The organism is Nocardioides sp. GCM10023255 (assembly GCF_042653125.1).
Classification (GTDB): domain Bacteria; phylum Actinomycetota; class Actinomycetes; order Propionibacteriales; family Nocardioidaceae; genus Nocardioides.
This window is the reverse complement of record NZ_JBHSHU010000007.1, coordinates 57,672-281,376: the sequence shown is the minus strand read 5'-3', so window position 1 is coordinate 281,376 and position 223,705 is coordinate 57,672. Positions and strand designations below refer to the sequence as shown.

Annotated in this window: 226 protein-coding genes, 1 tRNA gene, 1 other RNA gene and 1 riboswitch (2 of these 229 only partly in view); of the genes, 141 read left to right on the top strand and 87 right to left on the bottom strand. The window is 72.2% G+C overall.

Features of this window, described 5'->3' with window-relative positions:
- The 3 genes in view from ACFO9I_RS13515 to ACFO9I_RS13505 are tightly spaced (at most 2 nt apart) and all read left to right on the top strand, a layout consistent with a single transcriptional unit that may run on beyond the window.
- Window positions 1-173: the 3' portion of a prepilin-type N-terminal cleavage/methylation domain-containing protein gene (locus tag ACFO9I_RS13515; RefSeq protein WP_379181646.1), read on the top strand. The gene continues 1,741 nt to the left of window position 1, outside the view; 173 of the gene's 1,914 nt are visible here — the last part of the coding sequence; its start codon lies off the left edge, out of view; its stop codon occupies window positions 171-173.
- Entirely contained in the window at window positions 170-832 is a 663-nt protein-coding gene (locus ACFO9I_RS13510; protein ID WP_379181644.1) for a PulJ/GspJ family protein, read from the top strand. The genes ACFO9I_RS13515 and ACFO9I_RS13510 overlap by 4 nt, the downstream gene beginning before the upstream one ends.
- A gap of 2 nt (window positions 833-834) precedes the next feature.
- Window positions 835-2,277, top strand: a complete 1,443-nt coding sequence (locus ACFO9I_RS13505; protein WP_379181643.1) for a pilus assembly PilX family protein — start codon at window positions 835-837, stop codon at window positions 2,275-2,277.
- Window positions 2,278-2,555: 278 nt separating this feature from the next.
- On the opposite strand, the gene ACFO9I_RS13500 is transcribed toward ACFO9I_RS13505, so the two are convergent.
- From ACFO9I_RS13500 to ACFO9I_RS13480, 5 genes are all read right to left on the bottom strand, one after another.
- A complete protein-coding gene (locus ACFO9I_RS13500) occupies window positions 2,556-3,779 on the bottom strand; it encodes a type II secretion system F family protein (RefSeq protein ID WP_379181641.1) in 1,224 nt (407 codons plus the stop codon).
- A 37-nt stretch (window positions 3,780-3,816) separates the two neighbouring features.
- Complete coding sequence (locus tag ACFO9I_RS13495) at window positions 3,817-5,151, bottom strand: type IV pilus twitching motility protein PilT (protein WP_379181639.1); 1,335 nt, start codon at window positions 5,149-5,151, stop codon at window positions 3,817-3,819.
- Window positions 5,152-5,233: 82 nt separating this feature from the next.
- Window positions 5,234-6,919 carry a GspE/PulE family protein gene (locus ACFO9I_RS13490; protein WP_379181637.1) on the bottom strand — a complete coding sequence of 562 codons (1,686 nt, stop codon included), beginning with the start codon at window positions 6,917-6,919 and terminating at the stop codon, window positions 5,234-5,236.
- Window positions 6,920-6,921: 2 nt separating this feature from the next.
- The gene (locus tag ACFO9I_RS13485; protein WP_379181635.1) at window positions 6,922-7,437 is read right to left on the bottom strand and encodes a hypothetical protein; all 516 of its coding nucleotides are present in this window, start codon (window positions 7,435-7,437) and stop codon (window positions 6,922-6,924) included.
- Between the two features lie 7 nt (window positions 7,438-7,444).
- Window positions 7,445-8,545: a type IV pilus twitching motility protein PilT gene (locus ACFO9I_RS13480; protein WP_379181633.1), complete on the bottom strand. Its 1,101-nt coding sequence runs from the start codon at window positions 8,543-8,545 to the stop codon at window positions 7,445-7,447.
- 201 nt (window positions 8,546-8,746) lie between these two features.
- Here ACFO9I_RS13480 and pilM point away from each other — a divergent pair, with 201 nt between their 5' ends.
- The 7 genes from pilM to ACFO9I_RS13445 are packed head-to-tail and all read left to right on the top strand — an operon-like array spanning window position 8,747 to window position 15,576.
- Window positions 8,747-9,874: a type IV pilus assembly protein PilM gene (gene pilM / locus ACFO9I_RS13475; RefSeq protein ID WP_379181631.1), complete on the top strand. Its 1,128-nt coding sequence runs from the start codon at window positions 8,747-8,749 to the stop codon at window positions 9,872-9,874.
- On the top strand, window positions 9,871-10,656 hold the full coding sequence (locus ACFO9I_RS13470; RefSeq protein WP_379181629.1) for a hypothetical protein: 786 nt from the start codon (window positions 9,871-9,873) through the stop codon (window positions 10,654-10,656). The genes pilM and ACFO9I_RS13470 overlap by 4 nt, the downstream gene beginning before the upstream one ends.
- Complete coding sequence (locus tag ACFO9I_RS13465; protein WP_379181627.1) at window positions 10,656-11,294, top strand: hypothetical protein; 639 nt, start codon at window positions 10,656-10,658, stop codon at window positions 11,292-11,294. Before ACFO9I_RS13470 ends, ACFO9I_RS13465 begins: the two co-directional genes overlap by 1 nt.
- Window positions 11,295-11,309: 15 nt before the next feature.
- A complete protein-coding gene (locus ACFO9I_RS13460; protein ID WP_379181625.1) occupies window positions 11,310-12,503 on the top strand; it encodes a hypothetical protein in 1,194 nt (397 codons plus the stop codon).
- A 22-nt stretch (window positions 12,504-12,525) separates the two neighbouring features.
- Window positions 12,526-13,323: a hypothetical protein gene (locus ACFO9I_RS13455; RefSeq protein WP_379181623.1), complete on the top strand. Its 798-nt coding sequence runs from the start codon at window positions 12,526-12,528 to the stop codon at window positions 13,321-13,323.
- On the top strand, window positions 13,320-14,135 hold the full coding sequence (locus tag ACFO9I_RS13450) for a prepilin peptidase (RefSeq protein WP_379181621.1): 816 nt from the start codon (window positions 13,320-13,322) through the stop codon (window positions 14,133-14,135). The genes ACFO9I_RS13455 and ACFO9I_RS13450 overlap by 4 nt, the downstream gene beginning before the upstream one ends.
- Before the next feature lie 16 nt (window positions 14,136-14,151).
- Window positions 14,152-15,576, top strand: a complete 1,425-nt coding sequence (locus ACFO9I_RS13445; RefSeq protein ID WP_379181619.1) for a diguanylate cyclase domain-containing protein — start codon at window positions 14,152-14,154, stop codon at window positions 15,574-15,576.
- Between the two features lie 9 nt (window positions 15,577-15,585).
- Here the strand turns inward: ACFO9I_RS13445 and ACFO9I_RS13440 are convergent, their stop codons facing one another.
- Window positions 15,586-18,132: an EAL and GGDEF domain-containing protein gene (locus ACFO9I_RS13440; protein WP_379181617.1), complete on the bottom strand. Its 2,547-nt coding sequence runs from the start codon at window positions 18,130-18,132 to the stop codon at window positions 15,586-15,588.
- 224 nt (window positions 18,133-18,356) lie between these two features.
- Here ACFO9I_RS13440 and ACFO9I_RS13435 point away from each other — a divergent pair, with 224 nt between their 5' ends.
- Window positions 18,357-20,372 (top strand): bifunctional diguanylate cyclase/phosphodiesterase, encoded by a 2,016-nt coding sequence (locus ACFO9I_RS13435; RefSeq protein ID WP_379181615.1) that lies wholly within the window; start codon window positions 18,357-18,359, stop codon window positions 20,370-20,372.
- On the opposite strand, the gene ACFO9I_RS13430 is transcribed toward ACFO9I_RS13435, so the two are convergent.
- A complete protein-coding gene (locus ACFO9I_RS13430) occupies window positions 20,353-22,830 on the bottom strand; it encodes an EAL and GGDEF domain-containing protein (RefSeq protein WP_379181613.1) in 2,478 nt (825 codons plus the stop codon). The genes ACFO9I_RS13435 and ACFO9I_RS13430 overlap by 20 nt on opposite strands.
- A 164-nt stretch (window positions 22,831-22,994) precedes the next feature.
- On the opposite strand from ACFO9I_RS13430, the gene ACFO9I_RS13425 reads away from it, so the two are divergent.
- On the top strand, window positions 22,995-23,813 hold the full coding sequence (locus tag ACFO9I_RS13425; protein WP_379181611.1) for a GGDEF domain-containing protein: 819 nt from the start codon (window positions 22,995-22,997) through the stop codon (window positions 23,811-23,813).
- Here the strand turns inward: ACFO9I_RS13425 and ACFO9I_RS13420 are convergent.
- The 4 genes from ACFO9I_RS13420 to ACFO9I_RS13405 form a co-directional block, all read right to left on the bottom strand.
- The gene (locus tag ACFO9I_RS13420; RefSeq protein WP_379181609.1) at window positions 23,780-24,235 is read right to left on the bottom strand and encodes a DUF4440 domain-containing protein; all 456 of its coding nucleotides are present in this window, start codon (window positions 24,233-24,235) and stop codon (window positions 23,780-23,782) included. The genes ACFO9I_RS13425 and ACFO9I_RS13420 overlap by 34 nt on opposite strands.
- Window positions 24,232-26,382, bottom strand: a complete 2,151-nt coding sequence (locus ACFO9I_RS13415; protein WP_379181607.1) for a putative bifunctional diguanylate cyclase/phosphodiesterase — start codon at window positions 26,380-26,382, stop codon at window positions 24,232-24,234. The genes ACFO9I_RS13420 and ACFO9I_RS13415 overlap by 4 nt, the downstream gene beginning before the upstream one ends.
- Window positions 26,383-26,639: 257 nt before the next feature.
- Window positions 26,640-29,198: a hybrid sensor histidine kinase/response regulator gene (locus ACFO9I_RS13410; protein WP_379181605.1), complete on the bottom strand. Its 2,559-nt coding sequence runs from the start codon at window positions 29,196-29,198 to the stop codon at window positions 26,640-26,642.
- Window positions 29,199-29,284: 86 nt separating this feature from the next.
- The gene (locus ACFO9I_RS13405) at window positions 29,285-30,403 is read right to left on the bottom strand and encodes a helix-turn-helix domain-containing protein (RefSeq protein WP_379181603.1); all 1,119 of its coding nucleotides are present in this window, start codon (window positions 30,401-30,403) and stop codon (window positions 29,285-29,287) included.
- Window positions 30,404-30,491: 88 nt separating this feature from the next.
- Between ACFO9I_RS13405 and ACFO9I_RS13400 the strand changes: the two genes are divergently transcribed.
- Entirely contained in the window at window positions 30,492-32,162 is a 1,671-nt protein-coding gene (locus tag ACFO9I_RS13400) for an FAD-binding dehydrogenase (RefSeq protein WP_379181601.1), read from the top strand.
- Window positions 32,163-32,280: 118 nt separating this feature from the next.
- On the opposite strand, the gene ACFO9I_RS13395 is transcribed toward ACFO9I_RS13400, so the two are convergent.
- Window positions 32,281-32,616: a DMT family transporter gene (locus tag ACFO9I_RS13395; protein WP_379181599.1), complete on the bottom strand. Its 336-nt coding sequence runs from the start codon at window positions 32,614-32,616 to the stop codon at window positions 32,281-32,283.
- Window positions 32,617-32,683: 67 nt separating this feature from the next.
- Here ACFO9I_RS13395 and ACFO9I_RS13390 point away from each other — a divergent pair, with 67 nt between their 5' ends.
- Window positions 32,684-33,238, top strand: coding sequence for a TetR/AcrR family transcriptional regulator (locus tag ACFO9I_RS13390; RefSeq protein WP_379181598.1), 555 nt, complete (start codon window positions 32,684-32,686; stop codon window positions 33,236-33,238).
- 25 nt (window positions 33,239-33,263) lie between these two features.
- Here the strand turns inward: ACFO9I_RS13390 and ACFO9I_RS13385 are convergent, their stop codons facing one another.
- From ACFO9I_RS13385 to ACFO9I_RS13375, 3 genes are read right to left on the bottom strand one after another with little or no spacing between them, the layout of a single operon-like run.
- Window positions 33,264-34,217, bottom strand: a complete 954-nt coding sequence (locus ACFO9I_RS13385; protein WP_379181596.1) for a carbamate kinase — start codon at window positions 34,215-34,217, stop codon at window positions 33,264-33,266.
- Between the two features lies 1 nt (window position 34,218).
- Window positions 34,219-35,220, bottom strand: a complete 1,002-nt coding sequence (gene argF, locus ACFO9I_RS13380) for an ornithine carbamoyltransferase (protein WP_379181594.1) — start codon at window positions 35,218-35,220, stop codon at window positions 34,219-34,221.
- Between the two features lies 1 nt (window position 35,221).
- Window positions 35,222-36,445 carry an arginine deiminase gene (locus ACFO9I_RS13375; RefSeq protein ID WP_379181592.1) on the bottom strand — a complete coding sequence of 408 codons (1,224 nt, stop codon included), beginning with the start codon at window positions 36,443-36,445 and terminating at the stop codon, window positions 35,222-35,224.
- A 177-nt stretch (window positions 36,446-36,622) separates the two neighbouring features.
- Here ACFO9I_RS13375 and ACFO9I_RS13370 point away from each other — a divergent pair, with 177 nt between their 5' ends.
- From ACFO9I_RS13370 to ACFO9I_RS13360, 3 genes are read left to right on the top strand one after another with little or no spacing between them, the layout of a single operon-like run.
- Window positions 36,623-38,149 carry a YfcC family protein gene (locus ACFO9I_RS13370; RefSeq protein ID WP_379181590.1) on the top strand — a complete coding sequence of 509 codons (1,527 nt, stop codon included), beginning with the start codon at window positions 36,623-36,625 and terminating at the stop codon, window positions 38,147-38,149.
- 33 nt (window positions 38,150-38,182) lie between these two features.
- The gene (locus ACFO9I_RS13365) at window positions 38,183-38,611 is read left to right on the top strand and encodes a VOC family protein (RefSeq protein ID WP_379181588.1); all 429 of its coding nucleotides are present in this window, start codon (window positions 38,183-38,185) and stop codon (window positions 38,609-38,611) included.
- Window positions 38,612-38,666: 55 nt separating this feature from the next.
- Window positions 38,667-38,828: a hypothetical protein gene (locus tag ACFO9I_RS13360; RefSeq protein ID WP_379181586.1), complete on the top strand. Its 162-nt coding sequence runs from the start codon at window positions 38,667-38,669 to the stop codon at window positions 38,826-38,828.
- A gap of 19 nt (window positions 38,829-38,847) precedes the next feature.
- On the opposite strand, the gene ACFO9I_RS13355 is transcribed toward ACFO9I_RS13360, so the two are convergent.
- Complete coding sequence (locus tag ACFO9I_RS13355; protein ID WP_379181584.1) at window positions 38,848-39,390, bottom strand: GrpB family protein; 543 nt, start codon at window positions 39,388-39,390, stop codon at window positions 38,848-38,850.
- Window positions 39,391-39,468: 78 nt separating this feature from the next.
- Here ACFO9I_RS13355 and ACFO9I_RS13350 point away from each other — a divergent pair, with 78 nt between their 5' ends.
- A complete protein-coding gene (locus ACFO9I_RS13350; RefSeq protein WP_379181582.1) occupies window positions 39,469-39,807 on the top strand; it encodes a hypothetical protein in 339 nt (112 codons plus the stop codon).
- Here the strand turns inward: ACFO9I_RS13350 and ACFO9I_RS13345 are convergent.
- Both ACFO9I_RS13345 and ACFO9I_RS13340 read right to left on the bottom strand, forming a co-directional pair.
- Window positions 39,799-40,314 (bottom strand): GNAT family N-acetyltransferase, encoded by a 516-nt coding sequence (locus ACFO9I_RS13345; protein WP_379181581.1) that lies wholly within the window; start codon window positions 40,312-40,314, stop codon window positions 39,799-39,801. The two genes, ACFO9I_RS13350 and ACFO9I_RS13345, sit on opposite strands and share 9 nt — an antisense overlap.
- Window positions 40,315-40,376: 62 nt before the next feature.
- Complete coding sequence (locus ACFO9I_RS13340; protein ID WP_379181579.1) at window positions 40,377-40,742, bottom strand: YidH family protein; 366 nt, start codon at window positions 40,740-40,742, stop codon at window positions 40,377-40,379.
- Between the two features lie 101 nt (window positions 40,743-40,843).
- Between ACFO9I_RS13340 and ACFO9I_RS13335 the strand changes: the two genes are divergently transcribed.
- On the top strand, window positions 40,844-41,596 hold the full coding sequence (locus tag ACFO9I_RS13335) for a DUF4118 domain-containing protein (RefSeq protein WP_379181577.1): 753 nt from the start codon (window positions 40,844-40,846) through the stop codon (window positions 41,594-41,596).
- 18 nt (window positions 41,597-41,614) lie between these two features.
- Here ACFO9I_RS13335 and ACFO9I_RS13330 read toward each other — a convergent pair whose 3' ends face one another.
- Window positions 41,615-42,157 (bottom strand): hypothetical protein, encoded by a 543-nt coding sequence (locus ACFO9I_RS13330; RefSeq protein ID WP_379181576.1) that lies wholly within the window; start codon window positions 42,155-42,157, stop codon window positions 41,615-41,617.
- 55 nt (window positions 42,158-42,212) lie between these two features.
- Between ACFO9I_RS13330 and ACFO9I_RS13325 the strand changes: the two genes are divergently transcribed.
- Complete coding sequence (locus tag ACFO9I_RS13325) at window positions 42,213-43,016, top strand: thioesterase family protein (RefSeq protein WP_379181574.1); 804 nt, start codon at window positions 42,213-42,215, stop codon at window positions 43,014-43,016.
- Window positions 43,017-43,274: 258 nt separating this feature from the next.
- Here the strand turns inward: ACFO9I_RS13325 and ACFO9I_RS13320 are convergent, their stop codons facing one another.
- Window positions 43,275-44,369 (bottom strand): hypothetical protein, encoded by a 1,095-nt coding sequence (locus ACFO9I_RS13320; protein ID WP_379181572.1) that lies wholly within the window; start codon window positions 44,367-44,369, stop codon window positions 43,275-43,277.
- A 38-nt stretch (window positions 44,370-44,407) separates the two neighbouring features.
- Between ACFO9I_RS13320 and ACFO9I_RS13315 the strand changes: the two genes are divergently transcribed.
- The 7 genes from ACFO9I_RS13315 (at window position 44,408) to ACFO9I_RS13285 (ending at window position 50,804) form a co-directional block, all read left to right on the top strand.
- Complete coding sequence (locus ACFO9I_RS13315; protein ID WP_379181570.1) at window positions 44,408-44,791, top strand: (deoxy)nucleoside triphosphate pyrophosphohydrolase; 384 nt, start codon at window positions 44,408-44,410, stop codon at window positions 44,789-44,791.
- Between the two features lie 235 nt (window positions 44,792-45,026).
- Window positions 45,027-46,580, top strand: coding sequence for a DUF222 domain-containing protein (locus ACFO9I_RS13310; RefSeq protein WP_379181569.1), 1,554 nt, complete (start codon window positions 45,027-45,029; stop codon window positions 46,578-46,580).
- Between the two features lie 142 nt (window positions 46,581-46,722).
- Complete coding sequence (locus ACFO9I_RS13305; RefSeq protein WP_379181567.1) at window positions 46,723-47,478, top strand: aminoglycoside adenylyltransferase domain-containing protein; 756 nt, start codon at window positions 46,723-46,725, stop codon at window positions 47,476-47,478.
- 31 nt (window positions 47,479-47,509) lie between these two features.
- Window positions 47,510-47,800, top strand: coding sequence for a hypothetical protein (locus ACFO9I_RS13300; protein ID WP_379181565.1), 291 nt, complete (start codon window positions 47,510-47,512; stop codon window positions 47,798-47,800).
- Between the two features lie 9 nt (window positions 47,801-47,809).
- Window positions 47,810-48,709 carry an N-acetyl-1-D-myo-inositol-2-amino-2-deoxy-alpha-D-glucopyranoside deacetylase gene (gene mshB, locus ACFO9I_RS13295; RefSeq protein ID WP_379181563.1) on the top strand — a complete coding sequence of 300 codons (900 nt, stop codon included), beginning with the start codon at window positions 47,810-47,812 and terminating at the stop codon, window positions 48,707-48,709.
- Complete coding sequence (locus ACFO9I_RS13290) at window positions 48,709-49,104, top strand: hypothetical protein (RefSeq protein WP_379181561.1); 396 nt, start codon at window positions 48,709-48,711, stop codon at window positions 49,102-49,104. The genes mshB and ACFO9I_RS13290 overlap by 1 nt, the downstream gene beginning before the upstream one ends.
- Window positions 49,101-50,804, top strand: a complete 1,704-nt coding sequence (locus tag ACFO9I_RS13285; protein ID WP_379181559.1) for a VanW family protein — start codon at window positions 49,101-49,103, stop codon at window positions 50,802-50,804. Before ACFO9I_RS13290 ends, ACFO9I_RS13285 begins: the two co-directional genes overlap by 4 nt.
- 1 nt (window position 50,805) lies before the next feature.
- Here the strand turns inward: ACFO9I_RS13285 and ACFO9I_RS13280 are convergent, their stop codons facing one another.
- Window positions 50,806-51,936, bottom strand: coding sequence for a sulfite oxidase (locus ACFO9I_RS13280; protein WP_379181557.1), 1,131 nt, complete (start codon window positions 51,934-51,936; stop codon window positions 50,806-50,808).
- A 141-nt stretch (window positions 51,937-52,077) separates the two neighbouring features.
- Window positions 52,078-53,373, bottom strand: a complete 1,296-nt coding sequence (gene aspS, locus ACFO9I_RS13275; RefSeq protein ID WP_379181555.1) for an aspartate--tRNA(Asn) ligase — start codon at window positions 53,371-53,373, stop codon at window positions 52,078-52,080.
- A 248-nt stretch (window positions 53,374-53,621) separates the two neighbouring features.
- Here aspS and ACFO9I_RS13270 point away from each other — a divergent pair, with 248 nt between their 5' ends.
- Together ACFO9I_RS13270 and ACFO9I_RS13265 are read left to right on the top strand one after the other, a co-directional pair.
- Complete coding sequence (locus tag ACFO9I_RS13270; RefSeq protein WP_379181553.1) at window positions 53,622-54,623, top strand: DUF389 domain-containing protein; 1,002 nt, start codon at window positions 53,622-53,624, stop codon at window positions 54,621-54,623.
- Window positions 54,620-54,994: a hypothetical protein gene (locus ACFO9I_RS13265; protein WP_379181552.1), complete on the top strand. Its 375-nt coding sequence runs from the start codon at window positions 54,620-54,622 to the stop codon at window positions 54,992-54,994. Before ACFO9I_RS13270 ends, ACFO9I_RS13265 begins: the two co-directional genes overlap by 4 nt.
- A gap of 33 nt (window positions 54,995-55,027) precedes the next feature.
- On the opposite strand, the gene ACFO9I_RS13260 is transcribed toward ACFO9I_RS13265, so the two are convergent.
- Window positions 55,028-55,975 carry a GNAT family N-acetyltransferase gene (locus ACFO9I_RS13260; RefSeq protein WP_379181550.1) on the bottom strand — a complete coding sequence of 316 codons (948 nt, stop codon included), beginning with the start codon at window positions 55,973-55,975 and terminating at the stop codon, window positions 55,028-55,030.
- A gap of 66 nt (window positions 55,976-56,041) precedes the next feature.
- Here ACFO9I_RS13260 and fdxA point away from each other — a divergent pair, with 66 nt between their 5' ends.
- Together fdxA and dapC are read left to right on the top strand one after the other, a co-directional pair.
- On the top strand, window positions 56,042-56,368 hold the full coding sequence (gene fdxA, locus ACFO9I_RS13255; protein ID WP_379181548.1) for a ferredoxin: 327 nt from the start codon (window positions 56,042-56,044) through the stop codon (window positions 56,366-56,368).
- Complete coding sequence (gene dapC, locus ACFO9I_RS13250) at window positions 56,365-57,525, top strand: succinyldiaminopimelate transaminase (protein WP_379181724.1); 1,161 nt, start codon at window positions 56,365-56,367, stop codon at window positions 57,523-57,525. Before fdxA ends, dapC begins: the two co-directional genes overlap by 4 nt.
- A gap of 34 nt (window positions 57,526-57,559) precedes the next feature.
- On the opposite strand, the gene ACFO9I_RS13245 is transcribed toward dapC, so the two are convergent.
- From ACFO9I_RS13245 to ACFO9I_RS13225, 5 genes are all read right to left on the bottom strand, one after another.
- Window positions 57,560-58,795: a calcium-binding protein gene (locus ACFO9I_RS13245; RefSeq protein ID WP_379181546.1), complete on the bottom strand. Its 1,236-nt coding sequence runs from the start codon at window positions 58,793-58,795 to the stop codon at window positions 57,560-57,562.
- Window positions 58,796-58,972: 177 nt separating this feature from the next.
- A complete protein-coding gene (locus ACFO9I_RS13240) occupies window positions 58,973-60,475 on the bottom strand; it encodes a helix-turn-helix domain-containing protein (RefSeq protein WP_379181544.1) in 1,503 nt (500 codons plus the stop codon).
- Between the two features lie 31 nt (window positions 60,476-60,506).
- Complete coding sequence (locus ACFO9I_RS13235) at window positions 60,507-61,469, bottom strand: hypothetical protein (protein ID WP_379181542.1); 963 nt, start codon at window positions 61,467-61,469, stop codon at window positions 60,507-60,509.
- A gap of 3 nt (window positions 61,470-61,472) precedes the next feature.
- Entirely contained in the window at window positions 61,473-62,423 is a 951-nt protein-coding gene (gene dapD / locus ACFO9I_RS13230; protein WP_379181540.1) for a 2,3,4,5-tetrahydropyridine-2,6-dicarboxylate N-succinyltransferase, read from the bottom strand.
- 33 nt (window positions 62,424-62,456) lie between these two features.
- Window positions 62,457-62,984, bottom strand: a complete 528-nt coding sequence (locus ACFO9I_RS13225) for a DinB family protein (RefSeq protein WP_379181538.1) — start codon at window positions 62,982-62,984, stop codon at window positions 62,457-62,459.
- Between the two features lie 310 nt (window positions 62,985-63,294).
- Between ACFO9I_RS13225 and ileS the strand changes: the two genes are divergently transcribed.
- Window positions 63,295-66,588 carry an isoleucine--tRNA ligase gene (gene ileS, locus ACFO9I_RS13220; RefSeq protein ID WP_379181536.1) on the top strand — a complete coding sequence of 1,098 codons (3,294 nt, stop codon included), beginning with the start codon at window positions 63,295-63,297 and terminating at the stop codon, window positions 66,586-66,588.
- Window positions 66,589-66,698: 110 nt separating this feature from the next.
- Here the strand turns inward: ileS and ACFO9I_RS13215 are convergent, their stop codons facing one another.
- Entirely contained in the window at window positions 66,699-67,169 is a 471-nt protein-coding gene (locus ACFO9I_RS13215) for a hypothetical protein (protein ID WP_379181534.1), read from the bottom strand.
- A 267-nt stretch (window positions 67,170-67,436) separates the two neighbouring features.
- Here ACFO9I_RS13215 and dapE point away from each other — a divergent pair, with 267 nt between their 5' ends.
- The 5 genes from dapE to ACFO9I_RS13190 are packed head-to-tail and all read left to right on the top strand — an operon-like array spanning window position 67,437 to window position 70,865.
- The gene (gene dapE / locus ACFO9I_RS13210; RefSeq protein WP_379181532.1) at window positions 67,437-68,528 is read left to right on the top strand and encodes a succinyl-diaminopimelate desuccinylase; all 1,092 of its coding nucleotides are present in this window, start codon (window positions 67,437-67,439) and stop codon (window positions 68,526-68,528) included.
- Window positions 68,525-69,259: a TIGR00730 family Rossman fold protein gene (locus tag ACFO9I_RS13205; protein WP_379181530.1), complete on the top strand. Its 735-nt coding sequence runs from the start codon at window positions 68,525-68,527 to the stop codon at window positions 69,257-69,259. Before dapE ends, ACFO9I_RS13205 begins: the two co-directional genes overlap by 4 nt.
- Window positions 69,256-69,627 (top strand): DivIVA domain-containing protein, encoded by a 372-nt coding sequence (locus ACFO9I_RS13200; RefSeq protein ID WP_379181528.1) that lies wholly within the window; start codon window positions 69,256-69,258, stop codon window positions 69,625-69,627. Before ACFO9I_RS13205 ends, ACFO9I_RS13200 begins: the two co-directional genes overlap by 4 nt.
- A gap of 15 nt (window positions 69,628-69,642) precedes the next feature.
- Complete coding sequence (locus ACFO9I_RS13195; RefSeq protein ID WP_379181526.1) at window positions 69,643-70,068, top strand: hypothetical protein; 426 nt, start codon at window positions 69,643-69,645, stop codon at window positions 70,066-70,068.
- Between the two features lie 26 nt (window positions 70,069-70,094).
- Window positions 70,095-70,865, top strand: coding sequence for a M14 family zinc carboxypeptidase (locus ACFO9I_RS13190; protein ID WP_379181524.1), 771 nt, complete (start codon window positions 70,095-70,097; stop codon window positions 70,863-70,865).
- Window positions 70,866-71,364: 499 nt separating this feature from the next.
- Here the strand turns inward: ACFO9I_RS13190 and ACFO9I_RS13185 are convergent, their stop codons facing one another.
- On the bottom strand, window positions 71,365-72,174 hold the full coding sequence (locus ACFO9I_RS13185; protein ID WP_379181522.1) for an enoyl-CoA hydratase/isomerase family protein: 810 nt from the start codon (window positions 72,172-72,174) through the stop codon (window positions 71,365-71,367).
- 135 nt (window positions 72,175-72,309) lie between these two features.
- Between ACFO9I_RS13185 and ACFO9I_RS13180 the strand changes: the two genes are divergently transcribed.
- Genes ACFO9I_RS13180 through ACFO9I_RS13170 form a run of 3 tightly spaced genes read left to right on the top strand, consistent with a single transcriptional unit; the run spans window position 72,310 to window position 74,387 of the window.
- Complete coding sequence (locus tag ACFO9I_RS13180; protein WP_082574674.1) at window positions 72,310-72,477, top strand: DUF3117 domain-containing protein; 168 nt, start codon at window positions 72,310-72,312, stop codon at window positions 72,475-72,477.
- A 15-nt stretch (window positions 72,478-72,492) separates the two neighbouring features.
- Entirely contained in the window at window positions 72,493-74,052 is a 1,560-nt protein-coding gene (locus ACFO9I_RS13175) for a leucyl aminopeptidase family protein (RefSeq protein WP_379181520.1), read from the top strand.
- Window positions 74,049-74,387 (top strand): hypothetical protein, encoded by a 339-nt coding sequence (locus ACFO9I_RS13170; RefSeq protein WP_379181518.1) that lies wholly within the window; start codon window positions 74,049-74,051, stop codon window positions 74,385-74,387. The genes ACFO9I_RS13175 and ACFO9I_RS13170 overlap by 4 nt, the downstream gene beginning before the upstream one ends.
- Before the next feature lie 87 nt (window positions 74,388-74,474).
- Here ACFO9I_RS13170 and ACFO9I_RS13165 read toward each other — a convergent pair whose 3' ends face one another.
- Entirely contained in the window at window positions 74,475-75,113 is a 639-nt protein-coding gene (locus ACFO9I_RS13165) for an O-methyltransferase (RefSeq protein ID WP_379181722.1), read from the bottom strand.
- Window positions 75,114-75,390: 277 nt separating this feature from the next.
- Here ACFO9I_RS13165 and sigE point away from each other — a divergent pair, with 277 nt between their 5' ends.
- The 3 genes from sigE to ACFO9I_RS13150 are packed head-to-tail and all read left to right on the top strand — an operon-like array spanning window position 75,391 to window position 77,930.
- Window positions 75,391-75,999, top strand: coding sequence for an RNA polymerase sigma factor SigE (gene sigE / locus ACFO9I_RS13160; RefSeq protein ID WP_379181516.1), 609 nt, complete (start codon window positions 75,391-75,393; stop codon window positions 75,997-75,999).
- On the top strand, window positions 75,996-76,538 hold the full coding sequence (locus tag ACFO9I_RS13155) for an anti-sigma factor family protein (RefSeq protein WP_379181514.1): 543 nt from the start codon (window positions 75,996-75,998) through the stop codon (window positions 76,536-76,538). The genes sigE and ACFO9I_RS13155 overlap by 4 nt, the downstream gene beginning before the upstream one ends.
- Before the next feature lie 36 nt (window positions 76,539-76,574).
- Window positions 76,575-77,930: a S1C family serine protease gene (locus ACFO9I_RS13150; protein WP_379181512.1), complete on the top strand. Its 1,356-nt coding sequence runs from the start codon at window positions 76,575-76,577 to the stop codon at window positions 77,928-77,930.
- A gap of 18 nt (window positions 77,931-77,948) precedes the next feature.
- Here ACFO9I_RS13150 and ACFO9I_RS13145 read toward each other — a convergent pair whose 3' ends face one another.
- Window positions 77,949-78,188 carry a helix-turn-helix domain-containing protein gene (locus tag ACFO9I_RS13145; RefSeq protein ID WP_379181510.1) on the bottom strand — a complete coding sequence of 80 codons (240 nt, stop codon included), beginning with the start codon at window positions 78,186-78,188 and terminating at the stop codon, window positions 77,949-77,951.
- A 100-nt stretch (window positions 78,189-78,288) separates the two neighbouring features.
- Here ACFO9I_RS13145 and ACFO9I_RS13140 point away from each other — a divergent pair, with 100 nt between their 5' ends.
- Window positions 78,289-78,957 carry a hypothetical protein gene (locus ACFO9I_RS13140; protein ID WP_379181509.1) on the top strand — a complete coding sequence of 223 codons (669 nt, stop codon included), beginning with the start codon at window positions 78,289-78,291 and terminating at the stop codon, window positions 78,955-78,957.
- 4 nt (window positions 78,958-78,961) lie between these two features.
- A complete protein-coding gene (locus ACFO9I_RS13135; protein ID WP_379181507.1) occupies window positions 78,962-80,248 on the top strand; it encodes an AAA family ATPase in 1,287 nt (428 codons plus the stop codon).
- On the opposite strand, the gene ACFO9I_RS13130 is transcribed toward ACFO9I_RS13135, so the two are convergent.
- The gene (locus ACFO9I_RS13130) at window positions 80,211-81,539 is read right to left on the bottom strand and encodes a hypothetical protein (protein WP_379181506.1); all 1,329 of its coding nucleotides are present in this window, start codon (window positions 81,537-81,539) and stop codon (window positions 80,211-80,213) included. The genes ACFO9I_RS13135 and ACFO9I_RS13130 overlap by 38 nt on opposite strands.
- Window position 81,540: 1 nt before the next feature.
- The gene (locus tag ACFO9I_RS13125; RefSeq protein ID WP_379181504.1) at window positions 81,541-81,906 is read right to left on the bottom strand and encodes a hypothetical protein; all 366 of its coding nucleotides are present in this window, start codon (window positions 81,904-81,906) and stop codon (window positions 81,541-81,543) included.
- A 132-nt stretch (window positions 81,907-82,038) separates the two neighbouring features.
- Here ACFO9I_RS13125 and ACFO9I_RS13120 point away from each other — a divergent pair, with 132 nt between their 5' ends.
- The 3 genes from ACFO9I_RS13120 to pruA are packed head-to-tail and all read left to right on the top strand — an operon-like array spanning window position 82,039 to window position 85,595.
- On the top strand, window positions 82,039-83,517 hold the full coding sequence (locus tag ACFO9I_RS13120; protein WP_379181503.1) for a WS/DGAT/MGAT family O-acyltransferase: 1,479 nt from the start codon (window positions 82,039-82,041) through the stop codon (window positions 83,515-83,517).
- Window positions 83,514-83,915 carry a DUF6912 family protein gene (locus tag ACFO9I_RS13115; RefSeq protein ID WP_379181501.1) on the top strand — a complete coding sequence of 134 codons (402 nt, stop codon included), beginning with the start codon at window positions 83,514-83,516 and terminating at the stop codon, window positions 83,913-83,915. The genes ACFO9I_RS13120 and ACFO9I_RS13115 overlap by 4 nt, the downstream gene beginning before the upstream one ends.
- Window positions 83,916-83,966: 51 nt before the next feature.
- On the top strand, window positions 83,967-85,595 hold the full coding sequence (pruA, locus tag ACFO9I_RS13110; RefSeq protein ID WP_379181499.1) for an L-glutamate gamma-semialdehyde dehydrogenase: 1,629 nt from the start codon (window positions 83,967-83,969) through the stop codon (window positions 85,593-85,595).
- Window positions 85,596-85,701: 106 nt separating this feature from the next.
- Here the strand turns inward: pruA and ACFO9I_RS13105 are convergent, their stop codons facing one another.
- Window positions 85,702-86,775 (bottom strand): alkene reductase, encoded by a 1,074-nt coding sequence (locus tag ACFO9I_RS13105; RefSeq protein ID WP_379181498.1) that lies wholly within the window; start codon window positions 86,773-86,775, stop codon window positions 85,702-85,704.
- Window positions 86,776-86,895: 120 nt separating this feature from the next.
- Here ACFO9I_RS13105 and ACFO9I_RS13100 point away from each other — a divergent pair, with 120 nt between their 5' ends.
- A complete protein-coding gene (locus ACFO9I_RS13100) occupies window positions 86,896-87,096 on the top strand; it encodes a hypothetical protein (RefSeq protein ID WP_379181496.1) in 201 nt (66 codons plus the stop codon).
- Here the strand turns inward: ACFO9I_RS13100 and ACFO9I_RS13095 are convergent.
- Window positions 87,081-87,563, bottom strand: coding sequence for a DUF2505 domain-containing protein (locus ACFO9I_RS13095; RefSeq protein WP_379181494.1), 483 nt, complete (start codon window positions 87,561-87,563; stop codon window positions 87,081-87,083). The two genes, ACFO9I_RS13100 and ACFO9I_RS13095, sit on opposite strands and share 16 nt — an antisense overlap.
- Before the next feature lies 1 nt (window position 87,564).
- The gene (locus ACFO9I_RS13090; protein ID WP_379181493.1) at window positions 87,565-88,047 is read right to left on the bottom strand and encodes a DUF2505 domain-containing protein; all 483 of its coding nucleotides are present in this window, start codon (window positions 88,045-88,047) and stop codon (window positions 87,565-87,567) included.
- Window positions 88,048-88,090: 43 nt separating this feature from the next.
- Here ACFO9I_RS13090 and ACFO9I_RS13085 point away from each other — a divergent pair, with 43 nt between their 5' ends.
- The 12 genes from ACFO9I_RS13085 (at window position 88,091) to ACFO9I_RS13030 (ending at window position 105,415) form a co-directional block, all read left to right on the top strand.
- Window positions 88,091-88,894, top strand: coding sequence for a tryptophan 2,3-dioxygenase family protein (locus ACFO9I_RS13085; protein ID WP_379181491.1), 804 nt, complete (start codon window positions 88,091-88,093; stop codon window positions 88,892-88,894).
- Between the two features lie 102 nt (window positions 88,895-88,996).
- Complete coding sequence (locus tag ACFO9I_RS13080; RefSeq protein WP_379181489.1) at window positions 88,997-93,889, top strand: NAD-glutamate dehydrogenase; 4,893 nt, start codon at window positions 88,997-88,999, stop codon at window positions 93,887-93,889.
- A 97-nt stretch (window positions 93,890-93,986) separates the two neighbouring features.
- A complete protein-coding gene (locus tag ACFO9I_RS13075; protein WP_379181487.1) occupies window positions 93,987-94,547 on the top strand; it encodes a SigE family RNA polymerase sigma factor in 561 nt (186 codons plus the stop codon).
- Window positions 94,544-95,629, top strand: coding sequence for a hypothetical protein (locus tag ACFO9I_RS13070; RefSeq protein WP_379181486.1), 1,086 nt, complete (start codon window positions 94,544-94,546; stop codon window positions 95,627-95,629). The genes ACFO9I_RS13075 and ACFO9I_RS13070 overlap by 4 nt, the downstream gene beginning before the upstream one ends.
- A 230-nt stretch (window positions 95,630-95,859) precedes the next feature.
- Window positions 95,860-97,257 carry an amidase gene (locus tag ACFO9I_RS13065; protein WP_379181484.1) on the top strand — a complete coding sequence of 466 codons (1,398 nt, stop codon included), beginning with the start codon at window positions 95,860-95,862 and terminating at the stop codon, window positions 97,255-97,257.
- 93 nt (window positions 97,258-97,350) lie between these two features.
- Window positions 97,351-98,250 carry an ABC transporter ATP-binding protein gene (locus ACFO9I_RS13060; protein ID WP_379181482.1) on the top strand — a complete coding sequence of 300 codons (900 nt, stop codon included), beginning with the start codon at window positions 97,351-97,353 and terminating at the stop codon, window positions 98,248-98,250.
- A complete protein-coding gene (locus ACFO9I_RS13055) occupies window positions 98,247-99,341 on the top strand; it encodes an ABC transporter permease (protein WP_379181481.1) in 1,095 nt (364 codons plus the stop codon). The genes ACFO9I_RS13060 and ACFO9I_RS13055 overlap by 4 nt, the downstream gene beginning before the upstream one ends.
- The gene (locus ACFO9I_RS13050; protein ID WP_379181479.1) at window positions 99,326-100,969 is read left to right on the top strand and encodes an SDR family NAD(P)-dependent oxidoreductase; all 1,644 of its coding nucleotides are present in this window, start codon (window positions 99,326-99,328) and stop codon (window positions 100,967-100,969) included. The genes ACFO9I_RS13055 and ACFO9I_RS13050 overlap by 16 nt, the downstream gene beginning before the upstream one ends.
- A 195-nt stretch (window positions 100,970-101,164) precedes the next feature.
- The gene (locus ACFO9I_RS13045) at window positions 101,165-101,929 is read left to right on the top strand and encodes a VOC family protein (protein WP_379181477.1); all 765 of its coding nucleotides are present in this window, start codon (window positions 101,165-101,167) and stop codon (window positions 101,927-101,929) included.
- A gap of 121 nt (window positions 101,930-102,050) precedes the next feature.
- Window positions 102,051-103,247 (top strand): NAD(P)/FAD-dependent oxidoreductase, encoded by a 1,197-nt coding sequence (locus ACFO9I_RS13040; RefSeq protein ID WP_379181475.1) that lies wholly within the window; start codon window positions 102,051-102,053, stop codon window positions 103,245-103,247.
- Window positions 103,248-103,280: 33 nt separating this feature from the next.
- Entirely contained in the window at window positions 103,281-103,868 is a 588-nt protein-coding gene (locus ACFO9I_RS13035) for an OsmC family protein (RefSeq protein ID WP_379181473.1), read from the top strand.
- The gene (locus ACFO9I_RS13030; RefSeq protein WP_379181471.1) at window positions 103,859-105,415 is read left to right on the top strand and encodes an alpha/beta fold hydrolase; all 1,557 of its coding nucleotides are present in this window, start codon (window positions 103,859-103,861) and stop codon (window positions 105,413-105,415) included. The genes ACFO9I_RS13035 and ACFO9I_RS13030 overlap by 10 nt, the downstream gene beginning before the upstream one ends.
- 4 nt (window positions 105,416-105,419) lie before the next feature.
- Here the strand turns inward: ACFO9I_RS13030 and ACFO9I_RS13025 are convergent, their stop codons facing one another.
- Window positions 105,420-106,367 (bottom strand): Ku protein, encoded by a 948-nt coding sequence (locus ACFO9I_RS13025; protein WP_379181469.1) that lies wholly within the window; start codon window positions 106,365-106,367, stop codon window positions 105,420-105,422.
- A 75-nt stretch (window positions 106,368-106,442) separates the two neighbouring features.
- On the opposite strand from ACFO9I_RS13025, the gene ligD (ACFO9I_RS13020) reads away from it, so the two are divergent.
- Both ligD (ACFO9I_RS13020) and ACFO9I_RS13015 read left to right on the top strand, forming a co-directional pair.
- Window positions 106,443-107,372: a non-homologous end-joining DNA ligase gene (gene ligD, locus ACFO9I_RS13020; protein ID WP_379181467.1), complete on the top strand. Its 930-nt coding sequence runs from the start codon at window positions 106,443-106,445 to the stop codon at window positions 107,370-107,372.
- A gap of 5 nt (window positions 107,373-107,377) precedes the next feature.
- A complete protein-coding gene (locus ACFO9I_RS13015) occupies window positions 107,378-108,085 on the top strand; it encodes a L,D-transpeptidase family protein (protein ID WP_379181465.1) in 708 nt (235 codons plus the stop codon).
- Window positions 108,086-108,124: 39 nt separating this feature from the next.
- Here the strand turns inward: ACFO9I_RS13015 and ACFO9I_RS13010 are convergent, their stop codons facing one another.
- From ACFO9I_RS13010 to ACFO9I_RS12995, 4 genes are read right to left on the bottom strand one after another with little or no spacing between them, the layout of a single operon-like run.
- Complete coding sequence (locus ACFO9I_RS13010; protein ID WP_379181463.1) at window positions 108,125-111,259, bottom strand: ATP-binding protein; 3,135 nt, start codon at window positions 111,257-111,259, stop codon at window positions 108,125-108,127.
- Between the two features lie 45 nt (window positions 111,260-111,304).
- A complete protein-coding gene (locus tag ACFO9I_RS13005) occupies window positions 111,305-112,540 on the bottom strand; it encodes an NAD(P)/FAD-dependent oxidoreductase (RefSeq protein WP_379181462.1) in 1,236 nt (411 codons plus the stop codon).
- Window positions 112,537-113,802, bottom strand: coding sequence for a flavin-containing monooxygenase (locus ACFO9I_RS13000; protein WP_379181460.1), 1,266 nt, complete (start codon window positions 113,800-113,802; stop codon window positions 112,537-112,539). The genes ACFO9I_RS13005 and ACFO9I_RS13000 overlap by 4 nt, the downstream gene beginning before the upstream one ends.
- Before the next feature lie 57 nt (window positions 113,803-113,859).
- Window positions 113,860-114,429 (bottom strand): OsmC family protein, encoded by a 570-nt coding sequence (locus tag ACFO9I_RS12995; RefSeq protein WP_379181458.1) that lies wholly within the window; start codon window positions 114,427-114,429, stop codon window positions 113,860-113,862.
- Window positions 114,430-114,558: 129 nt separating this feature from the next.
- On the opposite strand from ACFO9I_RS12995, the gene ligD (ACFO9I_RS12990) reads away from it, so the two are divergent.
- The 4 genes from ligD (ACFO9I_RS12990) to ACFO9I_RS12975 all read left to right on the top strand — a co-directional run bounded on the left by ligD (ACFO9I_RS12990) (window position 114,559) and on the right by ACFO9I_RS12975 (window position 118,309).
- Complete coding sequence (gene ligD / locus ACFO9I_RS12990) at window positions 114,559-115,488, top strand: non-homologous end-joining DNA ligase (protein ID WP_379181456.1); 930 nt, start codon at window positions 114,559-114,561, stop codon at window positions 115,486-115,488.
- A gap of 331 nt (window positions 115,489-115,819) precedes the next feature.
- Window positions 115,820-116,347, top strand: coding sequence for a S26 family signal peptidase (locus tag ACFO9I_RS12985; protein ID WP_379181454.1), 528 nt, complete (start codon window positions 115,820-115,822; stop codon window positions 116,345-116,347).
- A 56-nt stretch (window positions 116,348-116,403) separates the two neighbouring features.
- A complete protein-coding gene (locus tag ACFO9I_RS12980; RefSeq protein WP_379181452.1) occupies window positions 116,404-117,105 on the top strand; it encodes a response regulator transcription factor in 702 nt (233 codons plus the stop codon).
- Window positions 117,098-118,309: a histidine kinase dimerization/phospho-acceptor domain-containing protein gene (locus tag ACFO9I_RS12975; RefSeq protein ID WP_379181450.1), complete on the top strand. Its 1,212-nt coding sequence runs from the start codon at window positions 117,098-117,100 to the stop codon at window positions 118,307-118,309. The genes ACFO9I_RS12980 and ACFO9I_RS12975 overlap by 8 nt, the downstream gene beginning before the upstream one ends.
- A 27-nt stretch (window positions 118,310-118,336) precedes the next feature.
- Here ACFO9I_RS12975 and ACFO9I_RS12970 read toward each other — a convergent pair whose 3' ends face one another.
- Together ACFO9I_RS12970 and ACFO9I_RS12965 are read right to left on the bottom strand one after the other, a co-directional pair.
- On the bottom strand, window positions 118,337-119,020 hold the full coding sequence (locus tag ACFO9I_RS12970; RefSeq protein ID WP_379181448.1) for a response regulator transcription factor: 684 nt from the start codon (window positions 119,018-119,020) through the stop codon (window positions 118,337-118,339).
- Complete coding sequence (locus tag ACFO9I_RS12965) at window positions 119,017-120,489, bottom strand: sensor histidine kinase (RefSeq protein ID WP_379181446.1); 1,473 nt, start codon at window positions 120,487-120,489, stop codon at window positions 119,017-119,019. Before ACFO9I_RS12965 ends, ACFO9I_RS12970 begins: the two co-directional genes overlap by 4 nt.
- Window positions 120,490-121,045: 556 nt before the next feature.
- On the opposite strand from ACFO9I_RS12965, the gene ACFO9I_RS12960 reads away from it, so the two are divergent.
- From ACFO9I_RS12960 to ACFO9I_RS12950, 3 genes are all read left to right on the top strand, one after another.
- Complete coding sequence (locus ACFO9I_RS12960; RefSeq protein ID WP_379181444.1) at window positions 121,046-121,759, top strand: helix-turn-helix transcriptional regulator; 714 nt, start codon at window positions 121,046-121,048, stop codon at window positions 121,757-121,759.
- A gap of 54 nt (window positions 121,760-121,813) precedes the next feature.
- Window positions 121,814-122,611, top strand: coding sequence for an HAD-IIA family hydrolase (locus tag ACFO9I_RS12955; protein WP_379181442.1), 798 nt, complete (start codon window positions 121,814-121,816; stop codon window positions 122,609-122,611).
- A gap of 86 nt (window positions 122,612-122,697) precedes the next feature.
- The gene (locus ACFO9I_RS12950) at window positions 122,698-123,726 is read left to right on the top strand and encodes a hypothetical protein (protein ID WP_379181441.1); all 1,029 of its coding nucleotides are present in this window, start codon (window positions 122,698-122,700) and stop codon (window positions 123,724-123,726) included.
- A gap of 16 nt (window positions 123,727-123,742) precedes the next feature.
- Here ACFO9I_RS12950 and ACFO9I_RS12945 read toward each other — a convergent pair whose 3' ends face one another.
- Window positions 123,743-124,264: a 2'-5' RNA ligase family protein gene (locus ACFO9I_RS12945; protein ID WP_379181440.1), complete on the bottom strand. Its 522-nt coding sequence runs from the start codon at window positions 124,262-124,264 to the stop codon at window positions 123,743-123,745.
- A gap of 157 nt (window positions 124,265-124,421) precedes the next feature.
- Here ACFO9I_RS12945 and ACFO9I_RS12940 point away from each other — a divergent pair, with 157 nt between their 5' ends.
- Both ACFO9I_RS12940 and ACFO9I_RS12935 read left to right on the top strand, forming a co-directional pair.
- On the top strand, window positions 124,422-126,626 hold the full coding sequence (locus ACFO9I_RS12940; protein ID WP_379181438.1) for an MMPL family transporter: 2,205 nt from the start codon (window positions 124,422-124,424) through the stop codon (window positions 126,624-126,626).
- Window positions 126,623-127,771 carry a DUF4185 domain-containing protein gene (locus ACFO9I_RS12935; RefSeq protein WP_379181436.1) on the top strand — a complete coding sequence of 383 codons (1,149 nt, stop codon included), beginning with the start codon at window positions 126,623-126,625 and terminating at the stop codon, window positions 127,769-127,771. Before ACFO9I_RS12940 ends, ACFO9I_RS12935 begins: the two co-directional genes overlap by 4 nt.
- Window positions 127,772-127,934: 163 nt before the next feature.
- On the opposite strand, the gene ACFO9I_RS12930 is transcribed toward ACFO9I_RS12935, so the two are convergent.
- The 3 genes from ACFO9I_RS12930 to ACFO9I_RS12920 form a co-directional block, all read right to left on the bottom strand.
- Window positions 127,935-128,273 (bottom strand): hypothetical protein, encoded by a 339-nt coding sequence (locus ACFO9I_RS12930; RefSeq protein ID WP_379181434.1) that lies wholly within the window; start codon window positions 128,271-128,273, stop codon window positions 127,935-127,937.
- A 233-nt stretch (window positions 128,274-128,506) separates the two neighbouring features.
- Complete coding sequence (locus tag ACFO9I_RS12925) at window positions 128,507-129,433, bottom strand: hypothetical protein (protein WP_379181432.1); 927 nt, start codon at window positions 129,431-129,433, stop codon at window positions 128,507-128,509.
- A gap of 178 nt (window positions 129,434-129,611) precedes the next feature.
- Window positions 129,612-130,589 (bottom strand): zinc-binding dehydrogenase, encoded by a 978-nt coding sequence (locus ACFO9I_RS12920; protein WP_379181430.1) that lies wholly within the window; start codon window positions 130,587-130,589, stop codon window positions 129,612-129,614.
- Between the two features lie 131 nt (window positions 130,590-130,720).
- On the opposite strand from ACFO9I_RS12920, the gene ACFO9I_RS12915 reads away from it, so the two are divergent.
- Complete coding sequence (locus ACFO9I_RS12915) at window positions 130,721-131,323, top strand: TetR/AcrR family transcriptional regulator (protein WP_379181428.1); 603 nt, start codon at window positions 130,721-130,723, stop codon at window positions 131,321-131,323.
- Window positions 131,324-131,488: 165 nt separating this feature from the next.
- Here ACFO9I_RS12915 and ACFO9I_RS12910 read toward each other — a convergent pair whose 3' ends face one another.
- From ACFO9I_RS12910 to ACFO9I_RS12895, 4 genes are all read right to left on the bottom strand, one after another.
- Entirely contained in the window at window positions 131,489-131,947 is a 459-nt protein-coding gene (locus ACFO9I_RS12910) for a hypothetical protein (protein ID WP_379181426.1), read from the bottom strand.
- A gap of 46 nt (window positions 131,948-131,993) precedes the next feature.
- Window positions 131,994-132,560, bottom strand: a complete 567-nt coding sequence (locus ACFO9I_RS12905) for a hypothetical protein (protein ID WP_379181424.1) — start codon at window positions 132,558-132,560, stop codon at window positions 131,994-131,996.
- Entirely contained in the window at window positions 132,560-133,495 is a 936-nt protein-coding gene (locus ACFO9I_RS12900) for a hypothetical protein (RefSeq protein WP_379181422.1), read from the bottom strand. The genes ACFO9I_RS12905 and ACFO9I_RS12900 overlap by 1 nt, the downstream gene beginning before the upstream one ends.
- A 94-nt stretch (window positions 133,496-133,589) precedes the next feature.
- A complete protein-coding gene (locus tag ACFO9I_RS12895; protein WP_379181420.1) occupies window positions 133,590-134,027 on the bottom strand; it encodes a very short patch repair endonuclease in 438 nt (145 codons plus the stop codon).
- A 136-nt stretch (window positions 134,028-134,163) separates the two neighbouring features.
- Between ACFO9I_RS12895 and ACFO9I_RS12890 the strand changes: the two genes are divergently transcribed.
- Window positions 134,164-135,561, top strand: a complete 1,398-nt coding sequence (locus ACFO9I_RS12890; RefSeq protein ID WP_379181418.1) for a DNA cytosine methyltransferase — start codon at window positions 134,164-134,166, stop codon at window positions 135,559-135,561.
- On the opposite strand, the gene ACFO9I_RS12885 is transcribed toward ACFO9I_RS12890, so the two are convergent.
- The 6 genes from ACFO9I_RS12885 to ACFO9I_RS12860 all read right to left on the bottom strand — a co-directional run bounded on the left by ACFO9I_RS12885 (window position 135,551) and on the right by ACFO9I_RS12860 (window position 139,158).
- Window positions 135,551-136,771, bottom strand: coding sequence for a hypothetical protein (locus ACFO9I_RS12885; RefSeq protein ID WP_379181416.1), 1,221 nt, complete (start codon window positions 136,769-136,771; stop codon window positions 135,551-135,553). The two genes, ACFO9I_RS12890 and ACFO9I_RS12885, sit on opposite strands and share 11 nt — an antisense overlap.
- 63 nt (window positions 136,772-136,834) lie before the next feature.
- A complete protein-coding gene (locus ACFO9I_RS12880; protein ID WP_379181414.1) occupies window positions 136,835-137,815 on the bottom strand; it encodes an HNH endonuclease in 981 nt (326 codons plus the stop codon).
- A 54-nt stretch (window positions 137,816-137,869) separates the two neighbouring features.
- On the bottom strand, window positions 137,870-138,070 hold the full coding sequence (locus tag ACFO9I_RS12875) for a hypothetical protein (protein ID WP_379181412.1): 201 nt from the start codon (window positions 138,068-138,070) through the stop codon (window positions 137,870-137,872).
- 88 nt (window positions 138,071-138,158) lie between these two features.
- On the bottom strand, window positions 138,159-138,368 hold the full coding sequence (locus ACFO9I_RS12870) for a hypothetical protein (protein WP_379181410.1): 210 nt from the start codon (window positions 138,366-138,368) through the stop codon (window positions 138,159-138,161).
- 9 nt (window positions 138,369-138,377) lie between these two features.
- Window positions 138,378-138,593, bottom strand: a complete 216-nt coding sequence (locus tag ACFO9I_RS12865) for a hypothetical protein (protein WP_379181408.1) — start codon at window positions 138,591-138,593, stop codon at window positions 138,378-138,380.
- A 22-nt stretch (window positions 138,594-138,615) separates the two neighbouring features.
- The gene (locus ACFO9I_RS12860; protein ID WP_379181406.1) at window positions 138,616-139,158 is read right to left on the bottom strand and encodes an antirestriction protein ArdA; all 543 of its coding nucleotides are present in this window, start codon (window positions 139,156-139,158) and stop codon (window positions 138,616-138,618) included.
- 752 nt (window positions 139,159-139,910) lie between these two features.
- On the opposite strand from ACFO9I_RS12860, the gene ACFO9I_RS12855 reads away from it, so the two are divergent.
- The 5 genes from ACFO9I_RS12855 to ACFO9I_RS12835 all read left to right on the top strand — a co-directional run bounded on the left by ACFO9I_RS12855 (window position 139,911) and on the right by ACFO9I_RS12835 (window position 143,230).
- Window positions 139,911-140,105: a helix-turn-helix domain-containing protein gene (locus tag ACFO9I_RS12855; RefSeq protein ID WP_379181404.1), complete on the top strand. Its 195-nt coding sequence runs from the start codon at window positions 139,911-139,913 to the stop codon at window positions 140,103-140,105.
- Complete coding sequence (locus tag ACFO9I_RS12850; protein WP_379181402.1) at window positions 140,102-141,532, top strand: DNA primase family protein; 1,431 nt, start codon at window positions 140,102-140,104, stop codon at window positions 141,530-141,532. Before ACFO9I_RS12855 ends, ACFO9I_RS12850 begins: the two co-directional genes overlap by 4 nt.
- Window positions 141,529-141,771, top strand: coding sequence for a hypothetical protein (locus tag ACFO9I_RS12845; protein ID WP_379181400.1), 243 nt, complete (start codon window positions 141,529-141,531; stop codon window positions 141,769-141,771). Before ACFO9I_RS12850 ends, ACFO9I_RS12845 begins: the two co-directional genes overlap by 4 nt.
- Window positions 141,768-142,034, top strand: coding sequence for a hypothetical protein (locus tag ACFO9I_RS12840; RefSeq protein ID WP_379181398.1), 267 nt, complete (start codon window positions 141,768-141,770; stop codon window positions 142,032-142,034). The genes ACFO9I_RS12845 and ACFO9I_RS12840 overlap by 4 nt, the downstream gene beginning before the upstream one ends.
- 68 nt (window positions 142,035-142,102) lie before the next feature.
- Window positions 142,103-143,230, top strand: a complete 1,128-nt coding sequence (locus tag ACFO9I_RS12835; protein WP_379181397.1) for a hypothetical protein — start codon at window positions 142,103-142,105, stop codon at window positions 143,228-143,230.
- A 77-nt stretch (window positions 143,231-143,307) separates the two neighbouring features.
- Here ACFO9I_RS12835 and ACFO9I_RS12830 read toward each other — a convergent pair whose 3' ends face one another.
- The 3 genes from ACFO9I_RS12830 to ACFO9I_RS12820 form a co-directional block, all read right to left on the bottom strand.
- Entirely contained in the window at window positions 143,308-144,309 is a 1,002-nt protein-coding gene (locus ACFO9I_RS12830) for a DUF262 domain-containing protein (protein WP_379181395.1), read from the bottom strand.
- A gap of 59 nt (window positions 144,310-144,368) precedes the next feature.
- Window positions 144,369-145,181, bottom strand: coding sequence for an FRG domain-containing protein (locus ACFO9I_RS12825; protein ID WP_379181393.1), 813 nt, complete (start codon window positions 145,179-145,181; stop codon window positions 144,369-144,371).
- A 291-nt stretch (window positions 145,182-145,472) separates the two neighbouring features.
- On the bottom strand, window positions 145,473-146,930 hold the full coding sequence (locus ACFO9I_RS12820; protein WP_379181391.1) for a recombinase family protein: 1,458 nt from the start codon (window positions 146,928-146,930) through the stop codon (window positions 145,473-145,475).
- Between the two features lie 30 nt (window positions 146,931-146,960).
- Between ACFO9I_RS12820 and ACFO9I_RS12815 the strand changes: the two genes are divergently transcribed.
- The 15 genes from ACFO9I_RS12815 to prfB all read left to right on the top strand — a co-directional run bounded on the left by ACFO9I_RS12815 (window position 146,961) and on the right by prfB (window position 157,659).
- Complete coding sequence (locus tag ACFO9I_RS12815) at window positions 146,961-147,725, top strand: CpaF family protein (protein WP_379181389.1); 765 nt, start codon at window positions 146,961-146,963, stop codon at window positions 147,723-147,725.
- Window positions 147,725-148,579 carry a type II secretion system F family protein gene (locus ACFO9I_RS12810; RefSeq protein ID WP_379181387.1) on the top strand — a complete coding sequence of 285 codons (855 nt, stop codon included), beginning with the start codon at window positions 147,725-147,727 and terminating at the stop codon, window positions 148,577-148,579. The genes ACFO9I_RS12815 and ACFO9I_RS12810 overlap by 1 nt, the downstream gene beginning before the upstream one ends.
- Window positions 148,576-149,517: a type II secretion system F family protein gene (locus tag ACFO9I_RS12805; RefSeq protein ID WP_379181385.1), complete on the top strand. Its 942-nt coding sequence runs from the start codon at window positions 148,576-148,578 to the stop codon at window positions 149,515-149,517. The genes ACFO9I_RS12810 and ACFO9I_RS12805 overlap by 4 nt, the downstream gene beginning before the upstream one ends.
- Window positions 149,518-149,546: 29 nt before the next feature.
- On the top strand, window positions 149,547-149,744 hold the full coding sequence (locus ACFO9I_RS12800; RefSeq protein WP_379181383.1) for a hypothetical protein: 198 nt from the start codon (window positions 149,547-149,549) through the stop codon (window positions 149,742-149,744).
- 6 nt (window positions 149,745-149,750) lie between these two features.
- Entirely contained in the window at window positions 149,751-150,149 is a 399-nt protein-coding gene (locus tag ACFO9I_RS12795) for a TadE/TadG family type IV pilus assembly protein (RefSeq protein WP_379181381.1), read from the top strand.
- Window positions 150,146-150,583: a hypothetical protein gene (locus ACFO9I_RS12790; protein ID WP_379181379.1), complete on the top strand. Its 438-nt coding sequence runs from the start codon at window positions 150,146-150,148 to the stop codon at window positions 150,581-150,583. The genes ACFO9I_RS12795 and ACFO9I_RS12790 overlap by 4 nt, the downstream gene beginning before the upstream one ends.
- On the top strand, window positions 150,580-151,029 hold the full coding sequence (locus ACFO9I_RS12785) for a pilus assembly protein TadG-related protein (RefSeq protein ID WP_379181378.1): 450 nt from the start codon (window positions 150,580-150,582) through the stop codon (window positions 151,027-151,029). The genes ACFO9I_RS12790 and ACFO9I_RS12785 overlap by 4 nt, the downstream gene beginning before the upstream one ends.
- Window positions 151,030-151,084: 55 nt before the next feature.
- Complete coding sequence (locus tag ACFO9I_RS12780) at window positions 151,085-151,783, top strand: response regulator transcription factor (protein ID WP_379181376.1); 699 nt, start codon at window positions 151,085-151,087, stop codon at window positions 151,781-151,783.
- Between the two features lie 124 nt (window positions 151,784-151,907).
- Complete coding sequence (locus ACFO9I_RS12775) at window positions 151,908-152,405, top strand: RNA polymerase sigma factor (RefSeq protein ID WP_379181374.1); 498 nt, start codon at window positions 151,908-151,910, stop codon at window positions 152,403-152,405.
- Window positions 152,380-153,510: a 6-bladed beta-propeller gene (locus tag ACFO9I_RS12770; RefSeq protein WP_379181373.1), complete on the top strand. Its 1,131-nt coding sequence runs from the start codon at window positions 152,380-152,382 to the stop codon at window positions 153,508-153,510. Before ACFO9I_RS12775 ends, ACFO9I_RS12770 begins: the two co-directional genes overlap by 26 nt.
- 86 nt (window positions 153,511-153,596) lie before the next feature.
- Entirely contained in the window at window positions 153,597-154,589 is a 993-nt protein-coding gene (locus tag ACFO9I_RS12765; protein ID WP_379181371.1) for a TolB family protein, read from the top strand.
- A gap of 195 nt (window positions 154,590-154,784) precedes the next feature.
- The gene (locus ACFO9I_RS12760; RefSeq protein WP_379181369.1) at window positions 154,785-155,294 is read left to right on the top strand and encodes an RNA polymerase sigma factor; all 510 of its coding nucleotides are present in this window, start codon (window positions 154,785-154,787) and stop codon (window positions 155,292-155,294) included.
- The gene (locus tag ACFO9I_RS12755) at window positions 155,287-155,982 is read left to right on the top strand and encodes a hypothetical protein (protein ID WP_379181368.1); all 696 of its coding nucleotides are present in this window, start codon (window positions 155,287-155,289) and stop codon (window positions 155,980-155,982) included. Before ACFO9I_RS12760 ends, ACFO9I_RS12755 begins: the two co-directional genes overlap by 8 nt.
- A gap of 45 nt (window positions 155,983-156,027) precedes the next feature.
- The gene (locus ACFO9I_RS12750; RefSeq protein WP_379181366.1) at window positions 156,028-156,483 is read left to right on the top strand and encodes a CAP domain-containing protein; all 456 of its coding nucleotides are present in this window, start codon (window positions 156,028-156,030) and stop codon (window positions 156,481-156,483) included.
- Between the two features lie 57 nt (window positions 156,484-156,540).
- On the top strand, window positions 156,541-157,659 hold the full coding sequence (gene prfB, locus ACFO9I_RS12745) for a peptide chain release factor 2 (protein ID WP_379181364.1): 1,119 nt from the start codon (window positions 156,541-156,543) through the stop codon (window positions 157,657-157,659).
- Here the strand turns inward: prfB and ACFO9I_RS12740 are convergent.
- The 5 genes from ACFO9I_RS12740 to ACFO9I_RS12720 all read right to left on the bottom strand — a co-directional run bounded on the left by ACFO9I_RS12740 (window position 157,656) and on the right by ACFO9I_RS12720 (window position 160,371).
- A complete protein-coding gene (locus ACFO9I_RS12740) occupies window positions 157,656-158,078 on the bottom strand; it encodes a hypothetical protein (protein WP_379181362.1) in 423 nt (140 codons plus the stop codon). The genes prfB and ACFO9I_RS12740 overlap by 4 nt on opposite strands.
- Window positions 158,079-158,098: 20 nt before the next feature.
- Window positions 158,099-158,284, bottom strand: coding sequence for a hypothetical protein (locus ACFO9I_RS12735; protein ID WP_379181360.1), 186 nt, complete (start codon window positions 158,282-158,284; stop codon window positions 158,099-158,101).
- A 105-nt stretch (window positions 158,285-158,389) separates the two neighbouring features.
- On the bottom strand, window positions 158,390-158,566 hold the full coding sequence (locus ACFO9I_RS12730; protein ID WP_379181358.1) for a hypothetical protein: 177 nt from the start codon (window positions 158,564-158,566) through the stop codon (window positions 158,390-158,392).
- Window positions 158,567-158,644: 78 nt separating this feature from the next.
- The gene (locus ACFO9I_RS12725; RefSeq protein ID WP_379181356.1) at window positions 158,645-159,706 is read right to left on the bottom strand and encodes a hypothetical protein; all 1,062 of its coding nucleotides are present in this window, start codon (window positions 159,704-159,706) and stop codon (window positions 158,645-158,647) included.
- Between the two features lie 35 nt (window positions 159,707-159,741).
- Window positions 159,742-160,371, bottom strand: coding sequence for a hypothetical protein (locus ACFO9I_RS12720; protein WP_379181354.1), 630 nt, complete (start codon window positions 160,369-160,371; stop codon window positions 159,742-159,744).
- A 41-nt stretch (window positions 160,372-160,412) separates the two neighbouring features.
- Between ACFO9I_RS12720 and ACFO9I_RS12715 the strand changes: the two genes are divergently transcribed.
- The 9 genes from ACFO9I_RS12715 to ACFO9I_RS12675 all read left to right on the top strand — a co-directional run bounded on the left by ACFO9I_RS12715 (window position 160,413) and on the right by ACFO9I_RS12675 (window position 171,321).
- Window positions 160,413-162,317 (top strand): alpha-amylase family protein, encoded by a 1,905-nt coding sequence (locus ACFO9I_RS12715; protein WP_379181352.1) that lies wholly within the window; start codon window positions 160,413-160,415, stop codon window positions 162,315-162,317.
- Between the two features lie 75 nt (window positions 162,318-162,392).
- The gene (gene ftsE / locus ACFO9I_RS12710) at window positions 162,393-163,082 is read left to right on the top strand and encodes a cell division ATP-binding protein FtsE (RefSeq protein WP_379181350.1); all 690 of its coding nucleotides are present in this window, start codon (window positions 162,393-162,395) and stop codon (window positions 163,080-163,082) included.
- A gap of 55 nt (window positions 163,083-163,137) precedes the next feature.
- The gene (ftsX, locus tag ACFO9I_RS12705; RefSeq protein WP_379181348.1) at window positions 163,138-164,049 is read left to right on the top strand and encodes a permease-like cell division protein FtsX; all 912 of its coding nucleotides are present in this window, start codon (window positions 163,138-163,140) and stop codon (window positions 164,047-164,049) included.
- Between the two features lie 55 nt (window positions 164,050-164,104).
- Window positions 164,105-165,358: a peptidoglycan DD-metalloendopeptidase family protein gene (locus ACFO9I_RS12700; protein ID WP_379181346.1), complete on the top strand. Its 1,254-nt coding sequence runs from the start codon at window positions 164,105-164,107 to the stop codon at window positions 165,356-165,358.
- A 62-nt stretch (window positions 165,359-165,420) separates the two neighbouring features.
- Window positions 165,421-165,897, top strand: a complete 477-nt coding sequence (gene smpB, locus ACFO9I_RS12695; protein ID WP_379181344.1) for an SsrA-binding protein SmpB — start codon at window positions 165,421-165,423, stop codon at window positions 165,895-165,897.
- Entirely contained in the window at window positions 165,894-166,760 is an 867-nt protein-coding gene (locus ACFO9I_RS12690) for an amidohydrolase family protein (protein ID WP_379181342.1), read from the top strand. The genes smpB and ACFO9I_RS12690 overlap by 4 nt, the downstream gene beginning before the upstream one ends.
- A gap of 144 nt (window positions 166,761-166,904) precedes the next feature.
- Entirely contained in the window at window positions 166,905-167,978 is a 1,074-nt protein-coding gene (locus tag ACFO9I_RS12685) for a hypothetical protein (protein WP_379181340.1), read from the top strand.
- A gap of 53 nt (window positions 167,979-168,031) precedes the next feature.
- Window positions 168,032-168,402, top strand: a transfer-messenger RNA (tmRNA) gene (gene ssrA, locus ACFO9I_RS12680).
- A 711-nt stretch (window positions 168,403-169,113) separates the two neighbouring features.
- Window positions 169,114-171,321, top strand: coding sequence for an MMPL family transporter (locus ACFO9I_RS12675; protein WP_379181339.1), 2,208 nt, complete (start codon window positions 169,114-169,116; stop codon window positions 171,319-171,321).
- On the opposite strand, the gene ACFO9I_RS12670 is transcribed toward ACFO9I_RS12675, so the two are convergent.
- Window positions 171,311-171,934: a winged helix-turn-helix transcriptional regulator gene (locus ACFO9I_RS12670; RefSeq protein ID WP_379181337.1), complete on the bottom strand. Its 624-nt coding sequence runs from the start codon at window positions 171,932-171,934 to the stop codon at window positions 171,311-171,313. The genes ACFO9I_RS12675 and ACFO9I_RS12670 overlap by 11 nt on opposite strands.
- 105 nt (window positions 171,935-172,039) lie before the next feature.
- Here ACFO9I_RS12670 and ACFO9I_RS12665 point away from each other — a divergent pair, with 105 nt between their 5' ends.
- Window positions 172,040-173,488 carry a DHA2 family efflux MFS transporter permease subunit gene (locus tag ACFO9I_RS12665; RefSeq protein ID WP_379181336.1) on the top strand — a complete coding sequence of 483 codons (1,449 nt, stop codon included), beginning with the start codon at window positions 172,040-172,042 and terminating at the stop codon, window positions 173,486-173,488.
- Window positions 173,489-173,660: 172 nt separating this feature from the next.
- Here ACFO9I_RS12665 and ACFO9I_RS12660 read toward each other — a convergent pair whose 3' ends face one another.
- A complete protein-coding gene (locus tag ACFO9I_RS12660) occupies window positions 173,661-174,908 on the bottom strand; it encodes a fibronectin type III domain-containing protein (protein WP_379181334.1) in 1,248 nt (415 codons plus the stop codon).
- A 168-nt stretch (window positions 174,909-175,076) separates the two neighbouring features.
- Window positions 175,077-175,973 (bottom strand): hypothetical protein, encoded by an 897-nt coding sequence (locus tag ACFO9I_RS12655; protein WP_379181332.1) that lies wholly within the window; start codon window positions 175,971-175,973, stop codon window positions 175,077-175,079.
- Window positions 175,974-176,491: 518 nt separating this feature from the next.
- Between ACFO9I_RS12655 and ACFO9I_RS12650 the strand changes: the two genes are divergently transcribed.
- On the top strand, window positions 176,492-176,779 hold the full coding sequence (locus ACFO9I_RS12650; RefSeq protein ID WP_379181330.1) for a DUF1905 domain-containing protein: 288 nt from the start codon (window positions 176,492-176,494) through the stop codon (window positions 176,777-176,779).
- A 6-nt stretch (window positions 176,780-176,785) separates the two neighbouring features.
- Here the strand turns inward: ACFO9I_RS12650 and ACFO9I_RS12645 are convergent, their stop codons facing one another.
- Window positions 176,786-178,465: a formate--tetrahydrofolate ligase gene (locus ACFO9I_RS12645; RefSeq protein ID WP_379181328.1), complete on the bottom strand. Its 1,680-nt coding sequence runs from the start codon at window positions 178,463-178,465 to the stop codon at window positions 176,786-176,788.
- A gap of 134 nt (window positions 178,466-178,599) precedes the next feature.
- On the opposite strand from ACFO9I_RS12645, the gene ACFO9I_RS12640 reads away from it, so the two are divergent.
- The 3 genes from ACFO9I_RS12640 (at window position 178,600) to ACFO9I_RS12630 (ending at window position 180,967) form a co-directional block, all read left to right on the top strand.
- Complete coding sequence (locus ACFO9I_RS12640) at window positions 178,600-179,706, top strand: DNA glycosylase AlkZ-like family protein (RefSeq protein ID WP_379181326.1); 1,107 nt, start codon at window positions 178,600-178,602, stop codon at window positions 179,704-179,706.
- A gap of 67 nt (window positions 179,707-179,773) precedes the next feature.
- Window positions 179,774-180,238, top strand: a complete 465-nt coding sequence (locus ACFO9I_RS12635) for a GNAT family N-acetyltransferase (RefSeq protein ID WP_379181324.1) — start codon at window positions 179,774-179,776, stop codon at window positions 180,236-180,238.
- 51 nt (window positions 180,239-180,289) lie between these two features.
- Window positions 180,290-180,967, top strand: coding sequence for a DUF6281 family protein (locus tag ACFO9I_RS12630; RefSeq protein WP_379181322.1), 678 nt, complete (start codon window positions 180,290-180,292; stop codon window positions 180,965-180,967).
- Between the two features lie 10 nt (window positions 180,968-180,977).
- Here ACFO9I_RS12630 and ACFO9I_RS12625 read toward each other — a convergent pair whose 3' ends face one another.
- The gene (locus ACFO9I_RS12625) at window positions 180,978-182,648 is read right to left on the bottom strand and encodes a SpoIIE family protein phosphatase (protein WP_379181320.1); all 1,671 of its coding nucleotides are present in this window, start codon (window positions 182,646-182,648) and stop codon (window positions 180,978-180,980) included.
- A gap of 81 nt (window positions 182,649-182,729) precedes the next feature.
- Window positions 182,730-183,218, bottom strand: coding sequence for a hypothetical protein (locus tag ACFO9I_RS12620; protein WP_379181318.1), 489 nt, complete (start codon window positions 183,216-183,218; stop codon window positions 182,730-182,732).
- A 144-nt stretch (window positions 183,219-183,362) separates the two neighbouring features.
- Here ACFO9I_RS12620 and ACFO9I_RS12615 point away from each other — a divergent pair, with 144 nt between their 5' ends.
- The 7 genes from ACFO9I_RS12615 to ACFO9I_RS12585 all read left to right on the top strand — a co-directional run bounded on the left by ACFO9I_RS12615 (window position 183,363) and on the right by ACFO9I_RS12585 (window position 188,843).
- Window positions 183,363-183,926 (top strand): DUF1269 domain-containing protein, encoded by a 564-nt coding sequence (locus ACFO9I_RS12615; protein WP_379181316.1) that lies wholly within the window; start codon window positions 183,363-183,365, stop codon window positions 183,924-183,926.
- Between the two features lie 55 nt (window positions 183,927-183,981).
- Window positions 183,982-185,379: a M15 family metallopeptidase gene (locus ACFO9I_RS12610; protein ID WP_379181314.1), complete on the top strand. Its 1,398-nt coding sequence runs from the start codon at window positions 183,982-183,984 to the stop codon at window positions 185,377-185,379.
- Window positions 185,376-185,627: a hypothetical protein gene (locus ACFO9I_RS12605; protein ID WP_379181312.1), complete on the top strand. Its 252-nt coding sequence runs from the start codon at window positions 185,376-185,378 to the stop codon at window positions 185,625-185,627. Before ACFO9I_RS12610 ends, ACFO9I_RS12605 begins: the two co-directional genes overlap by 4 nt.
- Window positions 185,624-186,046, top strand: coding sequence for an HIT family protein (locus tag ACFO9I_RS12600; protein ID WP_379181311.1), 423 nt, complete (start codon window positions 185,624-185,626; stop codon window positions 186,044-186,046). The genes ACFO9I_RS12605 and ACFO9I_RS12600 overlap by 4 nt, the downstream gene beginning before the upstream one ends.
- A gap of 132 nt (window positions 186,047-186,178) precedes the next feature.
- Window positions 186,179-186,946, top strand: a complete 768-nt coding sequence (locus ACFO9I_RS12595) for an SDR family NAD(P)-dependent oxidoreductase (protein ID WP_379181310.1) — start codon at window positions 186,179-186,181, stop codon at window positions 186,944-186,946.
- Between the two features lie 129 nt (window positions 186,947-187,075).
- Window positions 187,076-187,218, top strand: a riboswitch (cyclic di-AMP (ydaO/yuaA leader).
- 9 nt (window positions 187,219-187,227) lie between these two features.
- On the top strand, window positions 187,228-187,713 hold the full coding sequence (locus ACFO9I_RS12590; protein WP_379181309.1) for a C40 family peptidase: 486 nt from the start codon (window positions 187,228-187,230) through the stop codon (window positions 187,711-187,713).
- A 116-nt stretch (window positions 187,714-187,829) separates the two neighbouring features.
- On the top strand, window positions 187,830-188,843 hold the full coding sequence (locus ACFO9I_RS12585; protein ID WP_379181308.1) for a DUF3048 domain-containing protein: 1,014 nt from the start codon (window positions 187,830-187,832) through the stop codon (window positions 188,841-188,843).
- 3 nt (window positions 188,844-188,846) lie between these two features.
- On the opposite strand, the gene ACFO9I_RS12580 is transcribed toward ACFO9I_RS12585, so the two are convergent.
- The gene (locus tag ACFO9I_RS12580) at window positions 188,847-189,527 is read right to left on the bottom strand and encodes a TetR/AcrR family transcriptional regulator (protein WP_379181307.1); all 681 of its coding nucleotides are present in this window, start codon (window positions 189,525-189,527) and stop codon (window positions 188,847-188,849) included.
- Between the two features lie 131 nt (window positions 189,528-189,658).
- On the opposite strand from ACFO9I_RS12580, the gene ACFO9I_RS12575 reads away from it, so the two are divergent.
- The 5 genes from ACFO9I_RS12575 to ACFO9I_RS12555 are packed head-to-tail and all read left to right on the top strand — an operon-like array spanning window position 189,659 to window position 193,599.
- Window positions 189,659-190,183, top strand: a complete 525-nt coding sequence (locus ACFO9I_RS12575) for a hypothetical protein (RefSeq protein WP_379181306.1) — start codon at window positions 189,659-189,661, stop codon at window positions 190,181-190,183.
- Window positions 190,184-190,235: 52 nt separating this feature from the next.
- The gene (locus tag ACFO9I_RS12570) at window positions 190,236-190,793 is read left to right on the top strand and encodes a YqgE/AlgH family protein (RefSeq protein ID WP_379181304.1); all 558 of its coding nucleotides are present in this window, start codon (window positions 190,236-190,238) and stop codon (window positions 190,791-190,793) included.
- A 27-nt stretch (window positions 190,794-190,820) separates the two neighbouring features.
- Window positions 190,821-191,084, top strand: a complete 264-nt coding sequence (locus tag ACFO9I_RS12565; protein WP_379181302.1) for a DUF3039 domain-containing protein — start codon at window positions 190,821-190,823, stop codon at window positions 191,082-191,084.
- 59 nt (window positions 191,085-191,143) lie between these two features.
- Window positions 191,144-192,907, top strand: a complete 1,764-nt coding sequence (locus tag ACFO9I_RS12560; protein WP_379181720.1) for a DEAD/DEAH box helicase — start codon at window positions 191,144-191,146, stop codon at window positions 192,905-192,907.
- 53 nt (window positions 192,908-192,960) lie between these two features.
- Window positions 192,961-193,599 carry an IclR family transcriptional regulator gene (locus ACFO9I_RS12555; protein WP_379181300.1) on the top strand — a complete coding sequence of 213 codons (639 nt, stop codon included), beginning with the start codon at window positions 192,961-192,963 and terminating at the stop codon, window positions 193,597-193,599.
- A 12-nt stretch (window positions 193,600-193,611) separates the two neighbouring features.
- On the opposite strand, the gene ACFO9I_RS12550 is transcribed toward ACFO9I_RS12555, so the two are convergent.
- Window positions 193,612-194,088 carry an Lrp/AsnC family transcriptional regulator gene (locus ACFO9I_RS12550; RefSeq protein ID WP_379181298.1) on the bottom strand — a complete coding sequence of 159 codons (477 nt, stop codon included), beginning with the start codon at window positions 194,086-194,088 and terminating at the stop codon, window positions 193,612-193,614.
- Between the two features lie 80 nt (window positions 194,089-194,168).
- On the opposite strand from ACFO9I_RS12550, the gene hppD reads away from it, so the two are divergent.
- On the top strand, window positions 194,169-195,413 hold the full coding sequence (gene hppD / locus ACFO9I_RS12545) for a 4-hydroxyphenylpyruvate dioxygenase (protein ID WP_379181296.1): 1,245 nt from the start codon (window positions 194,169-194,171) through the stop codon (window positions 195,411-195,413).
- 100 nt (window positions 195,414-195,513) lie between these two features.
- Here the strand turns inward: hppD and ACFO9I_RS12540 are convergent, their stop codons facing one another.
- Both ACFO9I_RS12540 and ACFO9I_RS12535 read right to left on the bottom strand, forming a co-directional pair.
- A complete protein-coding gene (locus tag ACFO9I_RS12540) occupies window positions 195,514-196,767 on the bottom strand; it encodes an MFS transporter (RefSeq protein ID WP_379181294.1) in 1,254 nt (417 codons plus the stop codon).
- Window positions 196,764-197,210: a MarR family winged helix-turn-helix transcriptional regulator gene (locus ACFO9I_RS12535; RefSeq protein WP_379181292.1), complete on the bottom strand. Its 447-nt coding sequence runs from the start codon at window positions 197,208-197,210 to the stop codon at window positions 196,764-196,766. Before ACFO9I_RS12535 ends, ACFO9I_RS12540 begins: the two co-directional genes overlap by 4 nt.
- 95 nt (window positions 197,211-197,305) lie before the next feature.
- Between ACFO9I_RS12535 and ACFO9I_RS12530 the strand changes: the two genes are divergently transcribed.
- The 3 genes from ACFO9I_RS12530 (at window position 197,306) to ACFO9I_RS12520 (ending at window position 201,032) form a co-directional block, all read left to right on the top strand.
- Window positions 197,306-197,839, top strand: a complete 534-nt coding sequence (locus ACFO9I_RS12530) for a DUF1697 domain-containing protein (RefSeq protein WP_379181290.1) — start codon at window positions 197,306-197,308, stop codon at window positions 197,837-197,839.
- Window positions 197,840-197,949: 110 nt separating this feature from the next.
- A complete protein-coding gene (locus ACFO9I_RS12525) occupies window positions 197,950-199,812 on the top strand; it encodes a bifunctional metallophosphatase/5'-nucleotidase (RefSeq protein WP_379181288.1) in 1,863 nt (620 codons plus the stop codon).
- 203 nt (window positions 199,813-200,015) lie between these two features.
- A complete protein-coding gene (locus ACFO9I_RS12520; protein ID WP_379181286.1) occupies window positions 200,016-201,032 on the top strand; it encodes a type IV toxin-antitoxin system AbiEi family antitoxin domain-containing protein in 1,017 nt (338 codons plus the stop codon).
- Window positions 201,033-201,122: 90 nt separating this feature from the next.
- Here ACFO9I_RS12520 and ACFO9I_RS12515 read toward each other — a convergent pair whose 3' ends face one another.
- Genes ACFO9I_RS12515 through ACFO9I_RS12500 form a run of 4 tightly spaced genes read right to left on the bottom strand, consistent with a single transcriptional unit; the run spans window position 201,123 to window position 204,550 of the window.
- On the bottom strand, window positions 201,123-201,893 hold the full coding sequence (locus ACFO9I_RS12515) for an enoyl-CoA hydratase-related protein (protein WP_379181284.1): 771 nt from the start codon (window positions 201,891-201,893) through the stop codon (window positions 201,123-201,125).
- Window positions 201,886-202,461 carry an isochorismatase family protein gene (locus ACFO9I_RS12510; protein ID WP_379181718.1) on the bottom strand — a complete coding sequence of 192 codons (576 nt, stop codon included), beginning with the start codon at window positions 202,459-202,461 and terminating at the stop codon, window positions 201,886-201,888. Before ACFO9I_RS12510 ends, ACFO9I_RS12515 begins: the two co-directional genes overlap by 8 nt.
- 12 nt (window positions 202,462-202,473) lie before the next feature.
- Window positions 202,474-203,235 carry an alpha/beta hydrolase gene (locus tag ACFO9I_RS12505; RefSeq protein ID WP_379181282.1) on the bottom strand — a complete coding sequence of 254 codons (762 nt, stop codon included), beginning with the start codon at window positions 203,233-203,235 and terminating at the stop codon, window positions 202,474-202,476.
- A gap of 1 nt (window position 203,236) precedes the next feature.
- The gene (locus tag ACFO9I_RS12500) at window positions 203,237-204,550 is read right to left on the bottom strand and encodes a nicotinate phosphoribosyltransferase (RefSeq protein ID WP_379181280.1); all 1,314 of its coding nucleotides are present in this window, start codon (window positions 204,548-204,550) and stop codon (window positions 203,237-203,239) included.
- A 52-nt stretch (window positions 204,551-204,602) separates the two neighbouring features.
- On the opposite strand from ACFO9I_RS12500, the gene clpS reads away from it, so the two are divergent.
- The 8 genes from clpS (at window position 204,603) to ACFO9I_RS12460 (ending at window position 209,914) form a co-directional block, all read left to right on the top strand.
- Window positions 204,603-204,899 carry an ATP-dependent Clp protease adapter ClpS gene (gene clpS / locus ACFO9I_RS12495; protein WP_379181278.1) on the top strand — a complete coding sequence of 99 codons (297 nt, stop codon included), beginning with the start codon at window positions 204,603-204,605 and terminating at the stop codon, window positions 204,897-204,899.
- On the top strand, window positions 204,896-205,486 hold the full coding sequence (locus ACFO9I_RS12490) for a DUF2017 domain-containing protein (protein WP_379181276.1): 591 nt from the start codon (window positions 204,896-204,898) through the stop codon (window positions 205,484-205,486). The genes clpS and ACFO9I_RS12490 overlap by 4 nt, the downstream gene beginning before the upstream one ends.
- A gap of 172 nt (window positions 205,487-205,658) precedes the next feature.
- On the top strand, window positions 205,659-206,087 hold the full coding sequence (locus ACFO9I_RS12485; RefSeq protein WP_379181274.1) for a Mov34/MPN/PAD-1 family protein: 429 nt from the start codon (window positions 205,659-205,661) through the stop codon (window positions 206,085-206,087).
- Window positions 206,088-206,106: 19 nt separating this feature from the next.
- On the top strand, window positions 206,107-206,385 hold the full coding sequence (locus ACFO9I_RS12480) for a MoaD family protein (RefSeq protein WP_379181272.1): 279 nt from the start codon (window positions 206,107-206,109) through the stop codon (window positions 206,383-206,385).
- Window positions 206,386-206,453: 68 nt separating this feature from the next.
- On the top strand, window positions 206,454-207,020 hold the full coding sequence (locus tag ACFO9I_RS12475; protein WP_379181270.1) for an NYN domain-containing protein: 567 nt from the start codon (window positions 206,454-206,456) through the stop codon (window positions 207,018-207,020).
- A 94-nt stretch (window positions 207,021-207,114) separates the two neighbouring features.
- Complete coding sequence (locus ACFO9I_RS12470) at window positions 207,115-208,062, top strand: PLP-dependent cysteine synthase family protein (RefSeq protein ID WP_379181268.1); 948 nt, start codon at window positions 207,115-207,117, stop codon at window positions 208,060-208,062.
- 251 nt (window positions 208,063-208,313) lie between these two features.
- Entirely contained in the window at window positions 208,314-209,150 is an 837-nt protein-coding gene (gene murI / locus ACFO9I_RS12465) for a glutamate racemase (protein WP_379181716.1), read from the top strand.
- A complete protein-coding gene (locus ACFO9I_RS12460; RefSeq protein ID WP_379181266.1) occupies window positions 209,147-209,914 on the top strand; it encodes an MBL fold metallo-hydrolase in 768 nt (255 codons plus the stop codon). Before murI ends, ACFO9I_RS12460 begins: the two co-directional genes overlap by 4 nt.
- Window positions 209,915-209,926: 12 nt before the next feature.
- On the opposite strand, the gene ACFO9I_RS12455 is transcribed toward ACFO9I_RS12460, so the two are convergent.
- Entirely contained in the window at window positions 209,927-210,592 is a 666-nt protein-coding gene (locus ACFO9I_RS12455; protein ID WP_379181264.1) for a response regulator, read from the bottom strand.
- Window positions 210,589-211,755 carry a sensor histidine kinase gene (locus tag ACFO9I_RS12450; protein WP_379181262.1) on the bottom strand — a complete coding sequence of 389 codons (1,167 nt, stop codon included), beginning with the start codon at window positions 211,753-211,755 and terminating at the stop codon, window positions 210,589-210,591. The genes ACFO9I_RS12455 and ACFO9I_RS12450 overlap by 4 nt, the downstream gene beginning before the upstream one ends.
- Window positions 211,756-211,887: 132 nt before the next feature.
- On the opposite strand from ACFO9I_RS12450, the gene ACFO9I_RS12445 reads away from it, so the two are divergent.
- The 4 genes from ACFO9I_RS12445 to rdgB all read left to right on the top strand — a co-directional run bounded on the left by ACFO9I_RS12445 (window position 211,888) and on the right by rdgB (window position 215,089).
- A complete protein-coding gene (locus ACFO9I_RS12445; protein ID WP_379181260.1) occupies window positions 211,888-212,805 on the top strand; it encodes an ABC transporter ATP-binding protein in 918 nt (305 codons plus the stop codon).
- Entirely contained in the window at window positions 212,802-213,614 is an 813-nt protein-coding gene (locus tag ACFO9I_RS12440; protein WP_379181258.1) for an ABC transporter permease subunit, read from the top strand. The genes ACFO9I_RS12445 and ACFO9I_RS12440 overlap by 4 nt, the downstream gene beginning before the upstream one ends.
- A gap of 124 nt (window positions 213,615-213,738) precedes the next feature.
- A complete protein-coding gene (rph, locus tag ACFO9I_RS12435) occupies window positions 213,739-214,461 on the top strand; it encodes a ribonuclease PH (protein WP_379181256.1) in 723 nt (240 codons plus the stop codon).
- Between the two features lie 10 nt (window positions 214,462-214,471).
- Window positions 214,472-215,089: an RdgB/HAM1 family non-canonical purine NTP pyrophosphatase gene (rdgB, locus tag ACFO9I_RS12430; RefSeq protein WP_379181254.1), complete on the top strand. Its 618-nt coding sequence runs from the start codon at window positions 214,472-214,474 to the stop codon at window positions 215,087-215,089.
- Window positions 215,090-215,121: 32 nt separating this feature from the next.
- Here the strand turns inward: rdgB and ACFO9I_RS12425 are convergent, their stop codons facing one another.
- The 3 genes from ACFO9I_RS12425 to bcp form a co-directional block, all read right to left on the bottom strand.
- Window positions 215,122-215,712 carry a TMEM175 family protein gene (locus ACFO9I_RS12425; protein ID WP_379181252.1) on the bottom strand — a complete coding sequence of 197 codons (591 nt, stop codon included), beginning with the start codon at window positions 215,710-215,712 and terminating at the stop codon, window positions 215,122-215,124.
- A gap of 46 nt (window positions 215,713-215,758) precedes the next feature.
- Window positions 215,759-215,832 (bottom strand) — tRNA-Leu (locus ACFO9I_RS12420).
- Between the two features lie 7 nt (window positions 215,833-215,839).
- A complete protein-coding gene (gene bcp / locus ACFO9I_RS12415; RefSeq protein ID WP_379181250.1) occupies window positions 215,840-216,313 on the bottom strand; it encodes a thioredoxin-dependent thiol peroxidase in 474 nt (157 codons plus the stop codon).
- A gap of 127 nt (window positions 216,314-216,440) precedes the next feature.
- On the opposite strand from bcp, the gene ACFO9I_RS12410 reads away from it, so the two are divergent.
- The 3 genes from ACFO9I_RS12410 to ACFO9I_RS12400 all read left to right on the top strand — a co-directional run bounded on the left by ACFO9I_RS12410 (window position 216,441) and on the right by ACFO9I_RS12400 (window position 219,558).
- The gene (locus ACFO9I_RS12410) at window positions 216,441-216,689 is read left to right on the top strand and encodes a DUF3618 domain-containing protein (RefSeq protein WP_379181248.1); all 249 of its coding nucleotides are present in this window, start codon (window positions 216,441-216,443) and stop codon (window positions 216,687-216,689) included.
- 77 nt (window positions 216,690-216,766) lie between these two features.
- Window positions 216,767-217,066 carry a GroES family chaperonin gene (locus ACFO9I_RS12405; protein WP_379181714.1) on the top strand — a complete coding sequence of 100 codons (300 nt, stop codon included), beginning with the start codon at window positions 216,767-216,769 and terminating at the stop codon, window positions 217,064-217,066.
- A gap of 53 nt (window positions 217,067-217,119) precedes the next feature.
- Window positions 217,120-219,558 (top strand): penicillin acylase family protein, encoded by a 2,439-nt coding sequence (locus ACFO9I_RS12400; protein WP_379181246.1) that lies wholly within the window; start codon window positions 217,120-217,122, stop codon window positions 219,556-219,558.
- Window positions 219,559-219,564: 6 nt separating this feature from the next.
- Here the strand turns inward: ACFO9I_RS12400 and ACFO9I_RS12395 are convergent, their stop codons facing one another.
- Window positions 219,565-221,676: a hypothetical protein gene (locus tag ACFO9I_RS12395; RefSeq protein WP_379181244.1), complete on the bottom strand. Its 2,112-nt coding sequence runs from the start codon at window positions 221,674-221,676 to the stop codon at window positions 219,565-219,567.
- Between the two features lie 89 nt (window positions 221,677-221,765).
- Window positions 221,766-222,287, bottom strand: a complete 522-nt coding sequence (locus ACFO9I_RS12390) for a DUF5994 family protein (protein WP_379181242.1) — start codon at window positions 222,285-222,287, stop codon at window positions 221,766-221,768.
- A 128-nt stretch (window positions 222,288-222,415) separates the two neighbouring features.
- Between ACFO9I_RS12390 and ACFO9I_RS12385 the strand changes: the two genes are divergently transcribed.
- Window positions 222,416-222,865 carry an SRPBCC family protein gene (locus ACFO9I_RS12385; RefSeq protein ID WP_379181240.1) on the top strand — a complete coding sequence of 150 codons (450 nt, stop codon included), beginning with the start codon at window positions 222,416-222,418 and terminating at the stop codon, window positions 222,863-222,865.
- Window positions 222,866-222,877: 12 nt separating this feature from the next.
- A protein-coding gene (locus ACFO9I_RS12380) for a phytoene desaturase family protein (RefSeq protein ID WP_379181238.1) crosses the window boundary here: on the top strand, window positions 222,878-223,705 show its 5' portion. 765 nt of this gene lie beyond the right edge of the window; 828 of the gene's 1,593 nt are visible here — the first part of the coding sequence; its start codon is at window positions 222,878-222,880; its stop codon lies beyond the right edge, outside the window.

Genomic DNA, 223,705 nt, shown 5'->3' with positions numbered 1-223,705 from the left:
CGAGTCCTAGCCCGTCAGCCGGCCCCACCGCCACGGACTCGTCATCTCCGAGCGCGTCGCCCTCACCGAGCATGAGTGCCAGCCCGAGCCCGACCGCCATCGGCGTGGATCTCACCTCCGCGCTGTCGCTCACTCTCGGTGTCACGAGCTGCTCGGCGAAGGACGCGCGATGACGCCGACGGTCGAGTGCGTCGAGGAGCCGTGCGACGAGGGCATGACGCTGGTCGAGGTGCTGGTCGCGATGGCGCTCTTCGCGGTTGTCGGCAGCCTGCTGCTCGGTCTCGCGTTGTCGACCAACGACGTCACCGAGGGCACCAGGAACCGCACCGGCGTGGCGGAGGAAACCCGCACCGCGATGGAGCGGATCACCCGTGAGCTGCGCCAGTCGTCAGGGCTGGAGGCAGTCACACTGCCGACGGTCGCCGCACCAGGCACCACGTCGTTCACGTTCTGGACTGACTTCAACGGCGACGGCGCCCAGACCAACAACGCCACGGACCCCGAAGTGCTGACCTATCGATGGAACGCCGGGACCCGGAAGCTCTCGCTCACCGCACAGACGGCCAGTGATCCGGAGACCCGACCGCTGTTGGCCGCCAAGGTGACGTCGTTCGAGGTCGGGCTGAAGAGCAGCCGGTGGGAGTACGACGCCGACGGCAACGGCAGCACCACCTGGCAGGAGCTGGACGCTTCGGCTGTGGGCAACAAGGACGGCGCCCCGAACGGCACCGAGCTGGCATACGTCGACCTGCTCGAGATCACCATGACGGTCGCCGACGTGGAGGGTGCCCAGACCTACCGCACCCAGGTCGACCTGCGGAACAGGAGCTGACCGTGAGGACCCAGACGATTCGCAGACCCGCGTCGGCTCGCGACGACCGCGGTTCGGCGATGATCATCACGCTGATGGTGATGGCGTTGGTGACGGCGCTCGCAACCACCGTCGCGGTGCTCACCATCGACAACCTGCAGTCGTCGTGGCGTGCCAAGCAGGCCGGCTCGGCGCTGAACGCTGCGGACGCCGGGGTCTCGCAGGCGATGAACTACCTGCGCAACAACGGAGTTCGCAGCCTGGCCTGCTCGCCGTCCTGCACCAGCAACGCCTGGGGCAACAGGACCACGCCCAGCAGCGAGACGTTGCCTGGCACGGCCGGCGAGGCATACAAGGCGTGGATCGAGGTGTTGGCGGCGTACCCTGCCAACACGACCGGTCGCTACCGGATCCACTCCACCGGGACTGCCTCCGGCGCGGCGTCGCGCAAGGTGACCGTCGACGTCACGGTGGCCACCACCCAGGTGCCGCGCGGCGTGTTCGCGCGTTCGATCAGCGGCGGTGGCTCCGCCTCGGTGACGCACGAGAGCATCTTCTCGACCGGCTGCGTGTCGAACCGCAAGCAGATCTCCATGGTCAACGGCGAGATCGACCTGGCCTACGGCATCCCCATCGGGGTGCACAGCTCGCAGTACATCACCGAGGCCAACAACGCCCCGCAGTACTGCCCCGACACCGACAACAAGCTCATCCACCGGGACAAGCACGGGAATCCGAACTTCTGCAACGGTGACTACCCGTACGACCAGGACCGGCTCGGCGGCAGCCTGACCAGCACGCCCTGCGCCACCACGCAGACGACGTACCCCGGCTACTACGGTGTGCAGGACCTCGACGGTGACGGCAGCAACGACGTCAAGGGGTCGTGGTTGAAGAACGACGACGCACTGTTCAAGCTCTTCGGGATCAAGACTCCGGCGCTGTCGCAGGCGCAGATCGACCAGCTCCGAACCATGGCGCAGGCGCAGGGGAACTACTGGACGACAGCGAGCTACGGCGGAGCCTCCGGTTGGGCGGTCCCTGACGAGGACAACGCGGTGATGTTCTTCGACCTCGCTGGTCAGCCGACCACCGGCCGCACGATCATCCTGAACCCGTTGGACGAGAGCAGGTTCGACCCGACCAAGTGGACCTCGGTGCCGAACACGAACGGCTGCCCCAATGCCCCGCGCTCACTGGTCATCGTGGTGCAGTCCGGCAACGTGCAGTTCAACGCCAACCTCGATCTGGCCGCCTCCCTGTTCCTGACCTCGGGGACCCCGTACGGCCAGGTCTACCGTGCCAACGGCACCGCCAACTTCCTCGGCACCATCTACGCCGACACGGTGAACCTGGTCGGCAACGTGGACATCTCGTTGAACCAGTGCTTCCTCGACAACGCCAGTCCAGCGCTGCTCGACGTACGGATCAGCTCCTACCGCGAGGTCGATCGCGGGATCTCCTGATTCCCGGCGGCAGGCCGCATGACGTCCCGGCATACCGCCGAGCCGAGGTGCTCCTGCATGCCGCTGTTGGTCCAGAGCCACTCTCGACGACGGTCGCGCCGTGCCGGTGTTCGCTTGCCCGTGGCGTCATCACCCTGCGTCGCCTTCGCCTCTCAACCACCGGTGATCGAGCAGTGCGGCCCGACCAACGACAAGGGCGACGGGACGTCATGCGGATCGAGGTCCCTAACCCTCACTTCGCATGACGTCCCGCCGCCCTCACAGGACGAGCAGGGAGCTCAGCCGATCATGTCGAACACCTTGAAGATCGGCATGTAGAGCGCCACGATCATCGACCCGACGACGCCACCGAGGAACGCAATCATCAGCGGCTCGATGAGGGCGGTGAGGGACTCGGTCATCGCCTCGACCTCCTCGTCGTAGAACTCCGCGATCTTGTTGAGCATCTGGTCGATGGCGCCGGCCTCCTCGCCGGAGGCGATCATCTGCACCACCATCGGGGGGAAGACCTCGTGCTCGGCCAGGGGAGCGGCGACGCTCTCGCCGCGGCGTACGGACTCCTGGACCTGCTTGAGCGCCCGGGAGATGACGATCGAGCCGGTGGTCTCCGAGACGATGTCGATCGACTGCAGGATCGGGACGCCCGAGGAGAGCAGCGTGCCGAGGTTGCGCGAGAAGCGGGTGAGCGCGAGCTTCTGGAAGAGCTTGCCGAAGACCGGCAGCCGCAGCTTCAGGGGGTCGACGACGTTGCGCACCCGCTCGCTGCGGCCGAACTTGCGCCACCAGGCCACGAACCCGATGAACGAGACGACGCCGATCGGCAGCAGGAACTTCATCGCCCCCGACAGCATCACGAGGATCTTGGTCGGCAGCGGGAGCTCGCCGCCGAGGTCCTCGAACATCTTCGAGAAGACCGGGACCACGAAGATCAGCATCGCGATGCACATGAGGATCGCGAGGACGAAGACCACGACCGGGTAGGTGAGCGCGGCCTTGATCTTGCCGCGCAGCTTCACCTCGGCCTCGAAGTTGTCGGCGATCTGGCGCATCGCGCCGTCCAGGAAGCCGCCGGCCTCGCCGGCCTTGGTCATGTTGACCATCAGCGGCGGGAAGGACTCGGGGAACTTCGCGAACGACGCCGAGAGGCTCAGGCCGGCCTCGACGTCCTGCTTGACCGCGCGCAGGATGCGCCGCAGCTCGGGGTTGTCCGCCTGGTCGGCCATGATCGACAGCGCCCGGATCATGGTCAGGCCGGCGTTGATCATCGTCGAGAACTGCCGGGAGAAGACCGCGAGGTCCTTGGTCTTGACCCGCTTCTTGCGACCGAGGGTGATCTCGCGCTGCATGCCGACGTTCGCCGGCTTCACCTCGAGCGGGACGTAGCCCATCGCCCGGAGCTTGTCGGCGACCGCAGCCTCGGAGGCGGCCTCGACCTTGCCCTCGGCGAACTTCCCGGAGGCGTCCCGGACCTTGTAGGCGTACTGCGTCGCGGTGGTGCTCACGGGTGTCTCCTGGGGCGGTGGTCGAGCGAGCGGGCGGTCACTGCCAGCTCGGGGCGGCGCGCTGGACGGAGGAGCCGGCCAGGGTGTCGAAGTCGGCGCGGTTCGTGCAGGCCTCCAGGCCTGCGGCGTAGGTGATCCGGCCCGCGCGCACCAGCGCGGCGAGGTGGGCGTTCAGCGTCTGCATCCCGTCCTTGGCGCCGGCCTGCAGGGCGCCCTGGATCTGCTGGAGCTTGTCGTCGCGGATCATCGCCCGGATGCCGGTGTTGCAGACCATCACCTCGACGGCGGCGGCCCGGCCCTGGCCGTCCGCGGTCTTGACCAGGGTCTGGCAGACGACGCCCTGGAGCGTCGCGGCCAGCTGGGTGCGCACCTGCTGCTGCTGGTCGGAGGGGAACACGTCGACCACACGGGTGATCGTGTCCTGCGCCGACTGGGTGTGCAGGGTGGCGAGGACCAGGTGGCCGGTCTCGGCCGCGGTCAGCGCGACCGAGATCGTCTCGAGGTCGCGGAGCTCGCCGACGAGGATCACGTCGGGGTCCTGGCGCAGCGCGTGCTTGAGGGCGGCACGGAACCCGTGGGTGTCGCCACCGACCTCGCGCTGGTTGACCAGGCAGCCCCGGTGCTCGTGCAGGAACTCGATCGGGTCCTCGATGGTCATGATGTGCCCCCGACGGGAGCGGTTGATCTTGTCGATGATCGCCGCGAGCGTCGTGGACTTGCCGGAGCCGGTGGGGCCGGTGACCAGGACCAGGCCGCGGGGGAGACCGGCGAAGGTGCCGAGCACCTCGGGCATGCCCAGGTCCTCCAGCGGCACGATCTCCCACGGGATCACGCGCATCACCGCGCCGAGGGCCTCGCGCTGCTGGAAGACGTTGACACGGAAGCGCGCGTGGCCGGGGACCGCGTACGCGAAGTCGAGCTCGAGCTCCTCCTCGAAGACCTTGCGCTGGCGCTCGGTCATCACGCCGTACATCACGCTGCGCAGCTGCTCGCCGTCGAGCGGAGGGAAACCCTCGATCGCCTCCATCTCGCCTCGCACACGCACGGTCGGCGGGGCGTTCGAGGTCAGGTGGAGGTCGGAGCCCTTCATGCGCAGCACCTGGATCAGCAGGTCGTCGAGCACCAGCCCGCGCTGGCCCGGCGCGCCGGCCGGGGAGGGGTGGGCGGCCGGCGTCTGGGGGGCGTACGCCGGCTGCTGCGGCTGCGCGTGCTGGACCGGCTGCGGCGCGGTCTGCGCCGGCGCTGCCACAGGAGCCGCGACCGGCGCAGCCGCCGGGGCGGCGGCAGGGGCAGCGGGGGCAGGGGCAGGCGCAGCCGGTGCGGTCGTGCCGGCGAACGAGAGGCCGAAGCCGTTCTTGAGTACTTCGTTCACGGGGGTGCTCCTCCGAGCGGGCGCAGGTCGAGGGTGTGGCCACCCTGTTCATCGGCCGCGCGGCGCCCCGACTTGAGCCGGCTCAGGCGACGACGCGCAGGACCTCCTCGATCGACGTCCGCCCCTGGGCGACCTTCAGCCAGCCGTCGTGCTTGAGCTCGGTCATGCCCTGCGACATGGCCGCCCGGGTGATGTCGTCGGTGGAGGCACGGGCGACCGTGAGCCGCGAGATCTCCTCGGTCACGCTCATCACCTCGTGCAGCGCCAGCCGCCCGCGGTAGCCGGTCTTCGAGCACGCGGAGCACCCGACCGGCCGGTGCAGCGTGGGCAGCGGCTCGCCCTCCTGCCAGGGGTAGCCGACCCGCAGCAGCTCCTCGCCCTCCGGGGTGTACGCCGTCTTGCAGCGGCCGCACAGCGACCGGCACAGGCGCTGGGCGAGCACCACGTCGAGCGCGGAGCCGACCAGGAACGGCTCGATCCCCATCTCCACGAGCCGGGTGACCGCAGACGGCGCGTCGTTGGTGTGCAGCGTCGAGAGGACGAGGTGGCCGGTGAGCGCCGCCTCCACCGCGATCTGGGCGGTCTCGTGGTCGCGGATCTCACCGATCAGCACGATGTCGGGGTCCGAGCGCAGGATCGAGCGCAGCGCCGAGGCGAAGGTCAGCCCGGCCTTGGTGTTCGTCTGCACCTGGTTGATGCCCGCGAGGCGGTACTCCACCGGGTCCTCGACGGTGATCACGTTGACGTCGGGCCGGTTCAGCTGGTTCAGCGTCGCGTAGAGGGTGGTCGACTTGCCCGACCCGGTCGGGCCGGTGGCCAGGATCATCCCGTAGGGCTTGGAGTAGGACTCCGAGAAGCGCCGGAAGTTGTCCTCGCTGAAGCCGAGGTCCTGCAACGCCAACTGGGTGTTGGTGTTGTCCAGGATCCGCGCGACGACCTTCTCGCCCCACACCGTCGGCAGCGTCGCGACGCGCAGGTCGATGCGACGACCGTCGTGGTTGACCGACATCCGGCCGTCCTGGGGGACCCGCCGCTCGGCGATGTTCATGTCCGCCATGATCTTGAGCCGGGAGATCACGCCGTTCTGGATGTTCTTCGGCGACCGGTGCGCGTCCTTGAGCACGCCGTCGATGCGGTAGCGCACCCGCAGGTCCCGCTCGGTCGGCTCGATGTGGATGTCGGAGGCCCGGTCGGAGATCGCCTGGGTGATCAGCAGGTTCACGAACCGGACGACCGGTGCCTCGTCGGAGACCTCGGTGAAGTTCGCGAGGTCCTCGGTCTCCTCGTCGGCGGTCAGGTCCGAGGTGAGGTCGTGCAGCTCGCCCTCGGCCCGGTAGACCTGGTTGATCTTGGTCTCGATCTCGGTGCGGTTGGCGATCGCGAAGCGCACCCGACGGCCGGTGATCCGGCCGAGGTCGTCCTTGAGCTCGATGTTGCCCGCCTGCCGCAGGCCGACCGCCACGACCAGCTCGCCGTGCTCCATCCGGAGCGGCAGCACGCCGGCCCGGCGCGCGAACTCCCCGGGCAGCAGCGCCGCCGCGGCCATCTCCACGGTGTACTCGGTGAGCTCGACGTACTCCAGCCCGGCCCTGCCGGCCGCCGTGCGCACCACGTCGGTGCGGTCGACCGTGCCGTCCTCCAGCAGCACCTCGAGGACGCTGCGGGCGCGCTGCGGTGCCGCGAGGGTGGCCGCGTCGACCTGCTCGGGGGTGAGGAGCCCCGCGTCGAGCAGGGCGTTGACGGTCTCTCGGGAGGCTTGGGCTTGCACGGTCACTCCTGGGGGATGACGGACAGCGCGGCGAGCGGGTTGTCGCGGTAGCGCAGGATGAGCTCCCGAGTGGCTTCGTCGATGCGTTCGTGGAGGGCACGGCGGTACGCCGTGAGCTGCTGCTCGGCGGTGCGCAGCCGCTGCTGGGCGTCGGCGACCTGTTCCTCGTCGTGCGGGTCGACCTCGGTCACCCACATCTCGCTGAGCACCGGTAGGTCCGGCAGCGGGTCGGCGGCGCGGAAGCTCACCAGGGCGCGGCGGGTCTGCCCCGACCCGGTATCGCCCAGCACCCGCACCAGGTCGTCGACGCTGAGCGGGGCGGCGGTCCCGGACTCCGCGTCCAGGACGTCGATGCGGGCGTGCACGAGGCGGCGCCAGTACGACACCTTCTCCTCCTCGGCCTCGAGCCGGTGCCGGTAGCCCCGGAGCTGCTCGAGGTCCAGGGAGGCGAGCTCGGCGGAGGGCACCGTGGAGGTGACCGAGCGGCGACGGCCGTCGCCCGAGGTCTGCGGACTCATCTGTTCATCACACCCGTTCGTCGACGAGCAGGGGGTCGACCCCTGCACGCTTCAGCATGACGGAGATGTCGTGGGTGTTGGAGCTCACGAGCTTCGCGTCGCGCACCGAGACGGTCCCGTCGAGCACCAGCCGGACCAGGTGCTGGTCGAACGTCTGGGTCCCCGAGTAGCCGCCGGCGGCGATGATGTCGTCGATCGTGTCCGTCTTGTCCGGCTCGGCGATCGCCTCGGCCAGCCGCGGTCCGTTGACCGCGATCTCCATCGCGACCGCCCGGCCGACGCCGTCGGCGCGGGGGACCAGCCGCTGGCAGACGATGCCGCGCAGCGACGTCGCCAGCCCGAGGCGTACCTGCTTCTGCTCGTGCGGCGGGAAGAAGTCGATGACCCGGTTGACCGTCTCCTTGGCGTCGGTGGTGTGCAGCGTCGACATCACGAAGTGGCCGGTCTCCGCGGCCGACAGGGCGGCCTTGACGGTGTCGACGTCGCGCATCTCGCCGATGAGGATGACGTCGGGGTCCTGGCGCATCGCGGCCCGCATGGCCACCGCCCAGTCGGCGGTGTCGGTGCCGAGCTCGCGCTGGGTGACGCTGGCGAGCTTGTCGCTGTGCACCACCTCGATCGGGTCCTCGATGGTGAGGATGTGCACCGCCCGCGACTCGTTGATCTCGTCGACCATCGCCGAGAGCGTCGTGGTCTTGCCCGAGCCGGTCGGGCCGGTCACCAGGACCAGCCCGCGCGGTTCGAGAGCCAGCTGGCGGATCACGTCGGGGAGCTCGAGCTCGGCGAGCGACATGGGGTTGTGGCGCACCAGCCGGAGCACGCAGCCGGCCGTGCCCCGCGAGCGGAAGGCGTTGACGCGGAAGCGTCCGATCCCCGGCACGGACAGGGCGTAGTCGGCCTCGTTGGTCGCGGCGAACTGCGCGGCGACGTCCGGGGGCATGGTCTCGCGGATGAGCGCCTCGGCGCTGTCGGCGGTCAGCGGGTCGGCCTGGAGCGGGACCAGGGTGCCCGAGATCCGTACGCGCGGCGGGCCGCCCACCTTGATGTGCAGGTCCGAGCCGTGGTTGACCACGACGGCCTGCAGGAACGGAGCGATCTGGAGCGTCAACGGGGGGCCTCTCGGTCGGCAGTCGACAGTGCGCGGGGGACCACGGTCCTCCTCTGTATCGGTCGGGGAGGCCCCCATCTGTAGACCGCGTGCCGAGAACCTCATGACGGGAAATCCCGTGCCGCCCGTCAAGTCGCGGGCCCGGGCCGCCGATGACCACTTCGACCCGATTCACCACCCCACCACCACTTCGAGGACTCGATGGCACGCACCCTGGTCGGACTGGACATCGGCAGCACCGGTGTCCGCGCAGCCGAGCTCGTCCCCGGGCGACGCCGGTCGACCTTGCGCCGCTTCGCCTCGGTCCCGCTGGCTCCCGGCGTCGTGCGCTCGGGCATCGTCGTCGACGGTGAGGCCCTGACCGCGGCCCTCAAGGAGCTGTGGTCGAAGGGCCGGTTCGGCTCCAAGGAGGTGAGCCTGGCGATCGCCAACTCCGGGGTGATGGTCCGGCAGATGGTGCTGGACTGGATGCCGCCGGCGGACTTCCGCCAGGCGCTGCGCTACCAGGTGCAGGACGCGCTGCCGATGCCGGTCGACGACGCCAACCTCGACTACCACCTCCTCGACGAGCTCGAGCTGGCCGAGGGCGACGAGGACCCGCGGCGCGTGGCCCGGATCCTGCTGGTCGCCGCGGCCCGCGAGGTCGTGGACCCCTTCGTGGACGCGGTCCGCGGGGCAGGCCTGCGCACCCGCGGTGTCGACCTGCTGCCCTTCGCGCTGGTCCGCGCCCGGACCCCGGGTGGCCTCGACCCGGCCGGCGAGGCCGAGGCGATCGTCGACATCGGCTCCGACGTGGTGTCGGTCGTGGTGCACGCCGGTGGGGTGCCCCGCTACGTGCGCATCATCCCGGGCGTCGGGGGCGACTCGATCACCCAGGCGGTGGCCAACCGCTACCAGTGGACCTGGGAGGACGCCGAGCGCACCAAGGTCTTCGTCGGCCTCCCCGGCCACGCCCGGCTCGACGAGTCCCAGCGCGCCACGGTCGCGCCCCGTCACGACGGCCTCGACCACCCCGCCCAGCAGGTCGTGGTCCGGGCCGCGACCGACCTGGTCGGCGAGATCGGCACCACGCTCGACTTCTACCGCGCCTCGGCCATCGAGGCCGCCGGCGAGGCTGCTGCGCCGACCGAGGTCGCCCGGGTGGTGCTGGCCGGGTCCGGCGCCCGCCTGGCCGGTCTCCGCGAGCTGCTCGAGGAGAAGGTCGGCGTGCCCGTGGAGCGCTACGACGTGATGGCGCACGTGAAGGCCGCGCACGGCGCGCGCCTCGACGCCGGCGACGAGGGCGTCCTGGCCGTGGCGGCCGGGCTCTGCGCGGGAGCGGCGCGATGAAGCTGCGCAGCGCTGCCCACCACCCCGCGCCGGGGCTGCCGCGCGTCAACCTGCTCTCCCAGTCGGAGTTCGACCGGATGGCGGTGCGCCGGATGCGCCGGCGCTTCGTCGCCGGGGGCGTCGTCATGGTGCTGCTCGCCGGGGCCGCCTGGTTCCTCCAGCACCAGCGGGTCGCGGAGGCCGAGAAGCTCGTCGCGGTCGAGCAGGCCGAGACCAACCGGCTCAGCTCGCAGACCCAGACCCTGACCACCATCCGCACCTTCGTCACCGGGGTCGCCGCGCAGAAGCAGACCGTCGCCACGACCATGGCGCGGGAGATCTACTTCTCCCGGGTGCTCTCCGGGATCCGCGAGGCCAGCCCGTCGGGGACGACGCTCCAGTCGATCGCCGTGACGCTCGCGGCCGACGCCGCCGCGGCGGGCGCGACGCCCGCGCCCGCTGCTGGTACGACGCCCGCCGGCGCCTCGGTGTGCCCGGGGCCCGACCCGTTCAAGACCGAGACCATCATCGGCTGCGTGACGCTGTCCGGCACCGCCGTCAGTCGCGCCGAGGTGGGGGAGCTGGTGACCAACCTGGGCAGCATGGGCCTCTTCGTGGAGCCGTTCATCTCGACCACGACCGCGGGCGACACCGCGACGGTGACCTTCAGCGGCTCGGTGGGGCTGTCCGAGAAGCTCTTCAGCAACCGCTACGCGCCGGCCGAGGCCGCCACGCCGGCCGACCCGGCAGACCCGGCGACCGCCCCGGCCGACCCGGCGGCGACGGACGGGGGTGCGTCCTGATGGACCTCAGCACTCCCAACGCCACGAAGGCCCTCGGTGCCCTCTCGCTCCTGGCGCTCGGCGCGGTGAGCTGGGTCGCGGTCATCGGTCCCGAGACCAGCACCCTCGCCGACACCCGGCTCCAGGTCGAGTCGGCGCGCCAGCAGAACACCATGCTCACCCAGCAGCTGGCCCAGCTGGAGCAGCAGCGGGGCGAGGTCACCGCGGCGCGGCGTACCGCCCGCGAGCTGGCCGCCAAGTTCCCGCCCACCGCCGACCAGCCGGGCCTGTTCCGGGAGGTCACGGCCGCGGCCGTGGACGCCGGCATCGGCCCCAACGGCGTGACCACCCTGGCTCCCACGCCGCCGGTGATCGGCGCGGGCGCCGGCGCCGGCGTCACCGCCACGCCGGCCCCGGGATCCGGACAGCTGGCCAGCCAGACCGTGTCGGTCTCGGTCACCGGCAGCTACGACCAGACGCTGCAGCTGCTGGAGAACCTCGAGCAGATGCCACGCGCCTACCTGATCGACTCGGTCAGCCTCTCCGGGGGCGGGACCGACGGTGGGTTCACCACCACCATCGCGGGCCAGATGTTCGTCATGCCGCCGGTCGTCGACCCCGGCAAGACGATCAACATGAACGCGACGACCCAGAACTGACCGGGGGAACACCACATGGAGCCGACCACCCAAGCACTCATCGTCTCGCCGCTGCTCGTCCTGCTCGTCCTTCTTCTCGTGATCTCGTCGCGCCGTCGTCGCGCCGCGGCCGCCGCGTCCACGGCCCAGCCGCAGCGCCCGGCGCCGGAGGTGCACGCCGCCCCCGTGGCCGAGGCCGCTCCCGTCGTCGAGGACGTACCCGCGGCCGACGCTGCCCCCGAGGCCGCACCCGAAGCCGCCCCCGAGGCCGACGGTGACGTCGAGGCGGAGGTGGAGGGCGAGGCCCCGGGCGGCCGGAGCAGGCGCACCCGCAGGTGGCGCGGCCGCCGTGGCCGCGGCGCGAAGGACACGACCGACACTGCCGACGGCGAGCCGCAGGCCGACGAGGTCCGGGCGGACCTGCCGGACACCGACGACTCGGACTGGGTCGAGTTCGACGCCCTGGAGGCGTCCGCGGCCCTCGAGGCCGCGTTGGGCGAGCAGTTGCCAGGCACCGGCGCGATCGCCCCGACGGAAGGTGTCACCGCCGAGCAGGCGGCGGCCTACCTCCGTCAGGTGTCCCTCGTGGTCCGGGGCCTGGCCGAGCACACCAGCGAGGACGAGAACCCGCACCGCACCCTGGCCCGGGTGGCCGCGGCCGTCGAGCGCCTCGGGGCCCCGGAGGGCATCGCCCGGCCGCACCTGCCGCTGCCCAGCGACCCGCTGCCCCACGCGCTGGGTCGCGGCCCGCGCCGCCCCAGCCACCTGCGCGAGCTCTCCGAGCCGGCCCCGCCCGCGGCCGTGCACGACACCTCGTTCCTGACGCTGTCCGCGCCGGCTGCCGACCCTGCTGTCGCCCCGGCCGTCGACCCGGGCGTCGAGGTCGCACCGACGCCCGCCGACGCCGGCGTGACGGTGACCCAGCTGCCGCCCGCGCTGCCCGACGCCGCCGCGCTGACCGCGCAGCTGCCGGAGCCGGAGGCGCAGCCGCATCCGTCCCTGGACCACGAGGCGCCACAGGTCGCGGCCCCGGCGCACGAGACGCGGGCCTTCGAGCCCGCCGCCTCCGAGCCCGCCGCCTCCGAGCCTCCGACACACGAGCCCGCCGCCGTCGAGACGCCGGTGGACCTGCGGTCGACCCTCACGGCGCACGACGACGAGGTCGTGCTGCCTGTTCCCCCGCCCGCGTCGAGCGCACCCCCGGCCGGCCGTCGCCGGTGGCGTCGCTAGTCATCCCGCAAGGAGTAGGTCCATGACGATCGTCTTCGAGGATGAGGAGCCCGCCGCCCCCCAGCGGCTCTCCGTCCCCGACCAGCTGGCGCGGCTGGCAGGCCGGTACGCCGCAGACGGCGACCTCCGCCGTGCCCAGCTGGCCTCGTGGGCGGGCGACGTGCACCTGCTCGAGGAGCTGCTGTGGGAGAACGGCCTCGCCGAGGCCGACGACCCGGTCGCGCAGCTGGCCGCGGTGGGGGAGGCCGTCGCCTCCGCGCTGGAGGCCGTGGCCGCGTCCGCCCTCGGCGAGCTCACCGCCCGCCAGGTGGTGGAGACCGCCCGTGAGGCGATGGTCTCGACGTTCGACGAGTCCGTGCACGAGGTGCTGATGGAGCAGTTCGCGCAGCTGGACCACCTCGACGCGTGCGACCCCCTGGAGCACGAGCCGGAGGAGGGTGGGCCGGCGGCCCGGCGCCTGGAGGGCCGCACCCCCGAGGAGCTCGTCGCCGAGCTGCGCGCCGCCGCGTTCGACTGCCTGGCCGTCGCGGAGGTGATGGACCGCGAGGGCGAGCAGGACGCGGCGTACCGGTTCGTCCACCAGGCCGACGTCGCGGCCTTCGAGGCCTACCTGGTCGCGGCCGCCGTGCACGCGGGCGACCACCAGCTCGCCACGGTCGACCTGCGCTGGGACCTCGCCGGCGACCTCGACCCGCTCGCGTGGGCGTCCCGGACGGACGACGCGTTCGCCACCCTGCGCCGCGAGCTGATCTCGCTGGTCGGCTCCGCCGAGATGGAGGCGCTGTGGCGCACGATCGAGACGAGCGGGGAGCCGTCATGACCGGCGCGACCCTGGCCGGGCCGCTCCCGGCCGCGCTGCTGCCCACCGCCCTGGGGGTGCTCGGCCTGCTCATCGGCTCCTTCCTCAACGTCGTGATCCACCGCGTGCCGGCGGGCGTCTCCCTGGTCTCACCCGGCTCGGCCTGCCCCGCGTGCGCGCACCCGGTGCGACCTCGCGACAACGTGCCGGTCGTCTCGTGGCTCGTGCTGCGTGGCCGGTGCCGCGACTGCCGGACCCCGATCTCGGCGCGCTACCCGATGGTCGAGCTCGCGACCGGGCTGCTCTTCGCGATGACCGGCTGGCGGTTCGGCCCGTCGCCGTACACCGCGGCCGCGCTCGTGGTCATGGCGGCCGGTGTCGCGCTCTTCCTCATCGACCTCGACCACCGTCGGCTGCCCTTCGCCGTCACCGGGGCCGCGGCGACCGGCACGGTCCTCGCCCTGGCGATCGACGTCGTGGTGCGCGGGCCGGGCGCGGTGCCGACGGCGCTGCTCTCCACCGCACTCTGGCTCGGGGTGTACGGCGGGATCTGGCTGCTCACGCTCGGCCGTGGCATGGGGCTCGGTGACGTCGCGCTCGCGCCGGTCCTCGGGCTGGCCCTGGGCTGGCTCGGCTGGGGCACCAGCATCGTCGGCCTCGCCCTGGGCTTCGCGATCGGGGCCGTCGTGGGGGTGCTGCTGATCGCGACCGGCCGCAGCCGGCTCGGGATGCGCGTGCCGCACGGCCCGTTCCTGCTCAGCGGGGCTGCGATCGGCATCTTCGCCGGTGGCTCCCTGTGGGACGCCTATCTCGGCGCCGTGGGCCTGGGCTGACCGGAGGCTTCTCGGGATGGACGATCTGGCGATCGGTCGGCTGCGCCGCGCGCTTGCCGCCGACCGGGCCACCGCGGCCGAGCGGGCCGCGGGGTCCGGCTCCGCGCTCACCCTCGACCCGGACGGCACCGACGTGTGGGCCGCGCCCGCGCCGCGGGAGGTGCCCGGCCGGCGGCCGGAGGAGGCGAGCGGCAACCACCTGGACGACGCCGTCGTCGTGACCGGCGCCGACCTCACCATCCACTGGGCCGCGCGCGCGGTCACCGACATGCTGGGGTACGCCGCCGGGGAGCTCGACGCGCGCAGCGCCCGCGCGCTGGTCCACCCCGCCGACCACGCCGCCGTCACCGAGGCCGTCGACAGGGTGCTCGCCGACCCACGACGCACCGAACGGCTGGTGGCCCGGCTCCGGGACCGGCAGGAGCGCTGGCGCTGGGTCGACGGGACCGTGCACAACCGGCTCGACGACCCCGGGGTGCGCGGCCTGGTCGCCCACCTGCGCGACGTCACCGACCGGGTGCGGGCCGAGGACGAGCACCGGCTCTCGCGGGCCCTGCACGAGGCCATGGTCGAGACCGCGCAGGAGGGGATCGTGGTGACCGCCCCCGACGGCACCACGTCGTACGCCAACGCCGCGATGGCGCAGCTGCTCGGCAGGCCGCTCGAGCTCCTCTACGGCAGCGACGTGGTCGCCGGGCTGCTGTCGGAGCAGGTCGGCACCGACCCCGGCGCGGAGCCCGGGTCCTGGCGCCGCGAGGTCGGCTACCGGCACCCGGAGGGGTCCGAGCGGCTCTTCGAGGTCGCCCACACGCCCCTGAGCCGGGAGGGAGACCCTGCCCTGGGGTCGCTGGTCACGGTCTCCGACATCACCGAGACCCGCCGGGCTGAGAGCGCGCTGCGCCGGCGGGCGCTCTACGACGCGCTGACCGGGCTGCCCAACCGCTACCTGCTGCTCGACCGGCTGGAGATGGCGGCCGCGCGGCAGTCGCGGAACGAGGGAGCGGGCACCGCGGTCCTCTTCCTCGACCTCGACGGGCTCAAGCCGGTCAACGACCGCTACGGCCACGACGCCGGGGACCAGCTGCTCCGGGAGGTCGGCGCCCGCCTGGCCCGGTCGGTCCGCGCGAGCGACACGGTGGGCCGGCACGGTGGGGACGAGTTCGTCATCGTCTGCGAGGACATCGACGAGGCGGGTGCCCTGTCGGTCGCCGCGCGCGTGCAGGCGGCCATGCGGCCGCCGGTCGAGCTCGAGGCGGTGCGCACCCGGGTGGGCGCCAGCATCGGGGTGGCGCTCTCACCGCCCTGCGACCCCGCCGACATCCTCCGGTGGGCCGACGCCGCGATGTACCACGCGAAGAAGCACGGCGGCGGCCGCGTCGCCGTGGCCGTCGAGCACGGCGACGGGCCGCCGTCGTGGCGGCTCGTGGCACCCCCCGACTGACGGTGGGGCCTACCGGCCGGGGATGTCGTGGGAGCGGGTGAGGGCGCCGGTCTCGCGTGCCGTCGCGGAGGACACGGCCGGGCTCCAGAGCCACCCCTGGGCGGCGTCGCAGCCGAGCTCCTGGAGCATCCGGGCGTCCTCGGGGGTCTCCACCCCCTCCGCCACGGCGACGAGCCCGAGGGCCCGGGCGAGCTCGACGATGGACGCGGCGATCGCCTGCGCCTCGGCGTCGGTGGCGATCCCGGCGACGAAGCTGCGGTCGATCTTCAGCATCGTCAGCGGCAGGGTGCGCAGGTAGGCCAGCGAGCTGTGCCCGGTGCCGAAGTCGTCCACGGCGACCAGGAACCCCCGGTCCCGGAGCCGGGTCAGCACGGCGACGGCGGTGGTCGCGTCGGCCATCACCGCGCCCTCGGTCACCTCGATGAGGACCTGGTGCGGTGCGAAGCCCGCGGCGCGGACCACCTGCGCGATCCAGACGTCCAGCCCCGGGTCGCCCAGCGTGTGCGGGGAGAAGTTGACGGCGACGTAGCTGTCCTCCGCCATCGCGCCGGCCGCCCGCAGGTGCCGGGCGTCGGCGAGCGCCCGGCGCAGCGCCCAGCGGTCGAGCTCGGGCGCGAGGCCGACCTCCTCGGCCACGGACACGAAGCGGTCCGGTGGCACGGAGCCGTGCACCGGGTGGTGCCAGCGCGCCAGCGCCTCGGTGCCCACGACCCGGCCCGTGGCGAGGTCGACGACGGGTTGGTGGTGGACCATGAGCTCGTCGGCCTCGAGGGCACGACGCAGGTCGCTGCCGAGCTCGGACCGCTCCTCGGTGTGGGCGGCGAGGTCGGCGTCGTACACACGGACGCGGTGCCGGCCCGAGACCTTGGCGGCGTACATCGCGGTGTCGGCCCGGCTGATCAACGTCCCGGGTGAGGGGGAGGGGGACAGGGCCACCCCGATCGAGGCGGTCAGGCGCACCTCGCCCTCGGACATCGGGAACGGTGCGTCCAGCGCCGCGACGAGGTCGTCGGCCAGCAGCCGGGCCGCGGCCTCGTCCACGTCCTCGCAGACGACGAGGAACTCGTCGCCCCCGAACCGCGCCACGGTGTCGGTGGGGCGGGCCGAGTCCTTGAGCCGCGCGGCCACCCGGACCAGCAGCTCGTCGCCGACCACGTGCCCGCGGACGTCGTTGACGAACTTGAACCGGTCGAGGTCGACGAAGAGGACCGCGGTCGAGCGCGTCTCCCGGGCGAGGGCCTGCTGCAGCCGGTCGAAGAGCAGGGCCCGGTTGGGGAGCCCGGTGAGGGAGTCGTGCAGGGCGGCCCGGCGCAGCTCGTGCTCGAGCCGGCGCGCGTCGGTGACGTCGGAGACCATGGCCAGGAACCCCTCGACGGCACCGTCGGCGTCGTCGAGGGGTGCGGCGGACACGACGAGGGTGCGCGGGCGGCCGTCGGGGTGGCGGTAGACGATCTCGGACCGCCCCGGCCGGATCGGTGGGCGACCTGCCGCGAGGTCGGGACGCAGGCGCCGCTCGGAGTCGACGACGTCGACCAGTCGCCGGCCGAGGATCCGGCCGCCGTCCAGGCCGAGGATCTCGACCAGCCGGTCGTTCACGTAGACGGCGCGACCGTCGGCTGCGGAGACCCACAGGCCCTCGTCGGCGTTGTCGGCCATGGTGCGGTAACGGGACTCCGAGGCGCGGAGGGCGGCCTCGGCACGGACCCGGTCGTCGACGTCGCGGAGGTTCCACAGCGTGCCCCCGACCGCGGTGTCGAGCAGGTTGCTCACGGTCGCCTCCATCCAGTGCCACGCGCCGGCGGCATCGTGGATCCGGAACACCAGCGACTCGGTGCCGCCTCGGGCCCGGACGCGCGCGGCGAGGGCCTGCACGGCTGCGGAGTCCTCCTCGTGGACGAACTCGGTGTTCCAGGCTGCGGCGAGGTGCTCGGCCGGGTGGTCGAGCAGGTCACCCAGCGCAGGGGACACGTAGACGACCTGGCCGCCGGCGTCGGAGACCAGGGCGAGGTCACCTGCCCGCTGGGCGAGCGCGAGGAAGAAGCTCTCCTGCCGCTCCCGGCGGCGCTCGACCCGGCGCAGCGGCCGCAGGTCCTGGACCGATGCGATGACCAGCGGACGGTCGACGGTGGCGTCGCGCAGCGTGGTGGTGCTGACGAGCGCGGGCACGGGTCGGCCGTCTGGTCCGGCGAGGACCCGCTCGGACCCGTGGGAGCGCCGGCCGCGCCGGAGGCCCCACCGCAGGCCCCGGCCCGCCCTCGCGTCGGAGTCGTGGAGCAGCGCGCGCACCGGTCGTCCGACCAGCTCGTCGGCGGGCCGTCCGACGAGACGGCAGAACGCCACGTTGGCGTCGACCAGCACGCCCCGGGCGTCGTACAGCACCTGCGGCACCGGGGACTGCTCGAACAGCGCGCGGGCGGACGCCCGGGGGCCGTCGGGTCCGGCGTCGACCGGGTCACCGGGCCCGGCGGAGGGGCTCGTGGCGGCACGGGTGGTCTTGACCGGTTCCGGCACGTCGCCGTGCCCGGCGACCATGTCGAACCCCACTGGTGCTCTCACGTCCCCCCCTGAACTCGAGTACCAGCACCGTAGGTCGACCTGTGGACTTCCGTCCCCGATTTGGGTGAAACGCCGTAGCGTGCGCGCTCGCGTCAGGACTTTCACCGGATCCGGGGCTCAAGTGGGCAGGACCGGGGACCGATCATCTGAGCACCTGATCGCGTGGGGGCGAGATCGGCGGGATCCGTCACGGTGGTCCCCCGACGGGTGGGGAAGGGGGGAACGTGCTGCAGATCGACCAGGGCCGGCTGCTGGCCAGCATCGCGGCGACCTCGCACGACTGCATCCTCTCCGTCGACGTCCGGGGCGTCGTGTGGTGGGCGAGCCCCGCCACGGAGACGGTCCTCGGCTGGCGACCGGAGGACCTCGCCGGCAGCGAGCTGTCGCTCGTGGTGCCCCGCGAGGGAGGCGACGTGCACGCGGCGTACCTCCGCCAGGTGCTCGAGGGCGAGCGGATCCAGCCGTTCATCGACACCGCCGTCCGTCGTGACGGCAGCTCCTTCAAGGCCTCGGTCGTCCTCGGCCCGGTGCACGGCGCCGACGGCGACGTCATCGGGGTCACCGTGATCATGCGCGACGTCACCGCCGAGCTCTTCGGGCACCGCGAGCTGGTCCACGCCGCGGACGCCTCGGGCGCCCAGCTCGCCACGGTCGCGACGCCCGTGGCCCTGCTCGACCTGGACGGCCGCTTCGGCTCGGTCAACGCCGCGTGGTGCGAGCTGCTCGGGCTCCCCGAGGACCACTTCACCGACCACGACCTGCTGTCGCTGGTGCACCCGATGGACGCGCACAACACGGCCGAGCGGATGGCCGCCCTGCGCAGCGGCGAGCACGACCGGGTCAGCTTCGCCGGCATCTTCCGGCGCGCGGGGGCCACCAGCGTCTCGCTGATGCTCGACGCCACGCTCCTGCGCGACGCCGGCGGCACGGCGTACGCCGTCGCGGTGGCGGCCCGCGACCTCGGCGAGGTCGACGACGTACGACGGGCCGCGGCGGTCCAGGAGAGCCTCTACGAGGTGCTCGGCCGGCGCTCGTGGGACACCGCGATCGTCGTCGACGAGGACCTCACGATCACCTACGTCACCCCCTCGGTGGTGCAGCTCCTCGGCTACGACCCGGCCGACGTGCTGAGCACCGCCGGGTGGGAGTACGTCCACCCGGCCGACGCCCCCCGCGTCGCCGAGGTGCTGGGCCGGGTGCTGGCCGAGCCCCGGCACACCGAGAGGTTCGTGCTGCGGCTGCGCGACCAGGAGGGGCGGTGGCGCTGGACGGAGGAGACCGTCACCAACTGCCTCGACGACCCCGAGATCCGGGGGCTGGTCGCCAACCTGCGCGACATCACCGAGCAGGTGCAGACCGAGGAGGCGTTGCGGCTCTCCGAGGCGCTGCACCGGGCCATGGTGGAGACCGCGCAGGAGGGCATCATCGCGATGGGCCCCGACGGCACGACGACGTTCGCGAACGAGACCGCCGCGGCCATCCTGGGTCGACCGCTGTCGGAGCTGCACGGCTCCGACACCCTCGTCCTGCTGCAGCTCGACCACTGGGGACCCGACGCCGGCAAGGTCGAGGTCGTCTACCGCCACCCCCACGGCGGTGACCGCACGCTGGAGGTCTCCCGGAGCCTGCTCACCGGCGCGGTGCCCCAGCCGCTCGGCTCCCTGGTGATGGTCTCGGACGTCACCGAGGCGCGCCGGGTCGAGCGCGCGCTGCGCCGCCAGGCGTTGCACGACCCCCTGACCGGGCTGCCCAACCGCTACCTCTTCCTGGACCGCCTGGAGACCGCGGCGGCGCGCCAGCACCGCTCCGAGGGGCGGGGCACCGCGGTGCTCTTCCTCGACCTCGACGGGTTCAAGCCGGTCAACGACGGCCACGGCCACGAGGCCGGCGACGTCCTGCTCAAGGAGGTCGCGGCCCGGCTGACCGCGGCGGTGCGGTCCACCGACACGGTCGGCCGGCTCGGAGGTGACGAGTTCGCGATCATCTGCGAGGACACCGACGAGGCGGCCGCGGTGCTGGTCGGCGCCAAGATCCTCGGCGCGCTGCGCCGGCCGATCCAGGACCACGAGATCGGGGTCAGCATCGGCATCGCGCTCTGCCCGCCGCACGACTTCGACGACCTCGTACGCCGCGCCGACGTCGCGATGTACCGCGCCAAGCAGCTCGGCGGCGGACGCATCACGGTGGCCCGTCCCGACGGGACGCCCACCGTGGACGAGGTCACCGAGGGGATCCGCTGACCTCGTAACGGCGGTTCAGCGCGCCCGCGGCGAGGGCCTCGTCGGGCGGCACCGCCCTGCTCCACAGCCAGCCCTGGGCGGCGTCGCAGCCCAGCCCGCGCAGCAGCTCGGCGTCCCCGGTCGTCTCGACGCCCTCGGCGACGACCGTGACCCCGATCGTGCGGGCGAGGTCGATGATCGAGCCTGCGATGGCCAGCGCGCTGGCGTCGCTGGAGAGCTCGGCCACGAAGCTCCGGTCGATCTTCAGCACCGACAGGGGCAACCGGCGCAGGTAGGCCAGCGAGCTGTGACCGGTGCCGAAGTCGTCGACGGCCACGCCGAACCCGCGCTCGCGCAGCCGGGTGAGCAGCGCGACCGCGCGGGAGGCGTCCTCCATGACGGCGCTCTCGGTGACCTCCAGCAGCACGTCCGCCGGAGTCAGGCCCTCGGCGTCGATGCTCCAGGAGATCCAGTCCTCGAGGCCCGGGTCGCTGAGGGTCCGGGCCGAGACGTTGACAGCGACGTAGGTGCCGTCCGACAGCGCGCCGGCGGCCCGCAGCGCGGTGGCCTCGCGCGCGGCGCGGCGCAGCGCCCAGCGGTCCAGGCCGGGGGCCAGCCCGATGTCCTCGGCCACCGGGACGAACCGGCCGGGCGGCACGTCGCCGAGCAGCGGGTGGTCCCAGCGCGCGAGGGCCTCGGCCCCGAGCACCAGCCCGGTCGAGAGGTCGATCACCGGCTGGTAGTGCAGCTGCATCTGGTTGCTCACCAGGGCGCGGCGCAGGTCGCTGCCGAGCTCGAACCGCTCCTCGGTCTGGGCGGCGAGGGCCGCGTCGAAGACCCGGATCTGGTTGCGGCCGGCGACCTTCGCGGCGTACATCGCGGTGTCGGCGTGGCGCAGCAGCGCGGCCGCCGACGTCGTGGGCGACAGCGCGACCCCGATCGAGGTGGTGAGCACGGCCTCGCCGCCGGTCAGCCGGAAGGGCACCTCGATCGAGGCCAGCAGGCGCTCGGCGACCTGGCGCGCCGTCTGCTCGTCGACGTCCTCACACACCACGAGGAACTCGTCGCCGCCGAAGCGGGCCACGGTGTCGGCGGGACGAGCGGCGTCCCGCAACCGGGCGGCCACCACCTTCAGCACGTCGTCGCCGACGGCGTGGCCGCGCGCGTCGTTGATGAACTTGAAGCGGTCGAGGTCGACGAACAGCACGGCCGTCCGGCTGGTCTCCCGCTGCAGGGCGTGCTCCAGCCGGTCGATCAGCAGCACGCGGTTGGGCAGCTTGGTGAGGTCGTCCTCGAGGGCCGCGCGGCGCAGCTGGTCCTCGAGCCGGCGGGACTCGGTGACGTCGGAGACCATCGCCAGCGAGCCGTCGACCGAGCCGCCGGCCTCGTCCAGCGGGGCCCGCGACACGGACAGGACACGCAGCCCGCCGTCGGGGTGCTCGTAGCGGACCTCGTAGCGCTTGGGGTCGCGGGACGCCGACGTCGTGTCCGGCAGGTCGAGCGCCTGCACGTCGTCGAACACGTCGAGGAAGCGGCGCTCGAGGACGTCCGCCTCCGGGAGCCCGAGGATCTCGAGCATCCTGCTGTTCACGTAGAGGGTGACGCCGTCCGGCGCCATCACCCACAGGCCCTCGTCGGCGTTGTCCGCGATGGCGCGGTAGCGCGACTCCGAGGCGCGCAGCTTGGCCTCGGCGTGCACCCGGTCGGTGATGTCCCGCAGGTTGCACACGATGCCGCCGACGGGGGTGTCCAGCAGGTTGCTCGTGGTCTGCTCCATCCAGTGCCACGCGCCGTCGGAGTCGCGGACCCGCAGGGAGGTCGTCTCCGCGCCACCGTCGGCGACGACCCGGATGAAGGCCTCGCGCGCGGCGGCCACGTCCTCGTCGTGGACGAAGTCGGAGGCGCGGGTCCAGAGGATCTCGGCGGACTCGAAGCCGAGCATGGTGGTCAGGGCGGGGGAGGCGTAGAGGAGCCGGCCGTCGGCGTCGGCCACGATCGCGAGGTCGCTGGCCCGCTGGGCCAGCGCGAGGAAGAAGTCCTCCTGCTGCTGGCGTCGTCGCTCCAGGCCGCGCAGGGTCGTCAGGTCCTGGACGAGCGCCGCCGCCCCGGCGGGCCGGCCCCGGTCGTCGCGCAGCAGCGAGGCGTCGACGAGGGCGGGGACGGGGCGGCCGTCCGCGCGACCCAGGATGCGTTCGGTCTGGACGCTGCTCTTCTCGCCGCGCAGCAGCGCGGCGAGCAGGACGTCGGCCTCGCCGCTGTCGGACCGGTGGCTCAAGTCGCGCACGGGGACGCCGACCAGCTGGGAGGCGTCGCGCCCGAGCAGACGGCAGAACGCCTCGTTCACCTCGGTCAGCACCCCGTGCGGGTCGCAGAACGCCTGCGGCACGCTCGAGCGCTCGAAGCACTCGCGGAACCTGGTCTCGGGCAGCGTCGGGACCGGTCCCGACCCGGAGTCGGAGGGCCCCTCGTACGGCGTCATGGCCGCGCCTCCCTCGAGCCGGCGGTCCGAGCGACGCCGGCGGCGTGACTCTACCGCCGCGCGGTGGCGGTGGTCGGGAACACGCAAAACATCGGTCGTTCTGTCCGACTCGCGACCGGGCTGCTGTCACAGTGGGATCAGCACGACACCGGGAGGGGGGCCGCGTGGACGACGACGTGGTGGCGGGGGCGGTCGCCCTGGCCGCTGCCCGAGCCCTGCTGCGGGTGGACACCAGGACCGAGGCGGCCGCGGTGCTGCACGCCGCCGTGCGCGACCTGGGTGGCCGGGTCGTCCCGGCGGACGGCGAGGCCGCGGCCGACGGCGGCATCGACGTCTCCCTCGGCCTCGACGAGAGCTGCGTCGCCGTGCCCGCCGACTCCTCCGCGGCCACGGCGCGGCGGCTGCGGCAGCTGCCGACACTGGTGCAGGACGCCGAGGCGGCCGCGACCCGCTGCGACCGCTACCAGCACCAGGCGAACCGCGCCCGCACCGACGCCCTGACCGGGCTCGCGGGTCGCCGCGAGATCGACGCCCGCCTCGTCGAGGCGGTGGTCGGCGACGTGGTCTGCCTGCTGGACCTCGACGAGTTCAAGGCGCTCAACGACACCCGCGGGCACGCGGAGGGGGACCGCGCGCTGCGCCGCTTCGGCCAGCTGCTGCGCTCGAGCGTGCGGGACGTGGACTTCGTGGGGCGGTACGGAGGCGACGAGTTCCTCATCGTGTTCGCGGGTGCGCCGCTGCCGGTCGCCGTCGAGCGGATGACCGAGCTGACCCGGGCGTGGGTCGACGACGACCCGGGTGGGTCGGTGTCGATCGGGCTGGCCGTGGTCGACGGTCGCGGGGTCGCGTCGGCGATGGCCGCGGCGGACCGCGCGCTCTACCGGGCCAAGCACGCCGGAGGCGGAGCGGTGCTGGTGGCCACCGAGGGGGACTACCCGGCGCCCACCGGTCAGGCGTCCCCGGGCTCGACCGTCAGGCCCTGACGCTCGTCGTCCCAGGCGGCGGCGCTGATCCGCCACCCGGCGGCGGTGCGGACGAGCTGCAGCGTCTTCATGCCGCGGCCGGTGAACGGCGTGCCGTCCTGCACTCCCGCCTTCTCGTAGCTGCAGAAGTGCTGCGCGACGTCACCGAAGACCTCGGTGCGCCCGTGCAGCTCCCACTCGCTGAAGTCGACCAGGCTGCCGCCGGACAGCAGCGCCTGCCGGGGAGCGATGAAGCCGTCGACGTCGTACACGGCCGGCTCGAGGCCGCAGGTGCGGACGATCAGGGCCTCGGGCAGGAAGACGTCGCGGAGCGCTTCGAGGCGGGCCGCGCTGTCCGGGCCGGAGGTGAAGGCGGCGAAGAACGTGCGCACGACCTCCGCGATCGCCGCCCGGTCGGCGACCGGGTCGGGGCGGGCGGTCACGAGGCCGGGGCGGTGGGGTTGCGCCGGCGCGAGCGCGGCCACCGCAGGCCGGGTGCGCGGTCGACGACCCCGGACCGCACCGGCAGCGTGGACAGCTCGGGGTGCACGGCGTGGCCGTCGTGCGTCGTGAGCAGGTCGATCGGCACGGCCGGGCTCCACAGGTGCCCCTGGGCGCTCGCGCAGCCCAGCCGTTTCAGCAGGGTGAGCTGCACCTCGGTCTCGACGCCCTCGGCCACCGTCTCGAGGCCCAGGCCCCGTGCCAGGTTGATGATCGACTGGGTGATGAGCAGGTCCTCGCCGTTGCCCGCGATGTTGGTGATGAACGAGCGGTCGATCTTCACCTGGGTCACCGGGAGGTCGCGCAGGAAGCTGAGCGAGGAGTAGCCGGTGCCGAAGTCGTCGAGGGCGATCCCGACCCCGAGCTCGCGCAGGTCGTTCAGGCAGCGGCGGGCGGCGGTGATGTCCTGCATCAGGGCCGTCTCGGTGATCTCGAGGACGAGCCACGAGGCCGGCAGCCCCTCGCTCTCCAGGGTCTCGGCCACGAGCTTCGCGAGGCCGGGGTCGCCGATGGACCGGGCGGACAGGTTGATCGCGACGCGGGCGTCCGGCGGCAGGAGCCCGGCGGCCCGGCCCCGGTGGGCGTCGCGGCAGGCACGCCGCAGCACCCACTGGTCGAGCTCGGCGACGAAGCCGCTGTTCTCGGCCACCGTCACGAACGTCTCCGGCGACACGGCGCCGCGCGTGGGGTGGTCCCAGCGCGCCAGGGCCTCGACCCCCACCACGCGGTGGTCGGTGAGGTCGAGCACCGGCTGGTAGTGCAGCTCCAGCCGGTCGGTCGCGAGGGCCTCGCGCAGCTCCTCGCCGAGCTGCAGCTGCTCGCGGGACCGCTCGGCGAAGGAGACGTCGAAGATCTGGCTGCGGGAGCGGCCCCGGGACTTCGCCTCGTACATTGCCGCGTCGGCGTGCCGCAGCAGCGCCTCCGCGTCGGCGTCGAGAGGTGGGCACACGGCGATGCCGATGCTGGCGCTGATGTGCACCGCGCGTCCCTCGACCCGCATCGGGCTCCGCAGCGCGTCGATCAGGCGCTGGGCCACCCCGGCCGCGGCCTCCATGTCGGTCTCGGGGCAGACCAGGACGAACTCGTCGCCGCCCAGCCGGGCCAGCGTGTCGTCCGGGCCGGCCACCCGGGACAGCCGGGTGGCGACCTCGCCAAGCACCCGGTCCCCGGCGAAGTGGCCCTGGGCCTCGTTGATGCGCTTGAAGCGGTCGAGGTCGAGGAAGAGCACCGCGACCGGGACCCGGTCCGCCGCGGCCCGCGCCAGCAGCTGGGAGAGCCGGTCGACCAGGAAGGCGCGGTTGGGCAGGCCGGTGAGGCCGTCGTGCATGAACGCCCGCACCAGCTCGGTCTCCAGCTCGCGGCGGTCGCTGATGTTGCGCGCGACGACGGAGGCGCCCGCCAGCTCGCCGCGGTCGTCGAGCACGGGACAGACGGTGAGCGCGACGTCGAGCAGCCGACCGTCCTTGGCGCGGCGCACGGTCTCCAGCGCGCGGACCGACTCGCCGCGTCGCAGCATCGCCATGATGGGGGCGTACTCCTCGACGCCGGGCGGGTGCAGCACGGTGACGTGCTGGCCGACGATCTCCTCGGCGCTCCAGCCGTAGAGCTGCTGTGCGCCGCGGTTCCACGACGTGATCGTGCCGTCCGCGGACTTGGAGAACACGGCGTCGGGGCTGGCGTCGACGATGGCGGACAGCACGCGCGCCGAGGCCTCCGCCCGCTGCAGCGCCGTGGAGACCCGGACGTGCCGGACGGTCCGTGACAGCGTGCGGTGCAGGTCGCGGGCGACCAGCTCGGTGCGGACGACGAGGTCGTCGGCCAGCTCGCGGCCGAGGTGGTCGGGGTGGTGGTCGTGGTCGTCGGCCAGCGCGAGCAGGGCGGCCTCGCCCGCGTGCCGGCGCAGCTGGTGCCAGGTCTCGGCCCGGTCCACGCCGGGGAGGTCGAGGTCCACCACGACGCAGTCGAACGAGCGCGCCGTGAGGACGTCGTACGCACGGCGGAGCGTCGGGGCGTGCAGGAGCGACCAGGAGCCGGACGGCTCCTGGGTGACTGCGTTCAGCGCGCTGGTCCCTCCGAGACCGGCGTCCACGAACAACACGGACGTCGACGCGGCGGAAGACGGCTGAACGGCGCCGTTCAGCATGTCCCTCCAACCCTCCCAAGTGTGGGCAACCAGTCTGGCGGCTCGCGCCCGCGCGCGTGGCGTTTTCGGTGGAGTCGTGGGAGGCGGTTCTCGGCGGCCGGTGGGGCGTGTGCCCGGTGGCTGGCGGTGGGTGAGCCACCGTTCGGGGGTGGGGGTTCGGTGGCTGGGTCACCGCCGGGGGTGAGCGGCTCGGACGGACTCGCTCAGGCGGAGGCCGGCACCCAGCGCTGCAGCGCCGCCTCGAGCTCGGTGGGGTGGACGGGCTTGGAGACGTAGTCGTCCATGCCGGCCTCGAGGCAGCGTTCGCGGTCGCCCTGGACCACACCGGCGGTCATCGCGATCACCGGGGTGTGGGTGCCCGGATCCTCGCGCCGGCGCAGCTCCCGCGTCGCCTCGTAACCATCCATCTCGGGCATCTGGCAGTCCATCAGGACCGCCGCGAAACGGGTGCGCTGCATCGCCGCCAGCGCCTCGAGCCCGTTGCCGGCGACCTCGGTGCTGAAGCCGAGGTGCTCGAGCATGCCCACCGCCACCAGCTGGTTGGTCTGGCTGTCCTCGACCACGAGCACGTGGCCGCGGGTCGGGCGCGAGCCGGTCGCGGGTGCCTCGCCGGGGCGGCCGGCGCGCGCGCCCTGCGTGACGTCGAGCAGCGCGCCGTGCAGCTGCCCGTGGTGCACCGGCTTGGTCAGCCGGGCCCGGATCCCGGCCCGGCGTGCGGTGTCGGCGTCCACGTCCGGCCCGGAGGTGAGCAGCACCAGCGGGGTGGCCAGCCGCGGGTCGGCGGACACGAGGCGGGCCAGCTCGAGGCCGTCCATCCCCGGCATGCACAGGTCCAGCACCGCCACGGCGTACGGCGTGCCGCCGGCGGCCGCCCCCACGAGCAGGCGCAGCGCGGACGGGCCGTCGGGCGCGAGGTCGGGGAGCATGCCCCACTCCGACAGCTGCTGGTCGAGGATGAGCCGGTTGGTGGCGTTGTCGTCGACGACCAGCACGCGCAGGTCGGCGAGCCGGTCGCCGTTGCGCACGGGCGTGGCGACCGGCACGAGTGCGAGCTGCAGGGGCAGCGTGAACCAGAACGTGCTGCCCGCCCCGGTCCGGCTCTCGACGCCGATCCGACCGCCCATCGCCGAGACCAGCCGACGGCAGATCGCGAGCCCCAGGCCGGTGCCGCCGAAGCGCCGCGTCGTGGAGGAGTCGGCCTGGGAGAACGGGTCGAAGAGGCGCTCCCGGTCGGCGTCCCGGATGCCGATGCCGGTGTCGGTGACGCTGAAGCGGACCAGGAGGGCGTCGCCGGTGAGGTCCTCGAGCTCTGCCCTGATCACCACCTCGCCCGACTCGGTGAACTTCACCGCGTTGGAGGCGAGGTTGAGCAGGACCTGGCGCAGCCGCGAAGGATCGCCGCGCAGGTCCACCGGCAGCTCCGGCGAGCAGTACGCGAGCAGCTCGAGGTCCTTGGCGCGGGCCTGCTCGGCGACCAGCTCCGCAGCCTCCTCGACCACCTGGAGCAGGTTGAAGTCGATGGTCTCGATCTCCAGCTTGCCGGCCTCGACCTTGGAGAAGTCCAGGATGTCGTTGATGATCGCGAGCAGCGCCTCGCCCGCGCCGTGCACCCCCTCGGCGTACTGCTTCTGGCGCTCGTCGAGGTCGGTGGTGAGCAGCAGCCCGGTCAGGCCGATGACGCCGTTCATCGGGGTCCGGATCTCGTGGCTCATCGTGGCCAGGAACGCCGACTTGGCGCGGGACGCCTCGAGGGCCTCGTCACGCGCCCGGGCGAGCTCCGCGCGGGCCTCGGCCTCCGAGCGCAGCAGCCGTGCGGTGCGGACGAACGCCAGCGCCAGCAGGACGGCCATGCCGGTGACCGACTCGACCGGGTCCGCGCCCTCCCCGCGCAGCTCGGCGGCGAGCTGGATGAGCGGCGGCACCAGCAGCGGGAGGATCGCGATGGCGACCTTGCCGGCGTAGCCGCGTCCGCCGACCAGCCCGTGCTCCTCGGCGGCCGGCGCCACCGGACGCTGCCAGGCGGCGGTCGCGACGAGGACCCCGCCGACCATCCAGCCCGCGTCCAGCCAGGCGCTCACGTCGCCGGTCACGACCAGGACGAGGTAGCCCAGGTCGGAGAGGAGCCAGCAGCCGAGGCCCAGCGCGAAGCCGGTCCCGAGCGCCTCGCGGGAGCGGCGGTCGGCGAAGGCGCGCAGCGCCAGCGCCAGCAGGACGGCGTCGGCGACCGGGTAGGAAGCCCAGACGAGGCGGACCGTGGCCGACACCGAGGTGTCGCCGACGATGTCCTGGATGGAGACGTTCCAGAAGACCAGCAGGCTCACCACGAGCACCGTGAGCGCGTCGATGACGGCATCGGGGTCGACCCGGCCGTGGTGGTGGGCCCGCTGCGCCCGCGCGAGGACGACGGCGAGCGCGGCGCCGAGACCCACGTAGGAGCCCATGTAGAACAGGTCGGCGACCGAGACGTCCGGCTCGCGGCCGGACCACACGTAGGCCTGCCAGATCAGGTCGCCGAGGGCGGAGGAGACCAGTCCTGCGGTGACCAGGACGGGGACCAGCCGCTCGCCCGGCGCGGCGCGAAGGGCACCGAGGCAGGCCAGGGCCGGCGCGGCCCAGACCGCCACGAGGTAGGTGGTGTCACCGAGCGGGCCGGTGGGTCGCCAGAAGTGCAGGGCGAGCAGGACGAGGAGGGACGCCGCCACCAGCGGCACGGCGGGCCGGGGCAGCCCGGGAAGGACCCGTCCGACGCGTTGAGCTCGCATGCGACACCTCCGACACTCGCCCCGTCGGCGACCAGTCTGACGGCAGGCGACGCGGATCGTGGCGTGGCACGCGGGGCGTGGACGCCTCAGGTCGCGGGCCGGACCGTGCGGGCGACCTCCAGGACCAGGCGGTCCCAGGGGTCGTGGGGATCGCGGCCGGTGAGCTGGACCAGCCGACGCAGGCGCTGCCTCAGGGTCTGGGGATGCACGTCGAGCCGCTCGGCCGCCGCCGTGGCGGTGCCGGTGTCGAGGAACGCGTCGAGCCCGGCGACGAGGTGCGGGCGGCCTGCGATGCCGTCGAGGACGAGGGTGGCCAGACGGGCGGGGTCGGCGTCCCGGTGCGCGGCGAGCAGGGCGACCACCTGGGCGTCGGACTCGTCGAGGACGCTGCGCCGCCCGAAGGCCCGGTCGGGGGCGGTCGTGGTCGCGAGCTCGGCGAGCCGGTGGGCGCGCGGCACGTCGCCGGCGTCGGAGGCCATGACGAGGCAGCCCCTCCAGATCGGAGTCGTGTGGCTGAGGGTGCGCTCCTGCGCACTCCCACCCGCACGACCCGCCTCATCGACGACGGCGACGGTCACCCCGTCCCGCTCGCGCGCGAGCACCGCCCCGTCGGGGGCCGCCCCGGTGGTCACCAGCAGCCCGGGCCGGGCGGGGAGGACGAGGCCGAGCTCGCGGCAGCGGTCGGCCAGCGCGGTGCGGGTCGCCTGCCGGCCGGCCAGCAGGTCGTCGAGCAGGTCGGCCAGCGCCCGCTCGCGGTCGCTGCCCAAGCGGTCGCTGGCGGCCGAGTGGCCGGCGTACAGGGCCTCGGAGAGGGTGTCGATGCTGGCCATCCACAGCCGGGCGAGGGCGAGCGCGTCGTCGACGGTGAGCCGGTCGCCGCCGATCTCGGCGACCAGGTCGGTGATCCGGGTGCCGGCGACCCGGTAGGCGCGCAGGACCACGGGGAGCGGCCGGCCGTCGAGCGCGCGGGCGGCGCCGATGCCGCGGAACCGCTGCACGTCGGCCGGGGCGAGCTCACCGTCCTCGACCCAGAGCCGCAGGATCCGCGAGGTCGCCCAGCCGGCGATGGCGGAGACCTCCTCGACCTGGGCGGGGGAGAGGGTGGCGTACGCCGGGATCTGCTCACGGATCGTCGCCACCACGTCGGGGACCACCCGCGCCAGGTCGCCGCTGATCGCCCGCTCGACGCGCTCGCGCTCCCTCATGACCCCATTGTCACTGCCTGACAGGTGACCGTGTCACCAGGTGAGCGAATCCCTTGACCCTCTCCGGAGGGCTCCGCACGATGCCGCCATGGAGACGCGCGCGCCGCTGGAGACCGATGTGATCGTCGTGGGCGCGGGGCTGGCCGGCCTCGCCGCCGCCGCGGAGGTCGCCGACGCGGGACGCCGGGTGGTGCTCGTCGACCAGGAGGGCGAGCAGTCGCTGGGCGGCCAGGCGTTCTGGTCCCTGGGCGGGCTGTTCCTCGTCGACAGCCCGGAGCAGCGCCGGATGGGCATCCGGGACTCCCACGAGCTGGCCCTGCAGGACTGGCTGGGCAGCGCGCAGTTCGACCGCGAGGAGGACCACTGGCCGCGCCGGTGGGCGGAGGCGTACGTCGACTTCGCGGCGGGCGAGAAGCGCTCGTGGCTGCGGGCGATGGGTCACCGGGTCTTCCCGGTGGTCGGGTGGGCCGAGCGCGGCGACGGTCGCGCGGACGGCCACGGCAACTCGGTGCCGCGATTCCACATCACGTGGGGCACCGGGCCGGGGGTGGTCGCACCCTTCGAGCGACGGGTGCGCGAGCACGTCACTGCGGGGCTCGTGCGGTTCGCGTTCCGGCACCGGGTCGACGGCCTGGTCGTCGAGGACGGCACGGTGGTCGGCGTGCGCGGCGCGACCCTCGAGCCGACCTTCGTCGAGCGCGGCCGGCCGAGCAGCCGGGTCGAGACCGGCGAGTTCGAGCTGCGGGCGCAGGCGGTGGTCGTCACCTCGGGCGGGATCGGCGGCAACCACGACCTGGTCCGCAGGTCCTGGCCCGAGCGGCTCGGCACGCCGCCGCGGACGATGGTGAGCGGGGTGCCGGCCCACGTCGACGGCCGGATGCTCGGCATCACCGAGGCGGCGGGCGCGCGGGTGATCAACCCCGACCGGATGTGGCACTACGTCGAGGGGCTGCGCAACTGGGACCCGATCTGGGAGAACCACGGGATCCGGATCCTCCCCGGGCCCTCGTCGCTGTGGCTCGACGCGACGGGCCGGCGGCTGCCCGCGCCATACTTCCCGGGCTTCGACACCCTCGGCACGCTGCGCCACCTGCGCACCACCGGCCACGACTACTCGTGGTTCGTGCTGACCCAGAAGATCATCGAGAAGGAGTTCGCGCTCTCGGGCTCGGAGCAGAACCCGGACCTGACCGGCAAGGACGTCAAGCTGCTGCTCTCCCGGGTGAAGAAGGGTGCGCCGGGCCCGGTCGAGGCGTTCAAGCAGCACGGCGCCGACTTCGTGGTCGCCTCGTCGCTGACCGAGCTCGTGGCGGGGATGAACCGGGTGGGCGACCCCGGTGTCGAGGTCGACGAGGCGTCGGTCCGCCGGATCGTGGAGCAGCGCGACCGCGAGATCGACAACGCCTACTCCAAGGACGCCCAGGTCACCGCGATCCGCGGCGCGCGGCACTACCGCGGCGACCGGCTGATCCGGGTGGCGACCCCGCACAAGCTGCTCGACCCCAAGGCCGGGCCGCTGATCGCGGTGCGGCTGAGCATCCTGACCCGCAAGACCCTCGGCGGGCTCGAGACCGACCTGTCCGGCCGCTGCCTCACCGCGTCCGGCGAGCCGCTGCCGGGGCTGTACGCCGCCGGCGAGGTCAACGGGTTCGGGGGTGGCGGGATGCACGGCTACAACGCGCTCGAGGGCACCTTCCTCGGCGGCTGCCTGTTCTCGGGTCGCACCGCCGGTCGCGCCGCAGCCGCCGCCTGCCTCTAGGAGAAGGTCGAGTCGGCGCAAACTCGGCACGAAAAGTGCTCGAGTCGGCGCAAGCTCGCCGAGTTTGCGCCGACTCGACGTGTTCTTCCGACGAGTTTGCGCCGACTCGACGTCTTCGTCAGTGGGCGCCGGCGAGGTTCAGGCCGACGACGCCGACCACGATCAGGGCCAGCGAGAGCGCCTTGAACCACCCCAGCGACTCCCCGAGGAACGCGTAGCCCACCATCGCGACCAGGGCGGTGCCGACGCCGGACCACACGGCGTACGCCACCGAGACCGGCATCGTCTTCACGACGACCGCGAGCAGCCAGATCGAGACGGCGTAGCCGCCGACCACGAGCGCGCTCCAGCCGGGGTCGGTGAAGCCCGCCGCCCGGGGGAGCAGGGCGGTCGCACCCACCTCGATCCCGATCGCCGCCATCAGCAGCATCGCCGCGCTCAGCACCTGCACCACGCCCTTCGGATTCCATGTAGCAGTCGCTACAACATCGACCAAATGTAGCACTCGCTACGCTTGCCCCGTGAACCGCCGAGAGGACCTGCTCGACCAGGTGACCGACCACGTGCTCGGGCACGGGCTGATCGGGCTGACGCTGCGCCCGGTCGCCGCCGCGATCGGCACCAGCGACCGGATGCTGATCTACCACTTCGAGAGCCGCGACGCGCTGGTGTCCGAGGTGGTGGCCCGCGCCACCGAGCGGGCGATCGCGTACGTCGAGGCGCTGCCGGGCGCGCCGAGCGTCCGGTCGGCGGTGAACCGGCTCTGGGCGGCCTACCAGCAGGAGCCCCTCAACGGCTGCCTCGACATCTACTGCCAGGCGGCCGCGACCGGACTGATCGGCCACGAGCCCTACCTGAGCGTGGCGCGAGCCAGCAACGAGCACTGGTCGCGGACGCTGCGCGACTACTTCGTCCGCTCCGGGGCGCCGCCGCGCCGGGTCGTCCGGGTCGTGACCCTCGTCGACTCCGCGCTCTACGGCTTCCACCTGGACCTGACCACCGACCGCCCGGAGGAGCTGGCGCGCGGCGTGGACGACCTGGCGCGGGCAGCCCAGACGATCGCCGGCCCGGCCTGACCCGAGGCCCGACCGCGCGGGAGGCTCAGCCGCCGGACCTGCCCCGGGGCGACGCGGCCGGCGGCCACGTGCCCGTCGGGGTGACGATCGTGCCGGCCTGGCCCTCGAGGATCAGCTGCGCGTCCTCGAGCCGCCCGATCGCGGCCGTCCCCCCGGTGAGCTCGACGAACCGGCAGACCGCGTCCACCTTGGGGCCCATCGACCCGGCGGGGAACTGCTCGCGAGCCAGTGTGTACGGCGTCGCCCGGCGGATCGGCGCGGCGTCCGGGGTGCCGAAGCCGGTCACGACCTCGGGCACGTCGGTGAGCACCATGAGCAGGTCGGCGTCGAGCGCCTCGGCCAGCACCGCCGCGGTCAGGTCCTTGTCCACGACCGCCTCGACGCCCTCGAGGCGGCCGGCCTCGTTGCGGATCACGGGCACCCCGCCGCCTCCGGCGCAGACCACGACGGCCCCGCTCTCGAGGAGCAGCCGGATCAGCCGGGTCTCGACGACGCGCTGCGGCCGGGGCGACCCGACCACGCGCCGCCACGCGGTCCCGTCCTGCTTGACGGTCCACCCCCGGGCCGCCGCGAGCGCGCGCGCCTCCTGCTCGTCGTACACCTCGCCGACGAACTTGGAGGGGTCGGCGAACGCGGGATCGTTCGCCGCGACCAGCGTCTGGTTGATGATCGCGGCGACCTGCCGGTCGGGGAGCGCGTTCTGCATCGCCTGCAGCAGCCAGTAGCCGATCATCCCCTGGGTCTGCGCGCCCAGCACGTCGAAGGGGTACGGCGTGGTCAGGTGCGGGTCCGAGGCGCTCTGCAGGGCCAGCACCCCGACCTGGGGCCCGTTGCCGTGGGTGACGACGAGCTCGTGGGTGGTCGCGATCGGGGCGAGGGCCGTCACCGCGGTGGCGACGTTGTGCTCCTGGACGTCGTTGTCGGGCCGTTCGCCCCGCTTCAGCAGCGCGTTGCCGCCGAGCGCGGCGACGATCCGCACCTCAGTCGCCCAGGGTGGCGACCATGATCGCCTTGATCGTGTGCACCCGGTTCTCGGCCTGGTCGAAGACGATGGAGGCCGGGCCCTCGAAGACCTCGTCGGTCACCTCGAGCGCGTCGAGACCGGTCTTCTCGTAGATCTCCTCGCCGACGGTCGTGTGGCGGTCGTGGAACGCCGGCAGGCAGTGCATGAACTTCACGTCCGGGTTGCCGGTGCGCCCGAGCAGCTCGGCGTTGACCTGGTAGGGCCGCAGCAGCTCGATCCGCTGGTCCCAGACCGATGCGGGCTCGCCCATCGACACCCACACGTCCGTGTAGACGAAGTCCACGTCCTCCACGCCGGAGGCCACGTCCTCGGTCTGCACCAGCCGGGCGCCGGTGCCCTGGGCGATCGCAGCGGCCTTCTTGACCACGTCGTCGGCGGGCCACAGGTCGTGGGGCGCGACGATCCGCACGTCCATGCCCATCATGGCGCCGGTGACCAGCAGGGAGTTGCCGACGTTGTTGCGGGCGTCGCCGAGGTAGGCGAACGAGATCTCGGCGTCCGGCTTGGGGCAGTGCTCGCGCATCGTGAGCATGTCGCAGAGCGTCTGGGTGGGGTGCCACTCGTCGGTCAGCCCGTTCCACACCGGCACCCCGGCGTACGCCGAGAGCGTCTCGACGTACTCCTGCGCGGAGCCGCGGTACTCGATCGCGTCGTACATCCGGCCCAGCACCCGGGCGGTGTCCTTCATCGACTCCTTCTTGCCGATGTGCGCGCCGGAGGGGTCGAGGTAGGTCACGTGGGCGCCCTGGTCGAACGCCGCGACCTCGAAGGCGCACCGGGTTCGGGTGGAGGCCTTCTCGAAGATCAGCGCGATGGTCTTGCCGGTCAGCCGCGGCCGCTCGGACCCGGCGTACTTCGCGCGCTTGAGCTCCTCGGCCAGGCCGAGCAGGAACGTCCACTCCTGCGGGGTGAAGTCGAGCTCCTTGAGGAAGCTGCGGTTGCGCAGGTTGAAGGCCATGTCAGATCCCTTCGCGCTCGAGCGGGCAGGTCATGCAGCGGGGGCCGCCGCGGCCCCGGCCGAGCTCGTTGCCCTGGATGGTGATGACCTCGACGCCGTGCTTGCGCAGGTGGGTGTTGGTGGTGACGTTCCGCTCGTAGGCGACGACGACGCCCGGCCGCACGGTCAGCACGTTGCACCCGTCGTCCCACTGCTCGCGCTCGGCGGACTTCACGTCCTGGGTGGGGGTGAGCACCCGGATCGAGTCGAGGCCGAGCGCGGCCGCGATCGCGTCGTGCATCTGCTCCGCGGGGTGGGCGGTGACCTCGAGCTCCTTCTCGGTGTCGCCCGGCTCGATCGTGTACGACGGCAGGTGGCCGAGCCCGGCGTACTTGGTGAAGGTCTCGCCGTCGACCATCGTCATCACGGTGTCGAGGTGCATGAACGCCCGCCGCTGCGGCAGGGCGAGCGCGACGATCCGGGTGGCCGCGCCCCGGGCGAACAGGCTCTTCGCGAGCCGCTCCACGCCCTGGGGCGTGGTCCGCTCACTCATCCCGATCAGCACGGCGCCGCGGCCGATGACGAGCATGTCGCCGCCCTCGGCGGTCGCGGGTCCGCTCACCGATCCCGGCGTCCACACGTCGAAGACCTCGTCGGCGAAGAGCGGGTGCCACTGGTAGATCGCCTCGTAGTGGATGGTCTCGCGCATCCGCGCCTTCATCCGCATCGAGTTGATCGCGACCCCGCTGTAGATCCACGCGGAGGTGTCGCGGGTGAAGAGGTGGTTGGGCAGCGGCGGCAGGAACAGGTCGTCGAGGTCGAGCGCCTGCACCACCACCGAGCGTGGCTCCTCGACGTGCTCGAGCAGCTCGCGCTTGGTCATCCCGCCGATCAGGTGCCGCACCAGCGTCTCGTCGTCGAACGCGGCGAACGTGTTGTGCAGGGCGTCGGTCGCCATCGGCCCGTAGAGGCGCTCGTCGAAGGAGCGGTCGAGGATGTGCCGGCGGGCCTCGGGGATCGCGACGGTCTCGCGCAGCAGCTGGTCGAAGAGGTGCACCTTCACCCCGGCGTCGCGCAGGGTCTCGGCGAACCCGTCGTGCTCCTGCTTCGCGCGCTTGACCCAGAGCACGTCGTCGAAGAGGTAGTCGTCCTTGTTTGTCGGCGTGAGGCGTTTCAGCTCCAGGTCGGGCCGGTGCAGGATCGCCTGCCGCAGCCGGCCGACCTCGGAGTCCACGTGCAGGGTCATGGGCTCTCCGCTCGTCGGTCCCGCTCGTCGGGACGACTAAACTCTCGCCGCGCCGGGGGCCGGGGGAGAGGGCCGAAGGTCATCCCGATCGGGGACCACGGCCGCGGGCTCGGCGCCCCCTTTCTCTGCTTCGCTGAGACACCGGGCCCCTCATCGCTCGGGGAGAGGACGTGCCCCATGGCCACCCAGGATCAGGCGGCGCCGAGGTCCGCCCCGGAGCAGAAGCACCGGTTCACCTTCCCCAGCGCGTTCACGGTCCTCTTCGGGGTGACCGTCGCCGTCTGGCTGCTGGCCTTCATCGTCCCCACGGGCTCCTACGACGTCAGCAAGAAGACGGGTGGCCCGGTCCCGGGCAGCTACCACCACGTCGACGCGGGACTCTCTTTCACCGACCGGCTGATGGAGCTGTTCCTGGCGCCGGTCAACGGCCTGTACGGCGTGAAGTCGGCGGCCACCGGGTTCATCGGGCCCTACGAGTCAGGCGAGCTGTTCGGCGCGGCCGGCGTGTTCTTCTTCGTGATCGCGATCGGCATCTTCATCACCATGTCGATGAGCACCGGTGCGATCGACAACGGCATCGCGCACGTGGCTCGACGGTTCAGCAGCCGCGGGGCGATGGTCATCGTGATCCTGATGGTGCTGCTGTCGATCGGCGGCACCACCGAGGGGATGGCGGAGGAGACGCTCGGCTTCTACGCCTTGATCGTGCCGCTGATGCTGAGCCTCGGCTACGACCGGATGGTGGCCGCGGCGACGATCCTGATCGGTGCCGGCATCGGCGTGCTCGCCTCGACGGTGAACCCCTTCGCCACCGGCGTCGCCTCCGACGCGGCGGGCATCTCGATCGGCGACGGGATCGGCTACCGCTTCCTGATGTACGTCGTGCTGGTGCCGGTCGGCATCTGGTTCGTGCTGCGCTACGCCAAGAAGGTGAAGGCGGATCCGGGCCGCTCCCTGGTCGGCAGGCAGGAGGGCGACGCCGAGATCGCCGCGGCCGGGATCGGCGAGCTGGAGCCGCTGACCGGCCGGCAGAAGACCGTGCTGGCGGTCGTCGCGTTCACGTTCGCGTTCATGATCTTCACGATCGTGCCGTGGGCACAGGTGATCGAGGGGCCTGACGCCGAGAGCTACACCTGGCAGTTCGACTGGTACTTCCCCGAGCTCGGTGCCCTCTTCATCGTGATGTCGATCGTGGTGGGGCTGATCGGAGGGCTGGGGGAGAAGGGGCTGACCGACACCCTGGTCCGCGGGGCCGGCGACTTCATCGGGGTCGGCCTGATCATCGTGCTGGCGCGTGGCGTCACCGTGATCATGAACAACTCGGTCATCACCGACACGGTGCTGCACTCGATGGAGAACGCGGTCAACAACACCTCGGCCGGGGTCTTCGGCGCCCTGATGTTCCTGCTGAACATCCCGCTCGCGTTCCTGGTGCCGTCCACGTCGGGGCACGCCGCGCTGGCCATGCCGATCCTGGCGCCGCTCGCCGACTTCGCCGGGGTCTCCCGCGCGATGGTGGTCACGGCGTACCAATCGGCCTCCGGCGTGGTCAACCTGATCACCCCGACCTCCGCGGTGGTCATGGGTGGCCTGGCGCTGGCCAAGGTGCGCTACGACCACTACCTCCGGTTCATCGCGCCGCTGCTGGTGATCCTGCTGGTCGCGTGCACGCTGTTCTCCGCGGTGGGGGCGGCGCTGTCGTAGGGCGCCGACGGCGTCGGGGCCTAACCTCGGGGCATGCACCGTTCCCGCATCGGCCTCGTCCTGATCGACCACCCCGCGAGCGACTGGGAGAAGGCGCTCGCCTTCTGGGCCGGCGTCCAGGGCGTGGAGCCCACCACCGACGAGCCCGGCGACCCCGGGTCCATGTACCGCTCGATCGGGACCCTCGGGCCGGTCCACCTCGAGTCGCAGCGCACGGGTGACGGCACGCCCGCCCGGATCCACCTCGACATCGAGAGCGACGACGTCGACGCGGAGGTACGCCGCGTGGTGACGCTGGGCGCGACGGTGCTGGAGGCGCACGAGACCTACACGGTCCTCCAGGACCCGGGTGGGCTGGTCTTCTGCGTCGTGCCGATCCAGACCGGCGCCGCCTTCGAGGAGCACGCGCTCACCTGGGAGCAGGCCGGGGACCACGCGTCATCTGCCTCGGTCGGGGGATGACCTCGGCGTCGTACCGACCGACACTGGTGGCGACAGTGACCGGAGGGAGACGGCCGTGAACTGGAGACGCTGGACGCTGTGCATCGTGGCCCCGGGTGGGCACAAGTGGACGAACCTGCCGTACTCGCAGGGGGAGGACACCGGGTTCTTCCAGCGGTGCCTGCGGTGCGGGCACGAGAACCACTCGGGCGCGTCGGTGCGTCCGACCGCCCTCTGACCCCGGCTCCGCGGGCGGCTCAGGCCGTCGGGTTGTGCCCGGCGACCTGGTCGAGCTCGTCGGGGGAGAGACCCGCTGCGGCCAGGATCTGCTGAAGGACGGCGTTCTTGCCCGCGACGTACGCCTCCATGTCCGGCAGGTCCCGCGCGGCCAGTCCGGCCTTGACGTCGGCGTACGCCTGGCGCAGCGACGGGTCCGCCCGCAGCACGTCGCGGACGAGCAGGTGGTTGCGCAGCGCCACGCAGCCGTCGACGCACACGTAGACGTGGCGGGCGGTGCCGTCGTCCGGAGCGCGGAACGCGTGCCGCCCCTCGACGCCCTTCTCGCCCTCGTAGGCGTAGCCCGCGCCTGCTACCGCGTCGAGCGCGGCCGGCAGCGCCTCCTCGGGGACCACGACGTCGACGTCGATCACCGGCTTCGCCGGGAGGCCGGGTACGGCGGTGCTGCCGACGTGCTCGACGGCCAGCACGTCCACGCCGTCCAGCGCGGCCAGCAGGTCGGCCCGGATGCGTTCGAAGTCCGCCGCCCAGCGGGGGTCGTAGTCGGTCACTGTCACGTGCACGCGCACATCATCCCGCGCGGGGCCCGGTCGCGCCCGTGGGACCTCCCCAAGGTCTCGCGTGCGGACTATCGTCGGCCCATGACGCGCGTCGTGTGCCTCGCCCTGGCCGTCGCCGCGGGCGTGTGCGCCGCGCTCCTGCTGGCCTCGGCACCGACGGTGAGCTACGCGGGGCAGACCGGGACTTGCGAGGCGCTGCTCGTCAGCGCCGAGAACGACGACGTCGCCAACCCGCGTCCGCACCCGTCGAACGCCGTCGAGGCCGCTCACCAGCGGGCGTGCGACGCCAAGCAGCGCGAGTGGTCGGCGCTGGCGGGGCTCGCCGCACTCGTGTGCGTCACCGCGGGGTCGGTGGCCCTCCTGTCCCGCGGTGGGGCGTCGGGTGGCCGGGGCGCCCGATGGAGCCCCGTGTCAGCGTGACGGGGGCAGCGGCTTGCTCATGAACAGCTCGTCCCGGCCGTCGCGCACGTGCTCCCGCTCCCCGGTGAAGTCGTACCCGAGTCGGACGTACGCCCGCCGGCCGCGGGGGTTGTCCTCCATCACCCCGAGCCCGATCGTGGTCGCCCCTGCGGCCCGCGCCACGGACTCGCAGGCGTGGGCGAGGGCCTCGACGACACCGGTGCCCCGTGCGGCCGGGGCGATCCACATGCCCATGATCGACCAGCCGTCGTCGAGCTCGTAGGCGCCGGCCATGCCGACGTCGACGCCGTCCAGGGCGGCGAGGAAGGTGGCGGGGCGCCTGGCCCGTCGGCGCCACTCCGCCTCGTCGAACGACTCCTCCCTGACGAGGTTCGAGCCGAACATCTCGGGTGACTCGGCCAGCGCCGCCAGCCGCACGTCACGCAGGCGTTGCCAGTCGTCGGGCTCGGCCCGGGTCAGGACGACCACCTCGGACCGGCCCTCGGCAGGAGCGACGGGAGACGTCATGGCCGGCAGTGTGCCGGAGGCGGACGCCCTCGGGAAACGCGTTTTCTCCGCACCCGCCGATGTCAGCTGGGGCTGATCGCGAGCGCCACGGCCAGCAGCACGGCCACCACCACGATCGCGACCGTCACCCACAGGCCGAGGCCGAACGACGGCAGCGGCGCCCGCAGCCGCATCGCCCGCTCGACCCGTGCCCAGCGCAGGTAGGACAGCGCCGACATCACGCCGGCGAACAGGACGAGCACGACGACGACCGCCGTGCGCAGCAGCTCCGAGCCGGGCACGCCCAGCGTGTGCAGGGCGACGGCTCCCGCGAGCACGGCCAGGGCGGTGCGCACCCAGGCGAGGAAGGTGCGCTCGTTGGCGAGGCTGAACCTCGGGTCGGGCTCGTCGCCCGCGTCGTACACCCAGTGGGGACGGCGTTCGGTCATGCCGACATCGTGCCGCACTCCGTCGCGCACGGGAGCCAACCACGTGGATGACGGTGCTTCACTGGATGGCGGGGCCCTTCTCGTGACAGGAGCGCGGGCGCATGGACGACGGTGACCAGAGGTCGTTCGGGGAGCGGTGGCAGGTGCCTGCGCGCGTCCTGGCCGTGGCACTCCCGTTCGTGACCTGCGCGGTGCTCTCGACCGTCCGGGACAGCATCACCGCCGCCACCGCGGTCCTGCTCCTGGTGCTGTGGGTGGTCGCGGCGGCCGCCACCGGCGACCGGGTCGCCGGGCTGCTCGCAGCCGTCTCCGGTGGCATCTGGTTCGACTTCTTCCTGACCGCGCCCTACCACCGGCTCACGATCTCCGACTCCGACGACGCCGAGGCCACCGTCCTGCTGGTGCTGATCGGCCTGGCCGTCACGGAGATCGCGCTGTGGGGCCACCGGCAGCAGGCGCGGGCCGCGCGCCGTTCCGGCTACCTCGACGGCGTCCTCGGGGCCGCGAGGCTCGTGTCCGAGGGGGACATGCCTGCGTCGGCGCTGGTCGAGGTGGTCGCCCGCGAGATCACCGACGTGCTGGGCGCCGACGAGTGCCGGTACGTCGGTGGGCGGGTCTGCGACGCGCGCGTCGCCGTCCTCGACCACGACGGGGTGGTCAGCCGGGGCGAGCACCCGGTGGACGTCGACCGCGTCGGGCTGCCGTCGAACGAGTACGTCGCCATCCCGGTGCGCCGCGGGTCGCAGGTCGTCGGCCACTTCCTGGTGACCGCCACCTCGCGCGTCGCCTACCCGTCCCACGAGCAGCGCCGGGTCGCGGTGCTCCTCGCGGACCAGGTGGCGGCCGCCGGTTGAGTCGGCCGGTCCGCGGTCTCAGCAGTGCTTCGTGAGCTGCACGACCGTGTCGTTCCTCAGGGTGCCGCTGTCGCCGGCGGACTCGTAGGCGAGCTGGAAGCTGCCGACCTCGTTGGGGAGGGCGGCGAGGTCGGGGTGGATCCGCACCACCACGCGGTAGGTCTTGCCGGCCTCGAGCGAGGCGTCGTCGATCGGCATCCGGTGGGCCCAGTCGAGCCCCTTGCGGTAGACGGCGGAGCTCCAGAGGGCGAGGTTGCCGGAGGCGTGCTCGGCCTCCACGACCCAGGCCTGCGCGACCCGGTCGGCGCCCGAGTCCGGTCCGAAGTCCACGACGGTGGCGTCGGCGTCGGCGTGGATCCGCATGCCCGTCCACGCGAAGTCGCCGTCCTTCGCGGTCACCGGCAGGCAGAGGGTGAACTGGCCCCCGTCGTCCTTCGTCCGCAGGGCCGCACCGCTGGACGACGGGGTGGGCCATGCCTCAGCGGAGTCGTCGTCGGTGCTGCAGGCGCCCAGCGCTGCAAGGGAGATCGTCAGGGTCGCTGCCAGCAGGCGGGGTCGCATGGCTCATCCCTGCCCTGCGGTCGGTCGCGGCAAACCGCGGCCCTAGGGTCAGGGCATGGGTCATGAGTTCGACAGCCACATCGAGGTCACCCGGCAGTCCGAGGGCGAGTTCTCCGCCGACCTGGCGCCCGGGTGGGTCGTCGGGGGCGGGGTGAACGGCGGCTACCTGCTCGCCGTCATCGGGAACGCCCTGCGGGCCAGCCTCCCCGGAAAGCCGGACCCGATCGCGGTCAGCGCCTACTACCTCTCGGCGTCGGTGCCCGGCCCGGCGACGGTGAGCGTCGACGTACGCCGTGACGGCGGCAGCGTCGCGACCGCGGCCGCCGACCTGCGCCAGGGCGACGACGCGCGGATCACGGCGCTCGCGACGTACGGCGACCTCGGCCGGCTCGGCGACGACGTGCGGACCACGGCGGAGGAGCCGGTGATGCCGCCGCCGGACCGGTGCGTGCCGAACTCGATGGCGCCGGAGGACGTACGCCGCGCAGCGCCGCTGCTGGAGCGCTTCGACATGCGATTCCACCCCGAGCACGTCGGCTGGGCGGTGGGGCAGCCGAGCGGCAACGGCGTGCTGAGCGCGTGGTTCCGGCTGGCCGACGGCCGCGAGCCGGACCCGATCTCGCTGCTGATGGTGGTCGACGCGCTGCCGCCGGTCACGTTCGACCTCGGCATGCCCGGCTGGGCGCCCACCCTCGAGCTGACCGCGCACGTGCGCGCCAATCCGGCCCCGGGCTGGCTCAAGGTGCGGCACGCGACCCGCAACATGGCCGGCGGCATGTTCGAGGAGGACTGCGAGGTCTGGGACTCCACCGGACGCCTGGTCGCCCAGAGCCGGCAGCTCGCCCGCCAGCCGCGCTGATCGAGCTGCGTCACACCCGCACCTGATTCGGGCGGACGGTCGCGTGTCGGGAAATTGTTCGTTCATGCACCAATGAGTGAGTCCCGGGGCGCGAAAGCGCCCCGGGACAAGCCCTGCGGGTGCGCTGCTCCCGCGAGGCCAAAGCTCCACCTGAACTGAAGAGTCCGGACCGCCTGTCCCACTTCAGGGCATGCGATCTCAGAAGCCCGGTAGCAGGCGCCACCCGAACGGGTGGCGCCTTCGCCAATTCAGGACGATTCAGGCGAGTCGTGAGCGGCGCATCGCGAAGACCCAGCGCCGGCGCGGGTGCTCGGTGACCGACCAGAGCAGGTCCGTCGAGGGCCAGTAGGCGATGTCCTCGGGGCCCATCGGGGTCGCGAACCGCCGCCGCCGGAACGCGCCCGGGCGCCCGACGTACACCGAACCCGGCTTCCGGGTGCCGTGCGAGACCGTGAGGAAGTAGTCGCCCCGCGCCACCGTCGCGCCCTGGGTCCCGCCCACGCCGCGCTCGTCGAGGTCCAGCGGCCGCGACCGGCCGTCCTCGCCGTCGACCAGCAGCATGCTCGACGGGTCCAGCGCGAAGCGCGCCAGCCGGCGGGTCTGCCCGCCGCGGCCGTACTCACCCACCACCAGCTCCGGCGGGGTCGCCCCACGATCCAGCGATAGGCACGAGTAGCGCAGCCTCTCGTGCCCCTCCTCGGCCCCCGCGCGGTAGGCGAAGCGCACCGGCAGCAGGTAGCGGTAGCCGTACGACGACACGCGGTCGCCGTCCACGCCGATCCGCGACTCGTCACCAGCGAGCTCGTCCGGGACGCGCAGGAGGTCGTCGAGCCGGCAGGTGACGAAGCCGCGCGCGGTGGCCGCGACGTGGAGCCGCTGCCCGGCCCACACGATGCCGCCCGCGTGCACGCGCAGCGGCTCGAACGACACCGAGCCGTCGGCGGCAGTCACCGGCGTCACCAGCAGCACGTGCCGGTAGCGCCGGCTGTCCAGGTCGATGAACGAGATCCGCGAGCCCTGGTTGTCCTGGCCCCCGGCCGCCTTGGCGTACCAGCTGACCGCCACGACCCGCCGGCCATCGATCTCCTCGGTGTCGGTCGCGTCCGCGGACGTCGAGATGCCCTGCGGCCACCACTGCGGCGTACGCCGGTCCGCCGCGTCCCACGTGAACGCCTGGCGGGCCGCGAGGCCGGGCGCGAACCCGCGCCTGCCCCGGCGGTCCAGGTCGTCCAGCACGGCATCGAGCCCGGCGCGACCGCCGAGCAGGCGCGCCAGGGCGTCGATCTCGTCGGCGTTCTCGTCCGTGCGGGCGAGGTGCACGCCGTACGTCGAGCTCTCCGTGGCCTCGGGCATGTCCCCGAGGCTACGGGTGGCTTCGCTACGGTCGCGCCATGATCAGCGTGGTGGGTGCCGCCCTCGTGCGCGACGGGCGGGTGCTCGCCGCGCGGCGTACGCGTCCCGCCGCCACCGCCGGCCGGTGGGAGTTCCCCGGCGGCAAGGTCGAGGACGGGGAGTCGCCGGACGCCGCTCTCGTGCGGGAGATCCGCGAGGAGCTGGGCTGCTCGGTCGAGGTCTCGCACTGGCTGTCCGGGGCGGTGCCGATCGGAGAGCGGCACGAGCTGACCGTGGCGGTCGTGCGCCTGGTCTCCGGGGAGCCGGTGCCGCACGAGCACGACCTGGTGCGGTGGCTATCCGCGGCGGAGCTCGGGGACGTGGACTGGCTGGAGCCGGATCGCCCGTTCCTCGATGAGCTTGCGGTGCTGCTCGGCGGCTGAGCGTCGTTCCTGGCTTCGGCGCGAGTCCGCTCTGGTTTCGGCTGCCTACCGGGCTGCGGCTTGTCCCGGGTCGAGCTTCTTGGCTGGCTACGGGGAGGGTCCGCTCGCACGCGGCCTCGCTCCCGACCTGCGGCTCCGCCGCTGTTCCGGCCGACCCGGTTCGGGCGCCTCTCGAGCCTGTCCACAGACTCGAAACTTTACTCGAATATGGTGTTGACTTGTCGTAGAATGAGGCATGGCAGTCAACCCGACCCCGATGACGCACCCACTGGTGCGCGGTGCCGGCGAGCTGGCTGCCCTGGTCACCGACCTGGCCGGGTTCGACCCCGGCTACCTCGACCCGGCCGAGAAGGAGACCGCCCTGGCCACGCTCGGTCGGGTCGTCGACCAGCTGGCGGCGCTGTACGGCCGGGTGCTGGCCAACGCCGACGACGTGGTGACCGACACCGGGGACCGCAACGTCGCCGCCTGGGCCGAGCGGACCCAGCACGCCGACTACCCGACGGTCGCCCGCCAGACCCGGCTGGGCGAGGCCCTGGACCGGCGGTGGCCGCGACTGCAGGCCGCCTGCCTCGACGGCCGGGTCAACCAGGCCCAGGCGCACGTGATCGTCAAGGCGCCGGACGGGCTGCCGGACCGGCTCGGCCCCGAGCTGACGGCCCAGGCCGAGGCCCACCTGGTCGACCAGGCCGCCCACTTCAGCCCCCGGGAACTGAGACGGCTGGGCGAGCACCTGCTGGCGGTGCTGGCCCCTGAGATCGCCGACGCCGAGGAGCAGCGCCGGCTCGAGGCCGAGGAACGCGCCGCCCGGCGCACCACCCGGCTGACCATGCGGGTCCGCGGCGACGGGTCCACCGACATTCAGATCCGGGTCCCCGACCACGTCGCCTCCCGGCTCAGGGTCTACCTCGAGGCCCTCGCCGCACCACGACGTCAGGAGCACCGCACCGGTGACAGCGAGGTGGAGCGGCTGCCCTACCCGCGCCGGTTGGGGGAGGCGTTCTGCGCGCTGCTCGAACGACTCCCCGCCCGGGTGCTGCCGCAGCACGGCGGCACCGCCACCACGGTGATGGTGACCATCGACCTCGCCCAGCTCACGAGCGGGCTCGGGGCCGCGGGCCTGGCCACCGGCGACCGGATCATCGCCGCCGCCGAGGCCCGCTTCTCACATCCTCACAACGCCCGGAGGCGGAACTCGAACGTCTCGGCGGAGGTGTCCGGAAGCGGCCGGGCCGGGGCGGCGGAGCGTAAAAGCGAGGCGTGGCGCCGATGGCGACCGCTGCCCCCCGCGACGCCGTCGGCGACACGGCGAGCCAAGCGAGCCGCCGCGCGCCCGGGCGAGGCCGGGGACCCCCCCACGGAGGCCGTCGAGCCGAGCCAGGCGGCCCGGCCACCGCCGGTCAGCAGCACCACCACCGCGCCCACGACCCACGCTTCGGCACCGACCGGCTCCCCAACGGCGACGTCAGGTTCACCCGACGCAGGTAGGCCGACCGCCGACCATCGCCTACGAAGAGGCAAGGGCCCGCAGCGGCGGCCCGCCCTACCTGCGCGCCCGGCGACGCGCTTCGCCGGCCGGGGCATACTGGCAGCACCGAACGCGGGGAGGACGACCATGGTCGACGAGTCAGGTCCGGAGGCGACGCCCCCAGAGCCGAATCCGTACGCGAAGCTGCCGCCGGCCATCCCGCTGGAGCGGATGGTCGCCACGCACGAGACCGGGGAGGCGCCCGACCCCGAGGGTGGGCGCGACACCGACAAGGACTTCCTCCTGCGCTACTTCGCCTGACGCCGCCGCGTCCTGCCGCGGACCGCGGCCGCCGGCGGTTGCGGTGATCGTCTTGCCACGGTGCCCGGGGCCGGGCAGAGTGCCCGCGGTGCCCACCGTGATCGTCTTGCCACGGTGCCCGGGGCCGGGCAGAGTGCCCGCGGTGCCCACCGTGTTCGAACGCCTGGCTGCCCATCTCGACGCCCACGACCCGGGTGGCGTCCTCGGTCTCTACCTCTACGGCTCCTCGGTGGCAGGTGGCCTGAGGCCGGACAGCGACCTCGACCTCCTCCTCGTCACCGAGCGTCCACTCGGTCACGACGAGCGCGCAGGACTGCTCGACCTGCTGCTGCAGTTCTCCGGCCGGCGCGCGACCGTGGAGCCGGGCCGTCCCGTCGAGCTGACCTCGGTCGTCCGCGACGACCTGGACCCCTGGACCTATCCACCTCGGTGCGACTTCCTCTACGGCGAGTGGCTCCGCGCGGTGTTCGTGGCCGGTCGCGTGCCCGAGCCACACGCCCGCGCCGACCTCGCCGTACTGCTCACGACCCTCGCACAGCACGCCCAGGTCCTGCGCGGCCCGAGCCCGGGCGACCTGCTGCCGGCAGTCCCGGTCGGCGACCTGTGTCGCGCCCTGCACGACAGCCTGCCGTCGTTGCTGGACAACCTGGCCGGCGACGAGCGCAACGTCCTGCTCACCCTGGCCCGCATGGTCGTGACGCTGGAGTCCGGTGAGATCGTCTCGAAGGACGAGGCGGCCCGTCGGATCCGAGACGGGCTCCCGGAGGAGCACCACGCGGTCCTGTCCCTCGCGGCGGCCGGCTACGTCGGCGAGCGCGAGGACGACTGGACCCTCCACCAGGCCGCGTCCCGGGCGACCGCCGCGCACCTGGCCGAGCGGATCCGGCCCTCGCGTTGAGCTCGTCGGCGTGTCGGGGAGACTGTTCCCCGTGCGCGGCATCTTCTTCGACGAGGACGACGCCCGGGCGGTGCAGGCCCGGCTGACCGGCGACGGCTACGACGCGACCCTGGTGCGCGAGCGGCTGGCGGGGGAGGACGACGACGAGGACCACCCCTGGGCGATCCTCACCGACGCCCCCTCGATCGTGCTCGAGCTGCTCGTCGACGAGTACGACGGGTGGCTCGACGAGGACGACGCCGACCAGCCCGACCGGCACCCGCCCGTGGCGCCACCGCTGGACCTCCCCGCCGCGCCCAGACGGGTCAAGCGCGCCGACTAGGCTCGGACCATGACCGCGGACCACCGTCTCCTGCTCGTGCACGCCCACCCCGACGACGAGTCGATCAACCAGGGCGCCACCATGGCGAAGTACGTCGCCGAGGGCCGCGACGTCACCCTGGTGACCTGCACCGCCGGTGAGCTCGGCGAGATCCTGGTCCCCGAGCTGGAGCACCTGAGCCCCGAGGAGCTGGCCGAGCACCGCCGCGGCGAGCTCGAGGACGCGATGAAGGCGCTCGGTGTCACCGACCACCGCTTCCTCGGCGGCTTCGGCACCTATCGCGACTCCGGCATGAAGTGGCACGAGGACGGGCACGCGGTCGCCGCCGACGACGTCCACGAGAACGCCTTCTGGCACGCCGACCTCACTGCGGCCGCCGACCACCTCGTCGAGATCATCCGCGAGGTCCGCCCGCAGGTGCTGGTCACCTACGACCAGTTCGGCGGCTACGGCCACCCCGACCACATCCAGGCCCACCGGGTCGCGATGTACGGCGCCCAGCTCGCCGCGGTGCCGTCGTACCGCAAGGAGCTGGGCGAGGCCTGGGACATCGCCAAGATCTACTGGGGCGCCATGTCCGAGCGCCGGATGCGCGAGGGCCTGCGCAAGCTGCGCGAGGCCGGCGACCACACCAGCTTCGAAGGCATGGACCCCGACGGCGACCTGCCGTTCTTCGTCGTCAAGGACGAGGACCTCACCGCGGCCGTCGACGGCCAGGACCACATCGAGAGGAAGATGGACGCACTGCGCGCCCACGCCACCCAGATCACCACCGACGGGCCGTTCTTCGCGCTCTCCAACAACGTCGGCAGCACCGCCTGGGGCATCGAGTACTTCCGCATCGCCAAGGGCCGACCCGGCCCGGTCGGCGAGGACGGCCTCGAGACGGACCTCTTCGCCGGACTCTGATGCGCACGCTCGGCCGGGTCGCGGTCGCCCTCGGGCTGCTCCTGCTCGGCGTCGGCACCGGCATCGCCTCCGTCGCGGTGCACGAGCTCTCGTGGGGCCTGCCCTTGGTCGTGGCGACCACCGCCGTCACCCTGGTGGCGCTGCCGCCGGGCTGGTGGCTGCGGCTGCCCTTCGCGCTCGGCTGGACGGGGCTGGTCGGCCTGCTGGTCGATCCGCGGCCCGAGGGTGACTACGTGATCAGCTCCGACTGGCGCGGCTACACGCTGGTGGGCCTGGCCCTGCTGGTCCTCGTCGTCGGCATCGCGACGCTGCCCCGGCCCGCCCGCGGGACCCGTCCGGCACCGGCGCGTGCGCCCGGGACCGCCGCACCCGCCTCCCTAGACTCGGCGCCGTGAGCGAACGGGAGAAGGCCGGCGGACGCGTCGTCCTGGTGGTCGTCCTCGTGCTCGCCCTGCTCGGCGGAGGCGGGTACGCCGCGGCGTACGTCGCCGCCGGGGACGAGATCGCGCGCGGCACCACGATCGCCGGGGTCGACGTGGGCGGGCGCACCGAGGCCGAGGCCGCCGCGCTGCTCCGCCGCGAGCTCGGGCCCCGCGAGGACGCCCCCATCACGCTGGTCGTCGACGGCCGGTCGCGGAGCATCACGCCGGCCGACGCCGGCCTGGCCGTCGACCACGACGCGTCGGTCGCGCAGGCGGTCGGCGCGCGGAGCTGGCGCCCGGGCCACCTGTGGGACCACTACACCGGCGGCCAGGACCTCGAGCCCGTCCTCACCGTCGACGAGTCGAGGCTGGCCGGCCTGGTGACCCGGCTCGACCGTGCCGTCGGCACCCCCGCCACCGACGGCGCCATCGAGCTGCGACCCGGTCGGATCCGGGTCACCCGGCCCGAGGTGGGGGAGCGCCTCGACTCCGACGAGGTCCGCGCGGCGCTCGAGTCGGCGTACCTCGAGGACGACCCCACCGCCGAGGTGAGCCTCCACGACCAGCAGCCCGACATCGACGCGGGCGACGTGCAGGAGGCGATGGACGCCTTCGCCAACCCGGCGATGTCGGGGTCGGTGCGGCTGGTCTTCGGCAAGACGCCGGTGCGGCTGCAGCCGCGCCAGTTCGCGCCGGCGCTGGCGCTGCAGCCCCGGGACGGCGAGCTGGTGCCCGAGCTCGACGAGAAGGCGCTGGCCGACCTCGTCGGCGACGCGATCGGCGAGGACGGGGCCCCGGAGGACGCAACCGTCGCGCTGGTCGGCGGCCGCCCCCGGGTCGTGCCCGCCAAGCCCGGCGTGACCTACGACCAGGCCGACGTCAACGACGCCTTCCTCACCCTGGTCACCCGCGAGCACGGCGAGCGCTCCATGAAGGTCAGGGCGACCGTCGCCGAGCCCGACTTCACCACCCGGGACGCCAGGAAGCTCGAGATCCGCGAGAAGGTCTCGAGCTTCACGACGTACTACCCCTACGCGGAGTACCGGAACACCAACATCGGCCGCGCCGCCGAGATCGTCGACGGCACGGTGCTCGAGCCGGGGGAGACGTTCTCCCTCAACGACACCGTCGGCGAGCGCACCCGCGAGAACGGCTTCACCGAGGGCTTCATCATCAGCGACGGGATCTTCAAGGAGGACCTCGGCGGCGGCGTCTCGCAGATGGCGACCACCCTGTTCAACGCGATGTTCTTCGCCGGGCTCGAGGACGTCGAGCACAAGCCGCACTCGTTCTACATCGACCGCTACCCGGTCGGCCGGGAGGCGACCGTGGCGTGGGGCTCGGTCGACCTGCGCTTCCGCAACGACACGCCGTACGGCGTGCTGATCGACGCCCGCGTCACCCCGAGCACCCCGTCCAGCCAGGGCGTGGTGACCGTGTCCATGTGGTCCACGAAGTACTGGGACATCACCTCCAGCACCTCCGACCGCTACCGGTTCGTGCCGCCGGAGACCCGCACGCTCAAGACCGACGACTGCTACCCGAACACCGGGTACGACGGCTTCGACGTCGACGTCACGCGGCACTTCCGCAAGCACGGCGAGTCCGCGCTCGACCACGACGAGGTGTTCCACACCCGCTACATCCCGTCGGACACGGTCATCTGCAAGTGAGCTAGGCGGTCGTGCCCCCGAGGGTGCGCTCCAGCGCACGCTCACCCGCACGACCGCTGCCGGCGGCCACGGTGACCGGGTGGTGCACCGCCGCGGTGAACAGGTAGCCGTCGTCGTTCGGCAGCGCGAGCTCCGGCTGGGTGCGCCCCAGGCTGTCGGTCGCGCGGGTCACCAGCACGTGCTCGCCCGGCGTGGCCGGCGTCCAGGGGTGCTCCCACTCGACCCAGCTGGACGGCTCGTTGGTGCCGGTCAGCGAGGCCTCGTCCCAGGTCTCGCCGCCGTCGGTGCTGACCTCGACCATCCGCACGGTCGCCTCGCCCGACCAGGCGCGGCCGCGGAGCACGGTGAGTCGGCCGGCCTCGAGCGCGCCGGTGACGTCGATGACGCTCTTGGGTGGCATCCGGTCCAGGACGGCGGCGTCGCCGGACCAGCCCGGGCCGTGCATGCGGTACCACCTGGTGTTCCAGGGGGAGTCGACGACCGTGGTCGTGACCCGCAGCTCGCCGAGCCACTTGATGCTCGCGATGCCGACCCAGCCGGGGACGACGAGCCGGACCGGGAAGCCGTGGTCGGGCGGCAGTGGCTCGCCGTTCATCTCCCAGGCGACGAGCACGTCGTCGAGGGCCTTGCCGATCGGCAGCGGGCGCCGGACCCGACCCCAGTCGACGCCGTCCTCGACGAACGGCGCGTCGAGACCCACGGGCATGACCTGCACGGCCTCGGGCCGCAGGCCGGCGTGGCGCAGCACGGTCGACAGCGGGACGCCCGTCCAGCGGGCGACGCCGATCGCGCCGAGGTCCCACTGGGTGCCGGGGCGGAACGAGCCCTGCTGGGCGTCGAAGAGCCGGCGCCCGTTGCCGGTGCACTCCAGTGCACGCTCGTAGGTCGTGGTCGGGAGCTGCTGCAGGTCGGCCAGCGAGTAGGCCCGCTCGCTCAGCAGGCCGTCGCCGGTCACCAGCAGCCGCCAGGTGGCGACGTCGATCTGCGGGGGCTCGGTGTGGTTGCGGACGAAGAACCGGTCGTTCGGGGTCAGGTGCGGGACGTCGGCGTCCCAGCGGGTCTCGACGTCGGTGCCGTGGTGGATGAACCAGTCGCCGTGGTCGACGGGTCGTCCGGATGAGTCACGCAGCATGCTGTAACCATACAAAGAAACTGGAGTTAGGCGCATTGACGCGCCGTTCGGTCGCCTCCAGCATGCGTCACGCCGGGCGCGACGTCATGCGAATCGTGGGCTACGACCCCCAATTCGCATGACGTCCCGGTCCGGGCCGGCTCAGGGCGCCAGGCGGTTGAGGTCGCGCGGGAAGAGCGTCACCTCGCGGATGTTCGCCGCCTCCACCAGCCGGGCGGTCCAGCGCTCCAGGCCGATCGCGAAGCCACCGTGCGGCGGCATGCCGTGCTCGAACGCCTGGAGGTACGCCGCGTACGCCGCCGGGTCCTCGCCGCGCCCGCGGATCGCGGCGTCGTACGCCGAGGGCCGGTGCAGGCGCTGCCCGCCGGTGACCAGCTCCAGCCCGCGGAAGAGCAGGTCGAAGCTGTTGGACCAGCGGCCCTCCTCGCCCGCGACGACCTCACCGGTCCACGGGTGGGTGTAGAACGGCCGCTTGGTCATCGGGTAGCCCTCGACCGCCACGAAGTCGCTGCCGTGCTCCTCGCGCGCCCAGGCGCCCAGCGCCCGCTCGTGCTCGGGGGCGAGGTCCGGCTCGTCGGCGGGGGCGCCGACCATCTTCAGCGCGTCCCGGAAGTGCACGACCGGGATCTCCTCGGGCACCGCCGGCACGGCCGCGCCGGAGAGCGCGAGCGCGGCGGGGGCGTGCTCGTGGATCGCGCCGACCATGCCGGCCAGCACCTCGCGCAGCACCCGCAGCACGTCGCGGTGGTCCTCGACGAAGCCGAGCTCGACGTCCAGCGAGACGTACTCCGCCAGGTGCCGGACGGTGTCGTGCGGCTCGGCCCGGAAGACCGGCCCGACCTCGTAGACCCGCTCGAAGACGCCCACCATCTGCTGCTTGTAGAACTGCGGGCTCTGGGCGAGGTACGCCGGTCGGCCGAAGTAGTCGACCTCGAAGACGTTCGCGCCGGACTCGGTCGCCGAGGCCACGAACTTGGGTGTGTGGATCTCGGTGAACCCCGAGCGGTCCAGGGTCTCGCGGAAGCCGCGCAGCGAAGCCGCGGCGAGCTCCCACTTCACCTTCTGGGCCGGGTGCCGCCAGGTGACGGGGGCGTGGTCGAGCAGGGTGGGCAGCGAGGCGTTCATGGCCGGACGCCACAGCTCGACCGGCGGGGTGGCGGCGGGCTCGGTCAGCGCGGTGATGACCGGGTCGGTCACCTCGATGCCGCCGGGCGCCTGCGGGTTGGCGGTCGCCGTCCCCACCACCTCGACGGTCGTCTCCTCGGGCGGGACCACCACGTCGGGGGACTTCACCACGACCTGGGCCAGGCCGGTGCGGTCACGCACGACGAGGAAGGTCAGGGCCGCGAGCTCGCGGCGCCGGTGGACCCAGCCCTGCAGCCGGACGGTCTGTCCGGGCGTGGCGTGGGGGAGCTCTGTGCAGAGCGTGCGTTGCATGTCGTTCACCTCCAGCAGCTACGGGAGCCCTGGAGGTGTGGGCGGGGGCAAGGTCGCGGTGCCACCACACCTTCGCCAGCGAGCTGCTGGCCTCTCGTCGGTACGCCGATCCGCGCGGGCCGTGCTTCCCTGCCGAACAGGGGGAGGGTCGTCAGTCCTCGCACGCGCCGGTCAAATCCTAGGGCGCCGGGGCGCGTCGGCAAAGTCGGTTCGGGCCGCGGATGTGGATCCGCCGTACGCTGTCCGCCGTGCTCGTCCACTTCCGGCTCACCGTGCCCGGCGACCTCTCGAAGCCGGTCCAGCGGCTGCTGCTCGACGCGGAGTGCGTCACCAACGTCACCGTCCAGGCGGGGGCGTCCCTCCAGCCCGAGGGTGACCTGGTCGAGGCGGACGTCGCCCGGGAGCAGGCGGGGATGCTGCTGCACGACCTCAACGAGCTCGGGCTCGACGAGCGCGGCGGAATCCTGATCAGCACGCCCGCGGGCACGCCGTTCGCGGAGGCCTCCCGGCTCGAGTCGCTCGCACCCGGCCACCCGGACGACGCGGTGATCTGGGAGCAGGTCGAGGCCGAGGCCGACGACGGCGCCCAGCCCACGGTGTCGTACGTCGTCTTCCTGGTGCTCGCGGTGATCCTCGCCGCCATCGCGGTCATCACCGACTCCGCGATCCTGGTCGTCGGGGCGATGGTCGTCGGCCCGGAGTTCAGCGCGATCGCGGCGGCGTGCGTGGGGATCGTCTTCGCCCGGTGGGGCCTGGTGTGGCGGAGCCTGCGCCTGCTGGTGCTCAGCTTCGCGTTCGCGGTGGCGGTCGTCGCGGTCCTGGCCTGGCTGGTCAGCCTGACCGGTGCGCTGGACTCGGAGATGGTCACCCGCCCGCGGCCGAACACCGGGTTCATCTGGCACCCCGACATGTGGTCGTTCGTGGTGGCGCTGGTCGCCGGCGCTGCCGGCGTGCTCGCCCTGGCGATCCAGAAGACGGCCACCATGGTCGGTGTCTTCATCAGCGTGACCACGGTCCCGGCCGCGGGCAACCTCGCCCTCGGGCTGGCGCTGTGGGAGCGCGGGGAGATCCTCGGGTCGCTGGAGCAGCTCGGCGCCAACGTCGCGGGCATGCTGCTGTCCGGGGTGCTCGTGCTCGCGTTCATGCGCGGCTGCTGGACCTGGGTGACGGTGCAGGCCGAGCGGGTGTTCGGCCAGCGCCAGCCGCGGGGTGCCCTCGACCCACGGCGCCACGAGGACTCGGCGCGGTGAGGCCGGCGCCCGACAGCCTGCCGCGGGTTCTCTTCGACCTGGACGGGACGCTGCTCGGGGACGTGCGGGAGCTCGACGACCGGCAGGCGGACGAGGCGTTCCTGGCCTACCTGTCGGCGTACGAGGCCAGCTGGCGCCCCTTCGACGACGTCCGGCCGACGTTCGACTGGCTGTGCGAGGCGGGCGTGGAGCACGCGATCCTGTCCAACGGTGACCGCGACCAGCAGCTCGCCAAGGTCGCGGCCCTGGGCCTGGCGTGCTGGCTCAACCGGGGTGGGGCGCCGTCACCGTTCGACTCCAGGGAGCCGGTCGTCGAGATCGGTGGCCTGCGCGAGCTGCAGCACCTGCTGACCGGAGGCCGGGCCGTCTGACAGCGACCCCTCCGCGTTTGTACGAACGTTTGTTCAAAAGCCGAGGGTGCCCTCGCTGACGCCGTCCGCCGGTGCAGCGAGGTAGCGACAGGTGTGGTGCGGCCGGAAGCCCAGCCGCTCGTAGAGCGTGAGCGCCGGGGCGTTGTCCACCTCGACGTGCAGCCACGCCGTCGTGGCGCCGTGCTCCGCCCCCCACTCGAGCAGCGCCGCGACCACGGCCGTGCCCAGCCCTCGGCGGCGGTGCGGCTCCGCGACCGTGAGCGAGTGCAGCCCCAGCCAGTCGCCGTCGAGTGTGGCCCGGCCGGAGGCGACCTCGCCCAGCTCGGCCAGCACCTGGTCGCCCTCCTCGGTCATCGCCGCGTCGGGATGCCCGGCGCCGGCCACGGTTCCCGCAGCGCGCAGCGTCCGGGAGAGCGAGCCGATCAGGAAGTCCGCGTCCCCGCCCGGCACCGGCTGCCAGCCGAGCCCGGTGAGCCCCTCCTCGACCTCGGACCCGCGCTCGACCTGCGCCAGCACCTGCCGGTCCCGGGCCCCGTAGAAGGCGCGGACCCGGTAGGCGGCCTCGGCCAGGCCCACCCCGGGGTCGCCGATCGCCAGGCATGAGTTGGCCCGCTTGCGCAGCCGGCCGACCGGTGCGGGGTCGCTGCGCAGCACCCACTCGCCGAGCGGCTCGGTCTCCAGGTGCGGCCACAGGTCGACGGTGTGCTGCTCGGCCGCCCGGGTGCTGACCCGGTGCCGGACCGAGGGGCGGGGCGGCACCGGCTTGCCGGACACGATGTCGGAGAGCCGGATCTCCACCGGGTCGCCGGACTCGGGTGCGATCACACACCTGCCCTCGCCCCACGCCGTGCAGATCCCGAGCAGGTCGGTCATCGCCGGACCGCCCGACGGGCCGGTCTCACCGGGCAGGACCCGGCGTACGACGACCCGTTGGCCGACGACGTGGGGGCCCAAGCGGTGGGCTTCCGAGGCTGGCGGCACGACGGGATACTAGGCTGTCCCACGTCCGAACAGTTGTGCTGTCCCGTGCTCCCTCAGGAGGATCTGGTGACCTACGTCATCGCCCAGCCGTGCGTCGATCTCAAGGACCGGGCGTGCGTCGACGAATGTCCCGTCGACTGCATCTACGAGGGCAAGCGGATGCTCTACATCCACCCCGACGAGTGCGTCGACTGCGGCGCCTGCGAGCCGGTCTGCCCGGTCGAGGCGATCTTCTACGAGGACGACACCCCGGAGGAGTGGAAGGAGTACTACACGGCCAACGTGGGCTTCTTCGACGACCTCGGCTCGCCCGGTGGCGCAGCCAAGATGGGTGAGATCGACAAGGACCACCCGTTCGTCGCGGCCCTGCCGCCGCAGAACCAGGACCACTGAGCCCTCACGCGGTCCGGGAGCAGGTCTCGCGCCGGCTCCCGGACTTCCCCTGGGACCACCTCACGGCCCACGCCGCCACGGCGCGGGCCCACCCTGGTGGCATCGTCGACCTCTCGGTCGGCACCCCCGTCGACCCGACGCCCGTGGTCGTGCAGCGCGCTCTCTGCGCCGCCGCGGACTCGCCCGGCTACCCGACGACGATCGGGCGGGTCGAGACGAGGCAGGCCGTCCTGGACTGGCTCTCGCGCCGGCACGGCGTGGCCGGCCCGGACGAGGGCGGCCTGGGCCTGGACGGCGTGCTGCCCGTGGTCGGCTCCAAGGAGCTGATCGCCTCCCTCGCGCTGCACCTGGGCATCGGCCCCGGTGACCTGGTCGCCTACCCCGAGCTGGCCTATCCGACCTACGAGGTCGGCGCCGCGCTCGCCGGCGCGCGGGCGGTCGCGTCCGACTCGCTGACGTCGTTCGGCCCGGAGGTCCCGGCCCTGCTGTGGCTGAACTCCCCGTCGAACCCCACCGGCCGGGTGCTGCCCGTCGACCACCTCAAGAAGGTCGTCGACTGGTGCCGTCAGCGCGGCACGATCCTGGTCTCCGACGAGTGCTACATCGAGTGCGCGTGGGACGCTGGTGCCGACGGGAGGGGGCCTGTGTCCGTGCTGCACCCGTCCGTGTGCGGCGGCTCCTACGACGGCATCCTCACCGTCCACTCGCTCTCGAAGCGGTCGAACCTCGCCGGCTACCGGTGCGCGTTCGTGGCCGGTGACCCCGCGCTGGTCGGCGAGCTGCTCGCCGTGCGCAAGAACCTCGGGCTGCAGATGCCCGCGCCCCAGCAGGCGGCGATGGTCGCGGCCCTGGGCGACGACGAGCACGTGCTCGAGCAGCACGCCCGGTACGCCGCCCGGCGGGCCAAGCTCCGCGAGGCGCTGGAGTCCGCGGGCTTCCGGGTCGACCACTCCGAGGCCTCGCTCTACCTGTGGGCCAGCCGGCAGGTCGAGGGCCGTGACGAGGACTGCTGGGACACCGTCTCCTGGCTCGCCGGCCGGGGTATCCTCGCCGCCCCCGGCGCGTTCTACGGCCGCGCCGGCGCCCGCCACGTCCGGGTCGCCTTCACCGCCACCGACGAGCGCATCGACGCCGCCGTCTCCCGCCTCACCTCCTGACCCGGACCGCGAGCACCGTCGGGAGTGCCCGCGGTCAGCGGCGGCGCTCGATGGAGACGTAGCGGTCGTGGCCCGCCCAGCCCACGCCGAGGTCGCGGCCGGAGCCGCCGTCCAGCAGGTCGTCGCCGTCGGAGCCGTAGAGCTCGTCGGCGCCGGGACCGGCGTGGATCCGCACCGGTGACTTCCATGCCGCGTACAGCACGTTGGGGCCGTCGGTGCCGATGATCGTCCAGCGGTCGCGCCGCCCGCCGGGCGCCGAGGCGTTCTCGAAGCCGGTGGCCGCCACGCGGACGGCCGCGTCCTGCACCTGCGCCACGGCGGTCCCGGCGGCGAGGTCGAGGCGACCCGTCACCCGGCCGGGGTCCTGCCCGTCGGCGTCGCTGAACCAGACCGCGGCGAAGTCGTCGTGGGCGCCCGGGCCGCCGTCGAGGACCTGCCCGTCAACGGGCACCACCGCGTCGTTGAAGACGTCGTCGCCCCGCCCGCCGTAGGACCGGTCCGCGCCGCCGTTGGCCTGGAGCAGGTCCTTCCCGCGGCCGCCGCGCAGCTCGTCGGCCCCCTCCGCGCCGTCGAGGAGGTCACCACCCGATCCGCCCAGCAGCACGTTCGGCACCGTCTCGCGGGAGCCGCCGATGAGCGTGCCGGCGCTGAGGTCGTCCGTCCCGCCGCGGCCCTCGAGCCGGTCGCTGCCGCCGTTGCCCCGCAGGGCGTCGTCACGCTCGCTGCCCAGGAGCACGTCGTCGTGCGCCGACCCCTCGGCAGCGCGGAAGGCGCCGGCCAGCTGATCGGTGCCGTCCCCGCTGCCGGTGCCGGCCTCGAGGTCGACCACCACGCCCTGCGCCGAGCTCGCCCAGCTCGCCGTGTCGACGAGGTCGTCGTGCCGGGAGTCGGTGCCCGGGTCGAGCACGTCGTCGCCGCCACCGCCGTCGAGGACGTCGCCGTAGTAGACGTAGTAGTCGGTGTCCTCGGCGACCTTGGCGTCGCTGCCGCCGTGCAGCGTGTCGCTGCCGGGGCCGCCGCGAAGGCGGTCCTGGCCCTCGCCGCCGCACAGCACGTCGTCGCCGCCGAGCCCCAGGACCCGGTCGTCGCCGCCGCGCCCGTCGATGACGTCGTCGCCCTCGGTGCCGCGCAGCGTGTCGTCGCCGGCGGTGCCGACGATCGTGGCGCCCGGGCACCCGGACGGGGCGGCGCCCGCCGAGGCCTCCCCGACCAGGGTGGTCGTGCCGATCACGAGCAGCAGTGCGGTGAGGGTCCCCCGAGCGACGCGCATGCGGTCAGGGTAGACGGTCCGTGCGGTGGTTGTTCCGCTTCGGCACCCGACTGCAACAACGCGGTCGATCGCCTCCGACCTGGCCTAACCTGCAGCCGGCCGAGCCTCGCTCTCGGGGCCGGGCTCAGCAGGGCGGGCTGCCTGCGTGGGGGACAGGCAGGCCGTCCTGCGGTCGCGTCAGACGTCGATCCGCGCGCCCTGCTCCAGCCACCACCGGGCGCCGCCGCGCACGGCCGTGGGCAGCGAACGGTCCGCCTCGATCCCGTGCAGCCGCGGGTCCCCGGTCATGCCGAGGGCGTAGAGCGTGCGCCGCTCGGACATCTCGCCGCCGGACAGGCCCCGCACCAGCGATGCGTCGGGCAGTGGCCGCTCACCGCGGCTGACGAAGGTGAGCCCGTGCAGGAACTCCTGCCCGTCGGGCGACTCCAGCAGCCGGCCGACGCCGGGCAGGTCCTCGCCGGTGCTGCAGTACGCCGCCACCCGGGTCGCCGCCACCCGGCTGGTCTCGTCGGGACAGCTGTCCTGCTCCTCGAGCAGCGGGCGGACCACCGCCGCGCCGAACGGCGAGCACCCGAGGAGCAGGGTCGCGGCCGACATGCGCACGCCGCGCGGGTCGAACATCGCCTCGAAGAGCAGCCGCGCCAACATCGGCTCGTCGGCCAGCCCGCGCTGGGCGCACGCCGCGCGCGCGAGGGTCTCGGCGTACACGTAGTGGGGGTTCTGCCGCGTCCGGACCCACACGGTCGGCCCCGAGGTGGGGGCCGGGTCGGGGCGGCAGGAGCCGGCGTACCTCTCCTGCAGTGGCGGGGGGAGCGCAGCCCAGAGCTGCTTCAGCACGCCTGTCCGCTCAGGGTCGTCGCCGGCGTCGCGCCAGGCCGCCTCGACGAGCGGCACCACCGTCGACCAGTCGTCGAGGCCGAGGCCACCCACGACGAGCATGTTCTGCAGGGCGTACGACGCCCCGCGCATCCGGTAGACCGAGGGGTCGCTGAGGAGGCCGCCGCCCCACGCCAGCAGCGACGGGGTCGGCCGGTAGGTCAGCGCGTCCATGACGTCCCAGAAGTTCCGGCTGTCCGGCTCGCTGACGACGGCGCGGACGACGTCGTCGACCAGGTCGTCGTACGCGCTCAGGCGCAGGGTCACCAGCGCCTCGACGCGGGTGAAGCGCGCGGTGCGGACCGAGCGCGCGGTCTCGAGGCACAGGCGGTGCACCAGGGGCGCCATCAGCGTGACTGGGAGCCCGAAGCCGCCGTCGTCGGCGTGCTGCCGGGCCAGCTCCAGCCAGGCCCCTCCGGTGGGGTCGGCCACGTCCACGGCCTCGTAGGCGCGGCTGAAGCGGTCCAGCGACCGGCTGGCCGGCGGGGGAGGCGCGGCCGGTGCGTAGGGGAAGGTGCGGCACACGGTGTCGACCGGGGCCCGCAACGACCCCTCGGGCAGACCCAGCACCCGGGCGTAGCCGTCGAGGGCGGCCGGCGAGCGCTGCCCCTCGCTCTCGATGCGGCTCAGCGTCGCCGCGGACAGCGACACCCCGTGGTCCTTCAGCGCCGCCGACATCTCGCGCAGGGACAGGCCGCCGACGGTGCGGTGGATGCGCAGCAGCCAGCCGATCCGCGCGGCCACGTCGATGCGGGACGCGGTGAGCGGCGTCTTGTCGTCAACGGGTTCCGAGAGGCGGGGCACAGGGCCATCATCGGCTGTGCGGGACGGAAACTCAGTCGAACACGTCGACGTGGACGTGGTCCCGGTGCTCGAGCACGGCCCGGTCACCCGACCGCTCCGGCGGGTCGTAGTCGCGCCAGCCGTCACCGGAGCGGGAGCCGGCCTGCCAGATCCGGTCGTCGAAGATGACGGTCCGGATCGAGAGCCGGTCGGCCTGTGCGACGAGGTACTGCGCGATCGCCCAGCCCCTGACCTTGTTGGCCGCGCTGACCGGGCGCACGAAGATGTCGATCGCGCGACCGTCGTAGTGGGCCGAGCCCTCCATGTGACCGTCCTTGACACCGCCCGGGGCGAAGCCGCCGAGGGACTGCTCGCCGAAGACGACCTCGACCTCGCGGCGTACGACGTCGGCGCGGTGCGTGAGCCCCACGTCGTTGAGCCGGTCCCGTTCGGGCTCGGCCTCGTCCTTGACCACGCAGCTGAAGGCGTGCGGCGAGTTGCCGGTCAGCGCGGAGGCGAGGACCCGGGCGTCGGGCTCGTGGTCGGCGTAGGCCTCGGGGTAGCCCGAGCGCTGCACCTCCTGCGCGGCCTCGGTGATCCGCATCGTGTCGTAGCCGTCGATCTTCTCGAGCGCGTCGTAGAAGGCACTGGTCGCGTAGTAGGGGTTGAGGACCTGCGACCGGCTGCCCCAGCCCTGGGACGGGCGCTGCTGGAACAGCCCGAGCGAGTCCCGGTCGCCCTCCTCGAGGTTGTAGAGCTTGGACTCCTGGTAGGCGGTGGCGAGCGCGATCGACGCGGCCCGCGCCGGCATGCCGCGCTGGACCGAGACTGCCGCGATGAGGGCGGCGTTCTCGGCCTGCTCGGTGCTCAGCGTGACGGTCCGGCCGCCGACGGTGGCCGTGCACTCCTCGGACTGCAGCAGCGGGCCGACGTGGTGCAGCACCGCGTAGCCGGTCGCGCCGACGACACCGAGCACCGCCGCCCCGACCAGCGCCGAGGCGGTCCGTCGTCGCATCGGCTAGTTGGCGTGGAGGGCGGCGTTGAGCTCGACGCCCTCGCTCTTCCACGGCACGGCCTCGACGGTGCCGGTCACCGAGTTGCGGCGGAACAGCACGTTGCTGGCGCCGGACAGCTCGAGGGCCTTGACGACCTTCGGCTTGCCGTCCATGTCGGTGACGGTCACCTTGGTGCCGGCGGTGACGTAGCAGCCGGCCTCCACGACGCAGTCGTCGCCGAGCGAGATCCCGAGGCCGGCGTTGGCGCCGAGCAGGCAGCGCTCGCCCACGGAGATGACGGCCTTGCCGCCGCCGGACAGCGTGCCCATGATCGACGCGCCGCCGCCGACGTCGGAGCCGTCGCCCACCAGGACACCGGCGGAGATGCGGCCCTCGACCATGGAGGCGCCCAGGGTGCCGGCGTTGAAGTTCACGAAGCCCTCGTGCATCACGGTCGTGCCCTCGGCCAGGTGCGCGCCGAGGCGGACCCGGTCGGCGTCGGCGACCCGGACGCCGGTGGGTAGGACGTAGTCGACCATCCGGGGGAACTTGTCCACGCCGAAGACGGTGACGTGCTGGCCGGTGCCGCGCAGCCGGGCGCGGGTGGACTCGAAGCCCTCGACCGCGCACGGGCCGGCGGAGGTCCACACGACGTTGGTCAGCAGCCCGAAGACGCCGTCCAGGCTGATGGAGTGGGGCACGGCCTGCCGGCTCGACAGCAGGTGCAGCCGCAGCCACACGTCCTCGGTGCTCGCCGGCGCGGCCTGCAGGTCGGTGATCTCGACCAGACGGACCTCACGGGTCACCCGGCGAGCGTCGTCGGTTCCCTCGAGCGCGGTCAGCTCCTCGGGCGCGGTCGCATCGGCCGGCTTGTCGCCCGTCGCGGGCGCGGGGAACCAGACGTCGAGGACGGCGCCGTCGGCGTCGAGGGTGGCGAGGCCGAAGCCCCAGGCGTTCGTCGGTGTCGCAGTCACGGGGGCAAGCCTAGGGGGCGGCGGGTACCGCTCTCACTGGCCGGTCCGGCCGTCGATGCACTCGCGCAGCAGGTCGGCGTGGCCGGCGTGCCGGGCGTACTCCTCGATCAGGTGCACGACGACGTCGCGCACCTCGTACGGCCCGTCGAACGTCTCGCCGAGGTCGTCGTACCGCTCGTAGACCTCGCGGGCGTGGGCCACCTCGCGCCGCCACGACGACCACGCGTCCGCGACGCACTCGTCGGTGCCCACGGCGCCGTTGAAGTCGAGATCCGGGTCCTCCTCGGTGCGGTAGAGGCGGGGCCGGTCCTGCTGGCCCTCAAGGATCCGGCGGAACCAGTGGTGCTCGACGCGGGCGAGGTGCCGCACCAGCCCGAGCAGGCTCATCGTGCTCGGCGCGACCGACCGGGTCGCCAGCTGCTCCGGTGTCAGGCCCTCGCACTTCATCTCCAGCGTCGTCCGGTAGCGGTCGAGGTACTGCCGCAGGATCACCTTCTCGCCCACGGGCGGCTCGTCGGTGTCACGCGGATCGGCGGCGGGATCCACCCACATGTCGCTCATGCCCGCGATCCTGTCGGCGGCCGGGTCCTGCCGGCAACCGGGATTCGGCTCGCGCCCGGCGTGCGAGGCCAACCGGTTTCCGCTCCGGGAGTGGACGGCCGTACCATCGGGGCACAGGCGTTCGAGCCGTCATCAGCGGCGAGCCTCCGGAAGAACAGCCCTGCGGGGCCCAGTAGAACCGGACGGGTAGGCCCGTCACAGCCGTGAACGAGTGGTCGCCGGGAGACCGGTGGCAAGCGAGGTGGTACCGCGGCAGTCGTCGTCCTCGTGTTTCGACACGAGCAGGACCGACCGCAGGAGAGAGCCACCGATGACCTACCCGAAGGTCTCCACCGCCGCAGACGGCAGCGCCGTCCCGTCCTCGCCGAGGTTCCCCGAGATCGAGGAGCGGGTGCTCGACTACTGGGAGAAGGACGGCACCTTCCAGGCCAGCGTCGAGGCGCGCGACGCCGGCGAGAACGGCTCCAACGAGTTCGTCTTCTACGACGGTCCGCCGTTCGCCAACGGGCTGCCTCACTACGGCCACCTGCTCACCGGCTACGTCAAGGACCTGATCCCGCGCTACCAGACGATGCGCGGCAAGCGGGTCGAGCGCCGGTTCGGCTGGGACACCCACGGGCTGCCCGCCGAGCTCGAAGCGATGCGCCAGCTCGGCATCAAGACCACCGACGAGATCGTCGACATGGGCATCGAGACCTTCAACGCGGCCTGCCGCGAGTCGGTCATGAAGTACACCGGCGACTGGCGCGAGTACGTCACCCGCCAGGCGCGCTGGGTCGACTTCGACAACGACTACCGGACCATGAACCCCGACTACATGGAGTCGGTGATCTGGGCCTTCAAGCGGCTCTTCGACAAGGGCCTGGTCTACGAGGGCTTCCGGGTCCTGCCGTACTGCTGGAACGACGAGACCCCGTTGTCGAACCACGAGCTGCGGATGGACGACGACGTCTACCAGATGGTGAAGGACCCGGCGGTCACCGTCGGCTACCGCCTCGACGGCGACGACGACCTCGGGGGCGCGCTGGTCCTGGTCTGGACGACCACGCCGTGGACGCTGCCGTCGAACCTCGCGGTGATGGTCGGCGAGGACATCGACTACGTCGTCGTGGAGTCCGACTTCACCGGCGTGACCGAGCGCTACGTCCTGGCCGAGGCGCGCCTGGAGTCCTACGCGCGCGAGCTGCGCAACGAGGACGTGGAGGACGTCGACCTGCAGGTCGTCCGGCGGCTCAAGGGCAGCGACCTCGTCGGCCGCACCTACACCCCGCCGTTCTCCTACTACCTCGGCCACGCCAACGCGTTCCGCGTCGTGGCCGCCAACGACGCGGTGACGACCACGGACGGTACGGGCCTGGTGCACACCGCCGGCGCGTTCGGTGAGGTCGACAAGGAGGTGACCGACCGCGAGGGCATCGAGGCGGTCATGCCGGTCGGCAAGGACGGCCGGTTCACGTTCCCGGTCACCGACTACGAGGGCATGCTCGTCTTCGACGCCAACCTGCACGTCATCGACCACCTCAAGGCCGCCACGAAGCGGGCGGAGCAGACCGGCTCGGTCACCGACGGGACCGTGCTGCTGCGTCGCGAGAGCTACGAGCACTCCTACCCGCACTGCTGGCGCTGCCGCGAGCCCCTGATCTACAAGGGCGTCTCGTCGTGGTTCGTCGAGGTGACGGCCGTCAAGGAGCGGATGCTGGAGCTCAACGAGCAGATCCGCTGGGTGCCCGACCACATCAAGCACGGCCAGTTCGGCAAGTGGCTGGAGAACGCCCGCGACTGGTCGATCACCCGCAACCGGTTCTGGGGCTCGCCCGTGCCGGTCTGGAAGAGCGACGACCCGACGTACCCCCGCGTCGACGTCTACGGCTCCTTCGAGGAGATCGAGCGTGACTTCGGGCGGCTGCCGCGCGACAAGGACGGCAACGCCGACCTGCACCGGCCGTACGTCGACGAGCTGGTCCGGCCGAACCCCGACGACCCGACCGGGAAGTCGATGATGCGACGCGTCTCCGACGTGCTCGACGTGTGGTTCGACTCCGGGTCGATGAGCTTCGCCCAGGTGCACTACCCGTTCGAGAACGCGGACTGGTTCGTCGGTACCGAATCTGCCGGCTCCGCCGGCGGGCACTTCCCGGCCGACTTCATCGTCGAGTACATCGGCCAGACCCGCGGCTGGTTCTACACGCTGCACATCCTGGCCACCGCGATCTTCGACCGGCCGGCGTTCGACACCTGCGTCAGCCACGGCATCGTGCTGGGCTCCGACGGCAACAAGATGTCGAAGTCCCTGCGCAACTACCCCGACGTGCGCGAGGTCTTCGACCGCGACGGCGCCGACGCGATGCGCTGGTTCCTGATGTCGTCGCCGATCCTGCGCGGCGGCAACCTGGTCGTCACCGAGCAGGGCATCCGCGACTCGGTGCGACAGGTGCTGATCCCGCTGTGGAACAGCTGGTACTTCTTCCAGCTCTACGCCAACGCCGCGGCCGACGGGGCGGGGTACGACGCGCAGTGGTCGACGTCGTCGACAGACCCGCTGGACCGGTACCTGCTGGCCAAGTGTCGTCAGTACGTCGAGGCGATGACCCACCAGCTCGACAACTACGAGGTGGCGAACGCGTGCGACTCGACGCGCTCCTTCCTCGACGTGCTCACCAACTGGTACATCCGCCGCTCGCGGGACCGGTTCTGGGGCGACAACACCGACGCCTTCGACACGCTCTACACGGTGCTCGAGGTCGTCTGCCGGGTGACCGCGCCGCTGATGCCGCTGGCGACCGAGGAGGTCTGGCGCGGCCTGACCGGCGGCCGTTCGGTGCACCTGACCGACTGGCCCGCGGCCGAGGACCTGCCGGCCGACGAGGCACTGGTGGCGGCGATGGACCAGGTCCGCGACGTCTGCTCGGCCACGTCGGCGCTGCGCAAGGCCGGCAACCTGCGCAACCGGCTCCCGCTCTCGCGGCTCACGGTCGTGGTCGCCGACGCGGCCGCGCTCGGGGGCTTCGAGTCGATCGTCGCCGACGAGGTGAACGTGAAGGCGGTGCGGCTGCTGGACGCGGAGGCGCCCGAAGCGGCGTCGTTCGGCGTCTCGCAGAAGCTGACCGTCAACGCCCGCGCGGCGGGCCCGCGCCTCGGTCGCGACGTGCAGACCGCGATCAAGGGCTCCAAGTCCGGCGACTGGTCGGTCGCCGAGGACGGCACCGTGACGTCGGGTGGCCTGGTGCTGGAGGAGGGGGAGTACACCCTCGAGACCGTGGCCGGCTCTGCTGACGGCGGCTCCGCGACCGGCATGCTGCCCCGCGGTGGCTTCGTCGTGCTCGACACCGAGGTGACGCCCGAGCTGGCGGCCGAGGGCCTCGCCCGCGACCTGGTCCGCGCGGTCCAGCAGGCCCGGCGAGACGCCGGCCTCGACGTCTCCGACCGCATCGCACTGACCGTCGGCGGGTCCGCGGCGGTGCAGGCGGCCGCCCGCACCCACGAGGAGCTGATCACCGGCGAGACCCTCGCGACGTCGTACGACGTCCGGGACGCCGACGGCGAGGGCACCCCGGTCACGGTGGGCGACAACGAGAAGGCGACGATCTCCGTCACCCGCGCCTGATCGTCGAGTCGGCGCAAGTGCAGCGCGAAAACAGGTCGAGTCGGCGCAAGTGCAGCTCGAAAAGGGCTCGAGTCGGCGCAGGCTCGCCGAGCTTGCGCCGACTCGTCGGGTCAGGCGGTGCGCGCGCCCGCGGCGGGCAGGACGCTGCGCCAGGGCTCGATGTTGCCCTTCATGCTGGCCCAGCTGAACGCGGCACCGAGTGCGGCCGCGGCATCGTCGCCGGCCCCAGCGGCGCCGGCGGCGAACGCGCTCTGCCCACTCGTGGACGGACCGGCGATGCGGGCCTGCGCGGCCCGCAGGTGGTCGAGCTGCTCGCGGCTGAAGCTCGGGGAGAGGTTGGCGCCGATCCCCACGACGTCGAAGCGGTCCGCGTCGTGCTGCAAGGTCATCGTGTGCAGGCGGCTGAACGAGACCGCGACCTCGGTGACCGGCGCGTCCAGGACGACCCCCTTCCGGTCGGTCATGGTGAGCCGGCCGTCGGCGAGCTCGAGGACGACCGGGACGCAGGCCCGGCCGTTCCAGCGGCTGCGCCGCCAGTAGAGCCCGCCCGCGAGCTGGTGCGACACGTACGACGACGACATCCGAGACCCCCTGGAGTGCATACCTGACGGGCCATCCTGTCAGGGCCGCTCCGCGGCTGACGGGGCCCACCACCCGGTCGTCCGTACGACGAGCCTGCGCCGACTCGAGCCCTTCTCGAGCTGCACGCGCGCCGACTCGACCTGCTTGCGCACGGCACGTGCGCCGACTCGACCCGTTCTCGCGCCGAGCCTGCGCCGAGTCGACGTTCTCCTGGCGTTCCGACGAGCGGGGCCGGCCGTTCGACAGCCGGGTGGTTGGATGGGCGCATGCCACGCCTGGACCTCGACGCGGACGCCGTCACCCTCACCGAGCAGCTGGTGAACATCGAGTCAGTGAGCCACCACGAGCAGGAGATCGCGGACGCGGTCGAGGAGGCGCTGCGCAGTCTCGGGCACCTCGAGGTCACCCGTCGCGGCAACACCGTGGTCGCCCGCACCGACCTCGGGCGCGGCGAGCGGGTCGTGATCGCCGGGCACATCGACACCGTGCCCCTCAACGACAACCTGCCGGCCCGGCGGGAGGCGCGCCCGGACGGTGACCTGCTGCACGGCCTCGGCACCTGCGACATGAAGGGCGGTGACGCGGTCATGCTCCGGCTGGCCGCTCACCTGCCCGAGCCCGACCGTGACATCACCTTCATCTTCTACGAGGCCGAGGAGGTCGAGGCCGAGTTCAACGGCCTGCGGCAGCTGGCGCAGAGCGACCCCGACCTGATGACGGGCGACTTCGCGATCCTGATGGAGCCGTCCAACGCGGTCGTCGAGGCCGGCTGCCAGGGCACCCTGCGCGTCGACGTGCGCACGACAGGGGAGCGGGCACACTCCGCGCGCAGCTGGATGGGCTCGAACGCGATCCACCAGGCGGCCGGGATCCTCGCCCGGCTCGAGGCGTACGACGCCCGCACGCCGGTCATCGACGGGCTGGAGTACCACGAGGGCCTCAACGCCGTGTTCGTGCGCGGCGGCGTCGCCGGCAACGTGATCCCCGACGAGTGCGTCGTCGAGGTCAACTTCCGGTTCGCGCCCGACCGCAGCGAAGCCGACGCGGAGGCGTTCGTCAGGGACTTCTTCGAGGGGTACGAGGTCACCGTCACCGACAGCGCGCCCGGCGCTCTCCCGGGCCTCGACGTCCCGGCCGCCAAGGCGTTCCTGGAGGCGGTCGGTGGCGAGGCCAACCCGAAGTTCGGGTGGACCGACGTCGCCCGCTTCACCGGGCTCGGCGTCCCGGCGGTCAACTTCGGGCCGGGCGACCCCCTGTTCGCCCACAAGCAGGACGAGCACGTGCCGGTCGGGCAGATCGAGCGCTGCGAGCAGCTCCTGCGCACCTGGCTGGGCGCCGACGAGGGGGTGCGGCCGTGAAGGACCGCTTCACCGGACCGGTCCTCAAGCGTCGCCGCCAGGCCGAGGAGGGCAGCACCACCGACCAGCGGCTGCTCGACTCCCGCGGTCCCAGCGACTGGGTGCACACCGACCCGTGGCGGGTGCTGCGGATCCAGGCCGAGTTCATCGAGGGCTTCGGCGCGCTCGCCGAGCTCGGTCCCGCGATCTCGGTCTTCGGCTCGGCGCGCGCCAAGGCCGACGACCCGACGTACGCCCTCGCCGAGGAGGTCGGCCGCAAGCTGGCGCAGGCCGGCTTCGCGGTGATCACCGGCGGTGGCCCCGGCACCATGGAGGCCGCCAACAAGGGCGCTTCCCAGGCCGGCGGGATCAGCGTCGGCCTCGGCATCGAGCTGCCCTTCGAGTCCGGGCTCAACCAGTGGGTCGACAAGGGCATCAACTTCCGCTACTTCTTCGCCCGCAAGACGATGTTCGTGAAGTACTCCCAGGGCTTCGTCGTGCTCCCCGGTGGCATCGGCACCCTCGACGAGCTGTTCGAGGCGCTCACGCTCGCCCAGACCAACAAGGTCACCCGCTTCCCGGTCGTGCTGCTCGGCACGGCGTACTGGCGGGGCCTGCTCGACTGGCTGCGCGACACCGCACTGGCCGAGGGCAAGATCGTCCAGCACGACCTCGACATGATGCGGCTCACCGACGACGTCGACGAGGCGGTGCGGCTCATGGTCGCGGCCCGGAACGGTGAGCACGCGTGACCTGGTTCTTCGCCGTCCTGATCGTGCTCGCGATGGGGGGAGTGGCCGTGCTCGCCGCCGGGCGGGGGGCCCCGCTCGCCGAGGTGTACGACGACCGCCCGGACGCGATCGTGCCCGAGAGGGGAGCCCTCGGTGGCGACGACCTGCGCCGGGTGCGGTTCTCGATCGCGCTGCGTGGCTACCGGATGTCGGAGGTGGACGCGCTGCTGGACCGGCTGGCCGCCCAGCTCGAGGCCCAGCCCCTCGAGGCCCAGCCCCTCGAGGCCGGGCCGCTCGACCCGTCACCCGTCCGGCCGGAGCGCCGACCGGAGGAGCGACGTGAACGGGCGGTGGACCAGGAGGGTCGTGGCGACGAACCCACGGCGTAGGGCACACTTCCGAGCGTGTCGACCCAGGTGATCGTCTACATCCTGACCGCCCTCGCGGCGGTCGTCGTCGTCCTGACCCGCCTCCGGCTGCGTCGGGAGACCGGGGGTGCCGGACGTTTCCAGGTGGGACAGCGGCTCGTCGACGTGCACACCACGGCCGGTGTCCTCGCCCTGGTGACGTGGTTGCTGTTCCTCGTCGGTGACCCCGACTCCGCGATCGGCAGCGCCGTGATGGGCATCGTGGCGCTGGCGTTCTGGTGGGTGGTGGTCGTGGCCGGCCTGCTGATCCTGGTGCGCTGGCTCCCCAGTCGCGGGCGGCACGCCTCCTCGGCCACCGAGGACACCTGGTCCGACGGACCCGGGCTGTCGATCCTGGCCCACGTGGGGATGCTGGTCGGCGTCGGCGTCTTCACCTGGGCCTACCTGACCTCCGCGGTCTGAGCATCTCCCTGTGTGATGCTGTCGGGATGCTCCGACGACTCGGGACCACCGCCGCCGCACTCGCCCTGCTCGTCGCCGGGACCCCCGGCCCACCAGCCTCCGCGCGGCTGCCCGAGTCCGACGGCGGCGCCGTCATCGGCAAGCGCCTGCTCGGCACGTCGGTCGAGGGCCGCAGGATCCGGGCCTGGCACCTCGGCGAGCCGGGCCGGCCGAAGGTCGTGCTGATCGCCAGCATGCACGGCAACGAGACGGCGCCGCGCAAGATCCTGCAGGTGCTGCGCGACGGCAAGCAGATCAACGGGATCGACCTCTGGGTGGTCCCGACGTACAACCCCGACGGGGCCGCAGCCGGCACCCGCAAGAACGCCCACGGGGTCGACCTGAACCGCAACTACCCCTACCGCTGGGCCGACCTCGACGGGAACTACGAGTCCGGGTCGAAGCCCGCCTCGGAGCCGGAGACGAGGGCGATGATGAAGTTCCTGCGGGACGTGAAGCCGGACTGGATCCTGAGCTTCCACCAGCCCCTGCACGGCGTCGACACCGACACCAAGCGCCCGAGGTTCGCTCGCAAGGTGGGCCGCCACCTCGACCTGCCGGCCAAGGAGTTCACCTGCGGCGGGGTCTGCCACGGGACCATGACGATGTGGTTCAACCACCGGTTCACGGGCACGGCGCTGACGGTGGAGTACGGCGACGCGCCGCCGCGTCGCCTGATGCGCGTGAAGGCGCCGCGGCAGGTGCTGTCGATCTGGGGTGCCTGGCGCGGGCAGTTCGGGTTCGGCCACGTCGGCTAGCGGCCGGCGGGTCGCGGGTCGGCGGGTCGGCCGGTCGGCCGGCTGGCGGTGGCTGGGCCACCGTTCTGGTGGGGGAATCGGTGGCCTGTTCACCGCTCAGGTGCGGGTCGGTGGGCTGGCGGTGGCTGGGCCACCGTTCTGGCGGGGGAATCGGTGGTCTGCTCACCGCCCAGGTGCGGGTCGGTGGGCTGGCGGTGACTGGGCCACCGTTCTGGTGGGGGAAACGGTGGCCTGCTCACCGCTCAGGTGCGGGTCGGCCGGCTGGCGGTGACTGGGCCACCGTTCTGGTGGGGGAAACGGTGGCCTGCTCACCGCTCAGGTGCGGGTCGGCGGGCTGGCGGTGGCTGGGCCACCGTTCTGGTGGGGGAAACGGTGGCCTGCTCACCGCTCAGGTGCGGGTCGGCGGGCTGGCGGTGGCTGGGCCACCGTGCTGCTGGGAGACGGTGGCCTGTTCACCGCCCACGTGCGGACGCACGCGGACGCGCGCGGACGGACAGGCTCAGCGGCCCTCGAACACCGGCTTCTCCTTGGCCACGAACGCCGCGACCGCGGCGGCGTGGTCGGCGGTGGCGCCGGTCTTCGTCATCATCGCGCTCTCGAACGCCAGCGCCTCCTCGAAGGAGTGCCCCGCGGCGTACGCCACGGACTGCCGCATCGCGCCGAGTGCGACGGTCGGCCCGGCCGCCAGCTGGAGGGCCAGCGCGCGGACCTCGGCCTCGAGGTCCGCGGCCGGGACGACCCGGGTGGCCAGGCCGAGCGCCTCGGACTCCTCGGCCCTGACCGTCCGCGGGAAGTAGAGAAGCTCGAGCGCCTTGGCCCGCCCGACCAGCCGCTGCAGGTGGTAGCTGGCGCCGGTGTCGCACGAGAGGGCCACGTTGGCGAACGCGAGGTTGAACCCGGCCGTGTCGGCCAGGATCCGCAGGTCGCACGCGAAGGCGAGGCTGGCGCCCGCACCCGCCGCGACGCCGTTGACCGCGGCGATCACGGGCTTGGCCATGCCGGCGAGCGCGGTGACGATCGGGTTGTAGTGCTCGTCGACGGTGCGGAAGAGCGCGTCGCTCGACTCGCTGCGCAGGATCTCGATGTGCTCCTTGAGGTCCTGCCCGGTGCAGAACGCCCGCCCGGTGCCGGTCAGGACGACACACCGGGCGGCGGGGTCGTCGGCGACCTTGCGCACGGTCTCGAGGAGCAGCTCCTTGGTCGCCACGTCGAGGCTGTTCATCGCGTCGGGGCGGTTGAGGGTGATGGTGGCGACCCCGTCGGCGAGGTCGAGGAGCACCGGCTGGCCGGTCGGAGAGGAGTCGGTCATGGCACGCAGTCTGCCCGAAACGGGGCTGTGGTCCGCCTCACGGGTCGGATGAGGGATAATGGACGACGCGTACGGCGTGACGGGGTCGCCCTGACCCTTGTCTGCTCGAGAACAGCAACAGGAAGAGGTGCGCGGATGGCGGCGATGAAGCCGCGGACGGGCGACGGTCCGCTGGAGGTCACCAAGGAGGGGCGCGGCATCGTGATGCGCGTTCCGCTCGAGGGTGGTGGCCGCCTCGTTGTCGAGCTCAACGCCGAAGAGGCCGGTGCCCTGGGCGATGCCCTCAAGGACGTCGTCGGCTGACGCCGGCTGCCTCCCGTGAGCACGTCTGACACCCTGATCACCCTTCCCGAACAGGTCACACCGCCGGAGTTCGCCCTCAGCGCGCTGCCGCCGCACGCCGTCCTCGAAGCCGAGGTCGTGGCGCTGCCGGTGCTGCCCGCCGAGGGCGGCGACGGCGGCGTCCTGCTCGGGCCCGGAGCCGACGAGGTGGGCGAGCGGCTCGGCGCCGACCTGCTGGCCCTGCTCGAGATGAGCAGGGCGACCGGCAAGGCCGGCGAGGTCGTCTCGTTGCCGGTGCCCTCGGGCCTCCCCGACCACGAGTCCCTGCGCTGGGTGCTCCTCGTCGGCGTCGGCCAGCAGCGTCCGGTCGACCTCCGTCGTGCCGGCGCCGCGCTGGCCCGTGCCGTCAAGGACCGCACGGGAGTGGCCACCTCGATCCCCGCGGTGGCGGGCCCCGGTGGCCTGGAGGCCTTCGTGGTCGGCGCGACGCTCGGGTCGTTCGCCTTCCACTGGCGCTCGAGCTCCCCGGAGCACCGGCCCGCCGGCCGGATCGTCCTGGCCGGCCTCCCGGACGCGGACGACCGGGCCGGTGAGCTGGCCCGCGGCGTCGCCCTCGGCGGTGCCGGCTGGCGCTCGCGGATGCTGGCGACGGTGCCCTCCAACCTGAAGAACCCCGCGTGGCTGGCCGGACAGGCCCGCGAGCTCGCACACGAGTGCTCGCTCGACGTGATGGTGTGGGACGAGGCGCAGCTCGCCGACGACGGGTTCGGCGGCATCGCCGCGGTGGGCCAGGCCTCGGCCACGCCGCCGCGCCTGATCCGCCTCGACTACACCCCCGCCAAGGTCACCCGGAAGACCCCGACCGTGGTCCTGGTCGGCAAGGGCATCACCTTCGACACCGGTGGCCTCTCGATCAAGCCCGGCGAGGCCATGGTCAACATGAAGCGCGACATGACCGGCGGCGCCGTCGTCATCGCGGTCATGGGTGCGCTCGAGGCGGTCGGCTGTCCGGTGCGGGTCGTCGGCCTGGTGGCCGCGGCCGAGAACGCCGTCAGCGGCAACGCCCTGCGCCCCGGCGACGTCATCCGCCACTACGGCGGCCGGACCAGCGAGGTCACCAACACCGACGCCGAGGGCCGCCTCGTGCTCGCCGACGCGCTTGCGTACGCCGTCGACAAGCTCGAGCCCGCCGCGATCGTCGACGTCGCCACCCTCACGGGGGCGATGAAGGTGGCCGTCGGCCAGCGCGTGGGGGGCTTCTTCGCCAACCACGACGGGCTCGCCGACGCGGTGTCCACGGCTGCCGAGGCGGCCGGCGAGCCGCTGTGGCGCTTCCCGCTCGCCGACGTCTACGAGGAGAAGCTGACCTCGAGCGTGGCCGACGCCGACAACGCCCCCGGCGGGCCGGGGTCGATCATCGCGGCGCTGTTCCTCCAGCACTTCGTCGGTGACGTCCCGTGGGCCCACCTCGACGTGGCGTCCGTGGGCGACTCGCCCTCGGACTACCACGAGTGGACCGCCGGCCCGACCGGCTTCGGTGCGCGGGCGCTGCTGCAGTGGCTCGGCAGCGACCACCCGCTGGAGGCGCTGGCATGAAGGGTCTGACCGTCCGCTGGTCGCTGGCCGACGCACCCGAGGGGGTCGAGCACGAGCTGGCGTCGTACGTCGAGGGCACCTCGCACGCGAGGTTCACCGGGATGGCCGGCCTGCGGTTCAAGACCTGGCGGATGCGTGCCGGGGAGTGGTTCGAGGGCTGCTACGTCTTCGCCACCGACGAGGCGCGCGCCGCGTTCCAGGAGACGTTCACCGCCGGCGCCGCCGAGGCACCGGGGTCGCAGATCGTCGGCAGCGCGCCGATCCTCGTCGAGGAGTGCGACATCGTCGCGGTCGCCGAGGGCTGGGAAGGGTTCGAGGCCGCCGCTCGCTACTGACCGCCGCTCTGCGGCCACCGCAGCGTCATTCGAGGTGGTGGTCCCGGCGACGAAGGCGTATGACGTCCCGGGCGGCGGCGCGGAGGCTCAGGCCTCCGGCGACCACTCCTTCTTGGCCACCAGCAGCCCGTCGCCGACCGGCAGCAGGACCGAGACCAGGTCGTCGTGCTCGACGATCGCGCGACCGAGGTCGCGGATGGCCACCGTCTCCTCGTCGCGCTGCGCGGGGTCGGCCACCCGGTCGTGCCACAGGGCGTTGTCGAACGCCACCACACCGCCGGGGCGCAGCAGCCGCAGCGCCTCCTTGAGGTAGGCGGAGTACTCGCGCTTGTCGCCGTCGCAGAAGACCAGGTCGTAGTGGCCGTCGGTCAGCCGGGGGAGCACGTCGAGCGCCGCACCGGAGATGGTGCGGGCGCGCTGGGGTGGGATGCCGGCGTCGGTGAACGACTGGCGCGCGAGGCGCTGGTGCTCGGCCTCGATGTCGACGGTGGTGAGCACGCCGTCGGCGCGCATGCCCCGCAGCAGCCACAGCCCGGACACGCCGGTGCCGGTGCCGATCTCCACGACCGCCCGGGCGTCGAGCACCGAGGCGAGGAAGCGCAGGGCGGCGCCGCCGCCGGAGCCGATCGGGGCGACCCCGACCTCCTCGGCGCGGGCGCGGGCGGAGGCCAGGGCCTCGTCCTCCGAGACGAACCCCTCGGCGTAGGACCAACTCGCGGGCTTGATCGGGGTGGTGATGGTGGCCTCCTGGGTGGGACGCCGTCCGCGGAGGGGCGGACGGCGTGGACGAGCGGCACCACCGTATCGCGAACGCCCGACCCGGCTCGGGAACACCGGTGGCCCCCGGCTCGTTCCACCCGACGAGGACCCGAAGGGCCCTCCGCGGAAGGTCTTCTCTCACAGCCTTCTCTCAGAGAGTTCTCCTACGCTGGAAAGGGTCAGGACACTGTTCTCGAAGCAGGTCGGATCGACGGCGCGCGCGGCGCGCGGCAAGGAGTGCCCGGTGGACGCTGAGGTCGAGGGCCTGCCCGGGGGCGAGCAGGAGGGCGTGCCCACCTGGGACGAGATCGTGGAGCGGCACTCCGACCGCGTCTACCGGCTCGCCTACCGCCTGACCGGCAACCGGCCCGACGCCGAGGACCTCACCCAGGAGGTCTTCGTCCGGGTCTTCCGCTCCCTCTCGACCTACACCCCCGGCACCTTCGAGGGCTGGCTGCACCGCATCACCACCAACCTGTTCCTCGACCAGGCGCGCCGCAAGCAGCGGATCCGCTTCGACGCGCTCTCCGACGAGCGCGCCGACCGGCTGACCAGCGCCTCACCGAGCCCGGACGCGGCGTACGCCGACCAGACCTTCGACGACGACGTCGAGCAGGCGCTGGCCACGCTGCCCCCGGACTTCCGTGCCGCGGTCGTGCTCTGCGACGTCGAGGGCCTGTCCTACGAGGAGATCTCCGAGATCCTCGGCGCCAAGCTCGGCACCGTCCGGTCCCGCATCCACCGTGGGCGGGCGATGCTGCGCTCCGCCCTGGCCCACCGTGCGCCGGGCGCGGGACGGGCCCGCTACTCGGGTCCTGCCCCGCTGCTGTCCGGGCGGGGGAGGGCGACGTGATCGGTCACCTCGGCTCGCGCGTGAGCGCGCTGCTCGACGGTCAGCTGGCGCCGGAAGAGGCGGAGCGGGCGTGGGCCCACGTCCACACCTGCCACGCCTGCCGCGACCTCGTCGAGCGGGAAGGGTGGGTCAAGACCCGCCTGGCCGGCCTCTCCTTCGGGGGTACGCCGGCACCCGACCACCTCAAGGGCTCGCTGCTGAGCGGGTCAGGGGTCCAGCCGCCCCGCGACGTGTGTGCACCGTTGCCCCACGACGTACGTGCCCTGTCGCCCGGTGACGTGTACCTGGCCGGCCACCACGACGAGCACGTGTCCCGGCGGACCGCCAGCCTGGTCGCCATCGGCGGCGGTGCCGTGGGCGCCGCGGTCATGGGGGTCATCGCGCTGGGCATCGCCCCCGCCGACGCGCCCAGCATCGACCGGCGCGCGCCGGTGACCCACCTGGTCACCCCCAGCGAGAGCGTGCGCTCTCCCGCCCCCTCGATGGGGCCGACGCTCACCTCGTTCGCCGGACCGGCCCGGCGCGGCCACACCCCCTGACCGGCCTGATTTCGCCGTACCGGTCAAGATAGGCACGTGAACGAGGACGACGCGGGCCACGCGCCCGGGCAGCCGGACCGTCCGGTCGAGGGCGCGGACACCGAGGCGACCCGACCGATCACCTTCGGCCGCCCGCCCGAGCCCCCGGCAGCGGCGGCAGCGAACGGCTCCCCGACCGCCCCCTCGTGGGTGCCGCCCACCACCCAGCCGCCGCCCGGTCAGTGGGCCGGCTTCCCGCCGCCCGGCACCCAGCCGATGCCGGCGCAGCCGCGCCACGCGGTGCAGCGCGGCCGGGTCCCCGGCTGGATCTGGCCGGTCGTGTGCACCGTCGCGCTGGTCGTCGGCGTCGTCGGCGGCGCGCTGGGCAGTGCCGTCTACGAGCGCATGGTCGACGACCGCGGCCCCGGGGCGGTCAGCAGCGGTCTCGCCGGGGTCGACACCGTCTCGAGGCCGCCGCTGGCCGCGGACAACGGCTCGGTCGCCGCGGTGGCGCAGGAGCTGCTGCCCAGCACCGTGCAGATCTCCGCGGAGTACGACGGCCAGGAGGGCGGCGCCACCGGGTCCGGCTTCGTCCTCGACCGGCAGGGTCACGTCGTCACCAACAACCACGTCGTGGCCGACGCGGCCTCCGACGACGGGCTGATCGAGATCGTCGACCAGGACGGCAACCGTTTCGAGGCGACGCTGGTCGGGCGCAGCCCGGTCTACGACCTCGCGGTCCTCTACGCCGAGGAGGCCAAGGGCCTCCACCCCGCCCCGCTCGGGGCGTCCCAGGCCCTGCGGGTGGGGGAGGGCGTGGTCGCCTTCGGCTCCCCGCTGGGCCTCAGCTCCACGGTCACCGCCGGCATCGTGAGCGCGCTGCACCGCCCGGTGACCACCGGCGACAGCTCCAACGACTCGTCGTACATCAACGCGGTGCAGACCGACGCGGCGATCAACCCGGGCAACTCCGGCGGGCCGCTGGTCAACCTGCGCGGGCAGGTCGTGGGCGTGAACTCCGCGATCGCCACCACCGGCACCGCCGCCGGCGAGGAGGCGGGCAACATCGGCGTCGGCTTCGCGATCCCGATCGAGCAGGTCGAGATCACCGCAGACCAGATCCTGCGCACCGGTGAGGCGCGCTACCCGGTGATCGGTGCGAAGGTGAAGACCGGTCAGGACGACGGCAGCGGCGCCGAGATCGACGAGGTCATGGACGGCACCCCCGCCGACGACAGCGGGCTGCAGCAGGGTGACGTCATCACCGAGGTCGACGGCCAGCGGGTCAGCGACGGGATCGCGCTGATCGTGGCGATCCGGGCGCACCAGCCGGGCGAGACCGTGGAGTTCACGGTGCAGCGCGACGGCGAGGAGCGCACGGTCGAGGTGACGCTGGACTCCGAGGTCGGCTGACCGGCCGACCGGGCGACGTCACTCCGGCCGGGGCTCGGCCTCCACGTAGGGGTGCTCGTCGACGAACGTTCGCGTCTCGGCGTACATCCGCTGGATGAACTCCTCCAGCTGGGCCGACTCAACCCGCCACTGCCCCCGGCCGCCGATCTTGATCGCGGGCAGCTCACCACGCCGCACCAGGGCGTAGACCTGGGCGCTGGAGGTGTTGAGGACCTCCGCGACGTCGGCGAGGGTGAGGAAGCGGGGCGTGCCGGACATGCGCACATCGTCGCACCTCGGCCCACGCGCGCGGTCCAGACCGCCCGCAGGGTGTGGAGAACGGGGTTTCCGCGGGCGTCGCGAGCGGCATCATGGGGCCGTGGCCACAGATCTCGGGACGACCGCGCAGCCGACCGCTCCGCCCGCCACCCGCGCCGGAGCGCCCGGGTGGCGCGACCCGCGGCTGTGGGTCGGGGTCCTCATCGTGGCGGTCTCGGTCGTCGCCGGCGCCCGGCTGCTGAGCTCCGCCGACGACACGGTGCAGGTCTGGTCGGCGGCCACCGACCTCGGCGCGGGTGACACGGTCGGCGCCGACGACCTGGTCGCCACCCGGGTCCGCTTCGCCGACGAGGCGGCGCTCGAGGGCTACTTCGCCGTGGACGACGAGCTGCCCGCCGACCTCGAGCTGGTCCGCGGTGTGGGCAGCGGCGAGCTGCTCCCGCGGGCCGCCGTCGGCTCTGCCGGGGCGAGCGACCTCGTGCAGCTGCCGGTCGCGGTCGACGCGGAGCTGGTCCCGGGCTCGGTGCGCACCGGCTCGGTCGTCGACGTCTACCTGGTCGCCACGGGCCAGGCGTCTGCGGGCCTCGGCGAGGGCCGTCCCGCCCTCACCGAGGTGGACGTCGTCGACGCGCCCCCGGTCGAGGACGGCTTCGCGGCCTCGGGCAAGCGCCAGCTGGTGCTCGCGGTCGCCGAGCCCGACGCGCGCCGCTTCTTCCGGCTCCTCGGCGCCGCCGAGAGCCCGGTCCTCACCGTCGTACGCCGGGGCTGAGCGCATGATCGTGGTCCTCGTGGTCGCCGCCGGCGCGGCGTGGGAGTCCCGGGCCGTGCAGCTGCTCAACGAGCGGCCCGGCATCGTCGTGCTCAAGCGGTGCGTCGACGTCGACGACCTCCTCGCGGCGGCCACCGCCGGGCAGGCCGGCGCCGCGGTCCTGGGCCTGGACGCGCCCGGCCTGGACCTGACCGCCACCGACCACCTGCGCCGGCACGGCGTGCGCCCGGTCGCCGTCGTGCCGGCCGGCGTCTCGCCGGAGGCAGCCCGGCTGCGCGCGACCCGGATCGGGCTGCCGGCCCTGGTCGAGGAGGCCGACCTCGCCACGCTGCCCGACGTGCTGGCGGCGCCCGACCAGGTGCACGAACCGGTCGCTCCACCCGTCGAGGAGCCCGTGCCGTCGTCGGACCCGTCGTCGGACCCGTCGGCGGAGCCTCCGGGCCCTGCCGGGCGGGTGATCGCGGTGTGGGGTCCGGCCGGGGCACCGGGCCGCACCACCCTGGCCACCGGCCTCGCGGCCGAGCTGGGCCGCCGCCGGCTGCGCACGCTGCTCGTCGACGCCGACCCGTACGGCGGTGCGGTCGCCCAGCAGCTCGGCGTGCTCGACGAGGTGTCCGGCTTGCTGTCCGCGGCCCGGCTGGCGGCGTCCGGCCAGCTCGCCGAGCGCTTCGCGTCCGTGCAGCGGGGGATCGACGCCCACCTCTCGGTGATCACCGGGCTCCCGCGTCCGGACCGCTGGAAGGAGATCCGGGTCGGCGCGCTTGAGCACACCCTCGAGACCGCGCGCGAGCACGGCCTGGTCGTGGTCGACACCGGCTTCAGCCTGGAGGAGGAGCCCGCGCCGGAGTTCGGCTCCCGACCCGGCCGCAACCAGATGACGCTGGCGGCGCTCGAGGTCGCCGACGAGGTCGTGGTGGTCGGCAGCGCCGACCCGGTCGGGCTGTCCCGGCTGGCCCGCGGCCTGGTGGAGCTGCGCGACCTCACCGGCGGCGCGCCGGTCCGGGTGGTGGTGAACCGGATGCGGCCCTCGCTCGGCTGGTCGGAGAACGACATCGCCGGCATGGTCACCGGCTTCGCCCGGGTCTCCGGGCTGCACTTCCTGCCCGACGACCGAGCCACGGTCGACCGGGCCCTGGTCGCCGGCCGCACGCTCACCGAGGTGGGCGACTCGCCGCTGGGCCGGGCGGTGACCGCGGTGGCCGACGCACTGGCCCCGGGCACGGCCGCGCCCACCACCGCGGGCAACGGCCGGGTCAGGCGGCGAACAGCAGGTAGAGCCCGCCCACGGTGAAGGCCACCATCGCGAAGAGCAGCGGCAGCTGACCGGTCAGCTGGTGCCGCTGCGGGAGGATCTTCATGGCCCGGTCGTGGGCCGCGATCACGCCCATCACGTGGCCCAGCACGACCGCCAGCACCTTCGTGGTCGCGAGGCCGGTCGGGTGGTAGGTCAGCCAGTAGCTCACCGTCAGGTCGCCGGTGCCGAGGATGTCGCTGCCGTTGCCGAGCGGGTCGCTGGCCAGGATCAGCGTCTGCTGGCCCACCTCGACGAGGTAGGTGAGGTAGTGGGCGAAGACGTAGCCGACGATGATCGGCACCACCGAGTGCGCGAACAGGTTGGGCAGCTCCCGGTGCCGCAGGTCGTCCCCGAGGCCGGTGAGCATGCAGCCGGCGGTGAACACGACACCCACGGCGACGCAGAACGCCAGCAGGGCGAGGTTGTCCAGGACGAACGCCGGCACGTCGCTGGACTGCACGAGCTTCACCCAGGGGGTGGAGTCCTTGAAGGAGTCGAACGCCGTGCTGCCGAACAGCACCGAGACCACGGCGACCAGGCCCGGCCGGACCGGCACGGTGTCGAGGTTCGCCAGGGGGCTGCGCACCACCAGCACGTCACCGCGACGCCCCCACACCGACAGCTTGCCCACGAGGCTGGAGTAGACCTCGAACGGGTCCGCGCGCTCGTAGAACGTCGAGCCGAACAGGGCGCCGCCGAGCAGCATCACCGCCACGTAGACCGCGCACCACAGCCGCACCGGGCCGAGCTCGGTGGAGTAGGGGTAGACCAGCTCCATCCAGACGAACGCGAAAAGCCCGACGGCCGCGGGCCAGTAGCCGAGCCGCTCCGGCCACGTGTACAGGCCACGGTCCGGGTCGCTGCCCGAGAGCCTCGCGAAGAGGAGGTTGACGGTGCGGACGGGGCTGATGGCCTTCCACACCGGACCGAAGAGCAGGGACAGCGGGACCAGCCCGACCCACCACCACACGTAGAAGATCCCGAAGACCGGATTGGTCAGCAGGTCCTTGCCGAGCACCGCGGCGACCGCGGCGTACACGAACACGACCATCCCGAGCACCCGCAGGGCCATCCGGAAGGCGGTCGAGTCGACCACGGACGCGAGCCATGCGGGCGCCGGGCGGCCGCTGGTGGCCTCGTCGTACCGCGGGGTGCGCCAGGCCAGCGCGAGCACGGTGAAGGACACGGTGAGCGCCGCCACCGCGCCGGCGATGGCGAGCTCGGGGGAGACCGGCAGGTCCTTCGCCCCGCCGATCCCGTGCGCGAGGGGGATCCCGTCGGGCGACACCTCAGCGGACTTCGAGGGAGACGATCGTCTTCTCCAGCGAGTGGGACTCGACCTCGACGATGCCGGGCTTGTCGATCGGGTCCATCGTCACCGTGGAGGTGCCCTTGGCGTACTCCAGCTCCTGCTCGGGGGAGGAGTGGACGTGGATCTCGCCGGGCGCGTCCGCGGTCACCTTCAGCTCGATCGGCTGCCCGACCGAGACCTCCACCCGGTCGCCGTTCGGGGTGACGGTGTCGCCGTCGAACGTGACCTCGATGACCTGGGGCTCGTCGCTGGACGAGGAGGGCGTCGAGTCGTCGCCGCCGCACGCGGTGGCGGTGGCGAGGGTGCACGTCAGGACGGCGAGGATCGCCATGATCCGGCGCATGTGGTGAGATCCTTACTAGTCGGTAGCCAAGGTGGGACATGCCCGGAACGGGGCGTCACCTCTGCCAGAATCCCACGTTGAGCAACCCGTCCACCCCGCCACCCCCGGGCAGACGTGACGAAAGGGCACCAGATGAGCGAGCGGCTGCGGCCGCGGGACCTGGCCTTCCTGGCCGCCGAGTCCCCGTCGACGCCCCTGCACAACGCCACGGTCGAGATCTTCGAGCCGGGGGACTCCGGGTTCGACCACGAGCGGCTCCTGGAGCTGATCGAGGACCGGGTCTCGTTCGTGCCGCGCTACCGCCAGCGGCTGCAGTCGGTGCCCGGCCGGCTGGCCAACCCGGTGTGGGTCGACGACGAGCACTTCGACCTCGCCTACCACGTACGCCGCTCCGCGCTGCCGCGCCCGGGCAGCATCGACCAGCTCCGCGAGCTCGTCGCCCGGATCGTGTCGCGGCCGCTCGACCGCAGCCGCCCGCTGTGGGAGATGTACTTCGTCGAGGGCCTCGAGAGCGGCCGCGTGGCGCTGCTGACCAAGTCGCACATGGCGCTGGTCAACGGCGTCGACACCGTCGACCTCGGCCAGGTCCTGCTCGACGTCAGCGACCGCCCCAAGACCCTCGGCGGCGACGAGTGGCGTCCGGTCCGCCGGACCTCGACCACGGGCCTGCTCGTGGACGCGGTCCGCGACTCGGTCTCCCACCCCTCGACCGTGGTCGACACGCTCCGCAGCCGCGGCAACGCCGTGCTCCGGGGCGCCGACGGGGCCCGGCGGCGGACCTCCCGGGTGGTCAACGGGCTCACCGGCCGCGACCCGGAGCGGGAGACCCCGATCACCGGGCCGCTGTCCCAGCAGCGCCGGGTGGTCGCGGTGCGCACCGACCTCGCCGACCACCGCACCGTGCGCCAGGTCCACGGCGGCACCATCAACGACGTCATCCTGGCCACCGTCACCGGCGCCCTGCGGGCCTGGTTGATGGCCCGCTCGGAGTCGCTGCGCGGCCTGCGCCAGATCCGCGCGGTCGTCCCGATCTCGGTGATCGACGAGGAGCTCGAGGCCACCTCGCTGGGCAGCCAGATCGCCGCCCACGTCGTCGACCTGCCGGTCGGCGAGCCCAGTCCGGTCGTCCGCCTGCACCAGGTGTCCTACTCCTTCCTCGCCCACAAGGAGACCGGTCGCGGGGTCGCGGCCAACCGGCTGGCGGGCATCGCGGGCTTCGCGCCGACGACCTTCCACGCGATCGGGTCGCGGGTCGCCGCCGCCGAGCTGCGCCGCGGCTTCCAGCTCAGCGTCACCAACGTGCCGGGGCCGCAGTCGCCGCTGTACGCCGCCGGCGCCCGGATGGTGGCGACCTACCCCGTCCACCCGCTGCTGCCGGGCCACGCGCTGAACATCGGCGTGACGTCGTACGACGGCAGCGTCTTCTACGGCATCACCGCCGACCGGGACCTGCTGCCCGACGCCGACCTGCTGGGCACCTGCCTGAAGGAGGCGCTCGACGAGCTGGTCGACACCGCCACCGGGGTCCGGCCCCGGGTGCCGCGCGGACGCAAGCGGTCCCCCCGCCAGGCCGCGCCGAAGCCCTCGACGCAGACGGTGACCGAGCCGTGAGCGTGCGCGTCTACGTGCCCGTCACGTCCTCGACGCTGGCGACGCTCCTGGCCGAGGGCCGCCTCGCTGGCCCGCTGCGCGCGCACGCGGTCACCGAGGCGCTGCGCTCCGACTGGCCCGACGGGGACGAGGAGGGCTGGGAGTACGCCGCGCTGATGGCCGCCGCGTCGGACTCGGCCGCGTTGCGGGTGACCGGCGACGTGCCGCGTCGCTTCGTGGTGGCCGCCGACGTACCCGCCTGCGAGGCCGTGCCGGGGGAGGACCCCACCCTGGTCGACGTGGCCGCCGACGTGGTCTGGAAGAACGTGGCCTCGGCGCACGTCGACGTGGCCGACGACGCCGACGAGGACGACGACCTGGCCTGGTTCGCCACCCAGGAGATCCAGTACCTCGTGTAGCCGCCGGCCCACGTTTGGGGGCGGCGCCGCAGTGGTGAGACCATCGCGAGCATGGACGCGATTTCTTTCCCGCCGGCTCCCACCAACGAGCCGAACCTGACCTACGCGCCGGGCAGCCCCGAACGGGAGACCCTGCTCGCGGAGATCGAGACCCTCCAGGGCACCCAGCACGACCTCCAGGCCCACATCGGCGGCAGCTGGCGCGCCGGCGGTGGCGCCGAGATCGAGGTCGTGCAGCCGCACGACCACCAGCACGTGCTGGGCGTCCTGCGGAACTCCACGACCGCCGACGCGAAGGACGCCGTCCAGGCGGCCACCGATGCGGCGCCGGCCTGGCGGGCGATGCCGTTCGACGAGCGTTGCGCGATCCTGCTCAAGGCCGCCGACCTGCTCGCCGGCCCGTGGCGCCAGCGGCTCAACGCGGCGACCATGCTCGGCCAGTCGAAGACGGCCTTCCAGGCCGAGATCGACAGCGCGTGCGAGCTGATCGACTTCTGGCGCTTCAACGTCCACTACGCCAAGCAGATCCTCACCGACCAGCCGATCGCGAACAGCCCCGGCATCTGGAACCGCACCGACCACCGCCCGCTCGAGGGCTTCGTGTACGCGATCACGCCGTTCAACTTCACCGCGATCGCGGGCAACCTGCCCACCGCCCCGGCGCTGATGGGCAACACGGTGATCTGGAAGCCCTCGCCCACCCAGCAGCTCGCCGCGCACCTGACGATGCAGCTGCTCGAGGAGGCCGGGATGCCCCCGGGCGTCATCAACATGCTGCCCGGTGACGGTCTCGACGTCTCCGAGGTCGCGCTCGCGCACCCGGACCTCGCCGGCATCCACTTCACCGGCTCGACCCCGACCTTCCAGCACCTGTGGCGGACGGTCGGCAACAACATCACCTCCTACCGCTCCTACCCGCGCATCGTCGGGGAGACCGGTGGCAAGGACTTCATCGTCGCGCACCCCTCGGCCGACCCCGACGTGCTGGTGACCGCGATGATCCGTGGCGCCTTCGAGTTCCAGGGCCAGAAGTGCTCGGCCGCCTCGCGTGCGTACGTCGCCCGCTCGGTGTGGGACAGGATCAAGGACCGCCTGGTCGCCGAGACCGAGGGGATCGCCATGGGCGACGTGCGGGACCTCTCGAACTTCATGGGCGCGGTCATCGACCGGCGCGCGTTCGACAAGCATCAGGCCGCGATCACCCGGGCGCACGAGTCCTCGAGCCTCGAGGTCATCGCGGGCGGCACGGTCGACGACTCCGAGGGCTTCTTCGTGCGCCCGACGATCGTCGAGACCAGCGACCCGACCGACGAGATGTTCAAGACCGAGTACTTCGGCCCGATCCTCGTCGTGCACGTCTACGACGACGCCGACTTCGAGAAGGTCGTGGCGCAGATGGAGTCGTTCGCGCCGTACGCCTTGACCGGGGCGATCATCGCCCAGGACCGCTCCGCGATCGCCTGGGCGCGCAAGGAGCTGCGCTTCGCAGCCGGCAACTTCTACATCAACGACAAGCCCACCGGCGCCGTGGTCGGCCAGCAGCCCTTCGGCGGCGGCCGCGCCAGCGGCACCAACGACAAGGCCGGCGCCGCGGTCAACCTGCTGCGCTGGACCAGCCCGCGCTCCATCAAGGAGACGTTCGTCCCGCCGACGGACTACCGCTACCCGTACATGGGCTGATCGCGGGCTGACGGAGTCACCGGTGAACCGGCGATTCATCCAGTGGCACGCATGACGAGGCCCCGCCGGTGATCCGGCGGGGCTTCGTCATGTCCGGAGGCCCAGCTCAGCCGTCCAGGGAGGGGTAGTCGGTGTAGCCCTCGGCGCCGCCACCGTAGAAGGTGTCGGGGTCCGGCTCGTTGAGCTCGGCACCGGTCTCCCAGCGACGGGGCAGGTCGGGGTTGGCCAGGAACAGCCGGCCCACGGCCACCGCGTCCGCGAGGTCCTCGTCGAGGATGGCCTGCGCCGACTCGCGGGTGGTGATCTCCCCGAAGCCGTCGTTGGCGATCACGACGCCGCCGAAGTCCTTGCGCAGCCGCTGCACGAGGTCCTCGCGCGGGTCGGCCAGGATCGACAGGTAGGCCAGGCCGAGCGGGGCGATGGCCTCGACGAGGGTGGAGTACGTCGCCTCGACGTCGGCCGGGTCGGTCTCGGTCGCGCCCTGGATGTTGTGGGCGGGCGAGATCCGGATGCCGACCCGCTCGGGGCCGATGGCCTCGGCGACGGCCCGGGTGACCTCGATGGCGAACCGGGCGCGGTTGGCCGGGGAGCCGCCGTACTCGTCGTCGCGCTGGTTCGAGCCCGGCGCGAGGAACTGGTGGATGAGGTAGCCGTTCGCGGCGTGCACCTCGACGCCGTCCAGCCCGGCCTCGACGGCGTTGCGCGCCGCCTGGACGTACTCCTCGACGACCCCAGGGATCTCGGCGAGCTCCAGCGCCCGGGGGACCGGGTGGGGCTTCATGCCGGCCGCGGTGAACATCTCGTTCGGCGCGGCCAGCGCGCTCGGGGCGACGGTCTCGAGGCCGTGCTTGTTGTCCGGGTGGGCGACCCGGCCGGCGTGCATGAGCTGGGCGACGATGCGGCCACCGCGTGCGTGCACCGCATCAGCGACGCGACGCCAGCCGGCGACCTGCTCGGGGCTGTGCAGCCCGGGGGTGTTCAGGTAGCCCTGACCCACGGCGCTGGGCTGGGTGCCCTCGGTGATGATCAGGCCGGCGGTGGCGCGCTGGGAGTAGTACTCCACGGCCAGGTCGCCGGGCACGCCCTCGCCGTCCGCGCGGTTGCGGGTCAGCGGCGCCATCACGAGGCGGTGGGGGAGGGTCCAGCTCTTGACGGTCAGGCTGTCGAAAAGGTCAGGCATGGGGCAACAGGCTCCTCGTGCGTCCGGGGATCGTTGAACTCTTGATCAACCTGTACCCCGGCGGAACCATTCCGGAACCCGGCGGTGAGGAGTCTCACCGTGGCGCGCGAGAATGGTCCGGTGACCCCTCCCGTGACGCCCCTGCACATGGGCGCGCTGCACCCCGTCGAGCAGCTGCTCACGGTGCTGCTGGCGTTCGGGCCGTTCCTGCTCCTCGCGGCCGTGGTCGTCGTACGCCGCCGCCAGGACCGCGCCGGGAGCGCGCGCGAGCAGGCCCCGGGCGAGCCGGCCCGGGACGAGCAGGTTCAGCGCGACAGGTAGTCGCGCCCCACCTTGTTCTCGGCCTTGAGCGCCTTGAGCAGCAGCTCGGAGATCAGCCCCTCGATCTTGCCGCCGACCAGCGGGATGGCGACCTTGATGTCGAGGTTCACCGCGTGCACGGTCGGGCCGCCGGAGTCGTCGAGGCGGCCGGTACCGGCCATCTCGCCGGGCTTGCCGGGGATGGTGACGTGGATCTGGCTGGCGTCCATGGTGGCCCAGGTCTCGCGCTGGACGATGTTGATCTCGTCGCCCACGAACTTGCTGGCGAACGACGGGATCCCGCGGGCCGCCTGCACCTGGTCGATCACGACCTCCATGCCGTCCCCGGACCGCTCGACCGTGACCGTGCGACGCAGCACCCGCTGGTAGTCGCACACCTCCTCGCGGAAGGCCGGGTCGGCGAGCATCGCCGCGACCACGTCGGCCGGGGCGTCGTACACGAGCTCGTGGGTCAGTCGCTTCGCCATCTCAGTGCTCTCCCTTCAGCCACGGCACACCGACGCCGTGCTCGGCGTCCATGCCCGCGCGTATCTTCTCGGCCATCAGCTTCTCGAGCCTGCCGCCGACGATCGGGACCTTCACCTTCACGTCCAGCTCCACGATCTCGCGGGTGCCCGAGCCCTGCGGACGCAGGGTGATGGTGCCGGTGATCTCCGTGGGCTTGCCCGGTGCCTCGATGCGCAGCGTGCCGCTGGTCGAGTCGGCCCACTCCTCGCGCTGGATCGCGCGGGTGGAGTCACCGGCGAAGGTCCGGGCGAACGACGGCAGGTCGTCGGTGCGCTGGAGCTGGTCGACGACGAGCGAGAAGCCGTTGCCGGTCCGGTCCAGCCGCACCTCGGCGGAGATCACGTCCTGGGCGTCGCAGGCGGCCTCGCGGAACTTCGGGTCGGCCAGCATCGCGAACACCTGGTCGGGGCCGGAGTCGTAGACGAGCTCGTGTCGGAACAGCATGCCGCACATCATGGCCCACCCGGGAGGACTAGCGTGCACGCCCATGAGTGAATCGTTCGTCTCCTTCGGGGAGCAGGGTGCGCAGCTGACCTACGGCAGCTACCTGCGGCTGCCCCAGCTCCTGGACTCCCAGCACCTGGAGTCCGACCCGCCCGCGCACGACGAGCTGCTCTTCATCACCATCCACCAGGTCTACGAGCTGTGGTTCAAGCAGTTGCTGCACGAGGTCGCGGCCGCGCGGGACGCCATGGCCGGTGGCGTCGAGGGCGGCCGGCTGTGGTGGGCCCAGCACCTGCTGGCCCGCGTGCACGTCATCGAGCGGGTCCTGGTCCAGCAGGTCGACGTGCTGGAGACGATGACCCCGCAGGACTTCCTGGAGTTCCGGCAGCGGCTGGCCCCGGCGAGCGGCTTCCAGTCCGTGCAGTTCCGCGAGCTCGAGTTCCTCTCCGGTGCCAAGGACCCGTCGTACGTCCGCCGGTTCCGGGGCCTGACCGACGCCGAGGAGCAGCGCCTCGCCGCCCGCCTGGAGGAGCCCTCGCTCTGGGACGCGTTCCTGACGGTGCTGGAGTCGTTCGGGCTGGCCGCCGGCAGCGACGAGGAGGTCTCGGCCTCGCTGCGCACCGCCGCCCACGACCGGGACCGGTACGCCGTCGTCTGGGCGCTCGCGGAGGCGTTGCTCCAGCACGACGAGCTCGCCGCGAGCTGGCGCGCACGCCACGTCGTGATGGTCGAGCGGATGATCGGCAGCAAGTCCGGGACCGGCGGGTCCAGCGGCGCCGGCTACCTGCGCTCGCGGATCCCGCTGCGCTACTTCCCGCTGCTGTGGGACCTGCGCTCGGAGCTCTGAACCCACGCCGGGCACACCCGGGGGCACCCGCCGGGCAGACCCGAGGGCAACACGCTCCACCCCCTGTTGGCGAGGTCACAGGCCGAGTCCTAGGGTCGGGGTGTGTCAACGACGACGCTGGATCACGACAAGTCCGCGCTCCTGGCGAAGGCCATCGACCTGGCCCTCGCCCGCAAGGGCACGGGGGGCCCGCCGCACGACGAGGTGGAGGGCCTGCTCAAGGCCTACTACCGGCACGTCGCCCCCGAGGACGTCCTCGAGCGCACCGACGTCGACGTCTACGGGGCGCTCGCCTCGCACTGGAAGCTCGCCGGGAACCGTCCCCAGGGCACCGCGCAGGTGCGGGTGTTCACCCCGACCCTCGGCGAGCACGGCTGGTCGTCCGGCGGTCACTCGGTCGTCGAGGTCGTCATCGACGACATGCCGTTCCTCGTCGACTCCCTGACCATGGAGCTCTCGCGCCAGCTGCGCGACGTGCACGTCGTCATCCACCCGCACTTCGACGTGGTGCGCGACATCACCGGTGCGCTGCAGAGCGTCATGCCGGTCGCGGACGGTTCGCTCGAGCCACCGAGCGGCGCGGTCCGTGAGTCGTGGATGCACATCGAGATCGACCGGATCCGCGAGGGCGAGGACACCAGCGTGATCGAGGACGACGTGCAGCGCGTGCTGCGCGACGTCCGTGAGTCGGTCGAGGACTGGGAGAAGATGCACCTCCAGGTCATGGCGATCGTCGACGAGCTCGACAACGACCCGCCGCCGCTGGACCCCGAGGAGATCCGCCAGGGCCGCGAGCTGCTGCAGTGGCTCGCCTCCGACCACTTCACCTTCCTCGGCTACCGCGAGTACAGGCTCGAGCGCGAAGGCGAGGACGAGCTGCTGCGCGCCGTCCCCGGCACCGGCTACGGCATCCTGCGTGCCGACCAGGACATGTCGGCGTCGTTCGGCAAGCTGCCGGCGATGGTCAAGGCCAAGGCCCGCGAGAAGACCCTGCTGGTGCTGGCCAAGGCCAACTCCCGGGCCACCGTGCACCGGCCGGCGTACCTCGACTACGTCGGCGTCAAGAAGTTCGACGCCAACGGCGAGGTCGTCGGCGAGCGCCGTTTCCTCGGCCTCTACTCCAGCGCGGCCTACACCGAGTCGCTGACCCGGATCCCGCTGCTGCGCGAGAAGGCCGCGGCGGTGCTGAAGCGGATCGGCTTCGACCCGCGCAGCCACGCCGGCAAGGCGCTGATGGACACCCTCGAGACCTATCCGCGCGACGAGCTCTTCCACACGACGGTCGACGAGCTGGCGCCGATGGCCGAGGCGGCCATGCACGCGCGCGAGCGCCGCCAGGTGCGGATGTTCATCCGCCGCGACACCTACGGCCGCTACGTCTCCGTGCTGGTCTACCTGCCGCGCGACCGCTACAACACCAACGTCCGGGAGAAGTTCTCCCAGATCCTCAAGGACCGCCTCGGCGGCGAGTCGGTCGAGTTCAACGTCAGCGTCAACGAGTCGACGACCGCCCGGGTCCACTTCGTGGTGCACCCGCCCAAGGGCGGCACCATCACCGATGTCGACACCGACGACCTCGAGAAGCGGCTGACCGACGCGTCGCGCTCCTGGCGCGACGACTTCACCAGCGCGGTGATCGCGGAGTACGGCGAGGAGGTCGGCGCCGTGCTCGGCCGCCGCTACGTCGACTCCTTCCCCGAGGCCTACAAGGAGGACTTCGCGGCCCGCACCGGCTCGGTGGACCTCGGCCGGCTCGAGGCGATCCAGGGTGACGTCGGGATCGACCTGTCCCTCTACGAGCAGCTCGACGCCGGCCGCGGCGAGGCCCGGCTGAAGGTGTTCCGGATCGGGCCGGCCCTGTCGCTCTCCCAGATCCTGCCGATGCTGTCCTCGATGGGCGTCGAGGTCGTCGACGAGCGGCCCTACGAGCTCGAGGGCCTCGAGCGGCCGACGTACATCTACGAGTTCGGCCTGCGCTACGGCAAGGCCTTGCCCGCGCACTCCCGCGAGCTGTTCCAGGACGCGCTGCGCGCGGTGTGGGACGGCTTCAACGAGATCGACGGCTTCAACGCGCTGGTCCTCGGCGCCGGCCTGACCTGGCGCCAGGCCACGGTGCTGCGCGCCTACGCGAAGTACATGCGCCAGGGCAACTCGCCCTTCGCCCTCGACTACATCGAGGACGCGCTGCGCAACAACGTCGACATCACCCGGCTCCTGGTGCAGCTGTTCGAGGCGAGGTTCGAGCCCGGCCACAACGGCCTGGGCGCCGACGCCGAGGCGCGCACCGCACGGATCGAGGCGATCGAGGAGAAGATCAACCGCGCCCTCACCGACGTGGCCAGCCTCGACCACGACCGGATCCTGCGCTCCTACCTGACCCACGTCCGGGCGACGCTGCGCACCAACTACTTCCAGCCGCTCGACGACCACGACGGCGGCGGCGTGCGGTCCTACATCTCGTTCAAGCTGGAGCCGTCGGCGATCCCGGACCTGCCCGAGCCGCGCCCGAGGTTCGAGATCTTCGTGTACTCGCCGAGGGTCGAGGGCGTGCACCTGCGCTTCGGGTCGGTCGCGCGCGGCGGGCTGCGCTGGTCCGACCGTCGCGACGACTTCCGCACCGAGGTGCTGGGGCTGGTCAAGGCGCAGATGGTGAAGAACACCGTGATCGTGCCGGTGGGCGCCAAGGGTGGCTTCTTCTGCAAGCAGCTGCCCGACTCCAGCGACCGTGACGCGTGGCTGGCCGAGGGCATCGCCTGCTACAAGACGTTCATCTGCGGGCTGCTCGACATCACCGACAACCTCGTCGACGGCGAGACCGTGCCGCCGCGTGCGGTGGTGCGCCACGACAGCGACGACACCTACCTCGTGGTCGCGGCCGACAAGGGCACGGCGACCTTCTCCGACATCGCCAACGGGGTGGCCAAGGACTACGGCTTCTGGCTCGGCGACGCGTTCGCCAGCGGCGGCTCGGTCGGCTACGACCACAAGGCGATGGGCATCACCGCCCGCGGCGCCTGGGTCTCGGTCCAGCGCCACTTCCGTGAGCGGGGCATCGACTGCCAGGCCGAGGACTTCACCGCGGTCGGCATCGGTGACATGTCCGGCGACGTGTTCGGCAACGGCATGCTCTGCTCGGAGCACACGCGCCTGGTCGCGGCGTTCGACCACCGCGACATCTTCGTCGACCCGACGCCGGACGCGGCGACGTCGTACGCCGAGCGGCGGCGGCTCTTCGACCTGCCCCGGTCGAGCTGGCAGGACTACGACAAGTCCCTGATCTCCGCCGGAGGCGGCGTCTGGCCGCGGTCGCTGAAGTCGATCCCGATCGGCAAGGAGATCCGCGCCGCGCTCGGCCTGGACGACGGCGTCACGGCGATGACCCCGGCCGAGCTGATGCAGGCGATCCTCAAGGCGCCCGTCGACCTGCTGTGGAACGGCGGCATCGGCACCTACGTCAAGGGTGCCGACGAGTCTCACGCCGACGCGGGGGACAAGGCGAACGACCCGATCCGCATCAACGGCCGCGAGCTGCGAGCCCGGTGCGTCGGCGAGGGCGGCAACCTCGGCTTCACCCAGCTCGGCCGCATCGAGTACGCCCTGCTCGGCGCGGAGCGCCAGGGCGGGCGGATGAACACCGACTTCATCGACAACTCGGCCGGCGTGGACACCTCCGACCACGAGGTGAACATCAAGATCCTGCTCGACCGGGTGGTCAAGGACGGAGACCTGACCGAGAAGCAGCGCAACAAGCTGCTGGCCGACATGACCGACGAGGTCGGCGAGCTGGTGCTGCGCGACAACTACGAGCAGAACCTCGCGCTCGCCAACGCGGCCGCGCACGCCCCCTCGCTGCTGCACGTGCACGAGGACTGGATGCGCCGGCTGGAGCGTGCCGGTGTGCTGAACCGCGAGCTCGAGGGGCTGCCCAGCACCCGCGCCGTACGACGCCGCCTCGAGCGCGGCGAGGGCCTGACGGTCCCGGAGCTCTCGGTGCTGCTCGCCTGGACCAAGATCGTGCTGGCCGAGGAGCTCGTGGCCTCCGACCTGCCCGACGACCCCTACCTCGACATCGACCTGCGCGCCTACTTCCCGACGCTCATGCGCGAGCGCTTCGAGACGCAGATCGAGGCGCACCCGCTGCGTCGCGAGATCATCGTGACCCAGGTGGTCAACGACCTGGTCAACGGCGCCGGCATGACCTTCTGGCCGCGCCTGGAGGGCGAGACCGGCGCGACCGCGGCGGAGCTGACCCGGGCGAACTTCGTGGCCCGCGAGATCTTCGCGTCGCTGCCGCTGCGCCAGGAGCTCACGACCTACGACAACGTGCTCGACGCCGGGGTGCAGACCCGGATGCGCCTGGAGATGCGCACCCTGGTCGAGCGCGCCTCGCGCTGGCTGGTGTCGAACCGTCGACCGCCGCTGGACAGCCACGGCACCGTCGAGTTCTTCGCCGGACCGGTGCAGCGGGTGATGGAGCAGCTGCCCGACCTGATGATCGGCCGCGAGCAGACGGCCTACCAGAATCGGCGCGACCGGCTCGAGCAGTCCGGCGTCCCGCAGGAGCTGGCAGCGCGGGTCGCGGTGCTGCCGCCGGCGTACATGCTGCTGGGCATCGTCGAGATCGCCGTGCGCGAGGACCTCGACCCGGCCGAGGTGGCGCGGCTGCACTTCGCCCTCGGCGAGCGCCTCGGGCTCCCTGCCCTCGTGCAGCGGATCCTGTCCCTGCCGCGGGAGGACCGCTGGCAGACGATGGCCCGGGCGGCGCTCCGCGACGACCTGCACGCCGTCCACGCCCAGCTCACCGCCCAGGTGCTGTCGGTGACCTCTCCGGACGACTCCGCGCCGGCGCGGGTCGCCACCTGGGAGGACCTCGACAGCGTGGTGGTGCCGCGCGCGGCCTCGACGCTGGAGGAGATCTGCGCCGACGAGTCGGCGGACCTGGCCCGGCTCTCGGTGGGGCTGCGGGTGGTGCGCGGGCTACTGGCGACCGGCTGATCCCGCCCACCCGAGACGGCAGGGCGCCCGAGGAACGGCAGGGAGAAAGGCAGGGCGCCGGCACAACCCGTCGCCCTGGTCGGCACATCTGGAGGGCATGAGAGCACTGACCGTGTCGTCGCCGAGCGCCGCGGAACCGACGGGGGAGGGCCGGGTGGCCGCCGAGGAGGAGTTCGCGGAGTTCTTCACCGCGACCTGGCCGCGACTGTTCCGGACCGCGGTCGCCATCACCGCTGACGCAGCCGCCGCCGAGGACGCGCTGCAGTCGGCGTACGCCAAGGCGTTCGCGTCCTGGCGGCGGGTCGCGGCTGCGGACCACCCCGAGGCCTACGTCCGCAGGATGGTCGTCAACGAGATCCTGGCCGGCCGCCGGCACGGGTGGGGGCGTCGGGAGCGACCCTCGGAGTCCGTGGAGCCGGCGACGCCCGTGGCCTCGCCGGAGCACGACGTGGTGGTCCACGGGGCACTGTGGCCGGCGGTCCGGCAGCTGCCCGTCCGGCAGCGCGCGGTGATCGTGCTGCGCTACTACGAGGACCTCTCCGAGCGGGAGATCGCGGCGGTGCTCGGGTGCAGCCAGGGGACCGTGAAGTCCCAGGCCTCCGCCGCCCTCGCCAACCTCCGGCGCCACGGCGCCCTCCAGGACGGAGCCGACGCATGAGCACCACCGACCTCCACCGAGCCCTCGACGCGGACCTGTCCGCCGTCGTACCTCCCCCGGGGGACCTGGCCCGCGCGCTCCGTGAGGGCCGCCGGATCCGTCGCCGCCGCCGGGCCACCGCCGTCGCGGGCGGAGTCGCGTCGGTGGCGGCCGTCGCGGTCCTGACGGTGCAGCTGACGGGCGGCCAGCCGCTGGTCGGCCCACACCCGGGCGACCCACAGCCGGTCGCCCCGCTCGGCCGGCTCGACTTCTCCCAGGGCCTGCGGGCGTACGCCGCCCCGGGAGCCGAGATCCACCTCGGCGGACGTACGTTCCCCGGCGCCCGGCTGCATTTCCTCGACACCGACGCGACGGCGACGCCCTACGGCGTGGTGTTCTACGACGCCGGCGTGCCCCGCCTGCTCGACGAGTCCGGGAAGGTCACCGACCTCGAGCGGCACGCGGACACCGGCAACTTCCGCCCCACCGCGAAGGTGGACGCCCAGGGTCCGCTGGTCGCCTACGGCGCGGTGATCGGCGGCCGGCGGACCGTGACCGTCCGCGACCTCGCCACCGACCGGGTGGTCGCGCGTCATGCCGTCGGGAGCGACACGGTCATCGACGGTCTCGACGACGGTGTGGTGCTCCTCCGGACCTCCGACGGCACGACGGCGTGGGACACGCGCACCGACGAGGTCCGCACGCTGGCGGGACCGCGGACGCGCGTGGCCGACGTGCGCAACGGGGTGCTGCTCTACACGGGGCCGGCACCCGACGGCGAGGCGGCGGCGGACTACCGGCTGGTCCCTGGCGCGATCGACGCGCAGCTCACCTACGACGGCCGGCACGTCCTGTACTGGTCGAGCCGGCTGGCACCCACCGACGGCGGCCGACCGATCGTGCTCGACCGCGGGGACACGGGCAAGGGACCGGCGTACGGCTGGTGGGCGATCGACACCGACGGCTCGGTGCTGACCGCGGTCCCGGACCGTGGTTCCAGGAGCACCGTCTACGACTGCGAGGTGCCCTCGGGGCGCTGCGTCGAGCTCGGCCCGCTGACGACCCTGCACGGGGACCCGATGTTCATCGGCGTGGACATGTAGCGCTGACCCGCCGTCGGGACGTCGCGCCCGGGCGGCACCGCGATGTGCGGCCGACCGGGTGGCCAGACAGTGCCTCGCCGAGCACTGGGGAGAGGGGCCTGCGTGTGCCCCTCTCCCCAGTGCGTCGGCGACCTCATGCGCAGGGCGCGGGGCCGGGCCGAGGAGCAGGGGACGTCACCATGGCCAATGCCACCGTTCCGCAGGAGGTCGCGCGCCCCTAGGGTGCACTCGTGACCGACCTGAGCAGCACCGACGTGACCGAGACCGTGCGCCGTACGACCGCGGGGGAGCTCACCGCCCGAGGCGTGGTCGACGAGGCGCTCGCGCGGATCGCCGAGCTGGACCCGCCCCTGAACGCCTTCTCGGTGGTGCTGGCCGACCGGGCCCGTGCGGAGGCCGACGGGCGCGACGCGATGCTCGCCGAGGGCGGCACGCCGGGGCCGCTGCACGGCGTGCCGATCGCCATCAAGGAGGAGGTCGACGTCGCCGGCACGGTGACGACGTTCGGGGGCGAGGCGAACGAGACCCCCGTCGCTGCGGACGCCGAGATCGTGCGCCGGCTGCGCGCCGCCGGCGCCGTCGTCGTGGGCAAGACGACGATGCCGGAGTTCGGGGCCTTCCCCTACACCGAGTCCGCCTCACGGGGCGTCACCCGCAACCCGTGGGACAGCACCCGGACCCCGGGCGGCTCCAGCGGCGGCACCGCCGTCGCCGTCTCGGCCGGCATGGTCCCCGTCGGCATCGGCGGTGACGGGGGCGGGTCCATCCGGATCCCCAGCGCCTGCTGCGGCCTCTTCGGCCTCAAGCCCCAGCGTGGCCGGGTGACGACGGCGCCGCACCCGCACCTGTGGTGGGCGCTGGGCACCGCGGGGCCGCTCACCCGCACGGTGCGCGACAGCGCGCTGGTGTACGACGTGATCCGCGGCAACGTCGAGGGCGACCTCTACCGGGCGGGCGGGGACGCGTCGTTCGTCGAGGCGGCCGGCCGCGAACCGGGGCGGCTGCGGATCGGCTGGACCACCCGGCCGGTCACGGTCGGGGTCCGTCCGGACCCGGTCCACGTCCGGGCGGTCGAGGAGACCGCGCGCCTCCTCACCGACCTCGGACACCACGTGCGCGAGGTCGACCCCCGCTACCCCGACCCGACCGCGGCGTTCGTCCCGCAGTTCTTCGCCGGGATCCGGTCCGAGGCCGAGCTCGTCGAGCACCGCGACCGGCTCGAGCGCCGGACCCGGGAGACCTGCCGCCTCGGCGCCTGGGTGACGCCCAGGGTCCGCGACTGGGCGCTGACGGAGACCGACAAGGTGTCGGCGAAGGCCAACCGGGTCTTCGACGACGTCGACGTCCTGCTCACCCCCACCATCGCGCACCGGCCGCCGCGCGTGGGGCGACTCGACGGTGTCGGGACTGTGCGTGCCTCGCTGCGGGCGATGCCCGCGATCGCCTACGCGGCGCTCTGGAACGTCGCGGGCAACCCGGCCGCGGCCGTGCCGTGCGGCACCGGGCCGGACGGGCTGCCGACCTCGGTGCAGCTGGTGGGCCGCACCGACGACGAGGCCACGCTGTTCTCGGTCTCCGCGCAGATCGAGGCGGCCCGGCCCTGGCCGCTGCTGGCGGGGGATCGGTAGCACCGCTGGCGACCGGACCCCTACCAAAGGCGGGGGTCGCGGCACCGGAAAGTCTGTCGAGACCCGGGGGACGGCTCCCCTAGGGTCCCGCAGGTGGGAGCGATCGAGGTGGTCGAGCTCGCGCTGTCGTACGGCGAGCTGAAGGCCGTCGACGGGGTGAGCCTCGACGTGGGCGAGGGCGAGTTCGTCGGCATCCTGGGGCCGAACGGTGCCGGCAAGACGACCACGCTGGAGATGATCGAGGGTCTGCGCCGGCCGGACTCGGGGTCGGTGCGGGTGCTGGGGCTGAGCCCCTGGCCGCGCAACCCCGCCCTGCTGCCGCGGATCGGCGTCCAGCTGCAGGCGTCGTCGTTCTTCGAACGGCTCACCGCGCGCGAGCAGCTGCACACCTTCGCGGCGTTGTACGGCGTGGACGCGCGGCGCGCGGACGGCTGGCTCGAGCGGGTGGGCCTGGTCGACAAGGCCGACACCCGCGTGGAGGCCCTCTCGGGCGGGCAGGCCCAGCGCCTGTCCATCGCCTGCGCGTTGGTGCACGACCCCGAGGTCGTGTTCCTCGACGAGCCGACCGCGGCCCTGGACCCGCAGGCTCGCCGCAACCTGTGGGACCTGCTCTCGGGGCTCAACGACTCGGGCCGCACCGTCGTGCTCACCACGCACTACATGGACGAGGCCGAGGTGCTCTGCGACCGGGTCGCGATCATGGACCACGGGAGGGTGCTGCGCTTCGACACCCCCGCGGCGCTGGTCCGGGGCCTCGACGCCCCCGTCCGGATCACCGTGGCCGGGGGCCAGCTCGACGAGCACGAGGGCAGGGCGATGCGCTGCGTCAGCGACGCCCAGTCCACGCCCGACGGCCTGGTGCTCACCACGCGCGAGCCGGCCGCCGTCGTGTCGCGGCTGGCCGAGCTCGACCACCTCGACGGTGTGCAGGTGCACACCGGCACGCTCGAGGACGTCTTCCTCGACCTGACCGGCCGGGAGTACCGCGCATGAGCATCGTCCCGACCGACCGGCCCTTCTTCGCCCGGCCGTTCTTCGCACTGTCGGCGGCGATCCTGCGCGGCTTCTACCGCGACAAGGCGTCGGTCTTCTTCGCGCTGATCTTCCCGCTGATGTTCCTGGTCCTCTTCGGCGGCATCTTCGCCAACCAGACGCAGTCCGAGGTCGACCTCGTCCAGGTCGGGGACGTCGCCCTCGTCGACCAGCTCTCCGACGGCGCGAAGCAGGCGTGGGACGACACCTTCGAGGTGACCCGCACCGACGACGCCGCCGCCGCGATCCGCGAGGTCCGCAAGGGGGACGCCGACGTCGCGATCGAGATGCAGGGCGACACGCTGGTCGCGCACTACACGCAGACCGACCAGGTGAAGGCGGCCATCACCCAGGGCGCGCTGCGGGCCTTCGTCGACGGGACCAACGTCGCCCTCAGCGGCAACCCGCCGACGTACGCCCTGGAGACCGAGCCGGTCGAGGACGACTCGCTCGACACCATCCAGTTCGTGACCCCGGGGCTGCTCGGCTGGGCGATCGCGATGAGCGCGAGCTTCGGTGCGGCCGCGACCCTGCAGGGCTGGCGGCAGAGCAAGCTGCTGCGTCGGCTGCAGCTGGCGCCGGTGCCCACCCGCACGGTGGTGGGTGCCCGGATCGCGGTGACGGTGGCGATCGCACTCGTCCAGATGGCGATCTTCCTGGGCCTGGGCACCGTCGCGTTCGGGCTCCGGCTCACCGGGGCCTGGTGGATGGCGCTGCCGCTGCTGGTGGTCGGCACCCTGTGCTTCATGTCGGTCGGGCTGCTCGCCGGGGCGCTCACCAAGACCCAGGAGGGCGCGGTCAACATGGCCAACTTCCTGGTCCTGCCGATGGCGTTCCTGAGCGGGTCCTTCTTCCCCCTCGACGGAGCGCCCGGCTGGCTGCAGACCGTCTCGCAGCTGATGCCCCTGCGTCACCTCAACGACGGCATGCTGGACGTCATGGTGCGAGGTGAGAGTCCCGTCGCGGCGCTGGTGCCGATGTCGATCCTGGCCGGGTTCGCGGTCGTGGTCACCGGTGTGGCCGCGCGACTGTTCCGGTGGGACACCGCGTAGTGGGCCTGCTGCTCCAGACACCGCGCGCCCGCGTGCGCCGCCTGCTGCGGCGGGTCACCGGCGACACGAGCAGCCCGCTCTCGGGCCGGACCGTGCTCGTCACCGGAGCCTCCTCCGGCATCGGCGAGGCCACCGCCCGTGCGGTGGCGGCACGCGGGGCCACGGTGCTGCTGGTGGCCCGCCGGGCCGACGAGCTGGACCGGGTCCGGGCCGCGGTGGAGTCCGGCGGCGGCCGCGCCGCGACGTACCCCTGCGACCTGACCGACGGCGCCGCCGTCGACGCGCTGGTCCAGCAGGTGCTGGCCGAGCACGGTGCGGTCGACTACCTCGTGAACAACGCCGGCCGCTCCATCCGGCGCTCGTTGCACCTGACCCACGACCGGTTCCACGACTTCGAGCGCACGATGGCGGTGAACTACTTCGCCCCGGTGCGGCTCACCATGGGCCTGCTGCCGGCGATGCGTGCGCAGCGCTTCGGCCACGTCGTCAACGTCGTCACCTGGGGCGTGCAGATGAAGGCGCCCAAGTTCGCGGCGTACATCGCCTCCAAGGCCGCGCTCGACACCTGGAGCCGGGTCGCGTCGCGTGAGACCTACCGTGACGAGGTCACGTTCACGAACATGCGGTTCGCGCTGGTGCGCACCCCGATGGTGGCGCCGACCGAGGCGTACGCCGGCCGTCGGGCGCTCACGCCCGAGCAGGCGGCGGCGAAGGTCGTGCGGGCCCTGGAGGACCGCCCGGTCACCGTGAACACGGCCGCCGGCAACGTCGGCGAGGTCCTCAACCTGGTCGCCCCGCGGCTCAGCGACGCACTCTTCAGCAGGTTCGACCGGGCCTGGCCGGACTCCCGGGCGGCGCGCGGCGCCCCCGACTTACGCGCCCCGCAGGAACGGGAAATCACGCTCGGCGCGGGTCTGGGTGGCCTCGCGCTGGCGTTCGACTCCGACGACGCGCTCCGGGTGCTGCCGTGGTTCACCGCCGTCGTGTTCCTCGTCAACGCCGTCGCGATCGGCCGGTTGCCGCGGGCCTCGCACGACGAGCGCACCCCGGAGGACCGCCGGGCGCGGGTCCCGGGGCCGGGGCCGCTGCGCAACCCCGGCTGGCTCCTCACGACCTTCTTCGTGGGGGTGTTCTGGACCAACCAGGTGCTGCTCAACGTGGTAATCCCGCTGTGGCTGGTCGAGGAGACCGACGCGCCCCGCGTGCTGCTGGCCTTCCTCTTCGGCACCAACACCGTGATGTGCATCTTCCTGCCGATGGCGGCGGCGCGCGGGGTCGAGAACGTGCCCACGGCGCTGCGGGCGGTGCGGGTCTCGTCGGTCTTCTTCGTGGTCTCGTGCCTGATCACGCTGGCCACCCACGACACCGTCGGGTGGGTCACGATCGCGCTGGTCTGGCTGGGCCACGTGACGGTGACCGGCGCCGAGCTCTACCTCTCGGCCGCCAGCTGGTCGTTCGAGTCCGAGCTGATGGACCCGCGCCAGCGCGGGACCTACCAGGGCGCGGCCGAGCTGAGCAGCACCCTGGGCAAGGTGTGGGCCCCGGCGGTCTACGCCTTCCTCGCGATGAACTGGGGCGCGGCCGGCTGGCTGGTCATCGCCGGCTCGCGGTCGGGCCGCCCTCGCTGATCGACACCGACGAGCCGGTGCCGGACCCCGCCGGCGGCCACCTGCGCCAGGGGTCAGGCCAGCATCGTGGCCGTCGGGCCGCTCCTCGCCTGGGCGGCCCTGGTGCTGCCGGGCTGGTGAGGTGGCGACCCGGCACCGATGAGTCCGGGTGGCCGGCGGGGTCCACACCTCCAGGAGCCACGAGAGGAGAACACCATGACCACGCTTCCCGGCGAGCCCTGCTGGATCGAGCTGTTCACCCCCGACACCGATGCCGCGGCCGACTTCTACGGCGGCCTCTTCGGCTGGACGGCCACCGAGCCCGACGAGGAGCTCGGCGGCTACCGCATCTTCGAGCGCGACGGCGTCCCGGTGGCCGGGCTGATGCGCAACGACGGGTCGATGGGCGGCCCCAGCACCTGGACGGTCTACCTGGCCTCGACCGACGCGACCGCGCTGCTGGACCGGGCCCGGGCGGCCGGCGCGGAGGTGATCGCCGGCCCGATGCAGGTCGGTGACCTCGGCACCATGGGGGTCCTGGTCGATCCGGCGGGCGCGGCGGTCGGCGTCTGGCAGGCGCAGTCGTTCCCGGGCACCGGCGTCCGGGCCCAGGACGGCGCGCCGGCCTGGTTCGAGACGCTGACCAAGGACTACGACGCAGCGGTCCGCTTCTACGCCGACGTCTTCGGCTGGGACACGCACACCATGAGCGACACCCCCGAGTTCCGGTACACGACGCTGGGCACGGACGAGCAGGCGCGGGCCGGCATCATGGACGCGACCGCGATGCTCGGCGAGGACCCCTCCCGCTGGCAGTTCTACCTGCAGGTCGCCGACACCGACGCGACCGTCGAGCGGGCCGAGGCCGGCGGGGCCACGGTCGTGGTGCCGGCCGAGGACACGCCGTACGGCCGGCTCGCGGTGCTGCGCGACCCCGCCGGGGTCCAGTTCTGCCTGATGGGACCGACCCCGCAGGGCTGAGCCACGAGTCGGCTCCCGCGACGACAGCGGGCGTGGCACCCGCGCCCGGCGCCCGGAACCGCCACGGCTCCTCCACCCGGTCTCCAAGTCCGGCGGCGGCCGACGCCGGATCGTCGGAGCCATGGCCCTCCACACCACCCACCACGACGTCGTCGTCATCGGCGCCCGCTGCGCCGGGTCGAGCACCGCCCGGCTGCTGGCCGCGAGGGGGTACGACGTCGTCGTCCTCGAGCGGGCGACCCTGCCCAGCGACACCCTGTCCACGCACGCCATCGCCCGCGGCGGCGTGGTCCAGCTGGCCCGCTGGGGGCTGCTGGACAAGCTCCTCGCCGGCGGCGCACCCCCCGTCCGCGCCGTGACCTTCTCCTCCGGGGGACAGGAACGGCGGGTGCAGGTCAAGGACCGCGCCGGGGTCGACCTGCTGCTCGCACCCCGACGCACGGTGCTCGACGCGCTGCTCGCCGAGGAGGCGGTGGCTGCCGGGGCGGCGCTGCACACGGGCACGGTGGCCACCGGGTTGCTCCGCGACGACCACGGCCGGGTCAGCGGGGTGCTCACCCGCGACAGGACCGGTGCCCAGCACGTCCACCGCGCCCGACTGGTCGTGGGCGCGGACGGGTTGCGCTCAGCCACCGCCCGGTGGGCGGACGCGCCGACGCAGCGGTACGTCGAGCCGCGGACCTCGACCTGGTACGCCCACGTCGGCGGGGTGGGGTGGGACGGCTTCGAGTTCCACGTCGCGCCCCGGGCGTTCGCCGGTGTCTTCCCGACCCACGACGACCGGGCCTGCGTCTGGCTGTCGCGGCCCAGCCCGCTCCTCGGGACCGTGCGGGCCGCGGGGCCCGGACGGGAGCGCGCCCTCGTCGACGCGTTGCAGGAGGTCGCTCCCACGATCGCGGAGCGGGTGCGCGACGGACGCGTGGACGGCCCGGTCCGAGGCGGCGTGGACCTTCCCGACCTGGTGCGGGTGCCGCACGGTCCGGGCTGGGCGCTGGTGGGGGACGCCGGCTACCACCGCGACCCGATCACCGGGCACGGCATCACCGACGCCTTCCGCGACGCCGAGCTGCTCGCGGACGCTGCCCACGCGGTCCTGGCCGGGAACCTGCCCGAGGCGGAGGCGATGGGCGCCTACGCCTGCGCCCGCGACGCCGCCCTGGCCGAGACCTTCCGGCTGACCCGCGCGCTCAAGGCCTACCCCCACCCCACCCGCTTCGTGGCGCTGCAGAAGCAGCTGAGCGACGCCCTCGAACGTGAGGCGAGCGTGCTCGCCTCGCGCCCGGCACCCGCCGGGCTGCAGGCGGCCCCGGCCGCCTGAGACATCCCCTTCACCACCACCTGGAGAGACACCATGACCATCACCGACAGCCACCACCTCAACGGCGTCGACACCACCGGCCTGTTCGCCACCATCGGCGCGGTCCGGGAGCACCCCGAGCTGGCCCGGTTCCAGTTCCGCGCCACGACGCAGTGGGTGGACGGCACCTGCAACCGCACCACCATCGACGACTTCCACGGCGCCGGCACCGAGCACCGTCGGGCCGAGCCCTTCACCGTCGACGCCGACCACCCGGCCGTGCTCGTCGGGCAGGACCGGGCGCCCACGCCGGCCGAGCACCTGCTGCAGGCCCTCGGCGCCTGCCTGATGAGCGGCCTGGCCAACATCGCCGCGGCCCGAGGCATCGAGCTGGGCGAGGTCACCGCCCGGGTCGAGGGGGACATCGACCTGCTGGGCATCCTCGGGCTGGACGAGGGGGTCCGCAACGGGTTCGAGCAGGTGCGGGTCACCTTCCACGTCAGCGGGGACGCGGAGGCCGAGCGGCTGCGTGAGCTCGTGCAGCAGGCCCGCGCCCGCTCCGCGGTCTACGACGTGATGACCCACGGAGTTCCCGTCGCCGTCGACGTCGCCGCCGGTGCGACCATGGGGGAGTGGTCCTGATCCTGGCCGGCAGCCTGGAGCTCGACGAGACGCTCTTCGAGCTCCGCCGGGACGGCCGCGCCGTGGCCCTGGAGCCGCAGGCGTTCGACGTCCTGGTCCACCTGGTGCGTCACCACGACCGCGTGGTCGCCAAGGAGGAGCTGATGGACGTGGTCTGGCGCGGCCGTTTCGTCACCGAGACGGCCGTCACCAGCCGCATCAAGCAAGTACGCCGCGCGCTCGGCGACGACGGGCAGGCCCAGCGGATGGTGCGCACGGTGCACGGCCGGGGCTACCGGTTCGTCGGCGACGTGTCGCGGGCCGAGGCCCCCGCGGCGCCGCTGCCGGTGGAGCGACCTCCGGTGCGCTACACGGTCAGCGACGGCCTGCACATCGCCTACCAGGTCACCGGGGGCGGCGACCGGGACATCGTGCTGATCCCGGGGTTCGTGTCCCACCTCGACCTCGACTGGGACGACCCCCGGCACGCGCACTTCCTGGACCGGCTCGGGACGATGGGCCGGCTGGTCCGCTTCGACAAGCGCGGCACGGGCATGTCGGACCGGCCGATCGGCGTCCCTGACCTCGAGACGCGGATGCACGACGTCCTCGCCGTGATGGACGCCGTCGACTCGGAGCGTGCGGTGCTCTGCGGCTACTCCGAGGGAGGGCCGATGGCGGTGCTGCTGGCGGCGATGCACCCCGAGCGGGTCTCGTCACTGGTCCTCTACGGCTCCTACGCCCGGCGCACCTGGGCCGCGGACTACCCGTGGGGCTGGACGGCGGAGGCCCGCGCGGAACGCATCGAGCGGCTCGTCACCACCTGGGACTGGGAGGCCGACCTGCTGATGCGGTGCCCGTCCGCCGACCGGGCCATGCAGGAGTGGTGGTCCCGGCGGATGCGCGCCGCCGCGACCCCGGGCACGGTGCGGGCCCTGATGCAGATGAACACCCTGGTCGACGTGCGGTCGCTCCTGCCCCGCGTCACGGTGCCCACCCTGGTCGTCAACCGCGTCGGTGACGCGCTGTGCCACCCGGAGGAGGCGGCCTACATCGCCGAGCGGGTTCCGGGTGCGACGCTGCGCCTGCTCGAGGGGTCGGACCACCTCGTGGCCGGTGACCCGGACCAGATCCTCGACGCGATCGAGCCGTTCATCGCGGCCTCCACCGCGGCACCGCAGCACCGGGCCCTCGCCGCCGTCGCGGCACCCACAGGTCCCGCCAACCCGGCGGTGTGCGAAGCGCTGGTGGCGGCCGGCGGGCGCGCCCGCCTCTCGCGGTCGGGCGACCGCCTGGTCCTCTTCGACGGACCGGCGACCGCCGTACGCGCCGCACTGCAGGTCCTCGGCGCGCACCCGGACGCCGGGATCGGCCTGTCGGTCGCCGAGGTCGCGATCGACGGCGGCCCGGTGACCGGGGCCCAGGTCGAGAGCGCCGTGCACCTCGGGGCGGCGGCGCGACCCGCGACGGTCCTCGTCACCGGGACCGCGGCCGTGCTCCTGGCCGGCTCGGGCGTCGAGCTCGCCGCCACGTCCGACCCGGACGTGCTGCGGGTCGTCCACCAGTGACGGGTCAGCTGGCCTTCTTGGCCGCCTTCTTCGCGGGCGTCTTCTTGGCGGTCTTCTTGGCGGGCGCCTTCTTCGCAGCCGCCTTCTTGGCCGGTGCCTTCTTGCCGGTCGATCTGCTGCTGGCCGACCTGTCGCTGGCCGACTTCCTCGCCGCGGCCGGCTCCTCGTCGGTGGCCTCGCCCCGCGCCGTCTTCGCCGCGTCCACCGAGCGCTGCAGGGCCGCGAGCAGGTCGACCACCTCGCCGGACGACTTGGTCGAGGTGGCGGTCCGCTTGACCTCACCGCCCTCGATCTTGGCCTTGACCAGCGACTCGACCGCCTCGGCGTAGTCGTCCTCGAACTCACTGGCGTCGAAGTCGCCGGCCAGCGTCTCGACGAGCATGTTGGCCATCTTCACCTCGGCGTCCTTGACCTCGCCGGTCTCGACCGAGAAGTCCGGCGTCCGGATCTCGTCGGGCCACATCATCGTCTGCAGCACGATGACGTCGTCGCGCACCCGCAGCACCGCCACGGTGGTGCGCTGGCGCAGCGCCACGGTCACCACGGCCATCCGGTCGGCGTCCTTGAGTGCCTGCCGCAGCAGGGCGTAGGGCTTGGCGCCGGACTTCTCCGGCTCGAGGTAGTAGGACTTCTCGAAGAGCATCGGGTCGATCTGGTCGCTCGGGACGAACTTCTCGACCGCGATCTCCCGCGACGACGTCGACGGCAGCTCGGCCATGTCGTCGTCGGTGAGGATCACCATCTCGCCGTCCTCGGTCTCGTACCCCTTGGCGATGTCGGCGTAGGCCACCTCCTCGCCGTCGATCGAGCAGACGCGTTGGTACTTGATCCGGCCGCCGTCCTTGGCGTGCACCTGGCGGAAGGACACGTCGTGCGACTCGGTCGCGGAGTAGAGCTTCACGGGCACGCTGACCAGCCCGAAGGACACCGCGCCCTTCCAGATCGCACGCATCTCCCACGTCCCTTCCCCGTTGGGTCGAGTCCCACCCGACCACCGACTCGCTCCAGTATCGGTCAGGATGGCCCCATGCGTCCCATGCTCGCCACCCGTGGCCGACACGTACCCACCGGTGAGGGATGGACGCACGAGGTCAAGTGGGACGGCGTCCGGATCCTCGCGGACACCACCGACGCCGGCACCCGGCTCTACAGCCGCAACGGCAACGACGCCACGATCGCCTGGCCCGAGGTCAGCGCCGCGCCGCTGGGAGACCGCGACCTCCTCGTCGACGGCGAGGTCATCGGCCTCAACGACGAGGGGCTGCCGGACTTCCGCGTGCTGCAGGACCGGATGCACGTGCGCAGGGCCACGACCGCGGCCCGGCTCGCCCGCGAGGTCCCGGCGGTCTACATGGTCTTCGACCTGCTCCGGCTCGACGGCCGGGACCTGGCCGACCAGCCGCTGGAGCGGCGCCGGGAGCTGTTGCGCGGCCTGGAGCTGGCCGAGTCGACCTGGCAGGTGCCCGCGGCGTACGACGACGGGCCGATGCTGTTCGACGCCACCCTGCAGCAGGGGCTGGAGGGCATCGTCAGCAAGCGGCTCTCCTCCCGCTACGAGTTCGACGAGCGCAGCCCGAGCTGGCTCAAGTTCGCCCACCGGCACCGCCACTCCTACGTCGTGGGTGGCTGGCGCCCGCAGGAGGGGAGCACGGACCGGCTGGCGGCGCTGCTGGTCGGTGAGCCGACCCCCGAGGGACTGGCCTACCGGGGCCGGGTCGGCAGCGGCATCGGCCCGCGGGCCGGCCGCATGCTCGGCGAGCTGCTGGCCCCGTTGGCCAGCGCCGCGAGCCCGTTCGCCGACGAGGTGCCGCGCGAGGACGCGCGCGGCACCCACTGGGTCGAGCCGGTCGTCGTGGTCGACGTCGACACCCACCACGTGTCGCGGCGCCAGCGGCTGCGGCAGCCGTCGTACCAGGGAGTGCGCACCGACCTCGGCCCGGCCGATCTGGAACAGTGACGCCCGTGCGCACCGTCCTCGCCGTCCTGCTGCTCGCCGCGACCCTGGTGGTCGCGCCCGGACCGCTCGCGGTCGCTCCCGCCTCCGCCGCCGATGACGTGCGCCTCGACGGCGTGACCGTGCACCTGCGGCCCGGCACCCGCCAGGTCGTCACGGTCAACCACACCCGCGGCCACCACGCCCGGGTGACGTACTGGGTGCGGAAGGGCGGCGACTGGGTGCAGCGGCTCCGGGCCCGCGACGGACGGATCGGGTACGGCGGCCTCGTGGTCGCCGACCGGCGGCGCCAGGGGACCGGCACCACCCCGCTCGGCACGTTCCGGCTGCCGTGGGTGTTCGGTACCCACCGTCGGCAGGACTCGTGGGACCTCGACTACCGGCGGATCCGGCGCGGTGACTACTGGGTGCAGGACAACGCCTCGCGCTACTACAACCGCTACCGCAACAGGAGCCAGGGCGGGTTCCGCTGGCGGCTCCCGGCCAGCGACGAGAACAGCTCGGAGCGCCTGAGGGACTACCCCGTCCAGTACGAGTGGTCGATCGTCACCTCGTTCAACGCCCGGCAGGTCCGCCACCGGGGTGCAGGCATCTTCCTGCACGTCAACGGGGACGGCGCGACGGCGGGGTGCGTCAGCGCGCCGCGCCCGTTCATCCGCGCGCTGGTGCGCCGGCTCGACCCCGACCGGAACCCGGTCGTCGCGATCGGTCGGTGACCTCACCGCCCCGGTCGGCGCCGGACCGGCGGCGCGCCGTCACACCGGCACGCCGAGGGCGGCGCAGCGGGCGGCGTCGAGCGGCTGCCCGGCCAGGGTGAACAGCTCCACCGCCTCGGCGGCGAGCCGCTCGAACGCCTCGTTGTCCTGCCGTGCCGCCGCGAGGTGCGCCGACGCCTCGGCGACCACCGCGTCCCTGGCGGTGCTGACCAGGAACGCTGCGGACTGCCGGGCCAGCGCCAGGTGCCGCTCCGCGTCGTCGAGCAGCCCGGCGTCGGCGCAGGCGATCGCCGCCGGGGCCTCGAACAGCAGGTCGCAGAACCCGCAGCGGTCGGTCTGGCCGATGGTGAGGTCACCCTGCTCCGCGATCGCCACGGCGGCCACCGGGTCCGGCGCCGCCGCGATCATCGAGCCGTAGACCCGCTGGACCAGGTGTGAGCTGATCACCGACCAGCGGGCCAGCGGGAGTGCGCGCCGGAGCAGGCCGGTGGCCCCGGGGCGGTCGCCCCTGGCCACGTGCACGTCGGCGAGGCGCTGCAGGGAGTGGGCCTGCCCGGCGGTGGCGTCCACGTCGCGGTGCAGCTCGACGGCCTCGGTGAGCTCCCGCTCGGCGCGGTCGACGTCGCCCATCAGCAGCGCCGCCTCCCCGATCAGGCCGGTGGCGAAGGCTGCCCCGCGCAGCGCCCCGTGCTGCTCCGCGCGCCGCCGCAGCTGCTCGGCGAGCCCGATCACCTCGGCGAAGGGGATCGGTCCGTAGAGCATCGACTCGGCCACGCAGAGGTGGGCGTCGAACACCGCGGTCGCCAGACCCGGGTCGTCGAGGGTGCGGCGCAGCTCGAGCCGGAACCGCTCGAAGAGCTCGCCGCGCTGGTGCGCGATGAAGCCCTGGAGACCGACCAGGTCCAGCAGCTGCCACGTGTCGTCGGGCCGCAGCACCGCCCGCGCCGCGTCGGCGGCCGCGCGTGCGGCCTCGAGGTCACCGGTGAAGTAGGCGAGGTTGCCGCGCGCGAGCAGGAGCGGCCCGTCGGCGGAGTCGCCCTCGAGCTCGAGCCCGGCCACCAGGGCGGCGGCGGTGTCGAGGTCGCCCTGGAAGGTGAGCGCCCGGGCCAGCCGGACCCGGACCAGCCGGTGCTCGGTCCCGGTGGTCATCGCCAGGGCGGCCCGGTAGGCCGGGACCGCCGCCGGGTCCGCGAGCGCCAGCAGCAGGTCGCCGCGCCGCGCCAGCAGGTGCGCCCGGTCGGCTCCGGACGCGTGGTCGATCACCGCGTCGACCAGGGCCAGGCCGTCCCGGTAGGCCCCCAGGGCCCCGGCGGTCTCGACCGCCCGGCGGGCGTACGGGATCGCCTGGACCGGGTGCCCCGAGGCGACGAAGAGGCGGGCGACCCGGGTGGCCGGGGCGCCGCCGGCGGCCAGCCGCTCGGCGACGTCACCGCCCGCGCGGGACCGCTCGTGCGCCGGGAAGGTCGCGAGCACCGAGTCCCGCACCAGCGCGTGCCGGAACCGGTAGCCGGTGTCCGTCGGCTCCACCACGGAGGTGTCCAGCCCGGCCGCGAGGGCGGCGTACGTCGCGTCCTCGCCGACCCCGCTGACCGCGAGCAGCTCGTCGGTCGTGAACGCCGTCCCCAGCAGGGCGACGCGGCGGAGCACGGCGAGCGCCGGCTCGCCCAGACCGGACACGGCGAGGTCACCGCTGCCGTCCGCCGCGGCGCGCGCGGTCTCGAGCAGCCGGAACGGCAGGCCGCCCGAGACCGCACAGACCTCGGCCACGGTGGCCTCGTCGAGGTCCGGGTGGCGCAGCGCGACCAGACGGCGGCTCGCGGCCGGGTCGAGCGGCTGCAGGTCGACGACCGACCCGACGCCCCGGGCGACCAGGCTCGTCTCCAGCTCCCGCAGCGTCTCGTGCGGCCGGGTGGCGAGCGCGATCAGCATCCGCTCGGTGACGGCGGTCCGGGCGAGGTAGTGCAGCAGGCGCAGGGAGGCCTCGTCGGCCTCGTGCACGTCGTCGACGACGAGGAGCAGGCCCCGGTCGCTCGCGGCCAGCCGGAGCAGCTCGGCCGCCGCGACGAACAGCCGCTGGTGGGCGCTCTCCCCGCTCCACCCCGCCTGCTCGCCGGCCAGCGCGCGGTCGAGCTCGAGCCGGAAGCTGTCGTCCAGCCCGTCGAGCAGCGAGGGGTGCTGCCGGCAGAGGTCGCCGAACGCCTCGAGCACCGGCGCGTACGGCCAGGCCCCCTCCATGAGGGACGCCGCGCCGCGGGCCGTGCGCCACCCGCGGCGCTTCGCGAGGGCCGTGGCCAGGTCGAGCACCGCGGACTTCCCGACGCCCGGGGGCCCGGTGAGCAGCACCGTGCTGCCGCGGCCCAGGTCGGCGCGCTCGAGCCGGTCCCGCACCAGGTCGCCGGTGGTCTTGCGCCCCACCAGCCGCACGGCCTGCTCCGTGGCGGGCTCGACCGGCGGGGGCGTGGCGCCCGCCCGGGCGGCGACCTCGGCCCGCAGCCGCTGCGCCTCGCCGCTGGGCACCGTGCCCAGCTCGCGGCGCAGGGCCTGCTCCATCCGCTCCAGCTGGCGCTCCGCGGCGCGCAGGTCACCGCGCTCCGCCAGCTCACGCGCCAGGGCCACGTGGGCGGCCTCGTCGGTCGGGTCCTCGCGGACCAGGTCCGACCAGCGCCGGGCGAGCCGGAGCAGGTCCCGGTGCAGGACGCCCAGGGCGTCGCGCCAGTCTGCGGCCCAGGGTTCGTAGAGGTCCTCGGGGAGCAGCACCCCGCCGTACGCCGTCAGCGCGGCCTCGGCGGCCGGGACGGACCCGGCGGCCAACGCCTCCTGCGCCCGGCGCCGGAACTCGACCGCGTCGATGTCGACCTCGGCGTCCGGCAGCAGCAGCACCTGGTCGTTGCGCAGCACCACGGCCGGTGGCTCCGTGCCCGGTCCGCCCGCGGCATCGGCGAGGGCACGCCGCGCGTAGTGGGCGGCCTTGTGCAGGCGCGGCAGCGCGGCCTCCACCGGCACCGTGGGCCAGAGGGCGTCGATGACCTGCTCGCGGTGGAGCGCGCGGCCCTCGGCGAGCGCCAGCAGCTTGACCACGGAGGCGGCGCCCCGTCGCGACCACGCGCCGGCCGGGACGGGGGAGCGCGCGACAGCGACCGAGAACCCCCCGAGCATCGCGATCTCGACCTGCATGTCCGCGCCTCGACTGACCTTGGTCCGTCCGGGTCGGTCCCAAGGCTAGCCGACGAGGCCGCCCGCGACCTCGCGTCGCGGAGCCGTCGGCAGGGACGCGAGCAGCTCGACCTCGTCGGTCATCGCCGCGCTCATCCGGCGAAGCAGCGGCTGCACGCCCGCGCCGTCCCAGTGGTAGGAGGAGATCTCGTCGGCGACCTCGAAGAGCCGGTGGGAGACCGCGTCGCGGCGGCGGTGGTACTCCCCGAGAGCCGCCCGCTCCGAACGGCCGCCGCCGAGGACCTCGAGGAGCGCGCGGGCCGCGAGCTCGGCGTCGCGCAGCGCGTCGGTCATCCCGTGCGTGCTGATCGGGTCCTTGAAGTACCCCGCGTCGCCCACCAGCGCCCAGCCCGGCCCCCACGGCTGCCGCAGGTGGCCGGGCGCGCCCGCCCAGCCGTGGAGCCGGCCCACGCGACGGGCGTCGCCGAGCCGCTCGACCTGGTCCGGCGCGGCCAGGCGGAACGTCGCCAGGAAGCCGGCGTCGTCGCGCTCGCCCAGGCGCAGCGTCCGCAGGCGCTCGGGGGTGGTGGCGGCGAAGACGCAGTGCAGCCCGTCGCCGGTGGGGATGAAGCCGGCCCCGGCGCCGTCCCCGTAGGCCCACTCGTAGCCCGCCGCGTCGAGACCCTCGACGTAGGCGTAGCGGACCGCGCTCGCGTGCCGGCCCCGCCGCAGCACGGCCGAGCCGGCCGCGTCCGCGACGACCGAGCGGATGCCGTCGGCGCCGACCACGTGCCGCGCACGCACCGCCGACTCCCGGCCGCTGCGGTCGACCGCACGGACACCGGCCACCCGGCCGGACCCGTCCCGCAGCAGCCCCGTCACCCGCACGCCGTGACGGACCTCGGCGCCGCTCTCGAGGGCGGCGTCGACCAGCACGCGGTCGAGCAGGTGGCGCCGCGGGGCGTACAACGCCTCGACCCCCTCGCTCGGGCGGATCGTGACGTGCACCGGCTCGAGCCCGACGGAGCGGAAGGTGGTGCTCCGCACCGCGGGGGTGCCCGCCTCGACGATCCGGTCCAGCAGCCCCCAGCGGGACAGCTGCAGCACCCCGGCCCGCATCAGGCCGTGGGTCGAGAGCGTGTCGGAGCCGTACGCCGACCGGTCGAGCACCAGCACCCGCGCGCCGGCGCGGGCCAGCAGCATCGCCGTCGAGGCGCCGGCCACCCGGGCGCCGACCACGACCACGTCGTACGCCGCGTCGTACGCCGCGTCGTACGCCCGGCCGCGCCCCGGGGTGCTCACCGGAGCTCCAGGGCCCGCAGGGCGGCCGTGTCGTCGGCGCACAGATGGGCGACCACGTCACGCGCGTCGTGGCGGGCGCCGTCGACGGTGGCCGAGTCGCGGCGGTGCTGGAAGCGCTGGCCGACCACGTAGAGCCCCGGCGCCGGCGTGACGCCGCGCACCTGACGGATCCTGCCCCCGGGCCCGGTCACCGGCACCCGCAGCCAGGGGTGGTGGGGCGCGTAGCCGGTGGCCAGCACCACGCTGCCGATGCCCTCCGCGCGCAGGTCGAGCGCGGTCCGGGCGTCGGCGACGCGGGTCTGCCCGGGCCGGTCCGGGGCGTCGATCTCCGCCGTCAGGTGGTGCAGCGAGGCGTGGTGGTCCACCAGGTCGAGGAACCGCGTCAGCCGCGCGTCCGAGTCCCTGGCGCTGGCACCGAGGTCGTCGGCGAAGGTGACCCGCGAGCCCTCGACCCCCAGCAGCCGGCCGGTCACCTCGACCCCGACGTGCTGCAGCGTGTCCAGGGAGACGTCGGCGCCGCGCGGGTCCCGGGGCTCGCGCCCCGCGAGCTGGAACGACGGCTCGTGCCGGGCGGGACCGGGCAGCGTGTCGACGGTGCGCGCGAGGCGCCCGGTCCGTTCCAGCCACCAGTGGACGTCCATCCCGCGGTAGCGGCGCGGCATCCGGGTGTGCCGACCGACGGCCAGCACCACCCGGCGCCCGGCCCGGGCCAGCTCGTCGGCGATCTGGGTGCCGGACGCGGAGGCGCCGACGACCAGGACGCCGCCGTCGGGGAGGAGCCCGGGGCTGCGGTAGCGCAGCGGGCTCAGGACCTCCAGGTCCCGGGGGAGGGCGTGGGCCGCGGCCGGGAGCTGGGGGCGCCCGGTCGGCCCGGTGGCCACCACGACGTGACGCGCCAGCCAGGTCGCGCCGTCGGCGACGACGCGGTAGCCGTCGTCGTGCGCCGAGACCTCGAGCACCTCGCGGCCGAGCTCGAGCGGGGCGGCCGACTCCGCGGCGTACCGCTCGAGGTGGCCGACCAGCTCGGAGACCGGCATGAAGCCCTCCTGGCCGGGCCCGCGGTAGCTCCACCCGGGGAGGCGGGTCATCCACCGCGGCGTCAGCAGGTGCAACGAGTCCCAGCGCTCGCTGCGCCAGGCCTCCGCGACACGGCCGCGGTCCACGACCACGTGGTCGCGGCCGGCGCGGCCGAGCAGGTGGCTCACCGCCAGGCCGGCGTGGCCGGCGCCGATGACGACGGTGTCGACGTTTCGGGTGCTCATGGTTCTTCCTTCCGGGGAGTCGGCCCGGCGCACGGTGCGCGCCGGGCCGACGGGCGTTCAGCCGGTGACGACCTCGACGTGGACGGGCGTGGGGTTGGTCAGCGCGTCGTAGACGGCCGAGCGGCGGCGCGACTGCTCGACGATCTCGCGCAGCGTCGCGTCGTCGGCGTCACCCTCGACGTGGAAGGTGACCTTGATCTGCTCGTAGCCGTTGCGCACCGAGTCCGACAGCCCGAGGATCCCGAGCAGGTCGATGTCGCCCTCGACGCGGGAGCTCACGTGGGTCAGGGTCACGCCCCGGGCCGCGGCCACGTTGGCGATGCCGGAGGTGAGGCAGCCGGCGATCGCGTGCAGCAGGTACTCCACGGGGGTGGGGGCGTGGTCGGCGCCGACGAGCACCTGCGGGTGGTCGCTCTCGACGACCGTGACCTGCCGGTGCTCCATCTCCTGCATGGCGCCGAAGAAGTCGGAGTACTCCGACCGGCTGTGCGTGCCGCCCTGCCAGCTGTTGCGGGCCCGGAACTGGAACCGGGCGATGGCCGGGTTCTCCTTCACCGCGTCGAGCGTCGCGAACAGGGTGGCGACGTCGACTCCGTTGCGGGACTGGGGCGAGGTGGTGACGGTCATGGGGATCTCCTCGGTCGTGGCGCCGGACTGTCCGGCGCCGGTTCGGTACGACCATGCGGGGCCCGCCTTCCCCCGGCCTTCCCGCTGCCTTCCCCGACGCGTCCCGGCTCCGGCGGCTAGGTTGTGCCCATGCCGGGTGAGGTCCTCGTCGACGTCGAAGGACGCACGCTGAGGATCAGCAACCTCGACAAGGTGCTCTACCCCCGCACCGGCACCACCAAGGGCGAGGTGCTCGACTACTACGCCCGGATCGCGCCGACGCTCCTGCCGCATCTGCGCGACCGGGCGGTGACCCGGATCCGCTGGCCGCACGGCGTCGAGGGGCCGAGCTTCTTCGAGAAGAACGCGCCGGCCGGCACGCCGTCGTGGGTGCGCACGGCCACCGTGCCCACCACGGGGTCGCGGCGCGCCTCGTCGGGCAGCCGCTCGGGCAGCCGCTCGGGCGGTGAGGACACCCTCACCTTCCCGATCGTCGACGACCTCGCCACCCTGACCTGGCTGGTCAACCTGGCCGCGCTCGAGCTGCACGTGCACCAGTGGACGGTGGGCCGCAACGGCCGCCCCCGCAACGCGGACCGGCTCGTGATCGACCTCGACCCGGGTGAGCCCGCGGGGCTGCACGAGTGCTGCACCGTGGCCCTGCTGGTGCGCGACAAGCTCGCCGAGCGCGACCTCCACGCCCGCCCGGTCACCAGCGGCAGCAAGGGCCTGCACCTGTACGCCGACCTGCCGCGACGGCTGCCGCCGGACGAGTCGACGGCGCTGGCGAAGGAGGTCGCCGAGGAGCTGCAGGGGGAGCAGCCGCGCCTGGTCACCGCCACCATGACCAAGGCCCGCCGGTCCGGGAAGGTCTTCCTCGACTGGTCGCAGAACGCCGGCTCCAAGACGACGATCGCGCCGTACTCCCTGCGCGGCCGGGAGCGGCCGTTCGTCGCGACCCCCGTGTCGTGGGCGGAGGTCGAGGCCGGGGCCGACGACCCGCTGGGCATCGAGCAGTTCCGGTACGACGAGGTGCTCGACCGCGTACAGGATCTGGGAGATCTCTTCAGCGGGGCCTGAGCCTGCCGATCGGGGGTGGGTGTTACCAAAAGGTGGACGTCCCGTGGATGTCGCGTTGATCGCGCGTGGGACGGCGACTCCTACCGTGGTGGAGGGCCACGGTCCTGGTCAGGCGGGGACCGGGGCGGGGTCCGCACCGCAACGGCACGCGCTGTACGAACACCCCGGGGGGCACGGGGGATCTGCATGGGGGGAATGGACGACACCGGAGGCAGCAGGGAGGGAGTGCCTCCGGTTCGTTCCCGACGGGGAGGTCGAGCCCGTCCGGCGCCCGGGGGGAGCGTCGGGCGGGCCGCCCCGCCCAGCAAGCGTTCTCGGGAAAGAGGCTCGGATGGAGATCGTCACCTCTCCGTGGCAGCCGGCCCCCTCACGGTGGAGCCGGCTCCTGGTCGTGCTCGGCATCTTCGCGCCGGTCACGCTGCTCGCGCTGCTCCCGATCGGCCTGGGCCTGGAGCGGTACGTCGTCTCCGGTGACGAGATGGCCCCGACGATCCAGCGGGGTGCCGTCCTGATCGAGCGCGACGTGCCCGTCAGCGACCTGCGGGCGGGGGACGTGATCACCTTCCACCCGCCCGGCCACGCGGGGCTCGAGGGGCCGGTGACCCGCAGGATCGTCAGGATCGAGGCCGGCCGGGCGCTCACCCGGGCGGACTCGCACCCCGCGACGGACCCCTGGACGGTGTCGCTGGACCGCCCGACGCAGCAGCGCGTCGTGGTCGCGGTGCCGTACGTCGGCTATGTCTACCTGGCGCTCGTGACGCCCGGCCCGGTCGCCGTGGCGGTGGCGACGCTGCTCGGCGCCGGCGGGCTCGCGGTGGCCACGGTGCTCGGCCGGCGGCGCCGGGCGGCGCGACCATGACGTCGGGGACGGGTATTGCCCTCGATCCGGGCGTCGCTGGCCCTATGCTCCTGCCCATGGCGCAACGGGTTCTGGTCGTGGAGGACGAGGAGGACATCGCCTTCCCCCTCGTCCGCACGCTGGAGCGGGAGGGGTACGACGTCACCTGGGTCGACAGCGGCCAGAGAGCGCTGGACGACCTGTTGTCGTCCTCGACCGACGTGATGATCCTCGATCTCGGGCTGCCCGACATCGACGGGCTGGAGGTCTGCCGCCGCGCCCGGGACGCCGGCTACGGCGGGGCGATCATGATCGTGACCGCGCGGGCCGGCGAGCTGGACCGCGTCGTGGGCCTCGACTACGGCGCCGACGACTACCTGGCCAAGCCGTTCGGCCTGGCCGAGCTGCAGGCGCGGGTGCGTGCGCTGCTGCGTCGCACCGCCTCGAACCCCGGCGTCGCGTCCGCGGTCGGCCCGCGGGACAGCGGCCTGCGCATCGACGTGGCCGGCCGCCGCGTCTACGCCGGCGAGGACGAGGTCTCGCTGACCGGCAAGGAGTTCGAGGTCCTCAACATCCTCGCCGCCAACCGCGACAAGGTGGTCTCCCGCGGCCGGCTGATGGCCGACGTGTGGGACGAGAACTGGTACGGCTCGACGAAGACGCTCGACGTGACGATCGGTCGGCTGCGCCAGAAGCTCGAGGGCGTCGGGGTGACGGAGCGGGTGGTGGCTGTTCGGGGCGTGGGATTCCGCCTCGAGGGCGGCCCCTCCGATGCGTAACCGCCTCACCGTCTCGTTCATCGTCCTCTCCATCCTGCTGCTGCTCGGCGCGGGCGTGGTGCGCGCCTTCGTGCTCCGCGACCTGATCCGGGAGCAGGAGAGCGCCCACCTGCAGCAGCAGTCGGTGCTGGTCTCACGGGTCCTCGAGGCCCGGCAGACCAGTGGCGGCACGATCGACCGGGACTTCCTGTCCAGCCTGGTCGCGCCCGACGGGCGGCTGGAGTACGTCCCTGCCTACGGGAGGTCGGTGGTGGTGCAGGGGGAGCGCTACGACGGCTCCGATGGCACCGACGGCGACCTCGCCGCCAGCACCACCCTCGACCAGGGCACGGTGACCATCCGGCAGTCCGCCGAGGTCGTCCGGGACGTCCTGGGCCGCGACCTCGGGTCGGTGCTCGTGCTCTTCCTGATGATCGCGGTGGTGGCGGGGGCGATCGGGTACGTCGTCTCCCGCGTCGTCTCGGCGCCCTTCCAGCAGCTCGCCGCGGCGGCGGCCGCGCTGGGTCGGGGCCGCTTCGACGTCGACGTGCCCCGCACCAGGATCCCCGAGGCGCGGGCCATCGGTCAGGCGCTGCGCACCAGTGCCGCCCAGCTGGAGGACCGGCTGCGCCGGGAGCGCGACTTCGCCGAGCACGCCTCCCACGTGCTGCGCACGCCGCTGACCGGGCTGCGCCTGGAGCTCGAGGAGCTCAGCCTCCGCGACGACGTGCCCGACGACGTACGCGCCTCCGCGGTGCGGGGGCTCGCCGGGGTCGACGAGATGAACGCCGTGGCCGGCGAGCTGGTGGAGCTCTCGCGCAGCGGCAGCCTGGTCGCGGGTGCCGAGATGCCACTGGTCGACCTGGCCACCCAGCTCGCGCAGCGCTGGGCCGACCGGCTCGCAGCGCGGGACCGGGTGCTGACGGCCTCGGCGGACGGCGACCTGTCGCTCACCTACACGCCCGGTCCCGTCGAGCACGTCCTCGACCTGGTTCTCACCGACGTCGTACGCCGCGGCACCGGCGCCGTCCGCATCGTGTTCTGGGGCCTGGAGGGCGGACACCTCCGGGTCAAGGTCTGCTCCGAGGGCCGGGTGGCGGACCCCGAGGCCGGGGCCGCGGGCCCGCGGCGCGACCAGGCCCGCGCCGTGGTCGAGGCGCTGGGCGGGCGGCTCAGCGGTGACGACCCGGCAGCGGGCCTCGAGGTGCTGCTGCCCCGCCGCTGACCGAAGGACGGGCAGCGGCGGGCGGGCTCAGGAGTCGGAGGGCCGCCAACCCGCCTCGTGGGCCAGGCCGACCGCGGCCAGCTGCGACGAGACCTCGAGCTTGGCCAGGATCGACTTCACCTGGGTGCGCACGGTCGCCTCGGAGACCACGTTGAGGCGGGCGATCTCGCGCACCTGGTGGCCCTGCATCAGCTGCCGCAGCACCTCGCGCTCCCGCGGCGTGAGGTCCTCGAGGCGGCGGCGCGCCTCGTGGTTCTCCACCCGGTTCTGGTGCCACTCCGCGATCAGCTCCTCGCGCTCGAGCCGGTCCATCACCGGGAAGCCGTCGTTGAGGCGGCGAACCGTGGCGAGGATGTCGTTGAGCGGCGAGGTCTTGGTCAGCACCGTGCGGGCGCCGTAGCGCAGGCACTCGCCCCAGCGGGTGCGCTCCACCGAACCGGTCACGACCACGACCGCGATGCCGGCCTTGGCGAGCGGCTCGATGAGCCGGACGCCGTTGCCGTGCGGACCGAGGTCGAGGTCCAGCAGCACGATCCGCGGCTGTGCCCGGAGCACGGCCGCGAGCACGGCCCCCAGCGAGCTGGGGCGGTCGGGCAGCGGGACCCGGCGGACCTGGTAGCCCTCCATGCCCAGTGCGATCTCCAGCGACTCCGCGAACAGCAGGTGGTCCTCGACCAGGGCCACGCGGGTGGTGCCTCGGGGATTTCTCATGGCATTCCCGGGGAGCTCGTCGGAATGGTGAGGACGAAGGTCGCGCCCCCCAGGCGGCCCTCGTTCTCAAGTCTCAGGTTGCCGCCCTGCTCCAGCATCAGACGCTTGGCGAGCTGCAGCCCGATGCCCTGACCGGGCGAGCTCGCGCTGCGTGCACCCCAGGCGAAGAGCGAGGCTCGCAGCGTCTCCGGGACCCCCGGCCCGTCGTCGGACACCGAGATCTCGACCGCGCCGCCGCGGCGGGCGGAGGTCACCTCGACGTGCGACTCCGGCGCGTGCCGGGCGGCGTTGCTGAGCAGGATGTGGATGACCTCGGCGAGGTCGTCGGGCCGGCCGAGCACCTGCTGGGCCGACGGCCGCAGGACCACGTCGACACCGAGCGTCTGCTGGGTCTCCACCAGCGGCAGGAGCAGCTCGTCCAGGCAGATGTCCTCGACGGGCTGCTGGCCACGCTTGGTGAGCATCCGCTCCAGCCGGGTCATCTCCGAGTCCAGCAGTGACTCCAGGCGCTGCCGCTGGCTGCCCGTGGGCCCGCCGTTCTGGATGAGCAGCCGCGAGGCCATGGCGACCCCGGCGACGGTGGCGTGCAGCTCGTGCAGCTTCTCCTGGCCGTGGCGCACGCTGACCTCGGCGGTCGCGGCGCGATGGGCGAGGCTGACCAGCCGACGCGAGTTGTCGCCGATCGTCTGGCGCAGCATCGCGGCGGCGGCGCCGCACAGCAGCACCGTGCCGAAGAGTGCCCACGCGACGGCCAGCGGCGACGGCGAGCCGTGCTCCTGCCCGGTCGCGACCACCCGGCTGGCCAGCAGGCACAGCAGGCCGGCGACGACCCGGGTGCGGACCCAGCCGGGCAGCGTCTCGGTGCGGGCCAGGACGGCCGCGACGGCCACCGTGAGCACCACGCCCACGGAGACGATGGCGGCCGTGGCCGGTGCGGAGAGGGTGAGGGTCGGGTCGGCCCCGGTGTCGACGAGGACCAGGCGTGCGGTGGCGGCGAGGCCGCCGAGCAGCAGGCCCACCACGAGCGGGTTCCAGGCCGGGAGCGGTGCGCCCCGGGCCGCCAGGACGGCCAGGGTCAGCAGCACGAGCGCGGACGGCAGCTGTGTCACGCCCACCACGTACCCGTAGTGCCCCACGTCCGACCCCGCGACGGCGAGGAGCGCGAACGGCAGGTGCTGGGCGGCGACGTACGAGAGCGCCATCGCCATCCAGCCGGTGGCCGTGCGCCGGCTGATCCGCCAGTCGTACTGCAGGACGACCGCGCTGGCGAGGATCGCGAGCTGCATGAGCAGCAGGCTCATCACGCTGGCGGTCCGCAGCCTCAAGGTGGCCGAGCCCTCCATGGCCAGCACCAGGAGGTAGGGCTGCAGCAGCACGGCCGTGAGCAGCGCCGAGCTGCGCCAGGTCCAGCCGCCGGACGCGGGCAGGCCCCAGGGCACCTGGGAGAGCTTGGTCGTGATGCGTGTCAAAGGTCGCTGCTCGGTCCCCCCCGCCCGCACGCTTGCCGCCTCCCGAGCGACGAATCCCACCTGCGGCGGTCGCGTTTCAAACGTGATTCCCGCCATGTGCATCACGCTACGATGCGAATTCGGTACCCGTCCCTCGTTTTGGCGACGGATACCGCGAATTGATGAAGTGTTGCGTGTCCCTTGAAGAACCTGCAGAAAGTCCTCCTTGTGAGCGGCCCACCAGCCGTTCCGCGGTGTCGCCCTCCTGGGGCCGCTGGGCGACTCCGACGAGGGACGTCTCGACGACTCCGTGACCGTCGCGACCGATCCGAGAAGCACCGCTGGTGAGCCACTCGATCGAGTGGGGGGACTCGACCTCTCTACTGTCCGCCCGGGGCTCGAATTCAACCATCCCCAAATGTGGGGGACTACCCCGAGCGAGCCGTCAGGGCGCCGGGGCGGCGCGCCAGCATGAGGTATTCGTTTCGGACAAGGGGACAGCTTGTGCCAGCACCAACACCACGTGCTCACCCTCACACGTGGCCAAGGTCGGGAGACCGAACCTCAGGGGCCTCTCATGATGGCCGTGCCGAGTCCCGGGCCTGAGCCGCGGCGGACCCCGGTCGGGCTCTTCGCAGACCAGTACCTCGTCGGTCAGGCCGTCCGCACCGCGCTCTCCACCCGGGGGTTCCCCGTCGCCAACTACCGCTGGCCGGCCGGCCCGCGGCAGGTCCGCGAGGCCGCCCACCACATGCTCCAGATCGAGGCGGTCGTCGGCGTCCTGCTCTGCGACCTCGACCGTCCCGAGCGGCTGGTCGAGGTCGGCGCCCTGGTCAGCTCGGCGCCCTCGGTCCGGTGGCTGCTGCTCACCAACGCCCCCGAGAGCCCGCGCTGGGGCGCGGTGCTGACCCGCGGCATCATCGCGGTGATGCCGACCTCGACGGGGCTCGACGACCTCGTCGTCGCCGTCACCGCCGCTGCCGCGGGCGGCTCGGTGATGGACGAGACCGTGCGGCGCCGGCTGGTGCGGGAGTGGCGCCTGGTCGAGGACGAGGAACGCCGCCTCGTGGCGCGGATGGAGTCCCTGACGGCCCGGGAGATGAACGTGCTCTCCCTGCTGTACGACGGGCGGTCGGTGCGCGGCATCGCCGAGCTCGCGGGCGTGTCCGAGGCGACGGTGCGCAGCCAGGTCAAGGCGGTGCTGCGCAAGCTCGAGGTCAACTCCCAGCTGGCGGCCGTGGCGGCCTACCGGCGGGCGAAGGACGTGACCCGCGTCCGCCACGGCGCCTGACCACCGATCCAGGCTGACCGGACGCCCCGGCGGCGGCTCCACCACAATGGGGCCATGACGACGACCCGCGAGGTCCACACCTGGCTCACCGACATGGACGGCGTGCTCGTGCACGAGGACGTGCCGATCCCGGGCGCCCAGGAGTTCATCGAGGCGCTGAAGGAGTCCGGGCTGCGCTTCCTGGTCCTCACCAACAACTCGATCTTCACCCCGCGGGACCTGCGCGCGCGGCTGCTCGGGAGCGGCATCGACGTGCCCGAGGAGGCGATCTGGACCTCGGCCCTGGCCACCGCCCAGTTCCTGGCCGAGCAGCGGCCGCACGGCACGGCGTACGTCGTGGGGGAGGCGGGGCTCACGACCGCGCTGCACGACATCGGCTACGTGATGACCGACCGCGAGCCCGACTACGTGGTGCTCGGGGAGACCCGGACCTACTCCTTCGAGGCGATCACCCGGGCGATCCGGCTGATCGAGGGCGGGGCGCGCTTCATCGCGACCAACCCGGACCCGAGCGGTCCCAGCATCCAGGGCACGCTGCCGGCGACCGGCTCGGTGGCGGCGCTGATCTCCACCGCCACCGGGCGCAAGCCCTACTTCATCGGCAAGCCGAACCCACTGATGATGCGCAGCGCCCTCAACCAGCTCGACGCCCACTCGGAGACCACCGTGATGGTCGGCGACCGGATGGACACCGACATCATCAGCGGCCTCGAGGCGGGACTGCGGACCGTGCTGGTCACCACGGGCTCGACCCGGCCCGACCAGGTGGAGACCTTCCCCTACCGGCCGACCCGCGTCGTCGACTCGATCGCCGACCTCGTCCAGCTGGTGGGGAAGGACCCCCAGGAGTGAGCGCCGTCCGGTGGTCCGGGGGCAGGCAGGGCTGACGGGGACCTTGGTCCCTGTCAGGCACCGTGACCCGGGCGCAGGCTCGAAGGGTGTCCAGGAAGCGTCTGGCGCGGGCGGTCGTGGTGGTCGCCGCGCTCGTCGGGCTGGCCGCGATCGCGAGCCAGGTCCCGGCCCAGGCCGTGCGTGCGCCGGTCGACCCGTCCTCGCTCGCCCGTGGGGCCGACATCGGCATCCCCTACGTCCGGCACCACGTCATCCACGACGGCGACGTCCGGGTCGAGGTGCCCCGTCGGCACTACACCGACCTGTGGGCCACGGCGAGGGGCTACCTGCTGGAGGACGCTGCCCGCCGGCTGGTGCACATCAGCCACGGCGGTGACGTCCGGCGGCTGGCGCGGCACGTCCACACCGTCGCGGTCTCCGCGGACGGTCGCCGGGTCGCGTGGGGGACCTACGAGGACCCCGACTTCGGTCCTCCGGTGCACATCACGGTCGCCGACCCGGACCACCGCCACGTCGTCGCCCGGCGTACCTTCCACCGCGTCCTGTACGTCGGCGCCGTGACGCAGGGCCGGGCCCTGCTCGCGACCTCGTGGGCCGCACCGCGGGCGGCGACCTGGTGGTGGCACCTCCGGGGCGACCGGCTCTCCCGCCTGGTCGGCCAGGCCTCGCTGGGCGCCGACGTGCGGCACGACCGGGCCGTGTTCTCCGTGGGCGACCCCGACGCCTTCTGCAACCGGGTCGCGCCGCTCTCCCACCCGCGCCGGACCCTGTGGCACAGCTGCCGGTCCATCGTGAAGGCGTGGTCGCCGAACGGCCGCCGGGCGATCGCGACGCGCACCTACTTCGACGACACCGGCACGGACTTCTGGGCCGTGGTGAACGGCACCACCGGCCGACGGGTCGCCCGGGTGACCGGCCGCCTGGACTGGAACGCCGCGTGGGAGGACAACCGCCACTTCCTGACCTCGGCGATGGGCGAGGACGGCATGGCGGCGGTCGTCCGCTGCAACGTCCACGGCAGGTGCGAGCGGGCCACCCGGCTGTGGGACACCGGCTGGACCGGGTGGCCGCCCTACTACGTGGCACCACCGGTGCTGCTGGCCCACGACCGGTGACGCCGGACGGCCCCCGCTAGGGCATCGCGTCGAGGGGCCAGGTCCGCCCGGTCGCGCTGTCGACGAGCGCGGCGCGGTCGGCGTGCAGCGCCAGGGGCAGGGTGTCGGCGATCATCCGCACCACCGTCGCCATCGCGGCGCCCTGCGCCCGGGTCGCGACCGAGACGTGCGGGACCCACCAGCCGGGCCGGTAGTTGTGGTGCAGGTCGCCGCAGCCGGCGACCCGCTCCACCACCGCCTGCTGGCGGGCGGCGAGGCCGGCGGTGACCGCCGGCGCCAGGGCGGCCCGGCCGCGCGGGAAGGTCAGCGTCCCGTGGCAGTGCAGCGTCACCGGCCCGCCGTCCGGTAGGCCGGCCAGCGCCGTCTGCACGCTCGCGAGGTCCCAGGAGCGGAGCACGGCGTACGAGAGGTGCGGCAGGTGCCGGCCGTGCGTGTGCGAGGCCAGGGTGCGGACGCCCTGCTCCTCCAGGCGTGCCCACAGGTCGCGCACCAGCCGGTCCGAGCGGCGGTCGAGGAGCAGGCAGACGGCGAGGGCCACGCACCCAGCGTCCCGAACTCGGGGGAGTCCGTCGAGGGTCGGAGGGTGCACCCGGGCCGGTGCGGGCGGCCCTCGAATTTGGGCATGCACCCGTCGCCCGGGCCGACCTACGGTGAGAAGCGATGCCGGTCGGGGGATGACCCGGAGGGACCTCGACATGAACGCGCTCCTGGAGCGGCTGGGCAGGTTCGCGAGCAGGCACCGGTGGTGGGTCGTGGGGGTGTGGCTGCTCCTGCTGGTGGGGCTGACCCTCGCCAACCGGGCGGCGGCCGGCAACTTCGTCAACGACTACACGGTCCCGGGGAGCCAGTCGTCCAACGGCCTCGACGTGCTGAGGAAGGACTTCTCGTCGGCCAGCGGGTACTCCGGCCAGATCGTGTTCCACGCCGAGCAGGGGACGGTCGAGGACCAGTCGAAGGCGGTCTCGACGACGATGAAGAACGTCGGCGGGCTCGACCACGTGATCAGCGCGACCGACCCGTTGACGGCGCAGGGCACCCCCGCGGTGTCCAAGGACGGCACCATCGCCTACGGCACCGCCTCGTGGGACGTCGTCCCGGCCTCGCTCGACCAGGACTACCTCGACGAGCTGGACAAGGCCGTCGAGCCGGCGCGCTCGGCGGGGCTGGTCGTGGACTACGGCGGCGGCGCCGGACAGATTGGGCAGGCGCCCGACGACGCGGTCTCCGAGCTGATCGGCCTGGGCTCGGCGCTGGTGCTGCTGCTGATCATGTTCGGCTCGATCGTCGCCGCGCTGATCCCCCTGGTGGGAGCCGTCTTCAGCGTCGGCACCGGGCTGGCCCTGGTCGGGCTGGTGGCGGCCGCCATCAACTTGCCGACGACGGCTCCGACCGTCGCGACGCTGCTCGGCCTCGGCGTCGCCGTCGACTACGGGCTGTTCCTGGTGGCCCGGCACCGCGAGCAGCTCGACCACGGCATGGACCTCGACGAATCGATCGGCCGGACGACCGCCACGTCCGGCGCCGCCGTGGTCGTCGCCGGCAGCACCGTGGTGGTCGCCATCCTCGGGCTCTACGTCTCCTCGGTCCCGTTCGTGGGGGCGCTGGGCCTGGCCTCGGCCATCGTCGTGGCGGTCACCATGCTCTCCGCGCTGACGCTGGTGCCCGCGTTCCTGGCGCTGGCCCGCAACCGGGTCCGCTCGCGCAGCGACCGCGCCGATCTCCGGGCCCACGTGGCCAACGCCGACCACACCCACGAGAACAGCGCCTTCGCCCGTTGGGGCCGCAAGGTCAGCGACAAGCCGTGGCCGTGGGCGGTGGGCAGCGTGCTGCTCCTGCTGGTGCTCGCGATCCCGGTGCTCTCGCTGCGCCTCGGCCAGCTCGACGCCGGCTCCGACCCGACGTCGCAGAGCGACCGGCGCGCCTACGACCTGATCTCGCAGGGTTTCGGGGACGGCGCCAACGGCCCGCTCACGGTCGTGCTGAAGCTGCCCCAGGGCTCGCAGCAGCAGACGCAGGACTTCCTGAGCTCGGCGCAGAAGAAGCTCGCCAAGACCTCCGGCGTCGCCTCCGCCGGTGCACCCACCACCAACCCCGCCGGCACGGTGGCGGTCATCAACCTGGTGCCGACGACCGCCCCCGACGACGCGAAGACCAGCGACCTGGTCGACGACCTCAAGGACACCGTGCTGCCGGGGCTCGGCGCGGACGCGTCGTACGTCGTGGGCACCACCGCGGGCTACGTCGACTTCACCGAGAAGGTCGGGCAGCGGATGATCTGGCTGATCCTCGCCGTGGTGCTGCTCTCGCTGGTGCTGCTCACGATCGCCTTCCGGTCCCTGGTGATCTCGGTGAAGGCGGCGATCCTGAACCTGCTCTCGGTCGGTGCGGCGTACGGCGTCGTGGTCGCGGTGTTCCAGTGGGGCTGGGGCTCCCAGCTGCTCGGGATCGACCAGGACCTGCCGATCCCGGCGTTCGTGCCGATGCTGATGTTCGCGATCGTGTTCGGCCTCTCGATGGACTACGAGGTGTTCCTGCTCTCCCGGGTGCGGGAGGCCTGGCACCAGACCGGCGACGCGCACCGGGCCGTGGCGATCGGCATCGGCAGCACGGCCCGGGTGATCACGACGGCCGCGGCCATCATGGTCGTGGTGTTCAGCAGCTTCGTCCTCGACACCGACCCGACGATCAAGATGCTGGCGGTCGGCATGGCGGTCGCGGTGCTCATCGACGCCAGCGTGGTGCGGATGGTGCTCGTGCCGGCGCTGATGTCGATCCTGGGCGCGCGCGCGTGGTGGCTGCCGCGCTGGCTGGACCGGGTCATCCCCGACCTCCAGCTCGAGGGCAGCGTCGAGCCCGTCGTCGCCGCGCCCGAGCCGGCGGTGCCGTCCCGGCGCCCGTGAGCAGGCACGGGCGTCGGGCTCTCGGGGCGGTCGCCGGCCTGGTGCTGGTGGCCGCGTGCACGGGCTCCGGCGGCGACCGGCCGCCGCCGTCCGGGAGTGCCGCCGCCGTCCGTCTCGCACCGGCCTGCCCCGCGCCTCCCGCGCAGGTGCACGAGCCGACCGTGGACGAGCTCAACAAGCTCGGCAGGAGGCTGGACCTGCCGGCCTGGCAGGCCGGGGACATCGGTGCCACGGGCATGCTGCACGACCGCCGTCTCGTGTGGCTCTTCGGCGACACCGTGCGCGCCGACCCGCTGGAGCCCCCGATCGTGGCCAACTCCATGCTGGTCACGTCGGGACGCTGCGTCTCCCAGCTGCTCGACGCGCAGCGGGGACCGGTCATCCCCGATGTGGCGCCGGACGTCGTGCGCTGGCCGATGTCGGTGGCGGTCGCCCGCCGGGACGGTCACGACGTCGTGGTGGTCCTGTGCTCGCGCATCGACCGCGGGCACAGCGGCTCCTTCGGGTTCACGTTCCTGGGGACGGACGCGGCGGTCTTCACCGTCGAGGACGGCGGCGTCCCGACCCTGCGGAAGGTCGTCCGGATCACGCCGGACTCGCGCGACGAGCAGCAGGTCAACTGGGGAGCGGCGGCGGACGTGCACGGTGGCTGGTACTACGTCTACGGCACCCGGCTGACGGGCCGGCCGTACGACTTCGGCCGGGAGCTGTACGCCGCCCGCGCCCCGGCCGACGACCCCGGGGACCGGAGCCGGTGGGAGTTCTGGGACGGGCGCCGGTGGCAGCCCCGTCGGCAGCACGCTGCTGCGGTGCTGCCGAGCCGGGGCGGTGTCTCGCAGACCCTCTCGGTCGACAGCGTCGGCGACCACTTCGTGGCGGTCTCCAAGCGCGACGGGGACATCAGCGACTTCGTCTACAAGTGGACCGCGCCGCATGCGTGGGGACCGTGGACGCCGGTCGAGGAGCTGAAGGCACCGGGCGGGTTCGACACCGGGAACCTCGAGTACGCCCCGCTCGCGCACCCCGAGATCCCGCTGCGGTCGGGACGGTTGCTGGTGTCCATCTCGCGCAACACCACCGACCTCGAGCGACTGTTCCAGCACCCGCAGGTCGGTCGCCCGGAGTTCGTCGAGCTCCCTCGTTGAGGCGCGCGGACGGCCCCCTCCTGATGCTCAAGGATCCGCTCGAAATGCGGTCCGAGCAGCCCCGGGCCGCCCGCCCCATGTAACGCGGTGTCCACGCGTCCAGTGCGGTGTTGCAGCACCGCACCAGCGACGTGGACACCGCGTTACAGCAGCGGCGGGACGATCAGCTCTGGACGAGCGTCGAACCGGTCTCCGTAGCGCCGCCGGTGCCCTGCCAGATGATCTTGGCGGTGTACCAGTTGCCATTGGTCGTGTTGTTGACCCAGATGCACTTCTTCGAGCCGTCGTCGCTGTAGTCGGTCACCGAGTTGCCGTTGATGGTGGCGGTGGCGCTGTAGCCGGCGACGAGGTTGGCGCACAGCTGGTCGATGCCGCCGCCCTCCCACGTGGCCCAGGCCTTGATGACGCCGTTGTGCGTGGCGTAGATCTTGTGGACCTCGGCAGCCTGGGCCGGTGCGGCCATCGCCGTCACCGCCGCGAGCGCGGCAGCTGCAGTCGTCACGCGAGCAAGAGTCTTCATGCGGGTTCATGCCTTCCGAGAAAATGTCCCGGCCCGCAGCGCCCATCGCGCCCGGTCCCGAGACTGGCGAGCACGCTAAGAGCCCGACGGCACCACCACAAGGCTGGTTGCAGGAAGATGCGGTCGCGATCACCGGCAGTGGTGGAGGATCGGCTGCGGCGACGTCGCCTCGCGGGAGGTAGTTCGGTGGTACGACGCTGCTGCAGTGCCGAGGGTCAGGGGGTCTGGTCGGAGACCACGTCGTGCCACGCCTGGCGCGACGGCTCGTCGAGCAGCCGGTAGTCCGACTTCCCGTCCCCGTTGGTGTCGAAGTAGCTCGCGAACAGGGCGCCCTCGTCCTTGAAGTAGCGCGAGACCTTGAGCAGCCACGCGGCCCGACCGGCGCCGGTCGTGTCGCCGCTGGCCAGCAGGCTGCCGAACTCGGCCATGCCCCAGGGCAGCCCGGCGTTGCGCGAGGTGGTGATGGCGCGGGAGTACAGGTTGGTCGGCTCGCCGTAGACCCCACGTTTCTCGCCGTGGTTGTAGCAGTCCCAGCCCAACACGTCGATGTCGCCGGGGGAGTAGTAGTTGGTCCAGGTGCGGCCCGACTCCGGGTTGACGGTGTAGCACATCAGGATCAGCGTGGCCCGCAGCTGCGGGTTGTTCGCCTGGCGGGCCAGGCCCGCGATCCGGGCCCACGCGGCGCGGTACGACGCCATGGTGAACGCGCCGCGCTGGATGTCGTCCTCGGGCTCGTGCATGTAGGACCAGTAGGTGACGTGGTCGGTCGGCGCGTTGCGGAACCAGCTCAGCAGCTGGCTGTCGGCGCTGCCGCTGAGCACGGTCGTCGGTGAGATCCGGAACGAGATGATCCCCACGTGGTCGGTGAGCTTGGCGTTGAACGTGGTCCAGGAGTCGGGGGCGTTGCCGTCGAAGTACCGGATCACGCCGAGGTGGCCGCCGTACCGCGACTCCGAGATCGCCAGCGCCTGCGGGAAGGTCTGCGTCCCCTGCGGCTTGACCACGTTGCCGAACGCGGTCGGGGCGGGCTCGAGGACGGCGGCGTTGCCTGGGCTCGTGCTCGTGGCGAGGAGCGCGGCCGCCACACCGGCCGCCGCGGCGAGCGTCGTGCGCCGGAGTCGGGGCATCTTGCGAGCGCTCATCGAGCTCCCCTGTCCTGGTCGTCGGCGCCACCGTGACGCCGGCACCAGTCCAGCGGAGGCGAGGCGTCGCGTCCTCGCCGAATTCGGTGGAATCGCAGGGCTTGGCGGGCACCGTCCCTGCATGCCCGTGCCCCGCCCCATGATGCGGCGGTAGGTGGCACCTAGGCCCGGGGATCGGTCAGGGCACGAGCTGGATCTTCCCGACGCGGCCGGGCTGGTCCTGCGCCTCGAGGGCGGCGCCGACCTCGTCGAAGCCGAAGGTGCCGCCGACGGGCAGCGCGACCTCGCCGGAAGCCACGCGCTCGACGACCTCGCGCAGGAGCGCGTTGCGGTGCTCCGGGGCCATCGCCTTGGAGACCGCGGAGCCCCAGAAGCCCTTGACGGTGGCCTGCTTGAAGATCACCGCGCCCGAGGGCACGAGCATGGTGCCGTCGTCCATCGCGCCGAAGGAGATGAGCGTGCCGCCCTCGGCGATCACCGAGAGCAGATCGGCGCTCGCGCTGCCGCCGACCGAGTCGACCGCGACGCGGATCGGGGCGTCGCCGGTGAGGGCGGCCACCCGCTCGCGCCAGTCGTCGCGGTCGGTCGAGACGACGCCGTCGATGCCGGCCTCGGCCAGCTCGGCCTCGCCCGCCGTACGACGAACGAGGGAGACCACCCGGATCCCGCGGGCCTTGGCGAACTGCGCCACGAGGCGGCCGACCGCGCCGTTGGAGGCGTTCTGGATCAGCCAGTCGCCGGTCTCGAGGCCGGCGAAGTCGAGGAGGGAGACGGCGCTGAAGGGCATCGCCACGAGCTGCGCGGCGGCCTCGTCGCCGATCGCGTCGGGCACCGGCAGCAGGCCGGCCGCGGGGGCGGCGACCTTCTCGGCCCAGGCGCCGAAGACGCCGCCGACGACCACGCGCTTGCCGACCTCGAGGTGCGTCACGCCCTCGCCGAGCTCCTCGACGACACCGAGCGCCTCGGTGCCCGACCCGGCGGGCAGCTCCGGCTTGAAGCCGTAGCTGCCGCGGATCGTCCACAGGTCGTGGTTGTGGATCGTCGCGCGGACCACCCGCACCAGCGCCTCACCGGCGCCGGGGGTGGGAGTGGGGACCTCGGTGACCTCCAGGACGGTGGCCGGGTCGCCGAAGGTGGCGTGCGTCAGGGCGCGCATCTCGCTCCTCCTGCTGGTAGATTATGGAATGATCGTTCCATAATAGTCGTCGGCACGGCCGGGCCAAACCCGCGCACCGCGGGCCTGGCATGAGACCGGTCACGCCGGCGACTCGACCCCGAGGAGGAGACATGGCCCGACCCCGCGCGTTCGACACCGACCGGGCGGTCCGAGCCGCCCGCGAGGTCTTCTGGCGCCAGGGGTACGCCGAGACGTCCGTGCCCGATCTCGAGCGCGTCACCGGCCTCCGGCGCTCCAGCCTGTACGCCGCCTTCGGGTCCAAGCGCGGGCTCTTCGACGCTGCGGTGACCAGCTACCTCGCCGACGTCGTGAGGCCTCGGCTGGCCGGCCTGCTGGCCGACCCGGTCGCGCCCAGCGCGCTCACCGACTACCTCGGCGGGCTCCACGACGCGATAGCGACCTCCCGGTCCGGCGACGACGCCCGGCTGGGCTGCCTGCTGGTCAACACCGCAGGCGCCGACCTGGTCCACGACGATTCGGTGCGCGCGGTGATCGCGGGCTACCACCACGACCTGCTCGCTGCGGTCGCGCGCGGGGTCGCCGCGGCCGCTCCCGGGCTGCCCGACGACCGCGTACGCGCCTTGGCGACGGAGGTCGCGGGGCTGGTCGTCGCGTCGATGCTGATGAGCCGCGTCGACCAGGCGGCCGCGCTCGACCTGCTCGACCTGGCGCGCTCGCGCGCGGCCGGTGCGGAGACAGCGCCGGCGCACTGATCGCGCGGATCAGCCCGCGTCCAGCACTCACCCCAGAGCAGGTTGTGGAGATCGGGGGGCCGCGGCGGCGCCCATTTCTTTGCCTTGTCCACAGATTCGTGAGTGACCCTCGCGGGTAGGAGGCCGTTGTCCCTAGGGTCGGGACAGCCTCACTCGGGACGGGGGTCAGCGATGGCGGTGACGGCGACGGACGCGCACGGCGAGCTCGTCGAGCTGCTCGACCAGCACGTGCGCGAGCTGGTGCGTCGGGAGGGCGTCGACCCGCAGCGCGACGCCCCCGTCGTACGCCGCATCGCCGAGAGTGTCGTGCGCGCGCACGACGAGCGCAGCCTCACCGGGGTCGTGGCGCCGGTCCCCGACGTCGACGCGGTCGTCGGCGAGCTGGTCGCCCGGGTGTCGGGGTTCGGCCCGCTGCAGCCGTTCCTCGACGACCCGGCGGTCGAGGAGATCTGGATCAACGACCCCAGCCGGGTCTTCGTGGCCCGGCACGGACGCCATGAGCTCACCAACCTGATGCTCACCACCGCGCAGGTCCAGGAGCTGGTCGAGCGGATGCTCAAGTCGAGCGGCCGCCGCATCGACATCAGCCAGCCCTTCGTCGACGCGATGCTGCCGCAGGGGCACCGGCTGCACGTCGTGCTGGAGGGGATCAGCCGCGGGTTCTCGGCAGTCAAGACCGGTTTTGCGAGTTACCCTTCTCCGAATGCTCAGTCATTGGGATCGCTAGATCGGTGCGGATCGCCACGAGCAGGAGGCTCTCGCAGCGTTCGGCCTCCGCCTGGCCCCTGTAGAAGTCATCGTCGGCTTGGCCGTACTTGGTCTGATGTCCCCAGCGCCACACCGCTGAGTACGTCATACCTGCACCGATGAGGACGGTCGAGGTGGCGTAGAGGTCGAGACGTTGGAGTAGGCGGAACGTCTCGGTCTGCCAGCCCTCGGGAAGTTCTTCGCCATCGTCGTCGGCAAGGCCCAACCCGTGGTCGTACGCCCGGCGGGCCATTTCCTTGAGCGACTCGTAGAAGTCACCATAGGCCTGGCGGCGGTGCTCGAAAGTCCTAGCAGCGTCCTCGCGCTCCCATAGCGCCTGCTCACGATCTTGCTGGCGGGACCACGCGAGAGCGTCACGACGATCGGATTGTTGTTGGGTGAGCAGGACGCCGCCGAGAGTGCCCCCGACGGTTCCGACTAGGCCGATTCCTGCGATCAGGATTGGGACCCACAGAGGTGTTGTGCTCATCAGTCCTCGTCGAACGGCAACTCGTCGGGCGGCGGGATGTGCCGGTGCTCGATGACCCGTTGAATCGAGTGCTCCCAGGTGATCCCGTCGCCTTCTGTGGTCTGCAGTTGGCGGTCGCGCATCTGGACGACGAGACGGTCTCCAAGCCCGAAGCGCTCATCACCGTCCACGATGCGCTGGACGTATGCGAGGTCATCGAGGCTGGCCCACATGCTGGCGAGGCCATCGTTGACTCGCCACTTGTTGCCGACCTTGAAGGCGACGTTCTCAATACGCACCGTGACGATCCGGGTGTTGTCGCTGAGGACGTTGTCGACCTCGGGCGCCGGGCTGAAACCGGGAAGGTCATCAAGTTCGACTGTGGCGCTACGCTTGCCCCAACCGGGCCGAGTGGACACCGCGTCGATCTCGATAGCCTCAATGCCTTCTTTGCGGAGAGGCTCGAAGACTTGGCCAGCTGTGCGGTTGAAGTCCATTCGCTCGACTAACGACTGCGCGGCGACCGGCGCAACCATTCTTGTCCCGTCGGCCCAGTTGATCTGCACGGTGCCGGGCTCCACCTCGGTGACAGTCTGCTCCCGTCCTCGCCTCCTCCGCTGCACGAGCCAACCGACCGCCCCAACGACGACCGCACCAATACCCAAGCCGTTCGCTGCTGCGGTGGCATCCTCGTCAGTCAGGAGATCAACCGCGTGATCTTGGGCCGCGAGCCACAGGTCGACGATGAACGATCCGCCACGCTGAGCAGTGACTTCTAGTGCAGGCGGCGGCGTGAGGGTTCGGCCCGCCACCGAGTGGGCGATAGTGAACAGATCGGCCAGAGCCAACAGCGAGGGAGCGAGTTGGCGGACATCCATACTGTTCGCCCCGAGAGCAGGGCCAACGTATCGAACGCTGATGCGCTGGGGCTCGCTGTCGCTAGCGCCCTGGGACATCAAGCACCCCTAACGACTCCCGTGATACGACTCAACGCACACTATGGGTCGGATATCGATTAGTCCGGCTTTTTCCAAGCCCGCGCGGCGAGCGTCAGCCGTTCCGATCCGCGGGTGGAAGGGCCCTCGCCTCGACAACACGCCGGAGAGCCTCCTCAAGCGGCTCGTGCTCCCATATGCGGACGACAGTCCACCCATGCCCCGTGAGCGCGGAATCGTGCTCACGGTCACGTGCAACGTTCCTCGCAAGCTTCGGGCCCCAATAGTCCGTGTTCCGCTTCGGCTGGGTCCCGTGAGTGGGGCAGGAATGCCAGAAGCAGCCATCCACGAACACTGCGACCTTGGCCCGGGTGAAGACGATGTCGGGCCGGACTTTGGTTGTGCCAAGGTCCAGTCGGTAGTCCTTGCGGAAACGAAGCCCGGCGGCGTGCAGCGCGCTCCTCAGGGCCACCTCTGGCTTGGTGCCTGTCCGGCGGTTTCCAAGCATCGTGCGCCGCGTGGCAGGCGACGACGCCCACGATTCTGGGAGCACGCGCGAAGCCTAGACCGCCTCCCACGTGACCGAGATCACGTCATCAGAGCCGAGGAGCGAGAGCTCGAACACACGAGCGATCGACACGGCCCTGCATGCGTCGATTGCCGACCTCGAGTAGGTAGGGTTCCGCACCATGACCACTGATGCTCCGGCGTTCCGCTTCATCGACCTCTTCGCCGGGGTTGGCGGCTTCCACGCTGCCCTGAAGGCGTACGGCGGAGAGTGCGTGTACGCCGTCGAGATCGACAAGGCGGCTGCCAAGGTCTACGAGCGCAACTGGGGTCACGACCCGCTGGGCGACATCACCAAGGACGCGAACGACGAGGTGATGAACGTTCCCGCCCACGAGGTACTGGCTGCGGGCTTCCCGTGCCAGCCGTTCTCCAAGTCCGGTGCGCAGATGGGCATGGATGAGGCGCGGGGAACCCTCTACTGGCACATCTTGAAGATCATCGAGAAGCGAAAGCCGAAGGTCGTTCTCCTCGAGAACGTCCGCAACCTCGCTGGGCCGCGCCACCTACACGAGTGGCAGGTCATCGTCGAGACCTTGCAGGAGCAGGGCTATCGCGTGTCGGAGACCCCAGCGATCTTCTCCCCCCACCTCCTGCCCCCCGAGCGCGGCGGCCGTCCCCAGGTCCGCGAGCGCGTGTTCATCACCGCCACGCATAACCCGACGGGTCTCGGCGACGACCTCCCGGTCCTCCCGGTGGCCCTGCCAAGTGATCGGATCGACGGCTGGCAGCCCAAGGAGGAGTGGCACCTGGAGGACCTACTCGACGACTCCCACAACATCCCCGGCTGTGAGCTCAGCACCAGCGAGCGACTTTGGATCAAAGCGTGGAACGAGTGGGTCGAGACCTGGTACGAGGCGACCGAGGGCCGTCGTCCTCCCGGCTTCCCCATCTGGGCCGACGCGTGGACCGACTACGACAAGGTCATCGCCGATTTCGGCTACGTGCCGGACTACCGCGACCTCATGGCGCGCGACGAAGCCTTGCCGCAGTGGAAGGCCGGCCACCTCGCCAAGAACTATGCGCTCTACGCGATCCACCGTCCGTGGATTGACCGGTGGGCCAAGAAGCACGGCGTGTACACGGATGCCTTCCCGGCGTCGCGTCGCAAGCTTGAGTGGCAGGCGCAAGACACTCCTTCGCTCTGGGAAACCGTGATGCACCTGCGGCCCTCCGGCATCCGTGCCAAGCGACCTACCTACCTGCCGGCGCTGGTGGCGATCACTCAGACGAGCATCATCGGGCCGCGTGAGCGGAGGCTGTCGCCCCGCGAGACGGCCCGCCTCCAGGGCCTGCCGGATTGGTACGACTTCGGGGACCAGCGGCCCGCCGCGACCTACAAGCAGATGGGCAACGGCGTGAACGTCGGTGCCGTCTGGCATGTCCTGCGGGAGCATGTCGCACGCGACGAGGACGTGCTCAAGCGGACCGCGGCAGGCCGGCGCGTCCTCGACGCCGTGTCGACGGCGCCACTGTCCCCTGACGAGCGCCTCAAGGCGATGGCGCCGACTAAGCCGTAGGGCGCAGTTCGATTGACTTCGTGTAGATCAGGAAGTTGTCGATGTCGGCTTTGCGGATCGACACCTTCGGCTTTCGTGGGGAGCCGTCAGGCTGCTTGAAGTCCGTTTGGAACTCTTTCAAGACGATGGCGACGTTGGCTTGGTTCACCTCGAGAACCTTCACGCCCACGAAACGCACAGCTTCCTTGAACTTCTTGGAGTACGACAGCGGGTCAAACTCCTTGCGGCCAACATGGCCAACCGACTTGCGCCACTCGTTCCAAGCGATCGTCGCGAGGTGCTTGTTGTCGCGGCCGTGCCAAGTCTCGTGCTCGTAGATCACGTACCAGAACCGACCGTACTCATCCAGGCACTGGAAGAACTTCTCGGCAGCGTTACCGGGAGAGTCGTCCACGGCGATGTTGCTGGCCTTCAGGTCGCCGAAGTGCTCGGTTACACCGCCACGAAGGAGCCGCAGGTCGTAGTCGTACTGAGACTTGCGCTTCTCCTTTTGGACGATGAGCAGGTGTTCGAGGCCGTGCTTCTTGACGAAGCTGCTGAGGCGGTACTCGAGGTAGAACCCCTGCCACTCGTTCTGAAACTTGTCTGGCCAATCAGCGGCGTGCATCTCTTGGACGGCCGCGAGCCCGTCAATCCTGCTGCCGTTCAGGAACTCTGTGGTGAAACGATCCAGGACGTCGATGTGCGGGTTCTTCTCCTCGTAGCCGACGCGCATGTAGGACTTGAACTGGTCCGCCCGAACACTGGTTAGCCGATTGTCGTTCTGGTCCACACGTGAGAACTGTCCGAGGGTTTGGGCCTGGAAGAGATCGTTCGTAGCGACGTGGGCGGAGGAGTTGTTGAGCCCATGCTCGACGTATGTCGTCGGGTCGAAATCGACGAAGATCGTGGTGCCCTCGTAGTGGTAGACGCCGACGAAGCGCGGCGTGAGCCCCCTGCGCTGCGCATCGGCGTAGGTGGCGGCCCACTCCTTCGGCATCTGGATGCGCTTCTTGTAGGCCTCCCAGGGGTTGCCAAGGTAGGTGACCTGCTTGCTCAGAATCGCTTGGTCGCCGTACATCACGACCTTGGTGCCAGCGATCCGTTCGAGCGTCGCGCCAGGAAGAGCATCGAGGATCAAGCCGAGCCGACGCTTCTGCGAGAGCGTCGTGTCGACGTCATGAACCAGCGTTCCATCAGGCGCGATCTGATCGACGACGGTGTTACCCATGCGGCTATTGGTACCAGCCGGGCAGGGTGTCGGGGACCGATTCAGCCGGGGGCCCTTGAGATCTCACGCTTGTCTCTTCGCCTTGAGCTCGGCGGGGGTGATGATCGGGCGGTGCTTGTGCAGCACCCGGTGGCACGTAGGGCAGACCAACGCCAGATCGTTCATGCCCGTCACGCTCTCGCCGATCTTGTGCAGCGGCACGACGTGGTGCACGTCGATCACGCCCTCGACGTCGTACGCCTCCGATGACTCGAAGCCGCATACCTCGCAGGCGAGGCGACCGGTCTTCTTGAGGACCGCCGCCTTCTTCTTCGCGACGAGTTTGCGGTCCCGCTCGTAGCGTCGGTGCTCACGGAAGAGGATCCGGCCCTCTGAGGCCTCGTACTCCTCCTCCTCGCCGGTGTCCTCGGCAGCGTCGTCGGTCTCGCCACGGGCGCGGATGAGGGTGACCGCCTGCGCGAGCTCCGCCGGCCGGTGCGCCCAGTCTTCCCACACGCGGCGGTCACCGGCACCGCCGTGGCCCATGCCCTGCCCCTCGTGGTCTGGGTCGATGGACGAGAAGTTGTGGAGTTTGAGGGCAACGCCAGAGGGATTGCGGAAACGCGGGTTCGCTCGCACCTCCTCAGGGAAAATTCGCAGCGAGCGGAGTTCAGCGCTGAGGTCGGTGACAACCTTGACGGTCGGGCTGTACGAGATCTCGCCGCGAGTGCGCAGGTATAGGTCGAGGGCGAGCATCAACTCGTCGATCGACCAGTCCGGAAGGCTCGGGGGACGGGTGACCTTGAAGCCGAGCTTCTCGAGCCGGGTCGCCACGGTGCTGTCACCGCCGGAGAACTCACCGGCGGTCAGGAGTGCTCCGCGCTCGTACAGGTGCGCGACCCCCGCGATGGCCTTCGAGTCGTACCGCTTGCCGTCGACCACGATGAAGTAGTCCCAGGCAGGGTGGAAGCCGTACTCGTCGAGGAATGCCTCGCGGCCTCGCTCGTCGAACTCGGCTATCGCCTTACGAACGGCTTCAGGGTCGGTGAGGTCTGCTAGAGCCATGCGATGAAGGTAGTCGGGACCGGCGCGGAGGGACGCAAGTGCAGCAGAGAGTTGCTAGCGATCCCGTCGGCCGACCACCCCGGTGGTGTCCTCGAGGCCTGCGTACTCGATCAGTGCAGCGCGAACAACATCAGCCACGGTCTCGCCGTTAGCGGCGGCCTTCGCGAGCGCTGCCTCCCAGACATCGTCAGAGACGCGGACGGCGCGGACCTTCGTCGCGGACCTGTCGCCCTTACGAGCATCTGGCTTCGTCACGACGCCATTGTGGCTTACTCGACGTCGCCGATGACCCAAGCCCAGCCGGTCAGGTCGTAGAGGGCGTGGCCATCTGCCGGGGCGGCCATCAACGCCCCCCTGAGAAGTAGCGGCCCACCGCGAGGATGCGCCGCTCCTCCTCGAGGTATCGCGCGAGTTCGACCTTGGCGCGATGCGAGGTCCAAGCCGTGGCCGCGGCGAAGAGGCCGACGACGACGAGCAGGGTGGTGAGCCACCAGTTGCCCGCGTCGACCGCGAGGACTAGGGCGAGCATGAATGCAACGGACAGGAAGAGCATCTCGACCCCTCAGATCTCGCGGGCTGTGCCGCAGGCGGGGCAGTTGCTCGCCTCGTAGGCGGGGTGAGCGGCACAGGGATCATCGATGCTGACTACGGGCCGCACGTCGGCGCCCGGGTGGTCTGTGATGAGCGACCGCACGGCTTCGGCGTGGTCGCTGATTGGCGCCGGGAAGATGCCGAGCAGTTCGCCGCGGGCGGATCGAACTTCGAAGCGGGTGTTCATCAGTTATCAGTCTCCTAGGAGGTCAGAGCGAGCGAAAGACGTAGACCCCGCCGTTAGGCGCGGGTTCGGTGGAGTAGTCGAAGCGCAGGTCGCGGACCCATGCGTCCATGTCGAAGTAGGCAGCAAGGTGGTCGGGGATCTCGTCGGCGTATCCGCAGTCGGTGAACAGGTCCTCGGCGTACTCCGAAAAGGAGCCCCATTCGCCTGCGTAGCGGTCGAAGAAGTCGGAGGGGCAAGGCAGGTCGTCACCAGCGGCGACGAAGTCGCCCGATGCCCACCATGCGAGGAAGGCGGAGCGCAGCCACTCGTCCACCTCCTCTAGGCACTCGGCGGCCCGTTGGGCGAAGGTCGGCGAGCACTCGCCCTTGATGGGCAGCCCCTCGTGGTCCATGACCCAGAGTTCTTCGTGGGTGCCCGGCGCGACATCGCGGCCGTGGATCGTGTCCGGGGTGATGTCTCCCGCCTCGAGGGCGGGGCGCCAGTCGCCCACGAGTCGGCCCGAGTTGTAGCACTCGAGGCACCCGATCCAGACGGCGGGCTCGGCGGTCGTGGTGGTGTGGATCATCGGGAACAGTCCTCTCGTGGTGGTGTATGTACACCGCAATTGAGACGACCGTAGGTGGTGTACATACACCACGTCAAGTCCGCGCCCGGACATTCTTGGCGGCGCTGACGACTGCGCCCCGGCCACCTGCCCTCGTCCCCGGCCGCGGGCCGTCTCGCGCCCTCCGCCCGCCCGTTCGCACGTCCCCGCCAGTGGGGGTGGGGAGGCCCCTGGGCGAGCTCGGGCACCCCTCCCCGGTCCGCATAGCACGTCCGATCCTGTACGGGTTAGAACGTTCCTGGGTGCTTCGGTGGTGACGCCTGGTGACGCTCTTTGGCGTTGTACGTAGACCGACACCTCGTATGAGATCAACGAGACAAACCGTCACCAACCGTCACCCGGACAGGTGGCAGGCGGCGGACAGCAGGCGCCAGGCGGTGGGTGGGCGACCGAGTTCTGTCGTCGCGGCTGGATGTCGGTGGTCGGAGAGACACTAGGAATGCAAGGGAAGCAAGCCTTCCCGACACAGAAACGATCACCAACTCAAAACGCCTCCAACAATCACCTCACTGGCGCAAGCCACTGATGTTCTGCCGCTAGTCCCGAGGCCAGAAGTCGAACGCAAGGTCGTTCCCGCGCTAGGTCGCGAAGCCTTCTGGAACCACCGAGGGACGCCGACTGTCTCCTTCAGGAAGGAGCGTCGAGCAGCAACGACCGCCCCTGTAGGGCAGCACGTACTCCTCGGCGTTTCCCGACCTTTCAGGAGATTTGTCATGCCCGACGACTACCTCGGAGTTACCGAAGCCGCCGCCTTGGCGGGTGTCAACGCCCAGAGCATCCGGGACTGGATCGCGAAGGGCCGCCTGGCCGCCTACCGCCGCCCCATCGGGGGTCCGTACCTCATCAAGCGCATCGATCTCCTCGCTGCCGCGAGCCTGGTGGTCGTCGAGCCGAAGGGTGACCGGTGAGCTCGTTGCAGCCCGTCGCTACGCCGCAGGATGACGCCAAGTTCGCCGCGGCTGGAGGCCGGGCCAGGGAAGCTGACATTCACTCCGGCCAGGCGAAGTTCGCCTGGCGGCTGCAGGACCTCTGCGCGAACCGCCTCATGCACGTCCACGGATTGGGGTGGCACGTGTGGGACGGCCGCCGATGGATTCCCGACCAGCGAGGCGCCGCCACGCAGTACGTGATGGAAATGCTCCGGGCCGAACTGGCCGACAGCCTCGGCGACCCGAGCAGGCGAAAGGAAGTCCGCCGAGTCGAGTCGGCCTCCGGCCTCAAGGGCATTCTCGACATCGCGTCCAGCCTGCCGAGATTCGCCGTGACCGCTGACGACCTCGACGCCGACCCCTATCTGCTGAACACGCCGTCGGGGACGCTGGATTTGCGCACCGGCACGCTGCAGCCCGCCCGCCCCGACGACCGCATCACCAAGGTCACCGGGGGCGCCTACAGGCCGCATGAGCGCTCGCAGGACTGGGAGCGGTTTCTCGAGCACGTGCTGCCTGATCGGGAGGTCCGAGGCTTCCTTCAGCGCTTGGCCGGGCTCGGCCTGCTCGGGGTAGTGAGGGAGCACATCCTGCCGATCTTCACGGGAACTGGCGCCAACGGAAAAGGCACTTTTGACCGCGCGTTCTCGCATGCCCTGGGCGATTACGCCATCGCGGCCGAGCCCGAGCTGTTGATGGCGAACCCGGGTTCTCATCCCACCGGTCAGATGGATCTGCTCGGCGTGCGTTGGTGCGTCGTCTCTGAATCCGACGAAGGGCGAAGCCTGGCTGCCGGCACCGTGAAGCGGCTGACCGGAGGCGACCCGATCCGCGCGCGGCGAATGAGGCAGGACTTCGTCGAGTTCGACCCCTCGCACACGGCGGTCCTCATCACCAACCACCTGCCGAAGGTCGACGGGGGCGATCCGGCGATGTGGCGCCGGCTGCGGGTGGTTCCGTTCGACGTCGTCATCTCCCCAGAGGAGATGGATAAAGGACTCGACGAGACTCTCCGGCTGGCCGCCGACGCAATTCTGACCTGGGCAGTGCAGGGGTATCAGGATTACGCCGACCTCGGTGGGCTCGACGAGCCCGACAGTGTGCTGGCCGCGACCGCTGAGTACCGCGAAAAGCACGACGCCATCGGACGGTTTCTCGGTGACGACCTCGCGGTGGTCAGGGGTCCGAGTTACTCGACGACCGTGAGCGAGCTCTACGCCCGCTTCGGCGAATGGGCGCGAGGCGAGATCGTCACCGTCCAGTCCCGCGCAGACTTCACGGAGCAGCTGACCCGTCACGGCTACACGCCCAAGCGCACCAAGAAGTCCCGCGGAGTCCTGACGGGCATCGCCCCGGTGGCCACCCACGACGCCCACGGCGACGCGGTCTTCGGGGCGACGCGATGAGCGACTTCTCCCTGCGGGGACGCATCAAGAGCCGACCGGTTCGGATCGAACAGTTCGTCCTTGAAGACGGCATCCGCATCGCGGTGCTCGGCCAGTGCCCGTGGTGTGGCGAGTCGGGACACCGTCACGCCGTTCCGCGCGACGTCCTCCCGACCGCCAACCTCACCCGCGAACCCCGCTGCCGCGGCAACCGCGGCCGATACCGACTCGTCATGCCCACCGAAGGAGAGCACCAGTGAAGACCGTCAGCTTTGCGCCCGCGCCCGGCCCGCACCGCCTGTACGCCATCTACCGACGCCCCAGCGTCGACGGTGAACGGCAGGCCCGCGTACACGGGTGGCTCACCGTCGAGGGGGAGAACGGCGCTCGCCAGGTTCTGCCCGCCGTCATCGGACCTGACGGTCACCTGATCCCCGCCGGGCAGTACGCGGGGCGCGGCGTCTCCATGGAGATCCGCGAAGAGATCCAGTGGCCGTCGCCGCCCTGCAACCAGTACCCGTGACCGTCCGAGCACGACGCGGTCACATCCAGCAAGCCCCGCAGTAACACCACTCACACAGGAGGAAAGCAATGAACGCTCGCGACATCAACCCGAATGAGGCCCGAGAGCTGCAGAACACCCGGGATCTGCTCGAGGAGCACCCGGAGCCGGATCCGGACGCTGGCACTGCGTACGAGGACATCGAGGTCCCCGACCCCGAGGTCTACGTCCCGGCCTCCCGTCGCTTCGACGACAGCCGCGACACTCTCTTCGACGAGAACCCCGGGTCCACCTCTGCGGCTCCCACCGTCACCACGTCCAGCTGGGTGGCGCCCAACAGGCGTCCCCGAGACCGCAAGCCGGATCGTTTCATGCCCAACCGGCTTCGGGGGCAGGTGCAGTTTGAGCATCCGAACCCGCCTAAGGCGGTCGCTCAGGCGCAGCGCGACGCGCTCGCCAAGATCGACGAATACGAGGCCGCGGTGCAGGCGGTGCTCAACCTCGGCACCGACCAGGTCGCCGAGAGCAAGGAGAACCAGGCGAGGGTCGACGAGGCGGTCCGCACGGGCTCCGAGGTGCCCGCCCTCACGCGCACCGACTGGGCGACCGAGGCCATGGTCAGGAGCGCCCGCCACGACATCGCGTGGAAGGCCGCTGACGCCGCGGTGAAGCGTTTCCAGGTCCTTGCGAAGGAGTCCATCGGGGACTGGCTCGCCGGGGCTCTCAAGGAGCTCAACGGCTCGCACGAGAAGGCCCTCAGGGCGATGTCCAAGGCTGCCCCCGCCGTGGCGGAGTGGCGAGCGAAGATGCAGGCCGCGCACAAGCTCTCCTTGGCCACGGGCCGCTTCGGGGAAGGCTGGCACCAGAGCGCGGACCCCCGGCTGGCGCGGAAGATGGGCCTGATCAACGGACACCTCAACCAGATCCTGGAGATCCTCGAGTCGGAGGACCCCGTTATCTCCGGCGAGTACCTCACCGGCGAGTACGACCTCGAGCCGCCGCTGCACACGCGGAAGAATCTTCACCACGCTCGCATGGTGGGAGCCGAGTGGGCCGGGGTCATGCTCGGCCAGATCGAGGCCGAGGAAGGCTTTTCGAAGACCCAGTTCACTCCCGAAGAGGAACGGCCGTACTACCTGCTCCCGGCGAACCGGATGGGCGACAAACTCCGCAAGGCCATCTCCGAGAAGCGGCTCAACCCGGTGACCGACATGTGACCGTCAGCCGACGAGCCACGAGGGCCCACCATCCTGCCTCCGGGTGGTGGGCCCTCGTCCGGTCACCTAGGTCGCGCTTACGTCGACCAGTCGTAGAAGGCCTCCGACAGAATCTCGTAGCGCCCCTCCAGACTCCCGGAGTCGTTGATGCTTCGGTTGAAACGCTCGTAGGTCATCAGGGTCGGATCAGCCTGCCGAACCGTCGCGGGGTCGTTAGCCAACTGCCGATTCTTCTTGCGCCGCTCATCGAAGTTTACGAGGAAGGGTCGCACCAAAGGGAGCCGCTCCGCCTCAATATTCCGAATGAGCCAGTAGTAGGGAACCACTGCGCCTTGCGAAGACAGGAGGGGATCCTTCGGCAGAAACACCTTGTTCATCCTCTTCAGGTTGGCCAAGACGCGCTTGGCCGCTCGCTCGAATCCGCTGACCTGAGAGTCGGCGGCCAGCCCGTCCTCGACGAAACGGTCAAGGGCAACCCGCTTCGTCTCGACGAGACGCCCGCGGAACTCGACGAGTAGGAACTTCGCCGCCGCATCAAGATCTTGCCCGCGGGTCGTAGTGAACTTGACCTTTTCCGAGAAGAACGGGTCCGCCGCGATCTTTCGAAAGAGTTCGGGTACCACTCCCTGCATGGCGTTGCGGATCTCAGGTCCAGTGAGAGTCTTATTTCGATTCAGCCGAACGAAGAGCTCATTGATCTTCCCTTCTTCATCTGTGATGACGCTCATCACGGTGAGATTGAAGTTGTCGAACCTGCTCGCCACCTGGGGGAAGTTCTTCTTGAGGTCCTGATACCCGAGGCCGCCCAACTCGAGATGGGGGTCGGTGGTGAGAACGAAGTCCGACGCAAGCGTGATCTTGCCGTTCACGAAGTCGGAGATTGCTTCAAATCTCTGCTTCCCGTCGATGACGGCGTAGTGGCGACTCCTTGTGTTCAGCACCGAGGGCCTGAGCGTGAAGTCGGCGATGTAAAGCTTTGGAATGTCGTATTGGTTGAGAATTGAATCAATTAGGAAAGCCTTATCGCGGGCACTCCACAGTCCACCGCGCCGCTGATAGGGCGGATCGAAGTCGATCACTGACCGCTGGTCGATCCACCAGCTCAGTGTCCTAGCGTCGAACTGACGTACCGTAAACATCAGACCTCATATCCAAAGAAGCGCTTGAGTTCGTTCGCCAAGCCGCCCAGGTCTGGGTAGATCACCGAGTCCGTGATCCCAATGTTCAGCAGCGACTTTCGAAGGTCGCCGATAAGTTCGGCCGGAAATTCGAACTTCGTCAGAGTCCCCTCTGGGTAGTCCGAATCGATCACTCGCTCCTCCATGGGCATCGATTCTTTTCCGAAGATAGTGAAGACGCCACGTTGAGCAACGATTCTAGGGCTATTGTGCAGTCCGAACATCGCGGCGGGAGCGTTTCGCATGTATGCGTCGCCTCCAGAGGGGATGAAGGTTCGCAGCGGCTCGTCCCCAGCCGAGAAGATATCTCCGCTGTAGGACATGTCGGCGAAAGATTGTCGGTTCCATTCCTCGGGTTGGAGGATCCATACTGCGGCATTCTCGCTGGCATGCCCCGTGGCATGCTCAATTCGGGCACTGGTCAGCGCGAAGAACAGCGCTACGTAAGGATTCTCAGTCCAGTCCAGCAATCGCGTGGGTACGCCGAAGTGCTGCATCAGGAAGAGAAAGTCCCATTCTTCGTTAGCCCCCTGAGGGAGTTTCTGGTAAGGGACACTTCGCTCCCTGAACCGGCGAAGGATGCGCCGCTCTAGAACGATGTAGTCCTCGGGGGCCGTGATGTCAGGGTGTCGGAACAGCGACGGAGCGAGGGTGTGAGACGCCTTCCCGCACCCGCGATACCACAGGGGGACGTCAGCTGCCATCAGATCCTCGATACGCTCCATGTATTCGCGGAGCGACGAGATCATTTCGGGTTTGAGATCCTGGACCACGCGCCGACCCTATACGTCCGGCGCTGCGCTCCCAGGGAACTCGCTTCGTTAGTGCAGGCCAATCCGCTTGCTTGCGTCCGTCAAGTAGGGAGAACCGAGGGGCGGCGCGCTTGCGCCCCCGTGCGTGGTCGCCCAGGCATCAGTGATGCTCTCGTTAGGACGACGAGTACGAGGCCGCGGTGCCGAAGGGCAACTCAGCCTCCCCGGTGTGCGACCGTCAGGCCGATGAGTCGCGAAGTCGCCGCTGCCGCGACCCACGAATGAGATCCCGTCGAGGTTCGCGGCCTACCATCAGGACGCGGACCGGCCGTCGGGGCCGGCAGGCACGTTGCGAGGCGTCACCGACACCTGCTTCAGAGCGTCGACTCGCTGGCCCTTGCCGACGGGACTGATCACGATGTCGAAAGCACCACGAAGAAGTTCACGCTTGCCCTCGATGTCAGCACTCTCGAACATGGACCACGCCTCCTCGGCGGAAAGGGTGCGTGACCGAGTGCTTCCCTCGGCGATCTCACACTCAACCGCGGCGATCTTGTCCTGGAGCGACTTTGTAGCCCTCGTGAACTGGGTCAAAGTGATGGCGCCGTCGGCGTAGGGCTCAGCCAGAGCGTCGAGCCGCTCGCGGAGCCGCTCGAGTTCGGAGGTGTCTACCTCCGTGTGCTCTGAGACCCTTAGCCCTCCTTGAACGGCGAGGAGCGTCAAGTCGCGCACGAGGGCCGCGGTTACCACCATGTCGACCTTATGAACGGGAATCGTGACGTGCCCTGACCGGCAGACGTAAGTGGGCACGCCCTGTTTGCTGCTTGCACTGATTGTCCGTGTACACCCCTCGCTGCCGCATCGGGCGACCGTCGACAGGAGCCGATCCCCAGGTTTGCGGCCGCGCCTGTGGTCGCCCTTCCTCCGCGACGGGTCAGCGAACAGCGCCTTCAGCGAGATGTGAGTCTCTTCATCGAAGATGGGCTCCCAGTCGCCACGGACGCCCTCGAGAGCCTCGCCCCGATACACAGCAAGCCCGGCATGTCTCGGGTTCGTTAGACAGTCGCGTACGCCTCGAGCGCTCCAACTTGGCGCCGTGCCGGAAGCGATCCGAGCTCGCGATTCCGGGAAGAGTCCCGCCTCGGTCCAGCGCTTCGCAATGGAGTAGAGGCTGGCGCCCGCGAGCAAGTCTCTTGCGGCGTTTCGAACGGCTTCGGCTTCGGATTCGTTGATGGTGCCGTCGGCGTTGTAGCCAAAGAGCCGGGGGCTCGACCTACGGCGCTTGCCTTCGCTCGCACGAGTCTGGTTCGCCAACTGCATGCGCGCCGTCTTCAACTCCACCTCAGCTCGGGCGACGGCACCCAGGATGCGCGCCACCATGCGTCCGTTGGCGGTGGTCAGGTCGAGGTCACCCATCGACGTGACGATGCTGGCGCCGGTGCTCTCCATGAGATCGATTACCTGCTCGAGTTCGGCGACCGAGCGGGTGATCCGATCCATCTGCCAAGCGATGACGACGTCGACCTCACCGCGCTCCACCATGCGCTTGGCGCGCTCCCAGCCCGGTCGACGCTTCGCGGCGTAGGCGGATTGTGTGTCCCGCTCGACAGCCACGACCTCGTAACCGCGAGAGGCGGCCGTGTATTTGCACGCGGTGATCTGGCGGTCCACGGACTCACTCAGGTCCTCGCTACCGTCGTCGTGCTGGTTGCGGGGGCGAGGCTTGCTCACGCGGCCGTAGATCAGAGCGCGCTTAGGCTTGGTCGGCATGCCTTTGATGCTAAACCCGCAAAAGCGTTCTTGGCTGCGGTCAACATCCGCAAGTTCGTGCTGCGCGCTGCCCGGCTGCACGACCTCGTCGAGCTCGGCAGCCTCTCACCCAGGGCGGCGACCTTCCTCGAGGCCTCGGTCCGCGCGGGGCTCAACATCCTCGTCGCCGGCGGCACGCAGGCGGGCAAGACCACGATGCTCAACTGCCTCGCCGCGGCGATCCCGGGCGGGGAGCGGGTGATCTCCGCGGAGGAGGTCTTCGAGCTGCGGTTCCCGCACCCGGACTGGGTGCCCCTGCAGACCCGCCAGTCCGGCCTCGAGGGCACCGGCGAGATCAGGCTCCGCGACCTGGTCAAGGAGAGCCTGCGGATGCGGCCGAGCCGGATCATCGTGGGGGAGGTGCGCTCCGAGGAGTGCCTCGACCTGCTGCTGGCGCTGAACGCGGGGCTTCCGGGCATGTGCACGATCCACGCGAACAGCGCCCGCGAGGCGCTGGTGAAGATGTGCACCCTGCCCCTGCTGGCCGGCGAGAACATCTCGGCCCGCTTCGTGGTGCCGACGGTGGCGTCGTCGGTCGACCTCGTGGTCCACCTCGGCATCGACCACCACGGCGTACGCCGCGTCCACGAGATCGTCGGTGTGTCCGGCCGTGCGGAGAACGACGTCATCGAGACCGAGCCGGTCTTCCGTCGGGATGGCGGCGAGCTGCGCTGGGCCAACGGGATGCCCCCGCGCCCAGAGCTCTACGAGAGGGTCGGGATCGACGTGCACCGGATCCTGCGGGGGGCCGACTGATGGGTGCGCTCGTCGGGCTCGGCGTGGGCGTCGGGCTGATGCTGGTGTGGTCGGCGTTCTTCCTGCCGACCCGTCCCAGGACCGGACGTCGCGCGACCGGCCGGGTCACCGAGATGCTCGCGAGGGCCGGCCTCGGGCAGGTCACGGCGACTGGGTTCGTGGCGCTCTGCTTGGGCCTGGGCGTGGCCTCGGCCCTCGTCATCGAGGTGGTCTCCGGGACGCCGCCGGTCGCCGTCGCGTTCGGGGTCATGGGTGGCTGGCTGCCGGTGGCCGTGGTGTCCGGCCGGGCGCGGCGACGGCAGCGCGAGTTCGCCGAGGTCTGGCCGGAGGCCGTCGACAACCTCGCCTCGGCCGTCCGCGCCGGTATGTCGCTCCCCGACGCGCTCGCCGCGCTCGGAACGCGCGGACCCGAGCCGCTGCGTGCGGCGTTCGACGAGTTCGCGCTCGACTACCAGGTCACCGGCCGGTTCGGTGAGTGCCTCGACCGGCTCAAGGAGCGGCTGGCCGACCCGGTCGGGGACCGCGTGGTCGAGGGCCTGCGGATCGCCCGCGAGGTCGGCGGCGGCGAGCTCGGCCGGCTGCTGCGCAACCTCTCGGGCTACCTCCGCGACGAGGCCCGGACCCGCTCTGAGATGGAGTCGCGCCAGGCCTGGACGGTCAACGGGGCCAGGCTCGCCGTCGCCTCGCCGTGGCTGGTGCTGCTGTTCATGTCCTTCCAGTCCGAGGTCATCCGCCGCTACGCCTCGCCCGGCGGCGTCGCCGTCCTCGTGTTCGGGGCGGCCGCCTGCCTGGTGGCCTACCGGCTGATGATGCGTCTGGGGCGACTTCCGACCGAACGGCGGATCCTGTCGTGACGCCGGCCGCGTGGGGCGCGGTCCTCGGAGCGGTGCTGGGCGCCGGCGTGCTGCTGGTCGCGACCCGGGTCCTCGAGCTGCGCAGGACCCAGCTCTCGGTGCGCGTGCTTCCCTACGTCCGCGACCTGCCCCAGGTCGGTCACAGCCCCGGCCTCAAGGTCGTCTCCTCCTCGCCCACCTCCGCGGCCGCGGGAGTCTTCGGGCCGGTGCTGCGCTCGGCGGCCGACACCGTGGAGCGGGTGCTCGGCGGGGCCACCTCGGTCCGCCGCCGCCTCGAGCGCGCCGACATCGACAAGACCGTCCACGAGTTCCGGGTCGAGCAGGTGCTGTGGGGGCTCGCGGCCTTCGCGCTGGCGGCGGCGTACGGCCTGGTCAAGGCGCTCGCCGACCCCCACGGCGCCGTGGCGTCGCTGGTGCTGTGCCTGGTCGCGTTCGTCGGTGGGGTGCTCGCCCGCGACACCTACCTCTCCAACCAGGTCAAGGAACGGGAGCGGCGGATCCTCGCCGAGTTCCCCACCGTCGCCGAGCTGCTCGCGCTCGCGGTGGCCGCCGGCGAGAGCCCGGTCGCCGCGCTGGACCGCGTCGTACGACGCAGCGGTGGCGCGCTCTCCTCCGACCTGGCGCGGGTGCTGGCCGCGGTCCGCACCGGCGAGCCCGTGGCTGCCGCGTTCGACCGGATGGCGGCCGCGAGCGGTCTGCCCCTGGTCGCCCGGTTCGCCCAGGGAATCGCCGTCGCGGTCGAGCGGGGCACCCCGCTGGCCGAGGTGCTGCACGCCCAGGCCGCCGACGTCCGCGAGGCCGGCCGACGCGAGCTGATCGAGGTCGCCGCCCGCAAGGAGGTCGCGATGATGGTGCCCGTCGTCTTCCTGGTGCTCCCCGTCACCGTGCTCTTCGCCTTCTGGCCCGGCGTCATCGGCCTCCACCTGACCACTCCCTGATGACTGGCCTCCTCGGAAAGGACGCATCGATGGAACGACTCTCGCTGGTGCTGACCAGGCTCTACCTCGAGGTCACCGCACCCCGGCCGCGCGACGACCGTGGCGACGTGCCCGGCTGGGTGCTGATCACGGTGATGACCGCCGGCCTCGTGATGACGATCTGGGGCGTCGCCAAGGGCCAGCTCGGCTCGATGCTGCGCGAGGCGCTCAGCTCCGTCCACAACTGACCGGCCGTGTCCGTGTCAGGCGACCGCAGGGGGGCCCAGCGCGGCTCCGCGGTGGTGGACTTCGTGCTGGTCCTGGTCGTGCTGGTGCCGCTGTTCCTCGGCATCCTCCAGGTCGGGCTGGTGCTGCTCGTCCGCAACACCCTCGCCGCCGCCGCGTCCGAGGGCGCCCGGTACGCCGCCACCCAGGACCGCGGCCCCGCGGACGGCGCAGCCCGCACCCGGGAGCAGATCGGCGCCGCTGTCTCGGGCCGCTTCGCCCGCGACGTCGACGTACGCCGCGTCCTCGTCGACGGTGCGCCCGGCATCGAGGTGGTCGTGCACGCGCGCGTACCGGCGCTCGGGATCGGCGGGCCGGCCGTCGAGCTGACCGTCTCCGGGCACGCGGTGGAGGAGGCCCCTTCGTGAGACGCCGTGGTGAGGAGGGCAGCGCGCTGGTCGAGCTGACCTGGCTGGGCCTGTTGCTGCTGGTGCCGATGCTGTGGATCGTGCTGTCGGCGTTCGAGGTGCAGCGCGGTGCGTTCGCGGTCAGTGCCGCCGCCCGCGCCGCGGGCCGTGCCTATGCGCTGGCCCCGACCGACGGGGAGGGCCGCGCCCGCGCCGAGGCGGCCGCCCGCCAGGTGCTCGTCGACCAGGGCCTCGAGGCCGCTCCGCTCGCGGTCGACGTGACCTGCCGGCCCTTCCCCCACGACTGCCACAACGGCACCTCGGTGATCACCGTGCGGATCAGCTCACGCGTCGACCTCCCGCTGATCCCGAGCGCGCTGGGCGGGGGCTCGCCGACGTTCGCGCTGGACGCGAGCCACACGGTCCCGATCGGTCAGTTCCAGGAGGTCCGGTGACCGGGCAGCGGGACGAGCGGGGGCAGGCGACGCTGATGATCATCGGCTTCGCGGTCGTGCTCGCGATGGTGGTGGCGCTGGTCGTCGACGCCTCCGCGGCGTACCTCCAGCGGCAGGGTCTCGACACGATCGCGGACGGTGCCGCACTGCGGGGCGCGGACCTCGGGGCGACGGGGGAGGAGACCTACACGAGCGGCCTGCCCGAGGAGGACCTGCGCCTCACCCCCGCCGCGGTGCGCGCGGCGGTGCACACCTACCTGGCCGACATCGGTGCCTACGCGAAGTACCCCGGCCTCACCTTCGACGTGGGCGTCGACGGGGTGCGCCGCCGGGTCACCGTGAGCATCCACGCCCCGATCGACCTGCCGCTGACGGTGCCCGGCACGCCCGGTACGGCGTCCATCGGGTCCACCGGCGCGGCCGTGGTGCACGTGGACCAGCCATGAGGTCCGGGCCTCGCCGTGCCGGCTCCCGTCGACGCCGCAGTCCTACACTCCGTTCATGGGACCAGCCGCGAACCGCCCGCTGCGGATCGCCATCGTCGATGACTACGCCGTGGTCGTCGCGGGGGTCGCCTCCTTCCTCTCCGACGAGCACATCGACGTCGTCGAGACCGGGGCGTCCCGCCCTGTCATCAGCGACGTGGACATCGTCCTCTTCGACACCTTCGGCCAGGTCCAGGACACCGGCATCGACCTGAAGGACTTCGTCCGCGAGAGCGACGCCAAGGTGGTGATCTACAGCTGGAACCTCCAGCCCCAGCTGATCCAGCAGGCGCTGGACGAGGGCGCGCGAGGCTACCTGTCGAAGGTGATCACGGGTGCCGAGATCGTCCGTGCCCTCGAGCGGATCATGGGCGGCGAGATCGTCGTCCTCACCGGTGACAACGAGACCAGCGCCGGCGGCGCCGGCGACTGGCCCGGCCGGGCGGTCGGGCTCACGTCCCGCGAGGCCGAGATCATCGCGCTGATCACGCAGGGGCTGAGCAACCAGCAGGTCGCCGACCGTGCCTACCTCAGCATCAACTCCGTGAAGACCTACATCCGCTCGGCCTACCGCAAGATGCAGGTCACCTCGCGCTCGCAGGCCGTGCTGTGGGGTGTCGACAACGGGTTCAAGCCCGACTCGCTGCGCACGATCGACCCCGCACTGCTGGTGCGCCCCGCGCCTGCGGCAGCGCCGCCCCGTTCCACGCCGTAGGCGCTGGAGCAACCGCTGCCGCGCGGTTCCGGGCGACCGAAATTGGCGATGACCCGACGGGCCGGCCGTCCCTAGGTTGGCAGGTGGGAGCCGCGGCTCAGCGCGGCTGCGCCTGGAGGCGGGGATGACGCGGACGGAGGAGTTCGAGAGCCTCTTCGCCGTCGAGTTCCCTGCCGTCACGCGGACGGTGTTCCTCATCTGCCACGACCGGCAGCGCGCGCAGGACGTGACCCAGGACGCCTTCGTGGAGCTGTTGAGGCACTGGGAGACCGTGCGCGACTTCGACCGTCCGGGGGCCTGGGTCCGCAAGGTCGCGATCCGCATGGTGGTCCGCTCCCTGCGCCGCGACGCACGTCGGCGTCGCGCCGAGCATGCGTTCGAGCCCCAGCCGCCACTCGCCCCCGACGACCTCGACGTGCTGGCCGCGGTCCGGTCGTTGCCGGTGCGGCAGCGGACCGCCGTGGTGCTCTTCTACTTCGAACGCCGCCCGCTCGCCGAGATCGCCGACCTGATGGGCTGCGCGCCCTCGACCGCGGGGGTGCACCTGCACCGGGCCCGCGCCACCCTCGGCCGGGTGCTCGAGGAGGTGAGCAGCGGTGGACTCCGACACGCGGATCGCTGAGGCGCTGCGCCGGGCGGGGGCGTCGTTCGACCCCGACACGGTCGGCGCGCTCGGCCGGGTCCGGTCCCGCGACGTACGACGTCACGCGCGGCGCCGGGCGGTCGCGGTCGGCGCCCTGGTCGCGTGCGTCGTGGCGGTCGCCGGGATCGTGCTCGTCAGAAGCAGCGACGGCCCGGGCGGCGCCCGCCCGGGCGTCGGGCCGACCGGTGCCGCACCACCGGCCGTCGGCGAGGCTCCGCTGCGGGTGATCCGGACCCTGACGGCCGGGTCGCTGGGGCTGGAGCGGCTCCTCGCGGTCGCCGTCGCGCCGAGCGGGCACCTCTACGTCACCGACGCCTCCCAGACGGTCTCCGAGCTGACGCCGCAGGGCCGGGTGGTCCGGAGCTGGGGCGGACCGGGAACCGCGCCCGGCCGCTTCCGGATGCAGACCGGTTCCCTCGCGGTCGGCGACGACGGCCGCGTCTACGTGGTCGACACCGGCAACTTCCGCGTCCAGGTCTTCTCCGCGGACGGCGCGTTCCTCGACGCGTGGGGCACGTTCGGCGAGGGGCCCGGGCAGTTCCTGTGGCCCTTCGACGTGGCCGTGGACGACCAGGGCGGCGTGTACGTCGCCGACGACCGGGCCGTGACGCTGACCCGGCTGTCGGGCTCGGGCGACCAGGTCTGGCGGTCGGGGGACCCGCGGGACACTCCCGCGGACCTGGTCGGGCACACCCACTTCAGCCAGGTCGACCTGGACGGCAACCTGCTGCTCGCGAACGACGACGCCGGGCTGGTCGTCCGGCTCGCCCCCGACGGGAGGGAGGTCGCGGCGTTCGGCAGCTCGTCGTCCGGAGCGCACGGCGGCCCCACGATCAGCCCGGTCGGGTTGTTCCCCGAGGGCGCGTGCGACGCCTCCGTCGACGCGCGCGGCTGGGTCTACGTCACCAGCTGCGGCGACCCGACCGACCCCGACCACACCACCCGCGTCTTCGACACCGCAGGGCAGCTCACCGGCGTCTGGCACGACAACCCGTTGTCCCGTTCACCCGTCTTCGCTGCGGAGGGTCGCGCCTGGGCGGTGGGGTCGGACGGATCGCTCCTCGAGCTGGGGGTGACGGGCTGAGCCTGCGCCGCGCGTAAATGCCGGCGGGGCCGGGAGCCTGTGTCTGTGCACGGTGGCCTCACCGAGCGAACTGAAAGGACAGCCCCATGCACAGTCCCAGCCTGCGGCGCACCGTCGGTGCGCTGGCCTGCCTGCTCCTCGGGACGACGGCGCTCGCCGCCGCCCCGACCGCTGCCTCCACCGGGCCCCACGACCGCATCGTCTACAGCCGCACCGCCCTCGACGGCAGCGGCGCCACCGCGATCACCGCCGCACCCGACGGCACGCACCAGCGGGTCGTGAGCACGACCGTCCCGCTCGAGGACTTCAACCGCTCGACCTGGTCGCACGACGGGACCCGGCTGCTGCACAGCAACGTCGTCGTCCTGGACCCGACCACCGGTGACCTCGTCGCCTTCCGTCCCGGCATCTCATCGCCCAGCGGGAGCCACTTCCGGGTGCTGCGGCTGCCGCGGCTGCCCACCGACATGTTCTGCTCGGCCTGGACGCCGAACGACCGCAGGATCCTGTGCGACATCGGGACCGAGCGCCAGGGCCTGTTCAGCATCCGTGCCGACGACGGCGGCGGGCGGGTCCGCCTCACCACGAACCCGTGGGGCAGCCAGGACCTGGCGGTCGGCTTCTCGCCGGACGGGCACCGGCTGGCTTTCCTGCGGTTCCGCCCCGGGACGGGTCCGGACGCCGGGACGCAGGACCGGGTGGCGCTCCTCGTGGCGAGGGCGGACGGCTCGCACGCACACCGGATCACCGGGTACGCCGTGCTGCAGGCCCACGAGCTCGCCTGGGCGGACTGGTCACCTGACGGCCGTCGGCTGGTCTCGTCCACCCAGTGGGGTCGGCTGGTCCTGGTCGCGGCCGACGGCAGCGGGCTGACCCGGATCCGGTTGCGGCCCTCTCGGCCGGACGACTTCGCCGCGACCCCGACGTTCTCACCCGACGGCACCGAGCTGCTGTTCTCGCTGTTCCGTCAGGCTCCCGCCGATCTCTACCGGGCACACCTCGACGGCAGCGGGGTGCAGGCCGTCACGCACAGCCCGGAGAACGACCTCAACCCGGACTGGACGACCATGTCGCACTAGCGGCGCTGCTGGGCGGGCGGCCCCCGGGACCCGCCCGCCTCGCCCCTTGGCGGCGCGCAGGACCCCCACCGCGGGTGATGCGCAACGGGCCCGCGCGGGACCAGTCTGGGACGGTCGGCAACCCGGACGACGCCCCACGCGTGTCTGCTTCGGGTGGTCGCCGGCGGGGCGGCTCCAGCAGCAGCGGAGGTCGACATGGCGTCGACACGGGTCACGGACTTCACGAGCTTCTACGAAGCGACCTTCGGCCGGACCGTGGCCTGCGCGTTCGCCGTCCTCGGCGACCTCCGCGAGGCCGAGGACGCCGCCCAGGACGGCTACGTCGCGGCCTGGCGCCGGTGGCGCTCGATCAGCGGGTACGACGACCCGGCCGCGTGGGTCCGGCACGTGACGGTCAACCGGGCGATCAGCACCCTGCGCCGGCGACAGACCGCGCGCAGCTTCCTGCGCTCCGCGCCACCGCCGCGGGACGCGGACCCACCCGACCTGACGACCCTCTCGCTCGTCGCGGCGCTGCGGACCCTGTCGGAGGAGACCCGTCGCGCGATCGTGCTCCACCACATCGGCGACCTGCCGGTCGCCGAGATCGCGCGGATGGAGCAGGCGCCGCTCGGCACCGTCAAGGCCCGGCTCGCCCGCGGGCGCGAGGCACTGGTGCCCCTCCTGTCCGAGGCGCCGACTCCCGAGGAGGCACGTCATGCCTGACACCGACCTGGACCGGGGCTTCGACGATCTCGTCGTCGAGGTCGAGCGCATGGTGCAGCCGCCCGGAGCCCGTGCGGCCGTCGGCCGCGTGCGCATCCGCCGCGCGGCGGTCACGGCGGCCGGCGTCCTGGGGCTCGCGCTCGGCGGGATCGCCGTCGTCGCCCAGGACGGGGTCCGGCCGCCCCCACCGCACCCGGCGCCGGTGACCCGGACCGAGCAGCCGCTGCCCTCGGGCGGGGAGGTCTTCGCGACCTCGCCCCTCGACGGGCACTGGCACACCCGCCCGCTCTCGCCGGCCGAGCTCGGGACCCTGCTGCGCCGCGCGGGGGAGACCGGCCTGGCCGCCCGGTGGGCCGCCAGGCCGGAGCGCGGCGGAGCGCGCCTGACGCTCGTGACGAGGCTGATGGGCGGCTACAGCCTCTGGCTGGGGACCGAGGCCGACCCGTACCGCTCCGGCCTCGGCTGGGGGACGCTCTCCGAGCACGGCCGACGGGTCCGGCTCGGGTGGCACCAGTCGACCACCCCCACCACGACGTTGCGCTACACCCTGACCGACGGTCGCGTGGTGTTCGAGCTCGTCGGGTCCGACCTGCCCCAGCGCAACGGCGTACCCGGCCGCGAACGCGCGGCCGTGCTGTACACCTCCTTGCCGTTCCATCGCTTCGTCAGTGCCGGTCCGGCGAACTGAAAGCCTTACGATCGTGCTCCCAGGACTCGGACCCAGGGAGAAGACATGGTCACCCGGACCTCGCTCGCGGCCACGCTCGTCGCCCTGGCGACCGCCCTCACGCTCGCGCCGCCCGCGCAGGCAGCCACGGCGGCGTCGTACTCCGCCGCCGCCGTCAAGGCCACCAACCACCAGCGCGCCGAGCACGACCGGGTGCACCTCAAGCACAGCGACTGCCTGCAGCAGTTCGCCCGCAGGCAGGCGAAGCGGATGGCGAGGCAGGAGCGGATCTACCACCAGGACCTCGGCGTGATCCTGGAGGAGTGCCGGCTCAGCATCACCGGGGAGAACGTCGCCGTCGGGTTCCCGACCGGCAAGGCCGTCGTGAACCAGGGCTGGATGAGGTCACCGGACCACCGCGCCAACATCCTCGAGCGCCGCTACCGCCGGATCGCGGTCGCCGCGCGCCGGGGCGACGACGGCCGGTGGTACGTCTCCCAGGTCTTCGGCCGCCGCGCCTGATCCCTCGGCGCAGCCGCGTTTCGGGGAGCGTGGCTGCCTGCCGTAGGCTCGTGCCTTGTGGCAGGCCCCGACTTCGACTCCGAGATCAAGCAGCTCCAGGCGACCATGCGCACCATCGAGCAGGTGCTGGACGTCGATGCGATGCGCAAGGAGATCGCCGACCTCGGCGAGCAGGTGGCGGCGCCCGACCTGTGGGACGACCAGGACAACGCGACCCGCGTGACCGGCCGCCTCTCGGCCCTGCAGGGCGAGCTGGACCGCTTCACCGCCCTCCAGAACCGGGTCGAGGACCTCGGCATCATGGTCGAGCTCGGCCAGGAGGAGGGCGACGCCGACGCGATCGCCGAGGCCGAGTCCGAGCTGGGCAGGATCAAGAAGGCGGTCGAGGCGCTCGAGGTCCGCACCCTGCTCTCCGGTGAGTACGACGCCCGCGAGGCGCTGGTGACCATCCGCGCCGGTGCCGGTGGGGTGGACGCCGCCGACTTCGCCGAGATGCTGATGCGGATGTACGTCCGCTGGGCCGAGCAGCACAAGTACCCCGTCGAGGTGTTCGACACCTCCTACGCCGAGGAGGCGGGCCTGAAGTCCGCCACCTTCGCGATCCACGCGCCCTACGCCTACGGCACGCTGAGCGTCGAGGCCGGCACCCACCGCCTGGTCCGGATCAGCCCGTTCGACAACCAGGGCCGCCGCCAGACCAGCTTCGCCGCGGTCGAGGTCGTGCCGGTCCTCGAGCAGACCGACGAGATCGACGTGCCCGACGAGGAGATCCGCGTCGACGTCTACCGCTCCGGCGGCCCCGGCGGCCAGTCCGTCAACACCACGGACTCCGCGGTGCGCCTGACCCACATCCCCACCGGCGTGGTCGTCAGCTGCCAGAACGAGAAGAGCCAGCTGCAGAACAAGGCCAGCGCGATGGTCGTGCTGAAGGCCAAGCTCCTCGCCCTGAAGAAGGCCGAGGAGAAGGCGCAGCTCGACGAGATGCGCGGCGACGTGGCGGCCAGCTGGGGCGACCAGATGCGCAACTACGTCCTCAACCCCTACCAGATCGTCAAGGACCTGCGGACCGGCTACGAGGTCGGCAACCCCAGCGCGGTCTTCGACGGCGAGCTCGACGGCTTCCTCGAGGCCGGCATCCGCTGGCGTCGTGGCGCCGAGAAGGCCGACGCCAACTAGGGCACACCCGGCGGGGGCTCGCACCCGCTCTGGCTGAGGGTGTACGCCCCCAGGCTGGCGTAGCCGTCGTACCCCTCGACCGCCCCCCGGTGGCGGTCCCGCGCCGGTGACCAGGTCAGGAGCCTCGTCGGCCCGCAGCGGTGCGCCGTTCGCCCGATGACGGCCAGGTCGTCCTGCTGGTTGTTCGCGCCGGCGTGGTCGCCGTGGCTCCACTGGGTGACCGGACGGTCGAAGCCCGCGCCCATGATCGGCGCCCACGAGCCGTGGCCGCTGGCGTAGTAGTCGTGGGCGTTCCCGTCGTGGAGCAGGCCGAAGTTGTGGCCGACCTCGTAGCTCACGGTGGCGCCGTCGAAGTCGAGGAAGATCGTGTGCTGCGAGCCGGGAAGGCTGTGCAGCTGGAAGGTCCGCATCGATGTCACCGGGGGCAGCTCCGTCCGGCTCAGCCCGGCCAGCGCGCCACCTGGGGTTCCTGCTCCACGGGGTCCCAGGTCCGCACGGCCACGTCCGTGGGCGGTGCGGCGCCGGTCGCCGCCTCCGCGCTGCCCGCCGGGGTCGGCCCCACGGTCGCGAGGACGAGCACGGCCGCCCAGTCGACCGCCCCGTGTCGGGGTGTCCCCAGCGCCATGGTCCCGCCTCCTCACCCCCGACCCCAGCGTCGGGAGGGAGGAGGAGCGCGGCTCCCCGAGCAGGGGAGTCTTGCGCAGATCTGGGTAGAACCCGGCGGTGCGGGTCAGCCCAGGAAGACCGCCGGGCAGGCCGTCGCCTCGACGCCCGCGTAGTCGGCGGCGTCCCGGTCCTGGCTCTCGTCATCGAGGTGCTCGTTGCGGTCGAGCTCGTCGCGCAGCGCTGTCGGAGGCAGGCCGGATCCGGACCGGCGCTGGATGCGGAACCTGGAGGAGAGGTGCATGGGCGCTCCTTGTCGTCTGCTGCCAGTTGTAATCATACTGACTTGGTCGACAAAAGAGGAGAGGTGCCCGGGTCGCCCTCAGCAGCCGACGACGACCTCGGCGCTGCAGGTGTCCTGCCCCGGCCCGCCGTTCGCCCGGTCCGGGCCGTCGCCGCCGTCGAGCACGTCGGCCCCGCGCCGACCACCGAGCCGGTCCGCGCCGCCACCGCCGAGCAGCCGGTTCGGGCCGTCGTCGCCGCGCAGCACGTCGTCGTACGCCGTGCCGGTGACGTCCTCGACCCCGACCACCGCGAACCCGCCGGCCACCGGGCTCTCGGCCGTCCCGGCGGCGAGGTCCACGCTCATCCCCTCGGCGCCGAACCAGCCGCCGAACGTGTCCCGCCCGCTGCCACCACGGACCGAGGGCGTCGACAGGTTCGCCTGCAGCACGTCGGCGCCGCGCCCGCCCAGCAACCGAGGAGAGCCGAGCACCGACTCGAGGAAGTCCTGTCCCGCGCCACCCACGGCCACGCTGCGCTCCTGGACGACGAGGTGGTCCCGGCCCGCGCCACCGTCGACACGGGAGCCGGCCATCACCTGGGCCTGGTCGGCGCCACCCCCGAGTGCCACGTCGTCGTCGCCGCCGTTGCCGCCGAACCCGTCGGGCCCGCTCGTGCCGACGACCCGGTCGTCACCGGGCGTGCCGTAGAACGCCTCGACGTCGGCGAAGGAGTCGCGGCCGCTGCCGCGCTCGTGGCCCGAGCCGATGTCGAGCCGCAGCCCGTCGCCGTCGAAGGAGAGTCCGTCGAGGCCGGGCCCGCCGCGGAAGCTGTCGGTGCCCGGCCCGTCGGTCACGTCGTCGTCCCCGGGGCCGCCGAGCACGAGGTCGGTGCCGCTGCCCGGCCGGATGTCGTCGGAGCCGCCGCCCCCGCACACGACGTCGTCGCCGCCGGGGTCGTCGTAGTAGTCACGGCCGCCGCCGAGGACGACGACGTCGTCGCCGGTGGTGCCCTGGACGACGTCGTCGCCGTCACCGCGCACGATGGTCGCCGTGAGGCCCCCGCAGGTGACCGCGGTCCCCGCGTGCGCCGCCGGGCCGGGCGCCAGGAGCGCCGTCGAGATCGTCACGACCGCCAGTGCCGTCGCCATCGTCTGGTGCATCGGGTCCCCTCTCCCTGGTGCGACGACGGTAGGGGTCAGGAGGCCGCCGCGAGCGCCACCGCGCCGCACCAGTCGTCGGCCCGCTCGGTGAGGTCCTCGGACTCCGGCTTCGGGTCGGCCAGGGTGCAGCTGAGCCACGCGTCGCCGAAGAGCCCGTAGTAGCCCTCCTCGACGGTCTTCCTCGTCCCGCACCGGGTGGTGACCGAGATCGACCCGAAGTCCACCCGCCGGGCGGCGGCGCAGCCGGGCCGCAGGGCGTCCCGTCGCAGCTGGCGGGCCTGCTGCGGGGTGGTCGGGGGAGCGAAGACCCAGGCCCTGGCCACCCGGCCGTCGGCGCTCTCCCAGGTGCAGCCGTACTCGTGGGCGACGTCCTTGACCTCCGGGGTCAGCTGGGCGGTGTCGCCGTTCTCGTAGGAGGTGTTGCTGTGGTCGGAGCTGCCCAGCGCGGCCTCGACCGCCTCGGTGCCCAGCTTGGGGCAGATCTCCTCGCGACGTACGACGAGGGCCGTCGTGTCGATGGCGCTCAGCGGTGTCGCGGACGGCGAGGGGGTCCCCGAGGGCTTCGGCTCGTCGTCCCCCGAGCAGGACGTGGTGCCGACCAGGGTGAGCATGGCGACCAGCGCGGCGGGCACGAGACGGCGTACGTCGGACGCGGGCGTGGACATGGGCCTCAACATACGGCGTCGGGTGCGCTTGAATGCATCCGATGACCCTGCGCGACGACCTCCTCGCGGCTGCGACGCCCGGCCTCACCGGCCTGGGCGCCGAGCGCTGCGACGAGTTCGCCCTCCGGGTGGACCGCTGGGCCGACGACCTGGTCGACGCGCTCGCCAGGCTCTACCCCGAGCCGGAGGCCGTCGCGGCCCGCCTGATCGGGATCGCGGCCCGCGGGTACGCCGCCCGCCCGGCCGCGTTGCACCGCCTCGACCAGCGTCGGCTGCTGCGCCCCGACTGGCTGCAGCAGCCCGGGATGTTCGGCTACGCCTGCTACGCCGAGCGGTTCGCGGGCGACCTCGCCGGCATCGGCGAACGGCTCGACTACCTCTCCGACCTCGGAGTGAGCTACCTCCACCTGATGCCGCTGCTCCAGCCGCGCGAGGGTGACAACGACGGCGGCTACGCCGTGGCCGACTACCGCACCGTCCGGGCCGACCTCGGCACCACCGAGGACCTGCGCGCGCTCGCCGCCACGCTGCGCGAGCGCGGCATCAGCCTGGTCGTGGACCTGGTGCTCAACCACGTCGCCCGCGAGCACGAGTGGGCCGCGAAGGCGCGGGCGGGGGAGCCGGCGTACCGCGACTACTTCCACATCCACCCCGACCGCACCCTCCCCGACGCCTACGAGGCGACGCTGCCCGAGGTCTTCCCCGACTTCGCCCCCGGCAACTTCACCTGGGACGACGAGGTCCGGGGCTGGGTCTGGACCACCTTCAACGAGTGGCAGTGGGACCTCGACTGGGGCAACCCCGAGGTGATGGTGGAGTTCGCCGACATCATCCTGTTCCTGGCCAACCTCGGGGTGGAGGTGCTGCGGCTCGACGCGGTGGCCTTCGTCTGGAAGCGGCTCGGCACCAGCTGCCAGAACCAGCCCGAGGTGCACGCGGTCGTGCAGGCCCTGCGGACCGTGGCGCGGATCGCCGCCCCGGCCCTCGCGTTCAAGGCCGAGGCGATCGTCGGCCCCCGCGACCTCGTGCAGTACCTCGGCCTGGGCCCGCACGCCGGCCGCCTCAGCGACCTCGCCTACCACAACAGCCTCATGGTCCAGGTGTGGTCGATGCTGGCGACCGGCGAGACCGTGCTCGCCCGGCACGCCCTGGCCGCGCTGCCGCCCACCCCCGCGACCGGCACCTGGATCACCTACGTCCGCTGCCACGACGACATCGGCTGGGCGATCGACGACGGCGACGCCGCGGGCGTGGGGCTGAGCGGCGGCGGCCACCGGCGGTTCCTCGCGGACTGGTACTCCGGCGAGTTCCCGGGCTCCTGGGCCGAGGGGCTGGTCTTCCAGCACAACCCGGAGACGGGGGACAAGCGGATCAGCGGCACCGCCGCGTCGCTGGTCGGGCTGGACACCGACCCGACCGCGGGGCTGGCCCGGATCTTCCTCGCCCACGCGATCGTGGCCGGCTGGGGTGGTGTCCCCGTGATCTGGAGCGGTGACGAGCTCGGCCAGCCCAACGACCCCCACTGGGCCGACGAGCCCGGGCACGAGGACGACAACCGGTGGGCCCACCGCCCCCGCCTCGACTGGGAGCGGGCCGAGCGGCGCCACGACCTGCGCAGCGTGCCCGGCCGGGTCTTCGGCGGCGTGGCCCACCTGGCGCGGGTGCGGGCGTCGCTGCCGCAGCTGCACGCCTCCGCCCCGCTTCAGGTGCTCACCGACACCGACGACGGGGTCCTGGCGGTCGTCCGCAGCCACCCGAGCGGCCCGATGGTCGGGCTCTACAACGTGACGGCCGGCCCGCGCCCGTTCCCGATGCACCGGCTCGAGGAGGCCGGGCTGACCCGGCCCTACGACGCCCTCGGGGCGCACGCGGTGACGGCCGGGGCCGACGGCGTGGTGTGGCTGCCGCCGTACGCCGCGTGGTGGGTCGTCGACAGCCCGTCCTGACCCGGGCGTGACCCCGGCCACGCCTGCTCGAGGGCATCCCTGCACTCTCAGGAATCTCGACTACCCTCGATCCACGTGATTCGTTTCGAGAAGGTCACCAAGACCTATCCCGGCATGGGAAGCCCTGCCCTCGACCAGGTGACGGTCGACGTGGAGAAGGGCGAGTTCGTCTTCCTCGTCGGGGCCTCGGGGTCCGGCAAGTCCACGTTCCTGCGCCTGATCCTCCGCGAGTACCGCCCCACGTCTGGTCGCGTGTACGTCGCCGGCAAGGAGATCAACCGGCTCGCCGCGTGGAAGGTGCCGCGCCTGCGCCGCTCGATCGGCACCGTCTTCCAGGACTTCCGGCTGCTGCCCAACAAGACCGTGAGCGAGAACGTCGCGTTCGCGCTCCAGGTCATCGGCCGGACGAAGTCCGAGATCGCCGACCTGGTCCCCGAGACGCTCGAGCTGGTCGGGCTCGAGGGCAAGGGCGACCGGATGCCCGACGAGCTCTCGGGCGGTGAGCAGCAGCGGGTCGCGATCGCGCGCGCGTTCGTCAACCGCCCGCAGATCCTCATCTGCGACGAGCCCACCGGCAACCTCGACCCCACCACGTCGGTGGGCATCATGAAGCTCCTCGACCGGATCAACCGCACCGGCACCACCGTGCTGATGGCGACCCACGACGCCGGGATCGTCGACCAGATGCGCAAGCGCGTCATCGAGCTCGACGACGGCCGCGTCATCCGCGACCAGGCGCAGGGCGTCTACGGCTTCCAGCACTGATCGATTCGACTCCCAGTCCACCTCCCCAGAGCACTGAAGAGAGCCAGAGACCTTCATGCAGCTGCGTTACGTCTTCTCCGAGCTCGGCCAGGGTCTGCGCCGCAACCTGTCGATGCACATCGCGGTCGTCCTCACCCTGTTCGTCTCCCTCACCCTCGTCGGCCTCGGCGTCCTGCTGAACCAGCAGGCCGACAAGGCCGCCGAGCACTGGGGCAACCAGCTCCAGATCACGGTCTGGCTGTGCAAGGAGAAGGACGACAACCCGGCCTGCACCGGTGAGGTGACCGACGCCCAGAAGTCGGCGATCGAGAAGGTCGTCGACGAGAACCCCGAGGTCTCGGACTACCACTTCGAGTCCAAGGAGGAGGCCTTCGACAAGGTCAAGGAGCTCCTCGGTCCGGACAAGTTCGAGGGCCCCAACCCGGCGGCCACGGCCGCGGACATGCCCGAGTCGGTGTGGATCACGCTGAAGGACCCCGAGCAGTACAAGGGCATCACCAGCGCGGTGGTCGGCCTCGACGGCGTCTCCGGGATCCGGGACATGCGCAACGTGCTCAAGCCGATCTACGGGTCGATCAACGCCCTGCAGTGGGGTGCCCTCGGCACCGCGGCGTTCCTGGTGCTCGCGGCACTGCTGCTGGTCGGCAACACGATCCGGCTCGCGGCCTTCGCGCGGCGCAAGGAGATCGGCATCATGCGGCTGGTCGGTGCCTCGACGCTCTACATCGCGCTGCCGTTCCTCCTCGAGGCGCTCGTCACCGCGCTGATCGGCGTCGCCCTCGCCGGTGGCGCGCTCGCGGCGTTCATGTACTTCGGCATCGACCAGCGCGCGGCGACCGGTCTGAAGTTCATGCCGTGGATCGGGATCAACGAGTACACCACCGCCCTGATCGCCATCGCCGTGCTCGGCCCGATCCTCACGCTGCTGCCGACACTCGTGCTGACCCGCAAATACCTCAAAGTCTGAGTCGCGCGGGTTACGGTCGAGCCGTTCACTTCCCCCGGACCACGAAGGCAGAACGGTGCGCTCCTTCCCCCGTACCGCACGCCGTCGTCTCGCCGCAGCCTCCCTGGCCTGCGCGGTGGCGGCGGGCGCGCTGGCCGCTCCCCAGGCGAACGCCGACGACCTCAAGGACAGGCAGAAGCACGTCCAGGGCCAGATCCACTCGGCCACCCACGACCTGGGCGAGTCCAGCAAGCGCCTGCGCCGAGCGACGGTGGCGCTGGACCGGGCCCGCTCCGCGCTCGCTGACGCGCGGGACGAGCTGCACGCCGCCCGGCACAAGCGCGACGCCGCGCAGCTGCGCGACGAGGAGATGAAGAAGCGGCTCGCCGAGGCCGAGGAGCGGCTCGCGAACGCGCAGGCCGACCTGGCCACCGGACAGCAGGCCCTGGACGACCAGCACGAGCAGGTCACCGACACGATCACCTCGATCTACGAGGAGGGCGACCCGGAGCTGATCGTGTTCTCCTCGCTGCTCGACGCGCAGAGCCCGGCCGACCTCACCCGCCGGATGGAGGCCCGCAACGTCATCGTCGGCCGCGAGACGCGGGCCTACGACGACCTGCACGCCGCCGAGGTCCTGCTGGCGGTCCGCAAGGACGAGGTGCAGAAGGCCACCGACGAGGTGGAGGTGCAGCGCCGTGCGGCTGCCGAGCACCTGGTCACGATGCGCAAGCTCGTCGACGAGACGCGCGCGGCAAGCCAGAAGGTGCACGAGCTGGTCGACTCCCGCCGGAGCGCCCGGCAGGCCGCGAGCCGCGCCCACGCCCACGACCGGGCGGCGCTGGCCCGGCTGCGCAAGCAGGAGCGGCGGATCAAGCAGCGGATCCTGGCCCAGGCCCAGCACGCGCACGGCGGCTACCGCGGGAGCACCGGCGGCTTCCTCGAGCGTCCGGTCGCGAACAGCTACGTCACCTCGCCCTTCGGCTACCGCGAGCACCCGATCTACCACTACTGGGGCCTGCACGACGGCGACGACTTCCACGCACCCTGCGGCACCCCGCTGCGGGCCGCCGGGTCGGGCACCGTGATGTCGGAGTACTACTCCTCGGTCTGGGGCAACCGCCTCTACCTCAACCTCGGCACGGTCAACGGCAAGAACGTCACGGTGATCTACAACCACCTCTCCCGCTACCGGGTCGGTGGGGGTGCGCACGTCTCCCGCGGCGAGATCGTCGGGTACGCCGGCACCACCGGCTGGTCGACGGCCTGCCACCTGCACTTCACGGTCATGGTGAACGGCACGCCGGTCAACCCGATGAACTGGTTCTGACACGCCGTGGGTGGACCGGGTTGCGTGTGAACCCGGTTGCCCGCTCCTGAGAGAATGGCGGGATGCCGAAGGAACAGGGGCGCAAGCTCATCGCGCAGAACAAGAAGGCGCGGCACGACTACCACATCGAGGACACCTTCGAGGCCGGCCTGGTGCTCATGGGGACCGAGGTCAAGTCGTTGCGGGCGGGACGCGCGTCCCTCGTCGACGGGTTCGTGGACATCGACGACCACGAGGCGTGGCTGCACGGCGTGCACATCCCGGAGTACTCCCAGGGCACCTGGACCAACCACGCCGCCCGGCGCAAGCGCAAGCTCCTGCTCAACCGTGCCGAGATCGACAAGATCGAGCGTCGGGTCAACGAGAAGGGCCTCACGATCGTCCCGCTGTCGCTGTACTTCCTCGACGGCCGGGCCAAGGTCGAGATCGCGCTCGCCAAGGGCAAGAAGTCGTGGGACAAGCGGCAGACCATCGCAGAGCGCACCGCCAACCGCGAGAAGGAGCAGGCCCTGGGCCGGCGCCTGAAGGGCATGGATTGATCGACGAGGACGTCCCGGCCTGGTGGGCGGGCCTCGGCCTGCCCGGGCTGTTCGACGTCCACGTCCACTTTCTGCCCGAGAACGTCCAGCGCAAGGTCTACGCACAGTTCGACGACGCGGGCCCGAAGATCGGTCGGCCGTGGCCGATCCGCTACCGCGGCAGCCACGAGGAGCGGGTCGAGCAGCTGCGCGCCCTCGGCGTACGCCGCTTCTCGACGTTGCCGTACGCGCACCGGCCCGGCATCGCGACGTACCTCAACGACTGGGCGCGATCGTTCGCCGAGCGGGTGCCCGAGAGCCTGTGGTCGGCGACGTTCTACCCCGAGCCGGACGCCCCGGCGTACGTCGAGAAGCTGGTCGCGGACGGCGTCGAGGTGTTCAAGGTGCACGTGCAGGTGGGCGAGTTCCACCTCGACGACCCGCAGCTCGACCACGTCTGGGGCACGCTCGAGGACGCCGGCACCCCGATCGTCGTGCACGCCGGGTCCGGGCCGGTCGGCAACGCCTTCACTGGCCCCGACCCGCTGCGCCGGGTGCTGGAGCGGTTCCCCCGCCTCGCGGTCGTGATCGCACACATGGGCGCTCCGGAGTACGCCGAGTTCGTGGCCCTCGCCGAGACCTACGAGCGCACCTGCCTCGACACCACCATGGTGTTCACCGACTTCTTCGACGCCGAGGCGCCGTTCCCGCGCGAGCTGCTGGGCCGGCTGGTCGACCTGCAGGACAAGCTCCTGCTCGGGAGCGACTTCCCGACCATCCCGTACCCCTACGCCCACCAGCTCGAGGGGCTCGAGCGGCTCGGCCTGGGGGAGGACTGGCTGCGTGCCGTGTGCTGGGAGAACGGCGCCCGCATCTTCGGCTGAGGCGCCCGCTTTACCCTCGTGGCCCTGTGGCGCTCGGGACCTTAGGCCCTGTGGAGCCGAATCTCCGACGGGTGAACTGTTCCGCATGCACACCACTTCCCCCGTTGACGCGTGCGTGCAGACGCTGCTGGTGGTCGGATCCAGGTGAGCCTGTCGACCACCCGTGCCGTGGCCACGCTGACGGAGGCCACGGAGCAGGCCCCCTCGGTCCTGCGCTGGACGGCGCTGTGTGCCGTCGCCGAGGCTCTGGGGATGACTGCGGCCGCGGGGGCGTCGCATGCCGGTCAGGTCGTCGTCGACCGACCGGGTCCTTGGGGAGGTGCAGGCTGGGCGCTGGCGATCATCATCGCCGGTGGCCTGGTCGAAGGGATTGCGCTGGGCTCGGCGCAGGCCTGGTCGCTCGGCGGCTGGCTGTCCTCGCTGCAGAGGGGACGCTACCTGCTGATGACCGTGGTCGTCGCCGGCCTGGGGTGGGCAGGTGCCTCGGCACCTGCCGTTCTCATGGGGGAAGGCGGCGGGGCAGCCCCGCCGCTGCCGCTGGTGCTTGTCGGCGCCGCGGGTCTGGGACTGGTGATGGGCCCCGTGCTGGGGTCCGCGCAGGCGGTCGCCCTACGCGGCGCGACTACCCACCCGTGGCGCTGGATCGGCGCCAACGCGGTCGCCTGGCCACCGGCCATGTGCCTGATCTTCCTGGGTGCTTCGGCGCCCGGTGAGGACTGGCCGGTGGCCAGGCTGCTGCTGCTCGGAGCCGCGACCGGCGCACTCGCCGGTGCCGTCCTCGGACTCATCACGGGCTGGCACCTGGCCTCGCTGAACGGCGCGGCGCCCCACAACCGGCTGGTCCTCGGGCTGCTCGCCACGCCGTGGCGGGGCCGGCTCGACCGTCGGCTGGTGGGCCTCGGCGTCCGTGGCCGACGCACCGGGCGCAGCTACCGCTTCCCGGCGCAGTACGCCGTCGACAGCGGTGGTCTGGTGCTGGTGCCGGGGCATGCCGAGCACAAGACCTGGTGGCGCAACCTGCGCGAGCCCGGCACCCCGGTCGAGGTGCTGTGGGGCGGGGACTGGGTGCCCGGTGCGGCGGAGCTGCTGAGTCCCGGGGACCCGGGCTACGCGGTGGCGCGGTCCACCTACCACCGTCGCTGGCCGCACCTGTCGCTGCCGCCGGAGCAGGTCGTGGTCCGGATCCGCTACGCGGGACCGTCCGCGGGGAATGCCTGATGCAGTCCGCTGGTTGAGTCGGATAGCCTGTGCACGCAGGTCACAACTCAAGAGGGGCTGATCGGTTTCGACTTGGGACGTTAGTTCCAGGGGAAGCGGGTCGAGAAGCCAGCGTCATCTCGTAAACGATCGCTGGAAACCAATAACTGCCAACGCTAAGCGCAGTTCCTTCGCTCTCGCCGCCTGAGCGGTGATCGAAGCGTCAGACCGGGCATCCGTCTCCGTCCCGGATCCTGGCGTCATCTAGGAGACTTGCTGCTCACTCCGTGTCGCGGAGGGTGAGCGGGACTAAACCGTGACTGAGCCTGTCGGGGACGTGTTCGTGCGAGCCCCGGGGCCGAGAAAAGCGACATCACGGACTGCACCCGGAGAAGACCTGGTTCGACGCTCGAGGACGCGGGTTCGATTCCCGCCAGCTCCACACGTGAGACACACCCCGGGCCAAGCGCACAGCGCTTGGCCCGGGGTGTTCTCACGTGTGGACCGAGCCGAGTCGGCGGTTCCTCGTCGGGGGAGCGAAGCGGAGGAGGCGAGGAAGCGCCGACTCGGCGATCGCGAGGCGGCCGTGAGCCGCGAGGCGGCGCCGCCCACGCGTCCTGCAGGGTTGACGGATGCGGGCCCCTCGGTCCGGAAGACGGCCCAGGTTCAACTTCTCCGAGCCCTCGGTGTGGCGACCCGGACTCCCAGGCGGGGGCTCGCCCTGCCCTGGCCTCGGGCAGCACCCCCGACGGCTCGCATGCCGACTGCGGTTGATCCGAGGCACCTGGTGCACCGGATCGACCACCGTCCCACGTCCTGGCCGTCTGCGAGGTGCGACGTGGCCGTGCTCGCCCCACGGGCATCCCCAGTTGGGAGTAAATACGCTCGCGAGGCGCTCCCGGCACGAGGGTGTGGTTCAGTGAGGATCACCGCCCGTCAGGCTGGGTGGCGCCTTCGCCTCGAGAAGACCGGGCAAGGGCTGAGACGACCAGGTCATCCGTTTCGTCCGAGGGTGGCTCCCCGCTTCACGCGACAGCACGAACGTACTCCTGACCGGGCCCGCCACGACCAGGACCGCTGGTCCCCTCCGAGGCATCACACCGTGCGCCCTCGCCGACGTCTCGCCCGTCGACGTCATCGACAGAGGAGCCGAACCATGCTCGTTCGCCTGGCTGACTGGTGCTATCGACGGCGGCGCCTGGTCGTCCTGAGCTGGATCGCTGCGCTGACGGGAGCCTTCGCCCTGGCCGGCATGTTCGGCGGCGAGCTCCGGCAGGACTACCTGCAACCCGGCTCGGAGTCGAAGGCCGCCGCGGACGTGCTCGAGAAGAACTTCCCGCAGCGGTCGGGCGACACGATCCAGGTCGTGGTCCACTCCGACGACGGCGTCACCAGCCCCAGGATGAGAGCGCGCGCAGAGACGATCTTCAGCGACGTCGCCGACAGCGACCACGTGGTGAGCGTCGCCGGCCCGTTCACCGCAGAGGGCGCCCACCAGGTCTCCGAGGACGGTACGACGGCGTACGCCGACGTCGTGCTGGACCAGCGGGACAACGACTTCACGCCCGACGAGGCGGCGACACTCGTCGCACCCGTGCTCGCCGCCGGCGACGACACCCTGCAGGTCGAGGTCGGTGGGCCGGTTGCTGCGCTGTCCCAGACGGCCCCGTTCGGCACCGAGGGGATCGGGCTGGTGGCGGCCGCCGTCATCCTGCTGCTGACGTTCGGATCGGCAGTCGCGATGGGGCTGCCGCTGGTGACGGCGCTGTTCGGCCTCGGCACCGCGACCGCTCTCGGGGAGGTCCTGCGCCGAGTGGTCGACGTCCCGGACTGGGCGCCGCCCACGGCGGCCATGGTCGGCCTCGGTGTGGGGATCGACTACGCGCTGCTCGTCGTCACCCGGTTCCGGAGCAACCTCGCCGAGGGGCTCGATCCGCATCGCTCCACGGTGGGCGCCATCGCCACGGCCGGCAGGGCCGTGCTGTTCGCCGGCTCGGTCGTCATCGTGTCGATGCTCGGCATCCTGGTGGTGGGCCTCACGTCCCTGAACGGGTTCGCCATCACCGTCTCCCTGGCCGTGCTGCTCGTCATGGTCGCCTCGGTGACCCTGCTTCCGGCCCTGCTCGGGTTCGCCGGGGGCGGGATCGAACGCCTGCACGTGCCGTTCCTCGGCAGGAACCCGCATGCTCACCACACCTCGCGCTGGTACCGGTGGAGCCGGTTCGTCCAGCGCCGTCCATGGGCCGCCGCGATCGGCGGCCTGGTGGTCCTGACGGCGCTCGCAGCACCCTTCCTGGGTCTGCGGCTGGGATTCCCCGACGCCCAGAACGACCCGTCGACCTACACCACCAACAAGGCCTACGGCCTGCTCGCCGACGGGTTCGGGCCCGGCTTCTCGGCGCCGTTGGTCCTCACCGTGCAGGGCGCCTCGGACCGCGAGCTGCGCACCGCCGCGGACGCCGTCGGCGGCCGGCTGGCCGGTGTCGGCGGCGTGGCCCAGGTGTCGCCGGCGGTGGTCAACGAGGCCGGGGACACCGCGGTGCTCGTCCTGATGGCCACCACCTCACCGCAGGACCGGGCCACCGAGGACCTGGTCGACACGCTGCGGGACACGGTCCTTCCCCAGGCGACCGCCGGCACCGGTCTGACCGTCGACGTGGGCGGGACCGCGGCGGTGGACCTCGACATCACCCGTGGGGTCGCAGACCGGCTGCCCCTCTTCTTCGGTGGAGTGCTCCTGGTGTCGTTCCTGCTGTTGATGCTGGTGTTCCGCTCCGTCGTGGTGCCGCTCAAGGCAGTCGTCATGAACGTGCTCGCGAGTGCGGCCGCCCTCGGTGTGCTCACGCTCGCGGTGAGCGGCGGACCGCTGGGAGACCTCGTCGGCATCCCGGAGGCCACGCCGGTGCCGATCCTGCTGCCCATCGGGATCTTCGCGATCCTGTTCGGCCTCTCGATGGACTACGAGGTCTTCCTCCTGTCGAGCATCAAGGAGGAGTACGACAGGACGGGCGACAACGCGCTCGCGGTCGCCAACGGCCTGGCCCGGTCCGCACGGGTGATCACGGCCGGCGCGGCAGTCATGGTCACCGTGTTCCTCTCCTTCGTGCTGGGCGTCGACATCTTCGGCAAGATGTTCGGCATCGGACTTGCCGCTGCCGTCCTGATCGACGCCACCGTGGTCCGGATGGTCCTGGTGCCGGCGACCATGGAGCTCCTCGGTGACCGCAACTGGTGGCTTCCGGCGTGGCTCGACCGCCGGCTGCCGAACCTCCACGTCGGCGGTCACGGGGTCACCGACGCGGGGCTCGACGTCCTCGGCCCGGACGACGGCTCGCCCGACCTGTCGGCCACGGCTACGCCGTGACGGTCCCCTCGACCCGCGGGGGAGCGACCGCGACGAGGCGCTCGAGCAGGTCCCGGTCGCCCGTCACCGTCACCTGGTCGAGGCGCCGGTTGACGAACATGTCGTAGATCGACGGAGGATCCGCCTCGACCACCACGTCCGGGTCCTCGACCGGTCCGCGGCGTACCTCCCCGTCGACCAGCGAGGTCACCTCGCCGTCGACGCGGAACTCGAAGCTCCCGGTCGGCGCCCGGTGCGCGAGGACGATGTCCATCGCGTTGGCCATCCAGCCCGGGAACAGCCCGGACCCGGGCGTCGGCGGCCCGAGCGAACGGGCGCCCCAGAGGGCCAGCTCGCGGACGGCCGGCCGCAGCTGGCGGCCGTACTCGGTGAGCTCGTAGACCTTCGAGGCGGCCGGGGGCGGGAGCGTGCGCCGGGTGACGACGTCCGCCTGCTCGAGGTCGCGCAGCCGCCCGGCCAGGATGTTGGTCCCGATGCCCGGCAGGCCCTCGACGAGGTCGGTGTAGCGCTTGGGGCCGTGCATCAGCTCGCGCACCACCAGGAGCGCCCAACGGTCCCCGACCAGGTCCAGCGCGTGCGCGATCGGGCAGTACTGCTCATAGCGCTTCGCCATACCAAAAGAGTACCACTCGATGACTATTTACAATGAGATGCTTGCAAAAAAGAAGTAAGCGGGCCTACGGTCGTTGCACCTACTACGAATTTGAAAGGAACGACGATGGTGCACACCGACCGGCGCAAGTGGCTGGCCCTCGCGCTCCTGTGCGTGGTCCAGTTCATGGTCGTCCTCGACATCGCGATCGTGAACGTGGCCCTGCCCTCGATCAAGATCGACCTCGGCTTCTCCCAGGGTGACCTCCAGTGGGTCATCAGCGCCTACGCCCTCGTGTTCGGCGGCTTCCTCCTGCTCGGCGGTCGCGCCGCCGACATGCTGGGCCGACGGCGGCTCTTCCTCGTCGGCACCGTGGTGTTCACCGCGGCTTCGCTGCTCGCGGGCCTGGCCTGGTCCGAGCCCTCGCTCATCGCCGCGCGCGCCTTCCAGGGCCTCGGCGCGGCGATCATCACGCCTGCTGCCCTGTCCATCCTCTCGACCACGTTCGTCGAGGGCCGTGAGCGCAACATCGCGCTGGGCGCCTGGGGTGCCGTCGGCGGTTTCGGCGCGGTCGCCGGGGTCCTCCTCGGAGGCGTCCTCACCGACGCGCTCAGCTGGGAGTGGATCTTCTTCGTCAACGTCCCGGTCGGCGTGGTCGGCTTCGTCCTGGCACCACTGCTGCTCACCGAGAGCCGCGACGCGCACGTGCGGCGGTTCGACGCCCCGGGCGCGGTGCTGGTGACCGGCGGTCTCTCGGGCGTGGTGCTGGCGATCACGGAGGCCAGCCGTCACGGCTGGCTGTCGGCGCAGGCCCTGGCGGTGTTCGCGCTCTCCGCCCTGCTGCTGACCGGCTTCGTCGCCTGGGAGCTGCGCCACCCCGAGCCGCTGATGCGCTTCGGGATCCTGCGGACCCGGACGGTGAGCGGCGCGAACGTGGCCGGCTTCATCCTCGGCACCGCGTTGTTCTCGATGTTCCTGATGCTGACCCTCTACATGCAGCAGGTGCTGGGCTTCTCCGCGATGAAGACCGGCGTCGCCTACCTCGCGGTGGCCGGTACGGCGATCGTGTGGTCGGCCGTCGCCGGCCAGCTGGTGACCCGCGTGGGCGTCAAGCCGGTCCTGGTGGTCGGGATGGTCATGCTCACCGCCGGGCTGCTGTTCTTCACGCGGGTGCCGGTGGACGGCTCGTACGTGCGTGACCTGCTGCCGGGCTTCCTGGTCCTCGGTGTCGGGATCGGGTTCTCCTTCGTGCCGATCTCGATCGCGGCGCTGGCCGGCGTCCGCCCCGCGGAGGCCGGTCTCGCCTCGGGCCTGATCAACACCTCCCAGCAGGTGGGTGGCGCACTCGGGATTGCCCTGCTCTCGACGATCGCCACCTCACGCACCGAGGACTCGCTCGCCTCGGGCGCCATCCCGCCCCAGGCTCTCGTCGACGGGTTCTCGGCCGCCTTCGTGGTGGGCGCGGTCGTCGCCGCTGCCGGCGTGCTCGCTGCCCTGACCCTGATCCGGCGGGGCGAGATGGAGTCCCCGGTCGCCCTCGCGGTGGAGGAAGAGACGCTGCTCGACGCCGCGTGAGGCCGACCGCCCCCCGGCCGGCCGCGCGAACGACGCGGTGGGTCCGACGTACCAGGTACGCCGGACCCACCGCGTCGTCGAGCACCCGGACCTCGAGGGGTCCGGGGAAGGCCGGGCGGCTGCGGGGGAGGGGGCGCCGCCGCCCGGGTGGTTCAGGCGGGTCGGACCGTGATCAGTCGAACCACGCGTCGGCGGTCGCCTTGTCCATGCGCGAGTCGTAGCCGCTGCCCTCGGCGCTGTTCCAGTACAGGCCGAAGTCGAAGATGCCGGCGTCGACCATCGCGGCCTTCATCGCGCGGGTGTTCTCGACGCGGTTCGGGTCGCTGGTCGGAGCACCGGTCTCGGCCACACCGCTGCGCGAGATCCCGGCGTTCTTGGCCGCGGCGACCATCCGGTCGACCAGGGCCTGCGGGTCCTTGCCCTTGCCGTAGTAGGCGTCGAACGCGAACACGTCCACGGTCCCCTTCGGCGGGGTCCAGTCGGCGACGTTGCGCCCGGACTTCGGGTTGAGGGTCCAGGCCATCAGGATGTTGGTCGGGATGAAGCCCTCGGCGCGCATGAGCGGCGCCTGCAGGGACCACTGACGCTTGTACTCGTCCGACCACGCCTTGTACGTCGCGGAGCCCGGGTTGCCGTTGTCGTCCTCGGGCTCGTGGTTGAACGAGGTGTAGACGGTCAGGCCGTCGGGGATGCCCGCGAGGAACTTCTTGATCGCGGTCTGGTCGGTCTCCTTCCAGGAGATCACGAAGGTCTTCACGCCGTCGGCGAGCGCCTCCTTGACGGCCCCGTTGTTGCTGAAGGAGGCGCTGTCGAGCTGCTGGAAGAAGACGCGGGCAGCCTTGGCGCGACCGCCGTAGATGGACTCGTCGACCTGGGAGGCGGTCGTGTAGTTCGCACCGAACTTGGTGGTGCCGCTCGGGGCGGGCGTCTGGGTGCCACCGGTCGTCCCGCCCGTGGTGCCGCCGGTGGTTCCACCGGTCGTGCCACCGGTGGAACCGCCGGTGGTGCCGCCGGAGGTGGCGACCTGGACGGTGTCGGAGAACGGACCGACCTCGCGCACGCCGTTCACCTCGACGACCCGCACCCGGACGTACCGGCTCGAGCCCGTCGGCAGGTCGGAGAGCGTGAGCTGGTGCTTCCTCGTCCACTTCCGCGTGAAGTCGGTCATCTGCGGATTGTCGGCGACGTCGAGCCGGTAGCGGGTCGCGCCGTTGACCTGGTCCCACGCGACCGTGACGCTCGTCGAGGTCGAGTCGACGGCGCGCAGGTTCGTCGGGGCGGGCGCGGTGGTCGCACTCGCCAGGGCGCGCACGCTGTCGGGCTGGGCGGCGTGGGCGGCGCCGGTGACGGCGGGTACGCCGAGCCCGACGCTGGCGGCGGCCACGAGGGCGAGGGTGCGGTGCGTGAGGGGGAGCTTCATCTCAGGGGTCTCCAGGTTGCGGGGGAGGTCGACCGGGTCACCGGTCGCTGTGGGTGGTTGACGGGTGCAGGTGCGTCGGCCGGGCGGACGATGCACCTCTGGTTGCAGATGAGCCCCCGTGCTCATCGTGTGTGCGAAGCGCCGGCCGAGGCGGTCGGCCGAGCGCGATCACCGGAGCCAGGCTCGGGCGGTCGCCTTGTCCATGCGGGAGTCGTAGCCGCTGCTCTCGGCGCTGTTCCAGTACAGGCCGAAGTCGAAGATGCCGGCGTCGATCATGGCGGCCTTCATCCGGCGCGTGTTCCGCACCCGGTCGGGGTCGCTGGTCGGGGCGCCGGTCTCGGCGACGCCGCTGTGGCGGACCCCGGCCTTCTTGGCCGCGGCGACCATGCTGCGGACGATCGTCCGTGGGTCCTTGCCCTTGCCGTAGTAGGCGTCGAACGCGAACACGTCCACGGTGCCCTTCGGGGGCGTCCACGCAGCGACGTTGCGCCCGGACCTCGGGCTGAGCGTCCAGGCCATCAGGATGTTGGTCGGGATCATGCCCTGGGCACGCATCAGCGGCGACTGCCGCTTCCACTGGCGCTTGTACTCGCGCGACCAGGCCTTGTACGCCGTGGAGCCGGGGCGGCCGTGGTCGTCCTCGGGCTCGTGGTTGAACGAGGTGTAGACCCGCAGCTTGTCGGGGATGCCCTTGAGGAACTTCTTGATGGCGTGCCGGTCGGTCTCCTTCCAGGAGATCACGAAGGTCTTCACGCCGTCGGCCCGCGCCTCCCTGACCGCCCGGTTGTCCTTGAACGAGGCGTGGTCGAGCTGCTGGAAGAAGACCCGGGCGGCCTTGGCGCGGCCGCCGTAGATGCTCTCGTTCACGTGGGCGGCGGTGGTGTAGTTGGCACCGAACCTGGTCTTGCGGGGGTGGGTGGTCTTCTGGGCCTCGCCCGACACCGCCGTCTGCCGGGCGCTGTCCGCCTGGGCGGCGGGGGTGGCGCCGGTGACGGCGGGGACGCCGAGGCCGACGCTGGCGGCGGCGACGAGGGCGAGCGTGCGGTGTGTGAGGGGGAGCTTCATCACAGGTGGGTTTCTCTCCGTGTTGCGGGCGGGTCGACCGGGATCGTCGGTCGCTCAACGGGTCTGGTGGATGTGGGGGCGTCGGCCGGGTGGTCGACGACCATCTGGGTCGGGATGAGCCCCCGTGCTCACCGTGTGGGCGCGGCGGAGCATCGCCGGCCGGTCGACTCATCGAGAGATGGCGTCCACGGCCGGTGATCACGTCGCCGGACGTCCCGGACTGGTTATCGGGTCGGTGCGGGACCGGTGCGGGTGCACGGCACCGGTGGGCCTGCGGCGCTCGCCTCGGCCCGCGGCCTCCGTGCAGGAGGTGCCGCAGAACGGGCTCGGCTCCGGGAGGTCGGCCAGGTCACCCCGGAGGGTGCCGGCCCGGGCTTGCAGCAGGTGCAAGTGCCCATGTGGATCATGAAATACGCTTCCTTGTCAGGCCCCGCGCGGAAGGTTGATGCCCCGCTCGGGAGGCCCCAAACCTCTCAGACCCAGATGTGACGCAGGCTACGGATTGGCATGCTGTGCCCGTGGACCTGGAGTTCAGCGGTGAGGTGTGGTTCTGGCGGGGGCCTTCGCCGTACCACTTCGTCAGCGTGCCCGAGGACGAGAGCGCAGAGCTCCGGGAGACCGCGGCGATGGTGACCTACGGCTGGGGCATGGTCCCGGTCGCAGCCCGGATCGGGTCGACCCGGTGGACGACGTCGCTGTTCCCCAAGGACGGCGGGTACGTCGTGCCGCTCAAGGACAAGGTCCGCGACGCCGAGGGCGTCGAGGTCGGGGACTCCGTGACGGTGCACCTGACCGTCGATGTCTGAGCCCGCTCAGGAGAGACCGAGGATCGTCCCGTCGTCGGCCAGGTCGATGCGCGATGCGGACGGTTCGCGCGGCAGCCCCGGCATCGTCATCATGTCGCCGCACACCACGACGACGAAGCCGGCGCCGGCGGACAGCCGGACCTCCCGGACGTGCAGCTCGTGGCCGCTGGGGGCGCCGACCAGGGTCGGGTCGGTGGAGAAGGAGTACTGCGTCTTCGCGACGCAGACCGGCAGGGTGCCGTACCCGTCGCGCTCGATGCGCTGCAGGCGCCGGCGGGCCCGGGCGTCCCAGGTGACGAGTGACGCGCCGTACAACCGGGTCGCGATCGCCTCGACCTTCGCGGCCAGCGGCAGGTCGTCGTCGTAGGTGAACGAGAAGGAGTACGGCGACGGCTCGTCGAGCGCCGCCAGCACGCCCTTGGCCAGGTCCTGGGCGCCGGCACCTCCGTCGGCGAAGTGCGTCGCCGGGAACGCCCGGACGCCCTCCGCCGCCACCAGCTCGACCACCGAGGCGATCTCGCGGTCGGTGTCGCTGGGGAACCGGTTGACCGCGACGACGCAGGGGATGCCGTAGACGTCGCGGACGTTGTCGAGGTGGCGGCGCAGGTTGACCATCCCGGCCTCGATGGCCGCGACGTCCTCGCGACCGAGGTCGGCCAGGGCCATCCCGCCGTGGTACTTCAGGGCCCGCACCGTCGCCACCACCACCGCGAGGTCGGGACGCAGGCCGGACTTGCGGCACTTGATGTCGACGAACTTCTCCGCGCCGAGGTCCGCCCCGAAGCCCGCCTCGGTGACCACCAGGTCGGCCAGCCGCAGCCCGGCGCGGGTGGCCATCACCGAGCTGCAGCCGTGCGCGATGTTGGCGAACGGGCCCCCGTGCACGAACGCCGGAGCCCCCTCGAGCGTCTGCACGAGGTTGGGCGCCAGCGCGTCCCTCAGCAGGGCGGCCATCGCCCCGTCGGCGCCGAGGTCACGGGCGGTGACCGGCTGGGTCGCCCGGGTGTAGCCGATGACGATGTCGCCGATGCGCCGCTTCAGGTCCGCCCACGACTCGGTGAGGCAGAAGATCGCCATCAGCTCCGAGGCGACGACGATGTCGAACCCGTCCTCGCGGGGGAAGCCGTTCGCGTGGCCTCCCAGCGCGACGACGACCTCACGGAGTGCCCGGTCGTTCATGTCGAGCACCCGTTTCCAGGTGACGCTGCGGACGTCGATGTCGAGCTCGTTGCCGTGGTGCACGTGGTTGTCGATCAGGGCCGCCAGCAGGTTGTTGGCGGCGGCGATGGCGGCGAAGTCGCCGGTGAAGTGCAGGTTGATGTCGCTCATCGGGACCACCTGGCTGTAGCCGCCGCCGGCGGCGCCGCCCTTCATGCCGAACACGGGGCCCATGGACGGCTCGCGCAGGCAGGCGACCGTCCGGTGACCGAGTCCGTGCAGGGCGTCGGTGAGGCCTACCGTGGTCGTGGTCTTGCCCTCGCCGGGCGGGGTGGGGGAGAGCGCGGTCACCAGCACCAGCCGGCCCAGCGGCCGGTCGGCCAGCGAAGCCAGGTGGGTCAGGTCGACCTTGGCCTTGTGGTGGCCGTAGGGCACCAGGTGCCGCTCCTCGATCCCGAGGGTCTCGGCGGCCACGTCCCTGATCGGGCGCAGCGTGGCGGCGTTGGCGATCTCGATGTCCGACAGCACGACGGCGTCCCTCCCTCGGTGATCCCTCCGGGCACGCTAGCCGAGCCCACCGGGACGTCATACGAAATGAGGGTCCCAGCCCTCAATTCGCATGACGTCCCGTGCCTGTCCGCGGGCGGTCCTAGGCTCGCGCCATGACGGCAGTCCACGAGCTCACCCGCGCGGACGCGCGGCGGATCGCGGTGCGGGCCCAGCTGCTGACGAAGCCGCGCCCGACCGACCTGGTCGACACGGTCCGTCGGCTCTCGCTGCTCCAGGTCGAGCCCACCAGCGCGGTCGCACCGAGCGCCGAGCTGGTGCTGTGGAGCCGCCTGGGCTCGGCGTTCGACCCACAGCAGCTGTGGGACGCCGTCGAGGAGCAACGGCTCATCGAGCTGCACCAGACGCTGAGGGTCCCCGAGGACATCGCGCTGTTCCGCGCCGAGATGGCCGAGTGGCCCGGCTCGGGGACCCTCCGGCCGTGGCAGGAGGAGGCGCGCGACTGGGTGCAGGCCAACGACGACTGCCGGCGCGAGATCCTCGAGCGGCTCCGGGCGGACGGGCCGCTGCCCGCGGGGGAGCTGCCCGACACCTGCGTCGTGCCGTGGCGCTCCAGCGGGTGGAACGACAACCGCAACCTGCGGATGATGCTGGCCCGGCTCGTCGAGCGCGGCGAGGTCGCCGCGGCGGGCGGGACCGGCCGCGACCGGCTGTGGGACCTCGCCTCGCGGGTCTACCCCGACGACCCGGTGCCCTCGGCGCAGGAGGCCCGGAGGCTGCTCGCCGAGCGCCGCCTCGGCGCCCTCGGCATCGCCCGGGCCCGGACCACCAAGCTGCCGCTCGAGCCGGTCGACGTCGGGGAGGTGGGCGAGCCGGCGGTGGTCGAGGGGGTCCGCGGCCAGTGGCGCGTCGACCCGGCGCAGCTCGGCCAGCCGTTCGCCGGCCGCGCCGCCCTGCTCTCGCCGTTCGACCGTCTCCTCGCCGACCGCAAGCGGATGGCCGAGCTCTTCGAGTTCGACTACATCCTCGAGATGTACAAACCCGCCGGCGCCCGGATGTGGGGCTACTACGCGCTGCCGATCCTGTACGGCGACCGGCTGGTGGGGAAGCTCGACGCCACCGCCGACCGCAAGGAGGGCGAGCTCCGTGTCGACGCCCTGCACCGCGACTTGCCGTTCACCGCGGCCATGACGGACGCGGTGGACCGGGAGATCGCCGACCTCGCGCGCTGGCTCGACCTCGCGCTGGTCCGGGCCGACTGACCGGGTCCGCGCGCCGTCCGGGAAACGGTTGGGAAGGCCGGCGGCACCCGTGGCACGATCCGTCCCCGTGACCGACGCACCCATCCCCACTGCGCGGATCCGCGAGCAGCCGGCGTACCGCTCCCTCGTCGGGGAGGCGCTCCCCGACCTCGACCAGCGGCTCTCCGACGAGCTGGACCGCGTGAACGCCGCCGCCACCCACGGCGTCCCGGCCGCTCGCGAGCTGACCGTGCAGGTCCTGGACGAGGCCGGCGCGCTCGCCGCCGGGATGAGCGGCTGGACCTGGGGCGTGGCCGCCGGCATCGCGATGACGTGGGTGCGCGAGGAGTCGCGCGGTGACGGCCTCGGCGTCCGGCTGCTGGACGAGTTCGAGGCCGAGGCCAGGGCCCGCGGCTGCACGCACGTCTTCGTCACGTCCTTCACGTTCCAGGCGCCGGGCTTCTACGAGCGGCACGGGTACCGCGAGATCTTCCGGTGGGAGGGCGTCCCCACCCCGGACGCCGCCGACGTGCACTTCCGCAAGGAGCTGTGAGCCGCCAGCAGGCGGACGGAACCGATCCGGGGACCTCGACGTCGTACCCCCATGACACAGCGACGGAAGCGGGCGACCGCCCTGCTGGTGGGCAGCCTCGCGGCAGCGGCGCTGACGGCCTGCTCGTCGGACGAGACGTCCGGGGGCTCGGCGTCCTGCGTGGCCGCGCTGGTGCACGACGGGCACACGTACACGGAGCACGGCGACCTGCGCCGCGACCCGCCGACCACGGGCCGGGTCGTCGACGCCGTCGTCCCGGCCTGTGACGACTCCGGGGGCCAGGAGGCGGCGGGGGACGACGAACCCGTCGAGGCGGCCGAGCTCGCCGGCGTCCCGACGGACACCGCCCTCCTGCTGGACGGCGGCGTCTACGTCCGCACGGGCGCGAGCCTGCCGGCCGCCGCGAGCGCGTGGTTCCGCCCGCCCCGCTGCACCAGGTCCGGGGAGTTCGAGCTCACCGCGGACTGGCTCGGTGTCACGGGGCCGAGGAGGCCGCGCTTCGACGGGGACATCCGTCCGCCGTACCGCCTCGAGGTGCACGTCACCGAGGGCCCGCAGGAGTACGTCGGCACGCGGGTGACCGTGCGCGCCGACGCCGCGACCGACCCGGCCCTCGGCCCCCGGGACGTGGAGTCGTCGCTGTGGCAGGGCGGCCAGGTGGTCGCGCGGGTGCGGTGCGACGGAGGCCACTTCGCAGCGGTCACGCTGCACACCCCGGCAACCGGGTGAGCACGAACGATCAGTGCAGGATGCGCGCCCAGACGGCCTTGCCCTCGAGCTCCTCACGCACGCCCCACGACTCGCTGACGGCGTCGATCAGGTGCAACCCGCGGCCGCCGGTCGCGTCGACGGCGGAGTCGGTCATCGTCGGCAGCCGGTGCCCACGGTCGAAGACCTCGACCAGCACCGAGTCGCCGGTCGCGTCGAGGGTGACGTCGACCGGCCCGTCCCCTTGGCGGACGGCGTTCGTGACGAGCTCGGAGACGACCAGCAGCACCAGGTCGGCGGAGTCCTCCGGCACCCGCCCGGCGAGCCACCCCGACGCCCACGACCGGGCCAGCGGGACCGACATGGGCTGCGCGGGCAGGGAGCGCTCGACGCGCAGCGTCTCGGTGTCCTGCGTCGGCGGGATCCGGGCGGCCAGGACGGCCACGTCGTCGCCGCGGTTGCCGGCGGGCAGCAGGTCCAGCGCGGTGTCCAGGACCCGGGACGGCCCCGCGGCGGCGGGCAGGGTCTCCAGCAACACCCCGAGGCGGTGGATGCCCTCCTCGATGTCCCAGGTCCGGGTCTCCACCAGGCCGTCGGTGTAGAGCAGCAGGACAGCGTCCGGGGGCAGCTGGGTGCTGCGCTCCTCCCAGCGCTGGCCGATGCCGAGGGGCGGGCCCGTCTCGACCTCCATCTGGTGCAGGTCGATGCCCTCCTCGGTCATGCCCAGGACGACCGGCGGGAGGTGGCCGGCGCACGCGGCGGTCGCGAGGCGCGACCGGACGTCGATCTGGACCACGAGGACCGTGGCCAGCAGGTCGCTGCCCAGCCGGTCGAGGTAGTCGGCAGCCCGGGCGAGGACGCCGGACGGCGGGTGGCCGTCCGAGGTCGCCGCCCGCACCACCGTGCGCAGCTGGCCCATCAGCCCCGCAGCCCGTACGTCGTGGCCCTGCACGTCCCCGACGACCAGGACCATCCCGCCGTCGACGGTGATGGCGTCGAACCAGTCGCCGCCGACGTGCACCCCGGGGTCGCCGGTGCGGTACTGCGCGGCCAGCTCCACGTCGCCGATCCGTAGCGGGATGTCGGGGAGCAGGCTGCGCTGGAAGGCGAGACCGAGGGCTCGCTCCTCGGCCAGCTCACGCTCCAGCTGCTCGTCGAGGCGGCTGCGCTCGATGGCGCGGGCCACGGTGCGCACCAGCACGTCGATCAGGGCGAGGTCGCTGCCGCCCGGTCGCATCGGGGTCGGGTAGTACATCGCGAAGGTGCCGAGGACCCGTCCGCCCACGCCCACGATCGGGGTCGACCAGCAGGCCCGGAGCCCGGCCCGGAGCCCGAGCTCCCGGTAGTCGTCCCACAGGGGGTCGGTCTCGATGTCCTCGACGATCACCTGGCGGCGGCGGTACGCCGCGGTGCCGCAGGAGCCCACCGACGGGCCGATCTCCACCCCGTGGATCGCGTCGTTGTACCAGTCGGGCAGGCTCGGGGCCGCGCCGTGCAGCAGGTGCTTGCCGGACTCGTCGAGCAGCAGGATCGACGCGTAGAGCCGGCCGACGGACACGCGCTCGACCACGCGCAGCAGCGACTCGAGGGCGCGCGGCAGGTCGTGGCCGGCGACCACGCCTGCGAGCAGCTCCAGCTGGGCAGCGAGCAGCAGCGTCTCCCGACCCTCGGCCTCACGGGGGAACTCGGTGCTGAGAGTCATCGCCCGTCGACTGTACGCCCCGACGCACCCCTCGTGCCCACGGTGCGGTTGCCGTCCCGATCCCCGGCCCGGACAGGCAAGTCAGTGCAGCAGGGTCTTCAGCACGACCATGACGACGCCGAAGGCGCCGGCCACCGTCGTCGAGACCAGTCGCTCGGCCAGGGTGAGCTTGCCGTCCTGGCCCATCCGCCAGCCGGCCACGCACAGGATCACGGTGCTGCAGCCCAGGGCGGTCAGCACGGCCGTGTCGAGGTCGGCGCCCAGCAGGCTCATCGAGGAGAGGACGAGCAGCGGCAGCAGGGTCGCGGTCACCATCTCCCAGCCGGTGGCCATCGCCCGCCGCACGTGGGCCCAGGTCGGCCGGTGCCCGCTGTGGATGCGCTCGGCCACCAGGCGCGAGTACCGTTCCGCGACCCAGTAGATGGAGAGCGTGACGAGCACGGCGATGTCGAGCGCGATCGCCGAATCCGGGTGCGCCGACACCATCACCGCGGAGCCCACGATCACCCCGTAGATGCCCGCAGCGGTGCTCTCCTCCGCAGCCGTGCTCTCCTCCGTGGGTGCGGCCATGACTGCGCAGGCTACGAAGTCGGCCCGTCGGCCGGATCCCCCGCTGGGGATGAACCCGGCCCAGCCCATCCCGGGCGGGCGATGTGCGGTTCCGCATGCCGTGCCGACGATGGGCGCCACCCGTTCACCCAGAGAGGCAGGCAGATGGCCAAGCAGGAGAAGGACACCCTCTACGTGATCGCCGCGGCGTACGAGGACGTCGACGCGGCGGTGGCGGACTACGAAGCGGTCAAGGCCCTCTACCGGGAGGTGAAGTCGTCGCACGACTTCGATGCATCCGTCATCGCCAAGGACGCGAACGGCAAGGTCAAGATCGTCAAGAAGCACGAGCAGCCCACGCGGCACGGCGCCGTCAAGGGGCTCGGCTGGGGGCTCGCGGTGGGGGTCGCGGCGGCGCTGTTCCCGCCGGTCGCCATCGGGATCGCCGGCGCCGGAGCCGGAGGAGCGGCGATCGGCGCGGTGGCCGGGCACGCCTCGGGCGGGATGTCCCGTGGCGACCTCAAGGACCTCGGGGAGACCCTGGACGCGGGCCAGGCCGGCCTGATCGTCGTCTACGAGACCAACCTCGCCGACCAGATCGCGGCCAACATCAAGGCGGCCAACCGGATGGTCTCCCGGGCGACCGACATGGCCGCCGACCAGCTCGCCGAGGACATGAAGGCGGCGCAGAAGGCGGAGCAGGAAGGGGCCTCGCAGGCATCCGCCTGATCCGGCCCGCGACGTGTCGCCGGGCGCAGCCCGGCGGCTGCGGCAGAATGCGCGCATGCGACCCGGGCCCCGCATCACCGCACTCTGTCTCGCCGTCCTCGTCATCACCGGTCTCGGCAGCGCTCCCGCGCAGTCCCAGGAGCCGGTGCCGACGACGCTGACCATGACCGCGCGCCCGGTGCACGCCGACCGGGCCACCACGTTGCAGGTCGACCTCGTGCAGGAGACCGACGGCGCCCCGGTCGTCGGCGCGCCGGTGACGGTGGAGCGGCGTACGGACGGCGCCTGGGCGACGGTCGCCACGGTCGTCACCGACGAGGCCGGTCACGCCGAGGTCGAGGCGACCCTGGGGCGCGACGCGTCGGACAACGTGTTCCGGGCGTCGTACCCCGGCGACGCGGCGCACGCCCCCTCGGCCACCGGGCGGGTGGCCGTCGCCCTCGTGCGCCGGGCCAGCCGGGTGCGGATCGTGGGGCCGGACCGGGTGGTCGACGAGCAGCGGGTGACCCTGGAGGTCCGCTGGAGCACGGGCAACGGCACGCCGGTGTCGGGCCGGGTGCGGGTTTTCCGTCGCAACGGCGACCGCCCGTGGCGGCTCGACCGGACCGTCACCACCGACCAGGACGGTCGCGCGCAGCTCTCCAGCAGGCCCCGCACCGACACGCGCTGGCGCGCGGAGGTCAAGCGTTCCGACTGGTACCGCGCGGACACCAGTCCCGTGCACCGGGTCGACAACCTGCCGCCCGGCGTCCCCGTCAGGCTGCCGGCCGCGGCGCCGCGGCCGCGCGTCCACCTCCCTGCCCAGCCGCACGCGGTCGGCGAGGGCCCGAACGTGACCATCACCCGGGTGCCGCAGCGGGTCTGGGACCGGATGACCGGGATCAGCTGGCGGTCCGGCTGCCCGGTCGGCCGTGCCCAGCTCCGCTACGTCCGGATCAACTACTGGGACTACCGCGGCTACCGCCGCCGCGGCGAGCTGGTCGCCAACGCCGACGCCGCCGGCCGGATGGCGGCCGCGCTCTCCGACATGTACGCCGCCAAGCTGCCGCTGCGCTCGCTGTACCTCGTCGACCGCTTCGGCTACTCGAAGCGGGTCAAGGGCGGCAACGACTTCCGCTCGATGGCGGCGGGCAACACCTCGGCGTTCAACTGCCGCGACGTGGTGAACCGGCCGGGCGTCCGCTCCCCGCACTCCTGGGGCCGGTCCCTGGACCTCAACACGTGGGAGAACCCCTACCGGTCGGCGCGTGGTCTGGTCCCGAACTCCTGGTGGCAGTCGCACTCCCACCCACGGGTCGCATGGCGCTCCCGCTCGCACGCGGTCGTGAGGATCATGGTCGCCCACGGGTTGCGCTGGACCTACGGGCTCGGCGACACCCAGCACTTCGACGCCCCCGCGGGCAACGGCCGGTTCATGGCGCGGCCACCGGGCTGCGACGGCGTGTGCGAGTGATCGCCTTCCTGCTCTCCGGACTGGTCCTGGGCGTGCTCGCGCGGGGGCTGCACGGCGGGTCCGACGACCCCGACCTCGCGCTGACGGTCGCCGTGGGGCTCGTCGGCGCCGTGCTCGGCGGCTCCGGCATCAACCTCGTGCTCGGCCGCTCGGCCGGTGACCTCGACGCCTGGAGCCTTGCCAGCGCGTGCGTCGTGTCCTTCGTGGGGCTGGGCCTCTTCGAGGCTCGCGTGGGACGGGCCCGATGACCGCCGAGGGCTGCGTGTTCTGCGGGATCGCCGCGGGTGACGTCGAGGCCGACCGGGTGCTGGAGACCGAGGACCTGGTGGCCTTCCTGGACCGGCGGCCGGTGTTCAAGGGTCATGTGCTGCTGGTGCCGCGCGAGCACGTCGTCACGCTGCCGGACCTGCCGGCCGCGCTGCGGGACCCGTTCCTCGCCGCCGGCCAGCGACTGGCCACCGCCATGGTCGAGGCGCTGGGCGCCCAGGGGTCGTTCGTCGCGATGAACAACACCGTCAGCCAGTCCGTGCCCCACCTGCACCTGCACGTCGTGCCGCGCACCAAGGGGGACGGCCTGCGCGGGTTCTTCTGGCCCCGGCACACGTACGCCGACGACGCCGAGCGGGCGGAGTACGCCGCCCGTCTGCGTGGGGCGCTGGACCGGTAGTCCGCGACCTCCGCGGCCGGACGGGCGCTCCCGGCCGCCGCCGTGGCGAGCAGCAGGCCTCGGCGTACCGACCCGGGACCGCCCTCTACAGTGTGGGGCGCTGAGCCACCCCCACCGAGTCGAGGAGTCATCATGGGCCGTTTTGACGGGCGCGTCGCTGTCGTCACGGGAGCCGCACGCGGCATCGGGTTCGGGACCGCCACCCGGTTCGCCGAGGAGGGTGCCTCGGTCGCGATCATCGACCTCGACGAGTCCGCGGCGGCCGAGTCGGCCGGCCGGCTCCCGCTGACCGACGGCGCCAGGGCGATCGGCATCGGCTGCGACGTGAGCAACGCGGAGTCCGTCGACGCCGCGGTCGCGCGGGTCGTGGACGAGCTCGGCGGCATCCACATCCTCGTCAACAACGCCGGCATCACCCGCGACAACCTGCTCTTCAAGATGACCGAGGACGACTGGGACCTGGTCATGAACGTCCACCTCAAGGGTGCGTTCCTGATGACCAGGGCCGCCCAGAAGCACTTCGTGGAGCAGAAGTACGGCAAGATCCTCAACCTCTCCAGCGTCTCCGCGCTGGGCAACCGCGGCCAGGCCAACTACTCCGCGGCGAAGATGGGCGTCCAGGGGTTCACCCGCACCCTGGGCATCGAGCTCGGCCCGTTCGGCATCAACGCCAACGCGATCGCGCCGGGCTTCATCGCCACCGAGATGACCGACGCCACCGCGGCGCGGCTGAAGATGGACGTCGAGGAGTTCCGCCGGCTCAACGCGGAGGCGAACCCGGTCCGCCGGGTCGGGTTCCCCGAGGACATCGCGGCCGCAGCGGCGTTCCTGTGCAGCGACGAGGCGTCGTACATCACCGGCCAGACGCTGTACGTCGACGGCGGCGCCAAGCTCGGCTGACGGCTGTTCGCGCCCCCAGATTGGGGGAGGGGCTCTTCCTCGCGGCGCGAAGTTCTGGTTAGCCTGCCGGGTCGCCGAAGGCGGCCGGCCCGGGTACGCCGAGTCCTGCCCGCCCGGGCCGCCCCGGAGCACCGAGGGCGGGAGCGGGGGACCCACAGGTCCCACCGCCGCACCTCGGATGCGGCTCGGGGTGAAGCCGGCGCCTCTCGGGCGGGCCCGGCGGAGGACTTTCCACCTCCAACCCGACAGCTGACCTCGCAGGCGTAGGAAAGGCCCGTCCCATGTCCGCACGCCTGCGCGCCCTCGTCGCGCTGCCCGCACTCCTGCTCGGCCTGCTCACGGCCCTCGTCGCCACCAGCGTCGTCACGGCGCCGGCGGCCGACGCCGCCACCCGCAACCAGCGGGTGCTGCACGCCCGCACCATCGCCCTCCACCAGCTCGGCGACCCCTACCGGTACGGCGCCGCCGGGCCGCGGGCCTTCGACTGCTCGGGGCTCGTCTACTACAGCTACCGACGCGCCGGGTTCGCCGTGCCCCGCACCTCCCGGGCCCAGGCCGGGCACGCCCGCCACATCCGCAGGTCCCACCTGCGCCCCGGTGACTTCCTCTTCTTCACCGGCAGCGGCGGGGTCTACCACGTGGGGATCTTCCTGCGCCGGGCGCACGGCCACGTGGTGATGGTGCACTCGCCGCGCCCAGGTCAGCGGGTCCGGCGCGAGGTCCCGTGGACCAGCCACTGGTTCGCGGGCACCCTGCGCGGCCGGTGAGCGGTGGTCGGCTGCTAGCGTCCCGGACCGTCCGGCGCGGGCGCGCCTCCCCTCGGGGGGCGCCGTTCCCCGGCACACTTGAAGTCGACCAGTTCACTAGACGAACGGAGCCCATCGTGCGCCGTGCCCCCCTGCCCGCTGTCCTGATCGCCGCCAGCCTCGTGCTCGCCGGCTGTGGTGGTGGAGACGACGACGCTCCCTCCTCGGACAGCTCGCCGGCCGCGCAGAAGGTCGCCGGCGGCTCCACGCTGGACTCCACGTGGCCGCTGACCGGCCTGCCGGTCTCGGGCGATCAGAGCGCCTCCCAGGACCACCCGGTGCTGGTGACCAAGATGGACAACACCTACTCCAGCGCGCCCCAGATCGGCCTCTCCAAGGCGGACATGGTGGTCGAGGAGCTCGTGGAGGGCGGCCTGACCCGGCTCGCGGCGTTCTATTACTCGCAGGTCCCCGGAGACGTCGGCCCGGTGCGCTCGATGCGGGCCAGCGACATCGGCATCGTCTCGCCGGTCGACGCCGACGTGGTGACCAGCGGCGCGGCGGGCAAGACGATCGCGCGGATCAAGGGCGCCGGCATCACCTTCTTCCAGGAGGGTGCCAAGGGCTTCCACCGCGACTCCGGCCGCACCGCGCCGTACAACCTGATGGCGAACCTCGGGGAGGTCGCCTCGGTCATCAAGCAGGACGAGGCCCGGCCCGACGACTACCTGCCCTGGGGCGACGAGAAGGACATGCCCAAGGGCGTGCCCGCGAGCACCGTCGCCGCGTCGTTCTCGGGCGGGCACACCACCAACTGGACCTACCGCGACGGCGGCTACGTCAACGAGAACACCTACGCCGCCGACGGCGACGAGTTCCCGGCCGACACCGTGCTGGTGCTGCGGGTGCAGGTCGGTGACGCGGGCTACCTGGACCCCGCCGGCAACCACGTCCCCGAGACGAAGTTCACCGGCAAGGGCGCGGCGATGCTCTTCCACGACGGCCGGATGGTGCGAGGCACCTGGTCCAAGGACGACCTCGGCTCGCCGATCGAGCTCTCCACCAAGGGCGGCGACCTGACGGTCCCGGCCGGTCACACCTGGATCGAGCTGGTGCCGGCCTCCGGTGGGAACGTCACCTTCAAGAAGTAGCCGTCACTCGCTGCCGGGCAGCTCGACGCCGGTGTCGGCGAGGGTCTGGAAGCCCGCGAGGATGAACCCGATCGCCGTCTCGACCCTGGTCGCGGCGGCGATCGGGTCCTCGGCGCTGGAGACCGACTCGCCGGCCGACGACATCGCCCCGAAGAAGATCCGGGCGAACGTCTGGATCATGTCCTCGTCGAGCTCCCACGTGCCGGCGCTGAGCACGGCGCGCACGATCTCGAGGACGTTGGCGAACGTCGAGCGCTCCTCCTGCTCCCGGTAGCGCTCGTAGCCGAGCACCGAGGGGCCGTCCTGGATCACGATCCGGCGGTAGCGCGGCTCCTGGACCTCGGTGAGGAACGCCCGCAGGCCGGCGCGCGCCTTCTCCCACGGGTCGCGGTGCCCGCGCAGGGACTTCTGGATCGTCCGCGACGCGTCGGCCTCCACGCGCTCGAACACCGCCTCGAAGAGCGCCTGCTTGCCGCTGAAGTGGTGGTAGAGCGCCCCCTTGGTGACCTGGGCGCCCGCGACGATCGCGTCGAGGGAGGTGGAGGCGTAGCCGTTGGCCGTGAAGAGCTCCTCGGCGACGTCGACGAGCGCCCGCTTGGTGGAGGCGGAGTACTGCTGGCGCCGACTCGCCCCCGCGACGCCGGGGACCTTGGGGACGAGCTTGGAGACCGAGGACTTGCTCATCCGCGCAGTGTAAGGACCGGGGAGGGGAGGGGGTGACTGGCCTCACCGCGCGCCGCTTTGCATACCGTCGGTACGTCACCGTACTCTGAGTACGTACCAACGGTATGTAGGTGACACGCAAGGAGCCGACCATGACCTGGAAGTCCTTCCACCGCCGCGGAGAGATCCTCCGCACCGTCATCGAGACCGCCGACCGCCGCCGGGACGGACTCCTCCCCATGGACGTCGACGGGGTCGTGGAGACCTTCGGTGACGAGATGTCGCTGCTCGGTGCGCTGCAGCTGCGCTGGCACACCCGCCTCGCCGGACGGATCGAGCGCGAGCTGATGGACCAGCCGATGGACCTCGAGCGGGCGGTCGTGGCCGCCTGGCAGGGGACCGCGGAGGAGATGCCCGGCGTGCGCGCGGTCGTGGACCACTACCGCGCCGAGCCGCTCGACGCGCGGATGGCCGAGATGATGGCCCGGGCGACCGCCAAGGAGCACGTCCTGCTCGCCGTGATGGCCGGACGGGTCAGTGCGCAGGACGCGACCGCCGTCCGGGTGGGCGAGACCATCGAGCACGAGGCGCGCGCCACCCGTCGTCCCACCTCCGGCCCGGCCGAGCCCGCGGCGCCGGGACTGCTCGACCGGATCAAGGCCGCGCTCGCCGCCTGACCCCCGGCCCGTCGGCGTGGCCGACCGGCCACCCGTGGGCGATGATGGGGGCATGACCGAGGTGCGGGCCGGCATGCTGCTGGTGGCCACGCCTGCGCTCCTCGACCCCAACTTCGCCGACACCGTCGTGCTGCTGCTCGACGTCGACGACAACGGCGCCCTCGGCGTGGTCCTCAACCGGCCCTCGATCGTCCCGGTCGCCGAGGTGCTCGGCGACTGGGGCGACGTGGTCGCCGAGCCGGAGGTGCTCTTCCACGGCGGCCCGGTCAGCACCGAGGGGGCGCTCGCGATCGGCTGGCTGCGCACCGAGGACGACGTGCCGGTCGGGTTCCGCGAGGTCGCGGGGCAGCTCGGCCTGGTCGACCTCGACACCCCGCTGGAGCTGCTCGACGGGTCGCTGGAGGGGATGCGGATCTTCGCCGGGTACGCCGGCTGGGGCGCCGGCCAGCTCGACGCCGAGGTCGAGGAGGGCAGCTGGTACGTCGTACCCTCCCAGCCGCGCGACGCGTTCCGGATCGACCCGGCGGACCTGTGGCGCGACGTGCTGCGCCGGCAGCCCGGCGAGCTCGCGTGGCACTCCACACGTCCGGTCGACCCTGAGCTCAACTGACCCGGACCTGAACTAGAGTGGGGCCTTGTGACCACCATCGGATTCTCGACAGAGACAGACGTCCGTGAGGACCGACGTACCGTCCCGACCGATGAGGGGGACCATGAGCGGTTCTCGCACTTCGTCGACAAGGACAAGCTGACCGAGGCCATGGTCATGGGCACGCCCGTCGTGGCCCTGTGCGGCAAGGTGTGGGTGCCCAGCCGAGCCCCGGAGAAGTACCCGGTCTGCCCGGAGTGCAAGGAGGTCTGGGAGTCCATGCGCGACGACGCGGGCGAGGGTGACGAGTGACGGGACGGCCCCACCAGGACCCCGCCCACCCCAGCTCCACCGCGCAGGACCAGCTCGAGATCGACCCCGCCCTCCCGCCCGCGTATCCCGACCGTGCGGCGTGGGGGACGGCTCCGTCGCTGCGCGCGTGGCAGGCGGCGGCGATGCACAAGTACTTCGCCGAGCAGCCCCGTGACTTCCTCGCCGTGGCGACCCCGGGCGCCGGCAAGACGACGTTCGCGCTGACGGTGGCCGCGGAGCTGCTCGGCCGGCGGATCGTCGACCGGGTCACGATCGTGGCGCCCACCGAGCACCTGAAGGTGCAGTGGGCCGAGGCGGCGGCCCGGGCCGGCATCCCCATCGACCCGACGTACTCCGCCGGCAAGGGCAGGACGTCGAAGGACTACGTCGGCATCGCGGTCACCTACGCCGGTGTCGCGGTCAACCCGCTGGCGATGCGGATCCGCACCGAGAACTTCAAGACCCTGGTCATCCTCGACGAGGTGCACCACGCGGGCGACGCGCTCTCGTGGGGCGACGGGGTGCGCGAGGCGTTCGAGCCGGCGGCGCGCCGGCTCGCGCTGACCGGCACGCCGTTCCGCTCCGACGTGAACCCGATCCCGTTCGTGACCTACGCGCCCGGCGAGGACGGCATCCCGCGCTCGGTGGCCGACTACGCCTACGGCTACGCGCACGCGCTGGCCGACCACGTCGTGCGCCCGGTGCTGTTCATGGCCTACTCGGGCGAGATGCAGTGGCGGACCCGCGCCGGCGACGAGATCGCCGCCCGGCTCGGTGAGCCGCTGACCAAGGACATGACCGCGCAGGCGCTGCGCACCGCGCTGGACCCCACCGGCTCGTGGATGCCGTCGGTGCTCGCGGCCGCCGACAAGCGGCTCTCGGAGGTGCGCCGGCACGTCCCCGACGCCGGTGGGCTGGTGATCGCCAGCGACCAGGAGTCCGCACGCGCCTACGCCAAGCTGCTGCGCCAGATCAGCGGCGAGGCGCCCACGGTCGTGCTCTCCGACGAGAAGGCGTCGTCGAAGAAGATCGCGACGTTCAGCGAGGGCGAGCAGCGCTGGATGGTGGCGGTCCGGATGGTCTCCGAGGGCGTCGACGTGCCGCGGCTCGCGGTCGGCGTCTACGCCACGACGTACTCCACCCCGCTCTTCTTCGCCCAGGCGGTCGGGCGCTTCGTCCGCGCCCGCAAGCGCGGGGAGACCGCGTCGGTCTTCCTGCCGTCGGTGCCGACGCTGCTCGGCCACGCCTCGGAGATGGAGGTCCAGCGCGACCACGTGCTCGGCAAGAAGATCACCGACGAGGCAGACATCTTCGCCGCCGAGGACGCCCTGATGGCGCAGGCGAACGCGGCGGAGAACGCGTCTGCGGAGCTGGAGCTCTCCTTCGAGGCGATCGGGTCGCAGGCGACGTTCGACCGGGTGCTCTACGACGGTGGCGAGTTCGGCCACTCCGGCGAGGTGCACGTGGGGTCGGAGGAGGAGATGGACTTCCTCGGCATCCCCGGCCTGCTCGAGCCCGACCAGGTGCGCGAGCTGCTGCACTCCCGGCAGAGCGAGCGGGCCCGCAAGCAGAAGAGCGCCGCTCCCACGACGGAGCCCGACACGGTGGCCCAGCTGTCCACGCACGAGCAGCTCGCGGTGCTGCGCCGCGAGCTCAACGGGCTGGTCGCGGCCTGGCACCACCGCACCGGACAGGCGCACGGCATCACCCACGCGGCGCTGCGCAAGGAGTGCGGCGGGCCGGCGGCCGCGGTGGCCACGGCCGACCAGCTGCACGCGCGCATCGACCGGCTGCGCGAGTGGGCCTCCCGCAAGTCGTCCTGAGCGCGTCCGGTCGCGCGTCCGGCACGGGCTCGGCCCGGATCTACACTCGGCACATGCCGGCCGAGACCTCCCAGACGCTCGACCGCGGGCTGCGGGTGCTCGACGTCCTGGCCGGCGCCCCCGGCGGGCTCACGGTCACCGAGCTGTCGGCCCGGCTGGCGGTGAACCGGACCGTGGTCTACCGCCTGGTCAGCACCCTCGAGCAGCACGCGCTGGTCCGCAAGGACGGGCGCGGCCGGCTCCACGTCGGCCTGGGCGTCCTGCACCTCGCCTCGGCGGTCCAGCCGGTGCTGCGCGACCTCGCGGTGCCCGTGCTTCGCGACCTCGCCGAGCAGGTCGGCTGCACGGCCCACCTCACCGTGGCCGACGGCGAGGAGGCGCTCGCGCTGGCGGTCGTCGAGCCCTCGTGGACCGACTTCCACGTGAGCTACCGGGTCGGCGCCCGGCACCCGCTGCAGCAGGGGGCGGCCGGCAAGGCGATCCTGCTGGGTCGGACCGCCGCCGCGGACCACCCCTACGAGGTGACCGAGGGCGAGCTCCAGCCCGGCGCGCGCGGACTCGCCGCGCCGGTCCGCGGCGTCGAGGGGCTCGAGGCCAGCGTCGGCATCGTCACGCTCGGGCAGCTGGACGTCGCGGCCATCGGACCGGTCGTCGCCGCGGCCGCCGCCCGGGTCGCCTCCCGCCTGCAGTAGCCCGACGATCGGCTACCGGGCGGCTGCCTCCCGCGCCAGCGGCAGCACCCGGTAGGGCACCTGGGTGGCGAGCGCGATGACCGTCGAGCTGCGCACGATCGCCGGGTCCTTGAGCACCAGGTCGATCACCCGCTGCAGGTCGGTGTTGGAGCGGGCGACGACGCGCGCCCACATGTCGCCGGCGCCGGTGATGGTGTGCGCTTCGAGCACCTCCGGGATCGCGGCCAGGTGCCGCCCGACCGTGTCGTGGCCGCCGTGGTCGGCGGTGTCCTGGCGGATCTCGAGGGTGAGGAACGCCGTCACCGGGTAGCCCAGCGCGTCGGGGGAGAGCTCTGGCCCCCAGCCGGTGATCACGCCCCGCTCCACCAGCTTGTCGAGCCGCGCCTGGACGGTGCCGCGGGCGACCGAGAGCCGGCGGGACGCCTCGAGCACCCCGATCCGCGCGTCCTGCGCGAAGAGATCGATCAATCTGCGGTCGAGATCGTCCACCGATCGCTCCTTGCTGGACAAGTTGCACACTGTTTCGTCGTACTGTTGCACACTCTGTGCGCCGTCGACAGGCTGTGCCCATGACTTCCACGGAATCGATGCGCGTCCCCGTCGACCAGGCGTCCACCGGCGGCGCCCTCACCACCGACGAGCTGAAGGCCGACCTGACCCTCGAGCAGCTCCAGCAGCTGGTCGGCCTGGTGCAGTACGACGAGGACAACGACGTCTTCCCGGTCACCGGGTGGGACTCCATCGTCTTCGTCGTGGGCAACGCGACCCAGACCGCGCACTACTACCAGTCCGCGTGGGGCATGCAGCTCGAGGCGTACTCCGGCCCCGAGAACGGCAACCGCGACCACAAGTCCTTCGTGCTCCGCTCCGGCTCGATCCGCTTCGTCATCAACGGCGCGGTCGACCCGGACAGCCCGCTGGTGGAGCACCACCGCAAGCACGGCGACGGCGTCGTCGACATCGCCCTCGAGGTCCCCGACGTCGACAAGTGCATCGCCCAGGCGCGTCGCGCCGGCGCCACCGTGCTGCGCGAGCCGGAGGACGTCACCGACGAGCACGGCACCGTGCGCATCGCCGCGATCGCGACGTACGGCGAGACCCGGCACACGCTGGTCGACCGGTCCCGGTACGACGGCCCGTACCTCCCCGGCTACGTGCCCGCCGAGAGCTCCTGGGTGAAGCGCGAGGGCGAGCCCAAGCGGCTCTTCCAGGCCCTCGACCACATCGTCGGCAACGTCGAGCTCGGCCACATGGACGAGTGGGTGGAGTTCTACAACAAGGTCATGGGCTTCGTGAACATGGCGGAGTTCATCGGCGACGACATCGCCACCGACTACTCGGCGCTGATGTCGAAGGTGGTCGCCAACGGCAACCACCGGGTGAAGTTCCCGCTCAACGAGCCGGCGATCGCGAAGAAGAAGTCGCAGATCGACGAGTACCTCGAGTTCTACCGCGGCGCCGGCGCCCAGCACCTCGCGCTCGCCACCGGCGACATCCTCGCGACCGTCGACGCCCTGCGCGCCAACGGCGTGGAGTTCCTCGACACCCCCGACTCCTACTACGAGGACCCCGAGCTGCGCTCGCGGATCGGCGAGGTGCGGGTCCCGATCGAGGAGCTGCAGAAGCGCAAGATCCTCGTCGACCGCGACGAGGACGGGTACCTGCTGCAGATCTTCACCAAGCCCCTCGGCGACCGCCCGACGGTCTTCTTCGAGCTGATCGAGCGGCACGGCTCGCTGGGCTTCGGCAAGGGCAACTTCAAGGCGCTCTTCGAGGCGATCGAGCGCGAGCAGGACAAGCGCGGCAACCTCTGAGGCGCCGCTCCCGCCGCTTGTAACGCGGTGTCCACGTCGCTGGCGCGGTGCTGCAACACCGCACCAGGACCGTGGACACCGCGTTACATGTTCTGGAGGGTCAGCCCAGGTCGCCGACCAGCTCCGCCTCGGCCTCGTCCCGGCTGTGCGGCTCGGCGGCCTCGCCACCCAGCGCGCGGGCGATGGTGGGGCTGCCCACCGCGACGATGACCACGCCGACGGCGACCGCGGCCGCGCCGAACCAGAACGGCGCGTGCAGGTCGACGTGCTCGGCCAGCTTGAGGGCGACGTAGGGGCCGACCGCACCGCCGGTGAAGCGGACGAAGGAGTACGCCGCGGACGCGACCGGCCGCTCGACCGGCGCCGCGTGCATGACCGCCTCGGTGACCAGCGTGTTGGTGATGCCGAGGAAGGCGCCGGCCACGACGATGCAGGTGGCGATCACCGGCTCGTGCTCGGCGAAGACCGCCATCACGGCGAGGTCGAGGGCGAAGCCCGCCAGCACCGCGGTGAGGCTGGGCAGCGTGCCGAACGCCCGCTGCAGCCGCGGGGCGACCACCACGGAGGTGATGGCCAGCAGCAGGCCCCAGCCGAAGAAGGTCCAGCCGATCTGCATGATGTCGAAGCTCGGCAGCGCGAAGGGACCGGCGGCCATGAGCGTGAAGAAGCCGAGGTTGTAGAAGATCGCGACCAGGGCGAGCAGCAGCAGCGCCGGGTGGCGCAGCGCCCGGAACGGGTCGGCCAGCGACGTACGCCGTCCCTGCGGAGGAGTGGTCGGCAGGAAGAACGCGGTCGCGACCAGTGCGATCGTCATCAGCACGGCCACGCCGAAGAACGGGCCACGCCACGACTGCTCACCGAGCAGGCCTCCGACGAGCGGACCGGAGGCGATGCCCAGCCCCAGGGCCGCCTCGAACAGGATGATCGCCTGCGCGACGGATCCCCTCGAGGAGCTGACGATGGTGGCGAGGGCGGTCGCGACGAAGAGCGCGTTGCCGAGGCCCCAGCCGGCCCGGAAGCCGATCACCGCGCCGACGCTGCTCGAGGAGCCGGCCAGCGCGGAGAACACGATGATCAGCACGAGGCCGGAGAGCAGGGTGCGCTTCGGTCCGATGCGGCTCGAGACGACGCCGGTGACCAGCATCGCGATGCCCATGATCGCCATGTAGCTGGTGAACAGCAGGGACACCTGGCTGGGCGTCGCCTCCAGCTTGACGGCGATCTCCTTGAGGATCGGGTCCACCAGGCCGATGCCCATAAACGCGATGACGCACGCGAAGGCGACGGCCCAGACCGCGCGGGGCTGCTTGAGGAACGAGCCGGTGGGCTCGCTGGTGGTGCTGGTGGAGGTCACAGGGTGCCTTTCTCGGTGTCGGGTGCTTCGCCGAGGACGTCGCGGAGCACGGCGACGGCGGTGGCGAGGTCCTCGGCGGTGTGCTCGTGGTGGTCGGCCAGGCGCGCCGCGACGAGCTCGCCGTTCATGCGGCGGACCCGGTCCAGCTCGCGCCGGCCGTCCTCGGTCAGCGTGACCACGCTGCCGCGTGCGTCGGCGGGGTTGGGCTGCTTGTCGACCCAGCCCCGCTCGACGAGGCCGGCGACGGCGCCGGACATCGTGGGCTGGGAGCTGCGGTCGGCGGCGGCGAGCTGGGTGATGCCCAACGGGCCGTACTCGTCGAGGAGCGACAGCACCCGGATGCCGGCGGGCTGCTCGAGGGCCCGGCGTACGGCACGCACGAGGCGGGCGGCGTACACGACGAGATCGCTGCTGAGCTCCTGGAGCCGGGGGTCGGTGGTCACGTTCCACACATTACATCGGAAACCTATGTAAGTGAACGTGATCCCGCGCACGCAGCCCCGCTGCGCCGTGCCTCCCGGTGCGGCATGATCGCGGCGTGGCGACGTACATCGCGTTCCTGAGGGCGATCAACCTCGGGGCGAAGCGCAAGTTCCCGAAGGATGCGATCCGGGCGGCGGTCGAGGCGGCCGGCGGCACACGCGTGGAGACCTACATCAACACCGGCAACGTGCGGCTGGACTCCTCGATGCGCTCGCGCGCCCGGCTGGAGGCGGCCCTGGAGCAGGCCTTCCTCGAGGACCGCGGCTTCGAGGTGCCGACGATCGTGTTCACGCCCACCGAACTTCGCGAGATCGCCGAGGACGCCAAGCGGTTCGCCGACGGCCACGACGGGCGGCACTACGTGTCGCTGCTCAAGGAGGAGCCGACGGCCGCGGCCGTGGCGAAGCTCGAGGCCGCCGGAGCGGCGGGGGAGGTGGCGCGGGTGGGCGGCCGTGCGGTGCACCTGCTGCTGGGCGCCGAGTACCACACGGCGACGCTGACCAACACGATCGTCGAGAAGCACCTGGGCGTCGCCACCAACCGCAACCTCACCGTGGTCGCCACCCTCGCCGAGCGCTGGGGCGGCTGATCACGCCTCGGTGAACATCTCGTGTCGGTCACGGCGTGGTTCTTCCCGTCGAACGGGGCCACCGGGTAGAACTGTCCGGCTCACCCGTCGATCCCTCGGAGGACTTCCGCATGCCCCAGCCCACCCCCTCGCGCCGCGCCCTGCTCACCGGAGGTGCCGCGCTCGCGGCGGCCGGGTACGTCGCGGAGCCCGCCCTCGCCGATGCGCGTGACGCTCGCCTGGACCGGCACTACGGCCCGCACAGCAAGCACGTCCGGCTCACCGTCCTGGGCACCACCGACCTGCACGGTCACGTCTACAACTGGGACTACTTCAAGAACGCGGAGTACGACGACAAGGCGCAGAACGACGTCGGCCTGGCCAAGGCCGCGACCCTGATCAAGGCGATGCGCAAGGAGCGCAAGGGCGAGCCGATCCTGACCCTCGACGCCGGTGACACGATCCAGGGCACCCCGCTGGCGTACTACTACGCGAAGATCGACCCGATCACCGGCGGCGCCGTGCACCCGATGGCCCGCGCCATGAACCTGGTCGGGTACGACGCCGCAGCGCTCGGCAACCACGAGTTCAACTACGGCATCGACACCCTGCGCGCGTTCGAGTCGCAGCTGGACTTCCCGCTGCTCGGCGCCAACGCCGTGGACCACGCCAAGCCGCACCGGCCGGTCTTCCGCCCGTACGTCATCAAGAAGTTCAAGGTCGGCGAGGGGCGCGTCCTCAAGGTCGGCATCCTCGGCCTGACCAACCCGGGCATCGCGATCTGGGACAAGGCCAACGTCGAGGGCAAGATGGAGTTCCCCGGCCTGGTCGAGACCGCCAAGAAGTGGGTCCCGGAGATGAAGGAGAAGGGCTGCGACCTGGTCATCGTCTCGGCCCACTCGGGCGCGGACACCTCCTCGTCGTACGGCGACGCGCTGCCGTACCCGGAGAACGCCGCGTCGCTGGTGGCCGAGGAGGTCCCGCACGTCGACGCGATCCTCGTCGGGCACGCCCACGTCGAGATCCCGCAGCGCTTCGTCCGCAACAAGCACACCGACCAGCAGGTGTTGATCTGCGAGCCGTACTACTGGGGCATGCGCGTGGCCGTCATGGACCTCGTGGTCAAGGAGGTCTACACCCGCCACGGCCGCCAGAAGTGGGCGCTGGTGGCGACCGGCTCCCAGCTGCTGAACTCCAACACCGTCGACGCCGACCCCAAGGTCGCCGCCGCGGTCCAGGGCCAGCACGACACGGTCATCGACTACGTGAACTCGGTCATCGGCCAGTGCACCGAGGAACTGCCCGCGGAGCGCGCCAGGGTCGAGGACGTCCCGATCATCGACTTCATCAACTACGTCCAGGCCGGGGCGGTGAAGGCCGGGCTCACCGGCGCCGACGCAGCCCTGCCGGTGCTGTCGATCGCCGCCCCGTTCAGCAAGGACGCCGTGTTCCCGAAGGGGGACATCACGGTCCGCGACGTCGCCGGTCTCTACGTCTTCGACAACACGCTGCTCGGCGTGAAGGTCAGCGGCAAGGACATCCGCGACTACCTCGAGTTCTCGGCGCGCTACTTCAAGCAGGTGTCGGGGACCGGGCCCTTCGCGATCTCCGACCTGACGAACGCAGTCACCCCGACCGCCCCCAACGGCACGCCGGACTACAACTACGACTGCATCGCCGGTCTCGACGCGCGGCTGACCTACGACATCGACGTCGCGCAGCCGGCCGGCTCGCGGATCAAGAACCTCGCGTACGACGGTGCGCCGGTCACCGACGAGCTGCAGTTCGTGCTGGCGGTCAACAACTACCGCCAGTCCGGTGGCGGCGGCTTTCCGGCCGTCTCCACCGCGCCGGTCGTCTACAACCGGCAGAACGAGATCCGCCAGCTGCTCATCGACTGGGTCACCGCCAACGGTGTCATCGACCCGACCACGTTCGCCTCCGTGGACTGGAAGCTGGTCTCGAACGGGCAGGACATCACGATCACGAGCTGAGCTCGGCTCAATTGACCTCGCTTGTAACGCGGTGTCCACGTCGCCAGTGCGGTGCTGCAGCACTGGTTCAGTGACGTGGACACCGCGTTACATGTTCCGGAGGGAGAGCCCCTACCGTCCACAGAGGGAGCTCCGGACCGGGCGGTCCACAGGCAGGGCCGAGGAGGGGATGGCGCCTCCGGTCACGGGCCGACGCTGGGCGCATGCATCCACGCGACGTCGCAGCCTTCGCCCGTCACGGCAACCTCCTCACCCGCAAGCAGGCTCTCGAGGCCGGGGTGAGCATCGAGCAGATCGACGCCCACGTCCGCTCCGGGCGCTGGGTGGCGGTCCGTCGATCGGTCTACGCCCTGAGGGAGTTCTGGGACGCTCTGGACGAGTGGCAGGGCCGGCCGTTGTACGTCGCTCGCGCGGCCAGTGCCGCGATGAGGAAGCCGCACGTGATGAGCCACGACTCGGCGGCCCTGGAGCTCGGCCTGGAGCTGCTCGCCCCGCAGCGCTCGCTGGTGCACGTCACGAGGCCGGGCGTCCTGGGCACTCGAACCGAGCACGGCGTCAAGCACCACAAGGCGCCGTACCGGCCCGAGCAGGTCGTGGAGGTCGACGGCAGGCGGGTCCTCGACATGGCACGCACGGTGGCGGACATCTCGCGCGACCGCGGCCTGGACGCAGGAGTCGTGACGGCTGACGCGGCCATGCGTGCGGGCGTGACCCGCGCCGAGCTGCGGGTGGCGCTGGAGCCGATGCGCAACTGGCCGAACGTGACGATCGGCCGCGAGGTCGCGGACCTGGCCGACCCAGGCGCCGAGAACGGCGGCGAGTCCCTTGCCCGAATGCTCGTCACCGAGCTCGGGCAGGGCCGCCCGCAGACGCAGTTCGGGCTGACCGACGGGCGGCGTGAGGTGTGGTGCGACCTGCGACTCGGGCGACACATCTTCGAGTTCGACGGCTGGCTGAAGTACCGGCTCGCGCAGCAGGGAGGCTTTGCGCGGGTGAGCCCGGAGCAGGCCCTGCGGGAGGAGAAGCAGCGCCAGGACTTCATCTGCGGCTTCAAGCTCGGGGTCTCGCGGATCGTGCCGGAGGATCTCCGAGGAGGGGCCAGGGAGCGCGCGCGAGCGCGGTTGCTGCGTGAGTACCTCGACACCACCGCGCGGTTCGGGACCTCGATCGCGGACCTCGAGCCCTTCCTGATCCAGCGAACCCGCCGGCGCGCCAGCTGACTCACCTGTAACGCGGTGCCCCCGGCACTGGTGCGGTGCTGCAACGCCGTCCCAGTGCTGTGGACACCGCGTTACAAGTGCCGGCCCGCCTCACTCCCCGCGGAACACCGGCTTCCGCCGCTCCCCGAACGCCCGCATCCCCTCGGCCACGTCGGCGGTCCGGAGCAGCACCGTCTGACCCGTGCGCTCCCGCTCCAGGGCCCCCTCGAGCTGGTGGAGCGTGGCCGCGTTGACCGCCTTCTTGGCGGCGGCGAGGGCCAGCGGGGGACCGGCAGCGAGCCGGCCGACCAGGGTCGAGACCAGGTCGGCGAAGGAGTCGTCGGGCGCGAGGTGGCTGACCAGCCCGGCGTCGTACGCCTCGCGGGCGCTGAGCGGCTCGGCCAGCAGCGCCATCCGCATGGCGCGCGCCCGTCCGATCGAGGCGGCCACGGTCGCGGTGGCGCCACCGTCGGGCATCAGCCCGATCCGGGCGAACGCCAGCAGGAAGCTCGCGGACTCGGTGGCGACGACGACGTCGGCGGCGAGCGCGGCGGAGCAGCCCACGCCGGCGGCCACGCCGTTGACCGCGGCGAGGACCGGCTTGTCGAGACGGGTGATGGCCCGGACGATCCGGTTGGCCCGGTCCAGCGCCGAGACGTCGAAGTGCTCGTGCGCGTCGACGCCGGAGATGTCGGCGCCGGCGCTGAAGGCCGCTCCGGTGCCGGTCAGCACCACCACGCGCACGTCGTCGCGCGCAGTCGCCTCCTCGAGCAGGTCGGCCAGCTCGTCGGCCAGCGCCGCGGACAGCGCGTTGAAGGCCTCCGGCCGGTTGAGGGTCAGCCACAGCGCGCCGCCCTCGACGCGCACCTCGAGCTCAGCCAACGGTGACGCCCGCGTCCCGCATCGCCACCAGGGCGGCTTCGGTGGTCTCGGGCGCCACGCCCGCGCAGAGCCGCGTGAGCACGCGCGTCTCGAAGCCGTTCGCGACGGCGTCCAGCGCCGTCGCGCGGACGCAGTGGTCCGTGGCGAGCCCGCACACGTCCACGTGCGTGACGTCGTGCCGGCGCAGCCAGTCGGCCAGCCCGGCCCCGGTGTCGGTGTGCCCCTCGAAGCCGGAGTACGCCGCCGCGTGGTCGCCCTTGAGGAAGATCGCGTCGAACGGCTGGGGATCGAGGTTGGGGTGGAACGCCTCGCCGTCCGTGCCGACCTTGCAGTGCACCGGCCACGACTCCACGTAGTCGGGGTCGCGCGACCAGTGCGCCCCGGGGTCGATGTGGTGGTCCTTGGTCGCGACCACGTGGGCGTAGTCGGGTGCCTTCGGGTCCTTGGTGACCCAGTGGTGCAGGATCTCGGCGATGTCGTGGGCGACCTGCGCGCCGCCCGCGACCGGCAGCGAGCCGCCCTCGCAGAAGTCGTTCTGCACGTCGACGACGATCAGTGCGCGCTTCACCATGGCCCGAGCCTAGGGTCGGCGCGGCAACCAGTCGATGACGTCACGCACGACCGTGTCCCACAGCCCCCACTCGTGGGTGCCCGGACGGAAGTCCGTGGTGACGTCGGCGCCGACCTCCTGAGCGCGCGCGACGAAGCGCTCGTTGAGCGGGAAGAGCGGGTCGTCGTAGCCACAGGACACGTGCATGGGCGGCAGGTCGGCCACCGGGGCCCGGTCCAGGAGGGCGAACAGGTCGTCCGCGGGGCCGGGGACGCCGCCGAAGACCTGCTCGAAGAGGGGCGCGCGCTCCGGGCCCTGCGCCATGGTCGCGATGTCGAGCGCGCCCGACAGCGAGGCGGCCGCGGCGAACCGGCCGGGGTGGGTGAGCGCCAGCTTGAGCGCGCCGTACCCGCCCATGGACAGTCCCGCGACGAACGTGTCCTCGCGGCGACCCGAGACGCGGAAGAACGACGACACCACCTGCGGCAGCTCCTCGGACACGTAGGTCCAGTAGCGGTGGCCGTGCCGCTCGTCGGCGTAGAAGCTGCGCCCCACGGCCGGCATCACCACCGCCAGGCCCGCGGCCGCGGCGTACCGCTCGATGGAGGTGTAGCGCGTCCAGGCGGTGTGGTCGTCCGAGAGCCCGTGCAGGAGGTAGAGCACGGGCAGCTCGCCGTCGCCGTCGGCCTGCTCCACGCCGATCTGGGACCGGGTCGCCTGGGGGAGCACCACCGTCAGCGAGGTGCCCATCTCCAGCGCCTCGGAGAACAGGTCGCAGGTCAGGACCGCCATCTCACGCCCCCTCGTGCAGGGTCTCGATCACGGGCTCGCCCCGCGACATCTGCTGCGCCTCGAGCGGCAGCTCGGCGCGCGAGCGCTGGTGCCGTTCGCGGGCCGCGTCGAGCGGCTCGCGACCGACCACCTCGCCCTCGCGCACCAGGGGCACGAGCAGCGAGCGGTCGTCGCCGTCGTCGACGGGCGGGGCTCCGATGCCGACCACCTCGGCCTCCGCCACCCCGGCGGCGTTCCGCCGGCGCAGGGCGTACTTCCGGCCGCCGATCGAGATCTTGTCCTGGCTCTTCTTGGCCACCGAGACCATCGTCCCGGTGTCGTCCTCCCGAGCCACGAGCTTGTAGACGAAGCCGCACGTCGGGTGGCCGGAGCCGGTGACGAGCTCGGTGCCGACGCCGTACCCGTCGACCGGTGCGGCCGCCAGCCCGGCGATCGCGAACTCGTCGAGGTCGCTGGTCACGATGATCCGTGTCCCGGTCGCGCCCAGGGAGTCGAGCTGCGCCCGCACCTGGTGGGCGAGCACGCCGAGGTCGCCGGAGTCGATGCGCACGGCACCCAAACCGGGGCCGGCCACCTCCACGCCCAGACGCACCGCCTCGGCGATGTCGTAGGTGTCGACGAGCAGCGTCGTGCCCTTGCCGAGCGACTCCACCTGCGCGCGGAACGCCTGCTCCTCGGTGTCGTGCAGCAGCGTGAAGCTGTGGGCGCTGGTGCCGGCCGTCGGCACGCCGTACCGCTGGCGGGCCGCGAGGTTGGAGCTGGTGGCGAAGCCGGCGACGTACGCCGCGCGGGCGGCCGCCACGGCTGCCTCCTCGTGCGTCCGTCGCGACCCCATCTCGATGCAGGGCCGGTCGCCCGCCGCCGTGGTCATCCGGGATGCCGCCGACGCGATCGCCGAGTCGTGGTTGTAGATCGAGAGCAGCACCGTCTCGAGCAGCACCGCCTCCGCGAACGGCGCCTCGACGACCAGCAGCGGCGAGTAGGGGAAGTACGTCTCGCCCTCGGCGTAGCCCCAGACGTCGCCGGAGAAGCGGTACGACGCCAGCCAGTCGAGCGTCCGCGCGTCGACCACGTCGCGCAACGTCGCCAGCACGTCCTGGTCGAAGCGGAACCGCTCGAGCGCGTCGAGGGCACGCCCGACGCCGGCCACGACGCCGTAGCGGCGACCCTCGGGCAACCGCCGGGGGAACAGCTCGAAGACCGAGCGCCGGTGGGCGGTGCCGGCGCCCAGCGCGGCCTGGAGCATGGTCAGCTCGTAGTGGTCGGTCAGCAGGGCGGTCGACGGCGCGGTCGACGGGGCGGCAGTCGCGGTCACGGCGACCAGCGTAGGGGCCCGGCGTCGAGACGGCGTGTGCCACGATTGTCCTGTGTCTGCCGCCAGTCCGGTCGAGGTCGAGCCGACCACCACTCCCGACGAGGTCACCGTCCCTGCTGTGCCGTGGGTGACCATCGTCTGGAACGACCCCGTGAACCTGATGTCCTACGTCACCTACGTGTTCCAGAAGTACTTCGGCTACCCGAAGAAGAAGGCCGAGAAGCTGATGCTCGAGGTCCACGAGGACGGCAAGTCCGTGGTCAGCACGGGCAGCCGCGAGGAGATGGAGCGCGACGTGCAGGCGATGCACGAGTACGGCCTGTGGGCCACCCTGGAGCGCTCGGAGTGACCACGGGATTCGCGCGCCACCGCCGCAGCGGCCGGGTCATCGCCAACTTCACCGGCTTCGAGGCCGACCTGCTGAGGTCGCTGGCCTCGCAGCTGGTCGAGCTGCTGCGCAACGAGGCGGCCGTCCCGCGAGACGACGTCGACCCGTTCGAGGCGATGATGGACTTCTCCGGCCCCACCTCCGAGCCGGAGGACCCGGTGCTCGCCCGGCTGTTCCCGAACGCCTACCCCGGCGACGAGGAGGCCGCCTCGGAGTTCCGCCGCTTCACGGAGGGCTCGCTGCGCGACGGCAAGGCGGCGTCGGCGTGCGCGGTGATCGACGCTCTCGAGGAGGCCGGGCTGCCGCCCGAGCTCTCCGAGGAGGGGCTGATGATCGACGTCGAGCTCGACGAGGCCGCGGCCGAGACCTGGCTGCGCTCCTTCACCGACCTGCGGCTCGCCCTGGCCACCCGGCTGGGGGTCGAGGACGGGGACGAGGCCTTCTGGCACTCCCTGCCCGACGAGGACCCGCGCGCCCAGGCCCACGACATCTACGAGTGGGTGGGCTACCTGCAGGAGACCCTGGTCGACGCCCTGTCGCCCCGCTGAACCACCCCTGCGGGCTGCCGGCCGGATGGTTGACTTCCGCCATGCGTGCTTCTCGGGGGCTCCTGGCCGTGACCGCGTCGTTCGACTGCTGATCCCGGGGCGAGGCGCGGCTCACACGTCTTGCATGGTGGGCCGGGCGCAGCCCGTCCGGCGGGGCAAATACGCTGGGCCGGTGCTCACCATCGACCAGGCGACGTACGACGCCATCGTCGCCCACGCCAAGCGGGACCACCCGGACGAGGCCTGCGGCATCGTGGCCGGCCCCGAGGGCAGCGACCGTCCCGAGCGCGTGGTGGAGATGGTCAATGCCGCCGGCAGCCCGACCTTCTACGAGTTCGACTCCACCGAGCTGCTCGACCTCTACAAGCAGATGTGGGCGAACGACGAGGAGCCGGTCGTGATCTACCACTCCCACACCGCCACTGAGGCCTACCCGAGCCGCACCGACATCGGCCTGGCCAGCGAGCCGGGCGCGCACTACGTGCTGGTGAGCACACGCGAGCACGGGAATAACGAGGGGCCTGTGGAGTTCAGGTCCTACAGAATCATCGACGGCGAGGTGACCGAGGAAGAGGTCACCGTGGTGCCGGAGCTGAGCTGAGAACCCAAGGAGTTTCCCCATGGCCATCGAGGTCCGGATCCCGACCATCCTGCGCACCTACACCGGCGGCGAGAAGGCCGTCAGCGGTGACGGCGCGAAGCTGAGCGCGCTGATCGACGACCTGGAGGCGAACCACCCCGGTCTCAAGGAGCGCCTGATCGAGGACGGCGACCTGCGCCGCTTCGTCAACGTCTACGTCAACGACGAGGACGTCCGCTTCATCGGCGGTCTCGACGCCGAGCTCAGCGACGGCGACCAGGTCGTCGTGCTGCCCGCCGTCGCGGGCGGGGCGGCCTGAGCCTCCCCCTCCGGCGCGCCTCCCGGTTGGCCGGGCCGAACGGGCCCGGCGAACCGTAGAGTTCACGAATGGACTCGTCCCCGACCGGCCGCCGCACCTTCGTCCTCGTCGACGGCGAGAACATCGACGCCACCCTCGGGTCCTCGGTCCTGAACCGGCGTCCGGCGCCGGACGAGCGGCCCCGGTGGGAGCGGGTCACGGCGTACGCCGAGGCCATCTGGAACCAGCCCGTCACCGGGCTGTTCTTCCTCAACGCCTCCACCGGCCAGCTGCCGACGTCGTTCGTCCAGGCCCTGCTGGCCATGGACTACCGGCCGATCGCGCTCTCCGGCCGCGCCGACCAGAAGGTCGTGGACATCGGCCTGCAGCGCACCCTGGAGGCGCTCGTCGACCACGACGCCGACGTCCTGCTGTGCAGCCACGACGGGGACTTCGTGCCCCAGATGCAGGCCCTGCTCGGCTCCGGCCGTCGGGTCGGCGTCATCGCGCTGCGCGAGTACACCAACGCGCAGTTCACGTCGCTGGGGCTGCGGATCCACGACCTCGAGGACGACGTCCACGCGTTCAACGTGCCGCTGCCCCGGGTGCGGGTCATCCCGCTCGACGAGTTCGACCCCGAGCTGTTCCTGCGCTGAGCCGGCACCCACACGCCGGCGCCTCGGGGAGACCCGCGTCTCGCCGGCCCGGCCACCGGGAAGGCCGCACCCGCCGCGGTGGCATGCTGGATCCATGCGTTTCGACAGCCTGCTGGCCTCCGTCGGCAACACCCCGCTGGTGGGGTTGCCCCGGCTCTCGCCCACCCCCGAGGTGCGGCTGTGGGCCAAGCTGGAGGACCGCAACCCGACCGGCTCGATCAAGGACCGCCCGGCCCTGAAGATGATCGAGCAGGCGGAGAAGGACGGCACCCTGCGCCCGGGCTGCACGATCCTCGAGCCGACGTCGGGCAACACCGGCATCTCGCTGGCCATGGCGGCCAAGCTCAAGGGCTACCGGATCGTGTGCGTGATGCCGGAGAACACCTCCGAGGAGCGCCGCCAGCTGCTGCGCATGTGGGGCGCGGAGATAGTGTCGTCGCCGGCCGCCGGTGGCTCGAACGAGGCGGTGCGGGTCGCCAAGGGGATCGCCGAGGACCACCCCGACTGGGTGATGCTCTACCAGTACGGCAACGCCGCCAACTCCCTCGCCCACGAGGAGGGCACGGCCCCGGAGATCCTCGCCGACCTGCCCTCGGTCACCCACTTCGTCGCCGGCCTCGGCACCACCGGCACCCTGATGGGCGCCAGCCGCTTCTTCCGGCGCGCCAAGCCCGAGGTGCGTATCGTCGCCGCCGAGCCGCGCTACGGCGAGCTCGTCTACGGCCTGCGCAACCTCGACGAGGGCTTCGTCCCCGAGCTGTACGACGCCGACCTGATCGACGCCCGCTTCTCGGTGGGCCCGCGCGACGCCGTACGCCGGGTGCGCGAGCTGCTCGAGCTCGAGGGCATCTTCGCCGGCATCTCCACCGGCGCGATCCTGCACGCCGCGCTGGGCCAGGCCGCCAAGGCAGTCAAGGCGGGGGAGCCGGCCGACATCGCGTTCGTCGTGTGCGACGGCGGCTGGAAGTACCTCTCCACCGGTGCCTACGAGGGCACCATCGACGATGCCGAGGACCGCCTCGAGGGCCAGCTCTGGGCCTAGGGAGCGTCTTCCCACCCATGGCCTGCTGCGCGCCGCCCCACGGGCGCGAGGACTGCGTTGTCGTCAGTCACCGGGACTCCGTCCCTCCTCCGCCTCGCCATGCACTCCGTGGAGCGACGCTCGCGACGGCCGAGGGTGGGAAGACGCTCCCGGGCCGCCACCCACGACCGTGACGGTCGTCTCCGGTGACGTGCGCCGCGCTGCCTGCCAACCGGGGGAGTCTGCCTCTAGCCTTGGCTCTTGTGTCCGCCCTGCCCAGTCCCGACGCGTCGAGTGCCGAGACCCGTGATGCGCCCATCGGCATCTTCGACTCGGGCTTCGGCGGGCTGACCGTCGCCCGCTCGGTGATCGACCAACTGCCGCACGAGTCGATCGTCTACGTGGGCGACACCGCCCGCCAGCCGTACGGCCAGAAGCCCATCGGCGAGGTGCGGGAGTACGCCCTCGAATGCCTCGACCACCTCGTCGACCGGGGCGTGAAGGCACTGGTCATCGCCTGCAACTCCGCCAGCGCCGCGATGCTCCGCGACGCCCGCGAGCGGTACGACGTCCCCGTCGTCGAGGTGATCCTGCCCGCGACCCGGCGTGCGGTGGCCGCCAGCCGCACCGGCCGGATCGGCGTCATCTGCACTCGTGCCACCGCCGAGTCGATGGCCTACGACGACGCGTTCGCGGCCGCGCCCCACGTCGACCTCACCATCCAGGCGTGCCCGCAGTTCGTCGACTTCGTGGAGCGGGGCGTCACCGGCGGCGACGAGCTGCTGGCGCTCGCCCACGAGTACCTCGACCCGCTGGTCTCCCGCAGCGTCGACACGCTGATCCTGGGGTGCACGCACTACCCGCTGCTGACCGGCGTGATCTCCTACGTCATGGGCGACAACGTGACCATGGTGAGCAGCGCCGAGGAGTGCGCCAAGGACGTCTACAAGATGCTGGTCCGCACCGGGCTCATGCGCGAGGGCGGGGAGCCGGCGTACGACTTCCTCACCACGGGGGCGCCCGAGGAGTTCGAGACCATCGGGCGCCGCTTCCTCGGCGCGGAGATGGTGGCCGCCTCGCAGTTCGCCGGCGGACGGGTGCTGCGATGAGGCTGACCGTCGTGGGCTGTTCGGGGTCCTACCCGGGGCCGGACTCCCCGGCCAGCTGCTACCTGCTCGAGGCCGAGCACGACGACGGCACCGGACCGCGGACCTGGCGGGTGCTCGTCGACCTCGGCAGCGGGGCGCTCGGCGCGCTGCACCGGTACGCCGACCCGCTCGGCATCGACGCGGTGCTGCTCAGCCACCTGCACGCCGACCACTGCCTGGACCTGTCCGGCTACTACGTGCTGCGCAAGTACCACCCGACCGGGCCGCAGCCGCGGATCCCGGTGTGGGGGCCGGTCGGCACCGCCGACCGGATGGCGCGCGCCTACGACCTGCCGACCGACCCCGGGATGAGGGAGGAGTTCGACTTCCGCACCTGGGAGGGGCCGATCCAGGTCGGCCCCTTCGCGGTCGAGCCGGTCCCCGTCGACCACCCGGTGCCCGCCTTCGGCCTCCGGGTCAGCGCCGACGGCGCCACCCTGGGCTACAGCGGCGACACCGGTCCGTGCGCCGGGTTCGACGCGGTCGCCGAGGACGCCGACCTGCTGCTGGCCGAGGCGTCCTTCCGCTCGGTCGACGACAACCCGCCCAACCTCCACCTCACCGGCGCCGAGTGCGGCGACGCCGCGGCCCGGGGAGGTGCCCGGCGGCTGCTGCTCACGCACGTGCCCCCGTGGCACGACCCGCAGGAGGCCCTCGCCGAGGCCCGCACGACGTACGACGGGCCGGTCTCGCTGGCCCGGGCAGGCGACGTGCACGAGCTCTGAGGCTCGACCCCCTCAGACCAGCCCGGCGTCGTGGACGCAGATGGCGATCTGCACGCGGTTGGTGACCTGCAGCTTGTCGAACAGCCGGGAGACGTGCGCCTTGACCGTGGGGACCGAGAGGTAGAGCTCGCCGGCGATCTCGGCGTTGCTGAGCCCGCGTCCCACGGCGAGGGCGACGTCCCGCTCGCGGTCGGTGAGCAGCGCCAGCCGCCGCTCGGCCTCCGCGACCCGTGCCGTGGTGCCGGCGTCCACCTCGTCGCCGCGCAGGCGACGGATGAGGGTGCGGGTCACCGACGGGGACAGCATCGGCTCGCCGTCGGCCACCTTGCGGATCGCGTCGAGGATCTGCGGCGGGGGCGTGTCCTTGAGCAGGAACCCGTCGGCGCCGGCCGCCAGGGCCCCCACGACGTGGTCGTCGGCGTCGAACGTCGTCAGCACGATCACCCGGGGCGGCTCCGGGCGCTGGTGCAGCTCGCGGGTGGCGTCCAGCCCGTTGAGCATCGGCATCCGGATGTCCATCAGCACCACATCGGGCCGGAGGTCGCCCACCAGCGCCACGCCGGAGCGTCCGTCACCGGCCTCGCCGACGACCTCGACGTCCGGCTGCCCGCCGAGCATCAGGGTGAGTGCCGAGCGGACGAGGGGATCGTCGTCGACGATCAGGACCCGAGTCGTCATGCCGCCCACGGTATCCACGCGCGCAGCACGAAGCTCGACCCCTCGCGGTGGTGCTCGAGCCGACCGCCGCGCAGCTGGGCGCGCTCCGTGAGGCCGATCAGGCCCAGCCCGGCCCCGGGGGTGCTGCTGGCCCGGAAGCCGAGCGGGTTGCGCAGGACCAGCTCGATGCCCTCCTCGGGGGAGCCCTCGACGTGGATGGTCAGCAGTGCGCCGGGGGCGTGCTTGCGCACGTTGGTCATGCCCTCCTGCACGATCCGGTAGACCGTCCGTCCCACCACCTGGGGGACCGGGGTGCCCCCGTGGTCGAGGCGGTCGGCGTACTCCACGTGCAGGCCGGACCGCCGGGCCTCCTCGACGAGGCACGGCAGGTCGTCGTACGTCGGCTGCGGCGCGTTGAGCAGCTCGCCGGTCTCGGTGTCGCGCAGCACGCCGAGCACGCCGCGCAGGTCGGTGAGCGCCTCGTGGGCCTTCTCCTGGATGACCGCGGCGCTGGACCGCATCTCCTCCGCCGTGAGGTCGTCGCGGAACGAGAGCGCGCCGGCGTGCATCGAGATCTGGGAGATCCGGTGCGCGAGCACGTCGTGCATCTCGCGGGCGATCCGGGCGCGCTCGGTGCTGCGGGCCTGGCCGACCCGCAGCTCCTGCTCGGACTCCGCCCGCTCGGCGCGGTGCTTGAGGGTCCAGATCAGCTCGCGCCGCGACCCGATGTACATGCCCCAACCGAGCACCGCGGCCGTGAACACGGCGGTGACGGTGACCGTCAGCCAGGCCGGGTCGGAGCTGTTGACCGGCTGGACGACCACGACCGTCTGCCCGGCCACCACGTTGACGACCCCGACGAGCGCGACCTGCCAGATCCGCCGTCGGGTCGCCAGCGACACCGAGGCCAGGACGGCCGGGCCGGCAGCGATGCCGGAGAAGGCGCTGAGGCCGGCGGTCATCAGCGCGACGGGCAGCGGCCAGCGGCGACGGTAGAACACCAGCACGAAGGCCGCGGCCCCCAGCGCCAGGTCCAGGGCCAGCAGCCCCGGGTGGTCGTGGACCTGGTTGACCGCCAGCGGCCCCCAGGCGATGGCGACCACGACCAGCATCCCCAGCACGCGCCATGCCTGACGACCGCGCGTCAGCGCCGGCTGGTAGTCCTCGGGCATCGGTCTCTGCACGAGCAGAAGGCTAGGCCGACCGCGGTCGCGGGCGCAGGATGCCCCGGTCTGGGCGGCCCCCCTACTTTGGTCAGCCCGGTCCGATCCTCAAAGCCGATGCAGGGGGAGCGGCCGGTGCGACAGGCTGACGCCATGATCAAGGTCGAAGGACTCACCAAGACGTACGCCGGCTTCACAGCCGTCGACGACGTGAACTTCGTCTGCCGACCCGGGACGGTGACCGGGTTCCTCGGTCCGAACGGGGCGGGCAAGACGACGACGATGCGGATCATGGTCGGCCTCACGCCGGCCACCCGCGGAGAGATCACCATCGGTGGTCTCCACTACAAGGACATCCCGAACCCGGGGCGCCACGTCGGCGTCCTGCTCGACGCCTCGGCGCAGCACGCCGGCCGCACCGGCCGCGAGGTGCTGACCCTCGGCGCCCGCACCATGGGGCTCCCGGACTCACGGGTCGACGAGATGCTCGCCCTCGTGTCGCTGGACGACAAGGAGGCCAAGCGCCGGGTGCGCAACTACTCCCTGGGCATGCGGCAGCGCCTCGGCATCGCCCACGCCCTGCTCGGCGACCCGTCCGTGCTGATCCTCGACGAGCCGGCCAACGGTCTCGACCCGGCGGGCATCCGCTGGATGCGGGGCCTGCTCAAGGGGTACGCCGAGCGCGGCGGCACGGTCCTGCTCTCCAGCCACCTGCTGCACGAGGTGGAGATCATCGCCGACGAGATGATCCTCATCGGACGTGGCCGGATCGTCGCCCAGGGTGACAAGAAGTCGCTGCTCGCCGGCGCCGCCGGCGGCGCTGCGACCTTCGCGACCGCGCTCGACAACGAGTCGCTCGCGCTGGGCCTGAAGGAGAAGGGCTTCGCCGTCTCCTCCGCGGGCGACGGCCTGCGCGTCGAGGTCGAGCCGGTCGAGGTCGGCCGGGTCGCGGCCGAGCGCGGCATCGTCCTGACCGACCTGCGGTCCGCCGACGGCGGGCTGGAGGACCTCTTCCTCTCGCTGACGGCCGACACCCAGCGCGGGACCATCATCGAAGGAGCGTCCGCATGAGCGGCCAGACCCTCGCCCCCACCGCCCTGCCGACGCTCGACGTCTCGGGGACGCCGGCCATCCCGTTCTCCAGGCTCGTGCGGGTCGAGTCGCGCAAGATGGCCGACACCCGCGCCGGCCGCTGGCTGCTGATCTCCATCGCGGCGCTCACCGCCCTGGTGCTGGTCATCCAGCTCGCGGTCGTCCTGACCCAGGACCTGGCCGTCGACTTCAGCGACTTCCTCATCGCGATGAACACGCCGATGGGAGTGCTGCTGCCGGTGCTCGGCATCATGTCGATCACCAGTGAGTGGAGCCAGCGGACCGCGATGGTCACCTTCTCGCTGGAGCCGTCGCGTGCGCGCCTCGTCGCCGCGAAGTTCGTGAGCACCCTGCTGATCGCCCTCGCCGCGGTCGTCGTCGGCCTGCTGCTGGGCGTGGTGGCGAACCTCGCCTACGGCGCGCTGTCGGGCGACACCGTGGTCTGGGAGGTCACCGCCCTGCAGATGTTCAGCTACTTCCTGCTGCACGTCTTCGGGATGGCGACCGGCTTCGCCTTCGGCATGCTCTTCCTCAACACCGCCGCCGGCATCGTCGTGTACTTCGTCTACTCGTTCGTGCTGCCCGGCCTCTTCCAGCTCGGTGCGTCGCTGATGGGCTGGTTCGGGGACCTGCAGCCCTGGATCGACTTCAACGCCGCCCAGAACGCGCTGGTCCAGGGGGACCCGTCGGGCTCGGACTGGGGCCACCTGGTCGTGTCCGGGCTGCTCTGGCTGGTGCTGCCGCTGGCCGTCGGCGTCTGGCGGGTGCTGCGGGCCGAGGTCAAGTAGGCCGCACCGGCCACCAGGCTCCGGGCGGGTCCGACTCTCACGGGGGTGAGCGGGCCCGCCCGGTCTCGTGCCCGGCCCCGGTCGGTGGTCGGGCCGGCGCCGGCTCCCGGCTAGGGTGCCGGTCATGACGACACGTGCCGACGGCCGCGCCGACGACGAGCTCCGACCGATCACGATCACCCGCAACTGGCTCGACCACGCCGCCGGGTCGGTGCTCGTCGAGTTCGGGAGGACGCGGGTGCTGTGCGCGGCCTCGGCCTCCGAGGGCGTGCCGCGCTGGCGCAAGGGCTCCGGCCTCGGCTGGGTGACCGCGGAGTACGCCATGCTCCCCGCCTCCACCAACACCCGCTCCGACCGCGAGTCGGTCAAGGGGCGCATCGGTGGGCGCACCCACGAGATCAGCCGTCTGATCGGTCGCTCGCTGCGCGCCGTCATCGACTACCAGGCACTCGGCGAGAACACCATCGTGCTCGACTGCGACGTCCTCCAGGCCGACGGCGGCACCCGCACGGCGGCGATCACGGGTGCGTACGTCGCCCTCGCCGACGCCGTGACCCACCTGCGGGCCGCCGGTGCGCTGAAGGGCGAGCCGCTGACCGGCTCGGTGGCCGCGGTCAGCGTCGGCATCATCGACGGCGTACCCCGTCTCGACCTCCCCTACGAGGAGGACGTCCGCGCCGAGACCGACATGAACGTCGTGATGACCGGAGACGGGAAGTTCGTCGAGGTGCAGGGCACCGCCGAGGGTGTCGCCTTCGACCGCGCGGAGCTCGACGCGCTGCTGGCGCTCGCCGAGAAGGGGTGCGCGGACCTGACCCGCCTGCAGTCCGAGGCGCTGTCGCAGTGAGGGGGGCGCAGTGAGCCAGGTCTTCCTCGCCTCGCGGAACCGCAAGAAGATCGAGGAGATGGAGCGGATCCTGCGCCAGCACGCTCCCGACCTCCACGTGCTCGGCATCGACGACGTCGACCACTACGACGAGCCGGTCGAGGACCAGCCGACCTTCGAGGGCAACGCGCTGCTCAAGGCGCGGGCCGGGTTCGAGGCGACCGGGCTGCCGTCGCTGGCCGACGACAGCGGGCTGTGCGTCGACGCCCTGAACGGCATGCCGGGGGTCCTCTCCGCCCGCTGGTCCGGCACCCCGAAGAGCGACGCCCGAAACAACGAGCTGCTGCTGCAGCAGCTCGCCGACGTCCCCGACGACCGGCGAGGTGCGCACTTCGCCTGCGCGGTCGCCTTCGTGCACGCCGGTGGCGAGGAGGTCGTCGAGGGGCGGATGCCCGGTCACGTGATCCGGGAGCTGCGGGGGAGCGGCGGGTTCGGGTACGACGTCCTCTTCGTCGCCGACGAGCACGCCGCCGAGGGCCTCACCTCGGCCGAGCTTCCGCCGGGCGAGAAGGACCGGATCTCCCACCGGGGCCGGGCGCTGCGCGAGATCGCGCCCCTGGTGGCCGGGATCGTCACCGCCCGGGCCTGAGGCTGCTCCGCGTCACAAGGCGCCGGGGCACGTCAGTCGGTGAGCCCGTGCTCCACGACGTACGACTCCAGACGACGGTCGGGCACGAGCCAGATCGCGGCGACCGCTGCGTAGAAGAGCAGGGCGGGCCAGCCGACGAGGGCCGCGGTGAGGATGCCGGCGAGGTAGATGAAGGGCGACGCCTTGCCCTTGAGGTCGCGGCCCACCGCCTCGCGCAGCAACCCGTCGGGGCCCTCGGCGCGGAAGATCGCGAGCTGGAGGACGTAGTAGGCGATCGCCGCCGCGAGCAGGTTCACGCCGTAGACCACCAGGGGTGTCCGGGCCAGGTCGGTCTCGTCCATCCAGGCGGTGGTGAAGGGGTAGAGCGAGAGCCAGAACAGCAGGTGCAGGTTGGCCCACAGCACCCCGCCGTCGATGCGGCGCACGAGCTGGAACATGTGGTGGTGGTTGTTCCAGTAGATCCCGATGTAGACGAAGCTCAGCAGGTAGGTCAGGAACCCGGTCGCGGAGTCACCGAGGTCCTCGAGGTGCGCGCCCTCGGGCACGTGCAGCTCGAGCACCATGATCGTGATGATGATGGCGAGGACCCCGTCGCTGAAGGCCTCGAGGCGGCTGGTGCGCATGGGTCGATGATGACAGGTGACGCCCTCCTCGGGGGACGTGCACGAGTGCGCCCGGAGAGACTCGAACTCTCACTGGCCACGACCTAAACGTGGTGCCTCTGCCAATTGGGCTACGGGCGCAGTGGGCTCAGGCTGCGTCGAGCCCCAGGTCCTTGCGCAGCTTCGCGACGTGGCCGGTGGCCTTGACGTTGTACTGCGCGAGCTCGATCTTCCCCTCCTCGTCGACCACGAACGTCGAGCGGATGACCCCCTCGACGACCTTGCCGTAGAGCTTCTTCTCCCCGAAGGCGGAGTACGCCGTCATCACCGACCTGTCCACGTCGGAGAGCAGCGTGATCGTCAGGCCGTCCTTCTCGCGGAACTTCGCCAGCTTCTCCGGCTTGTCGGGGGAGATGCCGAGCACCTCGTAGCCCTGTGCCTTCAGGGAGTCCAGCGAGTCGGTGAAGTCGCAGGCCTGCTTGGTGCAGCCGGGCGTCATCGCGGCCGGGTAGAAGTAGACGATCACCTTGCGTCCGCGCAGGTCGGCGAGGCTGACCTGGTTGCCCGTGTCGTCGGGCAGGGTGAAGTCGGGCGCGGTGTCACCGGGAGAGAGCCGTTCCATGGTCCGAACCCTAGGACATCCACCGAGGGCCCCGTGGGGACACCGTGGGGGACACCGCCGGGGACCCGGACGCGACATCCGCGGGGACGCCCGCCGGGTCGACCTGACCGGTTGGTAGCCTTCGCGGGTGAGCAACGAGATGTCTTCCCTCGAGCGCGAGATCGAAGAGACCCGCCAGCACCTGGCGACCACGATCGACCAGCTCCTCTACCGCGCGCACCCGAAGACGATCGTGAGCCGCGAGGTCAGCAGCATCAAGGCCCACTACGTCGACGTCGAGACCGGGCAGCCCCGCACCGACAACATCCTCAAGACCGTGGGTGGCGTCGTCGGCGTCATCGTGGTCTTCGCGGTGATCCGCAAGGTCGTCCGCTGACCACTGGGCCCTGCCGCCCCCGCGTCCACCCCCCGCCGAGGACCAGAAGCGCCGTGACCGACAAGACCCCCATCAAGATGCTCCACGACCGGATCCTGGTCGAGGTCGACCGTGACTCCGGGGAGCGTCGCTCCTCCGGCGGCATCGTGATCCCCGCGACCGCCGCCATGGGCGCCCGCCGCCTGACCTGGTCGAAGGTCGTCGCGGTCGGCCCGCACGCCCGGGCCGTCGAGGTCGGCGATCGGGTGCTCTTCGACGCCGAGGACAAGGCCGAGGTCGAGGTGCACGGCGAGCTCTACATCGTGATGCGCGAGCGCGACGTGCACGCGGTGGCCGCCGACCGGCTCGGCGACGAGCCCACCGGCCTGTACCTCTGACCCGCCGGGGCCGCCGCCCATAACCCGCGCCGCCGGTGGCCGTTGGGTGGAACATGTTCTCCCGTCTCGTCGGCCCGGTCGCCGCCGGCCTGCTGCCGCTCGGAGCCCTCACGGTGCCCGCGGAGGCGACGCCGGTGCCGACGGCGGCCGTGGCCTCCACCGCCGCCCAGCCCGCCCGCGCCGGGCACCACTACGGCGCGACCATCCGGCGCACCCCCCACGGCATCCCGCACATCACCGCGGACGGGTGGGGATCGCTCGGCTTCGGCAGCGGGTACGCCGCCGCCGAGACGTCGGCCTGCACGCTCGCGGACACGCTGGTGACGGCACGCGGCGAGCGGTCCCGCTGGTTCGGCCCGCACCGCCGCTACAACGACCAGGTCACGCTGGACGCCTCCAACCTGCAGGTCGACGCGTTCGTGACCGACCTCCGCAACCGGCACGTGGTGGAGAAGCTGCTCGAGGACCCGGTCGCCGGGCCCGGCAGGCAGGCCCGGGCGATGGTGCGTGGCTACACCGCCGGCGTGAACCGCTACCTCGCCAAGGTCGGCCGACGGGGCGTGACCGACCCGGCCTGCCACGGCGCGGGCTACCTGCGCGAGAGGGCGACCACGCTCGACCTCTGGTACGGCGTCTACCTGGCCAACCTGCTCGCCTCCAGCGGCGTCTTCGTCAAGGAGATCGTCGACGCCGACCCGCCCACGGCGGACGACCCCGGCCTCCCGGACCCGATCGCCGGCGCGGTCGACCGGGACGCGCTGCTCGCCGCGCTCGGCCGCGACCCGGGCGCGCCGTTCGGCTCCAACGCGACCGCCGTGGGCGGTGACGCCACCACCACCGGCAGGGGGATGCTGCTCGGCAACCCGCACTTCCCGTGGCGTGGTCGCTACCGCTTCACCCAGCAGCAGCTGACGATCCCGGGCAGGTACGACGTCGCGGGGGCCTCGCTGATCGGCTCGCCCGTCGTGAACATCGGCTGGAACCGCGACGTCGCCTGGAGCCACACCGTCTCCACGGCGTACCGCTTCACGCCGTACGAGTACAAGACGGTCGGGCCCGGCACGACGTACCTCACCGATGCGGGCCCGCAGCAGCTCGAGCACCGCACGGTGCGGGTGACCGTGAAGAGGAAGGACGGCTCCCTCGGGAAGGTCGAGGAGGACCTCTACCGCACGCCGCAGGGCTACGTCCTGGACGCCCCCGCGGTCCTGATGCCGTGGTCGGCCACCAGCGTCTGGGCGATCCGGGACGCGAACGCCGAGCAGCTCCGCACGATCGACACCTTCCTGGACATGGGCAAGGCCCACGATGTGCGGGACCTGCTGCGTCGCCAGGACGCCGGGGGCGGGATGCCCTGGGTGAACACGACGGCCGCCGACCGCCACGGCGACGTGCTGTACGCCGATCACTCCGTCGTGCCCAACGTGCCCGACGCCCTCGCCCAGCAGTGCATGACGCCGACCGGCCGGGTGCTCGACCAGGTTGCGGGCCTGCCCGGGCTCGACGGCACGTTCGCCGACTCCTCGTGCACGTGGGGGACCGACGCCGACGCCGAGCGGCCCGGCATCTTCGGGCCGGCCAACCTGCCCTCGGAGGTCCGGCGCGACTGGGTGATGAACGCCAACGACTCCTACTGGCTGCCCAACCCGGCCCAGCCCCTCGAGGGGTATGCCTCGATCATCGGCTGCGAGCGGTGCGAGCGGACCATGCGCACCCGGATGGTCTCCCACTACGTCCTCGACCGGCTGGCCCGCGGCAGGCTGGAGTCACCCGCGACGTTGCGAGGGCACGAGCACGAGAACCGCGTGATGGCCGGCGAGGTGATGCGGGCGGACGGCGACCTCGACGCGGTGTGCGACCAGACCGGTGAGACCGAGGCGTGCCGGGCGCTGCACGCGTGGGACGGGCACTCCGACAAGGGGTCCCGCGGCTACGCGATCTTCGAGGAGTTCATCTCCCGGCTGCCCACGACCCCGGCCGACGTGCCGGGCGTGGACCCGGTCTGGCTCACGCCGTTCGATCCCGAGGACCCGCTGGACACGCCGCGGGACCTGAACACCGCGAACCCGCAGGTCGTCCAAGCGATGTCTGACGCGATCGCGTCGCTGCGGGAGCGGTCGATCCCCTTCGACGCGCGGTGGGGATCGCTGCAGGTCGCGGGGGACCGGGGTGCCCCGGCGATCCCGCTGGGCGGCGGGACCGGTGACGCGGCAGGCAACGCCAACGCGCTCGCGTCGCGCTGGGCGAGGGACAACACCGACCACCTGCGACCGGTCACCTACGGCTCCTCGCACATCCAGGCGATCTCGTTCCTCGACGGCGGCCGCGTCGACGCACGCACGATCCTGACCTACGGGCAGTCCGAGGACCCGCGCTCGCCGTGGTCGAGCGACCAGACCCGGTTGTTCTCGCGCGAGCGCTGGGTGCACTTCGCCTTCACGCCTGCGCAGGTCCGGCGCCAGGCGGTCACCACGCAGGTCGTGCGCGACTGAACCGGCTCAGTCCAGGCCGTTGATCGCGTCGACCGCCGGCATCAGGCCGCCGAGGTCGTAGAAGTCGACGGCGACGTAGTTGGGGATCTGGCCGCGTTCGGCACGGCACTGCTCGAGGCGGGGCAGCAGCACGTCCAGGGCGTTGACCTTCGCGGCGTTGCTGACCTCGGCCTTCTTGTCGGTGATCCAGTGGTTGACCAGGAAGAGGGGGGCGTCCGCCGGGCCGCGGTTGCGGGCGCAGCTGAACTCGGCGGGCCGGCGGAACAGGAACGGCGTGTCCTGGACGTCCGTGAAGCCGTCGAGCAGCCAGGGATAGTCCGTGCCCCCGCCGCGGTTCTCCATGAGGAGGACCAGCCGGTGCCCCGACTCGATCATGGAGCCCAGCGTCGGCCAGCTGCCGTCGGCGGCCGGGGTGTGCACGAAGGGCAGCAACCCCGCCTCGCGCACCAGCTCTGCGGTGTCGGCCGGGCTCACCTCGTCCTGGATGAAGAACGTGACGACCTCCCGGGGGTGCTCGACCAGCCAGGCGCGGACCTGCTCCATCAACGGCAGCCACTCGGTCGATCCCAGGGCGCACAGGGCATGGCACAGGTAGAGCCTGACCGGGCCCCGGGGTGCCAGCTGGGCGGCCTGTCGCAGGCGCAGCGCGCTCTCGACGGCCGCCGCCCCGAACGTACGACGCGCCTCGTCGAGCGCCTTCTCCCGACTGGCGTCGGTGTTCACGACGATGCCGGGCCGGTCGGTGCGCTGGCCGTACCAGCTGTCGATGAGCAGCACCCGCACCCCGTTGTCGAGCTGGCCGATCACGCCGTCGGGCTGCTCGGCGAAGAACCAGCCGGGCTGGTCGGCGGCCGACATGGCGTTGTGGGTCGCCGGAAAGGCGACCTGGTCGTAGCGACGGTCGCACAGCTCGACGTGCCCGTTGCAGGCGGCGCCGCCCGCCCCGGCCGCGGTGGCCAGCTCGTCGTCGGTCGGCAGCACGGCGAGGACGTAACCGCCGACCAGGAGGGCACCACCGGCGAGGCCGGCGACCACCCGGACGGTGCGGCGACGCGGGCACGCGTCGGCCGCCGACGCCTGGCGGCGGCCGCGCCGGGCTGCCACGAGCTCGGCGGCCGACGAGACCAGGCTCGGCACGGCCAGGACGACCAGGCACGCCCCGGCGACCGCCAGCACGAAGCGGGCGACCTCGAGCGGCTGCAGGACCAGTGCGGCGCCGAGGGCCAGCAGCCCGACGGCGTGGCCCAGCCGCCGCGCCGGATCCGGCTCCGGGTCGACGATCCACGAGGTGGCACCGCGCAGCAGGGCGCGCGGACGCAGGTCGATCCCGGGGCGCGCGGTGAGGGCGATCGCGGCGCCGGCGACGACCAGCAGGCCGGCCGCGGTCCAGAACGCGCCGGCCAGCTCGTCCCAGACGGCGCTGGCCAGGGCGCCCGACAACGTGTCCGTGTCCGCGCGGTCGGCCAGGAAGCCGGTCACCACGAGCAGCCCGGCCAGCACCACGCCCGACGCGACCACCCCGCGGCCGACGTAGCGCACCGCCCGCCGGAACCGCCCGGAGGTCGCGCCCGGCAGCCCCGCGCCGGCGAGGAGCACCAGGCCCAGCAGCGGCGCGAGGACCGCCAGCCGGTCGGCCAGGTGCACCTGCCGGAGGCCCTCGGCGGTCTGCTGCTGGCCCGCGAACTCCGAGAGCCGCACGTCGAGCTGCGCCGGCAGCGTCGCCCGGATCTCGGGGGAGAGGGTGGTGGCGGTCGCGACGACCAGCGCGGCCACGTCGGCCAGGCGGAGGACGACCGAGCCCTCGTCCCCGCCGAGCGCCCGGTAGGTCGGGGCCACGGCGATCCGGACCAGCGGGCCCAGGGCGGGGCTGGCGATCGTGCTCTGGGCGGTCGCCTCGATGAGCGGCCGGATCGCGGTGAGGTCCGGCTCCGCGGCGAGGACCCTGTCGGTGAGGAGGAGCCCGAGCTGGCGGGAGACGTGCTCGTCGGCGCGGACCGCGTCCACGTGCTGCTCGAACCGGTCGGCGTCGAGAAGCTCGTGGCGCAGGACCCCCGCCACCGCACCCACGACCAGCAGCGCGACACCGAGCGTGCCCAGGAGCCGCGACACGATCCTCACGGTCCGAGTGTGGCAGCGAGACGCCGTCACGTCTCCAGGTCGGCGGCGCCGGCCCGGACCAGCGAGGTCGTCCGCACGGCCGCCCTGGCTCAGCGGTGCGAGGGTGCCACCGGGTCAGGCCCCCAGTAGTTGCCGCCGTCGTCGCTCCAGACCTCGTCCACGGCGGTGTGCTCGTCCGCGACCGAGCGCAGCAGCTCGGCGGCGTCGGCCTGGTTCCCGGCCTCGGCGGCGCGATGCATCATCAGGTTCGCGCTCGCCGTCTCGGTGGCAGCGGGGATCACGAGGAGCCGCACGACCCGTCGGGTCGCGAGGTTGACCAGCACCACGTGGGTGTCGTCGCGGGGGAACGAACCGATCTTGATGCTGCCCCGTCTCGTCGTGACCCGTCGTGCCACGTCGGCCCAGTCGGGGCGGGAGTAGACCAGGTGGTCGACCCGCCCGGCCGGGAAGTGGTCGACGAGGTCGGCGACCTCGCGCTGCAGGTCGTCGGAGCGGGGCCACCAGGCTCCGTCCAGCGGGCCGTGCCCGAGCTCGTCGGCCAGCTCCAGGCGCAGGGGAGCGTCGGTGTCGGTGAGGGTGTCGATGGGGGTGGTCGCGTACGACGTCGTCAAGACGTCCGCCTCTCGACCCGCCGAGGTGGCTCCGGCGGAGCCCGGTGGCGGGTGGTTGCCCCCAGTCTACGTCGGGGGTCGCGACGAGGACCGGGAGTCGTTGCGGGCGGGCTGGGTACGGTCGCCACATGAGCCGCAACACGCGAACGATCTCCGCCGCCCCCGACCGGGTCTGGGCGGTGCTGGCCGACGGCTGGCTCTACCCGCTCTGGGTGGTGGGCGCGACCCGGATGCGCGAGGTGGACGACGCCTGGCCGGCGGTGGGCGCCAAGCTCCACCACTCGGTCGGTGTCTGGCCGATGGTGCTCGACGACAACACCGAGGTGCTCGAGTGCGAGCCGGGCCGTCGGCTCAAGCTGCGTGCCCGCGGCTGGCCGCCGGGGGAGGCCGACGTCGAGCTGACGCTGCACGAGGTGCCCGGCGGCACCGAGGTGGAGATGGTCGAGGACATCACCGCCGGACCGGCCAGGATCGTGCCGAAGCCGGTGCGCACCCCGATGATCACGTGGCGCAACAGCGAGAGCCTGCGCCGGCTGGCGTTCCTCGCCGAGCGCCGCGCGGCACGACAGCAGCAGTGAGGACGATGACGCGTGCGCAGTGAGTACGACGCCATCGTCATCGGGGCCGGACCCAACGGTCTGTCGGCGGCCAACCACCTCGCCGACGCCGGCTGGTCGGTCCTCGTCCTCGAGGCGCAGCCCGAGGTCGGGGGCGCGGTGCGCAGCGCGCGGGACGTGCACCCCGACTTCGTGCACGACACCTTCAGCTCGTTCTACCCGCTGGCGGCCGCCTCGCCGGCACTGCTCGACCTCGACCTCGAGAGGCACGGCCTGACCTGGCGGCACGCGCCCGCGGTGCTGGGCCACCCCACGCCCGACGGCCGGTGGGCCCTGCTGCACCGGGATCGCGAGGTCACGGCGGGGCTGATGGACGAGCAGCACCGCGGCGACGGTCCGGCGTGGCTCGAGCTGTGCCACGAGTGGGACCGGATCGGGGACCAGGTGCTCGGCGCCTTCCTCTCACCCTTCCCGCCGGTGCGCTCCGGCGTGGCGGCGCTGGCCCGGCTGCCGCGCGTGGGCGGGCTCGACTTCGTCAAGACGCTGCTCACCCCCGCCGTCGACCTCGGACGCAACCGCTTCGGGGGCGAGGCCCCGCGGCTGCTGCTGGCGGGGAACGCCGGCCACGCCGACATCCCGCTGGACTCGCCGGGCTCGGGGCTGATGGGGATCCTGATGAGCATGCTGGGCCAGACGGTGGGCTTCCCGGTCCCCGAGGGCGGCGCGGGGGAGCTCTCGCGGGCCCTCGCCAGACGGCTGGCCGCGGCGGGAGGCGACGTCCGCTGCGGCGTCGAGGTCGGTGAGGTCGTCGTACGCCACGGCCGTGCGGTCGGCGTACGCGCCCGCGACGGCGAACCGTTC

Coding starts and splice junctions, on each gene's coding strand:
- ACFO9I_RS13510 (WP_379181644.1), top strand. CDS start 170: ATGACGCCGACGGTCGAGTGCGTCGAGGAGCCGTGCGACGAGGGCATG.
- ACFO9I_RS13485 (WP_379181635.1), bottom strand. CDS start 7,437: ATGAGTCCGCAGACCTCGGGCGACGGCCGTCGCCGCTCGGTCACCTCC.
- pilM (WP_379181631.1), top strand. CDS start 8,747: ATGGCACGCACCCTGGTCGGACTGGACATCGGCAGCACCGGTGTCCGC.
- ACFO9I_RS13470 (WP_379181629.1), top strand. CDS start 9,871: ATGAAGCTGCGCAGCGCTGCCCACCACCCCGCGCCGGGGCTGCCGCGC.
- ACFO9I_RS13465 (WP_379181627.1), top strand. CDS start 10,656: ATGGACCTCAGCACTCCCAACGCCACGAAGGCCCTCGGTGCCCTCTCG.
- ACFO9I_RS13460 (WP_379181625.1), top strand. CDS start 11,310: ATGGAGCCGACCACCCAAGCACTCATCGTCTCGCCGCTGCTCGTCCTG.
- ACFO9I_RS13455 (WP_379181623.1), top strand. CDS start 12,526: ATGACGATCGTCTTCGAGGATGAGGAGCCCGCCGCCCCCCAGCGGCTC.
- ACFO9I_RS13450 (WP_379181621.1), top strand. CDS start 13,320: ATGACCGGCGCGACCCTGGCCGGGCCGCTCCCGGCCGCGCTGCTGCCC.
- ACFO9I_RS13445 (WP_379181619.1), top strand. CDS start 14,152: ATGGACGATCTGGCGATCGGTCGGCTGCGCCGCGCGCTTGCCGCCGAC.
- ACFO9I_RS13430 (WP_379181613.1), bottom strand. CDS start 22,830: ATGACGCCGTACGAGGGGCCCTCCGACTCCGGGTCGGGACCGGTCCCG.
- ACFO9I_RS13410 (WP_379181605.1), bottom strand. CDS start 29,198: ATGCGAGCTCAACGCGTCGGACGGGTCCTTCCCGGGCTGCCCCGGCCC.
- ACFO9I_RS13405 (WP_379181603.1), bottom strand. CDS start 30,403: ATGAGGGAGCGCGAGCGCGTCGAGCGGGCGATCAGCGGCGACCTGGCG.
- ACFO9I_RS13400 (WP_379181601.1), top strand. CDS start 30,492: ATGGAGACGCGCGCGCCGCTGGAGACCGATGTGATCGTCGTGGGCGCG.
- argF (WP_379181594.1), bottom strand. CDS start 35,220: ATGGCCTTCAACCTGCGCAACCGCAGCTTCCTCAAGGAGCTCGACTTC.
- ACFO9I_RS13375 (WP_379181592.1), bottom strand. CDS start 36,445: ATGACCCTGCACGTGGACTCCGAGGTCGGCCGGCTGCGGCAGGCGATC.
- ACFO9I_RS13370 (WP_379181590.1), top strand. CDS start 36,623: ATGGCCACCCAGGATCAGGCGGCGCCGAGGTCCGCCCCGGAGCAGAAG.
- ACFO9I_RS13365 (WP_379181588.1), top strand. CDS start 38,183: ATGCACCGTTCCCGCATCGGCCTCGTCCTGATCGACCACCCCGCGAGC.
- ACFO9I_RS13350 (WP_379181582.1), top strand. CDS start 39,469: ATGACGCGCGTCGTGTGCCTCGCCCTGGCCGTCGCCGCGGGCGTGTGC.
- ACFO9I_RS13345 (WP_379181581.1), bottom strand. CDS start 40,314: ATGACGTCTCCCGTCGCTCCTGCCGAGGGCCGGTCCGAGGTGGTCGTC.
- ACFO9I_RS13340 (WP_379181579.1), bottom strand. CDS start 40,742: ATGACCGAACGCCGTCCCCACTGGGTGTACGACGCGGGCGACGAGCCC.
- ACFO9I_RS13335 (WP_379181577.1), top strand. CDS start 40,844: ATGGACGACGGTGACCAGAGGTCGTTCGGGGAGCGGTGGCAGGTGCCT.
- ACFO9I_RS13330 (WP_379181576.1), bottom strand. CDS start 42,157: ATGCGACCCCGCCTGCTGGCAGCGACCCTGACGATCTCCCTTGCAGCG.
- ACFO9I_RS13325 (WP_379181574.1), top strand. CDS start 42,213: ATGGGTCATGAGTTCGACAGCCACATCGAGGTCACCCGGCAGTCCGAG.
- ACFO9I_RS13320 (WP_379181572.1), bottom strand. CDS start 44,369: ATGCCCGAGGCCACGGAGAGCTCGACGTACGGCGTGCACCTCGCCCGC.
- ACFO9I_RS13315 (WP_379181570.1), top strand. CDS start 44,408: ATGATCAGCGTGGTGGGTGCCGCCCTCGTGCGCGACGGGCGGGTGCTC.
- ACFO9I_RS13310 (WP_379181569.1), top strand. CDS start 45,027: ATGGCAGTCAACCCGACCCCGATGACGCACCCACTGGTGCGCGGTGCC.
- mshB (WP_379181563.1), top strand. CDS start 47,810: ATGACCGCGGACCACCGTCTCCTGCTCGTGCACGCCCACCCCGACGAC.
- ACFO9I_RS13290 (WP_379181561.1), top strand. CDS start 48,709: ATGCGCACGCTCGGCCGGGTCGCGGTCGCCCTCGGGCTGCTCCTGCTC.
- ACFO9I_RS13280 (WP_379181557.1), bottom strand. CDS start 51,936: ATGCTGCGTGACTCATCCGGACGACCCGTCGACCACGGCGACTGGTTC.
- aspS (WP_379181555.1), bottom strand. CDS start 53,373: ATGCAACGCACGCTCTGCACAGAGCTCCCCCACGCCACGCCCGGACAG.
- ACFO9I_RS13245 (WP_379181546.1), bottom strand. CDS start 58,795: ATGCGCGTCGCTCGGGGGACCCTCACCGCACTGCTGCTCGTGATCGGC.
- ACFO9I_RS13235 (WP_379181542.1), bottom strand. CDS start 61,469: ATGCGACGACGGACCGCCTCGGCGCTGGTCGGGGCGGCGGTGCTCGGT.
- ACFO9I_RS13225 (WP_379181538.1), bottom strand. CDS start 62,984: ATGAGCGACATGTGGGTGGATCCCGCCGCCGATCCGCGTGACACCGAC.
- ileS (WP_379181536.1), top strand. CDS start 63,295: ATGACCTACCCGAAGGTCTCCACCGCCGCAGACGGCAGCGCCGTCCCG.
- ACFO9I_RS13215 (WP_379181534.1), bottom strand. CDS start 67,169: ATGTCGTCGTCGTACGTGTCGCACCAGCTCGCGGGCGGGCTCTACTGG.
- dapE (WP_379181532.1), top strand. CDS start 67,437: ATGCCACGCCTGGACCTCGACGCGGACGCCGTCACCCTCACCGAGCAG.
- ACFO9I_RS13190 (WP_379181524.1), top strand. CDS start 70,095: ATGCTCCGACGACTCGGGACCACCGCCGCCGCACTCGCCCTGCTCGTC.
- ACFO9I_RS13185 (WP_379181522.1), bottom strand. CDS start 72,174: ATGACCGACTCCTCTCCGACCGGCCAGCCGGTGCTCCTCGACCTCGCC.
- ACFO9I_RS13180 (WP_082574674.1), top strand. CDS start 72,310: ATGGCGGCGATGAAGCCGCGGACGGGCGACGGTCCGCTGGAGGTCACC.
- ACFO9I_RS13170 (WP_379181518.1), top strand. CDS start 74,049: ATGAAGGGTCTGACCGTCCGCTGGTCGCTGGCCGACGCACCCGAGGGG.
- ACFO9I_RS13145 (WP_379181510.1), bottom strand. CDS start 78,188: ATGTCCGGCACGCCCCGCTTCCTCACCCTCGCCGACGTCGCGGAGGTC.
- ACFO9I_RS13135 (WP_379181507.1), top strand. CDS start 78,962: ATGATCGTGGTCCTCGTGGTCGCCGCCGGCGCGGCGTGGGAGTCCCGG.
- ACFO9I_RS13125 (WP_379181504.1), bottom strand. CDS start 81,906: ATGCGCCGGATCATGGCGATCCTCGCCGTCCTGACGTGCACCCTCGCC.
- ACFO9I_RS13120 (WP_379181503.1), top strand. CDS start 82,039: ATGAGCGAGCGGCTGCGGCCGCGGGACCTGGCCTTCCTGGCCGCCGAG.
- pruA (WP_379181499.1), top strand. CDS start 83,967: ATGGACGCGATTTCTTTCCCGCCGGCTCCCACCAACGAGCCGAACCTG.
- ACFO9I_RS13105 (WP_379181498.1), bottom strand. CDS start 86,775: ATGCCTGACCTTTTCGACAGCCTGACCGTCAAGAGCTGGACCCTCCCC.
- ACFO9I_RS13095 (WP_379181494.1), bottom strand. CDS start 87,563: ATGGCGAAGCGACTGACCCACGAGCTCGTGTACGACGCCCCGGCCGAC.
- ACFO9I_RS13090 (WP_379181493.1), bottom strand. CDS start 88,047: ATGCTGTTCCGACACGAGCTCGTCTACGACTCCGGCCCCGACCAGGTG.
- ACFO9I_RS13085 (WP_379181491.1), top strand. CDS start 88,091: ATGAGTGAATCGTTCGTCTCCTTCGGGGAGCAGGGTGCGCAGCTGACC.
- ACFO9I_RS13075 (WP_379181487.1), top strand. CDS start 93,987: ATGAGAGCACTGACCGTGTCGTCGCCGAGCGCCGCGGAACCGACGGGG.
- ACFO9I_RS13070 (WP_379181486.1), top strand. CDS start 94,544: ATGAGCACCACCGACCTCCACCGAGCCCTCGACGCGGACCTGTCCGCC.
- ACFO9I_RS13055 (WP_379181481.1), top strand. CDS start 98,247: ATGAGCATCGTCCCGACCGACCGGCCCTTCTTCGCCCGGCCGTTCTTC.
- ACFO9I_RS13045 (WP_379181477.1), top strand. CDS start 101,165: ATGACCACGCTTCCCGGCGAGCCCTGCTGGATCGAGCTGTTCACCCCC.
- ACFO9I_RS13040 (WP_379181475.1), top strand. CDS start 102,051: ATGGCCCTCCACACCACCCACCACGACGTCGTCGTCATCGGCGCCCGC.
- ACFO9I_RS13035 (WP_379181473.1), top strand. CDS start 103,281: ATGACCATCACCGACAGCCACCACCTCAACGGCGTCGACACCACCGGC.
- ACFO9I_RS13025 (WP_379181469.1), bottom strand. CDS start 106,367: ATGCGTGCGATCTGGAAGGGCGCGGTGTCCTTCGGGCTGGTCAGCGTG.
- ligD (WP_379181467.1), top strand. CDS start 106,443: ATGCGTCCCATGCTCGCCACCCGTGGCCGACACGTACCCACCGGTGAG.
- ACFO9I_RS13010 (WP_379181463.1), bottom strand. CDS start 111,259: ATGCAGGTCGAGATCGCGATGCTCGGGGGGTTCTCGGTCGCTGTCGCG.
- ACFO9I_RS13000 (WP_379181460.1), bottom strand. CDS start 113,802: ATGAGCACCCGAAACGTCGACACCGTCGTCATCGGCGCCGGCCACGCC.
- ACFO9I_RS12995 (WP_379181458.1), bottom strand. CDS start 114,429: ATGACCGTCACCACCTCGCCCCAGTCCCGCAACGGAGTCGACGTCGCC.
- ligD (WP_379181456.1), top strand. CDS start 114,559: ATGCCGGGTGAGGTCCTCGTCGACGTCGAAGGACGCACGCTGAGGATC.
- ACFO9I_RS12985 (WP_379181454.1), top strand. CDS start 115,820: ATGGAGATCGTCACCTCTCCGTGGCAGCCGGCCCCCTCACGGTGGAGC.
- ACFO9I_RS12980 (WP_379181452.1), top strand. CDS start 116,404: ATGGCGCAACGGGTTCTGGTCGTGGAGGACGAGGAGGACATCGCCTTC.
- ACFO9I_RS12975 (WP_379181450.1), top strand. CDS start 117,098: ATGCGTAACCGCCTCACCGTCTCGTTCATCGTCCTCTCCATCCTGCTG.
- ACFO9I_RS12970 (WP_379181448.1), bottom strand. CDS start 119,020: ATGAGAAATCCCCGAGGCACCACCCGCGTGGCCCTGGTCGAGGACCAC.
- ACFO9I_RS12960 (WP_379181444.1), top strand. CDS start 121,046: ATGATGGCCGTGCCGAGTCCCGGGCCTGAGCCGCGGCGGACCCCGGTC.
- ACFO9I_RS12955 (WP_379181442.1), top strand. CDS start 121,814: ATGACGACGACCCGCGAGGTCCACACCTGGCTCACCGACATGGACGGC.
- ACFO9I_RS12940 (WP_379181438.1), top strand. CDS start 124,422: ATGAACGCGCTCCTGGAGCGGCTGGGCAGGTTCGCGAGCAGGCACCGG.
- ACFO9I_RS12925 (WP_379181432.1), bottom strand. CDS start 129,433: ATGAGCGCTCGCAAGATGCCCCGACTCCGGCGCACGACGCTCGCCGCG.
- ACFO9I_RS12920 (WP_379181430.1), bottom strand. CDS start 130,589: ATGCGCGCCCTGACGCACGCCACCTTCGGCGACCCGGCCACCGTCCTG.
- ACFO9I_RS12915 (WP_379181428.1), top strand. CDS start 130,721: ATGGCCCGACCCCGCGCGTTCGACACCGACCGGGCGGTCCGAGCCGCC.
- ACFO9I_RS12905 (WP_379181424.1), bottom strand. CDS start 132,560: ATGAGCACAACACCTCTGTGGGTCCCAATCCTGATCGCAGGAATCGGC.
- ACFO9I_RS12900 (WP_379181422.1), bottom strand. CDS start 133,495: ATGTCCCAGGGCGCTAGCGACAGCGAGCCCCAGCGCATCAGCGTTCGA.
- ACFO9I_RS12890 (WP_379181418.1), top strand. CDS start 134,164: ATGACCACTGATGCTCCGGCGTTCCGCTTCATCGACCTCTTCGCCGGG.
- ACFO9I_RS12885 (WP_379181416.1), bottom strand. CDS start 136,771: ATGGGTAACACCGTCGTCGATCAGATCGCGCCTGATGGAACGCTGGTT.
- ACFO9I_RS12880 (WP_379181414.1), bottom strand. CDS start 137,815: ATGGCTCTAGCAGACCTCACCGACCCTGAAGCCGTTCGTAAGGCGATA.
- ACFO9I_RS12870 (WP_379181410.1), bottom strand. CDS start 138,368: ATGCTCTTCCTGTCCGTTGCATTCATGCTCGCCCTAGTCCTCGCGGTC.
- ACFO9I_RS12865 (WP_379181408.1), bottom strand. CDS start 138,593: ATGAACACCCGCTTCGAAGTTCGATCCGCCCGCGGCGAACTGCTCGGC.
- ACFO9I_RS12860 (WP_379181406.1), bottom strand. CDS start 139,158: ATGATCCACACCACCACGACCGCCGAGCCCGCCGTCTGGATCGGGTGC.
- ACFO9I_RS12855 (WP_379181404.1), top strand. CDS start 139,911: ATGCCCGACGACTACCTCGGAGTTACCGAAGCCGCCGCCTTGGCGGGT.
- ACFO9I_RS12845 (WP_379181400.1), top strand. CDS start 141,529: ATGAGCGACTTCTCCCTGCGGGGACGCATCAAGAGCCGACCGGTTCGG.
- ACFO9I_RS12835 (WP_379181397.1), top strand. CDS start 142,103: ATGAACGCTCGCGACATCAACCCGAATGAGGCCCGAGAGCTGCAGAAC.
- ACFO9I_RS12820 (WP_379181391.1), bottom strand. CDS start 146,930: ATGCCGACCAAGCCTAAGCGCGCTCTGATCTACGGCCGCGTGAGCAAG.
- ACFO9I_RS12810 (WP_379181387.1), top strand. CDS start 147,725: ATGGGTGCGCTCGTCGGGCTCGGCGTGGGCGTCGGGCTGATGCTGGTG.
- ACFO9I_RS12800 (WP_379181383.1), top strand. CDS start 149,547: ATGGAACGACTCTCGCTGGTGCTGACCAGGCTCTACCTCGAGGTCACC.
- ACFO9I_RS12780 (WP_379181376.1), top strand. CDS start 151,085: ATGGGACCAGCCGCGAACCGCCCGCTGCGGATCGCCATCGTCGATGAC.
- ACFO9I_RS12775 (WP_379181374.1), top strand. CDS start 151,908: ATGACGCGGACGGAGGAGTTCGAGAGCCTCTTCGCCGTCGAGTTCCCT.
- ACFO9I_RS12765 (WP_379181371.1), top strand. CDS start 153,597: ATGCACAGTCCCAGCCTGCGGCGCACCGTCGGTGCGCTGGCCTGCCTG.
- ACFO9I_RS12760 (WP_379181369.1), top strand. CDS start 154,785: ATGGCGTCGACACGGGTCACGGACTTCACGAGCTTCTACGAAGCGACC.
- ACFO9I_RS12755 (WP_379181368.1), top strand. CDS start 155,287: ATGCCTGACACCGACCTGGACCGGGGCTTCGACGATCTCGTCGTCGAG.
- ACFO9I_RS12750 (WP_379181366.1), top strand. CDS start 156,028: ATGGTCACCCGGACCTCGCTCGCGGCCACGCTCGTCGCCCTGGCGACC.
- ACFO9I_RS12735 (WP_379181360.1), bottom strand. CDS start 158,284: ATGGCGCTGGGGACACCCCGACACGGGGCGGTCGACTGGGCGGCCGTG.
- ACFO9I_RS12730 (WP_379181358.1), bottom strand. CDS start 158,566: ATGCACCTCTCCTCCAGGTTCCGCATCCAGCGCCGGTCCGGATCCGGC.
- ACFO9I_RS12725 (WP_379181356.1), bottom strand. CDS start 159,706: ATGCACCAGACGATGGCGACGGCACTGGCGGTCGTGACGATCTCGACG.
- ACFO9I_RS12720 (WP_379181354.1), bottom strand. CDS start 160,371: ATGTCCACGCCCGCGTCCGACGTACGCCGTCTCGTGCCCGCCGCGCTG.
- ACFO9I_RS12715 (WP_379181352.1), top strand. CDS start 160,413: ATGACCCTGCGCGACGACCTCCTCGCGGCTGCGACGCCCGGCCTCACC.
- ftsX (WP_379181348.1), top strand. CDS start 163,138: ATGCAGCTGCGTTACGTCTTCTCCGAGCTCGGCCAGGGTCTGCGCCGC.
- smpB (WP_379181344.1), top strand. CDS start 165,421: ATGCCGAAGGAACAGGGGCGCAAGCTCATCGCGCAGAACAAGAAGGCG.
- ACFO9I_RS12675 (WP_379181339.1), top strand. CDS start 169,114: ATGCTCGTTCGCCTGGCTGACTGGTGCTATCGACGGCGGCGCCTGGTC.
- ACFO9I_RS12670 (WP_379181337.1), bottom strand. CDS start 171,934: ATGGCGAAGCGCTATGAGCAGTACTGCCCGATCGCGCACGCGCTGGAC.
- ACFO9I_RS12665 (WP_379181336.1), top strand. CDS start 172,040: ATGGTGCACACCGACCGGCGCAAGTGGCTGGCCCTCGCGCTCCTGTGC.
- ACFO9I_RS12660 (WP_379181334.1), bottom strand. CDS start 174,908: ATGAAGCTCCCCCTCACGCACCGCACCCTCGCCCTCGTGGCCGCCGCC.
- ACFO9I_RS12655 (WP_379181332.1), bottom strand. CDS start 175,973: ATGAAGCTCCCCCTCACACACCGCACGCTCGCCCTCGTCGCCGCCGCC.
- ACFO9I_RS12640 (WP_379181326.1), top strand. CDS start 178,600: ATGACGGCAGTCCACGAGCTCACCCGCGCGGACGCGCGGCGGATCGCG.
- ACFO9I_RS12630 (WP_379181322.1), top strand. CDS start 180,290: ATGACACAGCGACGGAAGCGGGCGACCGCCCTGCTGGTGGGCAGCCTC.
- ACFO9I_RS12625 (WP_379181320.1), bottom strand. CDS start 182,648: ATGACTCTCAGCACCGAGTTCCCCCGTGAGGCCGAGGGTCGGGAGACG.
- ACFO9I_RS12620 (WP_379181318.1), bottom strand. CDS start 183,218: ATGGCCGCACCCACGGAGGAGAGCACGGCTGCGGAGGAGAGCACCGCT.
- ACFO9I_RS12615 (WP_379181316.1), top strand. CDS start 183,363: ATGGCCAAGCAGGAGAAGGACACCCTCTACGTGATCGCCGCGGCGTAC.
- ACFO9I_RS12610 (WP_379181314.1), top strand. CDS start 183,982: ATGCGACCCGGGCCCCGCATCACCGCACTCTGTCTCGCCGTCCTCGTC.
- ACFO9I_RS12600 (WP_379181311.1), top strand. CDS start 185,624: ATGACCGCCGAGGGCTGCGTGTTCTGCGGGATCGCCGCGGGTGACGTC.
- ACFO9I_RS12595 (WP_379181310.1), top strand. CDS start 186,179: ATGGGCCGTTTTGACGGGCGCGTCGCTGTCGTCACGGGAGCCGCACGC.
- ACFO9I_RS12590 (WP_379181309.1), top strand. CDS start 187,228: ATGTCCGCACGCCTGCGCGCCCTCGTCGCGCTGCCCGCACTCCTGCTC.
- ACFO9I_RS12580 (WP_379181307.1), bottom strand. CDS start 189,527: ATGAGCAAGTCCTCGGTCTCCAAGCTCGTCCCCAAGGTCCCCGGCGTC.
- ACFO9I_RS12575 (WP_379181306.1), top strand. CDS start 189,659: ATGACCTGGAAGTCCTTCCACCGCCGCGGAGAGATCCTCCGCACCGTC.
- ACFO9I_RS12570 (WP_379181304.1), top strand. CDS start 190,236: ATGACCGAGGTGCGGGCCGGCATGCTGCTGGTGGCCACGCCTGCGCTC.
- ACFO9I_RS12555 (WP_379181300.1), top strand. CDS start 192,961: ATGCCGGCCGAGACCTCCCAGACGCTCGACCGCGGGCTGCGGGTGCTC.
- hppD (WP_379181296.1), top strand. CDS start 194,169: ATGACTTCCACGGAATCGATGCGCGTCCCCGTCGACCAGGCGTCCACC.
- ACFO9I_RS12525 (WP_379181288.1), top strand. CDS start 197,950: ATGCCCCAGCCCACCCCCTCGCGCCGCGCCCTGCTCACCGGAGGTGCC.
- ACFO9I_RS12520 (WP_379181286.1), top strand. CDS start 200,016: ATGCATCCACGCGACGTCGCAGCCTTCGCCCGTCACGGCAACCTCCTC.
- ACFO9I_RS12505 (WP_379181282.1), bottom strand. CDS start 203,235: ATGGCGGTCCTGACCTGCGACCTGTTCTCCGAGGCGCTGGAGATGGGC.
- ACFO9I_RS12480 (WP_379181272.1), top strand. CDS start 206,107: ATGGCCATCGAGGTCCGGATCCCGACCATCCTGCGCACCTACACCGGC.
- ACFO9I_RS12475 (WP_379181270.1), top strand. CDS start 206,454: ATGGACTCGTCCCCGACCGGCCGCCGCACCTTCGTCCTCGTCGACGGC.
- ACFO9I_RS12470 (WP_379181268.1), top strand. CDS start 207,115: ATGCGTTTCGACAGCCTGCTGGCCTCCGTCGGCAACACCCCGCTGGTG.
- ACFO9I_RS12460 (WP_379181266.1), top strand. CDS start 209,147: ATGAGGCTGACCGTCGTGGGCTGTTCGGGGTCCTACCCGGGGCCGGAC.
- ACFO9I_RS12455 (WP_379181264.1), bottom strand. CDS start 210,592: ATGACGACTCGGGTCCTGATCGTCGACGACGATCCCCTCGTCCGCTCG.
- ACFO9I_RS12445 (WP_379181260.1), top strand. CDS start 211,888: ATGATCAAGGTCGAAGGACTCACCAAGACGTACGCCGGCTTCACAGCC.
- ACFO9I_RS12440 (WP_379181258.1), top strand. CDS start 212,802: ATGAGCGGCCAGACCCTCGCCCCCACCGCCCTGCCGACGCTCGACGTC.
- rph (WP_379181256.1), top strand. CDS start 213,739: ATGACGACACGTGCCGACGGCCGCGCCGACGACGAGCTCCGACCGATC.
- ACFO9I_RS12425 (WP_379181252.1), bottom strand. CDS start 215,712: ATGCGCACCAGCCGCCTCGAGGCCTTCAGCGACGGGGTCCTCGCCATC.
- bcp (WP_379181250.1), bottom strand. CDS start 216,313: ATGGAACGGCTCTCTCCCGGTGACACCGCGCCCGACTTCACCCTGCCC.
- ACFO9I_RS12405 (WP_379181714.1), top strand. CDS start 216,767: ATGCTCCACGACCGGATCCTGGTCGAGGTCGACCGTGACTCCGGGGAG.
- ACFO9I_RS12400 (WP_379181246.1), top strand. CDS start 217,120: ATGTTCTCCCGTCTCGTCGGCCCGGTCGCCGCCGGCCTGCTGCCGCTC.
- ACFO9I_RS12385 (WP_379181240.1), top strand. CDS start 222,416: ATGAGCCGCAACACGCGAACGATCTCCGCCGCCCCCGACCGGGTCTGG.